Origin of the sequence: Chryseolinea sp. H1M3-3 (assembly GCF_029360725.1) — a bacterium.
GTDB lineage: Bacteria > Bacteroidota > Bacteroidia > Cytophagales > Cyclobacteriaceae > Chryseolinea.
The window spans coordinates 288357-519042 of sequence record NZ_JARKMY010000002.1 but is presented as its reverse complement, the minus strand read 5'-3'; the positions used below and the strand labels follow the sequence as shown (position 1 = coordinate 519042).

Sequence of the window (230686 nt, the reverse complement as noted above, 5' to 3'; positions counted from 1 at the left end):
TCAGATCGTATAGGGCCTCGTTCGCCTGATCGAACGGGTAAGTTTGAATTTCCGGTTTGATCGGAATTTGTGCCGCAAGCGCTAAAAATTCTTCCACATCCTGCCGTGAAATATTCGCTACGCTCTTAATTTCTTTTTCCATCCACAAATGATCCTGATAACTTAAATTAAGCAACACGCTCTTATCATTTTTTTCTTTACGAATTGCATTAATAATTAAACGCCCCGCTGGCTTCAAATGCCTCATGGATTCAACAATATTTTTCCAAACGGGTGTTGTGTCAATTATTGCGTTTGCCCGATAAGGTGGCACATCAGAAATATCTCCCGCCCAATTTGCACCGAGAGCCATCGCGAAATCTTGTTCTTGTTTCCTTCTTGCGAATACAATAATTTTTGAATCAGGAAATAAATAACGGGTCATTTTCAACACAAGGTGTCCTGATGCCCCGAAACCACTGAGTCCTAACGTCTGATGATTTTGAAGTTGCGATAACTTCAGCGAACGATAACCAATGGCGCCCGCGCACAACAGTGGTGCAGCTTCTGCATCTGAAAAAATCTCTGGTATTGCGTAAGCGAATTTCTCATGAACAATTATGTATTCGGCATATCCCCCCGATGCGTCTCTACCTGTTCCTTTGAAATCAGGGCAAAGATTTTCCAATTTGTTTTTACAAAATTCACACGAGCCACATGCTGAAAATATCCAAGCTATGCCTACGCGAGTTCCATCACTAAATCTGGAGGCATCCGTTCCCCTGGAATAAACATTACCAACTACCTGATGCCCCAAAACCATAGGATAATGTGAAGGTGGTGTTCGACCTTCTATTTCATCCAGTTCCGTATGACAGACTCCACAGCAGGAAACCTTGATAAGGATTTCATTTGAGCCGGGCTGCGGTGTCGGTAAGTCAACCATTTTCAACGGAGCAAATTCCGTAAGAAGATCACAAACCCTTCTTAACACCAGTGCTTTCATATTGAATGTATAGTGTATGAACCAATGTCAGACCTTGAATCAGACAATGTATTGAAATGTAGTTGATTTTTCGAATTTGTGATGAACATCATCTTGTTATTTGTACTCATTAGCTATGTCCTGGAAGCCATTTGAACCTGCAAAACCGGCACTGCTAAAAATCATTTTTTCTTCTAACAAATTGCATAGACACGGTTACCACAACCACTCTATTTTAGCAGCACAGTAAAAAAATAAACATTTAAATTTTAAGACTATGAATTTATCATTAAGACCTACGACTGGTTTGTCCAGATTTCTGTCAGACTGGCCCTCAACGCTATTAGATCGCGATTTTTTTGATATTGAATCGGATCTTACACGCTCAAGACTAGGCGTGAATGTGCCCTCGGTAAACATACGCGAAACTCCAAAAGAATACATATTGGAAGTTGCAGCACCCGGACTCGAAAGAAAAGATTTTAACATTGAAGTTGATAATCACACCTTGAGTATCAGCGCAGAAAAGGAAGAGCAAAAAGAAGAAAAAAGTGAGGATAATGGTTATTCACGAAAGGAATATTCATTCAATTCGTTCACCCGCTCTTTTACGTTACCAGATGATGTAAAGGAGAATAACATCGATGCGAAATATGACAACGGGATACTTAAAGTAACAGTGCCAAAAGCCAAAGAAAGTACAGCTAAAACAGTTAAGAAAATTAATGTGTCATAAGTGGACCGCATAGACCTTAACAAAGAAATAGGTACCTCTTTTTCTATTGGGCAGAAATAAAAGAGAAGCACCTATTTCTTTGCATTCACTTCAACCTTGCGCTACACCTTAAAAATTTTAAGATGAAAAGACTCAGCAACCTGAATGAAGTACTAGCATTCCAGCTTGAAGGCTTATACGATGCGGAAAAAAAACTCCAACATGCTATCCCGGCATGCAGTGAAGGCGTGACACTTAATGTATTGAAAGATATCATTAACAAGTATGGCGAACAGGCTGCTGAAAAAAGAACTAAACTTAAACGAACCTTCGGCTATCTACTGGTTGAACCTTTCAAAAGGAAAAACAAGGTTATCGATACGATGCTGAAAGACACTCACTACATGCTTGAACATGCTGCATCAGATTCCCTTCGTCAAGTGGTGCTATTGGCGTGTTTCCAAAGCATTAACCACTATAAGATGGCAGGGTATAATGCGGCACTTGCCTTTGCTATTAAATTGAATCTCGATACCGTTAGCGACTTGCTTCACGAAATTCTTGAATGGGAAAAAGAGACCAATGCCATTCTGACAAAAATTGCGTTCGAAGAATTACATCAAAAAGAAGCGTCTTCAACTTCTTAATATTTTTCTAACGCATCTATCAGGTCCAGTGTTTCTTCAAATATTTTATGACTTCTGTCAGGATGGCCATCTGACTGTTCTCATAGTTTACCGCTTACCGCCGTATTAGGTTTGTTTAAAACTATTATTCATGCCTTCCACGAACACTAATTTAATCCGTGTGAAATATTCCTTGCGATTGGGAAGCATCATGGGTATAAATCTCTTTGTCCATTGGACATTTTTCATTTTGATCGGCTGGGTCATTTTCTCGCACCTAAGTCTGCAAACTAACCCGATACAAATTGTTTGGACTGTAATATTTTTGCTAGCCGTTTTTGCCTGCATTACGCTTCATGAATTTGGCCATGCACTTACTGCCAAATATTTCAATATTAAAACTCACAGCATTGTATTGTTACCTATTGGTGGTCTTGCACAACTGGAGTCAATTCCAGAGAAGCCGAAAGAAGAGTTATTAATCGCTATCGCCGGGCCTATGGTCAACTTTATATTAGCCGGGCTACTGTTTCTTGTTTTGACCGTAACAAGTAGCGCGACGGTTTCAGATTTAGACATTATCAGTTCGGCGAGTTTTCTTCCCTCCTTAATACAGGTAAATTTCTTACTGGCACTTTTTAACCTGATACCCTCCTTCCCCATGGATGGCGGACGTGTATTCCGAGCGTTGTTGTCCTTTCGGATCGGTCATTTGAAAGCTACCCGTGTAGCAGCAAGTACGGGTCAGCTCATTGCTATTGGATTTATTCTCTATGGAATTGTATACAATCCTTTTCTGATATTTATAGGGGTACTGATTTTTGCAGGAGCCAAATCAGAAGCAAACTTTTCTGAAATCAAATCATTGTTAAAAAATTTCAAGGTACACGATGCGATGATTCAAACAATTCCGTTTGTTGAAAATGACATCACAATAAAAGAGGCAGCAAACAAATTGTTAAGCGACGAAAACAAAACCTTTATTGTAACGGATCACGGGATGCCTACCGGAAGCTTAAGCAGGGAAGAAATCTACGAGGCCTTACGTGAGCAAAATGAAAACACGCCAGTAGAAAATGTCAAAAATAAAGAACTGCTCTACGTTTCTCCAGAAATGCCCCTGGATGAAGCCCTAGGGAAAATAATGAAAGAAAAAAAAGAAATTGCCCTGGTAGGTGCTGATGGAGCCCTTCAAGGTTATCTCGACAAAGAAAACATCGATGAATTTCTTCAAATTCAAAAAGCACTTACCAATAAAAACAATAACTAAAACACCAAATTTATGAATACCGAGTTTGATAAATATGCGTCCAAAGGAAATGAGTTCCTTGGAAAGCTCGCAAAAAACATGGGAAATAACCACGATCTCGATGGTGCCTTCCGAATTTTAAGAAGCACATTCCATGTTTTAAGGAAATACCTGACGGTAGAAGAGTCCATGCAAATATTGGCGCAGCTTCCGATGGCGCTAAAATCTATTTATGTGGATGGATGGAAACTTCACAAGCCACATGAAAGGATCAAGACGTTGGAGGAATTTGCAAATGAAATTCTTAAAGAAGACGGCAAAGCCGCCTGGCGTGACTTTAGTACAATGGACGATGTTTTGCAAGATTTACGGGCGGTCATCATTACTTTGTCCGACTTTGTATCGCCTTCAGAAATGGAACAAGCATTCGGAACATTGCCGAAAGAAATAAAAGCAGTTTTCAACACCTGGATTCCTTCTTAAGTAGCAAACAATTAAAAGCAACTAAAACCTAAAAACAACTAGAAATGAAAATCAATATTCAAACTCCTGGATTCAAAGCCGATCAAAAACTTTTAGATTTTGTCACAGATAAGCTGCAAAAAATTGAGCAGCTCAACGATAATATTTTAGAAGGTAATGTTACCCTGAAAATAGACAAATCGGATACTCGCGAAAACAAGATATGCGAAATTAAACTGGCAATACGGGGAAACGATTTGTTCGCTGCCCGGCAAAGCCATTCATTCGAGGATGCTACTAGCAAAGTTGTCACGGCTTTGAAACGCCAGATAACCGATATTAAGAAAGAATATAAAGGTGGCGATGTTCCCGAACTAAAGGAATAATTACTTTAGGTAACGCTGCATTAGTTGCAAATAATTTTTCCAAGCAGACACATGATGCTGATATTGTTCATCATCGTGTTCCTGCAATGCGGCTAGCGCATGCACTTTAGCCCGAACGTTTGCCCGAAAGCATTTATAATATTGAAATATTCTTTCGTCCTCCTCCTCCTGAAAAGCGTGTGAGTACTGCTGATAAGCGTGTTTAAAAATATGGGCGAGGCTTCCCTTTCCATAAGCTTCCAGGTCCATACACAAAAATGCAATTTCATTCAATACGTCGATGCATCTATACTGATCATTAAATTCAATACAGTCAAATAGAACTGGTTCCTTATACAAAAATATATTTCCGCTGTGCAGATCGCCATGAACATCGCGCGTGAACCCTTCCGCTATCCGCGCCTTCATACGGGGCGCGTGTATTTTCAAAAACAAATTACTCCATTCAATCGATCGTTGAATAATGGCAGCGTATTCAGTTCCAAGGTGATTCTTTGTAGACCCTATAATTGTGCGGATGTCATTAAAGCTTTTACTTGCGCTCCCTATTTTAAAAGTCGTACTAATCACTTCAGCACTTGAATGAAATTTCGAAATTACTTTTGCGAGAGAAACAACGTTACGCTTCTCTACCTTATTTTGCATAAGTAGTTTATCCATTCGTTTTGAAAACAGCAGGCGTTTCATCCAGACAGCGTAATCAACAACTTTACCGTGTCCGTCTCCTATCTGCCAGGCATCATTATCCTTATACACAGGAAGGACGTCAAAGTATATCGGTGAAAAACGCTGATTGAGTTTTAGCTCCTGGTAACAATATTTCTTTCGCTTCGACAACGTAGAAAAATCCAGAAAAGAAAGTCTAACTGGCTTCTTTATTTTAAATGCATATTGTTTGGTAAATAACACCCATGAGATATGTGTTTCTTCTATTTCTGCATGAAGTGGTTGACCAAGATAAAATCCACTTTCAGAAAGATTTTTTATCTGCATTTCATTCATGCAGCTGTCCGATATAGTCAAGTGCTAATTCAAGCATTTCATGAATGTTGTTCTCCTCAGACCGCAATGATAAATAGGGTACTCCAAGATTCTCAAATTGATTTTTTATTTTTAAATAAACATTATAATCCGCTTCGCTATCACGCCGCAATTTGGTTAACCGTGATCGAATCAGGTTTTCATCTGCTTCAACTTTGATAAAACATATTGGCGATAAGTACATCATTGCAAGATCTTTGAAAATATTCACCATTCGCTGCTGGTAAAAAGTGGCGTCCACAACAACCCTTTTTCCATCCGCCAGTGCATGACGAGCCTTATCCGCCATTGCATTATATACCACCATTTTGTCTTCCGGAGTATATTTGCCACGAGCGCCCAGAGCATTCCGAAGTTGATCACTGTTAATATAGACTGCCTCCAATTGCCTTGAGAGCTTCTCAGCAAAATAACTTTTCCCAGAGCCTGGAAGACCCATAACTACAATAATCATAAGCAATTTTTATTTCCCAAAGTTTTAACGTTCGAGAAATTATCTCAATACATTTTAATTGGCGATCAAGTGCTTAGACTTTTCGGTTCGTGCAATGCGTTCTGTTAATTCAAAGACTTGCCGCTTTACGTCCCTGAAAGATTTAGCAAAGGAGACAAGTTCGTCCTCCAAAGCAGCATGTTCATTTCTGAATGCAGAAGCATCTTGCGCAAAAGGATTTACCATCAATTCTTCAATATGATGAAGATGTTTTACAATTCGTTGGGCTAGGGCATCTCTTGTTGACTTCACTTCAGCAAGATTACCCGCAACAGTTCTGGTTTTATCAATGTTGTCTTTATCAATCATTGCCGTAAAATATTTCTCGAAGAGAATGTCTATGAATCGAAGTTCATCTTCAAAAAAAATCATATCTGACTGCCAATGGGCTGTCAAGACGTGGAGCTCCTGCCATTCTGCATTTTGCAGATAGTCACTTTTAGGTCGCGAACGAAATTCCATAAAGTTTATTTAGGTCTTATTTAAAAATTGTCAATGATTTAAATCTGTTCAATGAGCTCTAAGAGTTCACGTTTCGTCTTACCAAGTCTGCGTTGAATTCTTCCGAGCAGTTCTTCTTCTTTGCCTTTGATATAAAGCAGGTCATTATCTGTAAGAACCCCAAAACGTTCTTTAAGTTTTCCCTTTATTATATTCCAGTTTCCAAATAATTCTAACTTATTCATAGCGACAGTGTTTAAATAGATTGATTATTATATCGATAGTGACATGAAGCTAGGATAGCCGATAGATTTGTACCATGAAGATCATCAGTGTCTATCATGACTTAAATCATATTTAAAAGTTACGGCTATCATTTTTAGATAATAATCAAGCCGATAGTTTTGATACAAACCTTAACAAACATTTTATGATTGCTACGGAAATTAACTACGAGAAAATTTATGAGAACCTCGGATACCTGTTCTACGCCATTGCTGCCTCTGACGAGAAAGTTCGTCCAGAGGAAATTCAAAAATTAAAAACAGTTGTCGCAAAAGAATGGCTGCCACTGGAAGATTCTATCGATAAATACGGCACAGACGCGGCGCATTACATTTCCATTGCTTTCGACTACTTATTAAATGAGGGGACGTCGCCCGATGATGCGTTCACGGTTTTCTCCGACTATTATCAATTGCACTCCGCTGCATTTTCAAAAGACCTGAAACGAAAAATTTCAAAAACCGCATCGGCGATTGCAGATTCTTTCGCACATCGAAACAAGAACGAACAAAAATTTATTACTAAGCTGCAGCATTTAATCAGATAATATGAAACTTCTCGTCCCCACCGATTTTTCGGACAATGCTTTTCATGCTGCCATGTATGCCGTGACGTTAGCAAATGAAAAGCCCGGCTCCAGTATCCATTTGATTCACGTGTTGACCCCCATCCTGAATGATCCTATTGTGATTCATGATATTGAAGATGAAGCAACCAAATCACTGATCAAAATTAAGGCAGAGCTAAAGTCACGGTGTACAAATTGCCGGATAACGCATTCGGTTCAAGTGGGCGATATGATCTCAGAGGTAAATAAGACCATTGAAGCGCTAAACATTGGTCTCGTTATTATGGGAATTCAGGGGCTCGGTAAAACCAGCCGGTTCTTTTTCGGGAGCAATTCACGGTCACTCATCAACAAATCGACCTGCCCGGTAATCGTTATTCCGGAGACAACCATCTTTAAGAAACCAGAGAAAATTGTTTTTGCGACAGACTACTACGACAGCGATTTGGATGCTCTACTTCGACTTGTGCCTATCGCAACACCTTTTAATTCAGAAATTATTGTCGTGCATGTATTCGATGAAAATGAGGAAGCACAGTCAGAAGAAAGTATGATTGAGTTTATTTCGAATGAAATATTTAAAACAGTTGATTACCCCCGAATCTCCTATCGGGTCTATTACAATAAAGATACATCTCAGGGACTTAAAAATTTTTGTGACTTCACAGGCGCCGATCTGTTGGTACTTTCTGCCCGTAAGCAAAACATATTTCAGAAAATATTTGGCAAAAGTATTACGAAAGACCTGGTTTATCACAGCGACATTCCATTATTGGTTTTTCATGTTCACAAAATGGAAACCTCTGGTGTTCTATAAACGTCCGTCAAAACATTGTTTATTATGACATACAGCTTAAATAAAAAAGTAAAGCTTTCCTTTGAAGAAACCATTCAAAAAGTGACTGAGGAATTAAAGAAGGAAGGCTTCGGGATCTTAACACAAATTGATGTAAAAGATACATTGAAGAAAAAAATTAATCAGGACTTCCGTGCCTACACAATCCTGGGAGCCTGCAATCCGCAATTTGCCTACAAAGCACTAACCATGGATGACAAAATGGGTGTATTTCTACCTTGCAATATTGTAGTACAACAACATGAAGACGGTCAAGTAGAAATTTCAATTGGTGATCCTGAAGAACTGATGAAGCCGGCAGCCAATGATGCGTTGTTGACGTTCTCACAAGTAGTAAAGAATGCGATGCAAAGGGTACTGGCCAATATTACAAATCCTGTGTCTGATCCAATTCAGTCCTAAACTTATATTTAAACCTTACCGGAAAAATCCTGATTTCAAAAATTCCATTTCACACGAAGAAATCCGCGGTGCATTACACTCTCAAAGGTGTTTTGCTGTTCGGCAAAAAATGACTGCCAAATTAAATCGAAATCAATATTGGTAGCGAGGTTGTACTTCAATCCGGGCAATAAGATCATCAAGTTTGTGCCCGGTGCGTAGATAACGCTTAGGTTACCTGAAAGTAACGGCGTAAATTCCTTTGTCACTGTAACGGCGGCATTCCATTTAGTCGGCATCAAATTTTGTGGAGACAATTGGAAAGTTGTTAAATCAAGAGTTTCGACTGGCCTTGTTATTCCATAACTATTAAAAAGCATTCCAACGTTTAGGTACCAGCTTTTCTCAAATATATAGTCCGCCTCAAGCGTCATATTGAACTGACCTGCCGAATCATTTGCGAAAAAATATTGCAGTTCGCCCTTGAACCCGGTGTTGTTAATACTCCCCGACCACCCTGTCCCAAGTGTCACAATTTCCTGATATACCCCGCCTGAGAATTGAAAATCGTAATTCCATTTGTTTGTAAAATATTTTATCGCGGCGACGGTATTTTTGCTTTCGGAAGCGGCAGCAGCCGCAACTTCTACATTTGACATATCACCGAGCAAGTAGCTAAATTTTATCGCGTCTGACCCTGGACGTTCTTCGTAGTCAAAATCAAGAAAATTATAGGTATTAAAAATATCGTTCGGATTCCAAATAGTAGTCATCCCCCAATTGATTCGTTGTCGACCTATGCGCGTGTTCCATTTCTCGGTGCGATACTCCAGCCACAATCTTTCTACATTGGTATGCAAGATCAGGTTTGATTTGCTGATCCAGCGATACGCCATATCGAAGGCTTCATTCTGATTCTCCAATAAATCTGCGTAACCGGGAATGGTTCTCACTTCCTCACCCCAAATAAGCCTATTCCGAAATTCAGCTGCACCGCTTAACTTTCCAACGGGATTCCAGCGAACATTGATACGGTTATGCAGCAGATTACTGCTTACATTATCTTCAAAATTCTTTGTAAATGTAATCGCCTGCATATTTTTTACGTATCCGCGAATCTCCAATGCCTTTTGCGTTTGAACACTATCCTGACCGTAAACCAGCTTAGAACTGATGAGCAATACCGACAGCAAAGTAACTCTGAGTATAAGGCTATGGATACACATCATCAATTCCTGGAGGCCAAACCAGAATGTTCTGTCTCTGTTTCAACCCGCGCGGTATCGGAAAAAATTTGGCCATCCACAAGGGTTACCACTCGCCTGGCTCTCTCAATTACGCGGGCATCGTGCGTGGAAAATATGAAAGTGATATTTTCCTCCTGATTCAATTTCGCCATGATGTCCAACAGATTCGCGGCAGATTTCGAATCTAAATTTGCTGTAGGTTCATCTGCTAACACGAACTGCGGTTTTGATGCTAACGCTCTGGCTACAGCTATTCGCTGTTGTTGGCCACCCGACAATTGTGACGGGCGTACGTCCATCTTATCCTTCAATTCGATTTGCTGAAAAAGTCCGAACACACGTTTTTCGATGTCAACTCTTTTTTTGTTTTGTAATTGCATGATTAATTCAACATTTTCTCTTGCCGTTAGCACAGGGACCAGGTTGAATGATTGAAAAACAAAGCCAATATTGTGAAGCCTGAAGTCGATAAGTTCATTCGGTGACAACGCTGTGATGTTGACACCATCAATAAGGATTTCGCCTTTATCCGGTTTATCCAATCCTCCAATTAGATTTAGCAGTGTGGTCTTTCCAGATCCCGATGGCCCAACCAACGCCGTAAACTCACCCCGCTCCAAATGCAAATGGACGTTCTTCACAGCATATACAGGAATCGTATCAGGATTAAAAGTCTTGCATACGTTGTGCGCATCGATTACCGTTTTCATAAGTATATTTAGTACTCGTTATTTTCATTGTCTCAGGGCGTCTGCAGGCTGAAGTTTGAGAGCTTTTATCGATGGAAACAAAGACGAAACCAACGCTGTGCCCACAACTATTATGATTATACCCAACATGCGTGATGCTGGGAACTCTGGGTAGACGATACTGCTGTATCCAAAACTACTCATGGCCTCACCGGCAAAACTCGAAATATCTATTCCTACCTTACCAAAATATTGGATAACAAGCCACGATATCAACAATCCAATTGGAGCACCAGCAATCGTCAAAAGAATCGTTTCCATAAGAACAAGCACAAATAGCTTTTTGTGATTCATTCCCAGCGCCCCCAACATTCCGATTTCCCTGGTTCTCTCTAACACTGCCATTAACATCGTATTGATGATTCCGAAAGCAAGTGCAAACATGATGATTACCATGATGATGTATGAATATTGATTGACAGTACTCACCATCAATTCGGTTTCCGGAGAGTTGTCGGTCCAGCTTTCCACTTTAACTTCCGGAAACTCTTCCTGCAATTGTTTTGTGACGGCTTCAACATCATCATCCTTATAAAGTAAAACTGCTATTTCATGAACATCATCACCAATGCTTAAATTAGAATTCAGTGTTGTCTGGTGAACGAATACATTTCGTTCATCTCTCGGTGTGTTATCGGTTTGAAAAATTCCTTCAATCCGAAACGCAGCCGATACGATATTGCTTTCCTTGTCAGTGAAAGTCAAAATTACCTTAGACCCTACTCTTAACTTCAGTTTATCCACCAACTTCTTCCCTACGAGAATGGAGTTCTTTCTATTTTCACTCAACCCTTTCCCATCGATAATATTATCCCCCAGATGGGACACCAATGATTCCTTAGTCATTTCTATTCCATTAATCTGCACACCGGCTGTTCCTGTGGCATTGGCTAGCATACCTTGCACAACGGACCGGGTAGTCATTGTTTTAACATGCGCATTTTTTAAGATCGACTCAGTCAATTTATTTTTTGCAGGCAATACAAAACCCGGTTCATAGTCATCTTCAAAATGAGGATGATGCATTTGAAGATGCGCTACCTCCGTATCAATGACAGTGCGAACACGCGAGTCCATCATTCCTTCGTATAACCCCAAAACAAACAGGCCCGCAAACAAGCCAAAGGTGACAGATGCGATAATAATTACACTCCGGACTTTGTTTCGCCAAATATTTCTCCACGACATTGCAAGTATTATTCCCATGCCTATTTTTTCATTGCAGTAACCGGATTCAACTGAATCACTTTCACCATTGGATAAAAAGAAAGAACAAGACCAATAACTAAAACAATAATTCCCTGGCTAACAAAAATATGGCCATCCAGAGAGGTTGGAAATACAGCTTCGAATCCAAATTCTTCATAAACACGGGCCACGTCCCCTGTAAAGCGGATCGGATACCGGTGCAAATAGTATACTACAGGAACGCTCGCCAAAATCCCAAGGAGGCATCCGGTCAGGACTGTTAAAACAGACTCAATCAACAACAACTGAATCAATTTTATTTTTTTCATACCAATGGCGACAAGCATTCCCATTTCAAATCGCCTTTCTACCATCATCATTAAAAGTGTTCCGAAAATTCCAAAGCAGATGAGCAGGTACAGGATGCCTTGGATAATATACATGCTTGCTTTGTCAGTTTCTATATGTTGAATTATATCAGGCATCATTTCTTCCCATGTCATTACCTCGTAAGATTCTCCTAATACGGTGCGAATGTTTTGTCCGGTGGCAGCTAATTCACTACTCTCAGTTGTTTTCAGGGAAAGCACATAAGAAGTCAGCATATTTTCAGCACTGTACAATTGGCGGGCGGCGGACAAGGTCATGAAAAGCGCCTGGTCATTCAAATCCGGCGATCCGAATTTTAGTATACCTTTCACTACATACTTACCGGCAGCAGTAGCACCATGATAGCCTTGTCCAATCACTACCAGTGTATCATGCAGCTTAAGGTTCAAACGATCTAATAAACCTTTTGCGAGCAATACGTTCTGATCGTCCTCGGCCAAATAAATACCTTCTATGAGTTTGTCTTGGATATCCGTAATGCTATTTTCTCTTTCAGGTGAAATTCCTGTCACCATACAACCCTTGGTCACCACGCCGGACGAAACCAGTGCAAAGGATTCCAGTCGGGGTGCAATGGTGACAACATTTTGTTGTTCAAGAATTTTTTGTTCTATAGCCGCTGATTCTTCGAAACTGTTATCCAGTATTTGTTCATCCCAATACCCTTCTTTGTGAATCTGAATATATCCGCTATAAAAACTCACTACGTTTTTTATGAGGTTATCAAAGACACCATCTTGCAGACTGCTGGTTAGCACTGAAAGAATTACAGCAAAGAAGATGGCACCGATGCTAATCATTGTTCGATGGCGATTGCGCCACATATTTTTCCATGAAAACCTGATCATCCACATATCACTTGAGATTTCGCATCTTTTCTATCGTAAAGAAACTATCCTCAATAGGGCGATCGAATAGTATCTTGTTATATATTATTTCAGTCTTTTGATTTTTTTTATCAGCAGGCACCATTTCAAGTCGCGTCGGAATAAGTCTTCCATCCATTAATTTAATTTCCAAGGCAGTAAGCGTATTTATTAAAATACCATCTTCATCATAGAAGCGGGAGTGCATTTCTATAAAATCTTTTTTATCAATGCATACAATTAATTTGCCCCACACAACGGCTGCTTCCGGTTTGGGCAACATCTGTATTTTATGGCAAGGTCTTCCCTGAACCGTCGTATCACCGATTATGCTATGATTGTAATCGTTTACGATTGAAGATTCCTTTACCAAATCGTCGTTGGTAAAGTCGGTACCCATCCACGACTGCGTCATCATGGATGGCGGAAGTTTTATGGAACGTTCTAACGTTGGCATCCAATTCCATACTTCTTTCTTTCGTTTTAAAAATGTAACACCTTTATCTTTAATAGGAGATAGAACTAATATTACGGCATAGTCATTACCCTTCAGCCAGGCTTTTACAGACATTTCGCGCGACCATGTGGGTCGGATTGTCCTAAAAAGCATCTCTGCCTGTGATGTCTTACCCCGCATTTTTTCATCGGCTTTTTTTACAATTTCCAATGCATCCTGAGCACATATGGGACTCATACCCACCAGCAACAATAATGATAAACCAATCCTGAAGAACATCAGACAATAAGTTTACAACCGTGATAAATTCATTTTTAAAGATTGTCAAACCGAGTTGAATTGGGTATGAGAATCATCAATAGATTAAATGACTTAAGTCAACTGTTGCCTAAAGCGTTCGAAAATAATTTTAGCATCGATTTATTTGAATTCCCTGATTTTGGTACATCCGGACACCTGCCAGGAACTTTTAGAGCTGTGAAGTTGTCATGCAAGAAACCATCCATCACCACCATGCAGCCACCTGTGAGAAAGACAGCGCTAACAATCATTTACGCTGTGACCCTATCTATTGCTATAACTTTATCATCCTTTCAAAGTCGTGCGTTTACTGCGCCTGATTTTAATTTGATCACTGAATCCGCAACCCTCTACCAAGCCATCGATCCAAATGAACATGAACTTCCTCCATACGATTTATTTAATCGCGCATTAACAGGGTACCAGCTACTTGAAAAAGCAAAAAAACTTTCAACAAAGGGAGTTCTCACATTAATTGATTTCAGAAGATCAGCTAATGAAAAACGTTTGTGGGTAATTGATCTTGTTCATAAAAAAATATTGTTTCATACCCTCACCGCCCATGGACGCAACACCGGCGATGTTTTTGCCCGAAATTTTTCTAATACTCCTAATTCGAATCAAAGCAGCCTAGGGTTTTACGTTACAGGAAAAACGTATATCGGAAAGCATGGTATTTCATTAAAGCTACATGGTGTTGAGAATGGAATTAACGATAAGGCTGAAGCACGTGCCATTGTTATGCACGGTGCGACGTATGTAAGCGAATCGTATATAAAGCAATATGGAAGGTTGGGAAGAAGCTTTGGATGTCCCGCTATTCCGATGGCGTTGCATAAGAAAATAATCACGGAAATTGCTGAAGGTACTTGCCTGTTTATTTTTTATCCGGACCCCACTTATGTTTCACGTACCAAGTTCAAGGACGGTTTGAGCATGAGTCTTTGATCGTTAGTATTTCCTTGATTTCTAATTCTTGAAAGCGGGTCGTCCAGGGATTTTAACTTTCTGGCAAAAACTCAAATTCATCTGATTGAGCTGGGTTTAATCTGAGATGCGCCAGGGCTCGCAGCAATGATTTTTTTACAGAAAGAACTTCGTGATGGACGTTCATTAACGTTGACACCTCCAGCTCATGCAAAGCTTTTTTATGAAGAGCCTCGAGAATCTCTCCACTGCTGCGTTGATGGTTATGGAATGCTCGTCTCATGAGCAGGGTGAGTTCTTCAAATAAACGTTTCGAGTCTTCCATACGCATTAAACTCTGGAACATCGAATCAAATTCCATCCAATCCTTCTGAAGGTCCTGATATTGCATATGCAAAGTGTCATTTGCTGTCGCTTGAAAGTCTTTCAAATTATGATGGATATCCTTCATCGCTTTGGCCGCCCGGATGCAATAGCGGGTGGTGGTGATGTATTGGTTAAGCTGGTTATATTGTTCTTTGTTAAGTTCTGAAGTCTGAAGTCTCGTATAGTACTCAAGTATACTTCCCTCCGTTTGTTTTAATTTCGAATAGATCGTATTTACCGTATCGGACGGTTTGCTGAGCCCTCCCAAAAATCGTCTTTCGGCGTTCCTGTCGTTGAGCTGCAACAGTCGTTCTAAAAACTCCAGCGTCTTTTTCAACAGGTTATTGCCTTCATGAAGCATAGCGTCCACAGCAAGTTCCGGCACAACGGGAAGGTTAGCGCCTATAAAGGACGCCTTATCCTCTGCAGTATCAGCAAATCGTCGAGACAACCAATTTGCGAATACATTGATAAAAGGAACAAAAAGCAAGATGGATAAGAGGTTCATCGTAGTTTGCAAAAAGACGAGCCCGATCAACGGGTCCTTGATGTTAACCACATCCCGGATGAAAGTGATCAGCCAGGGTAAAAAAACAAATACCACGACACAGGTAACAAAATTAAATGTAAAGTTTCCCCAGGCCACTCTTTTCTTGTCTGCAGTACCTCCCAGCCCGGCCATGACCACTTTGATAGTTGTGCCCAGTTCTGATCCGATTACCACAGCCGCCGCCATCGGGAAATTTATAGCTCCAGTATACAATGCTGTGAGCGTGATTGCTACCGTTGCAGAACTGGCTTGAATCAAAACAGTAACAGCAAATCCTATCAACACAAAAATCCACGTACCATAGCGACTATAGGTCATCAAGTCAATATCACTTACAAAGCTCTCAGCCGAGCCTTTCATAAACGCCAACCCTAAGAACAAGATGCCGAAAGAGAAACACAATCGAAAAATATTGTAAATGCTTTTTTGATCGCTTGAAAAAAACATGGCGATTGCTGAAATCCCAACGATTGGCAATGAATAACTTTCAATGTCCAGCTTAAAACCTATTGTAGCAACGATCCAGCTCGTGAGTGTAGTGCCAACGTTGGAACCGAGAATTACACCTAACGCATTTCTAAAAGTGATGGTGCCGGCTTCTACAAATGCAAGTACAAGCAGCGATACAACTGAACTGCTTTGCACCAATCCTGTTATTAAGGCACCACCGACGATTGCCTTCGGCAAGCTTTGTGTATATTTTCTTAGAAATAATTTGAATGATCTACCAGACAGATTTTTGAGCACCCGTTCCATGACGGTCATTCCATAAAGAAACAACCCCAGACCCGCGATAAACTTCCAGGTGTCCATTAGGTCTAACCTTTAAAATGATTTTTTTGAGGCCGATCGTTAACCACTATCAGACCCTACTATTCTCGAATCTTCCTGTAACCTCATCCACCGAAATCCGGTAAACGACGGGTTTGCGTTCCTTTTCCACGCGATAAGGAGGCTCCATATTTTCCCTGGTCTTGAGTGATTCACTTAACGTAAAAGGAAGGAGTCTATCATTTAAAATCTTCATCGCCTTCTTCTGTTCAGTCAGCGTTTTCAACTCTTCATACTTACCCCAGATAATTACAGATCTCCAATTTCGCATGCTATCCCGGCTTTCTACTTCAAAACAAATTTTAGGATTCTTACGCATCATGCGAACCTTAAGTCCTTCCTGGGAATGGGCATAAATATAGTTATCCATATAAACGTAGGTTATAGGAACAACGTAGATCCTGCCAGCGGCATAACAACCGATTCGTCCAATGAGCTCGCTCTTCAAAACATGCTTACATTGATCTGGTGTAAGTACTCCTAGCATGATTCTATTTTTTTAATGTTAGTGTTTAGATTACAGATTCCTGACTAATTACCGGATTGAGGAAATTTAAGGAAAATTTTAGTGATCGCTTCCTGAATCATCTTTTCTGAAAGGTCAGGTCGAAATTCATCAAGAACACTAATTGCATAGCCGCGCCAAATCAAGTCGTTCGTCTTGCTATCCATCAAATCAACAATAAGCGTTCCCTCGCGAAGCGTGTAGCTATTTCTATCGGTTTCCAGCCATCGTGCGCCGTGATAAAAAGTTGTCATGTCTCTGCTAACGGTTTCGCTGTTGATCACGATGTGATAATGGGCGATCAATTGAGACTCTCCGTCTTCCAGTTTATATCCTCTGTTTTGAAGCTCGTTATTTACTGCCGTTTTGATACGTTTATCATTTAGTTCATTGTAATAGATGGGATTATTCGCAGTCTCCAGATTTTTAACTTCATCCCACCTATATGCCGAGAACGTACGGATGTCACGCGTTGAATCTGTGTCTGTATAAACGCGAATTTTTTCACTGCACGACGCGAGTATCAGTAACAGAAGAAGATTTAATATATTTTTTTTCATATGCTAATAAGTAAGTATTGACGTGCTGAGTTTCAGAAAACGCTTTGGCTATATAGGGTTTTAATCAGTGCATTGTCTTTCTTATATATATCCTTATAAAATTGTAGTTCACCATTCCTGACATCGCATGTAAAATATCGTATGTGAATAGGTACAGGTTGTGTCAAGCTAATGGTAACCCGTTTCTCCTGACCTAAATATTTATTTAAGGCTTCAGCGGAGATTTTTGTCCTGCCCCCTCCAATCAGGTAGTGCGCAAATTCTACCGCTTTTTCTAACCGTATACAACCGTGGCTATATGCGCGTACGTTGTTTCTAAATAAGCGTTTTGAATTCGTGTCATGAAGAAACACTGCATAAGGGTTATCAAAAACAAATTTTATGACCCCTAGCGAGTTCTCAGTCCCTTCGCGCTGTCGGAATGTAAAAGGGAAATTGCTTTTATTGTATTGTTTCCAGTCGATGGAAGATAAAAGAACAATCTTACCGGTCCGATCCAGCACATCAAAATTGTTTCGGGTGATAAAGGTCGTGTCTTTACTGACGACCGGAAGATATTCTTCGACCGCGATTTTTCGAGGTACGTACCAGTACGGAAATATGGTAAAGCAATCAATTTTGCTGCTGAATAAGGGTGTGGGCGTGGCCGGCGCCCCGACGATGATCTTTGAAGCCATAAGCATGTTGTCATTCTCGTACGCATAAAACATAAATGCAGGCACGTTGATCCATGTATAAATATCAGACAGTTGTTCCTTTTCAGCGCGCCATCGCTCCAGGTTAATTTCAATGCGTTGTACTTTCCGATGGCTATCTATTGAATCATTTGTCACTCCATATAACAAGAGGTTTTGGTCCGTTAGCGAAAGCGTGTCCAGCATCTTATTAAGGGCATTTTTTAGTTCAGTGTATCCCTGATAAACCGGTTCCTGCGCTTCGAGTGCTTTTCTAATATCTTCCGCCTGCAAAGAATCTTTGAGCAAGGCAATTTGTAAACTATCGGCTGTCGCGCCCGTTTTGCGTAGGCGTCCTCTTTTTAGATCGTTGGCCATGGATAGAAATGCGTCGGTTAGCAAGAGATCAAGCCTTGACATTTTACTACGGTCCATGGGCTCCAGCATTAATTCTGGTATCTCATTAAAGTGATAGCGTTGCGGTAATAAGCCATACCGCCTGGCTGACCTGATTATCATAATCATGGAATCAGCCTGCATCGCTCTGATATTATTTTTCAACCAAAAGGGCTCGTATGAACGTTGGCCATAAAATTTGAATACATCTGCTCCAAAACGCAGCCCATGATAAGCCGAATTTGAGTAATCATCAGGAATCTTAATGGGATCAATGGTAATTTCAACTACGGGTGCCGCATACGTTGTAGCTATCGTAGAACTAATCTTGCGCTGGCATCCTATTGAAGCCAAAAGCAGGAACCATAAAAAAAAGCTTCTTCCGTTAAAAATCATTCTCTCAAAAGTTCTATCCTATTCAACTGTTCCAAATTAATTATAAAACAAGTCATCGTCGGCCGTCCTTTCTATGAGGTCAATCATTTTAAAAGATGATAAAGGTCATACAAATAAAATAACAAGGCCAGTAAGTTCGTACTGTAAATACAACAACCATGGAACGTCATCAATATTACGTCGATATTCATTGGGATTCTGATCGGAAGGGCATCATGTGTTCACCGGAACTCACGGTGTCACAAGCAGCCAAAGGATGCATTGAAGTCGCTACACCGCCGCAATTTCCTAAGGGTATGCCTGGAATATGGTCGCCCGAACATTTATTCACAGCCTCTGTAAGCAGCTGTTTTATGACAACCTTCCTTGCAATTGCTGAAAATTCAAAACTTGATTTTAAGTCGTTCGATTGTAAGGCGACGGGTATGTTGGAACAGGTCGATGGCAAATTTGTTATGAGCGAGGTATCCCTTGAGCCCACCGTTACTATACAACATCTAAAAGATCAGGATCGGGCATTGCGCATCCTTCAAAGAACAGAACAAAATTGTCTCATCTCCAATTCCATAAAATCGAAAGTCAACATGAGTCCTGTCGTTAAAGTTATCGATACGATCAACGAAGATCTACAGCAAAGTTTTCAACAAACCATTTGAACCAACTTTATCATGAAAAGGATCCTCGTTCCCTGTGATTTTTCTAAACCCTCGAAAGAGGCTTACAAGTTTGCTCTTGAGTTGGCCATGGTTAGCAAAGGTGAAATTTTTGTGGTTCACGCGGTGGAGTTGCCATTGATGTACGAGACAGCATTTGGAATACAACCCTATCCCGCAGATCCCGAACTCGTGAAGAAAATGGACGCTCAGGCCAACGATGCTTTTCAAAAAATGAAACAGGCATATTATTCTCCTGTACCAATTGCAATTCATTTCACCTTAACTTATGACTTTGTGTTGCCAAGCCTTCGCGCATTCATTCAGGAAAATGCAATTGACTTGGTAGTTATGGGTACACATGGATCGAGCGGACTGGAAGAGTTTTTAATCGGTTCAAACACGGAAAAAGTCGTTCGTTTTTCGCCTGTGCCTGTGCTGTCCGTCCGAACCGCAAAAGGTTATGGGGGTATACAAAATATTGTGTTCCCTTCTACACTGGCGCTGAATCAAACCGATCTTGTTCAGCACGTTGTAAGTCTCCAGGAATTTTTCAAGGCAAAACTTCACATCGTCTTTATCAATACACCTGAGAACTTCAAGACCGATGAAGAAGGACGCAGTATGTTGGAAGAGTATGCCAAACATTATAACCTCAAGAACTATACCTTGAATTTTAAAAACAACTTCAGCGAACGGGATGGCATTTTGGATTTCGCTGAAGATATCAAAGCCGATATGATCGCAATGGCTACCCATAGCCGTAAAGGTTTAAAACATTTCTTTTTAGGAAGTGTCGCTGAATCCGTTGTGAATCATTTGGATTGTCCCGTGTGGACATATAGTATTAAGCAATAAAAATTTATTCACCTATCTCAACACCTACCAATTTGTTTCAAGAATAAGTGGCAGCTAGCGTGGTCGCCAATTCTTAACTCATCATTATCTGTTGCATCGGATCGTCACGTTGCGTAGCGTATAACGACACTTGTTACTTATCGTTCATTCCCAGCATCATGGAAATCGTCTTCCATTTCGGGTTGTGATCTGCAATGAGTTTAGCGATACCCAGAAAAGGAACAAACAAAATCATTCCGGCTAGTCCCCAAAGAATACCTCCGACAAAAACCGCGATGAGCATCACCAGCGTATTTACATTAAGCCTGTTGCTCACGGCGAAGGGAAAAATAACATTGGCCTCCAGGTATTGAATAAATGCAAAAATCGCAATAATCCCCACAGGATACCAAATTGAATCATAGGTAATCCACGCGATGGCTATCGGCAAGAGGGAACCAACCATTATTCCAACGTACGGTATGAACGTGAGTACGGAAGCTATAAACCCGAAAAGTAAAGCGTGAGGTATTCCCAACAACAATAATCCAATGCTATTTAAAATGCCAACAACGAGGTATACGATGGCCATGCCCTTTATAAAATTATAATAAGTATTAACCGTCTGAGAAATAATCTCGTGCAGGCTTTCTTTGTTTTCCTTCGGGAACAGTCTTTGAACAATCTTCATCCAGTGCTGTCTATAATATAGGATCAGCGCTGAATAGACCGGAATGATTACTAACAGTACTGCTGAAAATGCGGAAGTGGCAATCGCATTTCGAATTATAGAAAGAATGCCCGAGCCGGATTGATTAGTTAATTTTGCGACCCATTCTCTTTGGCGTTCGAGGGAAATTCCAAAAACATTTACGAGCATTACGCTCAGATCTTCTATAGACTTTGAAAGTTTTTCCTGAAGAGCAGGTAGTTCGTTTAGGAAACTAGCGAACTGATAAATCAATAATGCAACGAGAAGGAGACCTGCGATTATCAACAAACTTAGCGCTATTAAAATAGCAGTCAGTCTTCCTATTCCTTTTTTCTCCATCCACGCACAAACCGGATGTAAAACAAAACTTATCAGTAAAGCAAAGCTAATAGGGATGAAGACATCTTTTCCAAAATACAAAATGATTGATCCGAAAACGATATATTGAAGTATACGCAAAATAGAAGTATCAGGACCTGGCACTATCGTTTGAATCCTCATCTGTGTATTATAAGTATGGAGCTATGGCGCCTAATAATTGGGGATATTGGTCTTGTTCCGAAGCAATATAAGCAAATCACCCAGGTGATTTTTCCTATAAGGATTATGCGCAGGAAAAAAAGAATTGATTGAGGTTGCTGTTTCTTGAATTCTTTCCACCAATTCTTGTGTAAATGCTTCCGGATGTGTAGCATAATATCGTGCGAAGCTATTGTATGCATCGGCTGACGAAACATTTGTTGTCTGTAAAGCATCCATTTCCACAAACATGAGGTGAACATTTTCGGGGATGGGCATATCGGAGTCCTGAGGTTGAGACATCCAGTCTTTGCTTATCAGCATTTTTAATTCGGAATATTCAATTGGATCTATTGAACGGTCTAAGGCCAGAGAATAAAATAAGTTTCCAAGTTGCTCGAAGAATTCGCGATTATCGGTATTCATATGTGAAGTGTTGAGGTGTTGAAGTTTTAGATGTTAAAGGTATTTGCAGTTAGTTAACTTATGGTATGTCAACTGTGTGTTGAACCATTATTTCTGCTGCGGCGATGTTCTCGATGCCTTTGATAATTGCGTCTGGGTTGAAAGAGATGGAGTCAATCCCATGCTGAACAAGAAAGGCAGCAAATTCAGGGTAGTCACTCGGTGCCTGACCACACAATCCAACTTTGACACCTTGTTCATGCGCACGGTCAATTAAGTGCCTGATCTGAAATTTCACTGCATCATTGTTTTCATCGAAAATATCGCTTACAATTTCTGAGTCACGATCCAGCCCCAACGTTAGCTGTGTAAGGTCGTTTGAGCCTATTGAAAAACCATCAAATAATTCCGCAAATTGCTTTGCAAGTAAAATGTTGCTTGGGATTTCAGCCATGACATATATTTCAAGTCCATCTTTGTCGCGTTGCAGGCCAAAGGATTTCATAACTTCTATAACCTTTCTCCCCTCCTCTAGTGTGCGACAGAATGGAATCATAACTTTCACATTTGTCAACAGCATGTCCTCTCTCACTTTTCGAATGGCAGCGCATTCTAATCCAAAACCTTCGCGATACCGTTCGTTATAATAACGGCTTGCGCCCCTAAACCCTAACATTGGATTTTCTTCGTGGGGTTCAAACATTTTTCCACCCAACAATTTAGCATACTCATTTGTTTTGAAATCACTCATGCGCACAATCACTTGTTTCGGATAAAATGCCGCCGCCACCAGGCCTATGGACTCCGCAAGTTTGTCTATGAAAAATTGTTTTTTGTCCTTGTAGTGGCGTGTTAACGCTTCAATTTGTTTTTTCTCTGTTGTATTGGGCAACGAATCAAATTTTACCAACGCCATAGGGTGGATCTGCAAACTATTGCTAATGGTAAATTCCATTCTTAAAAGACCAACACCATCATTAGGATACGTTGCCAAATACAATGCTTTTTGCGGATCAGAAAGAATAAACATGGGCTTGGTATGAATATCCGCCAAAATGCGAACAGGCGTTTCCTTTTCCTGCCATTCTAACTTACCGTTGTAGACGACGCCAACATCACCACTGGCACACGATACGGTAACGACCTGGCCATCGTTAAGAATTTCCGTGGCATTCATCGTTCCGACGACAGCAGAAATGCCTAATTCCCTTGCAATAATGGAAGCATGACTTGTTCGTCCGCCCTTATTTGTAACAATGCAGATTGCCCGCTTCAAAAGTGCGTTCCAATCGGGATTGGTGATGTCTGCAACGATGATATCGCCATGTTCTACTTTATTGCCATCGGCGAGTGACTTTACTATCCGTACTTTTCCGGAAACTATGCTGCTGCCCACAGCTTTTCCGGAAAGAATCGGGAGCGCTGTCGTTTCTAAAGAATATTCTTTTACAGACAATTTCTTCTGCCTTCCATGAACAGTCTCCGGACGCGCCTGGACAATATAAAGCTGGTGCGTAATTCCATCCTTCGCCCACTCAATGTCCATGGGCAAACCATAATGCTTTTCGATTTCGGCACACCAAGAGCCGACCTTATTCACTTCAACATCTGTCAGCACATACTGATCCCGTTGCGAAGGCGTTGTTTCTTCCCAAACCGTGCTTTTACCGTTGCTAGCGTTCCCATAAATAAGCATCTGCTGCTTGCTTCCCAGCTGCCTGAAGATCAATCCCTCTTTGCCAGCGGCCAGCGCTGGTTTAAAGACATAAAATTCATCCGTATTCACGGCGCCTTGCACAACACTTTCGCCGAGGCCCCAGGCACCCGTGATATAGATCAAATTTTCGTTGCCATTTTCCGGCTCAATTGTAAACGCAACGCCTGCGCTACCTCGATCCGAGCGTACCATAATTTGCACACCCACGGATAACCCAACTTGCATGTCAGCGAAATTATTGTCCATTCGGTATTTAATAGCACGATCATTAAACACAGATGCATAACAAGAACGAACAGATTCAAGTACCTGGTCAACACCATGGATATTGAGAAATGATTCATGCTGACCTGCAAAACTTGCTGTCGGCGAATCTTCTGCGGTTGCACTGCTTCGAACTGCAAAAGACAAGTTTTGCTGACCGGTCTTTTGTATCAACGCTTCATGTGCTTTGGCAATTGCTTCCTTAACGTGATCTGGGAAGTCGGACCTTTTGATCAAATCCCGACAACGTTGCGCAATGTCTGCCAGATTAGATAGATTTTTGCGATCCAGTTCATCCAAAGTCTTCTGTAATGGCTCATCAATTTTGTTGAACTCTAAAAATTCCGTGTAAGCTTTCACGGTAATAGCGTATCCATCAGGAACCTGCACGCCCAGCTGCGTTAAGTTTTGGATCATTTCGCCTAACGAAGCGTTTTTCCCACCGACTTGGGCCAGGTTGGCCATTGTCAAATTACTAAAAGGTATGCTGTAGTCGCTCATAGATATTCCCACGTTATCAGTGTGGTACACAAAACTATTTTTATAAGCCTCGTTTCCCCATGATTGGCGTCAGCAACAGAATTGATTAAAGTCAGATTTTGAAAGAAATGATGATATGATAATAATCATTTCATGCTCTTATAATTGTCAGGATTCACGAAATTGAGATTCAGTAGCTTTACATTAAAAATATACTTATATGATCTCTGCTGCATCAGTTACCACCAACTACATTCTTCAACCATCCTTATTGGAGAAACATCGAAGGACACTTAACTGGCTCTCCGCTACACTGCTATGGCAGCGGGAATTTAACTTTTTCCAAAAGCTACTGGATCAATACGCGTCCAAATTCACAGCCGTTGAGGACAAAAAGCAAATTGACCATTTCCAGAACTTATTGATCTACTATAAGAATGAGTTAATCGTCGATCTGCGAAAAAAACTCCGTGATCATGAAACCAGGCTCGCAGACATGCTTCAAACAAAGGACGAAACGAAAACAGAATACTTTAAAGAGCATGATGCCATCATGCAAGAACTTGAATCGTTCAACAATGCTTTTACAGAATATAAGGAAAATCTGTTTGGGTTTATCGAGCGGGCGATGTAAAGCGTTAAACTTTAACTTTCAGCGCGGTCTTGGCTGCAGTATTTGCTGAGCCCTTTCGGCTTACTCGTCTTGTGTGTTCTTTAGCATGCCCAGCAAATTGAACGCCCCACGGGTGACGACGGGCGATGCTTTATCATAACCTTCGGGAAATTCAACAGCCACATACTCGCCGGCGCTTTTACCTGTTTTTACTTTCGTCATTTTGAATTTGTTATTCGTTTCCTGCACAAATACAAAGTCGTCTCCTTCGAAGCTTACAACCGCGTCAGCCGGTAATACCTCTGCGTCCGCTGTTTCGCTTTCGATGCTGGCAGTAATATACATTCCAGGTAACAAATTCTCATCTTCCTTATCGAGATGGCAATGAACGCGTACTGTTCGCTCAGGACTTATTTCCTTCCCGATCAAATGTACAGTAGCCGTGCGGTTATTGTTTTCGTTGGCCAGTTTAAAAGTTACTTTTTGACCGATCTTGAGCGTGTGTATATCGCGTTCAAACACCTGCAATTCTGCATGCAGATGTTCCAGATTTACAATCTTGAAGATAACGTCGGCTGCATTTACAAACTGTCCGATGTTTACATTAACAACTGTAACATACCCGTTCAGCGGTGCATAAAGATGAATGGTAGATCTGATATTATCCTGCGTTAAAGACCCCGGTGAGATATTGATCATGCCAAGTTTTGCCTCCAGCCCTTTAACGATTGCCTGGGCACTTTGAAATTGTGACTTTGCTTGTTGTACTGTTTTTTGTGAGTTTACATTTTCTTTTGCGAGTTCCTGTTGACGTTGGTATTCGCTTTCCAGATATTCAAGTTTGCTTTTATTATCAAGGTAGTCCTGCTGCAACTGTATGTACTCCTGGTTTTCTAAAGAGACTAAGAGCTCACCTTTCTTTACTTTCATTCCCTGAAGTAATTTCGTGGATTTCACGAAACCTCCCATCGGCGCCGAGATGGTAACAAGATTTTGAGGAGGAACATCCAGCATACCATTTACGTGCAGCATTGTCCCAATTGCCTTACGCTCAATCTTCCCGATCCCAATATTTGCTGCTTTGTATTGATCAGGCGTTAACGTAATAATATCCGTGGAGGCCGACTCAACACTTTCTGTGGGTGGCTCACTTTGATTTTGTCCGCACGATACGAATAGGAAAGCTGCGATCGTTATCAGAATAACATTTCTCATTTATTTATTGCCGTTAAGGTACTGCAGGGTGACGATACTATTGTTATATTCATATAGTGCTAATAAATATTGCTCGCGGATGGATAAAACCTGCCGCAAGTTTTGCAGCAACGTGCTATAATCCAGTTCGCCGCTTTCAAAAGATCTTCTGCTTTGTTTGGAAATGAGGTCAGCTGTAATGAGCGCAGAGCTTCGCAGATACGTCAAGCTGTTTTTGTTTTTGTTTAATTCCTGAATAGCCTGGGAGTACTGTTGTGTGATATGTAACTGAGAGGCCTCTGCTTGCTTCTCTGCAGACTGTGCTGCAAGATTCGCTGCCTTCACTTTCGATGTGTGAGGCGCAAACCATAACGGAAAAGATAGACCCACCTGGAAACCCTGAAATCTTTTATCCGATCCATAATAAATTTCCTGGCCTTCTATATTCTGAAAACCAATTAAGGTTTGATTAAAATATCCGAAGCGCAAATCTGGTAGCATGCGCGCCGCTTCAACCTTCCTTTGTTGATCAGCAATCAAAACATTCTGTTTTGCTAAAATGATATTCGGGTTTTCCAATGCATCGACAGAGTCAATTTGAAAATCCGTCACGAAAGTCTCCAACACACCAGTTACATCTTTGATTTCAGGAGACTGCGTTAGCAGCTGTAGGTGTCGGATTGTGGTTTGAATATCCGCCGCATTTCGGTGAAGCTGATTTTTCATTTCAACCAACTGGGTTTCGGCTGTAGTTTTACCAAGCAAGGTACCCTCACCGGTTCTATATTGTACATCGGCAATTCTTACTAAATGTACCAGCAATGAATCTTGTTTTAACAAGGCTTGCTCCCTGGCTTTGAAGTAAAGCAATTGATTTACCGTTTGCTTTACCTGAAAAATCGTTTCATTCCGTGTAATAGTCTCTTGCAATTCCGAGTGCCTAACCTCCATACTATTTAGCGTATGCTGCCGGCCTAAAAGTGTAGGAAATGGAATGCTTTGGCTGATGGTAATGTTGTTATCTTTTTTTTGAACACTGTTATACTGTCCGTAAAGCAATGACACCTCGGTCTTTGGGATATCCAGCGCTGTGCGTTTTAAAGCGGATCTTGTTTTCACATCCAGTGAAGCGGCTTGCACCGCGGGATTTTTTTCTAACGCCAGGGCTATCACTTCATTTACTGTTGGCGCTGCCTGCTGAGCTACCGCCGAAAATATGAAGCAGCTATATAGCAATAATAATATCAGAAACTTTTTCATTGCCTGGCAGTTATAACGGTCACAGAAGAGAAGTTTGTTTGGGAAATATTCATGATTTCTTAATTAATTTCCTGATGCTTCGATTTCATTATAAATTTTTCCACTGCAAAATATAATACCGGGAGAACAACCAGTGTCAATAACGTTGCACTGATTAAACCACCGATCACGACGGTCGCTAACGGCTTCTGCACTTCAGCACCGCTGCCGTGCGAAAGCGCCATTGGCAAGAAACCCAACGACGCTACAGTAGCCGTCATGAGCACGGGACGTAAACGAGTTGAAGTTCCTTTCATAATAATTTCACGAAGGTCGCTGATTCCCTCTTTTCTTAAGCGATTAAATTCAGCGATGAGTACGATGCCGTTCAATACTGCGACACCAAAAAGCGCAATAAAACCAATACCTGCGGAGATGCTGAAAGGCATTGACCTCAACCACAAAGCCAAGATACCGCCGATAGCTGAAAGGGGAATGGCTGTAAAAATCAGAAGGCCTTGCTTCACTGACCCAAATGTAAAATACAGAAGAATAAAAATAAGAATGAGTGCTACCGGAACGGCTATAGTTAATCTGGCGGTGGCTTCTTGCAAATTTTGGAACGCCCCGCCATAAGTCACATAATAACCGGGTGCAAAGCTCAGACTGCTCTGCACCTTGCGCTGCAATTCATTCACAATGCTTTCTACATCTCTGCCCCGTGTATTGAATCCTACAACAATTCTTCGCTTGGCATCGTCGCGTTGAATTTGATTCGGACCAGCTTCCATTGTTACCTCTGCCACTTGCGTTAATGGCAGATGGCGGCCGTCATTGGTAGTGATATAAAGATTGCGCACGTCGTCAATGGATTTCCGGTTCGCAATGTCAAGCCTTACGGTAATATCGAACCGTTTTTCACCTTCAAACAACAATCCTGCACTTTGACCCGCCATCGCGGTATTAATGGTTTCATTCACCTGCTGAATAGTAAGTCCATACCTAGAAAGCTGTTCCCGTTTCATCCGGATGATGATCTGTGGAAGCCCTGTAATATTTTCTATAAAAAGGCTCTCCGTTCCCTCGATGTTGGCAACAAGTTTCCCGATTGCAGCAGCATAATGCGTTAGTTCATCAAGATCCTCACCATATACTTTTACAACGACATCCTGACGGGCGCCGGTCATCAGTTCATTAAACCGCATTTGAATCGGATGCTGAAACCCAAACCAAACGCCAGGAACATTTTCGCTTAATACCTTTTGCATTTTTCCAATTAATTCATCTTTGGTTTTCGCGCTTACCCATTCCGACTTGTCCTTCATCACTACCATCATGTCAGCCGCTTCAATGGGCATGGGATCAGTAGGAATTTCTCCGGAACCGATTTTTCCAATTACCTTTTCAACTTCAGGGAAATGTTTTAGCAATACTTCCTCACCACGCAGTGTAGCCTCAACGGTAGATGTCAAACTGCTGCCGGTAAGAATGCGGGTATCCACCGCAAAATCTCCCTCATCCAGCTCAGGTAGAAATTCGCCGCCAAGGGTCGAAAAAATATAAAGACTGACGGTAAGCAACACAACAGAAGCACCGATGATGACGACCCGCTTGTTCAATGACCATTTCAACAACGGTTCATAGTACTTATGCAGCTTATCAATGATCCTGTCTGAAATATTCTTTTTGTGAACAGGATTCCTACTCAGAAAAAGCGTGGATGCTAACGGCACATACGTAAGTGATAAGATGAACGCTCCCATGATGGCAAAAATTACGGTCTGTGCCATGGGTTTAAACATTTTTCCTTCGATACCTACCAGGGACAGAATCGGTAGGTACACAATGAGAATAATGATCTGACCGAATGCCGCAGCACTCATCATTTTTTTCGCCGATATCTTAACTTCTTCATCCATTTGTGCCTGCGAAAGCCTTACTTTAAAATTGGAAGAAGCAATATGAAACAATGTAGCTTCGACAATAATAACGGCGCCGTCTACGATTAGTCCAAAATCAATTGCCCCTAAACTCATCAGGTTGCCGGAAACTCCAAACAAGTTCATCATACTTATGGCAAATAACATAGCCAGTGGTATCACCGACGCGACCACCAGACCGGCACGAAGATTTCCCAATAACAAAACGAGAACAAGAATGACGATCAGCGCACCTTCTGCAAGGTTTTTAGTTACGGTTGCAATGGCGTTGTTAACCAGCTTGGTTCGATCCAGAAAAGGTTCAATGGTTACTCCTTCAGGCATCGTGGTTTTGATTTGTTCAATCCTGTCTTTCACATTTGCAATAACTTCCGAAGAGTTCGCTCCTTTTAACATCATCACTACCGCTCCAACCGTTTCACCTTTTCCATTTTCGGTCATTGCCCCGTAGCGTATCGCGTGACCTAGCTTTATCGTTGCTACGTCGCGGATTAGCAGCGGTACGCCCGACTCCAAATTCCGTACGACGATGTTGCTAATATCTTCTTCCGACTGAATGAGTCCTTCACTTCGAATAAAATAGGCACTCGTACTTTTTTCGATGTATGCGCCCCCTGTGTTCTGATTATTCGCCTCCAGTGCCCGGAAAACTTCACTCACCGACAGATTGAGGCTACGCAATTTTTCCGGGTTAAGGGCAACCTCATATTGCTTCAGGTATCCGCCGAAGCTACTTACATCTGCCACTCCCTTGGTACCTAACAATTGCCTTCGTACAATCCAATCCTGGATCGTTCTCAATTCCATGATAGAATATTGCTTTTCATAGCCGGGCTTCACTTCGATAACGTATTGATAGATTTCGCCCAGCCCAGTCGTGACGGGAGCTATTTCCGGTGTGCCGACGCCAGGTGGTATTTGTTTTTTGGCTTCTGTTAGCCGCTCGCTTACTTGCTGCCGTGCCCAGTACACATCCGTTGCATCAGAAAATACAATAGTAACAACTGACAATCCAAACCGTGAAAATGAACGAATCTCCTCGATGCCCGGAATGGTAGCCATGGTCTGCTCAACCGGAAATGTTACCAAACGTTCGATATCCAATGCAGCCTGGGACGGGGCAGAAGTCAGAACTAAGACCTGATTGTTTGTTATATCGGGTACTGCGTCAATGGGAAGCTGTGTAACAGAATAACTTCCCCACGCAATCAGAATAAGTATAAATAACCCAACCAACAGCTTATTATGAATCGAGAAATTAATAATAGCGTTAAGCATAGCAGCGAGTTAATTGACTGTATTGCGCTGAAATAGTCAGCATTCGATTCATTTCCTTCATCAGATAAACCGGGTGAAAGAGATGCAGGTCAAATATATTTGAATTGTTTGGATACAACCGTAATATATTTTTCTATTTCAGGAGCAAAAACTACAAAATCTTTTGGTTGTAACCTGTATGGCGTCACATACTTGATTTTATTTTTTTGATCAGCGGGCAACAAATCATTTATCCAAAGCTCTGTAACGATGACTGGTTTTTTTCGAAGTAAGTTGGTCAGCTGTGTCTGTATTTTCTCCTTCTGATTTTCAACGCCGGAGCAAACACAAATGAATGAATAGTCATGAATGTTTTCTTTTTCCAAAAGAAGAAGCGATTTCAGGGGAGAAGCAATTTTTCCAGCCCATATTGGCGCTATTAAAATAATATGATCATACTCCTCCAAATTCTTCCCGATATTATTGATGCGGGGTGTTCGATTGAACATCACATCAAACAAAATTGTCATATCCTTTCTTTTTTTGGATTCAATGATTTTTACCGCTTCGCATCCTAATCTTTTTTTGAGATCATCAACGAGCATTTCATTGTTGCCCGAGAAAGAAAAGTAAATGATGAGTAGCTTCATATGTGTATTGAATCTGACAACCCGAAGTTGGATAAGACCTTACTTAAACATCCCAAAGGAAAGGATGATCATGCACCATTGCTATGATTTGAATCAAGGATAAATCTGACTTCAATCAGCTATTTGAGAAACGATGATTATTTACATTCGCGATATGGCGCAAAGGAGTTTCTCAATCACTCGATGAAAGCCGGCAATCAGAAATCCAACAGCCACTGTGAAATATATTACCCGAACGATCTGGATTCTATCAATTATTAGTCTGCTGACCGATACAGCCAGTGAGATGCTTTATCCTATCATGCCGCTCTATCTTAAATCCATCGGGTTCTCCGTTGTACTTATCGGGGTACTCGAAGGTGTCGCAGAAGCCACCGCAGGTTTAAGCAAAGGATATTTTGGAAAATTGTCTGACACTACACGAAAGCGTGTGCCCTTTGTTCAAGTCGGTTACGCATTCAGTGCGATTTCTAAACCGATGATGGCGATATTTACTTATCCCATTTGGATATTTTTCGCGAGGACCCTTGACCGTTTTGGAAAAGGAATAAGAACAGGAGCCAGAGATGCCTTACTTTCCGACGAAGCCACGACCGACACAAAGGGTAAGATCTTCGGCTTTCATCGTTCTATGGATACCGTTGGCGCTGTGTTGGGACCCTCGTTAGCGCTGGCCTATTTGTACTTTTATCCTGAAGAATACAAGGCACTTTTTTTTATTGCGTTTATCCCCGGTGTGTTTGCTGTTTTTGCATCGTTGCTGATAAAGGACAAAAAATCTTTTGAGCAAAAGTCGAAAGTATCAACTCCTTTTTTTTCATTTCTCCATTATTGGAATGATAGTCCTAAGGTGTACCGAAAGTTAGTTATCGGGCTCCTGATATTTACGTTGTTTAATAGTTCGGATGTTTTTCTTCTACTGAAAGCAAGAGAAGCAGGCATTTCAGATACCCAGGTGATAGGTGTATATATTTTCTACAATCTCATTTTTGCTTTATGCGCTTTCCCAATAGGTATTGTTGCTGACCGCAGTGGATTAAAAGTGATTTTTATTATAGGGCTCGCCATATTTACCCTGGTATATTTGGGTATGGCCTTCAACACCAACTTGTATATATTCTTTGGACTGTTCTTTCTTTATGGGGTCTATGCTGCTGCAACCGAAGGAATTTCAAAAGCATGGATTTCTAACATCACCGACAAAAAAGACACGGCGACTGCCATCGGAACGTACACTGGACTCCAAAGTATTTGCACCCTGTTGGCAAGTTCTCTGACGGGCCTGCTTTGGTTTCACTTCAATTCAATGGTTGCCCTTTTAGTCACAGCAACTGTTACGTTATGTGTAATCGTTTACTTTTTAACAGTTCCCAAACCATAATATCGTCATGCCGAACTCAACACAATTATGAAAAATCGAAACATACAAACTGAAATAGACGCAGGGTTTCTTTATCAAAAACTCGCCGAACATGAGACCGATGAGACGATGGCCAATGTTTTCCGGCAAATGAGCAACATTGAAAAAAGTCATGCGGAAGCCTTTGCCAAAAAAGAGAACATCAGCTTAAAAGAATCAATGCAGCCTTCCTGGCGCGCAAAAACCATAAATTCTATTGGAAAGATATTCGGATACAATTATGTGTTGGGTACTTTAATGGATACCGAAAAGAGCATTTCGAATGCTATGATCAATCAGAAACAGGCAAAAAACCAAAAACTCACGGGAACAGAATCGACGCATGTAAAAATTCTCCGCGCGATACTTGAAAAAGAAAAGAACGTAACTGGCGCTCAAATCTCCAAATTTGAAAGCAGGCATCGTTCCGTTGGCGGGAATGCGATCAGGGCAGCCGTTCTTGGCGGCAATGATGGCTTGATTTCAAATTTTAGTTTGGTTATGGGTGTAGCGGGAGCGGCGAGCAATCAGGAAGGAGTTTTATTAGCCGGAATTGCAGGGTTATTAGCGGGATCACTTTCAATGGCATTGGGAGAATGGATTTCGGTTAAGAGCTCGCAAGAGTTGTATGAAAATCAAATGCAAATAGAAATGGAGGAATTGGAAACCAACCCTGAGGCTGAGGAAAAAGAAATTGCGTTGATTTACATGGCTAAAGGTATACCAGAAGATCAGGCCAATAAAATCGCAAAGGATGTTATGAGTAATAAGAATGAGGCCCACGACATATTGGTGAAAGAGGAACTTGGAATTGATGTTGAGGATTTAAAAGGCTCGGCAATTGAAGCAGCCATTTACTCTTTTATACTTTTTGCCATTGGCGCTGTCATTCCGGTCTTACCCTTCATGTTTATCAACGGAATGAAGGCTATTGCACTTAGCACATTACTTAGCGCTGCTGGTCTGTTTTTGATTGGTGCAGCCATTACATTATTTACAGGGAAAAATGTTTGGTATTCGGGATTAAGACAAGTGTTATTTGGATTGGCGGCAGCAGCGATAACGTTCGGCATTGGAAAATTGATTGGCGTATCCGTCGCCTAGCATTTATTTCTTATTCTTCAACACCCAATAAAGCCCCCTGACATCTGCTTTCCACGTAGGTAATAGAACGACCAAAATGATTTCTTCTATTAATTGAAGTCCTGTGATGACGATGGCACCATAGAAAGCCAGGTGTATTGGTCCCCATTGAAAAAACATCAAAATAAAAAAAGCTGCCTGAGCTACTGCTGCGGTCTTGGCCATGTAGGTGTGAAAACTCGTAATTCTTTTGTAGGCAACTAAAGCCGCAACGGTCTGGATACCGAATAAAAGAAAAACACAGGCAATGGCGATCCATTCACGAATCATAAATTCGGGATAAATTATCCAGAGCGCAATAATGGAAATAAACACCGTAGCATCATCGGCAACAGAATCCAGACGCGCACCAAAAACACTGGTTACCTTGAATTTTCTGGACAACGGTCCGTCTATAGCATCTGTAAAAAAACTTAAACCCACAAGCCACCGAAACCAATCTAACGATCCATTCCAAGCCAGCAAAAGTAAAAGGGAGCAGATACCAGCCTATACATGGTTATTCCGTTTACCACGTAATAACTAACATGTACATTGTTGTTATTTCCAGAGGATGCTGTCGGCTCCATTAAACAGCGATTTCAGAAACTGATTCCAGCAGCATGCTTTTCACATCCTCCTTTTTTACTTTAGGGAAAGCAGCAGCCATGTTACAAATTCGCTGAACGTTTCGATCCTTGTACAAAAAGACAACCTCATCTACTTCCCTGGTAATATCACAAAGCGCTTCGTCTGTGATAAATGCAACGGAAAAAATGATCTTAGCAGGATTTTGTTTTTGAATACCCTTCAATAAGGCCATTACAGCATCGCTATTCAAAATAACATCATCAACGATAATAACAGTTTTATCGGCGAAATCACCCTTCGGTTGAATGGCGTTATAAACATTGAATTCGTCGGCAATATTGCTTTTCAGTGTTTGGATTTGATGATATAGATAGTTCTGAGGGACATCCAATATATCGTCGTGGATGTATACATCATCAACACTGATTGACCCAATAGACTTTAATACCTTACCGGGCCGAGAGATCATGCGACAAGGCATGACATAAAAATCAAGATTTAAATGATCGGCGAGACAAAATCCAATGGGAACACCACCAAAAGGAATCGCGATAACCTGCGCGTCAGTGTTTTTATGGCGCATCAGCTTATCGCTCAGCAAAAGCGCAGCATGTTTCCGGCTGCTGATATCAACATCATGTTCAAATATCATAGTAGGGAATTGAGATATAAAAATATCTCTGCAGGCTCTGCAATGGAATGACCGAATTCAATACTGGATATGATTTACATCAGTAGTTTAATCAATGTTCCTCCAATGGCGCGGGTTCGTTGCTGACATATTTACGCTTCGGAAAGTCGTTTGACCGTCCTCAGCATTTTTTGTTCCATAATGAAATGCGGAATTTCATAGGTAAAATAGCGCAACACTCTTTTACCAATTGTCTCGTCTTCTGTCGAGCGTGCAATTAGCCAGGTTGACTCCTCGTCTTGAGGAACGAGATAAAAACTCCAGGCTCCTGTTGCTGTTTGCCCATTTTGAATCCTCATATAATCCTGATCACCGACCATAATGACTGATTTTTCCGGAATTACCTCAGCGAATATTTGGTGGCCCTTTCCCTTGTAACGACGCTTGTTAGCTAGCCATATGGTATCACCCTGCATTCTCGGTTTTTGAAATTCCGGTCTGATGACATACGTATTTTTCATGTCTGCCAGAACAATGTTTTCTAACCACGTGTAACTGTACATTCCTCCGCGTTCCTGACCCATTTGTACCAGCCATGGCCAGATTTTATCAGGCGTGGTGTGGATTAGCACGGCACGGGTATGCGATCGTCCATTAATAAATCGGTCTCCGCTCAATGTTAACTTCTCGATTTTTTTCGGTGCGCCCCAATCCAACATCCAGGGTCGAATTACAAAATGATGGACAATAAGCAAGAGGAAAAAAACGCCAAAGAATTTTCCCAACCTCGTATAGCGTGTTCTTTTGTTCATGTTACAAATGTAAAGCAGTGCAAACGGCAATGCACTGATCGTTATCAACTTCACATACATTTTGCGCATGTGGAAGTTGATAAAAGTCAGTTGGTGATTTGACTATACTCATTAAAAACATCTTCCGTTCCCCCAATCTTTGAGAAAAAAAGAAAAGCCATGAAGAAAATTCTTGTTCCATGTGATTTCTCTTCCACCGCGCGGGAAGCCTTTAAGTTTGCAGCGAATATGGTAGCAAAGAACAAAGGAGAAATCTATGTGCTGTATGTCGTCGATAACACGTACATGAATAACGCAACGTCAGAGTTATCTCATACGGCGGCCTTTAGCGGTGTATTCATGCAGAAATTGGAAGAACAACTGAATGAAAAATTCGTACTGCTAAAAAACGAATATGCCTCACCAGACGCTACCATTACTTTTAAAATAGATATTGGAACACTCACGCAGAGTATAGAGACCTATGTGGCAGAAAAAAAAATTGACTTAATTGTCATGGGCACGCACGGCGCCAGCGGTCTTAAAGAGTTTTTCGTGGGTTCTAATACAGAAAAGATTGTTCGTTACTCAACTGTTCCCGTAGTGGCTGTACCACTCGGCTCTCAATTCGACTCCATCGATAACATAGTTTTTCCAGTTGTACCAACGCAACGGGCTAATAATTTTATCCATGAGGTAAAAGCAATTCAAAATTTCTTTCACGCAAAACTTCAAATTCTCTGGATTAACACCCCGCATATTTTTAAGTCGGATGATGAAGCAATGGAAGATCTACAGGAATTTGCAGAGCATCACCATTTCCATGATTATTCTTTAAATGTTCGAAACGATCACTCTGAACAAGAAGGAATTCTACGGTTCGCCCGTGAAATACAGGCCGGCCTTATATTTATGCCAACCCACAGTCGAAAGGGACTAGTTCATTGGCTAACAGGCAGCATAACAGAAAATGTTGTCAATCACGTTCAATGCCCGGTCTGGACTTATTCAATTAAAGATTAAAATGATGCGCTTTATTTTTAATTTTTTGTTTTTTATTCATGGATTAGTACACTTCCTAGCATTTGCCGGAGAATGGAAATTGCCTATAGCCAAATCGTTCGATGGCCGTGCCATGATTTCCCTGAGCACTTTTGGGTCAAAAGCAGTGGGCCTGGGCTGGTTGCTTACAAGTATTGGACTAATGTTCTCGCTGTATTTGTATTATCAAAAGAAACAATGGTGGTGGACACTTAGTGCATGCTGCCTGGTTATTTCACAATCCCTTATCATCCTTTATTGGAATGATGCAAAATATGGAACAGCTATAAATATTGTCTTGCTGATCCCAGTACTGTTGTCATACTTTCAGCAGCAATTCGACCGTCGCGTTGACCATGAGATCAAAAGTTTGTTATCTGCTCAGCCGAATACCAGTAGTCCTACAGTTACGCTGAACCATATTCAATACCTACCTCCTGTCGTTCAAAAATGGCTAATCCGTTCAAACATAATCGGTAAAGTAAAACCTCCGCTTGTCCATTTATATCAAAAGGGAATGATGCGTTCAAAACCACAGGCTTCGTGGATGAAGATGGACGCTGAACAATTTATTACAACGGACACACCAGGCTTTGTTTGGAAAACAACCATTAATTCTGATAATTTTTTTACAATTAGCGGGTGTGATAAATTAACGAATGGGCATGGAAACATGTTCATTAAAGCCATGAATGTGATCCCAATTGCCAATAGCCAGGGCAAAGAAATTGATCAGGGAACCTGGATGCGTTACCTGGCGGAAATCATGTGGTGCCCAAGCGTGGCATTGAGTGAATTCATCCGGTGGGAATACGTGAGTGATGCAAGCGCACGTGCCATCCTGCAAAACGGTAAAGACGTTGCATCGGGTTTATTTTCCTTTGACAAAAATGGTGATGTAGTCGGATTCGAAGGAAAAAGATATGGAGACTTTAATGACTTATTCATTTTGGAGACATGGTCCATACGGGTAACTGGTTACCGGGAATTTAATGGCATACGTATCGCGAACAAAAGTGAGGTTACCTGGAAATTAAAACAGGGCGATTTTACATGGCTAAAAATGGAAGTGACCGCTATTGAATATACCAGTAACAACTCGTCACAAGCCATTTCCTCCGCGCCTCTTATTAAAGAAGCGAATAAAACTGTAACAGAAGAAAATAAGAAACATTTTCAACTTGAACATTCTTAAGGTGAAGTCAATATTTTTTCAAGGTAATCGCCCAATAAATAAGCTGCCGTTGCTGCTGATGCGCCTAGGACCAACGTCTCCAATATGCTTCTCATTAACCCAATTTGGGTAACATATGTCTTGATATAACCGATGACAATAAAGGCCATGAGGGTTACGATGGAGGAAAGAAGGAACGGTTCAAGTGCTAACTTTCCCGCGTAAGCCAGAATGTATACTACCAATGGTAATCCGCCGGCAACAATAAAGGACAGTAATGTCGAAAGGCCCGCACGAAAAGGAGATTTTTTTTCTACTGTGAGCCCAAGCTCATCCTTCATCATGGTGTCAATCCATACTTGCTTATTGGATGTGATTCGGTTAACAACCATTTCTAATTCCAGGCCTTCAAAACCTTTAGCTTTATAGATATCAATTACTTCCTGTCGTTCTATGTCCGGCATGTTTTCAATTTCCCATTCCTCAATGCGCAGGTGTTTGTTATAATTGTCCTGCTCGGATTTTTTGGACAGGTAACTTCCTATAGACATGGAAAGTCCATCGGCCAATAAGTTTGAAACACCCAATATTAAAATCACCTTAATGGAAAGATCAGCCCCCGCCGAACCCGCCACTACTGCAAACGTGGTAACGATCCCATCCATAGATCCATAGACTATCTCAGGCAAATATTTCTCAAATCGCAGCATCCAGCTACTGGATGAATGATAACCTTCCTGAATCTCATTTTCCATGTTATAGCATTAGTTACCAAAGGTACATGTTTAGGAGTTTGCGGGTGCATCCTGTGCTGCAAGTATGACAATTATCAGGAACTTCATTGACTATCATCAAGGGAAAAGTTTCTTATCTATCTGAATTTCGGGTAACTGAAGGATAAACTGATTACATGAAAGGGTCACTATTAAAACGTTTTAAATTTCTAGATGAAATGGGTGATATCGCCCGCTTTACCGGACGTTTTTTTAGGGAGATCACTAAACCACGGCAGGAATACGAGGAATTTTTCCGTCAGTGTTATTGGATTGGATACAAATCATTACCGCTGGTAGGTATCACCGCCCTGATCATGGGCCTGGTACTTACAATTCAATCCAGGCCAACCTTAGTAGAGTTTGGGGCTGAATCTCTTTTACCATCGATGGTGTCTGTGTCGTTGATCCGAGAAATTTCGCCCGTTATTACTGCACTGATTTGCGCCGGAAAAATAGGTTCCGGAATGGGAGCCGAATTAGGATCCATGCGGGTAACCGAGCAGATAGACGCGATGGACGTGTCTGGAACCAATCCTTTTAAATATCTGGTGGTAACACGCGTTGCAGCTGCAACCTTAATGCTACCTGTTTTATCAAATCTGTCAAATGCAATCGCATTGTATGGGGGATACATCGGTGTGAATATCCGCGGGCATGTAAGCTGGTATTTATACTGGACACAAGTATTCAATGCCCTCAGCTTTGGCGATGCGGTACCCTCCTTAATTAAGACTTTCTTCTTCGGATTTGCTATCGGAATTATTGGATGTTATAAAGGATACAACACGAAATATGGAACGGAAGGCGTGGGCAGAGCTGCCAATGCAGCTGTCGTGCTTTCATCGCTACTTGTGTTTATCATTGATTTGATAGCGGTACAGATATCAGATTTATTAAACCTAACTTAATACGAAGGATGGACGCTCCTGTTATTGAAATAGAAAATCTTTCCAAATCCTTCGGTGACAATCATGTTTTAAGAAACTTTTCAATGAAAGTACCAGCGGGAAAAAATTTGGTGATTCTTGGTAAGTCCGGTTCGGGAAAATCGGTACTTATTAAATGCGTCATCAGTCTGATAACGCCAGATGAAGGTACGATAAAGATTTTCGGAGAAGATATTTCCAAATACGATTCCGATGAGCTGGATAAACTGCGTGCCCGGATTGGCTTTCTTTTTCAGAGCAATGCGTTGTATGATTCGATGACTGTCAGGGAAAACCTAGAGTTTCCGTTGCGCAGGCACTGGAATAAAGAACAGCGCGTAAAAGGTGCTGAGCAGGCAGTAATGGAAGTTCTTGAAGACGTCGGGCTCAGCCACACCGTTGACATGATGCCCTCCGAGCTTTCGGGCGGGATGAGAAAGCGTATTGCATTGGCACGCACCCTTATTCTTCAGCCACAGATTATTTTGTACGATGAACCCACCACAGGGTTAGATCCAATTACCGCGCGGGAAATAAGCCATTTGATATTGCAGGTACAGAAGAAATATAATGCCACATCCATTATCATTTCTCACGATATGAATTGCATTAACATAACTTCTAACAGCGTGATTATGCTTATTGAGGGAAAACGATATGCGGAAGATACATACGCCAACTTACAGCATTATGATGATCCTAAAATTCATGAGTTCTTTTTAACAGTATAAACGACGCAATTACCCCGGCGGATATTTTAAAATAAGGTGAACTGCCATACATTATGAAAACAAAAAAACTACATAACGTTCAACTTGGCTTATTCGTCCTCGCAGGAATAGTCTTTCTAGTTTTTATGCTTTACATGCTGAGCAAGAACCGAAATCTTTTAGGCTCAACATTTACCGTTAAGGCAATCGTTTCAAATGTAAATGGTCTGGTTCCTGGTAACAACGTTCGGTTTAAAGGAATAGATGTTGGTACTGTAAAGTCCATCGATATCATCAATGATACCGCGATTTATGTCAACATGACGATAGATTCAAAAATGCGATCTTTTATTAAACAAAATGCTGTGGCATCAATCGGAACAGATGGTTTGATGGGCAATAAATTAATAAATATCAATTCGAAACCGGGCGAATCAAAACCTGTTCAAGAAGGTGATGTTATACTTTCAGTTAAACCGGTAGAAACGGATGAAATGCTGCGAACCTTAAATACAACAAACAACAACATCGAACGCATTACAGATAACCTGCGGCAAATCACGTTCAAGCTAAACAACAGCAATAGCCTCTGGAGTCTTTTGTCAGATACTGCCATTAGTCAAGACTTGAAAATGACCGTTTCTAATTTCAGGAGAGCAGGATCCAATACGGAGCGATTAACAAGTAATGCCGAACACATTGTAACGCGTCTCGAAGAAGGAAACGGAATAGTATCTGCATTGTTTACAGATACGGTGATGGTAAGTCAACTCAATCAATCCTTATCGACGATACAAAAAGCCAGCGAACAAACTTCTGTAATGATGCAAGATTTAAAGAAAGTTGTTGAAAATATGAAACAGGGAGAAGGAACTGCAGGAATGCTATTAACCGATACGACGATGAGAAATTCTCTGGAAAAAAGTATCAAAAGCGTAGAACAGGGCACAGACAGGTTTAATGAAAATATGGAAGCGTTAAAATCAAATTTTCTTTTCCGAAGATATTTTAAGAAACAAGAGAAGCAGAAAAAGCAAGCTGAAAAAAGAAATTAAGTATATCGATATCGGTTAAGTTAATATTTAACTTTTTTGAATAGGGAACTTTAACACTCGGAACATCAACACTTCAAACATTCCACAGACATGAAAAAAATCCTCTGCCCCACCGATTTTTCAGACACCGCTCAGAACGCCATTGCTTATGCTGCGAAATTTACAAAAGCAAGCGATTCAATGCTGACACTCCTAAATGTTCAATCGGCTAAGTCGCCTGCGCTGGCTGCTGAAAAGGAATTGGTAATGAATGTTGTTTCCGAAAGACTGGAAGAACTCAGCCGGGAAGTGCAGCAGTTTTTTAAGATATCGTGTGAAACGGATGTCATTCAATCGGGTAGCCTGTTAAGTGACGCTATCGCTGAACGCGCTTCTCATTATGACTTAATCGTGATGGGTACACACGGTGTGGAAAACCTTGTGGAATTCTTTACAGGAAGTAATACCTACCATGCTATTCGCAAATGCAATATCCCCGTATTGTTAATTCCACCTGACCGTACTTTTAGTCAAATCACGAGCATCGTATACGCTTATGATTACTTAGGTGAGCAAAAACTTCCGTTAAAACAATTATTGCCTTGGATTAAAGCCTTACAATGCGAGTTAACAGTTTTGCAGGTTAATGAAGAAGCCGTAAGTGAGGATGTCCTTGAGGAGATGAAAGACCTGCAGTTCATCATCTCCGAACAAGCTAAAAGTGAAGGAATCGATATCAATTTTGATTCTATTCGTTCGGCTGACATCGCCCCCAGCATTCATAGTTATATTCACCGAAATGAAAACGATGTGCTGGCGCTATGTACAGTAAACAGGAATTTTATTTCTCAAATGTTTCATAAAAGCGTGATCAAGGTCATTAGTGAAATCGCGAATTATCCCGTTTTCGTTTTTCATGAAGAAGCATAGACGTTACGCCAAACATTAATAAAGGTTCAAATTGAGAAGTTGGAAGTACATCGACAAACGATACAACGGAGCCTCCTTGAATAAGAGAATAAAATGAGGCATTGTATGACTTACGAATTGCCTTAACAATTGTCAATTGATTATCATAAAAAATAATTACTCAAAATGTTTATGATTTGGAATCAAATAAATTCAAACAGTGTTTCGTTTCTACCAAAAGCGCTCGATGCTTCCTTAGACAAATTCTAAACTATGAAAACCTTAGCCTTCGCCTTTCTCGCTATCTTCTTTACTTCACAACCATCCTGGCAAACCGACTTTAATCGAGCTCAGCAAGAAGCGAAGCAATCCCACAAATTTATTCTACTGAACTTTTCCGGCTCCGACTGGTGCGCGCCGTGCATAAAAATGAAACGTGAAGTATTTGAACAGGAAACATTCATTCAATATGCCAATGATAACCTGGTGTTAGTTAGGGCAGATTTTCCAAGATTGAAAAAAAATCAATTGGATGCTAACCAAAAAGCTCACAATGAAAAGCTTGCAGAGCAATATAACTCGAGTGGAAAATTTCCTTTAACACTCTTGTTAAATGAAGATGGTAAAGTAGTGAAAACATGGGATGGATATTCCAACGAATCTCCACAGGAATTCATAAAACAAATCGATCAGTCCAGAAATGGAAAATAATTTGTTGGCTATTTCGCCTAACCTTTATAAACGCGCGCTGCGGTTAATGGGTAATATGTTTGAGATCAGTGTGCTTGCCGAAGCAGAATTACAGGCGAGTGAAAGCATTGATGCAGCCGTAGCGGAAATGCAAAGAATAGAACGATTATTTACCACGTTCGATCCGGCAAGTCAAACCAATCAAATCAATGCTCAAGCCGGAATACAACCGGTAAGAGTCGATCGCGAAGTTTTCGAATTAATCCAACGTTCCATTCGAATTTCGGAACTTACCTCCGGTGCTTTCGATATTACCTACGGTTCTATTGACAAGCGGTTATGGAATTTTGATACAAAGATGTCTTCTCTTCCAGACAAAGAAACTGCCAAAAAAAGCGTCAGACTTATCAACTACAAAAACATTATTCTAGACAACGAGGCTGGAACAGTTTTTCTTAAGGAGAAGGGTATGCGCATTGGCTTCGGAGGAATTGGAAAAGGATATGCTGCAGATCAGGCAAAAAAAATTTTAAAAGACAAAGGAATAACCAGCGGCATAGTAAATGCCTCGGGTGATTTGTCAGCTTGGGGTCATCAACAAAATGGGAAACCATGGACAATCGGAATTGCAGATCCAGATACAAAAAATCCATTTAGCTATGTGAACATTACAAATATGGCCGTAGCAACTTCTGGCAACTACGAAAAGTATGTAACGATTGGCGGACAACGGTACTCCCACACGATTGATCCACGCACTGGCTTCCCTGTTACCGGAATCAAAAGTGTTACCATCATCAGTCCTTATGCAGAATTATCCGATGCTATGGCGACTCCAGTTATGGTTATGGGAACGCGCGTGGGCCTGGATCTTATCAACCAAATAAATTCAATTGCCTGCATCATTGTAGACGACGCTAATAAAATACATCATTCCCAAAATATTCAACTTAAATGAGAACTAGAAAGTTAATTGTATTTACCGGATTTGCTCTGTTGCTGCTGAGCAGCTGTAAGCCGGTAAAGGAATATCAAAAAATGTATCTGAACGACGCTGAGATGGAACTATCCATGCGAAAAGTACAGAAGACTGAGAATAGCTTTCAGCTGTACAGGGAGGGCGCCTCGGGAGGCAACGGGGGGAAGTCAGGCGGAGGTTGTGGCTGTAATTAACACAAAAGCGTTATGATCCGGATACCTATCATCATTATTGCATTTTACCTTTCCATTGTAAGTGCATTTTCTCAGTTTAATCAAGCTCCTTCAGACACCTCTCATTATGCGACAAGGAAATTAAACGTCGACGAGGTTAACTTTGTCACAAGTTACTATAAACAGGAAGGTAACAACGCAGCGGTTACGGGCGGCGTTGGTTCCGAGAGATTAACTGACTTTGTGAGTGTAATTGACATTCATTTGAGTCGCAAAGACCGGAAAAACAGACTTAATACATTTGTCGCAGAATTGGGAATGGATTCTTATACCTCGGCCTCGTCAGATAAAATTGATCCCTCTACAATTTCTTCAGCATCTTCGCAGGATCAACGCTACTACCCTTCTTTTAGCTGGGCGCGCACAAACGATGAGAAAAAAACTTCTATTGGTGCTACACTGGCCGGATCTTTTGAATATGATTATTATTCCATTGGTGCCGGAATCAATGCCACAAAAAATTCAAAAGATAATAACCGGCAGGTAAGCCTTCGGTTGCAAACGTTTCAAGACCAGCTCACGCTTATCTATCCGATAGAACTTCGTGGATCAAAACCTACCGGACTAACATCCCGAAATACCTACAATGCTTCTATCGGTTTGTCCCAGGTGATTAATACGCGCTTGCAAGTCATGCTGTTATTAGACCTTGCGTATCAGGAAGGGTATCTGAGCCTACCCTTTAACCGGGTCTATTTCACGGACAATACAGAATCAATTGAGTTATTGCCCGGGTCCCGCTTCAAAATCCCTATTGGATTAAGAGGAAATTACTTCATCGGCGACCGTGTTGTTCTCCGCGCCTTTTACCGTTATTATTGGGATGACTGGGAGTTAACAGCGCATACCGCAGAACTGGAAACCGCCGTCAAGATTACACCTTTTATTTCTGTAACACCATTCTACAGGTATTACACCCAATCAGGCGCAAGTTATTTCGCTCCATATAGGACACATGAAAAGACCACGCCATTCTATTCCAGTGACTATGACCTTTCCAAGTTCGACAGCCATTTTGCAGGATTAGGATTTCGCATGCTCTCAACGGATGGGATACTGGGCCTGGACCGTTGGAAAATGATTGAAATCCGGTACGGTCATTATGAAAGAAAAACAGGATTGGTTTCAAATATAGTATCCCTGCATGCTCGCTTTAAGTAACGCAAGAGGACACTTTTAATAAAAGCCATTAACGCTAATGCCCAAGTCAAGAACTAACACAAACGTACGATTCGTGGCAGTTCTTGACTTGGATAAACATGCGAGTTATATTCCTTGAAACAATTGCATTGATTCTAAATATTCAGGCACAACGACATTCCATTTCATCCGATCGCGTATAGCCTGGGCGTAAATCGAAAGACCCGGATTTTCGCCATGCACGGTAAACGTAACTTTCGGCGGATTCTTAAAATTTTTAAGCCATCCAAATAATTCTTCGCGGTCGGCATGTCCGGAAAAGGAACTCATGTTTTCAACCTTACAGTTGACCGCCACTTCTTCGCCAAAAATACGAATGGTAGGTTCTTTGTCAACAAGGCGACGACCCCGTGTTCCTGCAGCCTGGTATCCTGAAATCAACAGCGTATCTTGCTTATTTGGCAACCGATGATACATATGGTGCAGTATTCTCCCACCGGTCATCATGCCGCTGGAAGAAATAATAATAGCGCGGCTTTTGATTTCATTCAGCGCCTTAGAGTGCTTTGAATTTTTTACAAACACCAGCATGTTTGTTTCCAACTGCCTGGCGAATTGGGACTGATTGAATTTTACTTTGTGGTATTTCGGAAACTTGTAATATAAATATGTCGCAGAAGTTGCCATGGGACTGTCAATGTATACTGGCACGTCTGGAATTCTATCCTCTTCCATCAGCATGTGCAAATGGTACAATAATAATTGCGTCCGTCCAACGGCGAATGCAGGAATCAGCAACACGCCATTGTTTTTAAATGTATCGTTTACGATTCTCGTAAGCTCTGTCGCCGGATCTCCCCCAGGGTTGTCTTTGTGACCATAAGTGGACTCTACAAACAGTATATCAGCTTCATCGATAACTGCCGGCGGTCTTAACATGAAATCATTACTTCTTCCAAGATCCCCGGAGAAGACAATTTTCTTTTTTTGATTGTCGCCCTTAATAAACAATTCTGTAATTGCAGCTCCCAACAAGTGTCCCGCATCCTTAAAAATAATTTCTATCCGCTCACTAATCTTGATGACCTCATCGAAGTGAAAATCTTTTATCAGAGGCAAGACATTTTGCGCATCTTCAGAAGTGTACAACGGCAACGGCACGGCATGTTTTGAATATTTATGGGCATATGCATAAGATGCTTCTTCTTCCTGAAGCTTGGCCGAATCCAAGAGCATCAACTCCATTAAATCGGCTGTGGGTCGCGTGCAATAAATAGGACCCTTAAAACCTTCCTTAATAAGTTTTGGCAAATATCCGGTGTGATCAATATGGGCATGGCTGATGATCACCGCATGAATGGATGACGCATCAACAGGAAATACTTCCCAGTTTCTTAGTCTCAATTCCTTTAGGCCCTGAAAAAGTCCGCAGTCAAACAAAAGTCTGAAATCACCAATATCAAGCAAAAACCGTGATCCTGTTACTGTTCCGGTTCCGCCGAGAAATTTCACTCTTACATCCATTCGTTTTAGTAGTTACAAGTTCATTTAATGGCCCTTTATTTAGATGTATTAACAACTTGCTCATACGGTTAGAAATCTCCAAAAGTAAAAGGTCCAAGGTCAATATTATCAACTTTTATTGAATTCCAGACCTGACATAAATCATATTTCGCCCTGACCCCCATCAAGCAGGCAGAAATGCCCGCAATATATTTTTGTCATATAAACTTCTCTCAATATGAAAAAAATACTTGTTCCTTGCGACTTCTCGAAACCGGCCGTAAATGCCTTCAGATTCGCTTTAGACGTAGCTGAACGTTCGAAAGGCACCATCCAACTGGTGCATGTTATTGAGCTTCCTGTGATGCATGATACTGTGCTTATGCCGGTTCTCAATTTTGAAGAGCAATTATTAAAGGAGTTACGTCAAAAAGCCAATGAGCAATTTCAAAAGTTGTCTGACAAGTATTCAAGGGAGGGAGTTAAGGTAAAATGGGAAGTGGATTTTGGTGTTCCTTCCAAAACGATTCTGGATGTAATAACAGCCGAAGCAATCGATCTCGTCATTATGGGTTCACACGGAGCCAGCGGCTTGCGCGAGTATTTTATAGGTTCGAACGCAGAGAAAATGATTCGCAAAGCGCCAGTTCCCGTCTTAATTACAAAAGACTATTACAAAGGGCCAATTAAAAATATTGTTTTTCCTAATACACTTGACACAGAAAATCAAAGCGAATTGATCGCTAAGGTAAAAGCCCTGCAAAATTTCTTTGGCGCACATTTACACTTAGTGTGGATCAACACACCATTAAATTTTACTTCTGATGTGGTAACACAGCAGCGGTTACATGACTTCGCAAAACGTTTTGCATTTAAAGATTATAGTGTAAATATCTTTAATCACCCCAACGAAGAAGAAGGCATTATTCACTTTACTCAATTTGTGAAAGGCGACATTATTGCCATGGGAACGCATGGCAGAAAAGGGCTTACACATCTTATTAATGGAAGTGTAGCCGAAGATGTTGCCAATCATACAGAAAGCCTTCTCTGGACCTACACGTTAAAAAACGAACCGGTAGAATCTTAACATATTATGGTAGAAGTCGAAGTTGGCAGCGAGCTCAAATGTTATCATTGCGGGCAGACGTGTGAAGAACCACTTTGGTTAAATGATAAGCCTTTTTGTTGCTATGGCTGCAAGACGGTGTTCGAAATTCTTGACTCAAATGATCTTTGCGAATACTACACCCTTGATAGAAATCCAGGTAACACCGTCGGTGCCACAAACAAAGAAGCCTTCGCATACCTGGATGAAAAAAATATCCGCAAGAAAGTAATTGACTTCGATTCACCGACTTTCGCCAGTGTAAAATTCTATGTACCAGCAATACATTGTATCTCTTGTATCTGGCTATTAGAAAACCTGCACAAACTTAATCCTGCGATTCTCAAATCGCAGGTAAATTTTGCACGTAAATTGGTGGATGTTGAATTTGACCCTGGCCAGGTTCAATTAAGTACGGTAGCTGCGACGTTAAGCGAAGTTGGATATACTCCACAGATTAACCTTGATGCCGATCAAGGCGCTAAGCCTCAAGTCAACAAGCAACTGATCTTAAAACTAGCCATCGCCGGTTTTTGTTTCGGTAATGTCATGTTGTTCAGTTTTCCGGAATACCTGGGCTTGGATCACTCCGATCACAACTTAATGCGAATCTTTTCGTGGCTTAATTTTTCGTTGTCAATACCAGTATTTTTCTATAGCGGATTCGGCTACGTCCGGTCGGCATGGCGAAGTTTTAAAGACAAACAAATCAATATTGATGTACCCATAGCCGCGGGGTTAATAGCTTTGTTCCTCAGGAGCAGTTATGATATTATTACAGCCACGGGTCCTGGCTATCTAGATTCCTTTACCGGATTAGTGTTCTTCTTGCTAATTGGGCGCTGGTTTCAGGGAAAGACTTATGAAAGCCTTGCCTTCGATCGGGATTTCACCTCTTATTTTCCACTGGCCATAAACCGTTTTGTGAAAAATGAATGGAAGCCTGTTGTGATTTATGATTTGAACAGGGGTGATCAAATTCGTGTCAGAAATATGGAAATTATCCCAGCCGACAGCACACTGTTGGATGCGTTTGCTTACATCGATTATAGCTTTGTTACGGGTGAAGCGAAGCCAGTTAAAGTCCTGCAAGGTGAACTGGTGTATGCTGGCGGAAGATTAATTGGTACTCCAGTTAACCTCGTCGTTGAAAAGAAGACTTCACAAAGCCACCTGACAAGCTTGTGGAACAATGACGCATTTAAAAAGATTAGTGAAAGCAAATATCAGAAAATTATCGATTCGGCTGCACGCAGATTTACGTGGGTGGTGTTAGCCATCGCAGTAGTGACGTTTATTTACTGGAAGGTATATGATCCGTCGCAAATGTGGCTCGTCCTGACTGCAGTCCTAATGGTAGCATGCCCATGTGCGTTGGCGTTGGCCGCTCCCTTTACCTTTGGAAGCATGCTTCGCGTTTTCGGCAGGAATAACCTGTATTTAAAAAATGCTGATATCATTGAAAAGCTAGCCAGTGTTGATACCGTTGTTTTTGATAAAACAGGAACGGTTACGCACGGGCGCACGCCTGAAATTAAATTTGAAGGACATTTAACTCCTTTACAACTTGGGCACATAAAATTGTTAACGAGTTATTCCACCCACCCCTTGAGTGTGCTGATTGCCAAGTCAATCAAAGTAACTTCTACCGAAACTGCAGAAGATTTCAAAGAGTTTTCAGGCAAGGGAATTCAGGGCATCATTCATGGCCAGCGTTATAAAATCGGATCTGCATCTTTCACAGGATCAATAACCCAAGCCAATCCGTTGGGGACACATGTTTTCGTATCCATTGATAATGAGGTCTACGGTTACTTTAATATTAAAAGTTCTGTACGGCCAAATTTCAAAACCATGCTTGAGAGGCTGAGCGATAAAAATACGAGCTTACTTTCAGGAGACAACGATTCAGACCGCGGATCGATGCAGAAGTTGTTTAATACTGCTTCAAGTCTTCTGTTTAATCAAAGTCCTCACGATAAGTTGCGATATATCGAACAACTCCAGCGGGAAGGAAAAAAGGTATTGATGATCGGAGATGGCTTAAACGACGCAGGTGCACTTAAACAAAGCGATGTAGGCATAGCGATAACGGATGACACCGGCGTATTCACGCCGGCATGTGATGGCATTCTTTTAGGCGAAAAACTGCACATGCTTGATCAATATCTTGAACTCGCGCGCGCTTCATCTGTTATCCTGAAAACAGGTTTTGCTATTTCGTTTTTCTACAATGCAATAGCATTAAGTTTCGCAGTTACGGGGTATCTTACACCGCTTGTTGCAGCGATCCTAATGCCAATAAGCAGCATTAGCGTGGTAGGATTCTCGTCAGTTGCAGTCAATTTTATCGCGAAAAGAAAATTAAAAAACATAAAAAATTTATCATGAACTATATATCAGCTGAAGAAGCACTACAAGCCATTAAACCAGGCCAACGGGTCTTTGTCCATGGTGGCGCAGCCACTCCACATTTTCTGTTAAAAAAACTTGCTGAGCGTTCTTCCGAGTTATGGAATGTCGAAATTGTCAGCATCAGCTTACAAGGCGACGCTGTTATTGCCGACAAAAAATATAAGGACAGTTTTAGAATCAATTCATTGTTCGTTTCCCAAAATATCAGAGAAGCTGTGAATGCGGGCCGAGGAGACTATGTACCCATTTTTCTCAGTGAAATTCCTATTCTTTTCCGCAGAAATATCTTGCCGCTGGATGTTGCGCTGGTGCAGGTGTCGCCGCCCGATAAGCATGGATACTGCTCGTTAGGAACATCGGTGGATATCGCTGCAAGTGCTGTGAAAACAGCTAAACATGTTATCGCACAGGTAAATCCGCGAATGCCCCGCACGTTAGGCGACGGTATTGTGAAGACTACTGAATTTGATGCCATGGTTTACGCTGAGGAAGAGCTCCCAGAAGTGCAGTGCGGTGCGCCGAACGAAATTTCACAACGCATAGCGCTACATTGTTCGGAGTTGGTGGAAAACGGCGCCACCCTTCAGATGGGTATAGGTTCAATCCCAGATGCTGTGTTGGCAAGTCTAACGCATCATAAAGAACTTGGAGTACATACAGAGATGTTCTCTGATGGAATAATTCCATTAATAGAAAAAGGAATTATTACCAACCAGCATAAGAAAAAACATCGCGGAAAAACGGTCACTTCCTTTTTATTGGGAAGTCGTAAACTGTATGATTTTGTTGATGACAATCCCTCCGTCATTGCACTGGGAATAGACTATGTGAACGACACGGCGGTCATCCGGACTAATCCAAAAGTGACAGCCATCAACAGTGCCATTGAAGTTGATATCACCGGACAAATCTGCTCGGATTCGATTGGAACTTATCACTATTCCGGTGTTGGAGGACAGATGGATTTTGTCCGGGGAGCTTCCTTATCAGAAGGCGGAAAACCAATCATTGCATTACCTTCCATCACAGCAAATGGCGTTTCCAGAATTGTTGCATCACTGAAAGAAGGTGCCGGCGTTGTAACAACAAGGGCACATGCACATTACATTGTAACAGAATATGGCGTTGCTTACGTGTATGGAAAAAATATGCGTCAGCGGGCAAAAGCATTGATTTCTATCGCACATCCCAATCATCGTGAAGCCTTGGAACGTGCAGCATTCGAACGCTTTCATTCTTACGAATTTGAACGAACAGTCTATTAAAGTTATGGGTATCATTGTCATTTTAATCCTCATTAGTTTATCTATTGCAATACTATTCTTGGCGATATTTTATTGGAGCATGAAAAGCGGCCAATATGACGATACGTATACCCCGTCCGTAAGAATGTTGTTTGAGGATAAGAAGAAGGAAGCTAAGGATAAGTAGGTTGTTCCGCTAGGATCGGCCTACTTACAAAAAAGAATCCGATCTTTACCTTCATTAATTATCCACAATAAGGCTGAATGATCAAAGTCTCACGAATTCCATTCATAGCACTTGCGCTCCTTTGTCTCATTACCGGACTTTGGACAGGCTTAAGCAGAATAGGCTGGGATTTATTCGTGCTTCCAGCCACAGCACATCACGGTGCGATTATGGTAGGTGGTTTTTTAGGCACGCTTATATCGATCGAAAAAATAATTCCACTCAAAAAAAAGGTATTGTTTCTGATACCTGTATCCAGTGCGTTGAGTGTTCTGTTTTTTATTATTAATCAGCCATTATGGTCCATCATGCTGTTGATACTTGCCAGTTCGGGACTCATACTTGTATTCACTATTTACTTGATTCGCGAACGCTCATTGATTTATACTTTAATGTTGGCAGGCGCGATTAACTGGCTCATTGGAAATATATTATTACTAACTAAAAACTTTTATCCACTTGCGTTTCCGTGGTGGTTAGGATTTATTTTGTTCGTGATCACCGCTGAACGACTGGAGCTGATTCGATTTCTTCCGGTGAGCGCGCTCAAGAAAAAATTCTTTGTTGGATTTCTCGTTTCATTCGTAATTGGCGTAGGCATTTCTTTTCATGGCATTGGTAATATGGTATCCGGTCTTTCGTTAGTCGCTACTTCTATTTGGCTAATGAGAAATGATCTTATTGGCATAACCATTAAAAAAAACGGTTTACCAAAATTTGTTGCCATCTCGCTTTTGTGTGGATACCTGGCATTGCTTCTGACAGGAATACTTTTTGTGACGCGCTCCGAGCAAATGCTGGCCTATGATGCAATTGTGCATACTTTCTTTCTGGGCTTCGTATTTTCGATGATCTTTGCGCACGGTCCGATTATTTTACCAGGTGTGTTGGGAAGCAGTGTACAACCTTTTCATAAAATTCTATATCTGTGGCTTTTCGTGTTGCAGAGTTCATGGCTGATACGAATTTTCGCGGATGCATTTATGGCAACTCACTGGCGCAAAATGACGGGTATAATAAGTGCATTAGCAATTGTTGCTTACTTTGTTACCATAGCCACCTTAACGTACAGAAGGCAGCATGCTAAGTTACATTAGACTTCCCCTGCTATTTTTCTTCCTGGCATCGCTTTTTGGAATTTTCTTACGTTGGCAATTTGTTTGGCCCACACCAGGAATTACATACGCTTATTTCCTCCATGGGCATTCACACACCATGTTTTTAGGATGGGTCTTTAACGTTTTGTACATCGCTTATACGATTACGTATATACAACCCGTTGACCAGAAAATCTTTAAGATACTTTTTGTACTGGCTCAACTCTTAGTAGTAGCCATGATGATTTCGTTCCCTATTCAGGGGTATGGAACATACTCAATCATCTTCTCAACGCTTCATACGTTCGTCGCACTCTCTTTTGTTATTCTTTTTTTAAAGAAGACTGCATCCTTATCGAGCACTTCGGTGTGGTTTGCACGAGTATCGTTAATATTTTTTTTCATCTCAACCGCCGGTCCGTTTTCATTGGGCTACATCATGGCTAATGGATTAGGTCAAAGTCAGTGGTATTATTTCTCCATTTACTATTACTTACATTTTCAATATAATGGCTTTTTTATGTTTGGTGTATTCAGTATTTTTTTTCACCTACTGGATACAAAACAAATTCATTACGATATTCAAAAGGCAAAATCTATCGGCAGATGGATGGCTATTGCCTGCGTGCCTGCTTACTTCCTTAGTGTACTATGGGCAAGGCCCGGGCTAGGGTATAACCTGATTGCTGGTCTTGCCGGCTTGATCCAATTGTACGTGCTGGCATCTCTCATTGCTTTCATAATGAAACTGCAAATGACACAGCATTTTAGCAGACCGTCCTATCCTTTATTAGTTACAGCCCTACTCGCTTTCTCGATCAAAACGATTCTTCAATTTTTATCGGCTTTTCCAAGTGTTGCTGCTTTGGCTTATGAACTCAAACCCATCGTAATTGCGTATTTGCATTTAATACTGATTGGCGTTATCACCGCCCTGCTGCTGGTATGGTATATCGAAAAAGAATTCCTATATCACAAAGCCTTGCCGGGTGTCATTGCAACATTTCTGATCGGTTTTATTGGAAGCGAAATTACGTTAGTTCTTCAACCCTGGTGGAGCTCTTTCTTGCCCGACATTCGAGTGACGCCATCTCAAATTATCTTCCTTTTTTCAGCAATCCTTTCCGTTTGTTGCTTTCTGTTTTTGTACACCTGCAAAACAGAAATACCTGATAAAAATCAGAAACCAATTTGATTCACCTCAGGAATGGACCATTAATAAATGGTGAATTTTACATCATGATTAAAACGCTTTCAGAAAGCCAGTTGATAAAAAAGTATGATGTGCCTGTGCCTCGCTATACGAGCTATCCCACCATGCCATCCTGGGACACTGAGAATTTCTCGAATGAAAAATGGGTTGCGTCGGTAAGAAGGATTTTTGGTGAAACAAACGATACTAAAGGTATTAGTCTATATATCCATCTTCCTTTTTGTGAAAGCTTGTGCACTTACTGTGCATGTAACACACGCATTACAAAGAACCATAATGTCGAGGAAAAATACATCCGTGCGCTGTTGAGTGAGTGGGAACAATATAAACTTATTTTTGGTCAGAAGCCTGTCATACGCGCACTTCACCTGGGAGGTGGAACGCCGACATTTTTTAGCTCAGAAAACTTGAAATGGCTTATTTCGTCACTGCTTAAGGATTCGAAAATTCATGACGAGCGTGAATTTAGTTTTGAAGGCCATCCTAACAATACCACACCAGAACATTTGCAGACACTTTTCGATCTTGGATTTACCAGGGTGAGTTTTGGCGTTCAGGACCTCGATGAAAGAGTACAGAAGACCATTCATCGCATTCAGCCTTTTGAAAATCTGCAAAAAGTAACTGACGTTAGTCGGGCAATTGGATACGAATCAATAAGTTTCGACTTGATTTATGGGTTGCCCTTCCAAACACCATCAACGGTAATTAACACCTTCGAAAAAATTCTTACACTGAAGCCAGACAGAATTTCATTTTACAGCTATGCGCATGTGCCTTGGATAAAACCAGGACAACGGGGCTATGAGGACGCAGATTTGCCATCAGATGTGATGAAAAGATTGCTGTACGAAACGGGAAGATCGATGCTGAAGGCTGATGGGTATGAAGACATTGGCATGGATCATTTTGCACTGCCGCACGATACCATATTTCACGCGCAGCAACAAGGAAAACTTCATCGCAATTTTATGGGCTATACTACGCTAGAGACCGATTTGCTTATAGGTCTAGGTTGCTCGGCGATCAGTGATGCAAAATATGCTTATGCTCAAAATGAGAAAAAAGTTGAAACCTATGCTCAGGCATTAAAAAGTAATGGCCTGGCCGTTGCCAAAGGACATATTCAGACAGATGAAGACCTCCATCTCAAAAAATGTATCCTTGAGGTAGCGTGTCAAGGTAAAATCAGCCGCGACAATTTATCTATGATCAACAAGAAATCTATTCTTCATACATTGAACACGTTCTGTTTTGAAGGGATTTTAACGCCAAATGATGAAGGATTTCAGGTAACTGAATTTGGACGAGCATTTATCAGAAATATCTGTAGCACCTTTGATCTTCGTAGACAAGTCGATCAACACACTCCCGCGAACAATATTTACAGTAAAGCGATGTAGACGAAACAGTTACTCAGGGAATTGTTTATGAGAGTCTATTTTACACTTTGATCCCAAAAAATACGTAATAGTTTTGATCAATTGATGTATCCGAACTAACTTAACAGAGTTATTAAGGCTAATCTTGCGTTGCTTTCGTTGACATTACACGTAGACCTTACGTTAAGTGTATTAAAGCTGATACAAATCATACCACGAATATGACTTGAATCATAAGGGTTAAAAGCTGCACCATATACTTTGCATCGATAAAAACATTCGACCTCGTTATTTTATCTATTATATCTAACTAACAAATTCAACCTAACAGCACAAACTATGAAAAATTTGATTTCTCTTGTTATTCTGGGCCTGATACTCGTTTCATGCGGTCCGGAAAAACCCAAAACAGAAGGCGAGTCTCAGGAACATCCAAGCGGCAAGGACGCTGTTATCGAAAATGTCGACGAAGGCAAAGGTGTTGGCCAAGTTAAAGAGGTGACTTTAAACACACCTCTCGAACAAGAACGTATTCCAAGAGGAAAAGCCATTTATGAAATGAAATGCCAGGCTTGCCATCGTCTTGATGATCAACGGGTAGTAGGACCAGGTTGGAAAGATGTTACTAAAAAGAGAAAGCCTGAGTGGATCATGAATATGATTACCAACGTGGACGTTATGCTCGACAAGGACGCAGAAGCGCAAAAACTACTTGAATTGTGTTTGACACGAATGCCGAATCAAAATGTATCATTGGGTGATGCACGTGATGTACTTGAATTCATGCGGCAAAACGATGGCGAAAAATAGCTATCATCTCCAAGAAGAAATTTCTAAGAAGATCTCACTAACTAACACATATAATGAAAAATAAAATTTTAATAGGAACGGCTGGAATTCTAGCAGCGTTCTCAATTTATAGCTGTAAACCGAAAGCGCCGGAAGATGCCACTACCGGTGATGCAGCTTCACGCGTGTATGTTGCACCGGGAAAGTATGATGAATTCTATAATCTGGTATCCGGTGGTTTCAATGGCCAGCTCAGTGTTTATGGCATACCTTCAGGAAGGTTGATTAAGATTCTTCCTGTGTTCTCCGTGTTTCCTGAAAATGGATATGGATATAGCGAAGAAACAAAACCGATGTTAAATACATCACATGGTTTTGTGCCTTGGGATGATTTGCATCACGTAGCAATTTCAACAACCAAAGGTGAGCATGATGGACGCTGGGTTTTTGCTAACGGTAACAATACCCCGCGCGTGGCTCGCATCAGTCTAAGCTCATTCAGAACAGAAGAGATCCTGGAAATTCCTAACAGCGGTGGTAATCACTCCTCCCCTTTTATTACAGAAAACACCGAGTATGTAATTGCGGGTACCAGGTTCAGTATTCCGATGGGCAATAAAGATGTGCCTATTAGTTCATACAAAGAAAACTTCAAAGGTTCTATTAGTTTCATTAAAGTCGATTCAAGTTCGGGTCGTATGAATATAGCCTTTCAGTTAAGAACTCCCGGTTTTAATTTCGACTTAAGCCGTGCAGGCAAAGGCCCGTCACACGGATGGTTCTTCTTCTCATGCTACAACACGGAGCAAGCCTACACCTTATTGGAAGTAAATGCTTCTCAGAAAGATAAAGACTTTATCATGGCTGTAAACTGGAAAAAAGCAGAGGAGTACATTGCGCAAGGAAAAGGTACGATAGAGAAAGCTAATTATGCCCACAATGTGTATGATGACAAGAAACATTCGGCTACATCTACCATCTTAAATGAAGTTAAGGTTCTGGATATAACCCAGTTCCCTGACATCGTATATTTTATTCCATGTCCTAAATCCCCTCACGGTACTGACGTAGATCCTACAGGAGAATACATTGTGGGAAGCGGAAAGCTTGCTGCTACAATGCCTGTGTTCTCATTCACAAAAATTCAAAATGCAATTGCCAATAAAGAGTTTGAAGGCGATTTTAGCGGAATACCAGTGATTAAATATGAGGCTGCGCTTCATGGCGAAGTTAAAAAACCAGGTCTTGGCCCGTTGCATACTGAGTTCGACGAAAAAGGAAATGCGTATACCTCTATGTTTGTGTCATCCGAGATCGTTAAATGGAATGTCAAAACATTGGAAATTCTTGATCGCGTTCCTACTTACTATTCCATTGGTCACTTGAGTGTTCCAGGAGGACCTACCAAAAAACCTCATGGTAAATATGTGATTGCCTATAACAAGATCACCAAGGACCGTTATCTACCAACAGGCCCTGAGTTAACACAATCCGCGCAGCTATATGATATTTCTGGCGATAAAATGCAATTGCTGCTCGACTTCCCTACAACGGGTGAGCCACACTATGCAGAAGCAATACCAGCAAGTCTGATTCAAGCTAAATCCCTCAAGATCTACAAGATTGAGGAAAACGAACACCCTTATGCCGCTAAAGGTGAAGGTCAAACCAAAGTTGAAAGAAAAGGGAATGAAGTGCACATTTCCATGACGGCAATCCGTTCACACCTTACTCCTGATAATATCGAGGGGGTTAATGTCGGAGATGATGTCTTTTTCCACGTAACAAATATTGAACAGGATTGGGATGTTCCGCACGGTTTTGCTGTGAAAGGTGCTAATAATGCTGAAATATTAATCATGCCAGGTGAAACACAGACTTTTAAATGGAAACCATTAAGTTCAGGTGTATTTCCATTCTATTGCACGGACTTTTGTTCAGCGTTACACCAGGAAATGTCTGGCTACATCCGCGTATCTCCAGCAGGTTCTAAAACGCCACTGAAATTTTCTACAGGCAAAGTTGAAAACCAGGAAAGTGGCGCCGGGAAATAATGAAAAATCATAGTTAACAGGTTGATACCTCATCTCGATACCTTAATCAAAAATTAAGGTCATTGGGGTGGGGTTATCTTTAAAATTCGATTCCATGAAAAAACTGAAACCACTGTCACGATTGCTCATTGCCCTCTCTGCGCTAATATTGATCTCCGCTTATTTTGTGCCCCTGTGGCAAATCGTTATGTGGGCTCCTCAGTATCCTGAAGGACTTACCATGAAAATTTGGATTGATAATATCACCGGAGATGTTAACATTATCAGCGCGCTGAATCACTATATCGGTATGCGCCACATCGAAGTCAGTATGTTTCCGGAATTCGGCTACATGATTTACATTGTTGGATTTGTAATCGGCTTTGGTTTATTAGTAAGCATACTGAACCGCCGATTTATGCTTATCGCATACGCGTTGCTCCTCATGGCATGTGGAATCGGCGCATTAGTAGATTTTTATCTTTGGGGTTATGATTATGGCCACAATCTTGATCCCACAGCAGCCATCATCGTACCAGGTATGGCATACCAGCCTCCTGTTATTGGCACTAAGCAATTGCTTAACTTTACAGCATTCTCCGGTCCGGACATTGGTGGATGGATATTTATGGTCTCAGCCGCCCTTGCCATCGGAGTCCTAATTGTTGAAATTTATTTATCTAGAAAAAAAATATGAAGGTCTTAATTGCGCTTGTCCTCACCATTACCTTGTTGTCTTGCAACGTAGAGCCTGAGCCTATTCAATATGGGACAGACGCATGTCATACCTGCAAAATGACACTGATGGATAAAAAATTCGGAGCGGAATTGGTCACCGAAAAAGGTAAGGTTTACAAATTTGATGACGTGAATTGTATGTTGAGTTTTTATAATTCCAACGAAGCGTCTGAGCAATATAAATATCGGCTGGTTGTTGATTTTGCCGAACCAGGAAAATTGATTGAGGCCAACGATGCGTTTTACCTCAAATCGTCAGAAATTAAAAGTCCCATGGCAAGCCAGGTTGCTGCTTTTGGAAAAAAAGAAAACATGGAGGAATTAAAAAAGCAGCTGAAGGGAATCTATTTAGTGTGGGGTGAGCTTGTTACACAATATAAATAATGAAAACCATACTGCTTTGTTTGCTGCTAATTTATTGTCCGCTATTGTTGCTATCAAAAACGATTGTTGTTGACAGCAATGGACAAATACGCTCTCTAAAAAGAGCTATCGAATTAGCATCAGCAGGCGATACCGTGTTGGTGAAATCTGGAACCTACAAAGAAGGAAATCTGATCATTGAAAAAAGTATTACCATCATCGGAGAAAACTTCCCCATTCTCGATGGCGAACACAAGCATGAAATTTTTACCATTCATGCAAATGACATTAATATTTCAGGACTGGAATTTCGGGATACAGGAACTTCCAGCATGAATGATCTGGCCGCTATCAAAGTGCTGGACTCCAAACGGGTCACTATCATTGGCAATAAATTCAGCAATTCATTTTTCGGCATTTATTTCGCAAACTCTTCCAATTGCAGAATAGAAAACAATCAACTTAAAGCGAGTGCGCTTGCGGAATATGAAATTGGAAATGGTATCCACTTATGGAAGTGTGAACAAATTACTATCGACAACAATCGCATCGAAGGCCATCGCGATGGGATCTATTTTGAGTTTGTGACCAATTCCTTTATCAAGAATAATCACAGTGAAAGAAATTTACGTTACGGGTTACATTTTATGTTCTCCCACAACGATGAGTATACAAACAATTCCTTTATCAATAACGGCGCCGGAGTAGCAGTAATGTACACTAAGAATGTAAAGATGTATGGAAATACATTTCAACAAAACTGGGGCGCGGCAGCCTATGGACTGTTGTTAAAAGATATTCGTGACAGCGAAGTAATTGGCAATCATTTCATAAAAAACACCATTGGAATTTATCAGGAAGGCGTCAGCCGGACTGTGTTTGAGAACAATAATTTTTACGAGAACGGATATGCTATTCGGTTACAGGCTAGCTGCGATGACAACACATTCAAAAGAAACAATTTTTCATCTAATACTTTCGATCTCGCTACCAATGGTACAATGGTGCTCAACACAATCGACGGTAACTATTGGGATAAATACCAGGGATATGACATGAATAAGGATGGCATCGGAGATATTCCCTTTCGTCCTGTAAACTTATACGCCATGATTGTGGAACGGATTCCTTCAGCAGTTTTACTTTGGAGAAGCTTTCTGGTGCTTTTAATGGACCGCGCAGAAAAAGTTATACCGGTAGCAACGCCGGAAAATTTGAAAGACAATGCACCTTCTATGAAACCGTATGATCGTTCTAAAAAAAGTTAACAAACACTTCGGTAAGCTACTTGCGCTCGATCAGGTCGATATCACAATGGATGCAGGAAAATCCTATGCATTGATTGGACCCAATGGCTCAGGTAAAACTACTTTAATAAAATCGATTCTCGGAATGGTGATACCGTCATCGGGAGAAATCATTGTCGATAACGAAAACATCAAGAATCATTGGAAGTATCGTGACAAGATCGGATACATGCCGCAGATCGGACGTTATCCTGAAAACATGCGTATCGGCCAAATCATCGACATGATGAAAAACATTCGCAGAAATATCAAAGACACCGACGAAGAATTGATACAAGCATTTAATCTTTCAAAAATACTGGACAAAAGAATGCATGCTTTGTCCGGCGGAACGAGACAGAAAGTAAGTGCAGCACTGGCGTTTCTGTTTCATGCTCCGATTTTAATTTTGGATGAGCCTACAGCAGGGCTCGATCCCGTATCAGTCGAAATTCTTAAGGAGAAAATTCTAAAAGAGAAAGACAAGGGAAAACTGATTATGATCTCATCTCACATTCTCAGTGATCTCGACGAATTATCAACCGATATTGTTTATCTATTTGAGGGTAAAATTCAGTACAACAATACCATCGCTAATCTAAAAGAAGAGACACAAGAAGAACGTCTCGGAAAAGCAATGGCTGCTTATATTAATCAAAATGCTTTGCAACATACACTTCAGGACTGATGGCACGTATCATTAAATATATTTTTTACGATATACTAAGGACAAGATTCATCCTCTTATATACACTCTTTTTACTGATTGCTACCATAGCGTTGTTTCAGTTGGATAGCGACGTTGGAAAAGTTATTATGAGTCTGATGAATATCGTGCTCATGGTCATACCGTTGGTCAGCATCGTTTTTACCACCATTCATTTTTACAATTCATACGAATTCATAGAATTGATGTTGGCCCAACCCGTGAACAGGAAAGTCATTTTTCTGAGCGAATATATTTCAACTGCCCTATCGCTATGCATTGCTTATCTGATCGGTGTCGGACTCCCTATCATCCTCTATGGCGTAACCCCAAGCAGCTTAACATTGATTTACACGGGTTTGATGCTAACACTGGTTTTTGTTTCGCTCGCATTTCTTGCCTCAGTGCTCACGCGGGATAAAGCAAAAGCGATTGGTGTAACATTACTGTTTTGGTTTTACTTTTCATTAATCTACGATGGCTTGTTGCTTTGGGTTATTTACAGTTTCAGCGATTACCCATTGGAAAAATTAACGGTTGCGCTGGTGGCTTTGAATCCCATTGATCTGGCCCGCATCATGATGCTGCTCAAACTCGACATTTCAGCATTGATGGGCTATACCGGCGCATTTTATCAGAATTTTTTTGGAAGCTATTGGGGCATGCTTTTTTCCACCGGAGTATTGTCCTTGTGGATCATATTTCCATTATTCCTTGGGACAAGAATATTCATCAAAAAAGATTTATAATCTAGGGCTGATATGATTTTAATCATATATGATTCCCGCTTTACATATGACATTTGATCAGTATCAAAATTATACTGTTATGAAAACCAACTTCTATTCATTATTGATATTAGTAGCCATAGGACTAGTTGTATCAAATTGTTCCACGACGACAAGCGACAAGAAAGTGGCTCCAACCGAAGCCAGCCTTGACGGAGGTCAATCAACGGTTGAAGATTCAGAATCCCAAAAAAATGTGGTGCAAGTAGCTGTCGCATCAAATGATCACACCACCTTGGTTGCCGCCGTAAAAGCAGGCGAGCTTGTTGATGCACTTTCAAATGCGGGCCCGTTTACCGTTTTTGCGCCCGTTAATGCTGCATTCGATAAACTTCCGGAAGGAACTGTTGAAAATCTATTGAAACCCGACCAAAAGGAACAATTGCAAGACGTCTTGCAATACCATGTTGCTGTCGGAGTATATAAACTTGAAAACCTGCAGGACAATCAGTCACTCGGCATGGTGAATGGTAAAAATGTAACGTTCGGCGTTTCCGGTGGAAAAGTTACCATCAACGGAGCAACTGTTATTGGTACTGTACCTGCTTCCAATGGAGTAGTGCATATCATCGACGCAGTTCTTCTTCCCAAATAGCATACAGATTTTTCATTTATTATTGACAAAGATTATACACCCTCGCACTTTCTTGCCGACTTTCAAGTTAAGTAAACAACAAACAAGCATCAGGAACAATTAGAGGGGTTATGGCTAATTTTGCGAAAGAGATGAAAATTGAAAAAAAGGATATTCTGCAGCGGAAGGATATTAAAACAATGGTTGATAAGTTCTATGACAAAGTAAAGTCAGATGAATTATTGGGACCTGTATTTAGTCATGTCGATTGGCCCCATCATTTGCCCACCATGTATAACTTCTGGAGCTCGATGCTTTTAGGCGATCAGACCTATAGGGGTAATCCATTGCAAAAACATTTGCCCCTTCCTATTGAAAAAAAACATTTCGGCCGTTGGCTTGAACTCTTTAAAGAAACTGTTGACGAAAATTTTATCGGCGAAAAAGCCGATGAGGTAAAAATGCGTGCTGATACGATTGCCAATGTTTTTCAATATAGAATGGGTTTGAATGCTTAAGGTTTTTAACATCCATCACCCTAATCACCCCATCGGCAATTACCTTCAAAGTTAAGTTCAACTTTTACGTTCTCATTGCTTTTAGTGCTCTTATGACCTGAATCATAGGAGCACTTTTAATACACGGCTATTTTGAATTCCATAATCTAACCCTATGGAACCAAAAAAAGGATTTATTCATTTCTTAATGAATCCCAAGAAGTGGTGGATACCACTTACTATCATCTTCATTGTAAGCATAACCGGTGTCGGAATCATCGGATATGAAACGTACTATGAAGCTCCACCCATTCCCAACTTTACGAATGAAGAGAATGAATCGGTATTCTCACAAGATGAGATACTGGAAGGCCAGGCTGCTTTTCAACGGCTTGCCCTTATGGACTACGGAAGCATGTTCGGAGATGGTGCAAACCGCGGACCTGATTTCACTGCACAGGCTCTCCATCAGCTTACAATCTATTTGACTGAGTACTATGGTAACGAACCGGATTTAAGCAAACTGGCATTTCTCGGAGTGAAGGAGCAGGTAAAACGGGATTTACGGCAAAACCGGTACGAGTCCTATACCAACCAAGTAAAATTGACACCCGCTCAGGAATATGCGACGCAACGCCTGGTAGATTTTTATAAGGTATACTTCACAACGGACAGTGACCAACAGTCATTAAACGCGTCCTACGTTGGCGGTGAGGAGGTAACAAGAAAATTAGCTGCCTTTTTCTTCTGGGGTGCATGGGTATGCAGCGCAGAACGCCCAGGCCAAAGCTATAGCTACACGCACAATTGGCCTTTCGATCGCGACGCTGGAAATCTTCCGGGTACTCCAGTCGTTATTTGGACCATTGTAGGCTCGCTAGGGTTGATGATAGGCTTAGGTATTGTGCTCTTTTATCATGGAAGACTGGAAAAACTTAATGACCGTACCTTTCTGGATAATTCAGGTCCTCTATTGACACAGAAAGGTGTTGAAAATTTTGCACCTACTGTTTCACAACGGGCTACCTATAAGTTTTTTTATGCCGCAATTATTGTATTCTTATTCCAGGTTATTGCAGGTATCATGACCGTCCATGACTTTGTAAACTACACTGTTTTTTTTGGTTATGATTTGCGTGACCTTTTCCCAATTACTATTAGCCGTGGGTGGCATGTACAATTATCACTGTTGTGGATATCAGCATGCTGGATAGGTGCTTCTCTTTTTATAACGCCATTCATTGTCAAAGAACCGAAACATCATACAAGGTACGTGAATACTATTTTCTGGATGGTGGCCGTATTGGTGGTCGGCTCAGTGGTAGGAATTTATATAGGTCCAATGGGCATTACGAAGTATTGGTACTGGTTAGGTAACCAAGGATGGGAATATGTAGAGCCAGGCAAAGTTTGGCAAGGTTTGTTATTTCTTTCCTTTTTGTTGTGGGCTATAACTTTGTACAGAGCTTTAAAGCCAGTCATTTCTTTAAAGCAACCCTGGGCGCTTCCCAACTGGCTTGTATATACCACCGTCAGTATCCTGGTTTTGCTGATATCAGGATTTATTGCTACACCCCGAACTAATTTTGTAATTGCTGACTTCTGGCGATGGTGCGTAATACACATGTGGGCTGAAGCATTCTTTGAAGTGTTTACAACGGTGTTGGTAGGCTACTTTATGGTATTAATGGGATTGGTGAGCAAAGAGTCGGCGGTTAGGGTAATATATCTTGCAACGCTATTATTCCTCGGTTCAGGATTACTTGGAATATCTCATAACTTCTACTGGAATGCCAAACCCGTAGCTACAATGGCATTAGGTTCAGTCTTCTCAACGCTTCAAGTGGTTCCGTTAATTCTGCTCACATTGGAAGCATGGCGTTTTCAGAAATTGCCAAAGCTTGCCATCGATTCAATCGCGAGTAAAAACGGAAAACACAGCATCACAACCTTCGGGTTATCCGACGTTTTTTTATTCCTGGTGGGCGTAAATTTTTGGAATTTCTTTGGCGCCGGTGTAATGGGCTTCATCATCAATCTTCCACTTGCCAACTATTATGAGCACGGTACATACCTGACGGTTAACCATGGTCACGCCGCTTTAATGGGACTTTATGGAAATCTTTCGCTTGCCGCAATTCTGTTTTGTTTGAAATTGCTATCGGACGTAAAAAAATGGAGTACAATGCTGGTTAGGTTGTCGTTCTGGTCCATAAACATTGGCCTGATGCTGATGGTACTATTAGATCTTTTCCCTGCAGGGATCCTGCAATTTCAAGCAGTTTTGGATCATGGTTTATGGTTTGCCCGTTCGAATGAGTTTATTGATCAGGATAGTTTTCAAACACTTACCTGGTTAAGAATTATCGGAGGCTCCATATTTACCTTAGGCGGCGTTCTTCCCTTGGTATTTATCGTCATAAAAGCATCCTTGAATTTAAAATCTATCAATCAAACGACTTTCACAAGTCAACCAGCCAAAGCGGAGGTAACGATTTAAAATCTAACTTGAAATCTCGTTGATCAATGTTCCCCTGGCCTATGATTTAAATCATATAAGGCGACCTGGCAATTCTGCAACTTTGAACATTTAACGAAAACGTTTCATGAATACATCTCCGCATACTTTTCACATTCCCGTCATGGGATTGGCATATACAGTAGATACACCTCTTAAAGTTGCTCGGTATGGAATTAACTCAGTGATTTCAATAATAGAAGACAAACTCATTGAGCTGATGCGAAAACACTACTATGAGAAATCAGGTATACCGTTCCATCCGATCCCTTCAACGGAAAATGATTATCGCGCTAAAAGAATTACAGATTACCTCAACCTGGTGCATCGCATTATCACAGATCAATTTCAAGCGCTAAAAACATCAGACTTCTTGCCAGGATCGGATATTGTCAAATATTTCGAGCTGCTACCAGACAACAGTAAACTGAAGGTCGCGTACACACAAATGCAAACGCTGGAAGATAAAGTTGAAAAGGCAGTTCTTGCTAACCGCCTCCGCGATCAAATGCGACCCGGACGAATCGATGTCAACATCATGACGAAGGTTGATAAAAATAATTATGACAAAGATGGTAATGTGTTGACGGATTCCTCCGATGCCTTGGCTGCACTCCGCGGGTATGCCCTCAGTGACTTAACAAACTCCTCCATCGTATTTTCTGCCGGCTTGAATCCGCGGTTGTTTAACTACCTTGACAAATTTCATGCATTTCAGCCGAAAGGCTTCGGTGACTTTGATAAAAAAATAATTATTAAAGTAAGTGATTTTCGATCAGCCATGATTCAAGGAAAGTATCTCGCAAAGAAAGGTATCTGGGTCAGCGAATTCCGAATCGAGTCAGGCTTGAATTGTGGAGGGCATGCCTTTGCCACAGATGGAAGTTTATTGGGTCCTATTCTCGAAGAGTTTAAAGAAAAACGCGACGAACTTTCTGCGTCATTGTTCACGCTTTTCAACCCTGCTGCAAAAGAAAAAGGTTTTCCGCTTTTTGAAAAACCCCATCCTATTAAGATATCCGTGCAGGGTGGAATCGGTACTTACGAAGAAGCTAGTTTTTTATCCTCACATTATGACATTGAAAGCACCGGATGGGGAACTCCATTTCTACTTTGTCCTGAGGCCACCACTGTAGATGATCCAACCCTATCACTATTGCGCGATGCGCGGGAAAAAGATGTTGTGCTAAGTAAAAACTCTCCCTTGGGAATAAGATTTAATTATTTAAAGGGTACGAGCGCTGAAAAAGAAAAACTGGCGAGAATAGCAAAAGGCAAACCTGGAAGCCCGTGTACCGAAAAGCACCTCGTCTCTAATACCGAATTTACAAAAGAACCGATTTGCACTGCTTCACATACTTATCAGAAAAAGAAAATTAAACAACTGCAACAATTAAACTTACCTGTTGAGGAATATGAAAAGAAGTATAATGAAGTCGTTGCCAAAGAATGCCTTTGTATTGGATTAACGAATGCCGCTATTATCAATTATAAATTACCCCCGATTAAAAAATTAGAGGCAGTCACCGTCTGTCCCGGCCCTAATATTGCTTATTTCGACAAGGTAGTCTCCCTTAAAGAAATCATCGATCATATTTACGGCCGCACATCCATTATAAGTACGTCTGAACGTCCACACATGTTTATCAAGGAATTAGTCCTGAACATTGATTATCTAAAAGAGCAAATTAATGACCTCCAGGAAGCAAATGACAAAATACTGAAAGACCTTCAAGGATTTTGTCGCAACCTATTAGCGGGTGTTTGGTACTACCGAAATCTCTCTGATCGAATAGTAAAACAGGCGAAAGATATCTTCTTGCAGCAGCTACAAGGTTACGAAACGGAAATACAAGCATTGTTGCAGGGAATTCAAATACAATCCCAAAAGCAAAACTGCAATGCCTGATTTTTGTCATGTGAATTGAAAGTGTAGTTCCATAACATTGCTCCTGAAACGAATTTTTTGAATGTTTAAAGTTCTACAGGATGAAACATAATACGGCATTGATTTTTTTATGCTCGGGGACAACGAAACTTACCGATAAAAAACTTTCACACAAAATCGCACTTCACCTCGTCGACATAGGGGTTGGTGAGATCGGCACGCTTGCTGCACTTTCTTTACAGCATGGTAACGAAAGCGGTCACCGCAGGAAAATGATTTTTATTAATGATTGCAATTCATCTTGCGTCAAGTTATTAACACAAGGCTTTGATAACACAGACTATCTTTACGTTGATGTTGCCGCTTACATGCGTGATGCAGATTTTGATATTTACCAATTTTCAGAAAAGGAAATCATATCAAAGATCAATTGGGTAGAATGCTGAATTTAGCTTCCAAATGCGTAGAAACAGTCTATTAACAGCTCGAACTAAAATCTGATTTTACGACCATCCAAGCTTAGTTTCTTTTCCTTTTCCATTTTCTTCACAGTCCTTATAACGGTCTCTACTCTTAATCCACTCATGTCAGCAAGTTGCTGACGAGTATAGGGAATCAACACCGGCGAACCTGTACTGTTTTTAGATTTATAATATTTAAGCAACGAAAGGATTCTGTGTTCGGGTTCGTAACTGGAAATCTCTGAAAGCACCATGGACTTGTAGCGTAATCGCTGACAAAGAACCTGATCCATCTTAAGGTGCAGCTCAAAATTTTCTTTAAGCATCTGAAAAAAATAATCACCAGGCAATCGCCAGACTTTAGCGGGTTCAAGGGCACCTACACTTCCCGGATATGGAAATTTGCCGATAAGTGCGGGCTCTCCAAAACTTTCACCAGGGCCAAAAATGCCTTGAATGAATTCCTGTCCGTCCTGATTTGCACTGTACATTTTAACAGAACCGGATTCAACCTGGAAATAATCAGATGCCACATCCCCTTCGTGACATAGAAGCTGATCTTTACGAAGGCTCACAAGCTTTGCGTGATACTTTTCTAGAGTTTTAGATGGAAACACTTTCCTCCTTTTTCGGAGAAAATTAGTAATAATATATGACTTTCTGTGGGTGTTATACGATCGCACACGCACCCCCCGCACAAGCTGCCTCCGCTTGTAAATCTGTCAAGTCATCAGCTTCAATGACGTTGGCGAGATCTAACGCGCGCAGGCTTTTTTCGAGTATCTCAAATTCTTGCTGTGTAATATCCTCAAATGGTGCCTGCATGTAATTACCGCTGTCAAATGGTAAAACACTCAGTCCATTATATGAAGCTTTGTTTTCCCACATCCATGTTCCCACTTTTTGCCAATCTTCATTCTTAATGCTTACAGTTGCAGATACATTGTTTGCATTGCTTCCGTTTCGATACCCATTACGCACCCACTCGGTATTAAATTTCTTAATGCGTTCCAACAACTGCATTACACTTTCACTTCGGACTATGGAGTTTCCGGGAGCCCTCTGAGGAATGCGAATAGCCCCTTGGCGCGGATTTAATAGATCATCTTCAATTAATTCAGGGTGGTTGTTTTTCAGGTATTCATATAGAGCTTCATTTTTCCCGATCCTGACACGTCGCAAGTAATAGTCATTGTGCCAAGCGTGAATCCCGGAAGAAGTTCCCAATACGATCGACGAAGTGCCAGACGGTTTAATTGTTGTACACCGCGCAGCAAACTGAATGTTAATCTGCTTTGAAATTTCAAGATTGACTTTTTTAACAACTTCGGCTACTTCCTTTAAATCCTTATCCAGGATCTTGCCACTTGCTATGCCCGTCATACCTACGCCAATCAACGCTTCGCTCTCAGTGGTTGTCTTCCATATTTCCCGCAGGTAATGAAAGTTGGTAAAGCCTGCCTGGAGTGTGCCAAAAAATGCAGCTGCTCCAGCCCGGGCGTTGAGGTCTTCCTGAGATTCAATATCTGAAACATTAATCTCACAGAGATTACAGAATTGGAACGGTCTTAACGCTATCTCGCAGCAAGGATTCGTTCCCCAGTCTGGATGATTTGTAAAATAGAAGCCCGGTTCTCCTGATCCCGAAAGTTCAATTTTTTTCCAAAGCTCAAAAAAAGCCTCTTTGGATTGTGATTCTCTGTGTAATACTACAGAGTTGTTCGCCCGGCCGCGTTGCTCATTCAGCTCCCACCAATTACCGAACTTACACGTTAGCATCTCTTCATCGCCGAAAGAGAAAAGTGAGATCATAGCCGATCTCCGGATGCCGCCCGCCAGAACCGCATTCGCAATGTGACACATGATGTCGTGGCACTCCAGAGACGTCAATTTTTCTCCGTCTTTTTTTCTATCAAGTATCGCCGACACATGAGCAACACAAATCTTCAAAGGCTCAGGCCCCGGTGCTTTTCCGCCTGCCGTAACGAGACGTGCACCCTTAGGACGTATGTCTGAATAATCAAAATCAGGAATGTAATCACTAACTCCAAAGTACCCTTTCATCAACACTTTTATGCAGTCTGCCCATCCCTCCAAGCTATCGCCAACCAAAAACCTTCTACGCTTCGTGGCTTTGTTAATGGAGGGAAGTTGTTCTACATGATCTGTCTGTACCGAAAAACCAACACCCGTGCCGCCCAATAGTAAAAACATCGCCTCCGAGAATGCACGAATATCATCAACAGGCATATAGGCACAATTATAAATGCGGCTATTATTTCTTTCGATGGCCACACCAGCAAACTGCATGGCACGCATAGATGGTAACACATGCTTATCGAGAACAAATTGAAGCTGTCTTCGAATGTCTGTCTCAAGTGCGGGATAACGATTGATTAACATTGAGGCATACCGTTCACAGATTTCCGGCCACAATTCTCTCCGTTCCAGTTCCGGAATGTACCTAGAATATTTCATGTGGATAATCAAATCGCTGAGGATTTGCTGATTAAGTTCCATTCGAAAAAATATTAAATGCTGCTACCCTAAAATTTCTCTGTTCTTCATTCTTTTAAATAGAATGTTATTTTCTAAATGAATGTGACGCGTCAGATCGTTGTCAAATTCACGAAGCTTTTTGTATGTTATCTGAAATGTTGGGCAGGCAAAATCTGGAGGTGTATAGTTTTGTGAAAGTGTTCTTATTCGTTTTATCAAATCACCGGCATGGTCATGTTCGTGTTCCATGGCTGATATCGGAGATTGAATAGCACCAGCAAGTGGATGATCCGCATGCATTTGTGATTCCAATCTTTTAATAGCAGGAAATAACACAAACTCTTCTTTTTTCATGTGACTGGTTAGTTCTTCAGCGAGATCCGAAAAGTCTTCGCGGATAGAAAGCAACTCGAGGGTATCACTTCCGTGCGCAGCACATACCTTATCAAGTAATGCCTGGATCTCAGGGATTGCATCCTCTACAAAACTATGATGATTTTGAACAATAAAATCTATCAACAGCGATGAACTCCATCGCTCCGGACGAAATGCTTGCGAAATATCCGCTCCTTTCGTTTGCTCAATCTCTTGTTTGACTTTCAAAGGATTCAATCCGATTCTCAAACAAGCCTCTTCAAGACTACGGTGTCCGCCACAACAATAATCAATATTGTATTTTTCAAATACGGATAATGCCGAAGGATATGCAACAGCAAGTTCGGCAACGGTAGGACCTTCTAGGGAATTATTTGTTGGTGCGCTCATAGAAATATGTTTTGTTTCATCAAATTTATGTTCCGTGTATTTTTTCTCTTATGATTCAAATCATAACCTCCCAAAAACAGCTTTCCAAACACTGAGAGACGTGGTTCAAACATCCATTAGGAAATACAAACAGATTGCATCTCTTAAAAAATTATATCAAAGCGAAGCAAGAATCCAACGCCTGTTTTTCCACGATAAATACTTTTATCACATAAGCCGAACGATAACTAAAAGGGCACCGTTATATCTGTGAACTAAAAAATAAAGACTGATAAAAATCAGTTTCCAGGCTAACAAAACTCAAGTTGAACATTCATTTTTGAGTCTAACTTATTTTGACATAACTCTATACCTAAGCGCAACAGGATATTTTTTTTTATGAAGGCATTGTTTAAGACAATTTTTGAATCTGCTCCTGACGCCATCGTTGTTGTAAATCAGAAAGGCTTAATTACACATTTTAATATTCTCGCAAAAAAAATGTTTGGTTATGGTGATGAGGAATTTACCGGAATGGAAATTGAATCCTTGATTCCAAATTCGCTTTCAGAAAAGCATCGAGGTCATCGGGCCGCGTTTGTGAACAATGCACATCCCCGGGAAATGGGAAAGGGAATGGAACTCGTTGCCAAACGGAAAGATGGCAGTGAATTCATCGCTGAGATCAGCTTGAGTCCGGTGTCAATCGATGATCAATTATTTATTTCAGCCGCGATTCGTGATGTATCGGAAAAAAAAGAAATCATGGATCAATTAAAAAACCAACAGATTTTATGCAGCGCACAAAACGATCGACTTTTAAATTTTGCTCATATTGTTTCTCACAACTTACGATCCCATGCAAGCAATTTAAAAGTGATGTTAGAGTTTCTTGAAAACGCATCAACCTTAAAAGAGAAGAAGGACATTATGACGCATTTAAAAGCTATTTCCTTAGGACTTACGGAGACGATAAAAAATCTGAACGAAGTAGCTTCGATGCAAGCGAATTCCACTATCAATAAAGAAACACTCAATCTTAAGAAATACATCATAAAGACATCAGAAATTTTGGTGGGTGATATTAATGCGAAAAGTGCCACGATCAATAACAATGTATCCGAAGAAATTAATTTGTACTACAATCCCGCATATTTGGAGAGCATCCTGTTGAACTTCATGTCCAACAGCTTAAAATACAGTGATCCCAGGCGCAAGCCTGTCATCACGCTGAATGCTGCTTACCATGAAGACCGACTTGTATTGGAAATATCTGATAATGGGCTGGGAATCGATTTAAAAAAATACGGTAAACAACTGTTCGGTCTGCATAAAACCTTCCATGGAAATAAAGATGCCCGCGGCATTGGTCTTTTCATTACCAAAAATCAAGTTGAATCCCTCGGTGGAAAAATTGATGTACAGAGTGATGTAGGAAAAGGAACTACTTTCAAAATTTTTCTGAGCTAGAACATCCGCTTTTTCTGTATCACTGACAAAAATCAGTTCCCGTTCTAAGGCATGTCATGTTTCAATTTTCACTTCCGATCTACTTTTATCCCGTAAAATTTTTGGTGATAACCCATTAACTATGGAATTAGAAAAATTCAGCTACGACAACAAGATTGTCAAGGCGTTTATGATTGCTACAGTCATTTTTGGATTGGTAGGGATGCTGGTAGGATTGACTGCGGCGATCCAACTGGTCTATCCGATCTTTAACTTTGACACACAGTACACAACATTTGGGCGAATTCGACCGCTTCACACGAACGCCATCATTTTTGCTTTTGTGGGCAATGCGATGTTTGCTGGTGTGTATTACTCCATGCAGCGTTTGCTTAAAACCAGGATGTTTAGCGATACATTAAGCTGGATCCATTTCTGGGGATGGCAATTAATTATTGTTGCTGCGGCCATTACACTTCCGCTGGGGATGACAACCTCTAAAGAGTATGCTGAACTGGAGTGGCCGATCGACATCGCCATTACCATTATCTGGGTAGTTTTTGGATGGAACATGATCGGCACAATTATAAAACGCCGAGAGCGCCACATGTATGTAGCCATCTGGTTTTATATCGCAACCTTCGTAACGGTAGCGGTATTGCACGTTGTCAATTCATTCGAAATGCCGGTAACGGCATTTAAAAGTTACTCATGGTATGCCGGGGTGCAAGATGCATTGGTACAATGGTGGTATGGTCACAATGCCGTTGCATTCTTCCTCACCACGCCGTTCCTCGGACTCATGTATTACTTCCTGCCCAAGGCTGCTAACAGGCCGGTGTATTCTTATCGTCTTTCCATCATTCACTTTTGGTCACTAATATTCATTTATATCTGGGCCGGTCCTCACCATTTGCTTTATACTTCACTTCCTGACTGGGCGCAGTCACTTGGTGTGGTTTTTTCTATTATGCTGATTGCACCATCATGGGGTGGTATGCTTAATGGATTAATGACCCTTCGTGGTGCCTGGGACCGTGTACGTGAAGATCCTGTTTTGAAATTTATGGTAGTCGCCATTACCGCATACGGTATGGCTACGCTGGAAGGACCGCTGTTATCTCTAAAAAATGTTAATGCTATAGCTCACTTCACTGACTGGATCGTAGCTCACGTTCACGTTGGGGGATTAGGCTGGAATGGATTCCTGATTTTCGCAATGTTGTATTGGGCTGTACCACGGATGTGGAAGACAACACTTTATTCCACTAAGCTGGCCAACACACACTTTTGGTTAGGTACACTAGGTATCATTTTCTATGCGCTGCCCATGTACGTATCTGGTGTTGTTCAGAGTTTAATGTGGAAAGAATTTAATGCGGAAGGTTTTCTTGTATACAAAAATTTCTTAGAAACAACTGTTCAGATTCTCCCTCTTCATGGTTTACGTGCGATCGGTGGCGCGTTCTATCTGACCGGTGCTATTATAATGACTTATAATCTTATCAAGACTGCCTATGCAGGAAACTTTGTTGCCAATGAAGAAGCGGAAGCAGCACCTTTGATGAAAGAATATGTGGCTGCAAGAAATGCCGGATGGCATCACCGCGTATTGGAACATAAACCTGTACTATTTACAGTTTTAACGTTAGTAGCAATACTTATCGGCGGTATCATCGAGATGATTCCAACTTTCCTGATAAAATCAAATGTGCCGACCATATCAAGTGTAAAGCCATATACGCCACTTGAGCTTCACGGCCGCGACATTTACATACGTGAAGGTTGCGTAAACTGTCACACACAAATGGTTAGACCTTTCCGTTCTGAAACGGAGCGCTATGGAGAATATTCAAAAGCTGGCGAGTTTGTTTATGATCATCCGTTTCTTTGGGGATCAAAACGTACAGGGCCAGATCTGCACCGCATCGGTGGAAAATATTCCAATAGCTGGCACTACAATCATATGCTAGCACCTGATGCAGTATCAACCGGATCGATTATGCCCGCTTACCCCTGGTTATTTGAACAAATTATTAACAAAGATCAAACGCCAGGAAAGATAAGTGCACTGAGAACAATTGGCGTACCCTACGCTGCCAATTATGAAAGCCAGGCAAACAATGATCTGGAAAAACAAGCAGGAGAAATCGCTGGTACCTTAAAGGCCGATGGTATTGAAGTACCCGACGATGCGGAAATCATTGCATTGATTGCTTACCTGCAACGATTAGGACAAGACATCAAAGGTGAAAAGCTCGCCGGTCAATAGAAACTATTAAAATTATTCATCATGTATAAAAATGTTCTCCAGGGTATTGACAACATAGCCATATGGCCGGTCATTTCCTTTATAATCTTTTTTGCCTTTTTCATTGGACTTCTGTGGTGGGTATTCACAACAGACAAGAAGCTTATCGATAAAATGAAATCAATGCCGCTCACGGACGATAGCAAGGACGAGAATGAAAGAAACAGGACGATTAAATAATTGATGTTATGAAAAAAGTATTGTTTTCGATAATAATTTTTAGCGCTGCTGCTCCTGCGTTTGCTCAAGAAGTTGCTGAAAAATCTTTTTGGGATGATCCCATCAATGATCCGTTATTGCCCTTTTATTTGGTAGTAACCTTTCTCACAATTACAGCAATTATAACTGCAACGGTAGGTATATACCTCGTTAAAGTGTTGAACACGCTCGCAGGGCAGGCGGAAAAAGAAAAAGCTCAAAAGCTCGGAAAGGCTTATGTTCCAAAACCATCCTGGTGGTCAAAGTTGGTACAACGTCTGAATGCATCGGTTCCTGTAACGGAAGAAAAAAATATCGAGCTCGATCATAACTATGATGGTATAAGGGAGCTGGACAATCACCTACCGCCGTGGTGGACATGGCTTTTTTATGGAACGATTGGTTGGTCTGTCGTGTACATCATTGTATTTCATTTTATGCACAGTCTTCCTCTTTCGCAGGAGGAATATCAAAATGAATTAGCGCAAGCTGAAGAACAAGCCCGACGCATTAAAGCTGCACGCCCGGAAACCGTCATCGACGAAAACACGCTTGTATTCACGCAAGATGCAGCGTTGATAGAAAAAGGAAAATCCGTGTTCATGAACAACAGCTGCGGCTCATGTCACCGCAATGATGGCGGTGGTAATAACATTGGGCCGAATTTAACGGATGCCTATTGGCTGCACGGCGGCGATATTAAGAATGTTTTCGCGACAATTAAAAACGGCGTAGTCGAAAAAGGAATGCCTGCATGGGGAAAATCAATGAAACCAGAGGACGTACGAGATGTAACCTTTTTTGTAATGAGTTTAAAAGGTACTAATCCCGAAAACGCAAAAGGCCCACAAGGTGAAATATTTACACCGCCTACGGAAAAAGCGGATACAACAAAATCTCAGGCATCACTTTAAACGAAAAGCGGTGTCGTTAATCAATCAATGAATCTACGGAAATGGATGGAGCTGTAAGAATGAACATAAGGAAGGAGCGCTTAGCGAAAAGTGCCGGCGTTCCAATGGAGGAATTTGTAGATGAAGAATTCCGCGATAGCATTGCCACCGTAGACGCAACGGGTAAACGTCTTTGGCTTTATCCAAAGAAGCCCTCAGGCAAATTCCACAATTGGCGCATTCTTGTTACTGTGATTTTGCTTTCGCTGCTTTTCAGTGGACCATTTATTAAGATCAACGGACAGCCGCTGCTGTTGCTGAATGTCTTTGAACGAAAGTTCGTCATTTTTGGCCAAGCATTCTGGCCACAGGATTTTGTATTACTGGCGGTAACACTTATTACTTTTTTCGTTTTTATAATTCTGTTTACGGTTGTATTTGGTCGTATCTGGTGTGGATGGCTTTGCCCTCAAACGCTGTTCATGGAAATGGTGTTTAGAAAAATTGAGTATTGGATTGAAGGTGACGCCGCTGCCCAAAAAAGACTCGACAAAGCACCGTGGGATTTTACCAAATTGTATAAGAAAACGCTTAAACACACCATATTCATTTTAATCTCAGTGTTGATAGCCCATACGTTAATGGCTTATCTTATTGGAATTGAAAAGACGATGGAAATTGCCAGCCACTCCCCTGCTGAAAATATTGCAGGGTTCGTTGGACTTGTTTCCTTCACCGGAATTTTCTATGGGCTCTTTGCAAAATTCAGAGAACAAGCATGTATCGCCGTTTGTCCTTACGGACGGTTACAAGGTGTTTTGCTGGGAAAGGAATCGATAGTGGTAGCATACGACTGGCTGCGTGGTGAGCCACGCGGACACCTTAAGAAGAATCAACCTGTGGATCCTAACCTGGGCGATTGCATCGATTGCCGTTTATGTGTCCACGTTTGCCCTACCGGGATAGATATACGCAATGGTACGCAATTGGAATGCGTCAATTGCACGGCATGTATGGATGCGTGTGACGAGGTGATGATTAAAATCGGAAAGCCCGAAGGATTAATTCGTTATGCTTCTGTCAATTCCATTACTAAAGGGATTCAAAAAGTCATCACTCCAAGAGTGATGGGTTATTCTTTCGTTTTGCTCGCTTTGGTAGGCCTGCTTGGATTTGCTCTTATAACACGGTCTGATGTTGAAACGACCATATTAAAAGTTTCCGGAACATTGTATCAACGTGAGCCGGGCATGATTACCAATCTTTACAATGTTGAATTTGTTAATAAAACTTTTGAGGATTTACATCTCGAAATCAAGGTCGAATCACCTGCCTATGCGACTATTAATAAAGTAGACGGCAAAGGGATCGTTGTTCCAGCGGAAGGGATGGTGAAGAGTGTATACTTTATTAAAATTCCAGAGGAAAATGTCAATAAGGCGCGCACGGTTGTAACACTAGGCGTATATGAAAAAGGGAAATTAGTTGAAACAGTAAAAGCCAAGTTTATCGGGCCAGTGACAAAGGCATCCGATGCAAAGAGAGACTAAAATAACATGATTATGAATTGGGGAAAATGGATTATCGTAGCGTTTATCGCATTTGCAGCATTTATAGGATCTTTGGTAGCAGTGTGCGTAAAGCAAGACATAAGCTTGGTTTCTAAAGATTATTACAAAGAAGAATTGGAATATGAGCGTCAAATGGTGCGAATGAAAAATGCTTCTCAATTACAGACAAGACCGGAGATCTCTGTAAAACAGGGGACACTTGAAATTGCGTTCGACCGCTTTAGTGAAGTTGAAAATGGCGAGCTGAATTTATTCAGACCTTCTGACTCAGCAAAAGATAAAAAATTTGCGATAAGTAAAAACGCTGGGTTAGTACAAACCTTTTCAACGGACATGCTGCAGCCAGGGATGTACCGGGCAAAGATGACATGGACTATGAACGGTGAAGAATTTTTTCTAGAAAAAATAATTTACATTTAATATGATAGTCACTGCGTTAGTCATGGGTTTCGCCGGAAGCCTGCATTGCGTTGGCATGTGTAGCCCATTGGCAATGGCTGTCAGTAACATGAATCCGCAGGCAGTTCTTAATAGAAGCGTATATAACGCCGGACGCCTTCTTACTTATGGTGTTTTAGGATCCCTGGTAGCCAGCGCCGGATACCTTTTGCCTATGTCAAAATACCAGAACCTGGTTTCAATACTGCTGGGAATTGCTTTGTTGCTAGTGGGGGTTGGATTACTGAAGCCGAATATCCCAATATTGTCGAGGGCTGTGGGAAAATTTGCTACCGTGATTAAAAATCTCTTCTCGAAGTTTTTGCGCCAAAAAAATCATGGAGCAGTTTTCTTACTAGGTACTTTAAATGGCCTACTTCCATGTGGCCTGGTCCTCATTGCGCTCTCTTATTGTCTAACCCTTCAATCACCGCTACAAGGTTTTTATTTCATGGTGATGTTTGGTGTGGGTACCCTCCCCGTTATGTTAGGTCTAACCAGCATCATCCCTTCACTCATAAAACGATTCCACTTCAACTTGCACTACATCACCGCTGGAATGCTAGTGGTCTCTGGTGTCCTATTAATTGCCCGTGTATTTTTTATACATCTTCCTCATCACGCTTCCGTTCAGGAAGGGATAATTGATATTGTGCTCTGCCGTTAGACGCAGCCTAAATTCAGCGTTGCTCAACGATTACCTCGCAACGTTCCAGCGTACGACTTTTTCAAGTTTAGCTGGCTGAAGGATTTTTATCTTGCCTCCTTCGGTTTCGATAAGCCCTTCATCTTTGAAGTCTGATAGAACACGAATAACCGATTCGGCTGCGGTACCTACCATTTTTGCCAGGTCATCGCGCGATATTGCAATGACAGATTTCGAATCCTTCAGGGTCTCCGCTTTGAGTAACGCTTCCGCCGTTCGCTGACGTACGGAGTTGTAAGCGAGGTTAAGCAGCTGTACTTCACGTTCAGCAACTTTTTTACACAAGAGGCTGATAAAACTTTTTGAAACGTCTGGGTGATTTTGAATCATCAACATAAAGTCGTGTCGCGGAATGGTGACGAGCTCCGTATCCTGCATCGTCACCGCGGATTCTTTATAATTGGTATTTTCTAGAATTGCTTCGAAACCAAAAAAATCGTTTGCCACATACAGGTTCATGATTAATTCTTTTCCATCGGGATTAGATTTAAACGTCTTGACATTCCCCGATTTGATAAAAAAGACATTTAACGGAAGATCTCCCTCTGCGAAAACCTCGGTCTTCTTTTTCAGGGACTTAACTTTCTTGTCTTTACCGAGGTCTTTGAAGTTTAATACCTGCTGTGCATCTTTAATAAAATTATCCAAACCCTCTGCACTGGCTTCATATTGTCTTTGTTGCATAGCATTTTTTCGCAACCGGACTTCTATCGCGTTAAGCAGATCTGTGTCGTCAAAAGGTTTCGTAAGATAATCATCGGCACCCAGAGCCATACCTTTTCGAATATCTGATTTCTCCGTTTTGGCGGTGAGAAAAATAAATGGAATTCGGGCGGTCTCGTCTTTCTTGCTGAGAATATGCAATACACCATATCCATCCAATTCCGGCATCATGATGTCACAGATAATCAAGTCCGGTTTCTCTTGCTGAGCAAGTTCAACGCCGACTTTTCCATTAGGTGCGGTTAATACTTTATAGTTGGCTAGCGAAAGAATTTCTTCCGTGTTTTCCCGAACCTCGAGGTTGTCTTCGATTAAAAGAATCTTTTTCATAAGGATTTATTAAGGGGCAAAGCGATTGAAAATGTACTACCCTCACCATAGCGGCTATTGAACGTGACGCTACCTCCCAACAAATCTGCATAGCGTTTAACAATGTTCAAACCCAGTCCGGTTCCCTGCGTATTGCCTGCATTGCTGGCCCGAAAGAACCGGTCGAACATGTGTTTAAAATCATCTTCCGGAATACCAATGCCTTCGTCTTTAACATGAAACGTGATTCTATCGTTTTGCAAGCTGCAATTCACAAATATTTTTTTTCCCGCATCTGAATATTTGCTTGCATTGGAGATAAGGTTAAACAAGATGTTGCGTAAAATACGGGCGTCGGTTTGGAATTCTACTTTTGTATTACATTTAATTTCAATATCCTGGCCTGGCTTTAATGTTTCCACGAGTTCTTCTCTTACCTCGGTCAAAAAATCCGTCAAGGATACTGACTCCATGTTAATTTCGATTCGCCCTTCTTCTAATTTTCCTAACGACAAAAAGTCGTTCAGTATCGACGTCAGGTGAGTGACCGAAGATTTAATCCGCGCCACATGTTTGGTAACCTTTTCTATTTCTCCCTTATCTTTATATTGACTGATAAGGGAAGCTGAACTCAGCACAGCGCTTAAGGGTGTACGAAATTCATGTGAAGCGATGGAAACGAACTTTGATTTAAGTTCGTTTAATTCACGCTCTTTTTCAAAAGCCTTTCGAACATCTTCCTCCGCTCGTTTTCTTTCCCGCACTTCTTCTTCCAGCTTGATGATGGTATTGTTCAATGCCTGCGTACGAGCCTCCACTTTCTTCTCCAACTCGGCCGCATACACCAACAGTTGTTCCTCACTGCGTTTTAGCGCCTCTTCTGCTTTCTTTCTTTCTGAAATATCGCTGATAAAAGCCATCACTAACAATTGGCCTTTCACTTTGGTAAAGCTTAAACTAATCTCTACAGGGAATTCTGATCCGTCCTTTCGCAACGCCTGAAGATCACGACCAAAACCCATCCGTCGAGGTTCAGGGTGTTGATTAAAGCTTTCCCGAAAAGTTGTATGCCGCCCGCGATAGCGGTGTGGCAAAAGGCTTTCCAAATGAGCACCGTTCAACTCATCTTTACCATAACCAAAAATTTGTTCGGATACAGGATTAGCAGCAACGATTTTTCCAGCATCGTCGACAATAATTATTCCTTCCGACATGCTTTGGAAGATTTCTCTGAAAGCGTCGCTATCAAGTATGGGGATGGTACCGTTGGGAAACATAGGGCCCGTAAGATAGCATACTGCAATACATGATAAAAATCATTTTTCAACTTGATTAAAGTTTGATTTTAAATTACGCATACAAATTAAGTTTGTATCGTAATGAGGTGTATCTAAGTATGGCGGCGTCTGTTTTATGTATAATTGATTTCTCTGAATCTTCCCGAAAGGCCTTGCAATGGGCTATAGCACATGCTGCGACCCATAAATCGCATTTGACTGTATTATACCCCTATCGGTTAACAAGAGCTCAATATGGAGAAAGCGCGATAGCGTTGCGCAAGAAAATTGAAGAGGAAGCCCATAAGAGTTTCCAGCTCTTGGAACAAGATTTATTGGCGAACCAGAAAATTTCGTACGATTTCAAGACAGAAGTTGGTTTTATCGCAGACCGCGTAGAAGAACACACAAAGCGTCATCCCGTGATCTTTATGGTCATTAATAAAAGTATTAGAAAAGGCAATAGAGAATCGTTCGATGAATTGGTTGAGGACACCGAGATTCCCCTCGTAATAATTCCATAGTCTCTCGAGATTACGCGAAAGATTTCTTTACTTCAATGGCAATTTTCCCAAGTATTTTTTCTTTTTCTTTCGCTTCAAACGCTTCCTTGGTTTGCTGTAGCGGGTAAACTTCTGCAATATTGATTTTCAATACGCCCGTCTTTATCAAATCCGTAATTTTGCCTAGCTTCTTTGAATCCACCTTAGTTGTTTCAAGAACCGCTCGAACCCCAAATTTTTTCATTAAGGCTTCGTCAGGTCGTGACAACATAGATACAAGAATACCGCCGTGTCTTAAAACCTCAAATGACTTTCGATAAATCTCACCACCAACCGTGTCGAGAACAGCGTCGTAGTCATGTAGCAATTCTTCGAATGCTGTCGACTCATAATCAATGACGCGGTCGGCTCCCTGGTCTTTAACATATTGAATTCCCTTGCCAGTAGCTGTCGAGGCAACGTATGCGCCTAAATGCTTTGCCAGCTGGATCGCAAAGGTGCCGATTCCGCCTGATCCCCCCTGCACTAAAATGCGTTGGTTCTTGGTTAATTTCATGTGTTCTACTAGCGCCTGGTACGCACTGCATGCCGCTAACGGCGTAGCCGCCGCTTCCGTAAAACTTATATTGTCGGGCATACGGGCAATGGAATCTTCGGGCGTCACTGCATACTCAGCAAACGCGCCACTGCCTTTTCGTATAAATGCAGCCTGCCCATAGACTCTATCTCCAACATGAATGTGTTTGACGTTTTCACCGATCTCAACAACCGAACCCGCAAGGTCAAATCCAGGCGTCAATGGATGATCTGCTGCGTTTTGATAAGCTGGATCTGCTCGTAACAATTTAGAATCTATGGGATTAAGGCTGGCGGCATGTACTTCCACCAAAACCTCACCCTTACCTGGAAAAGGAATGGGGATGTCTTCCAGTTTTAAAACTTCCGGACCTCCCATTTCGTGTACTTTTATAGCTTTCACTGCGTTTGCTTTAGTTACTAATTCAATGACTATCAAAAGCATAGTGTACCCTCAAGGCATTGCCAAAAAATGACAACACCCTCATCTTTCTATTTAATGTCGATAGGCTTCTTGGATGTGTCCGTTTTAAGATTCTTTTTTTGCAATGTCAAGCGCAAGATGCCGTTCTCATATTTTGCGTCAATGCCGTCCTCGTTTATGTTGTTTGGTAAACTGAAGGACCGGGAGAACGACCTGTACTCAAATTCCCGACGGGTATAGTTGATGTCGGTCTTTGCCTCTTCCTTTTTGTTTTCTGCAGCTATGGTTAGCATATTGTTCTCAAGTGAAATATTAAAGTCATCTTTATTGAACCCAGGCGCTAACACTTCCACATCATACGCTTTGTGAGATTCCTTAACATTTACCGCGGGTATTGTTCTGGTGGCAACAGTTGGAAAGTTGAAAAACTTTTCATCATCGAGAAAATCCGATAACAATGATCCTCTCGACGCGGGCCAATTAGATTGTCTTAATAACGCCATAATTTATCCGGTTAAGTGTATAATTGAATTTGAATCATCATTATACCATAAAAAAGATAAGAGGCTGTCGAACTTAGTGATAAATTAAGACAGCCTCTTAGTTAATCTCGTCCTTTCGCTGGTATTGTCCAGATCAAGTTTTTAGGATATGATCTCAGATCCGAATTAATATCAGAAACCAGATTTATCATCGTAGTCCTGATTTATATCGTATCACTCCTCAGAGATTTAACATTTTAACACTAGTAAATATTATGCCATGTTAGGAAAGTCCATTTCAAAAAGCTACAGGCCGATACGAAGAAAATCAGCGTGGAAATTTTTGGATAGACTGTGGTGAAAGGAGAAATAGATTTCACTTGCAGTTATCCTCAGTTAACTTTTTAAAAAATATTTTCATGCTAGATATCCTCAGTCTTAATACTGTGCAGACGTCCTATGATCCATCACTTCACGGAATTATCATTTCCTATTAGCCAAACATCCACAGCTTTAATATTTCAAACGTGGAGGCAAATCATTAAACTCTAGCTGTAGTTTTCCTCTCTCCAATTCATTGATAGCACCTCAATTTATTAACCACCTAAACCTTCTTTCACTATACCACCAGCCTCTACGTTATAACCTCAGAAAGAATGCATGCTTTCGAAATAAATATTTGTCTTAAGGTGCCGAAGATTTGATTTTGGGAGAACCCCAGCATCTTTCCGTGGAACCATCGGCTTGTACCTGTTCCCACACGCTTTCTCATTTCACTGTTCAGATGTGCATGTGTTCTTTCGAAAGCCCACGATCGAATTCAACATCGGATTTTAGCATACTAGCAATTAACTTTTTTGTGTTTTAGCTAATAACTTCTCAACGTTTTTTGTAGCTTCCTTTGCCAAATCAGCAACCTAACTTATCTAAGTGTCATTACACCCTCGTACAAAATTTAATTCACTCGACGTCTGGATGCAAAACATTAACATTTAAGTAAATACCCAAACACTTTTACCATGAAACAATGGAACCGGCGTAAATTTATTCAATCTGCGATAGCGGGAAGTATCGGTGCAGGCCTGACTGAAAATCTTCATGCCTTTAATATTTTGCCTACCTATCCTGTAAAAGATAAATATAAAGTAGCGATTATGGGTGTGAATGCCCGAGGGTTGGATCACGTGCGTGCTTTCTTGAATCAGCCCAATGCAGAAATTGCATACATCTGTGATGTTGATACAATTCCGCTATCAAAGGCAATGGAACTCGCATCAAAAGGGAAAGCAAAACCAAAGTCGGTTTCTGATTTCAGACGTGCACTTGATGATAAAACTGTAGATGCACTTTCCATTGCAGCGCCTGATCATTGGCATGCTCCTGCTGCCATCCTCGGATTAAAAGCAGGCAAACATATTTATGTTGAGAAACCCGGTAGTCATAATCCCGGAGAAGCAGAACTGTTGGTCGATGCCATGAAGAAATATGATACAAAAATCGTTCAGATGGGCAATCAGCGACGATCATGGCCACGCGTAAAAGAGGCAATCCAATCGTTGCACGATGGTGTCATTGGCAGAGTGTATTATGCAAGAGCCTGGTATACCAACACCCGACCTAGCATTGGAAAAGGGAAACTTGTAGCGCCCCCCGTTAATTTGGATTATGAATTATGGCAAGGGCCAGCTCCGCGCAAACCTTACAAGGATAATCTCATCCATTACAATTGGCATTGGCATTGGAACTGGGGAACAGGGGAAGTTCTTAACAATGGTACCCACTTTATTGACCTTGCACGATGGGGTCTCGATGTTAATTATCCGACGAAAGTATTTTCAACGGGAGGCAGGTATCAGTATCAGGATGATTGGGAAACCCCCGACACACAAATTGCCACTTTTGATTTTGAAGGTGGTAAAACCATTGCGTGGGAAGGAAGAAGTTGCAATCAACGGGGCATAAACAACATGGGCTCGGGTGTATCATTCCATGGTGAGCAAGGCACGCTCGAGTTGCAGGATAATTCCTACAAAATTTTTGACAATAAAGGTAATGTTGTCAAAAATGTTGACTCCACCAAGAATGTAGAAGTTTCACAGACTGGTCCTGGTTTTAATTTTGACAAAGATCATTTTGCTAACTTTTTGGACTGCATGGAAACAGGAAAAAAGCCAAATTCGATTTATAATGATTGCTATAAGAGTGTTTTATTGTGTCATCTGGCAAACATCTCATACCGTACAGGCAGAGCGTTGCAGTGTGATGCTGAAAACGGGAGAATAAAAAATGATACAGAAGCCACAAAACTTTGGACGCGTGAATACGAAAACGGGTGGCAACCCTCTATAACATGAAAACGATGGACCGAAGAGATTTTATTTCCAGGGCCGCAGCTGCCGGAACGACATTAGGACTTTCGTTTCCAGCAATGGCAACGCCGTTTAGTCAGTCACCAATTAAAATTGGCATTGTCGGGCTGGATACATCGCATTCCCCCGCCTTTGCAAAATACTTTAATGTAACAGATACTTCGGGTGATTTTCGTGTCGTAGCCGCCTATCCGCATGGGAGTAAAGATATTGCAAGCAGTGTATCCAGAATTCCAAAATACACGGACGAGGTAAAGGGATATGGTGTGTCAGTTGTCGACTCGATTCAAAAGTTATTAACGATGGTTGATGCTGTGTTATTGGAAACCAATGATGGGCGACTTCACAAGGAGCAGGCGTTTCAGATATTGCAAGCCCGAAAACCTGTCTTCATCGACAAGCCCGTGGCGGCCTCCCTTTCAGATGTCTTTGGCATTTATGATAAAGCTAGAGAACTGAATGTTCCTGTTTTTTCCTCATCGTCATTACGGTATATGAAAACGGCGCAAGATGTAAGGTATCAAAATGTAATTGGCAACGTACTTGGCGCAGATACATTCAGTCCGGCTACACTAGAGCCTACGCATCCCGATTTGTTTTGGTATGGCATTCACGGAGTTGAAATACTCTTTACGGTTATGGGTGCCGGTTGTGAATCGGTTACGCGCTTTAATAAAGACAACATGGACGTAGTGGTAGGGTTATGGGCCGATGGAAGAATCGGAACATTCAGGGGCACGCGTGAGGGCAAGCATGACTACGGCGGCACGGCATTCGGTTCAAGCGGCAACTTGGTATTAGGACCGTTTGATGGTTATGACGGGCTCGCAGTAAAAATCGCGGAGTTCTTTAAAACTAAAAAATCTCCTGTTGATGAAAAAGAAACGTTGGAGATATACGCATTTATGGAAGCAGCACATGAAAGTAAACGACATAGAGGCAAGAGCGTCAGTTTAAAAGAAGTCTCCCCTAAATAACTTTCTTATTAGTAAAAAAATAAAAATGTGGAGGATCTATCGTGCGTTTTACATTCAGGTATTTTGCATAAGCGCCGGCATCTTTAGCGGTTGCAAAGATCAAACTTCAACCCCAAAAAGTTCTTTAGAAGAAGCTCTCGCCTCGTTTACACTGGAGGAGGGATTTAAAATCGAGTTACTCGCATCCGAGCCTTTGATTGGCGACCCTGTCGATATGGAAATCGATGAGTATGGAAGGCTTTATGTGGCGGAGCTGCCAGGTTATCCGCTGAACAAAAGTGGTTCAGGAAAAATTAAGCTCCTGAGCGATACCGATGGTGATGGCAAGATGGACAAGAGCACAGTATTCGCCGAGAATCTCATTCTTCCAAATAGTGTGATGCGCTGGAAGAATGGACTGCTCGTTACAGACGCGCCGAATGTTCTGTACTTTGAAGATACAAACAACGATGGACGTGCCGACATTAGAGATACACTCCTTACGGGATTTGCGCTCTCAAACCCACAGCATAATCTAAACAGCCCGCTGCTTGGCCTTGATAATTGGATCTACCTCGCGCACGAAGGTGCCGTATCAACTGAGACCTATCAAAAAGAATTTGGAGATGAGGGTAGGGAAATCTATTTCCCTGGCGACCCTGCCTCGCCCCGGTTAGCAAAAAATGCAAATGGGCGGTCAGTGCGCTTCCGCCCCGATGATTTACGGTTGGAATTACTTTCGAGTCATACACAATTTGGTCACACTTTCGATCAATGGGGAAATTACTTCCTGGTTGGAAATGCCAATCATGTGTACCATGAAGTTATACCCGAACGTTATATTGAAAGAAATCCAAACCTGTTGCTCTCCAATACTACCCAGTCCATTTCGGATCATGGAAATGCCGCAGAAGTTTTTCCGATAACTATCAATCCACAGCATCAGTTGCTAACCGATGTCGGGGTTATCACATCCGCTTGCGGCATTACCTCCTACCTCGGTGCGGCCTTTCCCTTTCCGTACAACGAGAACGTTACCTTCGTTGCTGAACCCGTCAGCAATTTGATTCATGTTGACAAGCTTACGCATAACAACGCAACATTTACAGCCAGCAGAATTCGGCAGCACCAGGAATTTTTAGCTTCAACCGATGCAAAGTTCAGACCCGTAAACATGTATGTGGGTCCTGATGGCTCATTGTATGTAGTAGATTACTATCGCCAAATCATCGAACATCCGGAATGGATGGGAAAAGAAGTTATAGAATCCGGCGACCTTTACAACGATATGGATAAGGGAAGAATCTATCGAATCAGCGCCACAAATTCAGCACCAATCACTTGGACCAAAGGGATAACCCTTGGTCATGCCACAGATGATGCATTGGTAAAACACTTATCAGATCCAAACATTTGGTGGCGCCAAAACGCACAACGGTTACTTATTGACAGAAAGCACAAAACATCCATAGGCTTGCTGGATGACATAGTAAAAAACGGCAGCTCAATGGGTAGGCTACACGCACTATGGACCTTGGAAGGTTTAGGTGAATTAAAAACATCTCAAATTAAAAAAGCCCTTCGGGACACAGTCCCAGGGATCAGGGCAAATGCCATTAAGCTGGCTGAGCTCCATTTTTCACAGTCAACTATTCTACTCGATGACTTACTCAGCATGAAGTCGGATCCCGATTCAAAAGTTCGATTCACATTATTATGCATGCTTGGCTCCTATGAATCAAATGCAGCTCAGGAGGCAAGGCAACATTTACTATTTCAGGATATAGAAGACAAGTGGGTCCAGGTCGCTGCATTGTCTGCTTCCGGTGATCAAACTGCGCTGTTAAAAGTTGTCATCGAAAAGTTTCGTGAGGATACACCGGCGTTTGCGTCGCTCATTCAAAAATTAGCGGCAATTATCGCATCTCAAGGAGAAATGCGCGCGGTAAAAACTTTGATGGCGTGCATCGATCAATCTAAAAGTATAAATCAGCCTTCTATTCACGCGGCATTGATCGAAGGAATGGCAGATGGGTTTAAAATAAAAAAATCGGTAAGCTTCCTTTCCGAAGAAGAAAAAAACAGGCTCCTCAAAAATTTTTTTACAACGTCTGTTCCTGCCATTCGAAAAGCGCTGTTACATCTTATCAAAGCACTCGAATTTAAAAACAGATCGTTTGTAACAAACGCTTTGAACAAAGCGATGGATATAGCTGTCGATACCGGCCAGTCAGAAGAAAAAAGGGCAGACGCAATCGACTTGCTTTCTCTTCAAAATCCGGAGAAATACAAAAAAGAGTTAGTAGCCATGCTAGTCCCTCAAGAGGCTCTCCCTATTCAGTTGGCAGTGCTGCGAACCCTGAGCACAATTCCCGGCACTTCAGTTTCTGAATACCTCCTTGAAAAATGGTCAACACTGACGCCGCAAGTGCAAGACGCAGCAATCGGCACATTCCTAACAAGCAATGAAAGAATTGATTTCCTTTTAAGTGCAATTGAAAAGAATCGAATACTTCCAGCAACTGTTAGTTGGCCAAGAAGGGTCAGGTTGATGGCGCAGAACAACGAGCCCCTTCGAAACAGAGCGCGCGCTATTTTCACGACTAACAATGAGCAAGACGTAAATAAAGCCTATCAATCTTCATTGACATTAAAAGGAGATGTTAATAATGGAAAAACTGTTTATCAGCAGAATTGTGCGTTATGTCATCAAATCAGGGGAGAAATGGGAGTGGCTGTTGGCCCTGACCTCGGAACTATTCATAATTGGTCTGCAGAGGCAATTATGGCCAATACACTCGCACCCAATCTTTCCATCTCAAGTGGATACGATCTTTGGTCGATTGAATTACAAAACGGCGAATCGTTGCAAGGAATTATTGCAAGCGAAACGCCGACTGCTGTGATGCTTCGTTTGGTGGGAAGTGTTGACAGAACTATTGATCGAAAAGAAATTAAATCCTTAAAAGCATTAAATATGTCGATAATGCCACAGGGTTTAGAAAAACAAATCAGTCAACAGCAAATGGCCGATCTGCTGGCCTTTCTCAAGCAAAACAAGTAAGTTATACCTTCCATGTATCAGGCTGGATTTTACCTTTGTACTCAAGCGTATTTAGCAAATGCCGCAAAAAATTTGCTCTGCAAAATCACTTCTGAATAACATTTATGAATACAAGACAAAGAAAAATTTTTACAGTTCAGCTAATCGTTACTTTCATTGCCGCCAGCATGGTTGTCGCTCAACCGGCAACACAGTTTTCCTGGCCCAATGGAAAACAAATTGCTATTAGCCTGACTTTTGACGACGGTCGTGCCAGCCAGGTGGAAGGTGGTACAGCATTACTTGATGAATATGATATTAAGGCTACATTCTATGTTGTTCCTGCCGCAGTCGAACGGAAAGTTGAAGCATGGAAGAAGGCAGTAGCCAATGGTCATGAAATTGGCAACCATTCTTTAAAACATCCATGCACTGGAAATTTTCAGTGGTCAAGAAAAAATGCGCTGGAAGATTATACGCTTCAGGAAATGCAGGATGAACTTATGGAAGCTAATAAGCAAATTCAAAATTTATTGGGTGTACAATGCAAAGCATTTGCTTATCCCTGTGGTCAGACATTTGTGGGAAGAGGAAAAGAAACAAAAAGTTATATTCCTGTTATCGCCGAAATATTTTCAACTGGACGTGGATGGCTGGATGAAAGTCCAAACGATCCAACGTTTTGTGACTTTGCACAACTTACCGGTATAGAAAGCGATGGAAAAGATTTTGATCAAATTTTACCGCTTATCGAAGCTGCAAAGAAAAATAATCAATGGTTGGTATTGGCTGGCCATGAAATGAATGAATCTGGTGCACAGACAACGCGCCTGGCCATGCTCAGGAAATTACTTGAATACGCGAAAGACCCATCGAATGGTATTTGGATTGCGCCGGTGGGTACCGTTGCAAAGTATGTGGAGGAGCGGCGGAAGTTTTGATCGCTACTCTACCTTCAAATATTCCAATGCCTTTGCTTCTCCGCGGTATATTTTTCTCTGTTCAAAAAATAACGGCGGCTTCTTATCATCTTCAAAAGGATACAGCCAATGCGTTTCCGGATCGAACTTCGTTACATAGGTCGACAGAGCGTCCGTCTCACCAGCCATTGATGCGACCCAGCCATTGCCGTCATAATCATTAAACATCCATTTCCTGTTCGAGATTTCGTAGAGGTCGTCTGCTTCAACAATAAATAGCGAATCTCTGACGGTTCTGGCACCGATAACCACACCCGTCTCCGGATTGATGACATTAGCAGTATACGTATTGACATAAACGCCTGAAAGATCCTTCTCCATCCCTGATACATTGTCTCTTGGATTACATGAGACCAAGCTTAACCCTGCGAGAACAAGGTATTCAATTTTGAAAGCCATATTCAAAATTAAACTTATCCTTGAATAAGTATAATGGCAGGCACAAATAGAAGAACACGCACACTAATTTTCTAATAGCCTGATGATTGCCAGCCGCGACGACCAAGGCATCGACTGCCCCTTCAAAATATTTTTCAATCACTCTTGTTGCTCCAGATTTTTGTCAGGGTTGCATCAGGGTTGCAACAGTCTTCCTTTAGTATTCCGCCAGAAGTTCATCAGATAACCATCGTTTTTCGACGAACACTACTGATGGTACCAAGAAGGAAGTCTAACGCAGAACGATAACAAGACGAAGAACAACGAAGCGCAACGAAGAAAGACTGGAGAAAGACGAGCAAAGTCTGATGCCAGACAAAAGGAACACTAATGAAAGACTGGTGAAAGACGGAGAAAGTCTAAAGGGTATCTAATGAAAGTCTGACGGCAGACTTGTGCGAGCCTAACCCAGTAAGGATTAGCAAAGATTTCCAATCAGCCCGCCGAGGACATTAAAACTTTTAGCGCAAATAAATCATCCAGAGAGCGGGCCAAAAGAAAAATCCCAAGTTGTTATAAACTTGGGATTTGGTGAGCCTGCAGGGATTCAAACCCCGAGTCTTCTGATCCGTAGTCAGATGCTTTATTCAGTTAAGCTACAGGCCCTGAAAAAAGTCTTAAAATTTAGGACTGCAAATGTAAAGAATAATTTAACTCAGCAAAACAAAACGATTTGGCCCTGCCGCCAAAAAAGCTATTTTTGGACCTTCTAATGACAACTACACCGCATGACGCATAAAATTGTTGCTATCGTATTTCTATTAGGGATTTCTGTTACGGCTTGGGCTCAAAGCGAAGCACCGAAAAAAATTTCCAGACGCCCGGACATACCGGGTACTTTCGCGCTTGAATTGGGATTCAATAGCGGACAAAGCGCGCCAAAAGACTTTAGTCTAGGATTTTTCGGATCCCGGACGGTCAATATCTATTATCAATACGATTTGCGTATCCTAAAATCAAAATTCAGTTTTGTCCCTGGTATCGGGCTGAGCCTAGAGCGTTTTAAATTTAACAATGACAATACCTTGGCATATGTCGATGGCGATCTCGAGAGTATCAGAATGATTACTCCGGCAGAAGCAGGTATCGTAGGGATAAAAAAGTCACAATTGATTACAAATTATGTTGAGATTCCCCTTGAAATAAAATTCAGTACGAAGCCTGATGATCCGGCAAGAAGTTTTAAAATTTCGGTTGGAGGCCGTATTGGTTATATGTACGATTCTTTTACAAAAGTGAAATACAAGGAGGATGGAGAATCCAAAAAGTGGAAAAACAAGGAAGATTATAATCTCAATAAAATCCGTTATGGCTTGACTGGCCGGATTGGACTGGGAAGCATCAGCATATTTGGATACTATAACCTTACGCCGCTTTTCAAAGAAGGTAAAGGGCTGAGTGATATTATCGACACCAATACCAAAGTAAAGAACGACTTCAGTACCCTTACCATAGGCATTTCTCTTGCTAGTTTCTAGGCGCAGGTTTACCTGCGCAGAAAGCTTACGCGTAAGAAATCAAGGTTATTAAAATCAGATTCTTTGTCCAGAATTCGGTTTGGGAGCCTTCTTAGCATATGTGGGGCATGTATATTGGCTACATGCCGAGATAAAAGCCGCTAAAGCAACAAAAGCAACAATCTTTTTCATTCTAATAACTTTGGGTCTAACAAAAATATAATTCTTTATCATTAAAACAAATCGAGGGCCAGTTGCCACGCTATTGGATCATCAGGTTGCAACCCCTCAAATCACTGTTATCTAGCCGGCCCAGCACTTCAAATGACCCATCGGTGTAAACTTTGCCCAAATCTTCCGTCTCAATAAAGGAAAGTGTTTGCCAATTTGCCAAATCAATAACATTAATCCCTCCCATTTCAGATTGTAACCCTTTTTTCAAAGGGTCTGTAATGTCTCTGCAAATAATTCTCATCCAGGGCGGGCATGAAAACCTGGAATTCCCGCTGATTGAATACGCTTGGGAAAGCAATTCTGTCATTCCATACTCGGAAAACAGCGTTTTGACGTTGAACCGGGCTTTTACAATTTCCTGCATCTCAAATCGAGTAATTTCCCTTCTTCTACCTTTCATGCCGCCGGTTTCCATCACCATACATTGGCTCAGATCGATATTATATCTGTCGGCTAAATCTAATAACGCGAATGAGACGCCCCACAATATGGCTTTCCGGGAATCATTTTTCAATTGCCCTAATGTATGGACGAGGGTCGCATGATCATTTAAATAAAAGCCAGAATGTGCGGATCCACTTTTTGTGATAAAATAATCGATCATCGCCACCAAGGAAGATCCCTTGCGCTCAAGATAAGAAGGCAACAATGCCAGAAAATGGAAATCTGTTATCGGTCCCAGGAAATGTTCAAAACATTTTTGGGAATGGTTCAGATAAAATTGTAAGTCGGGAACAAGGTGACGGCTAGGGTTGGAGTTTGTCGTGCCACTACTAAAGAAAATCGTCTCCGGAATCCACTTGCCGGTCTGAATTTCGTGAGTCTTGAAAAACGATATGGGTAGGTAAGGAATATCTTCTAGGGATCTTACTTTTTCAACCGAGACCCCCAGTTGTGTAACGAAAGAATGATAAACTGGATTGTTGGCTACCTGAAAAGCAAATAACTTAAGTGCAATATCCCGAAAGGATGATTCGTTTACTGTATATATTTCGGAGGCAAAACTTTTAAAAGTTTCCAAGCGTTTAGTTAACTTGAGAGGTCAAATTTAGAAATGAAACAGGTAAGGAGCGCATTATTATTTGCATTTTCAGTTTTGGTCATGGGCGCGTGCTTTAATCCTCCTGAATTCAGCAATTCCCCCACTATTGAGTTTAAAGGCGTATCCTTTCAAAAATCTCCTAACGGCGAAGATTCATTAGTTGTTTCTGTAAACTTCAAAGATGGCGATGGCGATTTAGGATTGCTTCCTGGGCCCGACAACATTGCGCCTCCTTTCAATCAAATTAATTTTTTCGCCAACGATAATGGCCAATTACTAGCGGTCCCTTCTATATTGATTGAAAGTTTCAGGGGTTATAGCTATAAAAAGACAAAAAAGACTCCCCGCGATTTCTCATATCTTATTGATGAACCCTCCAAGGTTACGGGCGAACTTTTGACTTTAAAGAGCCGCAATGAGGGATTTTCTTCATTGCCACCATTTACGAAACCGTATGATTGTTTTTTAAATAAGGAATCGTATTTAAATGAAGCGCTCGCTCCTGATACAATTTACATCTGGAGAGAAGATAGTTATCTAATAAAAGATCAAACGACTATCGTTGACACCCTTGTAAACAACTCCGATCCTAATGAGTATTACCTCGTTGTCGTTGATTATTTCTACATAAAGGAAAATCCATTGCACTATAATTTTATTGTTGAATTTTTTGTTGAAGACAATGGTGGCAACTTTGTAGAATACGATTTTCGAAGCGAGTTCTGCGAGACATACGATGGAAGATTCCCGGTGCTAACCGACAACGAGAGAGCGCTCGAAGGAGAAATCAATTATTCAATGGTTGGTACCGGATTTTTGACCACATTCAGTATTAAGCGACTCAAATTAGCCATCACTGTTTACGATCGCGCAGGCAACAAGAGTAACACGGTCGAAACTCAGGAATTCCGTCTGGAAGAGATTTAACTAATCAATCCGAATTTAATAAAGAACAGGAAATTTCACTGGATCTACCTCCGACATCACGCTGTACACCTTCTCAAAAACATCTTCCGCATTAGGCTTGGAAAAATAATCACCATCAGACGCATAAGCAGGGCGATGTTCCTTTGCTGTTATGGTAGCTGGCTTTGAGTCGACAAAATGATAAGCACCTTGTTCTTCCAGTACCTTTTGCATCATGAATGATGTAGCGCCTCCCGGCACATCTTCGTCAGCAAATATGATACGGTTTGTTTTTTTGACGGATTCAAGAATTGAGTTATGAATATCAAAAGGGAGCAAAGTCTGAACATCGATTACTTCACACGATATACCGAAGCCCTCAAGATCATCGGCAGCTTCCATCACAATTCGGCACATCGATCCATATGTTACGATGGTAACATCACTTCCTTCCCTTAATATCTCGGGCACACCTAAAGGCAATGTGAATTCTCCGATGTTGTCGGGCAGCCTTTCTTTTAAACGATATCCGTTTAAGCACTCGATAATTACCGAAGGATCATCTGAGCGAAGCATCGTGTTGTAGAACCCGGCTGCCTGCGTCATGTTACGCGGGGAAATAATGTAAATACCACGTAGTGCGCTCAGCAACATACCTACCTGTGATCCTGCATGCCATACTCCTTCAAGGCGATGGCCCCGGGTTCTGATAATGAGTGGAGCTTTTTGTCCGCCTTTTGTGCGATAGTATAAACAAGCCAGGTCGTCGGATAATGTTGGCAAAGCATAAATAAGATAATCCAGGTATTGAATCTCAGCAATAGGTTTTAACCCACGCAACGCAACGCCTATGCCCTGACCGACAATCGTACATTCACGAATACCCGTATCCGTTACCCGAAGTTCGCCGTGTTTGCTTTGTAACCCGGCAAAGCCCTGATTAACATCGCCAATCTTTCCTACATCTTCACCGAAAGCAAGGACACGCGGATCGCGCGTTAACGCTGCATCAAAACATGCTTGTAGCACCTCACGCCCATCCACCAAAGGTGAGCTATCGGAATAAACCGCCTCAACTTTTTCAACCCTTAATGCGGATTCATCAGAAAGGCTATACAAATGTGAACTGTACCGGTCAAAGTTATCTTCTTCAGCATTTTTTAACCACTCCACCAACTGGCCTTTAGTCTCGACGTTGCCTGAGGCAAGAAAACGAATTGCTTTCTTTGCCGCACGCATGGTTTCCAGCCGTGTGGGGTTAATGGATTTTATTAAATCATTTTTGATATTTAGAATTTCAGCACTTTTATCGCTTTGCTGAATCGCTCTTTCAAGAATTTCCGTTACTCTGGACTGGTCCCGGCGCACGTCCCCAGCAAAAGCTTTCCACGCCCGTTCTTTGGCTTGTCGTGCGGATACCTTGGCTTCTCTTTCTATAGCATCAACTTCTTCAGGTAAAATCATTACTTCGTTAATGATCCACTCACGCATCCGCCGAATACAATCGTGCTGGACTTCCCAAGCCAGCCGTTCTTTTGATTTGTAGCGCTCGTGTGACCCTGAAGTGGAATGCCCCTGTGGTTGCGTCATTTCCTGTACATGGAAGAGAACAGGCACATGTTCCTCGCGGCAAATAACTTCTGCCCGTTGATAGGCTTCTATTAATCCGATGTAGTCCCACCCCTTTACAGTGATGATTTCAAATCCCTTTTCGGTAGGTGTACGCTGCAATCCTGACAACGCTTTGGATATACTCAATTTCGTCGTATGATATTCCTGAGGAACAGAAATTCCATAGTCATCATCCCATACAGAAATAAGCATAGGCACCTGCAATACACCTGCTGCATTTACTGCTTCAAAAAACATTCCCTCTGAAGTCGATGCATTGCCAATGGTACCAAATGCAATTTCGTTCCCGTTATTCGAAAGAGCTTTGAAGTCTTTCAACAGTGGACTTTCGCGAAATAATTTTGAAGCATATGCCAGTCCGAGCAGCCTTGGCATTTGTCCTGCTGTAGGCGATATATCTGCACTGCTATTTTTTGTTTGCGTTAGATCCACAAATTTTCCTTTGTCATCTAAGAAACGAGTGGCGTAGTGACCATTCATAAGCCTTCCTGCCGAAGCGGGGTCGGCTTCAAGGCTGGTATGCGCATACAATTGTGCAAAGTATTGTTGAACTGTTAATTCACCAATGGCAAACATAAATGTCTGGTCGCGATAATATCCCGCACGAAAGTCACCCTTACGAAAAACCTTGGCCATGGCAATCTGTGCAACTTCTTTTCCATCGCCAAAAATTCCGAACTTAGCTTTGCCCATGAACACTTCTCTCCGACCTATGAGGCTAGCTTCACGGCTTTCAACCGCCAGGCGATAATCAGAAAGAATCTCTTTCACCTTTGCCTGCGAAAATTTTGTTTTCACTTCTTTTGTTGCACTCAAATCTGTAAGGGTTGAAAGATGAACGATTGTACCTAGTCAAAAATAGAAATTACCTGAAACTTTCAAAAGGCCGCGTTTTATGGAAACTAATTCAATCTTACATAGGTTCCGATCACGGCAAATTATCGGGGTAGGACTATTGGTGCAATATCGCATCCTGAATGCAAAGTCATGATCCCTCGAAAAAAGCGTTATAGCCACCGCATATGATGCCCTACTTAACTATATTTGTTTCCTTCCATAAAATATTGTTCTATGATTATTGGTGTCCCTAAAGAAATAAAAAACAACGAGAATCGTGTGGCACTTACACCCGCTGGCACGCAGGAACTCGTAAAACGTGGCCATGCAGTTTTTGTTCAAAATACTGCAGGATTAGGTAGTGGTTTTGGTGACGAAGCTTACATGAAAGCCGGTGCCCGTATGATGGATGACCCGGAAGAAATATTTAACCGGGCGGAGATGATTATTAAAGTAAAAGAACCAATTGAAGAAGAATATAAATTTATACGCAAGAACCAACTTGTATTTACCTATTTTCATTTTGCTTCCCACGAGCCATTGACCAAAGCCATGATGGGCAGCGAAGCGGTTTGTCTGGCATACGAAACCGTTGAACGATTAGATGGAAGTCTGCCCTTGCTTGTACCGATGTCGGAAGTTGCAGGTAGAATGGCCGTCCAGGAAGGCGCGAAGTACCTTGAGAAACCTTTGAAGGGTCGCGGGATATTGCTGGGTGGAGTGCCTGGTGTTAGACCAGCACAAGTTCTTATCCTCGGGGGCGGTGTAGTTGGAACGAATGCAGCAAAAATAGCAGCTGGAATGGGTGCAGACGTAACCATCATGGATCTAAATCTTAATCGCCTCCGTTATCTCGACGACGTGATGCCAAAAAATGTTCACACCATTGTTTCAAATGAATATACAATACGTGAAATGGTAAAAGATTGTGATCTGATTATTGGAGGCGTGCTTATACCAGGAGCAAAAGCACCAAAGTTGATTACACGGGACATGCTAAAAGATATGCGTCCCGGAACGGTATTAGTAGACGTCGCCGTTGACCAAGGCGGATGTATTGAAACCTGCAAACCGACCACCCATGAAAATCCTACTTATATAATCGACGATGTTGTTCATTATTGTGTTGCCAATATGCCTGGTGCTGTACCCTATACCTCAACTTTAGCGCTTACAAATGCCACGCTACCCTATGCTATTAGACTTGCCAATCAAGGATGGAAAAAAGCATGTGAGGAAAGCCTTGAGTTAAGAAACGGTTTAAATGTCATTCACGGTGAAGTGGTATACAAAGCTGTAGCCGATGCATTTGGTCTGCAGTATTCAGATGTTAAAAAATTTCTCTAAGGACAACCTGGCGTATTAAGAGTTGTTCTAACGTTAAGCGCGCTTAAAGCTGATCGTAGGCTGGCATCGTTTCGAGTACAACCGTCCGGCTATTTGTCCAATCAGTCTCGCAACAAATAGATGACATGCCGTTCGTTATTACAATATATTTTGCCCGTAGCGAATAATTATAGGTTGAAGCTTGCTGAATGGTTCGCGAACTCAATTTCAATTCAGGAGCTTTGCATTCAATTACCATCCACGGAGCTCCCTGGCGATCGAATACTACGATATCGGATCGTTTTTGAAGGGTGTTAAACATTAGACCACCTTCAACTTTGATGAGGGATCTGGGGTATTTCAAATCATTGATCAGATAATGTAAGAAATGCTGACGAACCCATTCTTCCGGCGTTAATACGACAAATCGCTTTCTCAGAAAATCAAAAATAAAGATCTTATCCTGGGATCGTTTAAGCTCAACGTCAATTGCGGGGAGATTTAGTTTTACCATAATGAGTCCGGATCAAAGATCGCAAATCTTATTTCCCATGCATGAAGATTACGAATCAAATCATTTTTGACGGCTTTTTTATAATAACTTTATAATCATGAAGACTAAACAAGACATCGTTGCGAACTGGCTTCCGCGTTACACAGGTCAACCATTGGAAAAGTTCGGTGACTATATTTTACTCACAAATTTCGACAATTATGTTTCGTTATTTGCGGCCTGGCATAATGTACCTGTCAATGGATTGGATCGCGCGATGAGAAGTGCCACAGCAGAAGGAATTACGATTATCAATTTTGGTATGGGCAGTCCTAATGCGGCGACAATAATGGATTGCCTCAGTGCCATTAAGCCTAAGGCAGCGCTTTTTTTAGGAAAGTGTGGAGGGTTAAAAAAGAAAAATGTTATCGGCGATTTGGTCCTACCTATTGCTGCGATTCGTGGCGAGGGAACTTCCAATGATTATTTCCCACCGGAAGTACCGGCATTGCCAGCCTTTGCATTGCAGAAAGCGATCTCGACGACTATCAGGGATTACGGACAGGATTACTGGACAGGAACTGTATACACAACAAACCGACGGGTTTGGGAATGGGATGAAGATTTCAAAGTGTATTTACAAAAAATCAGAGCGCAAGCTATTGACATGGAGACGGCGACGATATTCTCAACGGCCTTCTCCAATAAGATCCCAACGGGTGCCCTATTGTTGATCTCCGATCAACCGATGATTCCGGAAGGGGTTAAAACAGAAATCAGTGACAACTCCGTAACGAAAAATTTTGTCGAGATCCATTTAAAGATTGGAATTGATTCTTTAAAACAGTTGATTAACAACGGGATGACCGTTAAACATCTTAGGTATTGAGCCAGTGTGCATAGTAGAGTTAAGATCTCGCATGCATGCTTTGTAAAAATTTGCCAGCAAACGCTATTTCATTTCAACGTCGATCTTGCAGTAATATCTCGCGAACTGACGGTAAGCAAAAAAATCATCCCAAGCACAAAATACACGGTTAAAAACAAAGCACTGTTTCTCATGCTTCCCGTAAGGTGGTTAATGAAGCCGTATGAAAATGTGCCTATAACAATAGATACATTAAAGGTAACGTCATAGAAACTGAAGTAGGATGCATGATCCTGTGTGTCTTCAGGGATAAGCTTGGAATAGGTAGCCCGTGACAATGACTGAATACCCCCCATGATCATTCCTACAACAGCTGCCAAGGCATAGAACTGGTATTCGGTAGTAATGAAATAAGAGGCTATGCATACGCCACACCAAATGACAAGCATGGATAACAACGAAAATCTATTACCACTATGGCGTGATAATTTTGCAAACAACCATGCCCCTAGTGCACCAACGAGTTGGATAATTAAAATAGTCATGATAAGATTTGAGCTATCGAGCTTCAATACATCCGTACCAAACAAAGTAGCTAAATACATGATTGTTTGAACGCCTGAATTAAAAAAGAAGAACGAAATCAAGTATCGCTTCAAGTCGGGCTGATTTTTTAAGCTCCGCCACACCTTGGCGATTTCCTCATACCCTTTAGACCAAATTTGTCCTTGTGGTTTTTTATTATAGATGTTATCCGGCAAAACCGAAAACGGAATCATGGCAAAGCCAATCCACCAGGCACCGACCAGTAAAAAAGTAAACCGAGTCGCGGCGCCTTGGCTAGAGAAGGCAAAAGACTCATAATTTAAAATAATCATAAGGCAAATGACCATCAAGATTACACTGCCATAATACCCCATGGAATATCCGCGGGCGCTCGTGACATCGTAACGATCTTCAGTAACAATTTCCGGCAAGAAGGCATTGTAAAAAACCAAACTACCCGAATAACCAACACTTGCCAAAATGGAACAAAGGATACCCCACCAAAGCATGGTTAGGTCATTAAAAAAGTATAGACCTATACAGGAAAGCCCTCCCATCCAAACAAAGAATTTCATAAACGCTTTTTTCCTGCCAGTAAAATCAGCAACACCCGATAGAAACGGGAGCATCGCGGCTACAATTAAAAAAGAAAAAGAAAGGGCATATGAATAGAGTACTGAATTCTGAAGTGTGAAACCCAAGAATTTAACCTGCTCATTGGCGCCGCTGCTTGTTACCTCTTTGTAATAAATTGGAAAAATGGACGATGTTATAACGAGTGAGTAAACTGAGTTTGCCCAATCATACATGTACCAGGCGCGTACAGTTTTAGGGTTATTCAGTACAACTGCCGTGGTAGTTGCAATAGGTTTTGTCATAAATAAAAAGCCCTGCCAGGAAAACCGGGCAGGGCAATTTATTAAACTTTATTTGAAAAAATTACCGGTCAATTTTTTGATTTGCAGAATACAAGAGCTTTCTGGCATTAGCCCTTCGCAGTTCTGTTTCCACATCAGCTATCAACCCTCTTTTTGATTCAACATCTACTTTGAGAGAAATAGTGATGGCATCGCGGTCAACTTCATCCAGCTTTGCTTTTTCAGAGTTTACCCATTGAATTACTCCTTTAGGTTCAATGAAAACATCATTAGCCTGGATTTTCGGTTCTTTACCGAATTGGTCAATTTTTTTCGGCGAACCAATATACAGATAGGAAATCAATGACTTCTTCGCCAGGGTTCTCAACTGCGTTGCTTGAGGCATATGTTGTTCAACATTAATGTTGGTCTCACGCATTTTAGTTGTCACCATGAAGAAGAACAGCAACATGAACACCACATCGGGCATTGATGATGTTGGAATTTCCTGCTTCGTGTTAACTTTCTTCTTAAACTTTGACATAATTTTCCTCTTTAATTAACCACCTACTTTTGTTGGTTCTGCAATTGACAGCGCCATCGGGATTTCAACACCTCCGTTTGGAAGAAGACCTCTTCCCTTATCGTATTGCTGCCTTGCTTGGGGATCAGCGTTCGGATCAGAAGCAATTTCTCTCCAACGATCCACTGTTACCCCGGCACGCTCGGCATAAATCTCATGATATGCAGCCTGTATGGCATCGAGCACGTCAATGAATGCTTTGTGCGTTGTACCACGGTCAGTTTTGAAGGACACAATTGCTTTTTGTGGGTTATCCGAAGATGTAGGATCCTGACCATTATTTAGAATGAATCCCTTAATCTTATCCGTAAGCTCCCGATTAGAGGCTGTCCACGGTTCCCCTTCGACCAACAATCTATCAAATGAGTTAACCTGAATTTTAAAAAGATTGCGTTCAGGGATTTCTACATCTGTGTCCGGAGGCAAAGCTTCTGGAGGAGGAGGCAATTGAATCATCAACCCCTTATCACTGGCTACGGTTGTTGTCATCAAGAAAAAAGTCAACAGCAGGAACGCAATGTCCGCCATAGAAGCATTTGGGATTTCTGGAGTTGATCTTGCCATTTTATTTTAAGGCTTTACTGATTTCAGAATAAATAAGTGCTAATACTGCAAGTATTAATACAATATAAAACATAATTAACCCTGCACCGATAAGTTTTACGGAAGATTCCGTAAGTCCCGCTGCCACAGCACTTCTTGGCAATTCAGAACCTGAAAGGGCATACGATATCCCAAACAATACCAACACGACTCCCAAAACAATTCCAGTTCTTAAAAGACCGCTGGGATTTGTTATCGAATTGATCAAAGGGAATATTATAGCTGCTGCTACTGCAACAAACAGTAACGCATATAGTGTGTATAATCCAATATCCAGCATAGCTTTTTACTTTACAAGCTTGTGTTTAACCAAAAGGTCGACTAATGAGATTGAAGCATCTTCCATGCTATTTACTAATCCGTCAATTTTAGCTACTAAATAGTTATACAAAACTTGAAGTATCATACCCACGATAAGACCACCAACAGTTGTGATCAAGGCCACTTTCATACCACCGGCAACAATCGAAGGAGAGATATCACCTGCTTTTTCGATAGTATCGAACGCGATAACCATCCCCACAACAGTTCCGAAGAAACCAAGCATAGGACCGAGAGAAATCATCAATGAGATCCAGATAAGACCTCGTTCTAACCGACCCATTTCAACACCACCGTAGGAAACAATGGATTTCTCTACCATGTCTATACCTTCATGATAACGCATGAGGCCTTGCGTGAAAATTGAAGCAACTGGGCCGCGTGTGTTACGTGTTACATCCAAAGCCGCATTAACACCACCTTTTGAGAGGGCGTCTTCAATTTGACCTAAAAGCTTTTTTGTGTTTGTTGTGGCTAAATTTAAAGTAATAATTCTTTCTATTGAGATGGCTAATCCGATGATCAAACATATCAAAATGGGAGTCATGTATTCTGCACCCCCTGCAATAAATTGATCTTTTAATACTTCATGGAAAGACTGGTCTTCTTCATCAACTGGGGTTGAAGTATCAGCTGTAGCAGTTTCAGCGGGCTCAGCCGTAGCTGCCGGTTCTGATGTGGTTGCAGTTGAATCTTCCTGACCATAAAGTGAAGAGGACGCCAGTACCCCTACAAATGCGAGAATCGCGAATAATTTTTTCATAGTTAAAGGTTTAGTAGCATTGAAAGCGCCAAAATTAAACGTTTTGTCGATTTCTAAATACTTTTTACAAAATTTTTCTACTGGCGGCGTTCACTTCTTTTTTTCATAGTTATAATTTCACAAGCAAAATAAAGTCACATGTTTGCTAAACAATTTTGTAATATGTTGAAGTTCAGTAGTAAAAACGGATGCTTCAATGGTTAGCAGCAACTTTCTTATGGACACATGACACCATTATTTCGCTAACTACTTATTGAACTTGCTGACAGGTTCAATAAACAAAAAGAACATTCCTGAAATATTATCCCATCAGAAGTTGATCGATGATGATTAAAAAGAAAGCCCGTTACGGGGATGCGTAGCGGGCTTTGCGGAGAGGGCGGGATTCGAACCCGCGATACCGTTTCCAGTATACACACTTTCCAGGCGTGCTCCTTCAACCACTCGGACACCTCTCCGTACACTGTTTACTGGAAAACGGGCCCAAAGAAATTAATAATTTGCTCCGATTCCAAGTTTACGCGGTCAATTCCCCCGCCAAAGAAATACCAATCATTGTCTTGGCATTGGAAGATCCATATTCACCGATCAAAAGCATAAGTTTAGTCACTGCTGCCTCGGTCGTCATGTCTGCTCCACTGATCACCCCAATTTGTTGTAATCCCTTGCTGGTTTCATAACGACCTTGTACTACACGTCCTCCCGGGCATTGTGAAATATTCACAATGATCACACCCCGCTCGATGGCTGCACTCAGTTGTTCGAGAAGCCATGACAAGGTTGGCGCATTTCCCGATCCATACGTTTCGAGAATGACCGCTTTTAGTCCGGGCGTATTCAATACGGCACTAACCACATTTTTATTGATCCCAGGAAAGAGCTTTAAGATTGCAATGTTGGTTTCAAAAGTTGCGCGAAGGTTAAGCGTAGTGGTCCTGGATGGCGTTCTTATCACGGAAAAGTTATAATCAATTTTTACACCTGCTTTTGCTAAAGGAGGATAATTGCCAGAATCGAAAGCATCGAATTGCATGCTTTCAACTTTTTTGGATCGATTACCTCTTAACAATTCGTAATCAAAATAGATACAAACCTCTGGTACGATCGGATCATCCTGTTCGCGTGCTGACGCAATGTCTAACGCCGTAATTAAATTTTCGCGTGCGTCCGAACGAGGCTCGCTGATCGGCAATTGCGCACCAGTGAAGATCACAGGTTTATTCAATCCGTCCAGCATGAAACTCAGTGCAGAGGCGGTATAAGCCATGGTGTCTGTTCCATGCAATACAACAAATCCATCATGCTGGTCATATTGATCAAAGATTACACTGCTGATGAGTTGCCAGTGCTCCGGGTTAATGTTCGACGAATCAATTGGCGTTTCAAAAGATACAGCGGTAATCGCAAGCGCCAGATTTTTTAACGTGGGCAGTTGATCAAGAATGTATTCAAAACTAAACGGTGTGAGTACGCCTTCCTTGTCATAGCTCATTCCAAAAGTCCCGCCTGTATAAATGATCAATATGCGGGCGCGAGGTTTGCCCGGTAGCGCCGTATTGATGCTGACCTTTTTTAAGTTCATGCCATTTTTGCGTGTTGAGGTGTTGAAGTACGAAGTGTTGAAGTTCGTTCTATAATAACCTGCGATAAAGATAACGTAAGTATACGGACAAGTTTATAAAGTATGTTGGAAGATATTGAGTGCATTTTGAGTGGTAACTTTCTGAACCTCTTCGACAGTGCATTTCATAATTTCTGAAATCTTCGAAGAAATCAATGGAAGATATGTCGGTTCGTTACGTTTACCACGGTATGGCACCGGGGCGAGATAAGGGCTGTCGGTTTCCAATACGACATGTGCCAGGTCAATTTCCGGCAGCACTTTATCGAGGCCACCATTTTTGAAGGTTACCACCCCCCCTATTCCAATGTAAAAACCTAGTTTGAATATTCGTTGTGCCTGCTCGACCGTCCCGGAAAAGCAATGAAAAATTCCTTTAAGTTTTCCATCCTGAAGTTTTTCTATCACTTCAATTGTTTGATCCAGACTTTCCCGGCAATGCAAAACTATTGGCAGGTTATATTTTTTTGCCCAATTCACCTGTATGATTAACGCTTCCTGCTGTTGGTCCCAAAAAGACTTATCCCAATAAAGATCTGTACCGATTTCACCTACTGCTGAAAACTTTCGTTTGGCAAGCCATTCTTCAACGATATAAAGTTCGCGCTCAAAATCTTTCTTTACAGAGCAAGGGTGCAATCCCATCATGGCGAAACATTGCTTCGGCCAACGATACTCCACCTCCATCATTTTATCAATGGAAGTGTGGTCAACGTTAGGCATAAAAATTTTATTAACATGTTGTTCATCGCAACGATGCAAAAGATCAATAAGATCAATTTTAAACTCATCCGCATAAATATGCGCATGGGTATCAACGTAAGAGTTCATTTCAATCACAATTGTCAGTTATAACCTGGCTGGTCAGACCTTGTTGAATCCTACATTTCAGCCGCTTAAATTATGTAAAGGTAATGCAGGGATGGGGAACGTTAATATGCCGACGTTTAATCTTTATATCAGATACTTCCTGAAGACTATTAATCCAACAATGACGGAAACAACGGAAACCATCAGTACGGCACCTGCAGCAATGTCTTTTATTTTACCCGCCAATGGATGTCTTTCAAGCGTAACCAGATCCACGAGATTCTCAAGCGCCGTATTTACAAGTTCAAGTCCTATCACTAAAGCAATGCATATTAACAGAATACACCATTCTATAGATGTTATAGAAAGATAAAAGCCAGCGCCGATTACAATTATGGCTACGCCCAGTTGAACTTTTAAGTTGCGTTGATCGCTGATGCCTGACCAGATTCCATGAATGGCGTAGATAAAACTCTGGAGAAAATCTTTCATGGTGAGAAGTGTTGGAGCGTTAGAAAAGGATGTATATGATTAATCTTTAAAAGTAAAAAGTTATCCGATAATTGTAATCTATTGCAACACATGGTCTACTGCCTGTACCAAAAGTGCGCTATTACTATGTCCATCAAATCCATCAATGGTAAAGCCTGTATATGATTTAGACTCAGCCAACGCTTTCTTTAAATCAAAAACATCTTGATTCATCGCCATCAGAATACGTCTGGTCTTATATCGATGCGCCAGATACTCCTGTTCAGTTTGGCCGGGGGTTGGAACCATGATCCCTTTCTTACCTATTGCTGCCAAATCCATGATGGTACTGTACCCACTGCGAGTGATTACTATGGTTGATCTAGAGATAACCGTTTGCAGGGCGTCAGTGTTTAAAATCGCTGCTTCATGCTCGGACTTAAGTTCATCTTCGAAATATTTGCCATGGACTATAAAATAACGCAGACCCGAAGCTTTAAGCTGAGGGATCACTACATTCGCAAAAATGGTTCGCTGCGGTTCAGGCCCTGAGAGAATACAGGCTAGATCGAAGGTGTTGCGGTCTCCTTCGGTGAGTTTAAACCTGGACAAGGGACCAATATGAACAACATTGGACAATAACTTTGGATCATATTCTGACAGCTTCCCGGAAAGCGATCTTTCTTTATCACTATAATCAGGGACCCAACACCAGGAAAATTTTTTTATCAATTTATAGTTTACTGAACGGACGATAGCCGCCATCCACCCAAACCCCTTGGGCATTAAAATATTTAATTGGTGGGTGATAATGATTGATGGAACTTTCTGCGACCAACAACCATAACGGTTGTCGGAAATAATGAGGTCAATTTTATATCTCGTTACAATAGCCTCTACTTCCGAATGTTCTCGGTTTATCACCTGCAAAAATTTTGGAACCTGAAGGGCCATTTTCCAAACCATTTGGTTCTGCTCTGGGTAAATGGGATGATAGCCGTGCAAAATAAAACTATCCAGTAGCGGAAATTCGTTTTTCAACAGCGCCAGCGAGTCACCGAAACCAGCGATAAAGACTGTACACTTCCTCTTTAACAATTCATGAATAACAGGAACGCACCGTGTAGCATGTCCCAATCCCCAGTCAAGCGGTGTCACTAAAACTCTTTTCATAAGGAAAGAAGTTAACGAGCGGATGGGGTGGCATTATACAAATTTTATCAGCCAGCCAAATGATTCATACTACTCAATAGCCTTAAAGGTAAAACCCAGCGAGGAATAATGCTCAATAAATCTAGGTAACGTGTACATTAAGTTCTTTTCTGCTTTATAGCTATCATGAAACACAATGATAGAACCAGACCTCGAGGCACGGATGGTATTTCTTAAGCATTTTTCCGGCGTCAGTCGTTTATCGTAGTCAATGGAAAGGACATCCCACATAATAATCTTGTACGACGACAGCCGGGAGATTTGGTTTCGGCTTATCCGTCCGTAGGGTGGGCGAAACAATCGCATCCTTGATGCTTCACTTTTTTCCAAGCACTGACTTTGTATTTCATCTTTGCAACGCTGAATATTTGCCAAATATTCATCAACACTTGTTCGCCAGCCATTCACATGGTTATAGGTATGGTTACCGATAGCATGACCGTTATGGACAATGCTTTTAAACACATGTGAATGTTTTCGTATGTTTTCGCCAATGCAAAAGAATGTGGCCTTCGCGGCAAATTTTTCCAAAGTTTCCAGTACATATTCCGTTGGTCCAGGTACAGGTCCATCATCAAAAGATAGAAACAATTCTTTGTGGTCTGCCGGAATTCTCCACGTAAGGGATGGATACAGCCAAGGTAAGAAGAAAGGCGTGCGATGAATCATTTTTAGTAAATCACAATTGGTAATCTACCAAATTTAGGTATTGCCAACGCGGCAAGAAAGAATCGTAATATCGTCATGATATCCGTTTCTTCCTTTAAATGTATCCAACGCTACAATGATGTCTTGATGAATCGTTTTTAAATCTTTGCTGTAGGTAGTTTCGTGCCCGAAATAATCCATAATCCGATCCATTCCAAATTCCTGTTGAGATTCATTCAGGGTTTCTGTGACACCATCGGTGTAGCAAAAAAGCAGGAAATCATCCAGGTTTGTGATGAACCCTTCATTCAGAAATGGTAAGGGATGCATTGCACCTAAAACGGTTGATCCATCTTCAAGTAACCGAATTCCATTTTTTTTGTCAACCAATATCGGCGGATTATGTCCCGCATTCACATATACCATTGTCTTCAGACGAACATCGTAGATCGCAGCAAAGAATGTGATAAACTTCTCGCCTTTTGTATTTTCCAGGACCTGAAAATTTAAAGCTTCAACAATGTCGGTTAGATTGGGTGTTTGCCGAAGCAACGTTCTTAATGAAGCTTGGAAATTGGACATCATTAATGCAGCAGGTATTCCCTTACCACTAACGTCTGCAACACAAATCAAAAATTGATTTTTATTTATAGGGATATAATCGTAGTAATCGCCACCGACCATATCGTGTGGTAGATAACTGGCTTCAACCTTAAGAATATCTGTGTCCGGCAGTTTATCTGGAAAAAGAAATTGCTGAACATCGCTGGCGATCTCTAATTCTTTTCGGAAAGATTCCTGCTGAAGTTGTTTTCTTACGAGTTTTTTATTTTCAATCGCAACGATAATAATATTGCTTAACGCCTGTATAAACTTTACACCATCATCATTTTGATATTCATCTTTTTCTAATCCGCCAACAAAGACAAGGGCAAGGGTATTTCCCTTATGAGCAACGGGAATGACGAGATCAAAAACGGTGAAGTCACATTCTTCAAACTCTTTTAAATGTGTGATATCCTGAATGGTTTTGAAAGCAGGTAACAGGTTTGCTTTGCTGAAATGTTTTTTGGTGCCAAAGCTCACTTTACAGTTCCACTCATCATCTAACACAAAGAGAGCCAATCGCTGAATATTGAGATTTGAGCGAAGCGTGAAATTATAGATTTTATAAAGTGATTCTTCCGATAAATTGTTATTGATTGCCTGTGTGATTTCCAGCAAAGCATTCAATTCGAGTTCCTTGATTTCAAATTTCGCTTTTAAAGTTTGTTCGGTCATCATAGGGATTGTAAAGTTAACAGGATTCAGTGGATTACGCGGATTCACAGAATTTTTTCTGTTCTATCGTGTGTCCAGTTTGCCTGTTAACGATTAATTTTTGCAAAACATGCACGAAGCCAATTTTAGTTTTAATAATCAATTAAAATACGAATTTTTATTAACCTTCTCTCCATCTATGCATCTCCAAAAAAACGTTACTTTTTTACCGTATTGATGCTAAAGGATTTTAATTTTCTTCCTTTCCATTCGTATGACAGAAATAACGAAATCAAGCCAACGCCAACGGCATACAGAGGATAAGTTATCTGAAGTATAATAAAAGCCGTCCAATTCCATGGGACAATTAAAAAATCAGCAATTTTTTTCAATACAGTATATTCAAAAACTAGCTTCCAAATGAGCAAGGATGCTGCCACAACAGGTTGAATAAACCCGAGATAGGCGGCAACTGGCAATAGCATCATGGATACGTGAAAGAAAAAAATAAAAATGGCGAGCAATACATTGGTAATGGATAAATTATGTCTCCACTTTCCTGCCCAGCGAATCCGTTGATACAAAAATTGTTGTAGGTCAGACGATGGACATGTGGTTACAATTGCCTCTCTGTTAGAGACAAACTTTATTCCGCTTGGATACGCACGAAAAATTTTATGCATTAAAAATTCGTCGTCACCGGAAGGGATATGCAGGTTATTTTCGTAGCCGCCAACTTCCTTGAAGACCGTCTTTCGGAAAGCAAGATTTGCTCCATTGCACATCGATGGAAATCCAAATGCCCATGTTGCAGCAGATGTTCCGATCAAGCTTAAGAATTCATGTGCTTGAATTTTTGAGAAAAAAGAATCGCCTTCAATTCTTACTCCGCCGAAAACCATTTTTGTATCGCTTTGCTGAAAGTAGCAGGAGATCGAGGTAAGCCAATGATTATTAACCCTGCAATCTGCATCTGTGGTGACAATGATGTCTCCCTTGCTATAATAGATTCCTTTCGTCAGCGCATTTTTTTTTCCTTCGCCGGCATTTTGGATGATCGTAAATCTCGCATCCATGCGTGCAAAAAGCTCTGCCTGTTCGAAAGTATTGTCAGTTGAATGATCGTTAACAACGATCACTTCATAATTTTTATAAGATTGAAGTTGAATGTCTGCCAGAAGGCGGGCAATCCGCGAGCCTTCGTTCCGAGCGGCGATAACAATTGAAATCAAGTGATGATGTTCTTCGGGTCCCGGTAATTTTTGGGAAATAGCTTTACGCCAACCAGCGATTAAGAGTCCGATGAACAGGAAATACATCAAAAAAAACAAGATAAAAACGAATGTCATGCAGATGCAATTTCAATAATTTATAAACGCTGCCTATCTTGAACCCGTGAGAAATTTGGAGAAAGAAAGAATTATTCTGGGACTTGACCCAGGGACCAACATTATGGGGTATGGTGTGATTTTGGTTAGAAAGCCAAAAATTGATCTCTTGCAGTTTGGTGTAATCCACTTGAATAAGCTTGAAAGCCATGAATTAAGGCTGAAAAAAATATTTGATCGCGTATTGAGTTTAATTGATGATTTTCATCCGGATGAAGTTGCACTGGAAGCTCCCTTCTTTGGAAAGAATGTTCAATCCATGCTTAAGTTAGGGAGGGCACAAGGAGTGGCGATGTCGGCAGCGCTATCGAGAGAAATTCCGATTGTTGAATATGCACCCAAGCGGGTAAAGCAGTCAGTTACCGGCAATGGCAATGCATCCAAAGAGCAGGTCGCCAGGATGTTAATGACGTTATTCACCATCAAAGAACTTCCAAAGCTTTTAGACGCAACCGATGCCTTAGCCGTAGCAGTTTGTCATCATTTTCAAAAGGGCGAGGTTAAGGGCAAAAGTAAATCCTGGGAATCATTTGCTAAGGATAATCCAAGCCGCTTAAAAAGTTAATGCGAAACTTTACGGATTGTTTACTGAGAAAAGAGGAAAGTTAAACCTATAGTTTCGCAAAGAAATGAAAAAGATTCTGGTTATTGTTCTGAGTAATCTCAAGCACGATGCTCGGGTTAGACGGCAGATCATGGCTATTCAAAACCATTATAAAACTACAGTCGTTTGTTTTGGCGGCGATCCTTCAGACCATTATGAACTTATCATTATAAAGCCTACCAAGCTTACAGTTGTCCGAAAAATCATAACGTCCATCTTTTTATTGCTTAAGTTCCATACCATTGCTCACAAGATTCTCCACAATTATTACTACATAATAAAATCTTTATCCGATAGGAACTTTGATCTGATTATTGCCAACGATGTTGAGACATTGCCGTTGGCATTTGCATTTCCGGGAAATCCAAAAGTTATTTTTGACGCTCACGAATACGCGCCAAGGCATTTCGAAGATAAAAAGATGTGGCGGGTGTTTTTCCAGGATTTTAACACTTGGCTCTGTAAAAAATACATTCCCCTAACAGCCGGCATGATGACCGTCGGCAAAGGATTGGCGCGCGAGTATGAAAAGAATTTCCAAGTTCATCCGACTGTCATTACCAATGCTAATAACTACTATGACATTGAGCCTAGTGAAGTAAAAGAAAACCAAATACGTTTGATACATCACGGTATAGCTACTCCATCTCGCAAACTTGAGCTGATGATCGATGTTATGTCGTTATTAGATGAGCGTTTTACACTGGATTTGATGCTGCTAATGCCTGGGTTTGCGTCAAAAAATACGCGGGAATACATCGACCAACTGCGGGTAAAGGCCAAACATGACCCACGAATAACGATAGTTCCGCCCGTTAAAAGCACCGAGGTAGTGACCACCATTTACAAATATGATATAGGCATTTTCCTACTCCCGCCTGTAAACTTTAATTACGAAAATACGCTACCTAATAAACTTTTCGATTTCATTCAGGCACGTTTGGGGGTAGCGATTGGGCCAACGCCGGAAATGGCAGAAATTGTGCAGAAATATAATATTGGTGTAGTTTCTGATCAGTTTACAGCTCAAAGTCTGGCAAATAAGCTTGCCAGCTTAACCCAAAATGATATCAAGTCATTTAAGAAAAATTCAAGTATCGCAGCCAAAGCGTTGAACGCGGAGGTAAACGCTAAGAACATCAATGAAATGATTTCCCGAATACTCGTTTGACGGATTTTGTCAGCTAGCTGAATAGTATTTGATACTCTTTCAGTAACCGCTCGTGCGAAAGCAAATTCATCACCGCGACTTTATTACCAGCATCATTTTTCAATGTCTCAAGAGATTTTAAGCTTTCCAGTGAAAACCACTTCAACCCCGCTGCATTCAAGTCAGGCAAGGAAATGTTTTTCGAATTAAAGAAGACTGGTTTACCAATATACATCATCATTAAAATGTTACCATAGCCCTGCGGTCGTGTTGAATTCATTACAAGGCCGTCAGCAGATACGATGAAGTTCAGGTATTCATCAAATGGCATGAAGCGCTCTATAAACTCAACGCGTCCAAAACTGAACTTAATATTTTTTTTGAGGAACGAAATATAGCGGGCATCTCCATAAGAAACCGGAAAATACAGGTCAGCACTTATTTTACTATCTTCTAAAAATTTAACCGCATCAAGATGGTTATTTGTGGGTGAACCAGAATTACCAATAATTAGTGAGAGTTTGTCAGAACTTCCGGAGCTCCTAATGACTCCATCCAGTCTCCCGTAGGGTAGCTGGTTTTCATAAAAGAAAAATTTATGATCTGCATTAATTGGCAGATGATCTAAAGCAAACTTGTACTCCTCGGTCATCCAGGTAAGAATATTTTTTACTTTTGAATACGCTTTTTTCTGGAAGGGGCGTTGCGTCAATAATACCTTCAAATTGTAAAGCTTTGTTTGTGCAGACCAATCCTGTCTCACATAGTTGTTGAGGGTAAGAGGCTCATAACACAATTCATCTAACGACGATAAATTATAAAGATCGCCTCCCCAGATCATCCAGTTTAATTCCTGAAAAGTATGCGTAGCTACCCAGCGATAAAGTAATGGCGTAAAATAATGAATGAACACTTTTTTATAATGTGCAGTATCACCTACCAATGACGCAAATCGTTTTGAATAAAGAGGTGCAAAAGGCAGGGCATGTTTGATGTTTTTAAGTTTCTCTTCATTGGTCCTGACCACAATTTTATTGTTTCCGCTCAAATTCAGTTCGAGAAGATTGTCATAAAACTTATTTGAAAATGTATTATCAGGAACGATGTGTAAGTTCATTTCCACACATCAATTAAATTCAAGTGGGGCAAGTTTTTTCCTTACGACAGCGGGTACGCCCATTACCATCGAATTATCCGGGACATCTTTGGTGACAACAGCGCCCGCTCCTACGATGACATTCCTTCCAATTCTTACTTTTGGAAGTACAACTGCATTAGTCCCCAGCACACTAAAACCATCAATCACACAATTCCCTGTTATTCTAACACCTGGTGATATCTGAACATAATCTTCGAGTACGCTATCATGTGAAATAGAGCAGCCTGGATTAATAAGGCAGCAGGTTTTTAATGTCACATTGTTGGTAATGATACTTCCAGAAAGAATATTACAACCCGGGGCAATCGTGGTACCGAAGCTTCCAATTTCTGTGTTGGGGCTTATGGTAGAGGTAAGTTTGCCTCCAATGGATGAAAATAAATTGTTCAACTTATATCGATACAACGGATTGCCTAAGCCTAGGGTGAATCGTAGGTCTCCACGTTTATCAAAAATTTCTTTGACTTGCTCGATCGTTCTTAACACCGGAAACCTGTTGAATAATTTCCCGGGCGGGTCGTTTGATGTATTATCAAAAAAAAACAAGTCATCCAGTTCTTTCCGCTGCGAAAACGTCTCCAGAATTTCCTTGGCAAAACCTCCCGCTCCTACGATAATCATGCACTAATTATTTTGAACCCTGAGAATAATCCGAAAAATCATAGCGATCTCTTCCGTAGTAAGTGTATCAAAAAGCGGAAGACAAAGGGCCCGGTGAGCAATTGATCTTGCCACTTCGCAGTGAGATTTCTGGTGGACATAAGGCAAGTCCTCCAACGACGGAAAGAAGTATCTTCGCGGATGAATCCAGTTTTGATTTAATGTTTCTACTACTTTCAGCAGTAATTTTTCATCATTAAAAATAACCGGATAATAAGCGAAATTATAGCTCACATCCGGCGCGATGGTTGGTTTAACACCCTGGAAGGTGCGAACAAATTTATCATACTGCTCTGACAATTTTTTCCTGACCGAAATGATCTGATCGACATACTTCAAATTCACGAGGCCCATCGCGGCGTGGAATTCGGAATTTTTACCGTTGATTCCCAATTGCGCAAAACGCTCCGGACCATCATGACCAAAATTTCTCAAGTAAGCCATCCGTTTCAACAGTGCAGGGTCCTTCGTTACGACAGATCCACCCTCTACCGTATGAAAAAGTTTAGTCGCATGAAAACTGCATGTGCTAATATCTCCATATTCAAAAATGGATTTACCTTTTAAAGTTACCCCGAACGCATGTGCTCCGTCGTAGATCACTTTTAAGTTTCTTCTTTTGGCAATTTCATCGATGGCTTCAACGTCGCAGGGATTGCCGTAAACATGGGTAGCAAGAATAGCCGATGTGTCAGGTGTGATTGCTTCCTCAATCTTTGAAGGATCAATATTGCAAGTGCGTGGATCTATATCAACAAATACTGGTTCACATCCTTCCCACACCAGGCTGCTCGTTGTCGCAACATACGAAAACGGTGTGGTGATAATTTTTCCTTTCAACTCAAGTGCCTTGATTGCGAGCTGTATCGCAATCGTCCCGTTTGTTACAAATAGCAGGTGCTTGATCTTTAAATAATCCTTTAATGCCAGCTCAAGTTCATTAACCAGAGGTCCGTTGTTAGTCAGCCAATTTCTGTTCCAAATACCTTTAAGGTACTTTTCGTATTCTTCGATCGGTGGCAGAAATGGTTTCGTGACTGGGATCATTTAAGATGCAAAATAAGATTAATTCGTAAGCTGGCAGATTTGAGGGTGAATTTTTTACTTTGTCAAGCCCTCGAACGCACTTGAATAGATCGATCTCATTTTTTATAAAGGGGATTAAGCAACTTTACCTCGTGACGATAGGCCCACCATAAAAGCGCTCCACAGCTTGTGAGGTAAATAAAGTGAATGAGGTAAGGATACGTTTTTCCTAGTAACGGTTCCAGGAGAATGATCAACAAAAACAGGATCATCGGTGCGCCTACGATCTTGAAAAAATTGAATCGAAATCTGAACATATGTTTAATGCTATAACGAAGCAATACAATTTCAAGAACAGAACTTGCCAGTGATGCAATTACAACACCAAACACCTTAAACTGGGGCATCAACACGAGCATTAATAAAATTTTTATTGCCACCACGATAAGATAAACGATGGGGAGCGGTTTGGTGTATTTCAATATCCCGTAAGGGGCCGTAAAGAACAGGCGCATCGTTCTGAAAAAATAGATCGTTGCAAGAAAAGGTAAATAAGGAATGCTTTCCCGGTAAGCTTCCTTCCGTACGAAAGTTTCTATAGCCCACGGCAGCAACAGTACACCTGCACATGCTGATATCATAATGAAAGCTGTCAATCCATGATAATACCTGTTTATTTCAGGTAACGACTGCTTTTCTGACTGGGCCATGATGGAACTCACAACCTTGGGATAAAACGAACTGTGCAAACTGTTCATTAACAGTTCCAAAACAATCAAACACTGGGTTGCAAAGACGTAAACACCAACATCAGCAAGGGATAAGACGAGCAGCATCACAATGCGGTCAAAGTAATTAATAAACCACTGCAGAATCTGGTAAATGAAGGTATAGGTATTAAAACCGAACGACGTTTTTAGCCATGTAAAATCATATTGAAAACCAAACTCTCGAAATATTCTCATGAGTACCCAAATGCCCGTGACCAATGCCGCAAGCAACCGCCCGACTACCGGTCCCATCAATGAGTTGGGATAAAGTTCTAATCCAATAATAGTAAATGATGCGATGAGCGTAAATGAAAAAACATTCGACCAAAAAAAAGTTTCCGGCTTCTCACGACTTTGCAGTAAGCTGCTATGAACTTTGAGCAACGCCTGAAATACACCAGCACCCACAGAAGCCAATCCATAGGGGTAAAAAGAAACATTTCGACCGGGTAGTACTAATTTAAAAATAACGTCGCCGGCACCCGCAAAAAAGACGGTGATTACTAGACTAAGCAATGTCATAAAAATGAATGCCGAACTGATGAACTTAGAAAGTTTTATGAAATCATTTTTAAATTCATGAAAGTGAATGTAAACAGAGGAATCAAAACTAAAGGTTACAATTATTTGTACCAGCAATGAAAACGCCAGGTAAATTTGCAGTGCCCCATACACCTCTGTGGATAAATGATGGATATAAAATGGAAGAAGGATAAGCGCGCTGGCCATCGGTAAGGTACCAGCCAGCGTATAGATAACAGAAGTCTTAATGAAACTTTTATTAATCAATCTTTAGGGATTCAAACTGCAATTAAAGAATTTAAGACTATACGCTTCTAGAGGAGTTCAATTAATTCCTTTGTCACATTTTTTCGCGAATACTTTTCCGATTCACGCTTATGCAATACCACGGCGCCTGTTTTCCATTGGGAAAAATACTCCATGATTTTCTCTTTGATTTTTTCTTGTTTGTCGCCTTCGATCATTTCGCCTGCTCCTGTGGAAGCTAACAAATTTGCCGCATCCCCATTTTCAGGACCTGTTCCTATAATAGGGAGACCCGTTGCCAAATATTCAAATAATTTTCCTGGCATATACCCCTCAGCATCTTTGTAACCAGTCAGAATTAAAAGAAGCAACGATGATTTACCGTACATCGAAATGAGTTCCTTGTGCGGAACGGAGGATGTGAAAGAAGTCACCGAAGCAAGCGCGGACGATGCCTGTATGAAATTCTTCACTTGCGAATGTACTTCACCAACAAAATCAACGTGAATTTTAGATTTCAATTCTGCGTCGGTGATAATTAATTGTTCGAGAGCAGCCATAAATGGCCGGGGGTCACATTTCTCATTGATGATACCGACATGTCTGATAACAAATTTCTCTGTGGGTTGTATCACGAGGTTTTTAAAATCATCTTCATCATAGCCATTTGTTAACAGAACGACCTTTCTTTTCGACAGCGCTTCAAATCTGCGCACATAAAACGGTGTGATCGTTATAATTTTGTCAGCCCGCTGTAACACCTTCATCTCTAATTTACGGTGAATATTTCTAGCTGGCTGGCTAACCTTTAAGCTATCCAGGAATCCCCATTCGCTCCACGGATCCCGGAAATCCGCCAGCCAGTTAAGCGATGGGTTTTTCATTTTTAATTTATACCCTATCAAATGAATACTATGTGGCGGACCCGTCGTAATAATGGTTCTGATTTCATTGTCGCGTAAAAAATCATTTAAAAATTTAACTGATGGTCGCACCCAAAAAATACGTGGATCAGGTATGAAAAAATTAGCGCGAATAAAAGTGCTAAGTTTTTGGAAGAGAGATTTATCATTTGTTGATACCAAGTCGGTTGGCTTGGCAGTTTTCTTCTGCTTAAATGCACCTGCAATCCTGAAGAAAGATTCATAAGGTTCCCAAATGGGAAAACGAATCACCTCCGCTTCGATCGGAACATCTTTCAGAAGAGATTCATCACGAATCGCGAACGATGGATTCTCTGGCGTAAACACATAGGGCTGCCAACCAAAATGGGGAAGGTACTTTACAAATTTTAACCAACGCTGAACACCGCTACCTCCGCTGGGTGGCCAATAGTAAGCGATGATTAAAACCTTGTTATTCATAAAGAAGTCTTTGGGTCCGATTGACTGATCTCACTGCGAATTAATTCAACAATGTTTTCAAAATTTTCAGGAGCAAACCAAGTTATCTCGTCGTCGCGTTTAAACCACGTAAGTTGTCGTTTTGCATAACGGCGCGTGTTACGTTTTAGTAAACGAATAGCTTCATCTTTGTTATACTTACCTGCTATGAAATCAAAAACTTCCTGGTAACCTACCGTTTGTAACGCTTGAAGGTTTCTATTTGGATATAAACTCTGAGCTTCTTCAAATAGTCCTTGTTCAATCATGGTGTCCATCCGTTTATCGATGCGCTGATAAAGATCCTCTCTTGGAACTTCCAATCCTATTTTAACAATGGTGAATGGGTGTTCCATTTTCTTTTTTGTGCGAAAGGAAGCTATCGACGAACCTGTACCCAACCTGACCTCTAGCGCGCGTATAAGCCGATGAGGATTTTTTTTGTCGATGGTATGAAAATGTTCTGTATCCAGTTCCTGCATTTTTTGCTGCAGCCATTCAATTCCATGCAGTTCATAGCTTCTCATCAGATCTGCCCGGATACTTTCAGCTATTTCAGGAATGTCATCAAATCCTTCGCAAACAGCTTTGATATAAAGACCTGACCCGCCACAAAGAATCAGGTTATCATGCTGTTTAAAAAGCTCGGTGATCAAGGCTAAGGCATCTCTACCATATTGCGCAGCATCATAGTCATCCTGTATAGAATGCGAATCAATAAAATGATGCCGAACCAGGGCCAATTCTTGGGTTGAAGGTTTTGCCGTACCAATAGCTAGCTCCTTAAAGATTTGTCGCGAATCTGCCGAAATAATTTCAGTCTTGAATAATTGTGCAAGTTTGATCGCCACTGCCGTCTTACCCGCTGCCGTCGGCCCTGTTACAACAATTAATGTTTTTTTACTTTTTTCCAAGGTCAATAAAATCCACGATCAACAACCTGATGGTGTTTCAAAAGGCTAATACCGTCTTTGTGCAATATTACAATTTTCTTATGGTCAAAAATCGCATAAAAAATCCTCCGATCCTGCTGTAGGAGTACCTAGAACTATGACCGCCCGTGAGACGGCGCACAACCAAATTTTTCTTATCTTGCGCCCTTAAAGCCGGGAAGAAACATGATTAAATATACCATACCATTTCTGACAAAACTGGAGGACATGATAGCGGAGTCAGATTACACGCTGCGTTACGAAAAAGGTAATTTTAAGTCAGGTTATTGTGTGTTAAAAGACCAAAAAATCATCATCATCAATAAGTTCTACACCACCGAAGGGAAAATCAACGCGTTAATGGAAATTTTAAAAGGCATTGTACTTGATACAACTCGCTTTACAGAAAAAAGTCAAAAGCTGCACGAAGAGCTCATGCAGCAATTTCAGGCGGCTTAAAGATGGCTTTCAGATTTTTTCTCCGGAAGCAAACAATATTCGCATTCATCCGCTTCTTTCATAATTAAGGTTGTAATCGCATGAAAATAACATTCTTAGGAAGCGGTACATCTCAAGGCGTGCCGGTGATTGGTTGCACATGCGAAGTTTGCTCGTCGTTAGATTTTCGCGACAAGCGTCTTCGATCTTCCATCCAAGTAGAGATTTCGAATCAAAGTTTTGTGATCGATACAGGTCCGGATTTCCGCCAGCAAATGCTGCGCGAACGGGTAAAACGGATCGATGCGATTCTATTTACCCACGCCCACCGCGATCATACGGCCGGCCTGGATGATGTTCGTGCGTACAATTTCATGCAAAAAATGGATATGCCCGTGTATGGGAAACAACAGGTGTTGGATCAACTCAAAGTGGAGTATGCTTATGCGTTCATGAAAGATAGTTACCCGGGTATCCCACGATTGCTGCTACACCTTATCGACGAGCAAACCTTTTCTGTTAACGGCGTCGACATTACGCCCCTTCCCGTTATGCACTTGAAGATGCCGGTGCTAGGTTTTCGGTTCAACAATTTCAGCTACATCACCGATGCCAATTTTATCCCTGAAACAACGCTTGAAAAACTTGAGGGAACGGAAATCCTCGTTCTGAATGCACTGCAACGTGAGCCCCACATCTCTCACTTTAATTTGAAAGAGGCCTTGTATATGGTGGATAAAATAAAACCAAGGCTGACTTACTTTACGCATATTAGCCACAAGCTTGGATTGCATGCCGATGTTTCAAAGGAATTGCCTGCAAATGTTCTTTTGGCCTATGATGGGCTGCAACTTGAATTACAGTAACCGTTACCAATTAAAGGTTTACGGATACAGCGTGCAGGGGCATTAAGCTTCAAATAGTATTATCGCTCAGTGCAAAAACATCTCTTATCCAGTGTACTTTTACTGTTGGTTTTTAACTATAACCTCCGTCGCGGTGCACAACAATTACTATTTCCTTCGCCAACTTACAAAGTCGCTCGAGAACACGCTCAGGTCTACCGTTGTTTCCGAATGTTTTAGTCAAAGTAAAGATGAATTGATCATCAGGTTTGAAACGCAAGGTTTACCTTTCTTCATTAAAGCAAATTTATCATCCTCATTTTCGTGTTTGTCTTTTCCTGATAGTTTTCATCGGGCAAGAAAGAATAGCGTGGATCTTTTCCAAACGTTGATCGGCCAACGCGTTGAAGGCATTCATCAATTTGAAAATGAAAGAAGTTTCGCCATCAACTTCAGTAACGAGATTGTGATGCTATTCAAGATGCATGGCAACCGCTCTAACCTCGTGCTATTTGAAAATGGTTCTGTGACTGAAATTTTTAAAAACAGCATACAAGAAGATGAAAACATCGATTTACAAACTTTAGACAGAACCATCGATTGGAGTTACGAGAACTTCCTGCAAAACTCAGCTAAACCTGAAAGCCTCTATTTTACTTTTGGAAAAGTTGTCTGGAAATATCTGCAGCAACAAAAGTTTTTCGAATTATCAACCGATGCTCAGTGGAAGGCAATTCAAGATGTTCGTGACCTTTTGAGCAACCCATCTTATTCCATTCGGGAGCACGAAGGTAAAATGTTTTTTTCCATGTTGGAATTCGGGAATCTCATCAGGCAATTTACAGATCCTATTAAAGCGGTTCACGAGTTCTCCTTTTTATTCACGCATCAGGATACTTTCAGCAAAGAAAAATCCTGGGCACTTTCTTATTTAAAATCAAAACTGCAGTCGTCACAAAATTTCATAGATAAAACGGCTAACAAACTTCGTGAACTGCAAGCAGATAACAATTATAAGATTTGGGCTGATCTGCTTATGGCGAATTTGCACACCGTGAAGCAGGGAATTGATCGTGTCACCTTAAACAATTTTTATCATGATAACCATCCAACGGAGATTAAACTAAAACGTGACTTGAGTCCACAAAAGAATGCTGCCATTTTTTATAAGAAAGGAAAAAATCAACAAATCGAGATCAATCATTTGCAGCAGCTTCTAAAAAATAAAAGTGAGGAGTGTGATAAACTTACCGACCAACTCTTGCAGGTAGAAGAAGCATCCGATCTTAAAACCTTACGAAAGCTCGGTGAAAAGCTGAAAGTATCGGATGAGAAGGAAAAGCAGCCTGCACCTGTGCCTTATCGTGAGGTTGAATACAAAGGATACAAGATATTGATTGGAAAAAATGCCCACAGTAACGACACCCTTACCCTTAAGTTTGGTTACAAGGAAGATCTTTGGCTACACGCAAAAGACGTAGCAGGGTCACACGTGCTGCTTAAATATCAGGCTGGAAAAAATTTCCCAAAAGACGTGATCGAACGCGCCGCCCAACTTGCTGCCTATTACTCAAAAAGAAAGAACGAGTCTTTGTGTCCAGTGGTGGTGACACCTAGAAAATATGTTCGAAAACGCAAAGGCGATCTTCCCGGAACTGTTGTGGTTGAGCGGGAGGAGGTTATTATGGTGGAGCCAACTTTGGATGAAAAAAGTTGAAAGAGTAAGCAGCAGGTTTAAAACCCGGCTGCTTACTGTTAATGGATTGTCTATTTGACCACGTTAATCTTCAAAGTATTCGTCCTGGCTTTCTCGTGAATCGGCATGCTGGCCAGGATAATAATAATATCGCCAGTCTTTACATGGCCGTCACGTTTTAAAGTAGATTCAACGTCAGAGATGGTCTCGTCTGTAGAGTTTATCTTATCGTAATAATAAGCCTGGGATCCCCACACGAGGTTGATCTTGTTTAATAGCGACGCATTTGATGTAAAGACAAAAATGCTGGCGTTTGGTCTGTATGCTGAAGACTGGAAAGCTGTATAACCAGACTGCGTCATTCCCACAATGGCTTTTGCACCAACATCTTTCGCAAGTTTGCAGGCAGCCAGTACAAAGTTGTCGTGAATGTATTTTGGTGACGAGCGTTCTACTTCTCTGAAGTGATAATAGATCTTCGGGTTTTTCTCGACCGATGCGACAGTGCGTACCATACTGCGGATAACTTCGAGCGGATATTTTCCGGAAGCAGTTTCGGCCGAAAGCATCAACGCATCCGCGCCATCCATAACTGCGTTGGCAACGTCGTTCGTTTCAGCACGTGTAGGTCGAGGATTCTCAATCATGCTTTCCATCATCTGGGTGGCAACAATAACCGGTTTACCAGCTCTGTTACATTTATCTACCAGCATCTTTTGAACCATTGGCACCTCTTCCATCCATATTTCCACACCTAAGTCGCCGCGGGCAACCATTACCGCATCGGTCTCAGCAATGATCTCATCGATGTTACTTAAAGCTTCGGGTTTTTCGATTTTCGCAACGATACGGGCGGCCGAATTGTGTGAATCTATTATGGCTCTCATGGATTGAATATCAAATGCTTTTCTAACAAATGATAATGCGATCCAATCCACGTCATTCTTGATACCAAATTCCAGATCCTTTAAATCTTTTTCTGTAAGCGAAGGGGCCGATACTTTGGTAAAAGGCAAATTGATACCCTTCCGTGATTTGAGTAATCCGCCATAAACCACTTCAGTTAAGACTTCATCCGTTCTAACTTCTTTTACCTTTAATTCAATTTTACCATCATCAATAAGGATCATATCTCCCACTTTGACGTCTTTAGGGAGACTTTTATAAGAGGTGCTCACAATTTTATTGCTACCCAGCACCTCCTGCGTTGTGATAATTAAATCTTGTCCACGCTCAATCACTACGTTGGGTTCCATTTCATTCACCCGGATCTTTGGTCCTTGAAGATCTTGAAGAATACAGATCTTCGTGCCAAGTTCTTTGTTGAGTTCCCTGACGTATTGAATTACTTTATAATGGTCTTCGTGAGTGCCGTGGGAGAAGTTCAAACGAAATACGTCTACTCCTTCTTTAATTAACGCCTGTAACATTCCTTTCGAGTTGGACGCAGGGCCGACGGTGGCAACAATTTTAGTCTTGTTGAACGATACTTTATCTAGCATATAGGTTTAAGGTAATTCGTAATTGGTTTATGCGAACAGGTTCTTGCATTATCCATCAAAAAATAAAGTTGGATTTTGATTTCAGACCTTCCAGTGGAATGGAGGCGACAAGTTGAATAACTTCAATTGATCTTACTCGATGTATCAACTGTTGATGTGTGTCCTGCTCTTCCATTGCGGCCAAAATTATAAAATCAAAGTGAGGAAATTCAGGGATTAGAAAATACTTTCCACTTTCTTGTTCAGAAGGTTTATTTTTAAATAGTTTCAATCGATTGAGTTGCGTTTCATGTGAATAAAAAGAAAAACTCTTTTCTTCATTATTTTTAAAACCAACCACTAAATCAGGTTGTTTAATGAGCTGAATACCCAACGTTTGATTAATTTCCCAAGCAAGTTTGTACCCCCGGGCTGATGAAAGAATCCCCATCAACTCAAAATCATAATCATATTCTATGACTAACTTACTTTTTTTCATTCATTCAATACGATTAAAGGGAGTTTTCACTCGTTTGAGCAAGATCAAAAAAGTTTGACAATATTGCCGCAAATCTCTTTATTTGCACAGATTTTTAAATCATTAAACCGAAAAAACATGTCTGAAATTGCAACAAAGGTAAAACAGATCATCATCGAGAAACTTGGCGTGGAGGAATCTGAGGTTACTCCCGAAGCGAGCTTCACTAACGATCTTGGTGCTGACTCTCTCGACACCGTAGAACTTATTATGGAGTTCGAAAAGGAATTTAATATCTCGATTCCTGACGATCAGGCTGAAAATATTTCAACAGTAGGCCAGGCAATTTCATACCTGGAGCAAAACGTGAAGAAATAATTGATCCCTTTCGCTTTTTTACCACACCCCTTTGAACATGACATTAAAACGAGTAGTCGTTACAGGACTTGGTGCACTCACTCCCATCGGCAATACACTTCCAGAATATTGGAATGGTCTGAAAGCAGGTAAGAGCGGAGCTGCGCCTATTACACGTTTTGATGCCTCACTTTACAAAACAAAATTCGCCTGTGAAGTAAAAAACTTCGACATTGGCAACTTCATGGACCGCAAGGAGGCCCGTAAAATGGATCCTTTTGCTCAGTATGCAATGGTCGCAGTCGATGAAGCAATAAAAGATTCAAACCTCCCGCTAGCTGAAGTAAACCCTGACCGTGTTGGTGTTATCTGGGGCTCAGGTATCGGGGGGTTATTAACTTTTCAGGAAGAAGTAAAGACCTATGCAAAAGGTGATGGAACGCCCAGGTTCAATCCTTTCTTCATTCCCAAGATGATTCCTGACTTAAGTGCAGGACATATTTCAATCAAATATGGCTTTCGTGGGCCCAACTTCGTAACGGTCTCAGCATGCGCATCGTCTACAAATGCAATCTATGATGCATTTACTTATTTACGACTAGGCAAAGCCGATGTTATTGTATCCGGCGGTTCAGAAGCGGCAGTTTGTGAAGCAGGGGTTGGTGGATTCAATGCCATGAGAGCGCTTTCTGAACGGAATGACTCTCCTGAAACTGCCTCCCGTCCCTATGATAAAGATCGCGATGGTTTTGTTTTAGGCGAAGGTGCCGGTGCTTTGATTCTTGAAGAATATGAGCACGCCGTTAAACGAGGTGCGCGAATTTATGGTGAAGTACTCGGCGGAGGCATGACGGCCGATGCTTATCACATTACCGCCCCGCATCCTGAGGGTGCTGGAATTACCCGGGTAATGTATAACGCATTAGAAGAAGCGGGTGTTAAACCAGAGCAGATTGATTATATCAATACCCATGGCACTTCCACGCCACTTGGTGACATTGGAGAAATCAGGGCGATTCAAAAAGTATTTGGAAGCCATGCTTACAATTTGAATATCAGCTCAACCAAATCGATGACGGGCCACTTGCTGGGTGCGGCAGGTGCAATTGAAAGCATTGCCTGCCTCATGGCAATCGATCAATCCATCATTCCGCCAACGATCAATCATTATACGGATGATCCTGGCCTTGACCCTAAACTCAATCTCACGTTTAATGAAGCCCAACATCGAAATGTAGACGTAGCGTTAAGCAATACGTTTGGTTTCGGAGGTCATAATTTTTCGATCATCTTTAAAAAGTTCAAGGCGTAAAAATCCTCATCCTTGCTTTCGAAAAATTTAAATAACAAGAATTGCTAAATTAGCTCCGTACTATACAATAATTTGACGCTTGGTTTGGAAGATTCTTAAAATCCCAAAGGGAAAATCGAAAATTGATAAGAAACTTTTGTCCGCTATACACAATATAGCCGGATTCACTCCTTCTAATCTCGAACTTTATCGCTTGGCAACTGTGCATAGCTCTATTGCCAAAGAAAGTACTACTGCCGGCTTTAAAGAATCGAACGAGCGCCTTGAATACCTGGGGGATGCCATACTGGGTGCAGCTGTGGCAGATTATCTTTTTAAAAAATTTCCTTTTAAGTCCGAGGGATTTCTTACAGAGATCCGATCAAGAATTGTAAATCGAGAAGCATTAAATTTTCTGGCGCGCAAGATTGGTGTAGCTAACATCGTTCAATACGATCAAAAGAATGCCCATCTCCAGCAAGTTATTCTAGGAAACACGCTAGAGGCAATTGTAGGTGCGATATACCTGGATAAGGGGTACCTCAGAACTAAAAAGTTTGTAATTGATAAACTGATCATACCAAACTATGATCTTGAAGATTTGGTCAATTCCAATTCGAATTTCAAAAGCAAGATAATTGAATGGGCGCAACGCGAAGGAAAAGAAGTGCGCTTTGAGATACTCAATGTAAAGAAAGGGAAGAATCACAAGGAATTTACAGCGCAAGTTCTGGTTGACAGTGAAGCCAAAGGAACCGGCTATGGCAATAGCAAGAAGAAAGCAGAACAGGATGCTGCATATAAAACTTGCGAGATGTTAAATCTGTTGGGGGAGAGTTGACGAAGCGTTCAACAATTAATTAAAAGATTAGTTGTGATTATTCTCTTTGTACTACTGTAAGCTAAAAACATTTCAGAAATGAAACTCAAAATCGGTGGTGCTACTGTTAATCAGATTCCATTTGATTGGAGTAACAATACACAAAATATTATTGCCGCCATTGCAGAAGCACGCTCAAGGGGCATCAGCATTCTTTGCTTGCCTGAGTTGTGCATTACCGGGTATGGATGCGAGGATTTATTTTTAAGTGATTGGCTTCCTGAACGTGCCTGGAAAGAACTTCTTTATATCAAAAATTTTTGTCAGGATATAACTGTGGGCATAGGCCTTCCGGTCAGATTAGGTAAAGTTACCTATAACGGCGCCTGTGTTATCAGCGATAAGAAAATTTTAGGGATCACTTTCAAGCAATTCTTGGCCAGAGACGGCGTACACTATGAACCTCGTTGGTTTGATGCATGGCCGCCCGATGAAGTAACAGAATTAGTTAAAGGTGATGAACGCATTCACGTTGGAGATATTATTTACGAAGCACACGGCATTCGATTTGGGTTTGAAATCTGTGAAGATGGGTGGCGCGATGAAGACCGCCCTGGCCACAGGCTTTGTAAACGAGGAGTTGATTTGATCCTTAATCCCAGCGCCAGCCATTTTGCTATGGTCAAAAGCCTGCTTCGCGAAAAAGAAGTGGTCATAGAAGGATCCAGGCTTTTTAACTGCGTTTATGTGTTTGCTAATTTGTTAGGCAACGAAGCCGGAAGGATGATTTATGATGGCGACATTATTATTGGTCAGAACGGAAAATTGGTTGCTGTCAATAAAAGATTCTCCTTTAGACGTTTCAACGTATTGGGTACTGAAATTGATTTTAAAGATCCAGATCAAACATCGACAGTTGCGTTAACGGATAACAAGGAAAGAAATGAAGAATTAGCACAGGCCATTTCACTCGGCCTGTTTGATTATCTCCGAAAAAGCCGTGCAAATGGTTTTGTGCTGTCGCTTAGCGGAGGCGCTGATTCTTCCATGTGTGCCGTCGCCGTAACAGAGATGGTAAAAAGAGCATGGGATGTTTTAGGCCCTACCCAATTTTGTCATGCACTTCAAATAGACATCGTAGACAATTGGAAATCGGCTGTTAACAAACTACTCACTTGTGCCTATCAGGGCACTCAAAATTCTTCACAAGAAACTTTTAATGCTGCCCGGCATTTGGCCGAATCGGTCGGTGCGGAATTTCATCATTGGAAAATTGATGAAGAAGTAACTTCTTATACATCAAAAATTGAAACTGCCATCGGCAGAAGACTACAATGGCAAACCGATGATATTACGTTGCAGAACATTCAGGCGCGGACCCGTTCTCCGATCATTTGGATGCTTGCTAATGTAAAACGAGCTGTACTTATTACAACTTCAAACAGAAGCGAAGGTGATGTAGGATATGCTACAATGGATGGTGATACTAGTGGAAGCTTTGGTCCAATTGCCGGCCTCAGCAAAACGTTTATCATTCAATGGTTACGCTGGGCAGAGAAAGCGCTGGACCAGCCTGGACTTTCATTGGTTAATAACCTACTGCCTACTGCTGAGTTGCGGCCGCTGGAAAGACAACAAACCGATGAATCCGATCTGATGCCCTATTCTGTTTTAGTGGAAATTGAAAAGCATGCAATTTTTCATCGGAAGTCGCCGTTAGAAGTTTTTCAATCGATGAAAGACCGATATGAAGCCGCATCCCTAAAAACTCACATCAAGAAATTTTTCCGATTATGGTCGGCGAACCAATGGAAAAGAGAACGCCTGGCACCATCGCTGCACCTGGATGATTTAAACGTTGATCCACGAAGCTGGTGCAGGTTCCCGATACTGTCAGCAGGTTTTCTTCAAGAGCTCGAATCGCTGGACAACACCCAATAATATGGAAAATGTACCAAAAACCGACATTCCCCTAAAACCCTTACTGGATATCATTTAACGGATTATATTTGCCCCTTATGTCGATACTGAATTACATTATTTGGAATGCTAGCCCTGAGATTTTCTCCTATGGCAGCTTCTCACTACGCTGGTACGGATTGTTTTTCGCTTTAGGATTTTTGATCAGCCAGCAATTCATGTACTACTTCTATAAGGAAGAAGGAAAACCGGAAAAAGATGTCGATACCTTGACAATATACATGGTAATCGCAACCATCATCGGTGCACGTCTCGGGCATGTTATTTTTTATCAACCCGAAATTATTACTGAAAATCCGCTGAGCATATTTTTACCATTTGAATTCAGCCCGTTCCGATTCACAGGATTACAAGGATTGGCAAGCCACGGCGCCGCTATCGGTATTTTATCAGCGTTGTATATTTATAGCCGAAAGAAAAAACCCGGACAATCTTTTCTCCAGGTTGTTGACCGAATTGTTATTGTGGTTGCACTTACTGGCGCCTTGATCAGACTAGGCAACTTTTTTAATTCAGAAATTATCGGCCTTCCAACCACAAAGCCCTGGGGCGTAGTATTTGTAAATAAATTTACAGATGCCATTACTGATCCCAGGTTCGATGAGGATCAACTCGTTGAATCTGTCGTTATCAAAAGGAACGATTCAATACCACATACCGACGCCTCCTCCAGTGTACCCTTGAATATTTACCTTTTCTTCAAGCGAGGAGTAGATGGTGAGCGCGCGCGGGAATTCACAAATACGTCAGCGCGAAACCTGTTAAGTCATAATTTATCAGAGTATTTTGATGCTGCTGGGGATAAAACCAAAACGAACGGACAACTATTAGATGATGGGAAACTCGCATCGCGAATCAGCACCTATGGAATCTCACGACACCCGGCCCAACTTTACGAATCGATCTCGTGTGTTATATTGTTTATTTTCTTGTTTTGGCTTTGGTCTAAGCAAAAAGAAAAATTGCCAGCAGGTCGTTTACTGGGTATATTTTTAATTTGGTGCTTTGGCCTTCGTTTCCTTTTTGAATATCTGAAAGAAAATCAGGAGCCGTTTGAAGAAGGGATGTTCCTAAACATGGGACAAATATTGAGTATACCAATGGTTATTGCTGGTATTGTAATAGTGATGCTTTCTTATAGAAAAGAACACGTCAATGTCAATGAATTGAAAAAGTGATTTTTAAACTTGTTGGCACTGTCATTGTCTTAGTGGGTACAACATGCGGGCACTGATTTTAAGTATCATCATTTCTTTATTTGCTTCTGAGTCATTTGCTCAGCAAGAACAAATCAAGTTGCCCGATACTTTAAGCAGCACTCCGTTCCATACAATTCCCGATACGGCGGGCAGGTTTATTCATATCAACCGCATTTTCATTTTAGGTAATCGTATTACGCGGGATCAAATTGTGCTGAGGGAGCTAACACTCCGTCAAGGAGATATTATTTACAGTCACGATTTAAATGATATTCTTGAACGAGATAAAAAAAAATTAATCAATACCCGACTATTTAATACGGTCGAAATCCGCAGTCTTGAGTTACAGAAAGATTACGTCGACCTATTGATTGATTTAAATGAGCGATGGTATACATTTCCCGCTCCTATCTTCGAATTGTCTGACCGGAATTTTAATGAGTGGTGGCAAAACTACAATCACGACTTTAACCGCGTTAACTATGGTCTGCGTCTATATCAATTTAATATGCGCGGAAGAAACGAAACGCTTAGATTAACGGCTCAATTCGGATTTCAAAGACGTTTCGAATTATCATACCGATTTCCTTACATCGACAAAAAACAAAAGCACGGATTGATTTTCGATTGGGATTTCGCGGAGACAAAAAACCTGGCATTTCGAACTGTCGATCATAAACTGGAGTTCTTAAAAGCAGATGATCTTCTCCGCACAACGCGCGGTGGTGGAATTACTTATACTTACCGGAATTCGTTTTATATATCACATGCACTGAAGATTGAGTATCGAAGTACTGACATCAATGACACCATTCCTTTGCTTAATCCAACATATTTTGGCAATGAAAAAACTTCACAGCGATTTGGAATTATTTCTTATCAGTTCACCGCCGATCGCCGCGATTATGTAGGCTACCCATTGCACGGACATTACCTGACATTAATCGCAGCCAAAAGCGGTGTAACCTCAAAAGATGATTTGAAAAAATTTGAGGTAAGCCTCTCCTATTCCAAGTTTTTTGATCTGACTAAAAATTTTTTCCTGGCAAATAATTTTATAGCGTATGCCAGCACGCCTGACGACGTGCCATATTCCAACTATGGAGCTATGGGATACAAAAAGCAATTCGCGAGGGGTTATGAAATTTATGTCATCGAAGGCCTTGCATATGCGCTCAATAAACTAACCTTAAGAAAACGAATTTATAGCAGAACTTATCAATGGAACGTGATGCCAATTCCACAATTCAGACACATTCCTCTATCCATTTTTATTAAGACCTATGGAGATGTTGGCTACGTAAAAAGTTACCCGAATTATACCCTGAGTACGAGATTAACAGATAAAGTCATATCCAGCGCCGGCGGAGGAATAGATATTGTCGCATCGTATGATACAGTGTTCCGATTCGAATATACTTTTAATGGCGAAGGTGAAAAAGGATTTTTCTTTCATGTGAGGAAGGAGTTCTGACTTCTGTCTCAACGATCTCACTGATGACTACAAAGGCTTATACTTAAAATCCAATGCGGGTGGAAAATTTCTAGTTATTGATTTCCTTGAAGATCTTTAGCGGCAACTATTTCAACAATCAAATGTGTCAATCTTTTAATCGGTAAGCTGTTGATTTTTTAATTTCATTTACGTTATTTCAAACATTCTTAAAATAAACCGTTGTGTGTCATTATTTATTGGCCTTAGGCATGTCCATGCTATGGCTGTCAAATTCCTTTGCTCAAAGCGCTCCGACGTTAATGGGCTCCCGTGCTGGTGGTCTGGCATATGCTTCAGCCTGTGTAACAGATGAATGGTCCATATTCAATAATGTTGCAGGTCTCGCTAAAGTGGATAAAACGTCCGCGAGCTTTGCGTATGATACCCAGCCGTCTTTTAAACCATTCAATCGCATGGCTGCTGTATTTGCAGTGCCAGTAAAATTTGGTGTTGGCGGCGTCGGCGTATTTCGCTTTGGTGATCAGCTGTACAATGAGCAAATTTTCGCGGTAGGTTTCAGCAACACGTTTGGACTTGCCTCGCTTGGTATAAAAGCAAATTATGTTCAATACAAGGCAGAAGGCTTTGGTAGTAAAGGGGTCTTCAGTATAAGCTTTGGGGGAATAGCAAAACTCACGGAAAAGATTTCCATAGGTGCTCATATCGTAAACCTTAATCAACCGAAAATTTCCGTTATAGAAAACGAAAAGCTTCCAACTGTTCTAATCGTAGGCATCGGATTCCAACTCACCTCCCAGACATTTGTAACCACCGAGTTGGAAAAAGATTTGAACTATCCTGTGAAATGGAAAAGTGGCGTAGAATACCAGCCTTTGAAAAAATTTATTTTCAGAACTGGCTTTAACATAAACCCGAGTGCTGCCTTCTTCGGGTTCGGTTTTCGTCCGAAAAAATTCAAAATAGATTATGCTTATCAGCATCATTTCAATTTTGGGTCACGGCATCAGGCGACCGTTGGCTATCAAATCAACCGTAAGAGATGAGAATTTTGATTATCATTTCTTGTCTCCATTTGGCTATTGCCTGTTGTTGCCAGGATTTTCCAAAAAAAGAAATTGATGTGAGTCAAATCGCTGACGAACTTTTTAGCCAGCCTGATATGGATCTAAATTATGAAGAGCTATATGAAAACCTCGTTCAATTAATGGCTCATCCAATCAATCTAAACAAAGGTACCGCAGAAGACTTTCGATTTCTCAATCTACTTAGTGAGTCCCAAATCGATGCGTTAATTAAGTATCGAACACAAAATCAAAAATTCATTTCTATATACGAGCTTCAGACCGTTCCGGAATTTGATCTGCCTACGATCTACAAAGTTGTTCCGTTCCTGACGGTAACCGACCAAACTACTGCTCTTGATGCATCCCTTTGGCGTCGAATAAAAAAAGAGGGCGAGAATTATTTTCTAATTCGTTACGAGCAAACCTTGCAACAAAAGAATGGATTCCAAAATACTGTAGCGCCATCGGCGAAGTTCAAAGGTTCGCCCGATAAAATTTATATCCGATTTCGTTCCAGCAGGCCAGGCGATTTTAGTTTCGGATTCACAACGGAAAAAGACCCGGGCGAACAAATTCGCTGGGCGCCGTCATCTCGCTATTACGGGCTTGACTATTTTTCCTGCCATTTTCAGCTTCAGAATAAGGGTAGAATAAAGAATCTTATTGTGGGTGATTATCAAAGCCAATTCGGTCAAGGTTTGATGTTGGGGGGAATCTTTGGTACCGGAAAGGGAAGCGAAACAATAACAAGCGTCAGGCGGAGTAATATCGGATTATTACCTTACACGTCAGTTTACGAATCGGGTGGAATGCGAGGCATTGGGCTTACACTTGAGGCTACAAAAAAAATTGCACTGACCACATTTGTTTCCCGTACAAACAAAGATGCCACGGTTGTTGATAACGACCAGGAGGACATTATTGCATCTTTTGCTGCGACTGGCCTGCACAGAAATGAGAGTGAGTTGCTAAAACGAAAGCAGGCGAGCGAGAACAATTTTGCAGCTATTATTCAATATAAATACAACGCACTGGATGGAGGCCTCATGCTTAATCATGTTGTTTTCGATTCACCAATCGAGCGGACACCTACGGCGTATAATCAATTTGCGTTTGCAGGGAAAACCAATACAAACATTGGTATCTATCTTAACTATACCGTAAAAAACATAACATTTTTTAGTGAAGTTGCCCAGTCATTAAAGGCAGGGACAGCAGCAAGTGCAGGCATCCTTACCAGTCTGTCCCCAAAGCTTGATGTATCGGTAGTGTACCGTAAGTTTGACCGTGACTTCCACACCTTTTATTCCAGTGGTTTTGGAGAAGGCAGCAACACGCAAAACGAAGAAGGAATTTATTGGGGATGGAAATATTCTTTCAGCCGACGTTACAGTGTATCGGGATATGTTGACATCTTTAAATTCCCATGGCTTCGTTTCAGAAGTTATGCGCCGTCGACAGGGCACGAATGGCTGTTGCGATTTAATTACGAGCCTTCCCGAAAAGTTAAGATATTTATTCAGGCACGAGAAGAATTTAAGAGCAGGAATATTGAATCCGACTCGACAAATCAATACATCTTATCTGCAGGCAAGAAGAACAACTACTGGGTGAGTTTTGATTATTCACCCCATTCCATGCTTCGGTTTAAAAGTCGCGCACAATTTAGCACCTATTCCATTGAAAATAAGAAAACACAAGGGTTTGCGCTTATGCAGGATCTGATTATTGATCTCGGAAAATTAAAATTAACGATGCGTTATGGCCTGTTTGAAACAGAGGATTATGATAACCGGCAGTATGCCTACGAAAACGATGTTTGGCTCGCTTATTCGTTACCTGCTTATTATGGGGCTGGTGTTAGAAAGATGATTATTCTACAATATAAAATCAACCGGCACATCACGTTTTGGTTTAGATACGCACACATTCGTTATCAGCACCAAAATCAGATTGGGTCAGGGATAGATAGCATTGAAGGGAATACCAAAGACGACATTAAAGCTCAGATGGTTTTCAGGTTTTGAATCAGCTCGAAAGATCATTCGGGGAGAAGACGATGCACGATTGCGTGGCGATAATTTCTTTCACGAATCATTAATACATCCGCTTCGCCTTAGATAAATTGCACCACAAGAACTCACGTACCCATGCACGCTATTGACCAAATTACACCTGAAGTTTTACTGTTAATGTGCATTGGTGGAATTGCCTTTATTCTCATCTTCAAGGCAATCTTTCGGGATAAGAAGTAAGATTTCCCGGAAATATGAACCTTATCAGCAGGGTACAGCCGACCAACTACACTTTTAATCGATGGGCAAGTTTCATTTTCAACCGATGATCCGGTTATTTGATATGAACAAAATCATGTATATGAAAAAATGTATCGTACTCCTTTTTGTGATGGCTTGTGCTATAGGATCTGTTACTGCACAAACTACCAAGAAAGTGTTGGAGCTTCCTGAATTCAAGGGCATCTATGTCAATTCAAATTACACGGTTTACCTTAAACAAACCAATAAACAAGAAGTGACAGTCGAAGCTTTAACTGAAATTTTCGCTGTTACCGAAATAAAAGTTGAAAACGGGATATTAATGGTAAACGTTGATCGCAAGCCAGACAATCCAAATAAAAGTCTTTGGCAAAAGATTGACGATATCAAGTTAAATCCAACGATGAAGCTATATGTCAGCGTTAAAAATCTGAATGATTTGCAAGTCAATGGAAACGGCAGAATCATTTCTGAAAACTCCATTGCATCCGATTATATAAACTTAGGCGTATCAGGCGCTGGTAGCCTGGACGTTGACTTAAAAGGGAATACGATAAAAGCGGAATTAAGTGGGCCTGGGGTTATGACCGTAAAAGGTTATGCAACATCAATCGATGCTATTGTAAGTGGTTCAGGAACATTAAACGGTTACGCTTGTGCATTGGAGACAGCGAAAGCCAAGGTCAGCGGCCCAGGCCTTTGTCAACTAAATGTCTCGAATGCAATAGACGCGTTGGTAGTGGGCAATGGTCAGGTAAAACACAAAGGGAATACCAAATCGGCCCAGAAAAAAATATACGGATCGGGTAGCATTGAGCGGGCGTACTAACCCAAAGAGGGCTAAATATGCTGCTGCAACGGTTGCAATAAGTGCGAAATTGGCCTTAAAAGGCACATAAATACCTTAAAGTATAACTTTTAGCATTTAGTCAAATTTTCTTATTACTTTTAAATGTTAATTGTCATTCTTTACTGAGTCCCTCTCACCCGTCATTACGAGTAGTCGTTCAGCCAAGTTTGCCAGTTGGCATTAATTTAATTTTCCATTTACTTATTTTTACCAATGAACATTTACGTTGCCAATATCCCTTTTAAGGCATCCGAACAGGAATTGAAGGGATTATTCGAAGAGTATGGCGAAGTTTCTTCTGCCAAGATTGTTATGGACAAAGTTACACAGCGCAGCCGTGGTTTCGGATTTATTGAAATGTCGGACGATGCGAGTGCCCGTCAAGCTATCACAAGTTTAAACGGTTTCAATTTCTTGGGTAAGACCTTAGTGGTCAACGAAGCAAGACCACGCACCGATGCTCCTAGAAGTGGCGGTGGCGGAGGAGGTTACAAAAGTGGCGGTGGCGGTGGCTTTAACCGCAGAAGCAATAACGAATATTAATCCATCCGATATTGTAAACAAGACTGCTCATTTATGAGCAGTTTTTTTTTGCCTTCTTTTTCGGATTCATAGTCATACCAAATTTCACCGATATGGTTCTAAGCAGACCGCAAAAGATTGTACTGGGGATTTTTACAATCCTACCCTTTATTCTCTTTCCTATTATTCTCTGGCAAATTGTTTACGCCATCATCCAGCTTGTGGAAATGAATGAACATGGCGAACCTGAGGCACGGGAAATCCTTATTGTAGTTTTCTCCTTTATTATCCCAATCGTACTGTTAGCGTTGGCTACATTGGTTCTTCTCATCTTTTATATCGTCCATGCAATACTCAATAAGGATATTGGTACTGGAGAGCAATTGCTGTGGATTCTCCTATTCATTTTCCTGGGTGTGATCACCTTTCCGATCTATTGGGTTATCAGGATTTGGAATAACACAAATAAATCTTGATTCTGACTAAATAGTTTAGTAAACTTTGTAACATCCAAATATTACAAGCTATGAATGTAATTACCGACCTTGAGCGGTGGGGTAACAGCCATCGCCCTGGATTTTTAGATGTATTCCGGATTGTTCTTGGAGCCTTTATCACTTATAAAGGGCTCTATTTTATTACGCACATGGCGGAGCTTAAAATGACTACGGCAGGAATAAATACTTATTTTGCCGGAATAACGCTCGCACATTACATCGTCTTTGCACATATCTTGGGCGGCCCGCTGATCTTCTTTGGACTTTTTACCCGAATCGTATGCTTTATTCAGTTGCCCATCCTTATCGGAGCTGTCTTCATGGTTAATGCTCCTAAAGGTTTTCTTTCAATTGGTCAGCACATGGAGCTTTGGTTATCTATTGTTGTCTTCATTGGCTTAATAGTCTTTATGGTCTTCGGAGCAGGTCGTTATTCCATAGATGCTAAACGTCGGCGAGAAATGGAACATGCGAATTTGTAAATCCTATTAACCTAAACCGGGAAGGCACCTGAAATCAGGTGCCTTTTTGTTTTTCTTTATATCTTGACACGATTTTGCGATTTCAGTGGCCACAGCAAATCAATGGAAGCCATAACAAAATAATTACTCATGATAAATAGAAGCTGTTCATGGATATATTCCACACCTATTGTCCGCCGACACATTTATCCGTTGGATTTTTATTTTTCGAGTAGGCCATCGTGATCATTGGCCCAACTACCACTGCACAACTTTTGAAATGAAAGTAAATTTAAGACATGAACTATTTTATTGGTATTGACATCGGTACAGGAAGCACCAAAGCCGTTGCTGTGCAGCTTTCCGGCGAACCGATACACGCTGCCCAAGTCTCTTATCCGACGTATTCCCCGAAACAGACGTATAGCGAACAAGCACCTGAACTGATATGGCAGGCCTTTGTGAAATGTATTCTGCGAGTCATTGATCATCTCAAAGAGAAACCTGGTGGCATTGTAATTAGCAGTGCAATGCACAGCGTTATACCTGTCAATGAAGAAGGAAGTCCGCTTATGAATATGATTACGTGGGCAGACAACAGAAGTGCATCAATTGCAAAGGCATTGAGATCTACGGCAATGGGCGAGAAAATTTATAGTGAGACAGGAACACCCATTCATGCCATGACCCCTGTATGTAAGATCAAATGGTTAAATGAAAATCAACAGGCTCTCTTTCAAAAGACTTTTAAATTTATATCTATCAAAGAATTTATTTGGTATAAGCTTTTTGGCGTATATGAAATAGATTATTCCATTGCATCGGCAACTGGGTTATTCAATATAGAAAAATTGACCTGGCATGAGGATGCGCTGAACTATTGTTGCATTTCCACCCATCAGCTTTCGCAGCCCGTGGCGGTCACTCACAGCCGGAAGGACCTAAAACAAGACACCGCACATGACTTAAAAGTTTTGGCGAACATCCCTTTCTTTATTGGCGCAAGTGATGGCTGTATGGCAAATCTAGGAAGCTTTGCCGTTACCCCTGGGATTGCTGCGCTTACCATTGGAACTAGCGGAGCCATTCGGGTGGCTAGCAAAAAACCAACGGTGAATTTCGAAGCCATGACTTTCAATTATTTGCTTACGGAAGATGTTTATATTTCTGGCGGGCCGATTAACAACGGTGGGGTTATACTAAAATGGTATACCGAAATATTTCTCCGAAAGACACTCAATACCAGTGCTGATTATGATGCTATTTTACATGAAATAAAAAGCATTAAACCGGGTGCCGAAGGTTTGATCTTTCTTCCGTATTTATTGGGTGAACGTGCACCCATTTGGGATAGTGAAGCTAGCGGAACATTTTTTGGAATCCGAAATTTCCATACCCAAGCGCATTTTACGAGAGCCGTTGTTGAAGGGGTATCGATGGCATTATACAGCATTGCAGCGGCAATGGAATCTTCAGGGTTAGATATTGAGCAAGTACATGTGAGTGGTGGATTTGTTCATTCAGAAGAATGGCTTCAGATTCTGGCTGACATATTTAATAAAAAGATTTGCCTGATCAATGCTGAAGATGCATCCGCTGTCGGTGCCGCTTATTTGGGATTTAAAGCGTCCAACCTTATAGCGGATTACAAAGATCTAAAACCTCAAGAAGATGTAACGTACATCCCGAACCTAACAAACCATGCGGTGTATAAAAAGGCATTTGCGATTTATGAAAGCATGTATAAGAAATTAAAGCCGGAGATGGAGGCGGTGTTGGCGCTTCGTTAGAAGTTGTGCGATGAGTAGCTAAAATCTGGCAAACGCGCTTAACTTTTAACTGATACGCTTCCCGTTCCTCTTTTCAATTCTATAATCGTTAATTCAGGAGGCATGCCAATTCTGCCAGGGTAACCGATACATCCAAAACCCCGGTTCACATACAAAAACTGATCTCCTTCCTGATAGAGGTCTGCCCATTGTTTAAAACGGTACTGAGCCGGGCTCCAGGTAAAATTTCCAAGGCTGACACCTAATTGATAACCATGCGTATGGCCCGCAAATGTGAGATCAATGTCAGGAAACTCAGGTCGTATTTGTGCATCCCAATGCGTTGGGTCATGCGACAGTAAAATTTTAACAGCAGCGTCGTTTGTGTTTGCATGGGCTTCTCTGAGTTTACCATACTTGGGAAAACGTAACGGTGGCCCTATACCCCAGTTTTCAACACCTATAATCGCGAGCTTATCACCATTCAACTCCAGCATACGATGTTCATTCATCAACAAATCATATCCCATTTGTTTATGGGCAATCAGCATATCCCGGAGGTTTTGTTGCTTTGCTGCAACAGATGGCCATTGCCTATAATTTCCATAGTCATGATTACCGGTGACCGAGAACACTCCAAGGGGTGCCTTAATTTTATCAAACGTGTTAATGTAGTCGCTTACTTCTTTGGTTTCAACATTAACTAAGTCGCCGGTGAATAAAATGACATCAGGCTTCTCGTTTAACAGCATATCAACGCCTCCGCGAATAGCCGTTTTATTAAACAATGACCCGGCATGTATATCAGAAAGCTGACCGATTGAAATTCCGTCAAATGCTTTAGGAAGATTAGGAAGGTAAATCACCCGTCTGCGTACATGAAAATTATGTGCACCTGTAATGATTCCAAATGAAAGAGAAGCCACAGGAATACTCCAGGAAAACAATGCAGCTTTCGCGAAAAATTCTGAACGCGAAATACGGGATGCACTCTCTACAACGTTCCCCTCTTTAATTTTTCGGTAATACTTCTTTGAGAAATGCAAGCCACGCCTGACGTCATCCACAAATAATACGAGCACCAGAAAAATCTTAGAAAAATAAACGATGCCGAGACAAACGATAATCCACTGCTTAGTTTTTTCATCGGCGATACCCACGATGTTAATCCAAAGCAGGATGAAGACTGCAAAACCTGTAACGGTCCAATAAAAAGTGCGCGCGATAACCTTAAGAACAGTTTGCAATTTGTGAGTCGCGATACGGATAGCCTGATATGCATAAATATCAATCAGAAATAATAAAATAAGCCCAAAAATGGCCATTTTAATCCGATAGGAAGCACCGTCGTTCATCTAGTAAAAATAAGCAATGAACGCGCAATAAAAGTTCAGGCCCGTTTTAATTCCAGGATGGTTATTTCAGGAGGCATACCTATTCTTCCGGGATAACCTAAATATCCAAACCCCCGATTTACATAGAGGTACTGAGATCCTTTCTGATAAAGACCCGCCCATTGTTCGTATGCATATTGTGAGGGGCTCCATTTAAAATTACCAATTTCGACTCCAAACTGGAATCCATGGGTATGGCCGGAAAATGTGAGATCGATATCATTATAACCGCGTATCACTTGAGCATCCCAATGACTTGGGTCGTGTGAGAGAAGAAGTTTGGTAGCGGCCTCTTCTGTTCCGCGATAAGCTTCATCCAATTTGCCGTATTTTGCGAACCCACGTCCTCCCCAGTTTTCGATTCCGATAACAGCAATTTTTTCTCCCCCCAATTCCAGGAAATGATTTTCATTCATCAGCAGATTGAACCCTAGTAACCTATGAGCTTCTATAAGATCACGGAAGTTCTGCTGTTTAACTTTTAAGTTCGGCCATCGATGATAGTCCCCATAGTCGTGATTGCCCGTAACAGAATAAATACCCATTGGCGCTTTGAGCTTGTTGAATACATCGATGTAATCTTTTACTTCCGAGGCTTCATTGTTGACCAGGTCGCCCGTAAAGAAAATAACGTCGGGTTTTTCAGCCAAAGCCATTTCTACACCACCCTTCACGGCAGTCTTGTTGAAGAAGCTTCCAGAATGTATGTCTGAAAGCTGTGCTATTTTCAGTCCGTCAAATGCTTTTGGCAGATTAGGAAGTCGAACCGTCTCCCTTCTCACGCGGTAATCGTGCGCACCAGAAATGATACCATACACCATTGTACCAAAGGGAATGGCAGCGGCGGCCAATGCGGTCTTTGATAGAAACTCAGATCTGGTTATCGTTTCTGCCCCCGATACTGGCGCGTCGGAATACTTTGTGAAGTACGCAATTACTTGTCGTACACCACGTGACATATCTTCGGCAAAGAGTACGATCACGGCGAATAATTTTGAAAAATAGATTGCAAATAAATAGGTGATCACCCAAGTCTTAACTGTTGCGCTCCATTTGTAAGGGTCGCCAACAAACCATCCGAGCAACACAACAATGCTAATCAGTGTGGGTACCCAAAAGCCATATCGAAATAAATATTTCCAGGGTGTTGACCAGTTTTGGCTAACGGTTAAAACCGCTTGAAAAACATAGTAGTCGACTATGAGGAAAAAGAGCGTCAATATAACAAGCGTAATCATGCGTGGCTTCATAAACTAACAAAGTCGTCCTTTAGTGGAGACGACTTTGTTAACATTTTGTTGTAACAAAAAATTCTGCTAAACCGGAACCACGCTGCCGGACTCATCTTCCCTTGGCGCAATTCTTATTTTCTTTTTGGAGACTCTTTCCTTTAACTTATAGGTAAGCAGGTACATCACCGGCACAAGAACCAGCGTAAGAACAGTTCCAAATAAAAGTCCGAATATCATTGTCCAGGACAACGGACCCCAGAAAGCAACGTTGTCACCGCCGAAATAAATATGCGGATTGAATTCAGTGAACAACGTAACGAAGTCAATATTCAGACCGACTGCCAAAGGAATCAATCCAATGGTTGCTGCTATGGTGGTCAGCATAACGGGTGTCATACGTGTTTTGGCAGCTTCAGCAATTGCTTCTCTCAAAGGCATTCCTTGTTGAACGAGGAGCTCTATGAATTCAACCAGCAAAATTCCATTTCGAACAACCAGTCCCGCAAGCGCCATTATACCGACACCTGTCATGACTATGGATATTTCCATTTTGAAAAGTGAAAATCCGATAAGAACTCCAATGATACTGAATATGATTTCAGCACCAATGATCAATGGTTTACTGATCGAATTAAATTGAAGGACAAGAATCATAAAGATAAGTCCCATAGCGAGTGCAAGCGCCAACACAAGGAACGAAAATGTTTCTGCCTGCTCTTCCTGAGCCCCGGTCATATCAACGGTAACGCCATCTGGAATACTGAAAGATTCCATGCTTGCTTTAATATTTGCAACAACTTCATTTTCATTGAAGCCGCCCAGCACATTTGAAGCAATGGTCACCGTTCTCTTTTGGTCAATTCGGCGTATACCGGCATAGCTACTCGTATATTCAGCAGTCGCAATCGCAGAAAGTGGTACTTGCCTTACCTGGCCATTCTTGCTCATATCCTGGAACGTGATGGGAATATTCATTAATGTATTGACATCATTCCGTTGGTCCTCCATGATCCGAACCTGAATGGGATAGTCGTCATTGTCATCTCTGAATTTTGAAACTTCCACTCCGTAAACAGCTGTTCCTAGTGCAAATCCGATTGCTTGCGTTGAGATACCTTCCCTGTTCGCCTTTTCACGGTCGATCTTAATGTTGATCTCAGGTTTGTCGCTTTGGAAATCTGATTTAAGTTCTTCCACGCCGGGAATTTGCAGCGAATCGAGGTAACGTTTCAGTCGTGTTGAAGTAGAGGCCAGCAATTCAAAGTCATCACCACTCACTTCAATGTTGATAGGTTTACCTGTTGGGGGACCACCCTGTTCCTGGTTCACGGAAATCTCCGCTCCCTTAATTCCTTTCACTGCGTCCCTGATCTTATCCATGTAAACGCGGGTATTTTGTCCATCGCGTTGCGAAAATTTAACAAAGGCAACAGAAACTTTTCCGAGGTGAGGGCTGCCGAGCGTTCCACCGCCTTCCATTGGATCTTCGCTTGCACCAATGGCAACGTTGGAGATGATCGATTCAACAATCGGATTATCTTTCCCAACTACCTTTTGAACCCGCTCTTCGACTATTTTGGTAATTGAATCTGTAACAATCTGATCGGTACCAATTGGCATGCGAATGTATGCATAGATAAAGTTGGGATCTCCTGTAGGGAAAAACACAACAGGCGGCTTCCGTATTGCAGTAAACACAATTGAGAAGACAAACAGCACAATGATGCTGACGCCAATCCAAATAGGTTTATATCCACCAAGGCACCACGCTACTAACCGCTTATAACGCGCCTGTACATTAGGCCAAACGTTGGTTTGAAAGCGTGAGATGACGCCTGCAATCACAAAGTGATGCAATGCATATAGGATAAACAGGAACACCACAAAATTGCCGAACCCTGGAATTCCAATAAGATAAGAAACAAGGGCTATGGCAGCGAATACAATTGCTGTGATCTTAAAACCTTTCGTTATGGTCGGCTTTTTATTTTCTTCGTGCTCATGCGGTTTCATGAAATCGGCGGCAAACACCGGATTGATGATGTATGCAACAAGCAGCGATGCTAACAATGCGATGATCAGCGTTATGGGCAGATACATCATGAATTTCCCAATAACTCCTGGCCAGAATGCTAATGGAATAAATGGAGCCAACACCACAAGCGTTCCGGAAAACACAGGAATGAATATTTCACCAGCGGCAATCTTCGCGGCTTTGCGAATGGGTACTTTACCATTATCAAACACGCGGTGTGTATTTTCAATTACCACGATGGCATCATCGACCACAATTCCCAGCGCGAGCAGGAAGGAGAATAAGGTCATCATATTTAAAGTGAATCCAATTACAGGGAACCACAAGAAAGCGATGAAGGCCGAGAGTGGTACGGACAATCCCACAAAGATCGCGTTGGTCGCACCCATAAAAAACATGAGGATGATTGTCACTAAGACAAATCCAATAATAATTGTATTAATAAGGTCATGGAGTGTAACGCGCGTGTTATCCGATTGATCAGCAGTGATCGTTATATCAAGTCCGGCGGGTAATATACCATTCTCGTATTCTTTCACAATTTCATTGATCGCATCCGAAGCAAGAATAAGGTTCTTGCCACTTCGCTTAATGACATTCAGCGTAACAACGTTTTTCTCATCTAACCTGGCAAAGCTTTCCTGCTCTTTGTGCGTATCAACTACTTCTGCTACATCTTTTAAATATACTTTGGCACCGCGTATCGAACCCACAACAGTATTTGCCATTTCCGCCGCGTTGGCATATTCGCCAGTAACACTTAGGGATCTCTTTACACCGGCAACAGAAAGTTGACCTGCTGGCATAATAACGTTTTCCGTAGCCAAGGCTTGCGTGATATCATTTAGGCTTACGCCTGCGAGCGAAGCTTTATATAAATCAATATTTACTTGAATTTCGCGGTCTAACGCACCGACTATATCTACTCTACGAATTTCCGGAAGCGCTTCAATGCGGTCTTGCATCTGTTCAGCATAACGTTTCAGTGTTTGCAGATCATAATCACCGGCAAGGTTGATATTCATGATAGGAAGTTCCGAGATATCGATTTCGTATACTTCAGGGTCCTTCTCTAATACGGGCAATTCATTCTTTGCGCGATTGACGGCATCCTGGACATCTCGTTTTGCTTCTGTTACATCGATGTCTGTTTCGAATTCAATGATTACGCTGGAATAATTTTGAACCGAGTTGCTCGTGATTTTTTTAATACCATTGATTGACTTGATTTCTTTTTCAATCTCTTTGGTGATCAAATTTTCAACGTCAGTTGGAGGCGCTCCTTGAAAAATCGTGAGCACGTAAATTTGTGGAAAAACAACCTCCGGAAAATTTTCTTTTGGCAGTTTGATGTAGGCCGTGATACCAGCGATACATACAAGGATTGTGGCGACGTAAATACTCACCTTATTGTCGATCGCCCAACTGGTGGGCTTAAATTCTCTTTCGATGTCTTGCATATTGTAGAGTGTTAGAAATGATGGAGAAACAATGGATCAAGCATGATCCATGTTTCATCACACTATATTTTCAGGAATTCGCCGTCATTGAGGCCTTGGTAACCAAAGGTCACCACCTTATCTCCAGCATTGATTCCGGTTACTTGAGCCTGGCCATTGTAGACTCCTTCGACCTTCACTACTTTTTTACGAGCCACTGTATTCTTGCCACTCGTTTCAGCCACGAATACAATTTTTTCTCCGTTGACATCCTGTACAGCATTGATAGGAACCACCAGTGCAGTGGGTTCAGTATGGTGAATGATTTTCACAATCCCAGTCATATTTGGGCGGAGATCTTTTTCTGAAGGTAATTTGATTTCAACTGTAAACGTCCGTGACAATGGGTCGATCGTTCTGCCCACAAACGTTACGGTAGACTCGAGATCCTTTTTAAGTTCAGGGATAGTTACCTTAACCTTATTTCCTTTTTTGATCTGAGTTGAATACGCCTCAGAAACTTTTGCCGTAAGCTTTAAGTCCGATGTGTTTACTACACGGAAGGCAGGTTGACCTGGCGCAACAGCTTCGCCAACTTTTGCCATTACTTCGTCTACTGTACCATTGATTGGTGATTTGATCCGCAACGCGTTATTCTGCTCTTCTAGTGAGCTAAGTTGACGCTCCAGGCTTTCCTTTCTGGATTTTGCTTCCAGGTACTGGACTTCCGTTCCAATCTTTTGTTTCCAAAGATTTTCCTGACGTTCAAAAACAGTTTTAGCAAGTTCCAATTGAGACTTCATGGATTCAATGCTACCGACAAGAATGGAATTATCGATCTGTGCAAGTGATTGTCCTTTGGACACTTGCTGACCTTCCGTCACATATACCTGAGTGACAACGCCAGGAGATTTTGGACTTACAGCGACATTATCTTCTGCTTCAATGCTAGCTTGTGTTTGAACGTAATGCTCAAATTGCACAGGCGATATTTGAGTGACGCCAACATCTTTCAGTCTGATCTTTGCTTCGGTCGGGTTTTCTTTTGCAAGATCTTTTTCCAATTGCTGCACTTGCTTTGTTATATCCGCTTGTTGTTCTTTTAACTTTTCGAGCTGAGCTTGCTTGTCGTCGGGAGTGGCTGCACTGCAGGCAGCCAACAACGCGACAGTAGCCACTATTGACAAACGGGTGTAAATCTTAGAGTTCATAGGGAATATATTTTTCATAGGGAGTACTTATTTAGCGGTGGTTACATATTTTGTCGGATCGATTTTCGCAAACGCTTTGTCCAAGTCAACCTTTGCGATAAGCGCATCATACAGCGCGTTGTAATAGTTTACTTGTGCTTCGCGTAAACTGCTCTCCGCATCGATAACTTCGATGTTAGAGCCCACGCCTTGTTCGTATTTTATTTTTGTTACACGCGCTACTTTTTCTGCCAAGTCCATGTTTTGATCTTGTGACTTTAAAGTTTCAAGTGAGTTTTGGTATGTAACTGAATTTTGTTGAATACTTAAATCAATATTTTGTTTTAAGGAATTAAAATTGTTTTGGGTTTTTAACAGCTCAAGCTTCGCTTGTTGTAATTGGTAATTACGTTGCAGACCACTAAACAGTGGAATGTTCAGCGTAAGACCAAAGGTTGAATACGAATACCATTTATCTGGTCCGATTCCGCCGGCGTCGGCAAGGTTCGTAGTCGTTTTAAAGAGACCACCGATATCAGGAGACTGAGTCGAATATCCGAGGTTTACAAAACCAGACAAATTCGGCAGCGACGAAGAGAATTTATTTTTCACATCTAATTCGAGCAACCGCCGTTGAGTGTCAAGAAGCTTGTACTCAATCCGATTTTTAAAATCCCAACCGTTTTGATATTCATTATAAATACTCTTGTCAACCTGCAGACTCGACAAATCGCCGGTTACAGAAAGTTCTTTATCCATCGGATAATTCATCTGATATTTTAAAAGGGATAAGCTTAAATTCTGAAGATTTACAAAGTTTAGGCGTTCAGACTTTAGATTATTTAAAGTGACTTGAATACGATCAACATCAATTTCTTCAGCGAACCCATTTTCATGTAGCGCTCTGGTTGTACGTAACAGGGAATCAACACGCGCAATGTTATTATCAAAAAGGGTGATTCGTTCATTATTAACTAAAACACCATAATAGGCCTTCATAACATTCTCAACGATTTGAATCTCTGTTTGCTCGGTAGTTTTATAAGCAAGTTCCTTATAAGTACTCGCTGCTTTTAGACCAACTAAGTAAGAGCTGTTAAAGAGTATCTGGTTGATGGTTATACCGGCGTTACCACTGCTTGGTAATTGAAAAAACTGTTGCATGGCAACAATATCCGTTGGATTTAGGCCAGGGATATCCAAGTTCGGTTTTTTTGTTTCTTCATTGACTCCTGAAAAGCTTTGCGCCGTTTGATAACTTGCGAAAAATCTTGGGAGTTTCTGGTTATGGGTTAAACCTACAGAAGCGTCAACTTGGGGTAAGCCTATTCCCCTGGTTTCTCTGACTTTGGCTACAGCTATCTGTTCGTCTACACGCGCGTTCTTTACGTCCACCGTGTTTTCAAGGGCATAAGTGATGCACTGATCCAAGGTAAGGCTGGTGGGTGTAGTTTGAGCGTTCACCCACAACGGCACTCCGATAATTAATATTGATAATAGTCGTTTCATAGATATGTAGAGAGTAGGTTGATAGTTAAGTTTTTATAGTTTGGCTAATGTTTCTTTGTACTTCAGGTATAATTTCCTGCCCTTTTCCGTAACGATTCCATGTACAAAATGATCGAAGATCTGCATTTGCACTTCCGCCATTTTAAATCGTGACGGTGGAAAAGCATTATCATCAAAAGGAAGTTGTACTAATTCAAGTCGCATAGCGGCAATAATTTCAACATTCAATTCAGGTCGGTAATGACCTTCTTCTATTCCTTGCTTTAAATTTCTTATCACCGACTCGCGAATAAATTTATTCTTGTGATTGAGCCACACACTCCAGGCTTTTGGATGATACTTCTGCAAATCAAATAGCAATGAGGGGTTTGTATCTTCCGTATTTTGTTTTAGACAAATTGAAATTTTTGTCAGCTCATCAATTGCATTCTTTGCATTCTTTGTAATCTCTAAAAACCTGTTGGCCACGGTTTCAATGTGCGCCTGACATGTCATGGAAACAATATCCTCTTTATCCGCAAAGTGTTGGTATAACGTCTTTTTCGACACGGATAAATGACGGGATATATCATCCATTGAAATGCTACGCACACCATATTTCATAAAAAGATTTTCAGCGGCCTTTAAAATCTTCTTTTTGATGTCCAGCTGTTCTATTTGTTCCATGGGCGCAAAACTATGGAAACTTTAAACATTACCAAAGTTTCCGTAGTTTCCTTGAACGTCATAACCCATTTGAGGTTTTAATTATTTTTGAATTTTTTTATTATTTTTTTGTTGCGCCGACCTCAATCGTTTGAATTACGCACGTCCCTATAATTATCAATTGTTGTTATGACAACTGAAACTTCTCAATCTGGACAAACATGTTAACATTTTTTATTCTTTATCAGGCGGAGTACACCATTTATCGCGCATTTTCTTTTTAAAGGCTTCGCGTTCTTCAGGCGTTAGGGACGAAAGTTTCTCGTAGAATCTATATTTCCAATGTCCATGACCTGAACCCTCGGGATAGCATTGGCGCTTTCCGCCGATTCCAAAAAACAAAATCTTGGTAAGCGCTAATAATCCTAGAGCCTGCCAGTATGTAATGATGGGGCCATTAAATAATACAGGGACCAACCAGTTCCAAAGAAGATAGGTAACCCACGAGAAAAAGATTATTGCCAGTATAATGGCTAAAACACACTTTAAAAACATTCCACCTCTTTTCATAACCCTCGAATTTTACATGGTATCATAAAGTCGTTGTAATTTCTTGCGCAGGGAAAGGATGGCATACCGCTTACGGGACAAAAGCGTATTGATGGATACCTTTGTTTTCTCCGCTATTTCGCGGAAACTTTGTTCTTCAATTTCATTTAAAATAAATATCTCACGTTGCTCAGGAGGTAATTCATCCAGTGCTTCCATAATCGCTTCCCAGATTACCTCTCTCAGCAAGACATCTTCCGGCGTATTTCCCAAATCTGGCAGGATCTCCTGAAGTGTTAACGGAGCACCATCTTCCGAACCGGAATGAATTTCCAAATCAGATTGCTTGGGTCTTGCAGCGTTTTTTCGATAGCGGTCGATAATCTTATTTCGCGCTACTGAAAACAACCATGAGGTTACACGGTCAAGGGAATCAATTGTCTCGTACCCGGCAATGAATTGGTAGAACACATCCTGAAGGATATCTTCAGCCTCCTCAAGATTGGAAACCCGGTTTCGGATGAACCCTAACAACCGGTCTTTCTCCTTGAGAAAAGTTTGTTCTTTCATTTGCATGGCCACATCCATAGCGTTCAGCGTGTATAAACAAGTAGTCGATGTTAACCGAATTTTTATTTTAATGATTCAAAATTATTATTTCCTATACGTTAAACACAGCCACATAACCCATTGTCGATCCAATTTTAGCTTCAATCGTTTAAAACGCCTCGAAATGCCTGAAAATATATTTGAAGACCTAAGCAAAAGGCCTAGTTTTGATTAACTGAAGAATTGTATTTGTGAATATCGTACAGTCAAGCCGTCAATTTGGATTTTTTTTAGGCCCTTTGCTATTTGTAATCCTCTGGATCACGCTTCCCGACACCTTCATTTCTCCTGGCGCCAATAAAGTCGTGGCTATCGCAGCATGGATGATTACCTGGTGGGTGGCGGAGGCCGTGCCTATACCTGTTACATCGTTTCTCCCGTTGATCTTGTTCCCGTTGTTAGGCGTTATGAAGATGAGAGAAGCGGCCGCACCTTATGCCAATCCCATTATCTTTCTTTTTTTAGGCGGTTTTATGATCGCGCTTGCGTTAGAAAAACATCGTTTACACGAACGTATAGCTTTGAATCTCATCCGTGTAACTGGCACTTCCGGCAACGGAATTATTTTAGGGTTCATGATTGCGACAGGGTTCATCAGCATGTGGATAAGCAACACCGCCACCGCTATGATGATGCTTCCGATTGCTTTATCGGTAATCAATCTTTTGAAAAGCGATCCAACGGTCATGCCACACGATCTTCCAAGGAATGAAAGGAATTTTGCCATGGGCCTCCTGTTGATGGTAGGCTACGCTGCAACGTTGGGTGGCTTGGCGACGATTATTGGAACACCACCAAACGTAGTTTTTGCCGGTTTATTAGATGAATTCTATCACCAAAAACTTGATTTTGGAAAATGGATGCTGGTAGGCGTACCGGTAGCCGCACTTTTACTTTCGAGCACCCATCTTATTATCACGAGGGTACTCTTTCCAAACCATCTTAGTAAAATAGAAGGCACAGACGAGCTGATTAAAACCAAGCTTCACGAGTTAGGCAACGTCTCCCGTGAAGAGAAACTTGTATTAGCCATTTTCGCATTAACATCCTTCTTTTGGATTTTTCAACAAGCGTGGAATAACTATATTTTCAAACAAGACCTGCTCAATGATACAAACATTGCTATGATGGGCGGTATATTGATGTTTGTAGTACCTGTTGATTTACGGACTTCACGGTTTTTGCTCACATGGCGTGATACGTATCATTTACAATGGGGCATTCTATTTCTCTTTGGCGGCGGATTATGCCTTGCTGAAGGCCTTGAGCACACGGGCATCATTCAAACTGTAGGACAGTGGATCGCCGGGCAAAGTTCTTTTAATGTTGGATTAGTCTTAGCGCTTATCGTCGCGACGGTGTTACTTTCGGAATTCATGAGCAATGTGGCCCTTGTGCAAATCTTTGTGCCGGTCATTTTTGGGATCGCCGACAGTATGCATATCAATCCTGTTTTATTGGCTATGCCTGTGACCTTAGCGGCCAGTATCGGATTTATGTTCCCAATCGCAACACCTCCAAACGCTATTGTTTTTTCAAGCGGATACATCAGGATGAAAGACATGGTTAAAGCTGGAATATTATTGGATATTGTTTCGATAATCATTTGTTTTCTGGCATCTCTTACCCTTGTAAAATGGGTTTATGGGTAATTTTTGGCAAAAACTTTATTGGATCCAGCAGGTTTAGAAATAATACCAAACCCGTAAATTCTTTTTAGGGTTTATTCGTTGGTATAATAACTGTTACCTTCGTAACGATTCCGTAGTCCTTAGCCCATGCAGTCTATAAAAGAGAAGCTACATCCAAACTCTGTAAAAAGAAAAGTCCTGGCGGGTTTTCTGTTGGTTTTTGTGGCCATATTACTGGCGTTGGGCATTACCCGTTTTGGTTTTAGGGAGATGATGTCAACCGTAGACCAATTGTCTGTTCCGAATGAAAAACTTAAATCCCTCAATACATTATTTCAAGAGATTACGCGATTAGATCAGCTGCAGCGGGCAGATGCCATCAAGAATCCCGGGAAGCCATATGAGGCATTTCTGATTCAATCAAAATCGATGGTAGATAAGATTGATTCTCTTCGCCTGATGCCATGGGATAGCACGCAACATCAGCGTTTGCTATCGATGAAAAACATACTGAACAAGCGCAACCGGCTTTTTATCTCTTATCTCAAACTAAGGTCAGACTTGATCAATAACACGAGGATGTCGTACCGCCTGGATACACTTTCAACGATAATTGAAACAGAGAAGATTAAAGTAGATACAAACGTTGTGACCACGGAAAAGAAAGTTGTCACTACGTACACCAAAGATACTGTGATCGAACAGAAAGATCAGCGATCCAGGTTGGCGCGTCTCTTCGGAAGAAAGAAAAAAGCTCCCGACACTACGCAATTCCAAGTGCAGGAAGAAGTAAGTGTTACTATCGATACGTTATCCGTTGCACGACAGAATAAAGCACTGGAGGAGGTTGGAAAAATCATGATGGACCTTGACAAGGAACAACGTGCTGAAAACAGAAAACTGATGGAACAGGAATTGGCGCTTATCAATTCCAATAGTCTTTTTGTGACTCAATTATTGGGAGTTCTTCATGAAGTTGAAAATGAAGAATTATCAAAGATGCACGCGAATAATAGTCGTGCAGTAACGGTAGTAACACAAAACATATCCCGGATCAGTATTTTGTTGTTGGTTTTTTTTCTAGGTGCCGCTGTACTTGTTTACCTTATCTGGACAGACATCACCAGAAGCAACTTCTATAAAGAACAACTGGAAAAAGCGAAAGAAGAAGCTGAAGAATTAAGCAAAATCAAACAGCGCTTTTTAGCCAACATGAGTCACGAAATCCGGACACCGCTACAATCCATCATTGGTTTTTCCGAACAATTAAAAAACTATCACGGTCCACACCTGGAAGCCGTTGGTGCAATCAACAGTTCCTCAGAACACTTGCTGCATATTGTTAACGAAGTACTGGACTACAGCCGGATTTCGTCAGGAAGCTTTAATCTGGTAAAGGCACCCTTTAGCTTATATTCCTTATTAAAAGAAGTGGAATCAGCGATGCGGATTCAAGCAGAAAGAAAAAGGTTGACCCTTCTGTTGGATTTGGAAAAGTCATCTGACTATCAGCTGTTGGGAGATCCATTCCGTTTGCGGCAAATATTATACAACCTGATTGGTAATGCCATTAAATTTACCACCAAAGGTTATGTCAAAATCACACTCAAAACTAAAGAAGATAAAAACGGTGTGAATTGTACTTTTGAAATTATGGATACCGGTATAGGTATACGCCAGGAAGACCTTAAGAAGATATTCAATCAATTTGAACAGGCTAATTCCTTCATCACTCATAACTTTGGAGGCACGGGTTTAGGACTTACAATTGCAAAATCGCTTGCGGAAGCGCAAGGTGGATCTTTAAATGTAACCAGTGAGCCTGGACACGGATCAACATTCATGGTTGAAATCAAGTTTGAAAAAGAAACGGAGAAAACCAGTCAACCCGAAATCACCGCTAAAACAAATGCGGCTCCTTTCTCAGGAAAAGTAATTGTGGTGGATGATGATGCGATGATTTTAAAGCTGTGCAGTTTGATCTTAAAAAAGAATCAAATTGAATTCATTACTTACAATGATGCGGGCAAGTTAATTCACCAGGATCCAGACCCTGCGGTAACACATATCTTTATGGACATACGTATGCCCAGCATCAACGGCGTTGATTTGTGCCATGCACTCAAGGAAAGGTATAGCAGTAAAACTGTTTTTGTCGCACTTACGGCACACGTGTTTTCACAAGAAAAAGAGCAATTACTTAAGGAAGGATTCGACATCATTCTTTCCAAACCGTTCAGGGAGGAGGAACTTCTTGAAGTATTAGGCGTAAGATCAGCGGAACGAGCCGTTCAAGAAAATAGAGATTCTATTGCCTTGGATTTGTCGATGCTCCGGAAAATTACCATGGGCGATGAAGCGTTGTTTCAATCTATCCTATCACAATTTCAAGAAGAGACTGAGAAGGATTTACAACGTTTGACTGAATGCTTGAAAAAACCGGAAGCTGGTATGATCAGGGAAATTGTTCATAAGCTAGCCGGACGCGTCGGTCAAATGGGTGCAAGGTCATTGTCATCAGAGCTGCATGATATCGAAAACGAGCTGGTTGAGGGTACACCAGTGTCTGAGCTTATGGTTGAACTCATGGATGCGAAGGCGGATGTCGCTAAACTTGTTCAGTCGATCAATAAAAGCTTGAAGTTTGAGGTTTAATTAAAGTCCGAAGGTCTTTTCAGCAGGACATCTCCTATTCTATTCCGTATTTTTCTATTTTAAGATAAAGCGTTTTTCGATCTATGTTGAGGATACGCGCTGCTTTTGATTTATTGAAACGTACTTCATGCAGTGTTTTAATAATCATTTCTTTTTCCTGGGTCTCTTGCAGCGCCTTTAAGTCGTAGATGGGGGGAGTTTCAGAGGATATTTTTGGAGGCGGGTTTTTAACTGTTTCTAACATTTCTGTAGGCAAAGCATTTAAACCAATAAGGCCTTCGTTAGTCAACAGTACAGCTCGCTTGATGACATTTTTCATTTCGCGTAAGTTTCCTGGCCAGTCGTACTTCCTGAAAATTTCAAGCACCTGGGCATCAAATCCAATTGCATTCTTTCCTAATTCCCTGTTGGCCAATTCCCTAAAGAAGTTGAGAAATTCCTCGAGGTCTTCGCTTCGTTCCCGCAGCGACGGAACCTTCATCTTGAATTCATTTAAGCGATGATACAGATCTTCTCTAAATGTTCCTTTCTTAACACTTTCGGCGAGATCATCATTGGTAGCGGTGAGAATGCGAACGTCAACTTTAATTTCTTTATTGCTCCCTACGGGCTGTATAACTCTTTCCTGGATTGCCCTGAGCAATTTTACCTGGACTTCATACGACAAATTCCCGACCTCATCCAGAAACAAGGTGCCCTTGTGGGCTTCTACAAACTGCCCGACTTTATCTTGTATGGCGCCGGTAAATGACCCTTTCGCATGTCCAAACAATTCGCTGGCAGCGAGTTCCTTAGAAATTGCCCCGCAGTCAACAGCGACAAAAGGTGCTTTAGCGCGTGCGCTCAAGCGATGGATCGTCCGGGCAACATTTTCTTTCCCTGTGCCGCTTTCTCCCTCAATAATGACCGACATATCTGTGGGAGCGACTAAACGAACATATTCATACAATTTTTGAGACACCGGGCTGCTTCCCTCGACGAACTCCTTGGTCATTGGTGGTTTCTCGGGTACAAAAGCATTTTTTTCTTTGTTTAAAGCTTGTTGTACCAGCATGAGCAATTCATCCGGATTAACTGGTTTTGTGATGTACTCATACGCACCCATCTTCATCGCTTTAACAGCAGTGCGAATGTCGGAGAAGCTTGTCATGATAATGACAGGGGTATGAAGTGCGGCTTTCTTTAATTCTGCCAAAACATCCATTCCGGTCATATCGGGTAGACGATAGTCAAGTAAAACCAGGTCTATTTTATTGGATCCAAAGGCCTTCAAGCCTTCCTGACCTTTATGGCAAACGGACACTGAAAATCCGTTTTTGGTCAAAAATCCTTCTAGAATTCTTGAGAAGGTTAAATCGTCTTCAATTACTAGGATGTGCGCCATATTCGGCCCAAAATAAAAAAGAAAGCTGGAATATTTTCCAGCTTTCTTTTTTCATTTACAAGTTGTTAGAAGTCAATAGTATGAAGGATTAACCTTCTACTTTTCCATCCTTGCTAAATTTTACGGTCTTAGTTTCTGCACCGTTCTTTAATTGAACTTCGTAAGAATCAGTTGATTTTACATGGTAAGCTGCATCGATCAACCATCCACGATATTCTTGGCCTTCTAGTGATTTCTTTACAGCCTCAGGAAGTTCTTCAGATTTGATTTTAGCTTTGTCATCTTGATCAGCAGCAGCAGGTGCAGCAGTAGCAGGATCAGCAGGTGCAGGAGCTACAGCTTCAGTTGCTTTATTGCTTTCTTGAGGAGTAGCTTCTTGAGCGTTTGCTAGAGCAACACTTCCCAACAGAGCTAGAGAGGCAAACATTAGTTTTTTCATGATTAATAAAAAATTTAGTTGAACATTAGTTTGACTGTTCGTCGTCTAATGATATGCCAGCAACCTCTGTGAAATTAAAGATCTGTTTTTCAATTACTTAAAATTCATCTTTTTTTTACTGTGGGCAAAAGGTGTAGAAGCATTCTACAAGATGAGATCATACTTCTACAGGAACAATCAATTGCCCCGAGCTGAAGCTCGGGGCAATTGATTCTTGATACATCCAGCTGAAGCTCGGGGCAATTAAGATCAATTCTTTTCTGACTTCGCCTTCTTCTCTTCAATTAAATAAGACGCTCCGAGTCCGATGCCGCCCCAAATGAAAAGCATTGAAAAATATGCTACCTCCTCGTCCATATTGAACACATCTTCAAGAACATTACCTAAGAGTAATCCTATACCAGCGCCGATAAGCAGCAATGAGCCTCTCAATGCCCAGGAAGTATTTAAAGACTTTTTAATATTAAAGAATTGCGGGTCAACGCCTTTTTCGATCATGGTCATCCGCTCTTCATTTTGATATCTTCTCAGGTAAATAATTACGATAAATGAACCGATCAGTGCTATCATCGGAATCATTAGTGCCAGCTGTCCTTCATGCATAAATATTTTTTTTTGTTTGGAGCTATGACGCACCGGACCGTATTCCGGTTACAATGAACCCAAAGTGATGTGGTACTGACATTATTTCAGGCTCAAATAAAAACCTGACTCTAGCTTCGCCTTAACTTCGCCCTAGCTCCGCTGTCAGTCTACTCTACCTTCTGCCTATAAAGCAAGCAACAATAGGTGCGTTAAGTCGATGTCCACTGCTAGGTTCAGCAAGTGGAAACATCTTCGTGATTAAAAAAGCGTATCACATCGCTTTGCCATTTCTGAGGTAAAGGTGTAACTTGATTGCATGGCGTGCGTCCAAGTGGTGTCATGACAAAGGATCCGGAGCATTCACGTATTGAAAGAATTCTGGCCGGTGAGCAGCATTTATATGCCGACATGGTAGATAAATATAAAAGCTATGCTTACACCATTGCTCAGAAAATTCTTCAAAACAGGCCAGAGGCGGAGGAAGCATCACAAGATGCTTTTATAAAAGCTTATCATCATCTGAAAGGCTTCAACTTCCAGTCGAAATTTTCAACCTGGCTATATCGGATAGTCTTCAACACTGCTATTAGCTATAAGCGGAAGAACAGGCAACAATTTCAAAGTATTGAAAACACAGTTATTGAATATCAGGGAGAAGCGGAAGGCATGCTTGAGAAAAATGACAAGAAGCGATTCTTACACTTAGCCCTGGCAAAACTAAACGATGCCGATCGAGCTGCGCTTACATTGTTTTACCTTGACGAATTTTCGTTAGAGGAAATCGCAGAGATTACAGGTATGCAGGCAAACACGGCTAAAGTGAGGATTCATCGTGCACGTCAAAGGTTGGCTGATGAATTGAAAAATATATTAAATCAAGAAGCGTTAACTTTGTGACCGTATGAAAAAAGTTTCACAATCCATAGATGATACTTTGTTAGATTACCTGGATGGCAATCTAAACGCTGCCGATAAAAGTAAGGTTGAACAGTCTCTTCGAAATAACAAAGACTGGCAAAACAGGCTAGAGGAATTAAGGATGGTGTCAATCGTGATGAATGAAACCAAACTTTCCCAACCTTCAAAGAATTTTACGCAATTAGTAATGGGTAAGCTGGATCAATATCCAGCGCAACACCATTTCCCCATCTGGAAAGGAATTTTTTTATTGATGGTTATTTTGCTCGCGGTGGGAATAGCGACCGTTCTTGTTTCCTCGGGTGCCTTTGATAATACAACCACGAGCATTGATTTAAATCAGGTTTATCTCTCGAAAAAATTTATCAATGAACCGTTGCCTGCTTTTCATTTTAGCGGGAAGCTAATTGTCAATATCATCATCATATTAAACCTTGGGCTAGCCTGGATTTTACTTGACCGCACGATTCTCAAACCGTTTTTTCAACGAAGGATGCAGGGACAGCATTAATTTTTGGTTGTCAAATTTCTTACTACCTTAAATGAACTAAAATCATTTAAGGATGACCCGCTCAAATTCAGCCTTCCGTAATGCTATTGTTGCCGCCCTGGGCGGTTTTCTTTTTGGTTTCGACACAGCAGTAATTTCAGGGGTAGAAAAATCCATTCAGCATTTATGGATGCTTGGCGACGTTGCGCATGGCTTCACCGTTGCATCTGCGTTGATCGGCACCGTATTAGGGTCCTTGCTGGCAGGGTGGCCGGCAGAAAAATTCGGACGAAAAAAAGTCCTTCAGGCCATTGGTCTTATTTATCTGGTAACATCGCTTGTCACGGCGTTTACCTCATCGTGGGAGATGTTTGTAATTTTTCGATTCCTCGGTGGAATTGGCGTGGGAGCATCATCGGTTGTTGGACCCATGTACATTTCTGAGATATCGCCTGCAAAAAGCCGCGGTCGGCTGGTTGCCTTGTTCCAATTCAATGTCGTCAGTGGTATTTTGATTGCGTTCGTTTCCAATTATCTGCTATTTGGAGTGGGCGAAGAAGCATGGCGGTGGATGCTGGGTATTCAGGCCTTTCCCTCGTTACTTTTTTTCATCATGGTTTTCGCTGTTCCTGAAAGTCCACGGTGGCTTGTAAAGAAAAATCGGCTTAACCAGGCAAAAGATGTATTTAACGAAATTGGTGAGGATGATCCTGACGCTGCTATCAAAACGATCGTCGAATCACTTCATACAGAAATCGGCGCGATCAAGGAAAGTGTGTTTAATGGTAAGTACAATAAACCGGCTTTTTATGTGGTGGCACTCGCTATGTTCAATCAGCTTTCGGGAATTAATGCCATCATGTATTATGCTCCACGCATTTTCGAGATGACAGGCTTAGCCAAAGATACCGCTTTGTTGCAGGCGGTTTCTATTGGACTTACGAACATGGTTTTTACGCTGCTTGCTATTTCCCTCATCGACAAGTTTGGCCGAAAAACGTTATTAATTGTAGGATCCTTCGGCATGGTATTATTCCTCGGACTGGTTGCCTGGGCATTTTACACGCAGGACTTTGGAGGATATGCTGTGATGTTCTACCTCGTTGGGTTCATTGCGTTCTTTGCTTTTTCTCAAGGCGCCGTAATCTGGGTTTTTATGTCTGAGATTTTTCCGAACAAAGTGCGATCACAAGGTCAAACCCTTGGAAGTTTTACGCATTGGATTATGGCCGCTATCATTTCGTGGACGTTTCCTGTTTTAGCAGAGTCGTCAGATATGGGAGGTTTTTATTCTTTCCTGCTATTTACCATCATGATGCTGGTGCATGGAATTTTTGTCTGGAAGGTATTACCTGAAACAAAGGGAAAATCACTGGAGGGAATTCAGCGAGATTTGGGCATTCACTAAGATTATCTCCAATATGTTAAATCAAACTTAGATCTCAAAGGTTTAAACTATTCAGTGCCACCTAGAATTCAGACTCTTTCTTTTCTTTTGCTTCGGGGCAATCTATTTTCCAATCCTTGGCTAACGCCAACGAACCTTCTTTGACTTTCTTAATAAGTTCGTCTTTCTTCTTTGTGAATTTACAACCTATATCTACGTGCCGGTATTTGGCGCCGCTGATGATAAAGTTGAAATGGCAGGTATTGGTTGCTTTATGGGTTTTATGGCAAACAAATTCGATACTTTCATCCTGGTATTTATAAGCGCTGGAGGTACAAAGGATACATAACAGGACACCAAGAAAAACTCGAATTTTCATGCTTATAATTTTGGCTAAATTTAATAACAAGCTTGATGCCATAAAACAAAAAGCCCCGGGATGTATCCCAGGGCTTAAATTTTCCAAATTCCAATCTTAATACCTGTAGTACTCAGGTTTGAACGGACCTTTGGGATCAACACCAATATATTTTGCCTGATCGGGTGATAATACGTCTAATTCAACGCCGATTTTCTTAAGGTGCAGGTTCGCTACTTTTTCATCCAGATGTTTTGGCAACATGTATACCTTATTTTCATACTTGCCAGCATTGGTCCAAAGTTCCAATTGAGCCAATGTTTGATTTGTAAATGAATTTGACATTACAAAAGAAGGGTGGCCCATTGCACAACCTAAGTTAACTAACCGGCCTTCAGCCAATAGGATAATTTGTCTTCCGTTGCTCAGCGTATAAATATCAACTTGTGGTTTGATGGTATCTTTCTTACCATTCTTATTCAACCAAGCTACGTCGATTTCATTATCAAAATGGCCGATATTGCACACAATTGCTTTATCCTTCATATTTTTGAAGTGACGATCCGCGACAATGCCAAAGTTACCCGTAGCCGTTACGATAATATCGGCTTCTTTCACTGCATCATCCATCTTTTTTACAGCGTAGCCGTCCATAGCTGCCTGAAGCGCACAAATCGGATCGATCTCGGTTACAATGACACGTGCACCGGCCCCGCGAAGGGAAGCGGCAGAGCCTTTTCCTACGTCGCCGTATCCTGCTACAACGGCCACCTTACCCGCAATCATAACATCGGTCGCTCTGCGAATCGCATCGACGCAAGATTCTTTACAGCCATACTTATTATCAAACTTCGATTTTGTAACAGAATCGTTGATGTTAATGGCTGGCAAAGGTAGTTTGCCGTTATTCATGCGTTCAATCAAGCGATGAACACCAGTTGTCGTTTCTTCAGAAATTCCTTTGATGCCTGCCACCAACTCAGGAAAACGGTCTAGCACCATGTTAGTAAGATCACCACCGTCATCCAAAATCATGTTTAATGGCTTGCCATCTTTGAATGCATAAAGGGTCTGTTCAATGCACCAGTCGAACTCTTTTTCATTCATGCCTTTCCACGCGAATACCGGAATGCCTGCAGCGGCAATGGCAGCGGCGGCATGATCTTGTGTCGAGAAAATGTTACATGAAGACCAGCTTACTTCAGCTCCAAGCTCAACCAATGTTTCAATGAGCACTGCAGTTTGAATTGTCATGTGAAGACAACCAGCGATGCGTGCCCCTTTTAAAGGTTTCTGCTTACCATACTCTTCGCGAGTAGCCATCAGCCCCGGCATTTCGGCTTCTGCTAATGTAATTTCTTTACGCCCCCATTCAGCGAGGGAAAGGTCTTTAACCTTATAGTTTAGTTTTTCGTCAACTGTCATTTTTGAATTATTAGAAGGTGCAAAAGTAAGATAAAGGCTTGAGACTGCATAGTTTAATATCAGGATTAACGGCTACTTGCCCTGTACATCGCCTAATTTCTATTGCCCTTTTTTCTTCTTTTTTGAAGCTGTCTGCGGGGCTTGTACTAAATCTGCCTGCTTTATAATCGTAGTCCAAACGCTGGCCTTGCCATCCTGCACGCTGGTCCAAACGGGCGTAATAATTCCATTATGCGCTGCGATATTATTGATTCCGCCAAAAGGAACATTTTCATCCGGTGTAAAAGGGGTTTCGCTGATTTTTCTGCTCTTAAACGAAATACCTCCATCGGACGAGTATGCGAGATATACATCCGTATCATTGTTTTCATGACCTGACCTACCATAAAATACAGTGTAGATGTACCCAGTACTTTGATCTACGGTCATCCAGGGCATATACTGATGGCATTTGGCGCTGTCTTGTCCTAGTTTTGTAGGGACTGACCAGTTGTCACCGAAATTTGTCGAGCGCATGAACCAGACATCGGTATCGTTTTCACCATTGCGTTGATCGGCCCAAACCAAATAGAGGCTTCCCTGATAAATGCTCTTACTTTGATCGATCATAAATACTGGCGTTCCATTACAACGGCCATGACCCGGGATTTTCATATCCCACCCCCCAGGTTGCTGCCCCACGGCGATGTCATTTGTTAGCCATAGGCCACTGCCAAACGACCGGTCTAAAAAAATTTTATTTTGGTTTGCCCAGGTTACAAAGGCCTTACCATCGACACCAATAGCAGGCATCGCTCCGAATGCCGTGTTATCATCATCCATACAATTACCCGGCGTTTGGGAAATCTGAAACGGCTTTGTCCACTTCTTTCCGTTCGATGAGTTACTTAACAAAATATTGGTTTGACAATTTTCGTCAGCACTGTTAAATGAGTCGTACTGAGTCCAGGCAACCCAAACATTTCCTTTTGAATCGACAGTCGCCCAGGGTTTACGTTGATCTTTGGAAGCATTTAATCCGAGGGGGCTCCCTTCTTCCCACGTCTTACCTCCATCCCTAGAAATATGAATCAGAATCTGATTCAGACTTTTTTCATCTTTCAAATCGCCGTTCGGGGAGGATAAATGAAGCGAATAAATTGTCCCCTTATCGTCGGACACCAAAACCGGTTGTCCAAAGACTCCATTCGGGGACGAAAGTTTCAGCGACTGCCATACGTTACCACCATCTATCGTGTAATAAATATTGTCTGGATTGGTAGCAGCAATAATGTTTTTAGGATTTTTTTTGTTGATGATAATGCTTGGCTCACTGGTCTGAATGTTGGTGGTTCCCTGATCTAGCCGGATATTTTTAAACTGCGCGAAAATGGAAGAAGGAAGAAAAAGCGCCACTAAGCCAATTACAATACGGATGTTCATATCTGATTTTTAACAAAAATAAAAAGTATTCTCGCTTCTCAGTAAGAAACCTCCCTTTGCTCAAAGTTAGTTATATGATTGCGCGAATTTGAAACGCAACTTTTTAGTTCCAGTTTGCATTTAGTTTACTTGCTTTGATTTTTTCTCGTGCGAGAACAAAAAAAATTTTCTATTATTTTTGAATGATGAAATTCTCAAAATCCAATATTTACTTTTTATGAAACCAACTTTGCTTATCCTTTTTGTTTGCGCTTGCCTTACCAATTATGCCCAAAAAATCAAGCTGGTAGATGGTGATTTGAGTCCATTAAAAGGCGAAAAGGAATTAAAAACAGAATTTCAGTATGAGATGTCTGTAGGAAAATTTGACAAAGAGGCAGATTACATAGCCAGCAAGAAAAAGGAGTTAAACGAAAAAGAAGCCGACCGCGGCAATACCTGGGAAAAAAACTGGAAGTCGGATCGGCAGGAACGCTTTGAGCCACAATTTCGTGAGTTATTTTCAAAGCATTCAGAAATGTCGACCGTTGGCGAGAATGCCAAGTTTACCTTGATATTTAAGACAACCCATACCGAACCTGGTTTCAATGTAGGGGTAATGAGTCGTCCAGCTTACATTGATGCTGAGGCTTGGATAGTAGAAACTAAGAATCCTCAAAAGACGATTGCCAAAATAACTATTTCAAAGGCGTTGGGCCGGGATGTTTTTGGATTCGATTATGAAACAGGGGCTCGTCTGCAAGAAGCTTACGCAAAAGCAGGTAAGGAGCTAGGCGGGTTCATCAGAAAGAAGATAAATTAGTCCTAACTGCCTGACTTTTTTGCCTTTACGCACCTCAACTTGTTGAATTTTTCCTCATAATGTTTGTCTTTTTTTTTCAGTTTTAGGGAGCTTGCGGCAATAAAGGCCTTTATTTCACGTTTTTGAAGGTTTCAATTAATGCCCAGATCGGTTTTAAGAGTCTTGCCCATCGTTTGCTAAGCATAAGCAAGAACTTAAAACTTACTATTATGATTAGGAAATTAGTATTTGGATTAGCCATAGCCGGCGCGTTTTGGAGCTGTGACACTAAAGAAAAAGAACGCCTTCAAACCCAAGTGGATTCACTAAGAACTGAACTCCATGAAAGCCAGCAAACCGCACAAACTCTACAAGAGATTGGGGTATTGATCGATTCAATTGATGCGAATCGTCAATTATTAAGAACAGATGTTGTTGAAGGGACTTCTTACGCGGATTACAAGAACCGTTTGAAAGACATCAATAGCCACATCAAGGAAACGCAAGCTAAAATTGCAACTCTTGAAAAATCGGTAAAGTCAGCAAAAGGATCTTATGCTGCTACAATCAAGAGACTTAAAAATGACCTTGAATTAAGTACTCAGCAAATCGCTGCGCTTCAAACTGAGGTTGAGAAAATGCGTGGTGAGAACGAGACACTGGCAAGAACTGTTACTCAGCGCGATTCAACAATCAATGTTAGTCTTGAGACCATCAAGATGAGAGAGCAAGATGTTGCTAACCTCGAGAAGAACGTAGAAGACATCAATGCATCGTCTAAAGCGAGCCAAGCTGACTTATACTTTGCACAAGCTCAAGCCTTAGAGACAGCTGCTGATCGTACCAAGTTTGCTCCTCGCAAGAAGAAAGAAACTAAACGTGAAGCCCTTGAACTTTACAAGTTGTCATTGTCTTTGGGTAAACAAGATGCCCAAGCTAAGATTGACGAACTTGAAAAAGATTTAAGCTGAAAATAATTAACCTGTAGATGAGAAAGGATGGCCCATGGTCATCCTTTTTTATTTTCGGTTATCGATAAACTTCTTGATTTTCCGGCTTTTGCCGTCGTGCTGAAGTTTGTCCATTTGCGCGCTACTGATGAATTCAAAATTTGGAACAACACGAAGCCTGGACTGAAAAGCATTCTTAAGGGCCTCCTCAACTTGTACAGCGTTCTCCACCACACAAATATGAAGCTTAATTTCATCTGTGCCTAAAGTCCCAGTGTAAGCCTCCACTACATAATCCGTTACTTGCGGAAACTGATTAAGGATGTCGTAAATCCCAGGAGGGTACATGGTGGTACCTTTCAATTTGATCATTTGCTGATGTCTGCCTAACACGGGGCCTAATCGCAATGTATTTCTACCACACGAGCATTGGGTATGATAAGCTTTAACCATGTCACCCGTTTTATATCGAACCAGTGGCATAGCCTCAACCCCCAGTGTAGTGATCGTAACCTCACCGATCTCCCCTTCCTTGACCGGCTGATTATTTTCATCCAGCAACTCTACGATAATTAATTCGGGATGGTGATGACCGCCAGAGCCCTCACTACATTCAGTAAACGCCGTTTGCATTTCAGTGGAGGCATACGTGCTATAGAGCCGGATTTTCCAGGCATCGAAAATTTGCGTACCAAGCGTGTTAAGTTCTAAATCAGCATTACGCAGACTTTCGCCAATACAAATGGCTTTTTTTACGGAGCAATTATTTAAATCGATTCCCTGATGCTTTGCGAATTCAATCAGTTTTATAATAAACGACGGCACCGCTACCAATACCGTTGGTTTAAGACGTTCAATTGTTTCCCATTGTAAAGCGGGCAGTCCGGGCCCAACGCGAATTAAACCTGCGCCCAATTTTCGAATACCTTCATAGTAAGCGATGCCCGCCATAAACTGCCGATCGAGGGTTAGCATCAGTTGATATAAATCGTCCTTTTTACCATCTGCACAGGCAAACGAAATGCTTTCATTATAGGCCAATCGTTGTAAATCCTTTTCTGTTAATGCTATCGTTACCGGCTTTCCTAATGTGCCGGAGGTACTTGTATATTCAACAATGTCATCTCTGGATACGCACAAAAAATCCCAATTATATTGTTGCAGATCGTCCTTGGTGGTAACAGGCAATGAAGGCAGATCCTCAAGTCTAGAGATGTCTGACGTTGAAGTCCCGGATTTTTTGAACAAATTCTTATAAAACGGGGAATGCGCAGATACATAGGCCAGGGTCTGCTTCAATTTTTCTTCCTGGAAACGTTTAATATTTTCCCTGGATTGTAATTCTATTTCAGGAATACTGCTCATTGTTCAATGATAACTACAGCACATGCAACCTGCTGCAAATGCGAAAGTGACAAATGTATTTTATTCCAACTATTTTGTTCAGCTTCTTTCTTAAAATTACCGTCAAGATTGATTGAAGGTTTACCATTTACATCATTTACAATTTCGATTTTCGACAGATCGTTTCCCAACAATAACCCCAGTCCGGTAGCTTTTAAAAAAGCTTCCTTGGCGGCAAAACGGGCGGCATAATTTTCTTCTTTACGGTTCGCTTCACAAAAAGCAATTTCACGCTGGGAAAAAACTTTTTCTTTGAACCCGTTATTTTTACTGATCTTCTCCATAACGCGGTCCACCTCAATCATATCGATGCCAACGCCAATAATCATTTATTTTTCTTTTTACAGTCCTCGAGATTTTTTTCCATATGATAACGTTCCTGCACGGTGGCTACTTCCTTCGTCAGGCCCTTTTCATAAAACGGAATCGCTTTGACCCATTCCTTCCGCTCATAATAATAGTCGGCAGCCATCATGTACGCGTGGTACGAATTTGAATTCCACTTTACTATACTGTCAGGCTGGAGACCGGTTTTTGGATTAAAGGGGAAACGATACTTATGAAACTTTAGGTAATCCCGGTACTGTTGTGTCAGTAAAAATGAGTCAGCCGGAATGGTCAGTGCTGCTTCATATATTTCTTCGTTAGACTCAGCTTTATAGGCAAAAGCTTTTTCCAAATCATAACAAACAAATTTGCCAAGTTGCCAGGGTGCCGTAGAAATCCACATTAATTTTTTTTCCGGTTGAAAGATGATGCCGTGATGTGCTACCAACTGGTTGATGGCTTTTTCGTTGCCGAGGCCAATATCTTTATCACCTAACCCACGTTGATCGCGAAGAATGGCTGCGGTTTTAGTAACCGAGTTTTTCTTATTTCGAGCTACTAATTCACCAAGTCGTTTATACCGGTAGGGCGACGCGCTGGTCTTTACATGTAGCTGATTAAGTTGGCTCACCCCCAATTTATTACCCAAAAAATGGTTTGTACTTAAAAGATAGTTATCACGTGCTTCGACTAAATCAATGTCATCAGGAGTCTTTTCGATAATGGCAGCTTTTCCATCCCTGGCTGATCCAATTAAAAAAGACTCCGCCACAAACATTTTCCTTTTGGCCACGATGTCGTACGCTTCCTGAATGGTAGATGCGTATTGGAGGATCTCCCGCGTCACTAAGGCAACGGGTGTAGCCGATGCTGTGGGTACATCGGACTTCGCTGCATTTATGGTTACCGTTAGCCCTTGATCATTCATACCCGATAGCACACCTGTCATTCCCCCAAAGGTGACCATCATGAATTTATGTCCTTCAGCAGGCTTATAAAAAGCAATGATCTTATCGCGTGCAAATTCGTCTCCCACATAGAAATCGAAGTTACGTCCTATGATTAGCGTTGAATCCTCTGATTCGTCACCCCAGGTAGCAAAGGCGGTACATCCTACCAGCGACATATTTTGCAACGCGTGCCCTATATCATGGGCGGCGTGGTAATTCAATATCCGTTGATATGGTGGAGCAATATCGTCGAATTCGGTAGACGCGGCATATGATACTCCGAGGATTTCGAGCTGATATTCTTCGATTATATTTTCTTGCAAGTTTCGATTAAACCAACCGACAAAATACTTGAGAATTCCCAAATAAAAATCAGATGGTACAAGCCGGTGAATCTGTTCTGTAAAAACTTCCTCCTGGTAATGAACCAATTCCCGCGTAAGCTTTCCATTAGCTACGCCACGTTCAAAAGGATCGCCCTCGACGTATAATTCGTACAACCCGCTCTCACTTTTTTTAAACCAATTATTATCGATTTTAAATAAGCCGGTATCAATTTCAACAACCTCTTTGTCAAGCGCCGTTAACGATTCGGGTACTGGCGGCGCGATGTCGGCCACGGTACGCACATAGGCTATCAGGCCTATTATCAATAGAACAAAAATTCCCGAAATCCAGGCAAGAACTTTAACTGTCTTTCTGAGCATCACGAATTTTATCAAGCATATAGTCCATTCCTAAAATCTGTGAACATGTAAGGACAGAGCTCACGGTTACCCCCAATACCCCATGAAGATTCAGATTTTGCCCGGTAAGCAGTAGGTTTGGTACCTTTGTGCGCGGTGAGATAAACGTTTTTAATGGATCCCGATAATCTTTCGTTAGCCCATACAAAGATCCATCATCCGTACCGATGTAATCTCTTGCCGACAACGGAGTAGCTGTTGTGTAGGATTTAACGCAGGACCGAAACCCAGGAAATTGCCTCTCGACATAATTCAGCAGGATTTCCGCTTTTTCTTTTTTAAAAGCTTCGTAATCCTCACCGCGACTCGATTCATTGGAAACGGTGTTAAAAGTATGTTCCCATTTTTTAACATCTTCGAATCGCATGTAAGCCATGACGGTTACCCCTTCTGTATAGATCTCATTTTCCGCAGCTGTTGTAAAAAATAATGCAAAACCCAAGGGCCAATTTTCGGCTGTATAATTCAGCACACCCCATGGATCTTCCTTTTCAAAATAATAATAGTTATGGTTAAGATGTTTAAAAGAATCTTTTTTCATTACAGCGTTCACATAGAAAGTCGATATGGAATTCTCTAAACTCTTGATTCTATTTCTGAAAGCTTTTTTTATTAATGTGCTTTCGGTGATATCCAAAGTTTGCGCGGGATGGATATTCGAAATGAAAATTTTTCCATAATATCGATTACCCTTATCGGTTTCTGCGTATGCAATTTGTCCTCCCTCCTCTTTCAACTTCGTTACTTTAATATGCTTCAGAATTTTCCCCCCATGCGCATGAATTTGTCGCGACAAATATTTTGATATCTGTGAACCGCCATTAATAAATCTATATGAGCTTTCGATATAACTGTTGACGATCAGGGCATGCACATAAAAGGGAGTCTTATACGCTGCACCGGCATACAATAAATTATTACCGGCTAAAACGTTTTGCAGTTTTTTGTTCGATGTAACCGACTCGATAAAGGTCTTCGTATCCATTTCCAACGCTGACATTTTTTCAAATAAGCCACCGCCGCTCTTCAAATTGTACAAAGGAAATTTACTGCACACCTCTTTAATTGCGTCACAGAATTTTCGCAAATTCATTTCTTCACCAGGAAATTGTTTTGACAACGACTGGATAAAATTTTCGTAACCCTGCGCGTATTTATAAACCACCGGATCTCCTTCAAACACAACGGCATCGAAGCAATCTTCGTCCATTTTCCGGAGTTTCAGTTTATCCATGATACCCAGGTATTTGAACAACTGATAGAGGTTTTGTCCTTTATCGAGGCCTCCAACGTAATGTACGCCGGAATCAAAGATTACACGCTCACGGACGTAGGTTTGAAGATTGCCCCCTATTTGCTTGTTCTTTTCAAGAATGCAAACTTTATAGCCTTCTTTAGCCAGAATAGTTCCGCACGCCAGTCCGCCTAATCCGCTGCCCACAATTACCACGTCATACTGTTCTGTCATTTTAAAAAGTGCGATTAAAGGATACGAAGTACAGGTTAACTTTATAAATCATTGGGTTTTCTAATTACAAAAATAACATTCGAGGTAAATTTCGCATCATCATCTATTGTTACCGTAAGTCCCTTGCGATTTGCTATTCTTTTAATGCTTTCCCCGGACAAAAAATTCAGATCATTAGTCGATTTATTAAACTTCAGCAGCTTCACGCTAAAAAATTCAGTGATCTGGGTACCTTTATGTCGTTCTTTCAAATCAGCGTTTCCCTCCCTCACCACGAGGATACCGCCTGGGTTAAGCGCATCAATCGCTCGTTCCAATAGCATTTCCTGAGCATCATAGGGCAGGTAATGTAATACATCACTGATTACGATACCATCATAATTGGTTAACGGAAAGCGCGTCACATCATCGCAGAAAAAAGTCAGGCGTTCTGATTTCAGATATCCATGGCGGGCAACATCAATTTTTTCTTCATCATAATCCACTCCAATAATAATCCGGTCTTGGGACATGAATTGAAGCATGTAACATAAAAAGCCGTAGCCGCAACCCAGATCGAGGATGGTACCTTGTAGCGGAAGGAGCTTATGAAATGGTGCATAATATTTTTCCAACCGTAGCTTCACACGCATGTACCATTCCAGCACCGGACCTTTATAAATATAATTCGAAATCAGTTTGTGCGAAAAATAGTCAGCATCCTCAACTTCAGCTTTTAATAATGCAAACTCATGTTTGAAGTATTTGCTGATTTTTTTTGTTCGATCAGAATAACCTGTACCGAAAACTGGATCACTGATTTCAATTGGTGGAAGAAATTTCAGTGTAAGCTGTCCAGCGTTTAAATAAAAAGTTCCTTTAGGAATAGCATCCGCTGCTCCATGGATCAGCAATGGCTGCACCGGAATTTTAAAAATATCTGCGATATAAAATGCGCCTTTATGAAAGCGTTTTATGACGCCGTTTTCCGACCTTGTGCCCTCAGGAAAAATTACTACGGAGTATCCTTCCTGAATTCTGTCCTTTAGCTTTTCAACACCATCTTCAGCGCCTTCGCTCACGGGGTAATAGTCCGCCAAACGAACCACACTTCCAAATACTGGTGAATTCCAAACCCATTTATTAGTGACCAAAATTAATTTAGGGTGCAGCATGATCGTTAAAAGAATGTCAAGAAATGAAGTATGATTGGCGATGATCACACTTGCTCTTGAAAATGTCTTAGGTGTTCGACCGATGATCTTTTTCCTGACACTCGGTTCGACGTAAATGATTAACCTTGCAAAGCCTTTCAGCAATGAATGAAAGAAAACTTTGATCCTTTTTTTACCAAAAGGTATCCAGCGAAAGATCAAACCCAGGATGGTTGCGGATATTGCTCCAAATACAAACAACGAATATGTAAACGTTGTCCTGAATACTCCATGAAAAGTCATCGGCGAGAACCCTTTACTGGTTCTGTTGGTCACCAACCATCGAAACAAGAATGGCTCAATGGTTTGAGACATGATAAAAACACATGCAATGCCAATGATGGAAATCGCGGCGATCGATCGGAGCGCGGGATGTTGAGCAAAAATTAGTACGCCGAGTCCTGCAATAGTCGTTACTGCAGACAGAAAGATGGAAGTACGTATTGAAGCGATGTTTTTCTTTCCAACTTTATATTCCTGCAACAAACCATCCATCGTAAAAATGCTGTAATCATCCCCTAACCCGAAGATGAACGTTGAAACCATGATGTTGATAATATTAAATTCAATCCCTACCAGCGCCATGATACCAAGTATCCATATCCAAGTAATCAACATGGGAACGAATGTGATAAGTGTCAATTCAATCCGACCATACAAAAGAAGCAAAGCACAAAACACCAGTACGGCCGTGAAGGTGACAATGAAATTAAAATCCGCATTTACATACTCAACAAAAAGATTGGTCAACATCTGACGGTCAAAAGCATGGACTGGCGTAGTCTTCAACGCATCATATACAAGGCTTTTATTTTCAGCGTTTACATTTGCCAGCGTGATCACCGTAACATCGTTATTTTTTTCGATGATGTAGTCATCAAAAAAGGCCAAGCGAATTTGATTCATCACGGCCGTATCACCTGTCTTGAAATCTTTTGAAAGAAGGGTTCTAAAATTTTCCATTACCTGTGCGGAGAATTTCAATTCCTCACCCTTATCCTGAATAATACTGGTAAGATTATTCTTCTTCTCGGCGGTCCAGTAATCATTCCATTTGCGAATACGTGCGCGCTGTAGGGAATCGGAAATTAAAAAAATAGAGACGGAAGAATACTTGTTGATTGTCTTCTGGTCTTTCAATTTTTTCAGAACAGGAGAAACTTGTTCATTCTTTGTTAAGGCAGATTGTAAATCTTTTCCGCTGGATACCACATAAACGGAGGTTAACGACGATTTATTGATCATTTCTAATCGTCGCTGCGCCTCCCGGGTATCGCTGCGCATAAAATTCAGTTTGCTCATATCGCTATTGAAAGTAACATCCTGAGCAACGTATAAGAAAACGGGAGTGGCCAGCAATATGATCAGCGCAACATATCGATTTGATTCAAATGCGGAAAATGAAAACCTCTCAATCCAGTTTTCGCGCTGATGTTCTGGGAATAAATTTTCTTTTATAAAATGTGGCAGGAAAATTAAAGAGCACAACGCAGCGCCTATCAAGCTAAAGCCGGCAAATAAACCTACATCACGAAGCACTGCAGCATTTGCAAATTGTAAACAGAAAAAGGCCACGACTGTAGTGGCACTGCCAATGGTCATTGGTCTCACCAAATCTTCAATAACCGCTTTGATGTTGTGAGTATGCTTCAGGTGAGACAAAAAATGCAACGAGTAATTAACTGCAATACCTAAGATGACGGATCCTGCCGCTATTGCCAAAATGGAGATGGATCCCTTTATCAGGTAAATACAGCACAAGGAAAATATTGCCCCGAATAAAACAGGGATAAATATCAGGATGGGCACACGTTTCTTCCTAAAGAACCCCACCAGAAAGATCGCCAGAAAAATAACAACCAAGCTCACCGTTATCATCGAGTCGCTTTTTAATTGTTGTGCATTACCAACGGCAACAACGGGCGCCCCAAAATAGGATACATGTAACTGCGGATGGTGTTGTAAAAGCGACTGAATCAAAACATCCAGTTGTTCGACAAACTTTGAATTATTACCTGTCTCCGAGGGAGGATAGGTTGGCGAGATGAAAAATACCAGGTGACGATGATCCTTCGTGAGAATATATCCATCATACAGCTCAAAATTGTCGTCGTACTGAAGCTGTTGAAGTTTTTGAAGTGCAAGGAAAGAAAAACCTAATGGATCTTTAACGACAATTCTTTTTACCACTACCCCGGCGGGAGAAATTAACTGCCGGTAGTTATTCTCCAATACTTTCACCGCATTTTCCGGTTGGCGAATGGAGTCGATTTTTTCATAGTCCTGATCTTCCAAAAAAATTGGCAGGTGTTCATAGATAGATGTAAAAAGGTTCATGACCTTTTCCTCATCTACTTGTGTTGTTAGTTGCTTGATGAAAGGCTTTAGATCACGGTCCATTCGCGCAGCAAGCGTCGCTGCCAAACTTATAAGACTGTCAGGCTGGGGTGTTGTGCTACTATCCTTAACAGATACCATTACGACAATCCGTTCAACAAACTTTGAGTTTTGAAAAACGTAGTTCAGTTTTTCTACTCTCTCATCTTCCGGGAAAAATTTAGTGATATCTTCTTCAAGCTTAATACGCGATGCCCCGAGGCCGAGAATCACCAGCGTTAGTATAAATACAATCCAGAACAGCGGAATGCGCTTGTGAAAGAAATCATAAATATTTAGAAAGAGTTTTGCCATGTATCAGACTTTCTGCCGCTTAAATATTTTTAACATGACGTAGGTTATAGCCGTAGAAATAATACATGCTACAAAGGCTAACGTGATCGCACCCACGGCATACTGTATCAAATTGGCTTTCATCATATCAAAAGTAATTTCCTGGCTAAAAGTTATATATTGGGCATGGTCGCCCATCCAAAATGCACCTGTAAGATGGCTTAAAAACAAAATCAAGGGAATCATCGGTGGGATGCTAATGTTTGCCGCGAGGATAACCAGCACTTTATTTAACCGAAGAATAAATGCTAAAGTTATGGCAATGATTAATTGAAAACCCCAGACCGGAAAAATGCCCATGAAGACGCCGAAGCCAACCGAAAAACTTTTTATCCAATCTGTTTCGAGCGGATCAAAGAGCTGCTCATAGACAGCTTGCCTGAATTTTTTTTTTTAATACCCCGGAAGAAATCGCGGGGTTTGATGTAAAGCAACGCAATGGTTACCAGAAATGTATTCAGAATGCTGATGCGCGTAAAATCTTTAAAAGGACGAAAATGTGAAATACGTTCTTCCTTACCAGCGTAATACACCCGTACAGGGACTTCGGTTATCTCAATTCCCCGCCAGGCTGATGTTACCAGTACCTCAATTTCAAACTCAAATTTCCGTGTAAAAAAAGTTGCAGACTCCATTAACCGCACGGGATAAAGACGATAACCACTTTGTGTATCACTCATCCTTAATCCCGTTTCTACCCAAAACCAGAAATTCGAAAATTTGTTTCCAAAACTACTTTTACCAGGCACGCTAGCCTGATCCATGTTGCGTGCGCCTATGATAATTGCAGAAGGATGATTTTCCAGTTTTGTCAGGAACTTGTTGAGATCTTCCGCAAAATGTTGCCCATCAGAATCAATGGTGATAGCGTAGTCATAGCCCAGTTTTACAGCATGCTTAAATCCCGTTTGCAATGCATGGCCTTTCCCTTTGTTTTGCGTATAGCTGACCACGTTGATTTGCGAAAACTGCGCCAGTATATTTATCGTCGAGTCTGTGGAGCCGTCGTTTACAACTATAATCTGATTCGTATATTCCAATAAGCTATGCAATACGTTTTCAAGCGTTTGTTCATTGTTGTACGTAGGTACGAGTATACATACCTTTCTTTGTTTGAACATCTCGCTAGCATCAGCAGGTACCATCAGGCAGTTTGCAGCATTGCTTTTAATTTAAAAAAAGTAACCGTACCGGCAAAGAGCGTTGCATTGATGGAAAATTTACCTCCATCTTCCGTATAGTGAATGCTAACATCAACCTCATTGTGTTGTTCGGGATTGATGACCGACAGAAATTTCATATTATCAGCTTCTTTCAGGTTCAACTCCTTTCCGGTATTTACCTCCATTACTTCGCGGACCATTTGCAACATGCAGACACCGGGCACTACAGGTAAACCAGGAAAATGGCCTTCGAGAATCCGGTGTTTTTTGTTGATGGCAATTTTTGCCTTTACAGTTCCCGGAGTAGTATCTCTTTGGAGAATCGTATAAAAGTCGTTGAGCAGAATCATTCTTTTTCGAAGCGGGTAAGTTTTATCTGCATATCGAATGTGTTATGCACTATTTCAATCTTATCAGGCGTGGGATACGGCTGTCCGGTTATATTAACTGTCACTTTACGTTTCCTCGAAGAGCCCAATTCCAACCTTCGCAAAGAAGCACAATCTTTACTGGTAATGAAATAGGCCGTTTCCTTTTTTTGCGTTACACCATAAAAAACATCATCATCCATAGTCCAGGCCTGGGATATTTTTGTATGAAACGGTAAACCTAAAATTAACTCAAAGTCTTTACGCAACGTTTGAATTACCGGCCCTTTGTTCAATTGGTTGATGATGTTATAAACGTTAAATTTTCCATCTCTGGAAAACCCAAAATCAAAAAAGGTAACCCCGGCTTCATTGGTAAATACAATACGATAAGCGCTATCAGGCATGTTTTTAATTAACAACAGACCACTGATGTGCTTTCCAATAACGTCTACGCTTGCGTGGTACCAGGATGTACTGAACTGTCGGGGAGCCAATTTGGAAATGCATGTCGCATCTGGCTCAACAGCTCGCATGTGCTTGTAATCGGAAGCGCAGGCCAGGCAGACAATGGAAGCAAAATTAAAGAGCAAAAACTGCGTCAGCGACTTGTTCATTCAATTTTTTATTCTTGAAAGAAATGATGGTTTTATCGCCGGCAGGTTCATTCATCTCAATGGTTTTTACGGAGTAATCATTCTTCTCGACGGTAAGCAGAATGGTTTGAAAAAATTCACGGAGCGCCCTTGACGAAGGAGTCATTTCGAGTAAATATACCTTATCATCCTCAAAAATTCTGGTCGTAAAATCCTTGCTATCAAGAATTGTTCCTTGAACACAATCAATCATGATGCGATGGACTTGCTGAAACAGCCTATTGGATTTTACATTGATCTTATTTTCTTTATCATTATCCTTTACCAGCATTTTGTCGTTATTCATGATCATCAGATAGGCGAACGGTTTTATGTATTCTATCCTGACCCGATTTTCTCTTTTGAACCAAAATTTACCTGTTGATGTAATTTTTTCTGTCAGCGCCATAAGGATTTTCTCCTGGGTGAAATCACTGGTTATGGATTTAACCTTGGCTGACTCAGTAGCGAATTTCTTTTTAAAGGAAGGCAAATCGCTTACAGGTTTATAACCGGCATATTGTGCATCAACACTTGTTACAAAAACACAAAACAGCATCGTCAATAAAAACCTGTGCAGGCTGTTGTTTTTAGACATACGCTTTTTCCTTTAGCAATTCGTCTACCCTTACAATTTTCAATCCAAGCTTTGCTACCTCCTCCAGAAATGCAGGTAAGATTTCCAAAGTTGTTGTACTATAATCGTGAAACAGGATTATATCACCTCCCTTCAATGATCTTGTTACACGTTCCAGTAAAACGCTGCCATTTTTCGTAACTGTATCGAAAGACCGGATTGACCAGCCAATAGTTTTATACCCGCCTTTTTTTACGGCCGCTGCAACCATTGGATTTGTTACACCAAAAGGAGGTCTGAAGAAATTTGGTTTTTTATGGATAACATTTTGGATAGCTGTATCCGTGTCCTTCAATTCCTTCGCGATTTTATACGCAGACTGTAAGTCGAACATAGCACCATGCCAGTAACTATGGTTGCCAATTAGATGGCCGGACTCGTAAATACGTCTCGTTAATGCAGGATAGTCGTTTACCCGGTTTCCGATACAAAAGAACGCGGCGGGAGCTTTGTATTCGGATAAAATATCAAGCACTTTTTCGGTCATCACCGGAATTGGACCATCGTCGAAAGTGATCGCAATTTTATTTGAATTGGTATCACCCTGATACTTTACCGGTAGAAAGAATTGTGCTGATAAAACAGATGCACCATACGCCTGAATATTCAGGTAAACAATCAGCAGAACGGCGTACCACCAGGGAGACATTTGGCTACTCCAATCGTACCCGATCATTGCGAGGAGTATTGCAAGGAAGGTAATATTGATCGTCTTTGCATTTAACATGCCCGTAATAATATCAGTGAATGATGCGTACCGAAATACGGATTGTAAATTAACAACCGGTTGATCGGTCTGCTATTATTTCTGAAAACAACTGCAGCAGGAAGGTAGTTCTCCTGAATAATTTTCGCTCCCAGCCACAATGCAAAGGCGGACGCGGTGGGAAATTCGCCGCATAAGTGTTTAAATAATCCAATGGTGCTGGCTGGAAAAAAAGCCTCAAGAATTTTATCTGTATCTGTACCAAAACTCTGATCACCGCTTTTACCTGCTAACACCAGATCAATATCATTGGGTTTTGCTGATGCCATTTCCAGAAACGAAATGATTTCATGATGCAAATCTGATTCGGTTGGCTTAAACAAAGTTTTTACCGCCTCAATGCATACTTTGTCATTCATCCCTTTTTCTCCTGAAAGGACGAAATAAGCAGCGCCCTCACCGTTAAGTGTACCTTTTTCTTTTGATTGAAAGAGATCCATGTTATTCATGGCTTTTCTGAAGATGCCAAATCGTCGTTGAATAGCGTGACTGGTCGAAGTAATTTCATCCACGCCACCAACAAGAAGGGATTGATCAGGGGCGTCCTTTAATTCAAGCATCCCATCGAGCAGCGCGCTTTCAAAGGAAAAAGCTCCTTGCGTATAGGTTTGATTATATCCCTGGCATTGCAACAACAAAGCAATCTGTGAACCAATTGTATTATGTGTTGATTGAATGAACGGCGTGGGATTTAAAGCATGTTCGTTGTTTTCAATCATCTTATTCAAAAAAATCCCGGTGTCTTCAAGACAGCCATAGGCAGTACCAGTAATGATCCCGTTGGGAACAGATAGTCCGGCCTGTTTTAATGCCATGGAACCGGCAGCAACACCCATTTTGATTACACGACTCATCCGACGGAGTTGTTTCGGGTCGATATACTGTGTGTAATCAGGCTCATGACATTTAAGTTTGTCGTCGTGATAAACCAAAGGCTTGTTCAGCAATACACTATCATCCCAGGTTTGCTGAGGTGATATATTGCCCATGCCTTTGATGTATGTCGTCATTGCCTGAGATGTTATGAGTTAAACCTTAATAAGCAAAGTTATTACCTATCAAATATTGACAATGGCTTTGCTTATTCATTCTTAGAAAATATGATCGATGAACAATTGCCTCCGAAACCGAATGAGTTGCTCATCACGTGTTTAATTTTTATCCCTTCTTCGAAATTCTTTTGCGGCGTAATATTGATTTCAGGAATTGGCTTTTCAAATCGAAGATTAGGAAACACGCATTGATTTTCAATAGCTATGATTGAAAACACTGCCTCCACTCCACCACTGGCCCCGAGCGTGTGTCCGGTAAATGCCTTTGTTGAGCTTAGCTTTGGATAATGATTTCCATACAAACGGGAAATCGCAGTTCCTTCCGATAGATCATTATTCAGTGTGCCCGTACCGTGAAGATTGATATAGTCAATATCGGTTGGGTTAAGCGCACTCATGGCCAGGGCTTTTTGCATTGCACCGTATGATCCGCGGCCTTCAGGTGAAGAAGCAGTTTGGTGATAAGCATCGTTTGTATTTCCATACCCACTTACATGCGCAACACAATTCGTTTTTAATGCACTTTTAAGCCGCTCAGAAATTAATACAACAAAGCCCGCACCTTCTCCTAAATTCAATCCATTACGACCGGCATCAAACGGGCGGCAAGGTTGTGTATCCAGGATCATGAGACTATTAAAACCGTTCAACGTAAATTTAGAAAGTGCGTCTGTACCGCCGGCAACAACAACATCCAGTTGGTTATGCCTGATGAGACGGACTCCAAGGGCTATTGCATTAACTGACGAAGAGCAAGCCGTGTTGATCGTAGAAATAAAACCCTTTACACCCAGGTCGTCAGCAATTAGTTCCGTTGTTTTGCCACATTCATGATTCACCACTTCACGCAGTCTCCCTTTTTTTGGATCTTTTTTAAAATCAATAAAAAAGTTTTCGGTTTTATCCATACCACCAACCGTTGTGGCTGAGATAAGACCTGTTCTCCATTTCTTTAAATCAATTCCTGCATTTTTTACCGCTTCGCGTGCAGCATGTGTCCCCAGTAAAGCAGTACGCGTAACGTGAGGCCTGAGTGAAAGCTTTTCGCAAAGGGACTTGTTAGTGACTTTAACTTCTCCGACAGGAAGTTTATCGCGGTAGACAGAGTCAAACAGGGTAATATGATCGATGCCCGAAGCTTGGTTTCGAAAGGATTGAAGTGTTTCTCCCACGGAAGTTCCAATGGCAGAAATTACTCCAACGCCAGCTACGTGAACGCGTTCTTCCAAATTATTTTGGTTGATTAGCCGTGATATACTCCGCTATACTCTTCACCGATTTAAATATCTGCGGTCCGTCCTGCGGGTTAGCCAGTTTGATGTTGTAATGCTGCTGCAGCAGTACTATGAGCTCCAACGCATCGATGGAATCCAATCCCAAACCATCCACAAACAGGGGCTGATCATCGCCAATATCCTCTGGCTTAAGGTGCTTTAAATTGAGCGCTTCTATTATTTGTCTCTTGAGATCAGCTATCAACTGTTCCATATTCTTTCAACTGATAAAGTTTTTGTAGTTGAACCGCAGTATGTTCCAACGCGTTCTCTCTTTTCTTTTTCTCTGTCAAATATAAGAAAACATCGTGTTGACTCCCCATAACGTCTACCCAACCTGCAATACAGGCCTTCGTTTTGTCGGAAGTCATCACCATTTCAACATAATCGTGCATTTGTTTTACATCAAACCTGGGCGAAACAAAAAATGCATTTTCGCCCTTGATATTATTCCGGATACAAATTTCGCCGGCGACGATGTTTGGTAATGTATACACGAACAACGCGGGACTTGCCATTGTTTTCGTGGATTCAAAAAACCGTAGATCCGTATCTAAACTGCCATGAGCGTTCGACAATATTAAGGCCACCTCTTCGGGTTTGTAATCATCTTCAAGTCTAAGGTTATTTAAAAGCATCTCAGTTCCCAGGAAACCAAGTTTTGAGGATGCATCCATCTTGTAGTACTTGGGGTAATTTATTCCAAGTCCCTCAAAGGCACTTATTAAGAAGTCGTCAAGGCTACCCCTTATGTCCCGGCAGACCAACTCGCCCATTCTGAAAACTGCACGATTACGAATATGCGCAAAGCGATTAATATAAATCATTGTGTTAAGCCCGTGAGCTAAGGTTTGTTCTCAAGCGTATGGTCATGCGGATGTTAGGTTCAATGCTTGAAGCTTTATGTGCCGCTGCACCTAAAGAGAAGACAGTTTTTCCTGAACGTCGATTAGTTTCGCCAGTCGTTTCAGTGCCGTACCATGATCGCGAACGTAAGGATTATTCTTATCCCATACATATCCTGCCAACACCGAACAAATTTGACGTTTGATTTCCGGATCCGGATTTTTAGAAAAGAAAATCTTCTCTAAAGTACCATCATACCAAGCCATGACAAACGTACGGAAAGTATCCACACCTTGTCTGATGAAGTTAGTATAGTCATTATCCCAATCAAGGGTTTCTCCTTTTAGTTTCCGGATCACCAACTTACTGGCTGTGTGGCTCGATACTGTTGCAAACATCACACCTGATGAAAATATCGGATCGAGAAACTCCGTCACGTTTCCGGTCAGCACAAAACCATTACCATAAAACTTGTCGGTTGTTGCTGACCATGCTTCTAACTTACGCGGTTCAAAAACCCATTCCGCATCGCCAAATCTCTTTTTCAAATACGGATTGCCATTTATGCAAGTTTTAAATTGGTCTGCCTGACTTTCTGGTAATGTTTTGAAGAAGTCGTAGCTCCCGACGAAACCCAGGGATGTAACTCCGGTTGAAAAAGGTATAATCCAGGTCCAGACACCGGGCGCATACATGACGGCGATGATACGGTTGGGCTCGTCGTAATTGTTTCTGCGTTTATCTTGTACATGTGCAAATACAGCTTTGCGCGGATCCAGGTTTGACGGTTTGTCCAAATTGAACAATCGCGGAATAACACGCCCGTATCCGCTGGCATCTACGATGTATCGCGCAGAAATTTTTTCAGTAGAACCATCCTTGCGTTGGACGGTGGTTACTGAACTTTCATCTTCAAAAAATTCAATCGCTGTAACAGTGGTTTCGAAGTTAACAGGGACGCCCATTTTCTCCACTTCTGTTATCAGGGTCAAGTCAAACTCGGCACGTTGAACCTGCCATGTCCAGGTCCACCCTTTTGAAAATTGATCAGAGAAATTAAAATCTGCGATCTTATCTTCTTTCATGAATTTCGCGCCGGATTTTTCCTGAAAATTCTTTGCTTTAATCGCGTCCAGAAATTTGGCATCGTCCAACACTTCCATACAACGGGGCAACAAACTTTCACCAATTACAAATCGAGGAAATTTCTCCCGTTCAACAACACGCACCGAATAGCCTGCCTGATGAATCATCGAAGCAGAAACCGATCCAGCAGGTCCGGCGCCAATTACTAAGACATCAATCTTTTCGCTCATTTATTTATTATTTAATAGCATTTAGAGGGGACGGACTCAAACCGTTTTATTCATTATTTACAAATCAATAACGTATGGGATACACCAATATAATCTTTCTGATCCAGCACTTCTAGTCCGGCCTTTTCTACCAGCTTGATAAACACTTTGGAGTCATACATTTGGCTATTGCCGTTGGCCATAACGGTAAAATATAAAGATGTTTGCTGCAGTGAGAACGCCGACGCCTCAAATCGCTGGCGGTCCCAAAATGTTTCCAAAATAAAAATGTGTCCATCAGCGTTCAGGGCTTTTTTACATCTCTTGAGGATGGAAACAATCTGGTCATCGGAGAAGCAATCTAAAAACTGGCTCATCCAAATCGCATCAAATCCTACCGGGAAAGCTCTGGATTCGTCGAGCAGGTTGTTTGGAAAAAAAGAAATTCGATTACCAAAACCCTTTTTCTCAATTTGTCCCCTGGCGGTTTCAACATGTCCAGGTAAATCCATGATCGTTATTTTTACATCAGGATCATGTTCAAAACTAGCCATCGAAAATTTACCAGTGTTACCCCCGATATCCAGTAATTTTTTGGGTTTGTGTTCATATACGAAAGGTAATGCTTCTGGAAACGCATAATCGGAGTAAAAGTGATCAAAAGAAAACCAGCTTTCTTTTACTTTTTCAGGAAGGTTTGTCGACAGTGCTTCATAAATCGTATTCCAGTTGCCGAATACTTTCAAACCTTCCGGCTTTTGATTCTTGATACTGTCTTCAAGGAAAAACATTCCATTGTAACACACGTCGTGGGTGAAATCCATATTCACTTTTGTCAACTCATCATGAAGAATAAAATAGGTTGTTTTAGTGATTTTGTATTTGCCCTCTTTCAAAGTCATTAGGCCAATACCTAAAGCCGCCTCTACCAACACCCTGATTCCATAAGGGGGAAGTTTAATTTTATCGGTTATTTCTTCGAGTGTAATACCTTCCCGGTGTGATTCCACAAGTGATAAAATTCCGCTGTCACGAAGCACACGTGTAGCTTGAAATACGAATGGAGCGAACGTTATCCATTGTGCTTCTTCTTTCGCTTGCAACGCTGAGAGTTTTTCTTTTTCAAAAAAATTCATGATCAAAATTTATGTTCCTTTTTGTAAAATTATTGCTGCATTGCATCCGCCAAAGCCGGAGGCAGTTTTAAGACAAGTTTTTAAAGAACTATGTTGGCGATGCTTAATCACATTAACTGGCTGCGTGACACCTACCTGATCAAACCCAGCGGTCGGAATTAGCTCGTCGCGTTTTAAGCTTTCGGCGCTAATGATGGTTTCCAAAATTCCAGCCGCTCCTAACGTATGACCATAGTAACCTTTCAAGCTGTTGAGTGGCACTTTTCCAAGGTTCAGCAGGTTAAAAGCTTTTGCTTCCATTTCGTCGTTATAAAGGGTAGCCGTACCGTGAGCAGAGATGAAATCTATATCTTCCACTTTGATTTTGGCTTCTTCAATTGCCTGACGTATGGCAAAGCTCAATTCCTCTCCGGTACGCGACGGACCTGATATATGATTTGCATCGTTGCTAAGACCGCCGCCGCTAATAATCACTGCCGCCTTTCCAATAGCTTCGTTGCCTGTAAGCACAACGCCTGCGGCGCACTCACCTAGGTTTATACCTTTTCGATGGGCGTCAAAAGGGCGGCACATTTCTGGACTTAATGCCTGTAAACTTTGAAAGCCAGCAATAACAAATTGACTTAGCACATCTGCTCCCACAACGACTGCATGCTCATATTGTCCACTTTCAATCATCCGTTTTCCCACCAGCAGCGCCATAACGCCTGAGATACATGCATTGGAGATCACCAATTTATTTTTAAACCCGAATGTATTGGCGAGATAAGTTGCAACTTCGTGCAGATGAATTCTGGGATTATCAGGTTGCCCTTGTTCCAGATGGGTAATATTTCCTTTTGTTGTTGACAAAATAAAAATAGAGCGGTCTAAATCCAAGGATACATTTGATAGTAACCGCTGTATAACCTGGCTGCACATTGATTCGAATCTGGAAGATGTCGAATCGTCCTTTGGGCTTTTTATCATGCCACCATAAAATGGACTATCACTTAATGATTTATCCTGAATTAGTTTCAGGCCGGAAATTCCATTGCGGATATTCTCATAATTTTCATCGGTAGTAGAGCCTAACGGAGAAACGATGCTATCGGCGACCATCCAAACTTTCTTCATCGATTAAACCAATTTCTGTTTCTTTCTCCAAGCCTCAAAAAATGGTGGAATCGTCAGTTGCAGCTCAAATGTTTTTGCATCTACAAAAACCTGGCTTGATGAACCCGTTGCGATATGGGTACCCAATTGTGCATCGAAAACAGCATAAGTAAAATTAAGCTTAGCTGCCGGTGTATTGATGTACGACGTTTCAACAACGATCGTATCGCCATACCGAAGTGGTTTCTTATAATCACATTGAATAGAAACTATCGGTACGGCTAGGCTATTTCTATAAAAATCCATGTATGAGATGCCGTGTACCTTACCAAAATCCTCACGTGCATCTTCAAAGTAACGCACATAGTGACCGTGCCATACGATTCCAAGCGGATCGGCTTCGTTAAATCGGACGGTTATTTCGGTGGTATGTTTCATTAGGTTTAAAGCATCCCGCAGTTAGCGCTCAACATGCGGTAAGACAAAACAAATTGTGCCGCAGCTTGCTGATGACTACCCGTGTTTCTTTCTCCAGTTTTCAAATTCTTTTTTCTTAATTTTTGCCAGCACACCGTTCACTGAACCAGCCCAGAAATTTCGCATACCGAAACCACTGGGTGGTGCTGTTAAACGTTCTGTAAAGAGAACTTCCTTCGTGCCCATGTTAATGAACGTTATCCAAAACGATCCTTCTTCGATTACCTTGTTAAAACTTTCTACATTGAACATTAACCCAATGCCAGACTTTCCTTTGAAATCGTAAGTTGAAATAATCTGATCTACATCATCAGGCTTTAGGTGGATATGATCTTTTCCTTCTGCTGAGATCATAGACAGGATGTCAAGCTCTGCGTTATGCTCGTTGGTTATATCAATGGCATTCTCAACAGTTTTCCTTTTTAGCGCAGCCGCCACGTTATATTTGTCAGCTTCCTTGATCATCAATTCATTTATTGCATCTAATAAATGGCGAATGTCAGATTCAGAACCTAATCGCTCACGGTCACCAATAAACTTAGCCCCGCTGAAATCAAGACCAAGCCAAGTGATTTGCGTATCCGGATTAAAAACATCGCCTTTTGTTTGACCAAAAACTGGGGACACCAAGGCTGCCAGAAGTACGAAAACAATTGTTTTGTAGTTCATATCACTGTGTTTTAGAATTTATCTTAGCAAAAATTCTCATCTCGCAGGAGCATAACAAGGCTCCTTCCTGTTCTACACGACCCTCCACCACCGTCACATCCAAAACTTTGTTTGTCACTTTTACCGATGTAGTGATACTCGTATTTTGTTTTGGCAGGGAGTGGATCTTCAAATCTTTAACGGCTGCGATGTATCCAATGGGAATTGGAATATTTCGGGAAGCGCACTGATATCCTACATGCATGGCTGCAGTCTGGGCAATGTTTTCAACAAGGCCTGGTTCAGCAAAACGTTCTTTAGTAACAAAAACATTATCCGGCTCAATTGTCAACCGTGTTACCGCATGATCATCGTCCGCTTCCAGTAGCTCATGCACCATAACGATGGGATGTCGCTGCGGAATGTATTTAGTAATATCGTCGCGTGTTGCCAGCATCATTTTTGCCAAAAGTTATAATAATTAAACCACTGTTCTGGATACATTTTTATTTTTTGTTCAAAGTCCTGAACAAAGGTTGATGTAAGACGCGTCACGAATTGTTCTTTCGATTCATCATCCTTCCTGGTAAGGATGGAGCTGCCGAAAAAATGGTAATGACTTTTTGTTTCCTTAAAAGCAAATACAACCGACACAGGTACCCGGAAACTTGCAGCCAATAAAAATGGACCAACAGGAAATTGTGCGTCTTCTCCCAACAATTTGTGAAACCGGGTTTTGTTGCCTTCCATAAACCTGTCGGCATGTAAACATATCAATTCATTTTTTTGCAACGCTTCGCCCATAGCGTAGACGTGAGAAATATCTTCCTTGATCAAAATGATGTTCAACTTATGCCCTCCAGTTACACGTTCAAGGTATTCTTTTATCTGCTGATGTTCTCCGTCGTACATCACCACATTGATGCGGGTATTCAATCGCTTCAATAAGTGCCCGGCCGCTTCCCAATTTCCCACGTGACCGCTCAGCAAAATACCACCCTTACCACCTTTCACGATTTCACGAAGATTATCTTCACCATCAAAATCGTATGTAAACTTATTCTCGATGCCGGCCATTACAATCACTTTATCGAGCAACGTCTGGCCAAACACATAATAATTCTGATAGATTTTAAGGATGGATTTCAGTACACCGTAATGTTGGCGCCTATGAAAATAGCGATAGATATGACCTGTAGAGTTCCACGAAAACAAAAAATAATAGAACGATACGAAGCGCAATATCAGGTATGAAAAGTTTACTCCGAATGTTTTGATGATAAACACAAAAATACGGTAACCCAGAGGCGTACCTTTGGATTTACCTTGCCACTGCGGCATGTCAGGAGTGAACTTTCGTTGCTACGCGGTTGATGACGTAGTCGTAGAATGACTGAAAAGTACTGATGTGCGCGAAATCTTCGGGTTTAACTTTAAAACCAAAGTTGCTTTCGATCACTACCACCAGATCAATGTAATCCAGACTATCCAGTTGCAATGTTTCGCGAAGGTTTGCTTCAGACGAAATCTTTCCTGGCTCTACCTCAAATTCCTCGATTAAAAAACCATTGATTTTTTCTATGATACTTGTTGCTTCCATTTACGAATTTTTCCACTTTTTAATGATCAAAGTCGAGTTTGTACCGCCAAAGCCAAAAGAGTTTGACAAAAATACATCAATATTTTTATTCATCGTTTTCGCGATGATGTTAAGCTTTTCAGAATCCACGTCGGGAGTTTCAAAATTTATGTTTGGTGCGATAAAAGAATTTTCCATCATCAGTAATGAATAAACAATTTCACTTGCACCTGCCATCCAACACTCATGGCCCGTCATTGACTTGGTTGAACTTACTGGCGTATTTGCTTGTCCGAAAACTTCAAAAATCGCTTTCGCTTCGCTCGTGTCGCCTGCTGGGGTAGAAGTGGCGTGGGCATTTACATAATCTATCTCAGAAGCACTCAGGCCAGAGCTCTTCATTGCCATTCGGAGAGACCGCGCAGGGCCCTGAACGCTGGGATTTGAAATATGTTCGCCATTGGAAGAAAATCCATATCCAATCACTTCCCCTAAAATTTTTGCGCCGCGGCGCTGGGCTGATTCCAGACTTTCGAGAATAACCGTTGCAGCTCCACCACTTGGAACCAGTCCGTCTCGATTTTTATCGAAAGGCCGTGAAGCTCCAGTTGGATTATTTTCGCGTATCGAAAATGCTCCCAACGCGTCGAAATTACCCATAGAGTAAACATTTGTTTCCTGCGCACCGCCGCAAATAATGATATCCTGCATGCCATTGCGAATGAACATAGAAGCTAATCCAATAGCATGGGAACCACTGGCACAGGCAGCACTTACGGTAAAGTTGACACCTTTGAGGCGAAAAATGGTAGCCAGGTTCATATTTACCGTGGAGTTCAACACTTGAAAAACATTACCAGAACCCACCAGCGTCGTATCTTTTTTCTCGCGAATGATGTCGATTGCTTCAATGACAGGCTGCGCGGAACTGTCGTTTCCGTAAATAATTCCTATCTCATGGTTATCGATAAAATCCTGATCGAGGCCCGAGTGTTTTAAGGCTTCGGTGGTGGCGATATATGCATATTCGCCTTGTTCAGGAAGCATCACGCGCGCACGGCGATCTAGAATCCCTTTTAGCTGTGGCCTTTCAACATAACCAGTCAAGCTAGAGCGATATCCCATCTCCTTACGTTTGGCATCAAGCACGATTCCCGACTTGCCCTCGTAAAGTGACTCGCGCACTTCCGTCAGGTTTTTGCCGATGCAAGAATAAATCCCTATACCTGTGATTACGACTCTGTTCATTAATCAACTAAAAAAATTTATGTCTGTATGCATGTTACATACCCAAACACAAGTGCAAAAATATATTTAAATATGCGGATTCACATAAATCAGGTGCGCAAAGTCCTTTGCTATTAGCACCCTCGTAAGATTGAATAAAAACGTGAACATTTTTAATAACGTTCGGAGTAAGTTATAAAATCTGAATGAAAAATTTTACGAGTATAACCCACCGTTGATAGACAAGACAGTACCCGTGATGTACGAGGCTTTTGGTGATGCAAGAAACGCGACTGCATCTGCAACTTCGTCGGGCTCACCAAACCGCTTCATCGGAATAAGACCTTTCAGTTCTTGTTCGTTCAAATCCTGGGTCATATCCGTTCGTATAAAACCTGGTGCAACAGCATTAACCGTTACGCCACGGCGGGCTACTTCCTGCGCCAAAGCCTTTGTTGCTCCAATTACCCCGGCTTTTGCCGCAGAATAGTTTGTTTGACCGGGCATTCCCTTGATTCCAGACAACGAGACAACATTTACAATACGTCCATACCTATTGGCCAGCATGCCATTTAACACCTGTCGTGTAACGTAATAAAAAGCATCCAGACTGGACCCTAATACATTTTTCCATTGATCTTCCGTCATCCACATCATCAGTGCATCTTCACGAATTCCTGCATTATTGACCAATACTTCTATGGTGCTTTCTTTGTTTTTTTCGACCCACGCTCCAAGCACATCATCCACTTCACTTTTCTTCGACACATCAAATTTCAGCAGCTCGGCCTGTACCGTTTTCTCACGTACCATCTCGGCCGTTTTGTTAGCTTCTGCTTCATTGCTTTTGTAATTAATCAAAATGCTATACCCTGCTTCGGCCAGCTTGACACTAATGGCTCTCCCGATTCCGCGGGAACCTCCGGTTACTAGCGCATATTTCATTTAAACGTGTTTAGGTGTTTACGTGGTTAAGTGTTTACGTGATAGCTGATGAAATTTCCTCAAAGGTTGAACTGCCGGCAGTTAATTTACAATGGCATGGTAGAACCTAATTTGATTAAGTACTGCCTTACCAGCTGAATATCCTTATACCGTGGTTTGTCTTCAATTATGGGTGGCACCAACGCCCTGATTTCGTCAAAAAATTTATGTGAGAATGAAGACATGCGCGTCTGGCATTTAAGGAAGTCGATGGCTTGAGCTAAGGCTAAGGCCTGAATCGCCAGGACATCAAAGCTGTTATCAATCACTCTTCGCGTCATGAGGGCAGCATTACAACCCATGCTCACAATATCCTGATTATCGTTATTGTTGGAAATACTATGCAGGTACATGGGGTACGAAAGCGTTTGATTCTCGGCCACCGTTGAGGTCGCCGTAAATTGCATCCCTTGTATACCCAAATTCAATCCTAACTTACCCAGGTTTATAAAAGGTGGTAATTTCTGATTCAACTTGTCATTCAGCAAATAATTCAGCTGACGTTCGGACAACATAGACAATTTTGTTACCACGATTTTCAGCTTGTCCATGGCCAATGACACATAATCGCCGTGGAAATTTCCGCCGTGATAAACCATCTCTTTTTCATGATCAATCACCGGATTATCGTTTGCAGAATTCACTTCATCTTCCAACACACGTCTTACTTCCAGCAACGTATCGTATACCGGACCTAAGATTTGCGGAACACAACGGAGTGAATAGTACTCCTGCACCTTATCGGTAAACACCGCTTCTTCAATTTTTCGGTGATACAAATGTTCCGGGCGTTTACGGATTAATTTGCTGTCACCAAGAAGTGTTCTGATAATCTCCGCTACTTTCGATTGACCTTTGTGATGTTTGACATGATTCAGCTCGAATGAGAAATGGTCATCGAAAGACTTCATCAGCTCGTTTGTAATAGCGGACATCATGATTGAACACACGAGGAGATATCGGGCGTGAATGATGTTAGACATTCCCACGCCAGTCATGGCAGAAGTACCATTCATGAGCGCCAGACCTTCCCGGAGATGAACTTCCAGCGGGTTGATGTTCTTCGATAGATAGACTTCTTTCGCAGGAAGCCATTTGCCATTTAAAAGCACCTCCCCTTCACCGATTAGGTTTAATGCGAGATGTGCCAATTGAACTAGATCCCCGCTTGCGCCAACACCCCCACGTTCAAAGATGCATGCCGAAATTTTCTCATTTAGCAAATCACGAAGTAGTGTAACTGTGCTGGTATGAACACCCGATGCCGCTTGCATCAAACTGTTAAGCCGGGCCAGCATAGTTGCCCGCGACAGATCTTCTGCGATGGGTTGGCCGCTTCCGGAACTGTGACTTCTGATTAAATTATATTGAAGCTGACGTTGATCGTCGTCACTGATTTTATATTGTGCCATGGGCCCAAGACCCGTGTTGATGCCATAAATGATTTTGTTTTGAGAATAGGTTTTAAGGAACGTAAAACTTTTCTCCACCTTCTCTAAGGCACCAGCATCCAATTCAATTTTCTCACCGGCGTAGAGGATCTTTTCAAAATCATCGGCTGACAGTCGTTGCTGTCCGACTTTAATCATAAGCGTTGAATTATTATAAAGGCTAAGTCAAAATGATCGCAAAAATACATAATAACTTTAAAGATGCTAGTTTAAGGTTTGGAGTAGGATGTACCTATCGGAACAAACTTCTAGTGGAAAGTCAATATTTTAAAAAATTGGATATTTTCTAACGTTCACGAACGGCCTATCCGTTTTAGGGTTTTGCGTACGGGTTGGGGTCTTCCAAAAGCATTATTTACTGATGAGTACTGCCTGATCTAATATGAAGGTCACGTGGTCAAGGTCGTCGGTGTTAAGCTTTAACTTTCCTTTTACAGTGATAAGATCGTCGACACTAAACTTGGAAGGTTCTTTGGCAAAATTCACTTCAGCAATTGATTCGGGGCCACCTCCACCACAAAAGAAACATTGCGCCATGGGATACTTGGAGATGATGATATAGTTTCCATCCTCCGGTGCGAAGGGAACATAATAGCCTTCTACCGTGATTTCCTTTCCGGCCATCGCTTTCAGATCGGGCGGAAAGTTGGGATAGAAAATGTACTCACCTAACTTTTCCTGAAATTTGGATTCAAACTTTGTTCTGGCAAATAAATCCCAGGCATTAGGTTGAACCTGGCCGAAAGCGATATTTATAAGTAGCAACAAGGCTACAGAAAAAACCCATTTTTTCATTTTTGTAAAATATTGAAGCATGCTCATAGCAGACACGTGGGGGATTAACGCATATTTCATAGTGTAAAGTTTCAGTTCCCTGATAGTACGGTTGATATATCTGTTTTATATGCCTGGATAGCTGGTATCAGTGAGCATAAAACGCCTAAGATCAGACTTCCGGCCAAAATTATCCATTCCTGCGAATAGAAAATAAGGCCTGTTATTCCAGCCTTTTGTGTTTGTTCGAGGATGTTGGATAAAATAAAAAGTACTGAATGACCCATTAAAAGTCCTATCAAACTTCCGACCAGTGTAAGTAAACCACCTTCCATCAATATGGACATTAAAAGTTTTGTACGCGACGCCCCCATTGTGCGCATCACAGCCATATCGTAGCGGCGTTCTTTTAAAGAGTTATAGAGTGCAATGAAAATGCTCAAAGCGGAAATCAGAATTAGCACGTAGGCAAAGCTCATCATAATATCGACACCCACACCTAGAATGGAAAACAATCGCGCGGTTTCGTATGCCGGCGCAGCTGCCTGCAAACTGCTTTGAGAATTTACTAATCGCGGAAGCTGAATCGCCGCTAATGCCGAACGATATTTGATCAACAAGGATGTGATTTCTTTCGAAGAATCAGTCCGCAATACTGACGGAACTAACGACGAATGTTTGGTGGATATATTCTTGGAGCTGTCTGAAAGAAATGGGTTATCTGAAGTTTCATGCATGATCCACACACTTTCAACATTTGTAAGGATCAAATTATCCAACACGCTATTTGTTTGTTTCATGATACCCTTCACAATATAATGATGCTCATTGTGGGCATGTCCTTCTTGTGAAAGGCCGTGAGCGCTGGCAAACTCATCATTCAGTTTAAGCTTAGATAAGGCGGCTACATTAGCACCAATCGTTACCTCCAGGTTATTTTTCCACCAGGCACCCTGGGCTAGTGTTGCCTCATACAATTCGGGATAATTAACGTTTGTTCCAGCAATACGGTAACCTTGATAACTATCGCCCAGGGCTAAGGGTATGGCTGTTTTAATTAGCCTGTTCTTTGCGATTCGTTCGGCCTCAAATAATTTAATATTCCCAGTAGGTAAATCGACATGGAAAATATTGCAGAGAATTAATTGCAGCGGACTACCCTTGGCACCTACTACCAGATCAATTCCTTTGGCATTGTCTGAAATTTTCTCCTCCAGTTGATTATTAAATAAAAGCAGGATCGTGATAACAGCTATACCGAGTGAAAGCAAGAGAATATTGATCGCCGTGTTCAGGGGTCTTGCCTTCAGGTAACTCCAAACTAGCGTAAAGATGTTCATGGACGTTCGTTAATCGTTATCGGTTTGTGTGTATCGTGCTTCAAAATTTTATTTTAATAAGATTTTCTTCGAAAACTCACTTTTTAGTCTTTGATCATGCGTTGCAATAAGCAATGTTGATTTGTTTTGATCAGCAACTTCCATCAGTAAGGATATTACACTATGACAGTGTTTGTCGTCCAGGGCAGAGGTTGGTTCGTCGGCCAAAATAATTGACGGTCTATTTATTATTGCGCGGGCGATGGCTGCGCGTTGCGCCTGTCCCTGGCTCAGTTTTGTAACTTTGCTTTTTTTCTTATCCGAAATCTTAAGGCTGCTCAGTACCGATTCGATACGTTCGCCCTGAACAGGCAACCCTGCCAGATAAGCAGGCATCATGAGGTTTTGTTCGACGGTCAAAGCGCTGATCAGGTGATTTCTTTGAAAGACGAACCCCATGTGCTGACCACGGAACTTATCCAGCGCATGTTCGCTGAGGTTTTCAAGGGCAACGTCGTTAATTCTAACAGAACCGGTATAGTTACGGAGCAGTCCACCCAATAAATAGAGTAAAGTCGTTTTTCCACTACCCGAATCACCCAACAATAAAAAGTGCTCACCGCTGTTCACTGTAAAATCAGGAAAAGACATTTCTGAGTTGGGTGAATAGGTAAAAGAAAGGTTCGAAACTGAAATCATGCGCTGTCTTTAGGACTGAAAAATAAGAAACCATAATCGTTAATCCCTATTTCTTTGACAGGAGGTCGCAGATTTGATAGTTTAATAACCAGTCTTGAGAATCCTTAACAAAGTGTCAGTTGCTTTTTGCATAATTTCATGAGAGCCCTTACATTGGATGGTTGTCAAAAAAACAAGTTATGTATTCATACGAAAAGGTCAGCTCCCAGGAAGCCGTCCAATTGATCGAGCACGTCGTTAACGAAGTAAAAAAAATTAACAAACAAATCGCTGTTGCGGTAAGCGGGCCTGAAGGTGAGTTGATTGCATTTCTCAGGATGGATGAAGCGAGTCCGGCAGCCTCCTTAATTGCACATAATAAAGCCTACACAGCTGCCCGCGACAGAAAAGACACCAAACTCATGGGCGAATTCATGTTAAACAACGACAGACCACCTGCATTCTGGGGTGATAAAGGCATTACAGGTTTTGGAGGCGGCGTTACGATCCGACAAAGTAATAAAGTGATCGGCGGAATTGGTGTCAGTGGACTATCAGAAGATGAAGACGAGCGAATTGCCTATACTGCCATCAAGGCTGTGTTTGGTTAATTCCGCATTCAACAACTCAAAACCTCAGTTTGCTCAGGTTATGAAAGGGGTAATTATTTTTCTAACAGGCGTTCTCGCATTAGCGTCTTGTGAACGTGATGAGCCTAAGAAGGAAAAAAATCCCGATGAGGAAGAAATCAAGAAGAGCGAAAAAAATATAGCTGAACGTTTTTTGAGATTGGATGGCACGACCGATACGCTTAGGGGCTATGAGCTGGGGAAAAATTTATTTGGCAAATTCCATAAAAAAAGAGCCGAGTTTTACGTCATTGAACATCCCAATAAAACCATTTATAACCGGCCGGTGAAATGCATCACGTTATATTTCCTGGATGGCACACTGGCCAAAACAAAGTACGAATTAGAAGAGGACATCTCTGATGATCTGATTCATAGCTATGGCAATTTTACAATAAAAGGCTACGATACGCTTACACGCACTTTATTAAAATCTGAAAAAGTCATCCATTCCGAAAATCAAAAGAAAGTATTAAATAAAAATTTAACCAACTACGAATTGAAGTGGGACAGAAATACAAAATTTATCTATACGAGAGTTGATAAATCGACCACCAAAAAAAGATTTGAATACATTGAAGCACTTAAAGATTATAACTCGAAATATAAAAGAATTGAAGCGCTGTAATGCCCCAGCTTTCAATACTTTATTGTTCAAAATACCTAAACCACTCCTATGAAATACCTGATTGCATGTGCGCTCCTCATCGCTTCCTTTTCGTGTACTAAAAAAGAACAGCAAGCAGAAACGGAGACCCAAGAAGAAACGAAATCCATTGGCACGATCGAACGAATTGATCCAGACTTAGATGCGATTGTCAAGGCAGATGCTGCTGTTGAGATCATTGCAGAAGGTTTTGAGTGGAGCGAAGGTCCGCTTTGGATTGAAGAACAAAAAGCGTTGCTATTTTCGGATGTTCCTGCCAATACAGTTTATAAATGGACGGAGGAAAAGGGAAAAGAAACTTACCTGACGCCTTCGGGAAGGACGGGCACGTTGCCTTATGGTGACGAACCCGGATCGAACGGTCTGACCTTAAATAGTGAAGGCAAGCTCGTACTTTGTCAACATGGAGATCGACGAGTTGCCATAATGGATGCGCCATTGTCAGCGCCCGAACCAAAATTTATATCACTGGCAGATAACTTCAATGGCAAAAAACTGAACAGCCCCAACGATGCAGTATTTAATAGCAAAGGTGAATTGTTTATAACGGATCCTCCATACGGGCTCCCGAAAAAAGCAGACGATCCAACGAAGGAAACACCATTCCACGGTGTCTACAAGCAATCCAATGGACAGCTGAAGTTGCTCACAGATTCAATCACAAGACCGAATGGTATTGCCTTGTTTCCTGAAGAAAAAACGTTGATCGTCGCAAACTCTGACCCTGAGAAAGCAAAATGGTATGCTTTTGACTTGGCCGAAAACGATATGCTTACCAACGCCAGAATTTTTTACGATGCGAGTGAAAATGCGAAGACTGAAAAGGGGTTGCCTGATGGATTAAAGATAGACAAGCAAGGAAATGTCTTTGCGACCGGGCCCGGCGGTGTTTGGATTTTTAACCGTGATGCGAAATTATTAGGACGGATAAAGATCTCGGAATTGACTTCAAATTGTGCGCTTTCACCTGATGAAAAAACACTGTATGTTACAGCAGACATGTACGTTGTCAGGATCAAGCTAAGAGATTAATGTGGATTTAATTATAGATACCCTAGGCTGGGCCGGCTCTATTTGTTTGGTGATTGCTTATGGGTTAAATAGCTACCAATTAATCAAATCAAACTCCATATTGTTTTATTCATTAAACATCATTGGAGGAATCTTTTTGATTGTTTATTCTGTTAACAAAACGGCCTACGCGAACACGTTTATCAATGTCGTGTGGGTGGCCATTACAATCCCTGCTTTTCTCAGGTTATTCAAGAAAAACAAATCACAGGCAAATAAATAGATATTTGGAGTCTTCAAAGAAAAACATTCAGGTTCAACAATGGGTAGCTTTTATCTCGGTACTGTTACTGATCATCAAAGTCGTAGCCTACTATCTTACCAATTCGGTTGCCATATTAACTGATGCGTTAGAAAGCATTGTGAATGTTGTAGCAGGCTTTATTGGATTGTATAGCTTATATATTTCCGCTAAACCCGGTGATCAAGATCATCCTTATGGTCACGGGAAGGTTGAATTTGTTTCCGCAGCATTAGAGGGCAGTATGATTTTCATAGCTGGATTCTTTATTATCTATAACGCGATACGAAATATTTTCTACCCACAACCACTCAATCAGTTGGATTTGGGTATGATTTTAGTGTGTATCACTGCCGTTGTAAATTATGTGATGGGTATGATTTGCGTTCGTATTGGAACAAAAAACAATTCCATCGCGCTTGAGGCCAGCGGTAAACATCTGCAATCAGATACCTATACAACGATTGGCATAGTGGCGGGATTAACCCTCATTTATTTTACTGAAATTTATTGGCTCGATAGTGCTGTCGCCATTCTTTTTGCAGGCATCATCATTTACACCGGTTATAAAATTATCCGGAGTTCACTCGCGGGAATAATGGATGAAACAGATATTGCATTGCTGGCAAAGATCGTTGACACATTGAACAAAAACCGAAGAGAAAACTGGATAGACTTGCATAACCTCCGGGTGATCAAGTATGGAGATAAACTTCACATTGACTGCCATCTTACAGTTCCATGGTATCTAAACCTACATGAAGCTCATTTCGAAATCGATGTATTTAAAAAATTTACCCGCGATCATTTCGGAAAGTCGATCGAATTCTTTATTCACACTGACGGTTGCCTGGAGTTTCAATGCAGGATATGTGATAAACAGAATTGCCCGGTAAGACAGCATCTCTTCCAAAGGAAAATACAATGGACGGTGGAGAATATTTCGCAGGACAAAAAACATGAGATCAATACATAGTTTATTGAATGTTATGATTGATCAGTCACTCCACAATTAGAACTGAGTTGACCCTGATGAATACCCTCGAACTCCCTTAATTGTTCCTCCGAATATTCATTTTGAAAATTGATCAATCCCCATTGGATCATTTCATCGATAAGGGCTCGCAATGAAATACCTTTCGCTGTAAGACTATACATTACAACTTGAGGCGCTTGTGACACCAGAACCTCTCTGAAGATAAGATTATCTTTTTCCAATTCTCTAAGCTGCTCCGCCAATACTTTCTTACTGATCTTCGGCATATATTTTTTCATAATGCCAAACCGATTCACATCATGTTGAATGAGATAAAGTAAAATCGGTTTCCATTTACCGCTCAGCAGTCCGACAATTTTTGTCATCACGCAGATGCCTGCATCAAAGGTTGGATTACGCATAATTATTTCATTCTCATTATCAATTGAATAGCAAAGCAATGGGCTGGTTTCCAAATAGTAACTACTTGATTGTAGAACCATGCCCCCATAGTATTGCTAAAAAACAACGCATCATGCAGGAAGAAGTTTCAAAGTTGAATTTTTACAGCAATGTATTGATGCTGATAACATCTTTACATCATGTCTATGGCGCAATGGTTTATGAAACCCCTTGGCGTCTTCACGTTTTATTGCTTAGCATACCTGTGGTTATCTTGACAACGACAATCCATTGGCTCGTGAAAAATAGGGCAGGCAAATGGAAAAATCACCTTTCCGTCATCAATGGGCTGATCATCCTAGTTTTTTCGATCATCCTTATTGGAGCGTATGAAGGCGTTTACAACCATGCGATTAAAAATATTGTATTCTTTTCGGGCATAGATGACGGTATTCTGGCTAAGATGTTCCCTTCGCCCAAATATGTATTGCCAAACAACCTGCTCTTTGAGTCTACCGGAGTTATGCAGGCTATCCTTTTTGTTCCGCTCGTAAGGAATTTTATAACGTTTTCGAAAGTAATTATAAAAAAAGTCCGGGATGGCGGATACAACCTGTAGGAATTGCACCTAAATTAGAATTCCTCTCGGCGCTTTCACATTCTACTATCCACATTATTGTCATAGTTATGGCCAGGTTTATCGTTTCCGCTATACTGGTAGCTTCAAGCTTAACCAGTTTCAGTCAGGACCTTTTCAAAATTTCCCTTTCGGATTTTGAACTGAATACCGACAGCATGTCCTTCAAAATCTCGGAAATTGTTGATGCCCGCAAGGACAGCAAAGTTATCGGGATCATTCAGCGCGGAGTGACCAACCGAAAAGATCTTGCGGTATTTGAGAAGCCAGGTGTCCAGGAATTGGACGAATTACTAAAACGGGCAAATTTGTTTTCCAAAGACAAAGGTATTGTGTTGCGTATTTCAGAACTCACAGTTTCGGAAATCACGTCCATGTGGAGGGAGACTGCCAGGGGAGAGATAAGCATGGACTTCTTTATACCTTACAATCAAGATTACTACTACGTTACCTCTGTTCATGCAACCATTGAGACCCGCGGTTCCGATGTTACAGCGTTTCATGCTTCGAATGTTGCAACGGTTATTGAAAACGCCTTGATACAATTTTCAAAACGGGCAACAGAGGTAAATTCGGTTCAGCCTTTCGCTAAAGAAGATTTAATTGACCCTGCTCAAAGTTTTCGTTCCCTTTCCTCCATGCCTATTGTAAAAGCAACAGATTATAAGGAAGGATACTACACCACCTTCGACGAATTCATAAACAATGCGCCATCTGTGTCAATTAACTGTTCTGTAAAACTGGACGACTTCTCCCTGATAAACTGTGATGGTGAAGAAAAGGAAACCAGTGTGTATGGATTTGCGAAAGACAATCAACTGTTTATTGCGTTTCACCAGGATTTTTATCCGATTCAAAAAATTAACAACGAGTTTATTTTTTTCGGACCTCGTGAACGTTCTGGAAAGGATATTGAAGATGCTTATAAAGGAATGATCGTGCCGCGGCAAATCGGCAAAAGAGGAAACAACCCGATGTATAAGATCGACTTAAAAACAGGGGTGATTAAAAATGGAAATGGTTTTTTAAATTAATCAGATCAACCAATTTCTATTACAACATCATCGGTGAGTGGGTGCCCAACACAAGTAAGCACATAACCTTCTGCCCGTTCTGATTGCGACAAACCCTCTTCTTCATCCAATTTCACTTTGCCGGATAATGCTTTACCGCGGCAGGCGGTGCACAATCCGCTTTGGCAAGAGTACGGTAAATCAATCCCCTGGTCCAGCGCCGTCTCAAGAATTGCTTTATGTGGCGGAACCATAACTTTATATTCCTGCCCGTCATAGCGAATTGTTACCTCACGCGGTTTCAGTTCTTCTGATGTCGCAATCTCTTTCTTTTCATCCTTATCAATTGTACCCTGAACGAAACTCTCCTTAAAGATTTTCTCCTTCGGAATATTCCGTTGGCCTAATAGCGTCTCAACATTTTTCATCATGCCTTCGGGTCCGCACATCAGGTACGTTGTGTTTGCAATGCCCCAATCAGGAATACGTTCAAAAAGTTTGGTCAGCATGTCATGATTCAACAACCCGGAATATCCTTGCCAATTCATTGGTGCATTATCCAGAACATGAATGACATGCAATCTCCCCTCATCGCTTATTTCGATTTTTTCAAGGTCATTTTTAAAGATGATGCTGTCGATGTCCCTGTTACAATAGATGAGTGAGCAGATGCTATTGGGTTCCTGAGACAGAATACTTTTAATGATAGACATCATGGGTGTAATACCCGATCCGCCGGCAAATAAAATAATATGGCGTTTATTATTCGTATTGTATTCTGTGGTGAACTGGCCCATTGGCTCCATCACTTTTATAGTAGCTCCGGTTTTTAAATGATCGGGAAGCCAATTGGACATCAACCCGTTTTCTACACGCTTTACCGTTACTGCCAAGTCGTGATCTACAAATGGAGAAGAGCATAGTGAATATGCCCTTCTGACTTCTTTGCCATTGACACTTGTGATCAGGGTCAAAAACTGGCCAGGCTTATAGTTTATCTTTCCTGAAGCAGGATGTTCAAAGACGATGGAGATAGCGTCTTTTGTTTCTTGTATGATATTTTTTACCCGTAAATCATAGTATTTGGGTCCCGAGTGTGTTTCTTCTTTTTTTGGTTTCTCCGTTTTTTTAAAAAAGCTAAATGCCATGGGTGCAAATCCGTTATCAGTTAAAAGTAAATTGTGTGTACACGTCCATCGTCGGTGCAATAGTACAAACAAAGATCTTTATTCGTAGGTTTAAAATACATTCCCCTCTAATCCTTCGTCTGCAAAAGTAGCGAGGAATAATTAAATTTTGGGTTCTTCGCCGTAAGCGATTAATTTTGAGACCTAACCAATCGTACAGTGGAGCTAAATCCCCTAACTGCCATATCGCCCATCGATGGACGGTATTTTGAAACCGTAAAGCCCCTGGCACCTTACTTCTCAGAATTTGCGTTGATGCATTACCGCATACAAGTGGAAATCGAATATTTGATCGCCCTATCCGGAACTGTTTCTGAGTTAGACGATTTCCCGGTTTATAGGCTGAAAGACATTCGGGGGATTTATAAAACCTTTTCAGAACAAAAGGCCTCAGAAATCAAGGCGATTGAGAAGACCACAAATCATGACGTAAAGGCCCTGGAATATTTCATCAAAAGAGAATTTGATTCCATGAAACTTGAACCGTTCAAGGAGTTCATTCATTTCGGCTTAACATCTCAGGATATCAACAACACAGCGATACCGTTACTTCTCAAAAATTTTATCGAGCACGAATATTTTCCGCTAATTGACATGTTGCTTGGAAAGCTGAATGGATTAGCCAAAGAATGGAAAGATGTACCGATGCTGGCGCATACACATGGTCAACCTGCATCACCTACCCGTGTTGGAAAAGAAATCATGGTATTTGCGTCGCGGTTGGAAAAGCAAATGAATCAGCTCAAGACCATTCCTTTTTCGGCAAAATTTGGCGGTGCAACGGGTAACCTAAATGCGCATTATGCTGCCTATCCTAATATAGATTGGAACAAATTCGCGGACGATTTCTGTCATCATTTAGGACTGGTAAGAAGTCATCCCACGACACAGATTGAACATTATGATAACATGGCGGCGATGTTCGACAACATGAAACGCATCAATACTATTCTTATTGATCTTTGCCGCGATATGTGGCAGTATATTTCAATGGAATATTTCAAACAAAAAATAAAAGAGGGTGAAGTAGGATCGTCGGCTATGCCGCATAAGGTCAATCCTATCGATTTTGAAAATGCAGAAGGAAACTTAGGATTTGCCAATGCTATTTTTGAATTTTTATCAGCGAAACTTCCTATATCCCGCTTGCAACGTGACCTAACTGACTCAACAGTTTTAAGAAATATCGGGGTGCCTATTGCCCATACTTACATTGCCGTTCAATCCATCCTTAAGGGGCTGAATAAACTTGAATTGAATCCTTCCGCAATAAATCAAGACTTAGAAAATAATTGGGCTGTTGTATCCGAGGCGATTCAGACCATCTTGCGGAAAGAGGGTTACCCTAATCCATATGAAGCCCTAAAAACCCTGACGCGTAAAAATGAAAAGATAACGCAGCAAAGCCTGGTGGCATTTATTGATACACTGAAGGTTAATGAGGACTTAAAAACCAAACTAAAGTCAATCACACCGTTTACCTATGTGGGTGGTTGATTGAGTAAACATCTGTCAACTTAACGTAATTAGTTCACTGCTGTATTAGCCTCTTGAATTTTTTTCCCGACCGCATTCATCCCGGGAAGCAAGTTATATTTTGCAATAACACGAAGTATTTCGCCTACACTCCACGCTTGGGCGATACAACCGCGTGGTGTATGCGGAGGATCCGCGTCGAAAATTTCAGAAATAGTTCCTACACCTGCCTCATCCAGATGTTCTGAAAACGAGTTGATGATTTGTGACGCTTCATTTTTAGCACTCTCACCTTTAACATAAAACAGCGCATCAATGTAAGCGCCCATTAAATAGCTCCACACAGTTCCCTGATGATATGCCCCATCGCGACTCCACACGTCTCCCTTATACGCCGACTTATAATCAGGATGCAAAGGAGAAAGACTCCGTAATCCTCGCGATGTAAATAAATGTTTTGAAACTGCCTCAAAGACAGCATTGGCACGTTCGTCGGATAGCAATGAAAAAGGGAGACTGATCGCATACAATTGATTAGGTCGCAAGTCAGTGTTCTTATAATCACCATTTACATGATCATACAAGTATCGCTGCTGTTCGTTCCAAAACAACTCATTAAAACTGTTGAGCACTTTGGTAGCTCTGGTGCGGTATAAAGTTGATTTGTCAGCGCTTCCGACTTCCCTGTAAAATAATGCCATTATGCATAATGCGTTATACCAAAGCGCATTTATTTCAACGGGTTTTCCCCTGCGCGGTGTCACCACCCAATCGGCAACTTTGGCATCCATCCACGTTAGCTGAACCCCTTCCTCTCCTCCACTTAACAATTCATCCATTGCATCAACTTGAATATTAAAGCGCGTTCCTTTGTAATGCCATGCTACGATGTCTTCCAATATTGGCAACAATTCTTTAACGAGCCCCTTATCCGCTGTAGCTAAATAGTATTGGTAACTGGCTATAAAATACCACCAAGTTGCATCCATGGTATTGTATTCAGGTACTTCACCATGATCGGGAAAGCGGTTTGGCATCATTCCTTCACTGATGAATTTAGTAAACTGTAAAAGAATATCTCTTGCATCGTCAAATCGTTCTGTCACCAAACACAAACCTGGTAACGAAATCATGGTATCTCTCCCCCAATCGGCAAACCAGGGGTATCCCGCAACGATGGTACTATGCCTTTTTCGCTTCACAATAAACTGATCGGCTGCAAGCGTTAAACGCTTTAATAATTCATGTCCTGAAAAATTAGAGACAAGATTTTGCCGGCGTTTCTGTTCGGTTTCAAAAAGTTGAAATGCATCTCGTCCTGTAGGGTCGTCAGTGGAAATTATGACGCCAAGCTTCTCCCTTTTTTTCAGTTCGACGGAAAAAACGCCATGACTGTATAAGTCCTCTTTATAATCCATGCCGCGATGCTGTTCAACAACATATTCAAAATTGTAATACCATGTTCGACCTGGTGTGAATTGTGAGTGGGGCACTGAAATAAAAATCTCGGGGCAACAATGGTAATTCAATGTCCTGAAAGTCCCTTCTTCAAAAACATATTGTTTACCGATAAAATCATTTGCATGAGACAGGCTGTGAAAATCGCGGCTGGCATATAACGGCAATAAATCCAATTGAAAGACATCGGGAGCGTTGATTACTTCGTACAAAACAATTGTGGTGTTCTCGCCATGAATGGCTGCGATCGTCTTTTTAATTTCTATACCACCCGCTCGATAGATAAAAACAGGGAATAAATCTCGCTCGAATTGATCCAGATATTGAAAACCTGTTGGGTGAAGCGTGCCCGGATATTGATTTGTTCCTAAATCAATTCTTTTTTCACCAACGACAATGGTCTCATCCAATTTTGAAAGTACATTCATTCGTCCGACCGGTGGATTCGTGGAAGCTATTAGCAAACCATGATAACGTCTGGTATTTGCACCGGAGATCGTACTACTTGCGTATCCACCCACCCCGTTGGTCTCAAGCCACTCTAATTCCCGGGACTTATCGAAGTCAGAAAGGATGTTTTTACCGAATTTCATATCGAGGGCCCGGATATATAAGTTTGTTACGGATAGTGTTGAACTATGGCTTTCGAGGTTGTATTAATTTTGCTACCAGACCAGTCCAACCGGTTTGGTGCGTAGCTCCCACCCCTCTGCCATTATCGCCATGGAAGTATTCGTAGAAATAAATATAGTCACGAAAATGTTCATCTTGTTGAAGCTTTTCATTTTTACCAAACACGGGCCGGCGGCCCGTTTTGTCTCGTTTAAAAATTTTGATCAAGCGCTCCGACAACTCATCAGCAATTTCACGAAGTGTTAAATATTTTCCTGATCCTGTTGGATGCTCTACCTTAAAATCATCACCATAGTAATGGTGAAAACGCTGCAAAGACTCGATCAGTAGATAGTTTACAGGAAACCAAATAGGTCCACGCCAGTTTGAATTTCCTCCAAACAATGTTGTATCACTTTCACCTGGCGTGTATTTAACTGAAAAAACACTTCCATTAGCGTGCAGTACATACGGATTATCCAAATGGACCCGGGACAGCGCGCGAATTCCATATTCAGAAAGAAATTCGGATTCTTTTAACATTCGTTTCAACAACTTTTTCATCCGATGTCCACGCAAAAGGGAAAGCAAATGTCTTTCACCCTTGCCCTTTTCATTCCATCTCGATATCAGGTTGGCTAGGTCTGGCCGATACTTCAGGAACCATTGTAGGCGTTCAGTAAATTCAGGCATGGAATCGAACAACTCCTGGTCTAGCACTTCTACAGCAAACAATGGAACGAGTCCGACCATTGACCGAACTTTCATCCTGAACCGATGATTATCCGGCGTGTGTAAAACATCATAGAAAAATTCATCCTCTTCGTCCCACAGGTTGATACCTTCGTTTCCAACGTTGGCCATGGCGCCTGCGATGTATAAAAAATGCTCGAAGAATTTTGTAGCCAGGTTCTGATAGGTTGAATTTTCTTTGGAAAGTTCAAGCGACATTCTTAACATGTTCAACGTAAACATCGCCATCCAACTCGTCCCGTCAGATTGCTCTATAAATCCCCCGGTCGGCAATTGATTACTTCGGTCAAACACACCGATATTATCCATTCCCAAAAAGCCTCCCTGAAAAATATTATTACCGTTATAATCTTTTTTATTAACCCACCACGTAAAATTCAGCAGCAACTTATGGAACACTTCCTCCAAAAACTTCCGGTCGCCTCTGCCCTGCAGTTTTTCATCAATCTTATATACGCGCCAAGTAGCCCAACCGTGCACCGGAGGGTTAACGTCGCCAAAAGCCCACTCATAAGCAGGTAGCTGACCATTGGGATGCATGTACCATTCTTTAGTCAACAAGATCATTTGCTTTTTTGCAAATTCCGGATCCACCATAGCAATCGGAATCATGTGGAAGGCAAGATCCCAAGCCGCGTACCATGGGTATTCCCACTTGTCGGGCATCGAAATGATATCAGCATTATTTAGGTGCGTCCACTCACTGTTTCTTCCATGTTTTCTTTCCTTTGGAGGAGGCGGTTGTGCCGGATCGCCTTTTAACCATTGCGCCACATCATAGTAAAAAAACTGCTTGCTCCACATCAGTCCAGCGATCGCCTGCCGCTGAATTCCCCTCTTATCTTCATCGCTGATATTTTTCTGCATGTCTGAAAAAAACTGATCAGCATCTTTGAGTCTTTCTTTAAAGATCTGATCAAAGTCCTCAAAAGGTTCTAAAAAAAATTCAGGTGACATGCGTAACCGGATCGTCTTGGAGGCGCCTGCCGGAATTGATAGCTCATAATTAAACGCAGCTTTTGTTCCCTTGGGAAGCGCGTTGATAGCGTCCTTTTTTCCATGAATGAGATAGTCATTGATGCCATCTTTGAAAGTTCCCGGCCGGGGCGAATTGTATAACCGTGCTGTGTTTGTTTCATTCTCGCAAAACAATGCTGGAGATTGTCCTTCCGCCATCAGATAATAATTACCAAGGTCGCGGTGAATGATTTGTATATATCCTTTATCGTCCAGATACATTTGGGGCTTATAATGATCATAGCCCCATGACCAGGTATTTCGGTACCAAACGTGAGGGAGTACATGGAGAGACGATTCGTCAGCACCGCGATTATGAACAGTAATCCGAATGAGAATATCGTCAGTATCTGCCTTCGCGTATTCGATGAAGACATCAAAATATTTATTGTGATTAAAGATGCCGGTATCGATCAGTTCATATTCAGGATCGAGTTTTCCCCGTCTGCGATTTTCCTGGACAAGGTCATTATAAGGAAACTCGCTCTGAGGATATTTGTACAACATCTTCATGTACGAGTGCGTTGGCGTGCTGTCGAGGTAATAGTAATGTTCTTTACAATCTTCAGCATGATTACCCTCTTTTCCGGTGAGGCCGAAAATGCGTTCCTTGATGATAGGATCTTTTTTATTCCAGAAGGCTACGGAAAAATTCAATAGCTGCTGGTCATCACTGATGCCACCGATTCCTTCCTCTCCCCATCGAAAGGCTTTACTCCGGGCAGCATCATGCGATACATATTCCCACGCGTTTCCGTAAGGGCTGTAGTCCTCACGCACAGTTCCCCATTGACGTTCTGTAACATATGGTCCAAACTTGCGCCACCTTTTTTTGTTGTCGCGGTCTTCGATAAGGCGGAGTTGCTCGGAGTTCATGGAAGTGTTGAGGTGTTGAAGTTCGAAGTGTTGAAGTGTGCGGAGATTGCGGGCGTGCGAAGTATTATAGTCATACCAGACATTCTGTGTTTTGAATTCGAAGTAAGTTAAAAAACTTGATTAGTAGCACAACTTCAACACTCCGAACTCCAACACTTCGACACTCCTCAGCCATTATCCTCAAACCCTGGATATAACAGCATACCGCCATCCACAAAAAGTGTAATGCCATTCACATAATCAGAATCATCGGAGGCTAACCATACGGCTGCACTTCCAATGTCTTCGGCTTCTCCGATTCTTTTCTGGGGTATAAGTTTTAACAATTGTTTATACGCCTGGGGTGTTTGCCATGCTGCATGATTTATAGGCGTCCGTATCGCACCCGGGCCAATGCTATTAACGCGGATCTTCATTGGGGCATATTCCTGCGCGATGCTTTTCATCAACATCATTACGCCACCTTTCGATGCGGCATAATTAGCATGGCCAGCCCATGGAATAACTTCATGCACGGAACTCATGCATATGATTTTTCCTGCCGCTCGCGATCTCTCAGGCACTACCCCGCGCCTGAGAAATTCTTTTATCGCTTCCCTGGCACATAAAAACTGACCTGTTAAATTGATACCAATAACGCGGTTCCATTCTTCTAGTGACATCTCATGAAATTTGTTATCCTTTTGTAAGCCTGCGTTGTTGATGAGGATATCTATCGTGCCAAATTGTTTAAAAGTTTCCTGGAACATTGCTAAAACGTCTTCTTCCTTGCTCACATCGGCTTTTATGATCGTGGCTGTCCCTCCCGCGCTTTGTATTTCTTCCTTGACTTTTTCAGCTTTCTCCGCACTTGATGAATAGTTTATGACAACAGAGGCACCTTCGCCTGCCAACGCCTTGGCTACACCAGCGCCAATGCCAGAGCTAGCTCCTGTAACAATTGCTACCTGTCCTTCTAATTTTCGTTTCATCGCTGATTATTTAAATCGAATTACCTAATAAACGGCGGGCCGGCGCATGATGTTTTTAAATACAGTATTTATCCTTGTTTCAAGTTTCCTTGAAATTGGTACCTGACAATCTTTGCTATAGAAGAACTTTTTTAACCGTCATGTGATTAGTCCGATAATTTAACAACATCCAAGGCCGCACGTCTGAACCTGACTTCTTATTCACGGTGATGTACATCCTGCGCGGGTTCACGATAATAACCGATGATGAATTAGCTGGCGGTAACCCAACCTTAGAATAGTAAAAAGAGCCCTGCCAAACTTAGCCGACGAGTTTGATCGATGCTGAATTGATGCAAAACCGGAGCCCGGAAGGTTTGGGACCATCTGGAAACACATGACCGAGATGTCCATCACAAATATTACACATCACTTCTACCCGCGTCATACCAAAGGAAGTATCCTTCTCATATTGAATAACATTATCTTTCACAGGTTCTGTGAAGCTTGGCCAACCGGTGCCAGACTCGAACTTCTGGGTAGAATCAAAAAGCGGTGTACCACAACAACGGCATGCATACAGGCCCGGCTCATGGGCCTCACAATATTCACCCGTAAAGGCACGCTCAGTACCTTTCTTCCTCGTTATACGAAATTCTTCGGGGGTAAGGATTTTCATCCATTCCTCGTCAGACTTCTCGACCCGCTTATCAGGAGCAGGAGTACCCTTTGTGGCATAATTTAAAACGTCCGACCAGTTCACGTGAGGTTATATTTAATATTTAATATGCAATAATAAACGAGTATACTTTTCGGTTGTTGGAAATCTGGTACAATTTAGTTTATGAACCAACCCAGTCAAACTACTCAGCATCTCCGTAACTAACATCACACAACCGACAAAGTTCCCTTAAGTTTTGCGTGCCTTCTTTTCTTAAATTAATGCTGTCAATAGTTAACTTCGCACTCATAAACGTGAAAGATATTGGAAAAGGAGCAATTTAGTCCCAAAAGTGTTTATAGAAAATTCTTAGAATTATTTGATACACAACCCATCCTGGCACGCTCGCCCGGAAGGATTAATCTTATTGGCGAACATACCGATTACAATGAAGGATTTGTGATGCCTGCTGCGATTAATCGGGATATCGTGGTGGCTATTGACTTTTCAATGGATGATCATTCGACGCTCTTTTCAGTAAAGAACAATGAATTTTTTTCATTCCATACAAGCGATCCCGCCCGGGTCAAATCTCCCCTGTGGGCGAATTATTTATTGGGTGTTGTCAGAAAAATTATCGATCAGGGGCATGCTGTGAAATCCTTTAACTGTGTCGTTGATGGTGATGTCCCCACTGGTGCTGGACTTTCTTCTTCGGCGGCGCTGGAATGTAGTTTTGCATTTGCTTTGGATCAGCTTCATCAATTTAATATACCACGACAGCAATTAATCTTTATAGCACAGTGGGCGGAACATAATTACGCCGGCGTCAAATGTGGAATTATGGATCAATTTTCCAGCATGATGGGACTGGAAGGAAAGGCCTTTGTCCTTGATTGCCGATCGTTGGAATTTCGTTATTTCCCTGTGAATCTGAACAATAGTGCCATCGTGCTTTGCGATAGCATGGTAAAGCATTCGTTGGCCAGCTCCGCCTACAATACTAGGCGTATGGAATGTGAGCAAGGTGTTAAGATCCTTCGCGATCATTATCCCGAGGTCCACAGCTTGCGTGATGCTACTCTTCAGATGGTTGAATCTCAAAAGGCGGCACTTCCCGGTAAGGTTTACGATCGATGCACATACGTTGTCCAGGAAAATCAACGCGTATTGGACGCTTCCAAAGATTTAGAAAAAGGTGATCTCGCCGCTTTTGGAAAAAAAATGTATGCTACGCACGAAGGATTATCCAGGCTTTATGAAGTGAGTTGTGAAGAGCTTGATTTCTTGGTTGACGAAGCAAAAAGAATAGATGGGGTTCTTGGCGCCCGAATGATGGGTGGTGGCTTTGGTGGATGTACTATTAATTTTGTGATTAAGGATCAGGTGAAGAACTTCATTAATTCCATGAGTGGAGCGTATGAGAAGCAATTCAATGTGAAAATGAACACCTACATCGTTTCAATTAAAGATGGGACAGGAATCATAAAAATCTAATAGGATGTGGAATATATTGTAGTGCAGTAACTTAAGTTTATTAGTGTGACTATAGATCATCCAACGGCGTCCTAGGATTAATACACACCCCATATTACTTTTAGGCTATAAACATTAAACACCCAACCGCTAAACCCTAATGAAAAAATTTGTTCTTCCTTTCTTGGTAGTAACTGCACTAATTGTAATTTTTACAGGGTGCAAACCAAAATCTGAACCCACGGAAAGCTCCGACGACTCGGTTTCAGTTCCTGAAGCAACCACTAGCAGGTCAGTTTATGGCCGACTGGAGGATGGAACCGAAATCTCCCTTTATACGCTCACCAATACCGTGGGCACTACGATGACCGTAACGAACTACGGAGGAATCATCGTATCCCTAAAAACCGAAGATAAAAACGGCACATTTGAAGATGTGGTATTGGGGTTTGACTCTTTGTCAAGCTATGTAAAATCTAATCCGTTTTTTGGATGCATCGTAGGGCGTTATGGCAACCGCATTGCAAAAGGAAAATTCAAACTGGATGATCAAACCTATAACCTCGCCGTTAACAATGGTGAAAATCATTTACACGGAGGACTTAAAGGTTTTGATAAAGCCGTATGGGCCGCTGACAATTATGTTACTCCTGAAGGTGCTGTGTTAAAGCTTACTTATACCAGCAAAGATCTGGAAGAAGGATATCCCGGTAATTTAAAAACAGAGGTGGTATATACCTTAACCAATGACAATGAATTAAAAATAGATTACCAGGCAACGACCGATAAAAAGACGGTTGTCAACCTGACCAATCATACTTACTTTAATTTGTCAGGGAATACAAAGACCGACATCCTTGGACATACATTGACTTTGGCTGCTTCAAAATTTTTACCGGTTGATAAGGGTTTAATCCCTACCGGAGAATTCAAAGATGTAAAAGGAACACCGTTTGATTTTACAACACCGCATGTCATCGGCGAACGTATTGACGCTAACGATGAACAGCTAAAACATGCAGGGGGTTATGATCATTGCTGGGTATTCGATGGCAATAATAATTCCCAGGCGGTGGCTACGGTCCATGACACCGTCAGTGGTAGATTTATGGAAATGTACACCACTGAACCAGGCGTACAATTTTATACTGGAAATTTCCTTAATGGAACACTTACTGGAAAGTATGGCACCGTATATGCCAAACGTTACGGGCTATGCCTGGAGACACAACATTTTCCTAATTCACCGAATCAACCATCTTTTCCTACAACTGTTCTCAATCCGGGCGAAGTTTATAAATCGCAAACGGTCTATAAATTTTCAGTGAAATAACAGAATGAAGAAAAAAAAACGCAGCGCGATTATTCACGCTGCGTTTTTTTATGCCGAAAAGTTTATTCAGTTTGAACAAACACCAAACCTTTGCTAGTTCACCTCTAAATCATTTCGAGAGGGCAATTTCGGAAATGATTGATGTGGTTCTGTTTGATACCAGAAAACAACGGCACTAATATCAGACTGTTGTGGAAGGTATCTGCCACCACTCCTCCAACCCAAATCCTGAATAGTGATCTTTAAATCTTTTTCAAATCTGACGGGATCCATAACATGCCATCGGTATAAACCAAAACGCTGCTGCGAAGTATACATCCCGTTGGGTCTGATAACCTGATGTAATCCTGCATAGGCCGTTGAAAATTCCTGGTACTGTTTGGTTTTTCTATTTTCAAAATTGTATGATCCGCAAAAATAATCTTCCGTTCCTGTACCGCTGATCGTTGGATATTTCCCATCACCATCCATAAAAAATTTGATTTCACCTTCGCCCCACCATCCATTGTTATTGACACCCCAGGCCATATACGTTCCTACGTAATGACCTTTTCCTCTGATGCCATCCACCAATGTGAACAAGGACCCTTTGGTAGGATTACTTCGTCTGAATTGTGCATGAAAGTATGCTGCGTCGCTGGGGACTTCTGTCAATGTGTAATCAACCTGGTAGTACAACCTCATTTTTTCCTCACCTATGTTTTCCATCGTGATTTTACATTTTTTCCGAAAAGGCATCGGCCAATAACAATTAAATGCACTTCCAGGATTGACTGTAACGGCTAAAGAATTAAGATGTGCATATTCACCCCATCCCATACCAAAAAAATCACCGACCGGAACTTCTACTGAAGGCTCCTTTTCATCATCCCAATAAAATCGAATAATGGAATATCGCCAATTGCCGGTGGGTGTCATCCATATGTGCTGCACTGACCCTGGCCCTGTCATTTCCGCTAAAGTAAATGTCTGACCTGCTTCAATAACTACAAAAGGATTAACTTTCCATCCTTGTCCAAGATCTCTTGCAGCATCTTTTGCACTTCCCTGTTCGAGCGTCGCCATTCCACCCTTGCCAGGTTCGCCGGTAAAATTTTCAGGGCTGATTGAGCGCGTCTTGGCATTGGATAATTTGTAGAGGTTTCCCATGCTCATATCAAGACCATTGAAATTTCCTGTCTGAGCGAATGCATTCAAGGCGAGACAGGATAGAAAAATAATACGATAGATGTTCATGTTAGAAAGTGTTGAAGTGTTGAAGTTCGAAGTGTTGAAGTGAGCAAAGATCCTGGTTTGTGTGCGTAAACTTATCCTGCTCTGTTACGAAATTAACGATCTGCCGGGAGAGCGTAAAGTTTTTTATTATTCAGTGTTCGAGACTTGAAAAAGGAATTTACTGAATGAGATGTGACGAAATGAAGTAGCTGGCATTCTAATCTCAAACATGTTTATGGCGCTATAACGCCTGACCGCGCGGTTCCAAATATTTTACCTAAACCTTAAAATTATGGAACCTAAGAAAAATCCGAAGTATGATGTACACCAGAAACGTGGTGTGCTGCTAAACGTGGGTCTCATCGTGAGTTTAATTCTTGTTATCTCTGCTTTCAAATGGAAAGTTTCTGTTAGACCTAATGATTATATTTCATTAGAAACAACGAATGCCGAAATATTCACTTATGATGACCCGCGAGTAACAACGTTTAAGAAAATAGAGGCTCCCAAACCACTTCCAGTAAAACCTGTTATACCCGTTCTGAATAATTTTACAGCAGTAGAAAATGCAGGTAGGGAAACCGATGAGACGCTGGCCCCACCAGATCAGGGAGCCGAGCCACCTGACTTCGGACTTGGAAGGCTGGATATTCCTACTGAACCTATTGAACCTGATACCTTCCGGATAGTTGAAAAGATGCCCGAGCCAATTGGAGGATGGACCGCTTTTTATGAAACGTTATCCAAGAATATCAAGTATCCGAAACCAGCATCCAGAATGGGTGTGAAAGGAAAGGTGTTTGTTGAATTTACGATTAATGATAAAGGGCAACTTAGTCACTTTAAAATACTAAAGGGAATTGGCCATGGCTGCGATGAAGAAGCGAAACGCATTCTGGCTTTAACAAAATGGACTCCTGGCAAACAACGTGGTAAGCCAGTGAATGTCAGGTTGGTTCAGCCCATTGTTTTTTCCCTGGGAGAAGTGCGGTAGATTTTTAAGGTCACAGTTTAAGGTTTAATTGGCGCCTAGATAAGCAGTTGTATATATCGGCGACATGCAGATCTTTACCTTAAACTGTGGCCTTGAATTATTTTCCCATCATCGACAAAACTTCGTCGCCAACTTTTTTGTCGGCTTGATAGTTCAGCCCTAAAAAAGACGCCATGGTTTTCGCAACCTGATTTTGGTAATATTGACATTCACCTTTTACTTCTCCCTTAGCTGGCGTGTCCGGACCAATTACCGCCATCCAGATCTGGTCAGCCTCAGCAATTTTTTTACCATGGTGTCTCCATTCCTGGGCATTGACGCCACGACCATGATCGCAGGTAAGAATCATTGTTGTTTTATTTTTGTACACCGGGTCTGTCTGCAAATAATTCCACAACTCGCCAATAAAACGATCCGTGTAATTCGCGGCATTCAGATACGCGGCATATTCGCCTTGATGGGCGAAATCATCTGTTTCATCAAACGCAAAATACATTACTCGTGGTTTATTCTTTTTCATGTACTCGAGCCCATAATAAAATGTGAATGCATCCAACCGTACGCCAGTTATAGGGTTCGGGATATTTGTCATTATCTGGTTTAGTGTTTTCTCTTTTTCCGTGAGCTTATCCCCCTTCGCTTCTACCAAACCACCATTTACCACTACGCCACTACGCTTGTCATTAATGATATATGGAAAAACATCCCACGAAGAAAATGCAGCAACCTTACCCTTGAATGCCGCTTGCTGATTTATAAATTCCAAGACTGTTCCATTGGGATTATACAGTTTGTCATTGCTGTTGATGCGATCATCGTCGGCATGGCCAGTGAGTATCTCGCTATAACCGGGATAAGAAAACCATTGGTTGTTGGTAACATTTACTTTACAACCTAACGCTCTGTTTCCATAGAGTTGACCTTTTACTGCAAGTGTGTTCCAGAAAAAGGGAAGCAATGCTTTTCGTCTTTCCGTTGCATCATCGCGCCAAAATTTTTCCCTGAGTTTTTCGTCTTTAAGGTAAACCTGCTGGCGCATGAGAGAAGAATCACCGCCATTAAAAATCTCCTGCCACCGCATACCATCGAGCGTGATCAAAATGACATTTTCCGTTTTTAATGATTGACCGAATGAGACAGACGACCAGCTAATTATTAAAGCAAATAGAATTTTTTTCATGAGAATTATTGAAAGGCTTGAAGAGGAAAATGTATTGCTAAACGTAATGTCATTAAGAACCTTATAATGGACAGCAAATAAGTCAGGAGAAATAAAATTCTCCTGACTGCTTGGTTCAATTCGGATTAACGTCCCACCAAACTCTTGTGTTAATATCGTCAGCACCCTGCCGTGAAACGGCTGCCTCTCTGTTATTTGAATTTAAGGATTGCTCGATCCTGGGGAAAATAAACCGCACCGGTATTCGATCCTCATTTTGATTGTCAACAGCTGGCTGTAAAACAGGATATCCTGTTCTGCGCCAGTCAAACCACGCCTCGAATCCTTGAAAAAATGATGCTACCCATTTTTGATTCCCGATCTTTTCAAATTTATTTTCAGTAGTTCCTGAATAAGTGACTTTCTCTTGCGCGAAGTAGGATGCGTCGGGTGTTATGCCATAATAATTGAATGATGCTTTTATGCCGTTGAGATAAAACGTTTCCGCGTCACCAATGTCTATCAGATTTTTTTCTCTCGCTTCGGCCAAAATGAATTGCAATTCCGCGTAAGTCATGATCACTCCTTTCGCTACCTGAATTCCTTTAGGGGAATTTGACTGCTCATAAAAAAGTGGTCCGATGCGCGCCTGATATTGTTGACCACCATTGTATGTCTGGGCAACAACATCATCCAGGCCGTTAGGAATACCGTCATATTTATCATCGTCCGTCGAAGCCGTTAATTCAGTTGCCGGTGTTGGGCGAAAAAACACAAACAATCTTGGATCACTTACACTTTCTAAGTAATCAACCATTGTCTTGCTGGCGCGAAACTCATTAAATGATCCAATGCGAGTGGAGAACAATGGAAATTGATTCGGTGCACTAGAAACATAAGAATAAACGGCATGATCTGCGTTGCTTTCAAAGATGGGATATGTCGATGGGTCGTTTAAAATTGTTTTGAGTTCTGCTGACACATCCCTACGATCAGAAATTCTCATGAGATAACGGATCCGAAGGGAATTTGCCAACCGTCTCCATTTTTTGACATCGCCTCCATAAATCAAATCACCACTCACATTGATGGCCCCATTCAACAGTGTATTCGCTTCGTTAAGATCGCTAAGTATGCCATTGTATATTTCCTCCTGCGTGTCATACCTGGGAAACAATATACCCGTTTTTCCTTGGGCTGCATCTGTATACGGCACATCACCATAACAGTCTGTCGCTAACGAGAACATCCATGACTTCAAGATCAATCCGACACCCTTGTAATTAGGTTGATTTGTCTCATCGGCCTGAATCAAAATGTTATTCACATCGCGCATGTTGTCGTAGACAGCATTCCAAATTGAATTCAACTCACCCCATAGATAACGATCCTCATTCACAAATTGGTTTTTGGCAGTTTGTTGGATTACAATATTTCCAATTCCCCAGGTTTCATTTAACAAGGAGTTCATCATATCCCTTTCAACCCCTGTTAATAGTAAGTTGGGCGTTGTAGAAAGGGGACTATTTGGATTTGTATTAACTTCTTCGAATTCACCTGTACAGCCTGCAAGACATAGTGCAAGTAATCCTGCTTTATATTGATTTATTATTTTCATCACTAAAGTTTTTGCATTAGAAATTTTTTACTTCTGACTCAGATACCTTTGTATTTTAAAGTTTAAAACTCAGGTTAAAGCCATAGCTGCGAGCAGATGGAATCGCAACTGATTCTACTCCTGGAATAATGGTACCACCGCTGGATGATGCTGTTTCAGGGTCGATGTGTGGAACATCGGTCCACAAGAATAAATTTCGTCCTACAAATGAAATATTAATATCCCGAACAGGAAGGTGCTGCGTCAGTTTATTTGGCAAGGTGTATCCAATTTTGACTTCGCGAAGTTTCACAAAAGAGGCATCATACATCATGCCTTCAATCAAACTTCTCCCCAACGTAATGGTGGAGTGCCACTCGCGAGCAGAGAGTTTTGTGGCATTTGCCGTGTAGCCTGTTATAGTACCTTCACCGTTTCTTACAGGAACAACGCCATCGCCTATAACGCCATTCCCTTCGAGTGTAAGATCATAGCCATTAGCTCTTCCTTCCAGTGTCTCTTCGATAATGCCACCTTCTCTACCAACGGTTTGGGTATGCGAGTAAACTTTTCCGCCGTAGCGAATATCAAACAAGAAGCCAAGGCTAAGTCCTTTAAAGCTTACCGTATTATAAATACCTGCCATCCAATCCGGATTGTAATTTCCCAATTTCATTTTAGAAGGTGTAGGAAGTGGTTTCCCTTGGCTGTTGTAAACTACTTCACCAACATGTTCTCCGGTTGGATCATAATAAGGGCTTGAAGGATCGTTGCTCACGCGTTGATAGCCGATACCATACATATCTCCCATGCGTTCCCCTACGCGGGCTTCCACCGTTACATAACGGTCTGCCAATACATAATTCTTAATTTCCTGTCCTGACTCCGGATCTTTGTATAACTCCAACACCCGGCTTCTATTCCTTGAGAAGTTAAAATTAACGGACCATTGGAATCCACTCTCTGACTGAACTGGAATCAGATTCAACATCGCTTCAATACCTTTATTCTCAATTAAGCCAGCATTGATGATTCTTGAACTATAAGCACTTGTTATGGAGAGCGGAACGTTTAAGATTTGGTTTTCACTCCGTGTCTGATAATATGTAAAGTCAAGACCAATCCTATCTCCTAAAAATTTCAACTCCGTTCCAACTTCGATTGAACGGCTTTGCTCAGGTTTCAAATTAGCGTTCTGAATGACTGCTGACTCTGAATACGTTGGCAAACCATGCGCAGGTGCTAATGCCGAATAGGTTGAAATTAATTGATAAGGATCGGTATCATTTCCCACACCAGCAACTCCTACTCTAACCTTTGCAAAGCTTAATGGTCCGCTAGTAATATTAAGCATCTCTGATACTACTGCGCTTAAAGAAGCTGAAGGATAAAAATACGACCAGTTATTTGAAGGTAGTGTACTAGACCAGTCGTTGCGCGCTGTTAGCTCTAGAAATAAATAGTCCTTGAATCCAACTTGTGCAAAAGCATATAAACTATTAATCCTTTTCTCGGAACTGAAAGAATAGTACTCAAGCGGTACACGGGCATTATTCAGGCTGTAAATGCCCGGAGCCGTCAATTGAGGTGCACTGATGTCAGATAAATTATAGCGGCGTCGCATGGCGTTACCTCCTACGCTTACTGCAAGACTTATGTCCGTATTTAATTCCTTGTTAAAACTCAGCAAGAAATCTGCGTTAGTCTCTTGTAAAAAAACTTGTTCTTCACGATAACTTCCTAATGGATAGCGTTGCGTGCTGAATGCCCGTTTTCTGTTTCTGAATTCATCGCTATAGTCTGTTCCTACGCGAGCCATCAAACTCAGCCAGTCGGTAAAATGGTAGGTCGCTGCAATGTTCCCATACAACCGGTCAACTTCCTGTCCATTGGTATTTTCGTATAAATTGAAATACGGATTATCGTGATAGTTATAGTTGAAGTTGAATTGGTTAAGACCAACTCTGCCTGCTTGCCAATAGTTACGCAACGAGTTTAGATCAATCTGACGCCCGAGCCAACAGTTAATCAGATACATTATATTTTCAGTACCATAACTCAAGTTTGGTCGGTTGTCGCTAAGGTTCTTCACATAATTGGCGTTGGTTTGAATGCGAAGTTTCTGGGTTAGTTTGTATCCTGATGAAAGTGAAAAAGAGTGTCTCTTCAAGTCCGTGTTAGGCACCATGCCTTTTTGATCGAGCAATGTGTAGGAGGCGCGAATATCACCGAATTCGTTGCTGCCCGTAACAGCAACATTCTGAGTATAGGTCACACCTGTCTCAAAAAAGTCCTTTATGTTATCAGGATGCGCAGTGAATGGTGTTGGTGTAATTTCGCCGCGTGCGGCAAGCTGAGCAGCTAAGTCTACTGGACCAATTTGTGTGTTCAAATTTCCTACATCCCCACCGCGTAAGCCGTTAGAAGTTGGTGAATCAAATTGCGGCAGCAACTGGCCTTCCATTTTAGGGCCCCAGTTTTCATCAACACCGTCGCGCACACCCCCACCGTTACCATCTTTAAAACCAAACTCTCCGTTAAGGCCCTGTCCATATACATTCTGATAATCTGGCAGTCGTAGCGGGCTTTCAAACGAGACGGTAGTGTTTACACTAATTCCTGCGCCTTTAGAACCTTTGCCGGATTTTGTTTTAATAATGATAACTCCGTTTTGTCCTCGTGATCCATACAATGCCGTTGCACTTGCGCCCTTTAGTACAGTGAGCGATTCCACATCATCGGAATTTACAAGCCCTGCACCATTGCCATAATCAACATCCTGATTATTTCTGCCTGACGAACCGAAAATTTCATTCGTTATAGGAACACCATCTACGATATAAAGCGGTTGATTTTTGTTAATATTCAATGAACGTTCACCCCGAATAGTAATACGGGATGATCCACCAATACCGCTAGGGTTGCCAACAACCGTAACGCCTGCTACTTTACCAGCAAGCGCATTTCCGATATTCGTTTCGCGTGCTTTCGTTAAATCATCACCATTAATTTCCTGAACAGCATAACCAAGATCACGTGTTTCGCGCTCGATGCCCAATGCGGTAACCACAACTTCTGAAAGCTGTTTTGCATCAGATGCCAACGCTACATCAACAGAAGTGCGTCCGGCTACAGAAAGCTCTTGCGCTTGATAGCCTACAAAAGAAAATATAAGAATTGATTCTTCAGACGGAACTGCGATGCTAAATTTTCCATCTGCATCGGATATAGTACCATTAGAAGTTCCTTTTACGAGAATGTTTACTCCAGGCAGTGGCGCTTCATCTTCACCAGATGTAACTCGCCCGGAAACATTTGTCTGCGCATAGGCAGAACAAATTAACAGAAGCCATGCACTTGCAAAAAGGAGCGCACGCTGTGGTTGGGAACCTAAAGAAATTATTTTCTTTAGTAGAGGTTGATTCATAAGTAAATTGATTTGGGGTTGTGTATCGCGGTCAACTCACCATAAAGAAAACAACACGGCCGTAGTCATTTTCCATTATTGTGGTTTAACTGCAGGTCAAAGGTTAAGAATAGACTTGAAGTTTCGTTTAGTTGACCATTACCCCTCTATTAATCTTTGAAGTATAAATGAAAACAGAATTAACAGTTGCTGAATCCAACAAAGCAAAATCTGACGAACGTTATAAAAAAGCGACTTTTCTTGTTAACATTCTTTTAACGTGGATGAACTTTTTCGTATTGACAGAGTTCACCTTTAACGAGACGATGACCACGTCCGGAATTTATGATTGAATTTTTTAGCAGAAGTTTCGCGCTTCACCTAACTTGAACCTCGAATTTGCTAATTACCGAACAGTCTAAATTGATATTACCATGTGGGCAAACTTTCATACACACAGTAACTACTGCGACGGAAAAGGTGAGTTGATGGATTATGTTCAGCGAGCAAAAGACCTAAATATCATGAGCCTTGGTTTTTCTTCGCACGCTCCGGTTCCTTTTACTACCCACTGGACAATGAAGGCTGACAGACTCCAAGACTATATTAATAGCATAGAAAAAATAAAAGCGTCGACAAGGGAAATAGAAATTTATAAAGGGTTGGAAGTTGATTTTATTCCTGGAATAACTTCTCCTAATCTGTTTAAAGATGTATTGGACTACACCATTGGTTCTGTTCATTTTGTAGAAAAATTACCGGACGGAACCGGGTGGGAAATAGACGGATCACACGCGCTCTTCCTGGAAGGATTAGAAAAGATCTTTAATAATAATATTAAGGATACCATTTCACGATATCTAGAATTGACGCGAAATATGATAACGACAGCATGTCCGTCAATTATAGGGCACATGGACAAAATCAAGATGCAAAATGTTGGGGGCAAATTTTTCAATGAAGCGGACACCTGGTATCAGGATGAAATAAAAAAAACAATTGATGCAATCCATTCAAGTGGTGCGATAGTTGAAGTCAACACGCGTGGTATTTACCAAAAAAAATCAGAGACAACCTATCCGAGTTCATGGATTTTAGAAATTCTTTTCCAAAAAAATATTCCCGTGACAATCAGCAGTGATGCACATCATCGCGATGATATTATCAACCAATTTCCAGAGACCGCTGCAGTTCTTAAAAAAATTGGATTTAAATCATTGACCATTTTACACGACGGAAAATGGCAGGCCTTCCCCTTCAATCAGCATGGTATCATACGCTAGTTCTCCGATAACCCGCTGGTTACAACGTACGCATGGCTTTTGGTTTGCCTTGTATGCAACGATAATAGGTTTTAGTCTTTACACGTGTATTTATGCTTTTCGAAAGGCTTTTCCTGTCGCCACATTCGATGGCATGAGCTATTGGGGAATAAGTTACAAAGTCTGGCTGGTCACATTTCAGGTTATTGGCTACGCACTTTCAAAATTCGCCGGTATAAAAATTATCTCCGAATTAAAACCGACTTCGCGTGCGATTGGAATTCTATGGATGGCCAGTGTAGCTGGCGTCGCGTGGTTATTTTTCGCAATAGTGCCACCACCTTACAACATCATATTTTTACTGATCAATGGATTTCCATTGGGGCTCGTATGGGGAATGATTTTTGGCTACCTCGAGGGGCGCCGATATACAGAAGTCCTTGGGGCAGGACTTTCAGTAAGCTTTATTTTTTCCGCCGGACTTGCCAAATCTGTCGGCGGTTTTATCATGCGTGACTGGGGTGTCTCTGAAATGTGGATGCCCTTTGTAACAGCAAGCGTCTTCTTTATCCCGCTGTTAATATTTTTGTGGCTCTTGGATAAACTTCCACCGCCTTCAATGCTTGACGAAGAACTTCGAACAAAGCGTCAGCCCATGGATAAATTTGATCGCAAGACTTTCGTTTCAAATTTCTGGCCAGGAATCGTTTTATTCACGCTGGCATATATGCTCCTTACTGCATTCCGGGATTTCCGCGATAACTTCACGTCGGATGTTTGGAAAACTTTAGGGTACATTGATTCACCGGAAATTTTTACAGCTACCGAAATTCCTATAGCCATTGCAGTTTTGATCGTCATGGGCTCGATCATGGTGATTAAGAATAATAAAATAGCCTTGATGGTTAACCATATCATTATTTTATTTGGTATGATACTAATCGGTTTAAGCACATTTCTGTTTGAGCAAAAGATTGTCAGTCCACCTGTATGGATGATCCTGATCGGATTAGGACTATATCTCGGTTACGTTCCTTTCAATAGCATTCTTTTTGATCGTTTGCTTGCCACCTTTAAGTATATAGGTACGGTAGGTTTCCTGATTTATGTAGCCGATGCGTTTGGATACCTGGGCAGCATAGGGGTTTTATTTTTTAAAGAATTCGGATATGCCGATGTTAGCTGGTTGGATTTTTTTATTTCAGGAGGCTACACCATTTCAATTATCGGAAGCGTTCTGATTTTGGGATCGATAACTTATTTCCATTGGAAGCACAAGGATTGGCAGAAAGTGTAAGTCATCGTGCAAGAAAATATCTCATCTTAAAAAAGCTGGACTACGAATCAATTTTTTGCCAGGGGTTCGTTTGCTTTTAAAAGTTGATTATAATATTCAATTATTCGAATAGCGTCAACGGCACGATCACCGCTAAGATTATTGAAAGAAATATATTCATTAAGTCGATGGTCGTATTGCAGTCGCGGAAAAACCTTTCTTCTGAATTTTTTTAACGCGATTATTTCATCATTTAAATAAACGAAGTAATTAAAATCCATTGGCTCGTTTTGGATAGAAAGCGACGGTTCTTTCTTCCGGCGAATAACGCTTAGGTCACCCGCAACAACTAACTCAAAGAGATGATAACTTGACCGGATGCCGTCATCTTTTTTTATGGATATATAACGTCGGTTAATGTTCTTTACATTGTCATAATAATAGATTGATTTGATTTTATGCGCCGGATAAACAATTCGGGTATCTCCATTAGCATAAAGAACAAGATCATGTTTTTGCTCGAGCGAGATCTTGCCTACTAACACTTTACAGTCGGAAAGTACCAATGAACCTTCATACCACTGGGGCTGGGATTGTAGTTGCTGGAACGCAAACAGCACTATACAAAAAAATATTCCTTTCATGTCACTTTCATGTTACATTCAGATAACATGAAGTTAACATTTAGTTAATGAACGTTCCGTAAAGAAAAGGATATTTTATCGTTGATGTACCTTTTTGCAAGCAGCGTGTTGATTAGTTGCCGTTTAGTTTCAATTTCTATCTTCCACTAAAGCAGGCTTTTGATTCGGTTGGAGTTCTCGGATACCGCTATAATTTCTTCTAAAAACACTTGGTGGATTTGACGGATGAGATCTTCGGTTATAGGTCGATGTCCGGCGTCATAATTATCCAGCAATGTTCGTATCGCGTAGGGTTTAGAAAATCTTGTGACGTCTCTTGCCTGTGCAATTGAAATTAAGACGCCGAATTTAGCAAGAGCGCTCCGCAATGCATGAGCTTCCTGATAATCATCTTTTGTATCTGCCTCCGACAATCCTGAAGTCATCATATGTTTTTTCAGGCAAAATAGTGATTGGACACGGGCCGGAATTAAATACCAGGTGAATCTTCTTTTAACTTTAAAGGCTGAAAATAATGCTCTGATAATATTCCAACCGTTAACTTTCTAAAAAACACAAACCGTATGCAGTCGAATATCCATACAACGTTGGACCAGGTTTTTAGCCTTTATGAAAAATTCGGAAATGCAGATTATATCGGCGAACCTGTTTCCCAACTCGAACATATGTCGCAGGCGGCACAGTTAGCCATCGAGGAGGGCGCGGACGATGAAGTGATACTCGCTGCTTTCTTTCACGATATTGGTCATATCTGCGTCATGCAAAATGAAAATAATTCAATGAATGGCTATGGAGTTAAAAGTCATGAGAAAATTGGTGCCGACTTTTTAAGGCAAAAAGGCTTTCCCGAACGCATCGCTAAACTGGTGGAAAACCATGTACAGGCAAAACGTTACCTTACTTTTAAAGATCCCGCGTATTACAATTCATTGAGCGAGGCTAGTAAACATACCCTGGAATTCCAGGGGGGTGTAATGACGGCCGAAGAAGCGGAAGGTTTTGAAAATGACGTTTTGTTTGAAACCAGCATCAGTTTGCGTCGGTGGGACGAGCTGGCGAAAGAAACGAATGTGCCCTTGTTAAATTTAGGGGAAATAAAATCTAAAGCGCTAATAGTTTTATCCCGTTAGTTTTACGAAATTCAGATCCTTCAAGCGATTTAGACTTTGGCCTTAGTCTCTCTCCTCAGAGGGTGTCAGTATTATTGTTGTCTTAACTTAAGTATCTCATTAAAATAGTTTCCGTGTTGCTAACTGTATCTTCAACATAATTCATTGCATTGCCAGTTTCCGCAGCTGTGCATGAGGCTTTACTCTTGGCGTGACTCATGGCACAGAAAGATCAAACGTTTGTCCGCAATCCTTAACACTTAAAATTAAAATTCCTCTCTATGCCATCGATTTGTTTTTACTTTCAAGTGCATCAACCCTTTCGGTTGAGATCTTATGACTGTTTCAAAATTGGCTATGAACACAACTATCAAGATGATCTTAAAAACCGTGAAATTTTTGACCGGGTTTCTACTAGGTGTTATATACCTGCGAATAATGTCATGCTAAAGTTAATAGAACAACATCAGGGGAAGTTCAAAATTGCCTACTCCATCAGTGGAACTGCATTAGAGCAAATGGAAAATTATAGACCCGATGTACTACAATCCTTTCAAGCATTGGCAAAAACGGGTTGTGTAGAATTTTTATCCGAGACATATCATCATTCGCTGAGCTTTTTATATTCAAAGGAAGAATTCATCCGGCAAATTGGAAGGCATAAAGAAAAAATCGAACAAGTCTTTCAGCAGTCACCAACGATCTTTCGAAATACAGAGCTTATTTATAATAACGAAATTGCAAACCTCGTGACTGAACTGGGATACAGCGGAATACTCTGTGAAGGACTCGAACGCATACTGGGTACTAAGAGTCCAAATTTCCCATGTCATCCACCGAAGAATGCCAATATTAAGACATTACTAAGAAATCGTAAATTATCTCAGAATATCGTTCTTGGCTTTGCCACCAATGAATGGGCTGAATACCGACTTACGCCAATGAATTTCACTCGATCGATTCAGCAAACGCGCCTACCAGGCGAAACCATTAACCTTTTTATGAACTATGAAATTTTTTCCGAACATCGTTGGCCTACAGCGGGAATTCTAAATTTCATGGCCCAATTGCCAGGTGAAATTTTCGAACATTCCGATTTTGACTTTAAGACACCTTCAGAAGTTGTTGCATGTAATGATGCACAGGAGCAATACGACGCGCACTACCTTAATTCCTGGGCTGATGATGAGCATGATCTATCGGCATGGCTAGGTAACACATTACAACAGGACGCGATCGAGCGAGTTTATAGTTTAGAAAAGCTGGTAAAAGAGACAGGCAATGAAGAATTAATTGACAACTGGGCAAGACTCCTATCCTCCGATCATTTTCATTATATGTGTACAAAACATTGGAAGGACGGCGATGTCCATAAGTACTTCAGTCAATACAATACCCCTTATGATGCATACATTAACTACATGAACATAGTGACGGATCTGGAATACGTGCTTGAAGCGCATTGTGAAGCTGTCACCGGGGAATAGTAGACAGTGACTTCACTGCCTACCCTCATTTTTGTCTGAACGCTAACAAAGGGATCTTGCTATGAAACGCCATTTTCCTTGTCACTGAGCGGTTAAATAATTTTTCATAGAAGTTTACATCATGTGTGAACATGGTGAGTAAATCCACTTTTGATTCGGCTACATAATAGTCAATTGCTTCTTCGATATTTTTGTTCACAATCACTTTGCAGGTTACATTGGTTATACCGGCTTTCGTCACAATTGCATCAATTTTTTTCTCCAATGCTGCCACTTCTTTCAACGAAGGTGTTACGTGCAATAAATGTACTGTGGCACCGAACTTTTCCAGATATGGAATAAGTGTTTTGAGTTCTCTATGCGTATGTCTTAAATCCGTTGCATAAAGAATATTCTTAAAGCTTTTAAACTCACCTAGTTCTGGCACCGCCAAAACCGGCACATGACTGACTTCAATCACAGAGGCCGTATTACTTCCGAGTACATATTTTTTTAAGCCGCTTGCACCACGGGTTCCCATTACAATCAGGCCTGTGCGGAGTTTCTTGGCTTCCCGTAAAACGGTATCGTTAAACGTCGTACCCTTTACGACTTTAACTTTGAGCGGTTCACTTGTTTTGAGTTGTTTAGAAACATCTTTAACAAAAATTTCAAGATCTTCCTTGGCGGTAGCCACCAAGTCATCTTCAAGAGATTTTAGTTGAAGGCGCATGCTTGCGCGGGTAGGCTGAATAATGCTTACAACATGAAGCAGTGTAACCGTTCCTTCAAGTTTGTTAGCAATTTTAAAAGCGTATTGAACGGCAATTTTAGAAAGATCAGAGAGATCAGTAGGAATAAGAATATTAACCATATAAGGATTTTGAATTGTTGAACGAAAATAAGGTTCTTTGATGGGAGATCAACGATTTTTCTAAGAAATGAAGCACACATTTGCCAGCGATAACTATTCTGGAGTTCATCCAGACATCATGGATGCATTGAATAAAGTTAATCATGGTCATGCAGGATCGTATGGCGCGGATGAATATACGACTAAAGCAGCAGAGAAGTTCAAACAATTCTTTGGTGAACATGTCGAAATTTTTTTTGTGTACAACGGCACAGGGGCGAACGTTCTTGGCTTGAGTAGTCTGACGCAATCTTATCACGCTATTATTTGTTCCGACCTATCACATATTCATGTTGATGAATCGACCGCGCCGGAAAAATTTACTGGCTGCAGGTTGATGACCATTCCGACGCGTGATGGTAAAATTTATCCGGACGCCATTGAAGACAGAATCCAGCGAATTGATGATCAACACCACCCACAGGCTAAGGTAATCTCCATCTCCCAATCTACGGAATATGGAACTGTTTACTCGGTGAACGAAATAGCTGCCATTAGTGCGGTAGCAAAAAAGCACGGCTTTTATTTTCACATGGACGGGTCGCGCATTTCAAATGCGGCCGTAAGCCTTAACAGAACTTTTAAAGAGTTTACAAGTGATGTGGGTGTGGATGTGCTTTCTTTTGGAGGGACAAAAAACGGAATGATGTTCGGTGAGGCGGTTATCTTTCTTACACCGGAGGTGGCCCATAATTTTAAATATATTCGAAAACAAGGCATGCAACTGCATTCAAAAATGCGATTTATAAGTTGCCAGTTCGATGCCTTACTAAGTAACGAGCGCTGGAAAAAAAATGCCGTCCAAGCCAATACTATGGCGACCTTGCTAGCCGAAGAGTTAAGAAAAATACCACAAATAAAAATCACTCAGTCGGTAGATGCTAATGGCGTGTTTGCAATTTTTCCTTCGTCCATCATTCCTGCGCTGCAGGAAGAACAGTTCTTTTATGTATGGACAGAGAAAACGTCTGAGGTGAGGCTAATGTGTTCCTTTGATACGAGGGAAGAGGAAATTAAAAGTTTTGTAAAAAGAATTAAGGAACTGATCGCCTAAGAATTACAACTTCAGGAATTTATAAATACCCTTAAGCTTTTGCTTATCATCATTGAGGCTAATTAAGTAATAACCCGTAGCAAGATCTTTCACTTTAATCCGGAGGGTATTTTCGTCTAACAGGTCTTTTTCTACCCGCATTTCATTCCCAATAATGTTATGAAGGGAAACTTTTGCCTCCGAAAGATTAACATGCTCTACGCGCACGTGAATAAAATCATCAGGCGCCGGATTAGGGTAGATTTGAACTGATTTCCCGATATCCAGTCGCTCCGGTTGCCCAAAATCGTAGTTTGCTGGATTCTGCGCGGAGACAGATCCAATGGTGAACGCTAAAATTAAGGTAAAGTACAGAGCTTTCATATTATTCTTCCTCCTACATACGACAACTTTCGAACCAAAGTTTTCGACTCCCGAAAGAATTTCTAACTTTTAATACTTAGATGTCAGAATTCGGCAAAAGGTTTAAAAAACCTGCAAAATTTTAGCGAAATAAAATTAACACGCCCTTTTGAAGGCTTCTGGCAGAAATTCAATAACATCGGAGGCAATCAGACTGTTCATCCCTTTATCATAAGCGGCCAAATCGCCCGAAAAGCCGTGTAGAAACACTCCCAATTGAGCCGCTTCAAAGGAAGCGTACTGCTGGGCAAGTAATCCTGTAAGAATGCCTGTCAGGACATCCCCAGTTCCTCCCTTCGCCATGCCCGGGTTTCCAGACGAGTTAAAAACGACCTTTCCGTCAGGTGCAGCAATAGAAGTGTTTGCACCTTTTAACACAATAATCGATTTAAGATCGTGCGCCAGGCGTTGCTGCTTTTCCAATCTTTCGAAGTCGTTTTTCCACGGACCGACAAGACGTTCAAATTCTTTTGGATGCGGCGTAAGAATACTTTGCTGAGGAACAAGCTGCAGAAATTCACGATTTGAAGCCAGTATATTCAAAGCGTCGGCATCAATTACCATGGGAACTTTACATTGCTCCAATATATTCCCGAATCCCCTAACGGTTTCTTTTGATTGACCCAGTCCTGGGCCGATACCAATGACGTTGTAACCAGTAAGCAGTGGGCCGCCAGTGAAAACTTCTTGATGTTCATCGATGTTGGCCATCGCTTCCGGGGCGGTAGTCTGAATGATATCATAACCACAACCAGGAACATGCACAGTAAGCAACCCTGGCCCTGTACGCAACGCTGCCCTGGAGGCCAAAACAGCTGCACCCATTTTTCCATAGCCACCGGCAACGATCAATGCATGACCATGTTTTCCTTTGTGATCAAACTTCGATCTTGCCCGTAGAATTTTTCTAACATCCTTCCTGACAAAGTAATGGTATGGGGTCTCAACTTTTTTAAGAAAATCTTTGTGCAGCCCGATATCCAGCAATATCCAGCTTCCTACATAAACATAGTGTTGAGGCAAAAGGAACGCAAGCTTAGGCACCTGAAACGAAAGGGTACGATCAGCCTTTATAATAGATCCCGTGGAAGGCTTATCAGCCATTAAACCTGACGGAATATCAATCGCTATCTTTTCAATTGAAAGCTCATTGATACAATGGATGACGCTTGCATAGATCCCTTCAACAGGCCGCGAAAGTCCGGAACCGAAAATTGCGTCCAATAAAACATCAACACCATCAAAAACTGTCGGCTGAATAGTATCTGTGATATCAGTAACCTCAACCTTGTCAGTCAATCGTCCCAGATTTATTTTGAAATCTGAAGACTCAGGAGCGTTTCCTCTAACAATCCAAACTTTTACGCCATACCCAGCTTCGTTCAAAAGTCTGGCAACTCCCAGCCCATCTCCACCGTTGTTTCCTGTACCGCATACAATACCTACCTGTACCGTTGGATTGTAATGTTCGATAAACCAAGTGCATATTGCATGACATGCACTTTCCATTAGATCAATAGATGCAATCGGACGGTGCTCAATGGTATAAGCATCTAACTCCCTGATCTGACTGGTGGAAAGTATTTTTAGCATGGACGACGTTAATAATCAAAAGTTAACAGGATACGGCATTCTTTCAAATCATCGGTCGACTTCTCCCATCACTACATCAATCGTACCCAATATGGCAATTAAGTCAGCGATTAGTATTCCTTTGGCAATTTCGGGAAGAACTGAAAGGTTTACAAAGCTGCATGACCTGCATTTACAACGGAACGGGATATCACTTTTGCCGTCAGCCCTAAAGAAAAAACCCAGTTCTCCTTTCGGTATCTCTGCGCGTACATACATATCCTGCGCCTTTGGCCTTATCTTTTTTGGAACTAACGCTTGCGGATCAAAATCCCGGGTGCGCTTATGCTCTTTCGTCAGTTTATCCAAACACTGCTCGATGATTTTTAGCGATTCATACATTTCTTCAACACGAACCTGCGTCCGATCCCAGCAGTCTCCGGTTTTACCCATTTTACCTTCACCTATAGGAATATTGAAATCCAAATCCGGGTACACCGAATAACCATCAACTTTACGCAAATCGAAACGCAGCCCAGATGCCCGAAGCATCGGCCCGGTAACCCCGCAGTTAATGGCCAGGTCGAGCGGCAAGACACCTACATTTGCCGTTCGTTCCACAAATATTTTATTCTCGATCAAAACCGTATTCAACTCTTTTAATTTTGGTTTGATATAATTGACGAATTCAAGACAACGCTCCTCAAACCCCACCGGCACATCATAGAACAATCCGCCAATCCACATATAATTGTATAACAACCGTGCGCCTGAAGCCCATTCCAGTAATCTCAGGATATGCTCTCGGTCGCGCATTAGCCAGAAAAAAGGAGAGAAAGCTCCTATGTCCATTCCATAGGTTCCGATTGCAATAAAATGCGAGGCAATGCGATTCAATTCTGCAACTAACACACGGATATACTCCACTCGTTTTGGAATTTGATGTTCAATGCCAAGCATGCGTTCAACGCCCAGGGCATACGCATGCTCACTGTTCATAGACGCTACATAGTCTAACCTGTCGACAAAAGGAATTATTTGATTGTACGGAAGATTCTCTGCATGCTTTTCGAAGCAACGGTGGAGGTACCCAATATGAGGAACCACCTCTTTCACGATTTCTCCATCCATCAATACTTCGAGTCGTAAAACACCGTGCGTAGATGGATGTTGTGGGCCGAGATTGATAATCATCTCTTCCGACCGCAGTGTGCCAGGTTTAAATTTATTGGGCTCGGATAAAATTAAATTATCTGGATGTGATTTATATTGAATTTGATCCGTTGGCATTCGTCGGGCGTCAGAGCGTTAATATTCAATTTTAATGTCGCGATAATAGTCCTGGTGCTTATAATCTTTTCGCAACGGATACCCCTGCCAGTCGGCCGGCATTAGAATTCGGCGGAGATCAGGATGATTATTAAAATGAATTCCGTACATATCAAAAATTTCACGTTCCTGCCAGTTACCCGTCTTCCACAGGTGACTAACTGAATCTATCGCAGGTCTCTCCCTTGGCAACATCACTTTTATCATCAGGTGATAATTAAATGGAATTGAGTAAAGATTATAAACAACCTCCATCGTCCCCGCTTGCGGCCCATTATCGATACCGGTAATACATGAGAGCATGTCAAAATAAGTTTGCTCATTATGATACAATGTATCCATCACCTTTACCAAATCCTGCGTAGCAATTTTAATAGCCTGGGGAGACGAAGCATCGTCAGCCAATGGTTCGCTCTGGCAAACTGGGCTTAAGAGCGACAAGAATTGATCAAGCATTTATTTGTTGATTTTTATTTTGCAGCAAATTTTCTATCGCCTTCGGAGCCATCAAACTTTCACTCCGTATTTTTTCCTGAAGTTTCAGAAAACCGCCAATGAGCGCCTCAGGTCTGGGGGGACATCCAGGCACATAGACATCGACTGGAATAATTCGGTCGACACCTTTTACAACATGGTATCCATGCTGCCAATAAGGGCCACCACAGTTTGAGCATGAACCCATTGAAATTACGTAACGCGGCTCGGCCATTTGTTCATACAGCCGCTTGATCCTGTCAGCCATTTTAAATGTGACGGTCCCAGCAACGATCATCACATCTGCTTGCCGTGGACTTGCCCGGGGTGCCATACCGAACCGGTCCATATCATATACTGTTGTGCCGGTGCTCATAAACTCTATTGCGCAGCATGCCAGTCCGAACGTCATAGGGAACATGGAGGACAATCGGGCCCAATTCAACAGGTCATCCAACCGCGTAACAATGACGCCACCGTGCTCAAATCGCTGATCCAGTAGTCCCATGTTGACAAAAGTTATTTGGAGGATTTATATTTTTCATTGATTGCATGATAATGCTCTTTAGGAACAGGAGATGAAAACCGCGTCGGTTTAGGGTCTGGTTTAATCCAATCCAGGTGACCCTTTACCCAGGCATAGGCCAGACCTAAAGCCAAAACCAGAATGAAGATTACCATTTCCACAAATGAAAACCATCCCCACAATCCCTTGGTTTCCTTAATCAACGTCTCGTTTGCGAAAACAGTAGACCACGGAAAGAGAAAAACGATTTCCACTTCGAATAAAAGGAAGATCAGCGCAATAATATAAAAACGAATGTTGAATTGTGACCAAGCTGAACTTACCGCCTCCTCCCCGCTTTCGTAAGTAGAAAGTTTTTCAGGATTCGGACGACTGGGACGAATAAGCTTTGAAACAAATAATGTAACCAGAATGAAAATTACTCCTGCCAGAATAAACAAAAGTACTTCGCCGAAAGCAGACAAATATTGTTGCTGATCCATAGGGGGCGAAGATAAATAAAAGTTCCAGGGTTTGCCGTTTGCATTAAAGGTTTCTCAAACTGGCGGATCAGTCACTAAGCTTTTCCAGATAATCTTTGAT

General features: G+C 41.4%; 220 protein-coding genes, 2 tRNA genes and 1 riboswitch (2 of these 223 only partly in view). Of the genes, 100 read left to right on the top strand and 122 right to left on the bottom strand.

The genetic code is table 11. From position 1 onward, the window contains the following. A protein-coding gene (locus tag P2W71_RS09775; RefSeq protein WP_276370251.1) for a zinc-dependent alcohol dehydrogenase family protein crosses the window boundary here: on the bottom strand, positions 1-985 show its 5' portion. Its footprint begins 44 nt before the window's first position; 985 of the gene's 1029 nt are visible here — the first part of the coding sequence; it begins with the start codon at positions 983-985; the stop codon falls past the left edge of the window. Positions 986-1241: 256 nt separating this feature from the next. On the opposite strand from P2W71_RS09775, the gene P2W71_RS09770 reads away from it, so the two are divergent. From P2W71_RS09770 to P2W71_RS09750, 5 genes are all read left to right on the top strand, one after another. Then, on the top strand, positions 1242-1700 hold the full coding sequence (locus P2W71_RS09770) for an Hsp20/alpha crystallin family protein (RefSeq protein WP_276370249.1): 459 nt from the start codon (positions 1242-1244) through the stop codon (positions 1698-1700). A 122-nt stretch (positions 1701-1822) separates the two neighbouring features. After that, positions 1823-2326, top strand: a complete 504-nt coding sequence (locus P2W71_RS09765) for a DUF892 family protein (protein WP_276370247.1) — start codon at positions 1823-1825, stop codon at positions 2324-2326. 130 nt (positions 2327-2456) lie between these two features. Further along, a complete protein-coding gene (locus P2W71_RS09760; RefSeq protein WP_276370246.1) occupies positions 2457-3575 on the top strand; it encodes a site-2 protease family protein in 1119 nt (372 codons plus the stop codon). Positions 3576-3587: 12 nt separating this feature from the next. Then, a complete protein-coding gene (locus tag P2W71_RS09755; protein ID WP_276370244.1) occupies positions 3588-4037 on the top strand; it encodes a DUF2267 domain-containing protein in 450 nt (149 codons plus the stop codon). 44 nt (positions 4038-4081) lie between these two features. Further along, positions 4082-4402, top strand: coding sequence for an HPF/RaiA family ribosome-associated protein (locus P2W71_RS09750; RefSeq protein ID WP_276370242.1), 321 nt, complete (start codon positions 4082-4084; stop codon positions 4400-4402). On the opposite strand, the gene P2W71_RS09745 is transcribed toward P2W71_RS09750, so the two are convergent. Genes P2W71_RS09745 through P2W71_RS09730 form a run of 4 tightly spaced genes read right to left on the bottom strand, consistent with a single transcriptional unit; the run spans position 4403 to position 6622 of the window. Next, on the bottom strand, positions 4403-5404 hold the full coding sequence (locus tag P2W71_RS09745) for a hypothetical protein (protein ID WP_276370240.1): 1002 nt from the start codon (positions 5402-5404) through the stop codon (positions 4403-4405). It lies immediately after the preceding gene. Continuing rightward, positions 5397-5897: an ATP-binding protein gene (locus P2W71_RS09740; protein ID WP_276370238.1), complete on the bottom strand. Its 501-nt coding sequence runs from the start codon at positions 5895-5897 to the stop codon at positions 5397-5399. The genes P2W71_RS09745 and P2W71_RS09740 overlap by 8 nt, the downstream gene beginning before the upstream one ends. Before the next feature lie 54 nt (positions 5898-5951). Next, a complete protein-coding gene (locus P2W71_RS09735; RefSeq protein ID WP_276370236.1) occupies positions 5952-6398 on the bottom strand; it encodes a hypothetical protein in 447 nt (148 codons plus the stop codon). 38 nt (positions 6399-6436) lie between these two features. Beyond that, positions 6437-6622: a CsbD family protein gene (locus tag P2W71_RS09730; protein WP_276370234.1), complete on the bottom strand. Its 186-nt coding sequence runs from the start codon at positions 6620-6622 to the stop codon at positions 6437-6439. A gap of 185 nt (positions 6623-6807) precedes the next feature. On the opposite strand from P2W71_RS09730, the gene P2W71_RS09725 reads away from it, so the two are divergent. The 3 genes from P2W71_RS09725 to P2W71_RS09715 are packed head-to-tail and all read left to right on the top strand — an operon-like array spanning position 6808 to position 8488. Further along, the gene (locus P2W71_RS09725) at positions 6808-7209 is read left to right on the top strand and encodes a hypothetical protein (protein ID WP_276370232.1); all 402 of its coding nucleotides are present in this window, start codon (positions 6808-6810) and stop codon (positions 7207-7209) included. A 1-nt stretch (position 7210) separates the two neighbouring features. Continuing rightward, positions 7211-8047, top strand: coding sequence for a universal stress protein (locus P2W71_RS09720; RefSeq protein WP_276370229.1), 837 nt, complete (start codon positions 7211-7213; stop codon positions 8045-8047). Between the two features lie 24 nt (positions 8048-8071). Continuing rightward, complete coding sequence (locus tag P2W71_RS09715; protein WP_276370228.1) at positions 8072-8488, top strand: DUF302 domain-containing protein; 417 nt, start codon at positions 8072-8074, stop codon at positions 8486-8488. Between the two features lie 35 nt (positions 8489-8523). On the opposite strand, the gene P2W71_RS09710 is transcribed toward P2W71_RS09715, so the two are convergent. From P2W71_RS09710 to P2W71_RS09690, 5 genes are read right to left on the bottom strand one after another with little or no spacing between them, the layout of a single operon-like run. After that, positions 8524-9660 carry a hypothetical protein gene (locus P2W71_RS09710; RefSeq protein WP_276370226.1) on the bottom strand — a complete coding sequence of 379 codons (1137 nt, stop codon included), beginning with the start codon at positions 9658-9660 and terminating at the stop codon, positions 8524-8526. A gap of 35 nt (positions 9661-9695) precedes the next feature. Beyond that, positions 9696-10424, bottom strand: a complete 729-nt coding sequence (locus P2W71_RS09705) for an ABC transporter ATP-binding protein (RefSeq protein WP_276370224.1) — start codon at positions 10422-10424, stop codon at positions 9696-9698. Between the two features lie 24 nt (positions 10425-10448). Beyond that, the gene (locus P2W71_RS09700; RefSeq protein WP_276370222.1) at positions 10449-11669 is read right to left on the bottom strand and encodes an FtsX-like permease family protein; all 1221 of its coding nucleotides are present in this window, start codon (positions 11667-11669) and stop codon (positions 10449-10451) included. Between the two features lie 2 nt (positions 11670-11671). Then, complete coding sequence (locus tag P2W71_RS09695) at positions 11672-12841, bottom strand: FtsX-like permease family protein (protein ID WP_276370220.1); 1170 nt, start codon at positions 12839-12841, stop codon at positions 11672-11674. A gap of 55 nt (positions 12842-12896) precedes the next feature. Then, positions 12897-13643 (bottom strand): outer membrane lipoprotein-sorting protein, encoded by a 747-nt coding sequence (locus P2W71_RS09690; RefSeq protein WP_276370217.1) that lies wholly within the window; start codon positions 13641-13643, stop codon positions 12897-12899. 66 nt (positions 13644-13709) lie between these two features. Between P2W71_RS09690 and P2W71_RS09685 the strand changes: the two genes are divergently transcribed. Continuing rightward, entirely contained in the window at positions 13710-14612 is a 903-nt protein-coding gene (locus P2W71_RS09685) for a murein L,D-transpeptidase catalytic domain family protein (protein WP_276370215.1), read from the top strand. 52 nt (positions 14613-14664) lie between these two features. On the opposite strand, the gene P2W71_RS09680 is transcribed toward P2W71_RS09685, so the two are convergent. The 4 genes from P2W71_RS09680 to P2W71_RS09665 are packed head-to-tail and all read right to left on the bottom strand — an operon-like array spanning position 14665 to position 18869. After that, entirely contained in the window at positions 14665-16320 is a 1656-nt protein-coding gene (locus tag P2W71_RS09680; RefSeq protein WP_276370213.1) for a Na/Pi symporter, read from the bottom strand. A gap of 49 nt (positions 16321-16369) precedes the next feature. After that, positions 16370-16825 carry a pyridoxamine 5'-phosphate oxidase family protein gene (locus tag P2W71_RS09675; protein WP_276370211.1) on the bottom strand — a complete coding sequence of 152 codons (456 nt, stop codon included), beginning with the start codon at positions 16823-16825 and terminating at the stop codon, positions 16370-16372. Positions 16826-16869: 44 nt separating this feature from the next. Then, positions 16870-17403 (bottom strand): DUF4136 domain-containing protein, encoded by a 534-nt coding sequence (locus P2W71_RS09670; protein WP_276370209.1) that lies wholly within the window; start codon positions 17401-17403, stop codon positions 16870-16872. A gap of 32 nt (positions 17404-17435) precedes the next feature. Beyond that, a complete protein-coding gene (locus tag P2W71_RS09665) occupies positions 17436-18869 on the bottom strand; it encodes a L,D-transpeptidase family protein (RefSeq protein ID WP_276370207.1) in 1434 nt (477 codons plus the stop codon). Positions 18870-19027: 158 nt separating this feature from the next. Here P2W71_RS09665 and P2W71_RS09660 point away from each other — a divergent pair, with 158 nt between their 5' ends. Together P2W71_RS09660 and P2W71_RS09655 are read left to right on the top strand one after the other, a co-directional pair. Beyond that, a complete protein-coding gene (locus P2W71_RS09660; RefSeq protein WP_276370205.1) occupies positions 19028-19525 on the top strand; it encodes an OsmC family protein in 498 nt (165 codons plus the stop codon). Positions 19526-19537: 12 nt separating this feature from the next. Continuing rightward, the gene (locus tag P2W71_RS09655; protein WP_276370203.1) at positions 19538-20380 is read left to right on the top strand and encodes a universal stress protein; all 843 of its coding nucleotides are present in this window, start codon (positions 19538-19540) and stop codon (positions 20378-20380) included. Between the two features lie 133 nt (positions 20381-20513). Here the strand turns inward: P2W71_RS09655 and P2W71_RS09650 are convergent, their stop codons facing one another. The 3 genes from P2W71_RS09650 to ppsA are packed head-to-tail and all read right to left on the bottom strand — an operon-like array spanning position 20514 to position 24477. Beyond that, positions 20514-21572 carry an AI-2E family transporter gene (locus tag P2W71_RS09650; RefSeq protein ID WP_276370201.1) on the bottom strand — a complete coding sequence of 353 codons (1059 nt, stop codon included), beginning with the start codon at positions 21570-21572 and terminating at the stop codon, positions 20514-20516. 30 nt (positions 21573-21602) lie between these two features. Then, positions 21603-22016 (bottom strand): hypothetical protein, encoded by a 414-nt coding sequence (locus P2W71_RS09645; protein ID WP_276370199.1) that lies wholly within the window; start codon positions 22014-22016, stop codon positions 21603-21605. A gap of 58 nt (positions 22017-22074) precedes the next feature. Next, entirely contained in the window at positions 22075-24477 is a 2403-nt protein-coding gene (gene ppsA, locus P2W71_RS09640) for a phosphoenolpyruvate synthase (RefSeq protein WP_276370197.1), read from the bottom strand. A 199-nt stretch (positions 24478-24676) separates the two neighbouring features. Between ppsA and P2W71_RS09635 the strand changes: the two genes are divergently transcribed. Next, complete coding sequence (locus P2W71_RS09635) at positions 24677-25090, top strand: hypothetical protein (RefSeq protein WP_276370195.1); 414 nt, start codon at positions 24677-24679, stop codon at positions 25088-25090. Between the two features lie 60 nt (positions 25091-25150). Here the strand turns inward: P2W71_RS09635 and P2W71_RS09630 are convergent, their stop codons facing one another. The 4 genes from P2W71_RS09630 to P2W71_RS09615 form a co-directional block, all read right to left on the bottom strand. Then, positions 25151-26284: an efflux RND transporter periplasmic adaptor subunit gene (locus P2W71_RS09630; RefSeq protein ID WP_276370193.1), complete on the bottom strand. Its 1134-nt coding sequence runs from the start codon at positions 26282-26284 to the stop codon at positions 25151-25153. Continuing rightward, positions 26285-27523: a TolC family protein gene (locus P2W71_RS09625; RefSeq protein WP_276370191.1), complete on the bottom strand. Its 1239-nt coding sequence runs from the start codon at positions 27521-27523 to the stop codon at positions 26285-26287. 59 nt (positions 27524-27582) lie between these two features. Beyond that, positions 27583-30720 (bottom strand): CusA/CzcA family heavy metal efflux RND transporter, encoded by a 3138-nt coding sequence (locus P2W71_RS09620; protein WP_276370188.1) that lies wholly within the window; start codon positions 30718-30720, stop codon positions 27583-27585. 89 nt (positions 30721-30809) lie between these two features. Further along, positions 30810-31349 carry an NAD(P)H-dependent oxidoreductase gene (locus P2W71_RS09615; RefSeq protein WP_276370186.1) on the bottom strand — a complete coding sequence of 180 codons (540 nt, stop codon included), beginning with the start codon at positions 31347-31349 and terminating at the stop codon, positions 30810-30812. A gap of 217 nt (positions 31350-31566) precedes the next feature. Between P2W71_RS09615 and P2W71_RS09610 the strand changes: the two genes are divergently transcribed. Both P2W71_RS09610 and P2W71_RS09605 read left to right on the top strand, forming a co-directional pair. Next, positions 31567-32730 carry an MFS transporter gene (locus P2W71_RS09610; RefSeq protein ID WP_276370184.1) on the top strand — a complete coding sequence of 388 codons (1164 nt, stop codon included), beginning with the start codon at positions 31567-31569 and terminating at the stop codon, positions 32728-32730. 27 nt (positions 32731-32757) lie between these two features. After that, the gene (locus P2W71_RS09605) at positions 32758-33852 is read left to right on the top strand and encodes a VIT1/CCC1 transporter family protein (RefSeq protein ID WP_276370182.1); all 1095 of its coding nucleotides are present in this window, start codon (positions 32758-32760) and stop codon (positions 33850-33852) included. Positions 33853-33855: 3 nt separating this feature from the next. Here the strand turns inward: P2W71_RS09605 and P2W71_RS09600 are convergent, their stop codons facing one another. From P2W71_RS09600 to P2W71_RS09590, 3 genes are all read right to left on the bottom strand, one after another. Continuing rightward, positions 33856-34356 (bottom strand): CDP-alcohol phosphatidyltransferase family protein, encoded by a 501-nt coding sequence (locus P2W71_RS09600; protein WP_276370180.1) that lies wholly within the window; start codon positions 34354-34356, stop codon positions 33856-33858. A gap of 103 nt (positions 34357-34459) precedes the next feature. Continuing rightward, entirely contained in the window at positions 34460-35113 is a 654-nt protein-coding gene (locus P2W71_RS09595) for a phosphoribosyltransferase family protein (protein ID WP_276370177.1), read from the bottom strand. Between the two features lie 131 nt (positions 35114-35244). Next, on the bottom strand, positions 35245-35904 hold the full coding sequence (locus P2W71_RS09590) for a hypothetical protein (protein WP_276370174.1): 660 nt from the start codon (positions 35902-35904) through the stop codon (positions 35245-35247). A 159-nt stretch (positions 35905-36063) separates the two neighbouring features. Here P2W71_RS09590 and P2W71_RS09585 point away from each other — a divergent pair, with 159 nt between their 5' ends. After that, positions 36064-36906, top strand: coding sequence for a universal stress protein (locus P2W71_RS09585; RefSeq protein ID WP_276370172.1), 843 nt, complete (start codon positions 36064-36066; stop codon positions 36904-36906). 1 nt (position 36907) lies between these two features. After that, positions 36908-38119 carry a DUF6544 family protein gene (locus tag P2W71_RS09580; protein WP_276370170.1) on the top strand — a complete coding sequence of 404 codons (1212 nt, stop codon included), beginning with the start codon at positions 36908-36910 and terminating at the stop codon, positions 38117-38119. Here the strand turns inward: P2W71_RS09580 and P2W71_RS09575 are convergent. Then, positions 38116-38853 (bottom strand): VIT1/CCC1 transporter family protein, encoded by a 738-nt coding sequence (locus P2W71_RS09575; protein WP_276370167.1) that lies wholly within the window; start codon positions 38851-38853, stop codon positions 38116-38118. The genes P2W71_RS09580 and P2W71_RS09575 overlap by 4 nt on opposite strands. Positions 38854-39008: 155 nt before the next feature. Between P2W71_RS09575 and P2W71_RS09570 the strand changes: the two genes are divergently transcribed. The 8 genes from P2W71_RS09570 to P2W71_RS09535 all read left to right on the top strand — a co-directional run bounded on the left by P2W71_RS09570 (position 39009) and on the right by P2W71_RS09535 (position 45516). Further along, positions 39009-39782: an ABC transporter permease gene (locus P2W71_RS09570; RefSeq protein WP_276370165.1), complete on the top strand. Its 774-nt coding sequence runs from the start codon at positions 39009-39011 to the stop codon at positions 39780-39782. An 8-nt stretch (positions 39783-39790) separates the two neighbouring features. Then, the gene (locus tag P2W71_RS09565; RefSeq protein ID WP_276370163.1) at positions 39791-40531 is read left to right on the top strand and encodes an ATP-binding cassette domain-containing protein; all 741 of its coding nucleotides are present in this window, start codon (positions 39791-39793) and stop codon (positions 40529-40531) included. Between the two features lie 53 nt (positions 40532-40584). Further along, positions 40585-41565 (top strand): MlaD family protein, encoded by a 981-nt coding sequence (locus P2W71_RS09560; protein WP_276370161.1) that lies wholly within the window; start codon positions 40585-40587, stop codon positions 41563-41565. Positions 41566-41655: 90 nt separating this feature from the next. Next, positions 41656-42474: a universal stress protein gene (locus P2W71_RS09555; protein ID WP_276370159.1), complete on the top strand. Its 819-nt coding sequence runs from the start codon at positions 41656-41658 to the stop codon at positions 42472-42474. Between the two features lie 252 nt (positions 42475-42726). Next, complete coding sequence (locus P2W71_RS09550; protein WP_276370156.1) at positions 42727-43164, top strand: thioredoxin family protein; 438 nt, start codon at positions 42727-42729, stop codon at positions 43162-43164. Then, a complete protein-coding gene (locus P2W71_RS09545) occupies positions 43154-44101 on the top strand; it encodes an FAD:protein FMN transferase (RefSeq protein WP_276370154.1) in 948 nt (315 codons plus the stop codon). The genes P2W71_RS09550 and P2W71_RS09545 overlap by 11 nt, the downstream gene beginning before the upstream one ends. Then, positions 44098-44316, top strand: coding sequence for a DUF4266 domain-containing protein (locus tag P2W71_RS09540; protein ID WP_276370151.1), 219 nt, complete (start codon positions 44098-44100; stop codon positions 44314-44316). Before P2W71_RS09545 ends, P2W71_RS09540 begins: the two co-directional genes overlap by 4 nt. Positions 44317-44328: 12 nt before the next feature. After that, positions 44329-45516: a DUF3570 domain-containing protein gene (locus P2W71_RS09535; protein WP_276370149.1), complete on the top strand. Its 1188-nt coding sequence runs from the start codon at positions 44329-44331 to the stop codon at positions 45514-45516. 105 nt (positions 45517-45621) lie between these two features. On the opposite strand, the gene P2W71_RS09530 is transcribed toward P2W71_RS09535, so the two are convergent. Further along, a complete protein-coding gene (locus P2W71_RS09530) occupies positions 45622-47019 on the bottom strand; it encodes an MBL fold metallo-hydrolase (RefSeq protein ID WP_276370146.1) in 1398 nt (465 codons plus the stop codon). 217 nt (positions 47020-47236) lie between these two features. Between P2W71_RS09530 and P2W71_RS09525 the strand changes: the two genes are divergently transcribed. The 19 genes from P2W71_RS09525 to P2W71_RS09435 all read left to right on the top strand — a co-directional run bounded on the left by P2W71_RS09525 (position 47237) and on the right by P2W71_RS09435 (position 68309). Then, the gene (locus P2W71_RS09525; RefSeq protein ID WP_276370143.1) at positions 47237-48088 is read left to right on the top strand and encodes a universal stress protein; all 852 of its coding nucleotides are present in this window, start codon (positions 47237-47239) and stop codon (positions 48086-48088) included. Between the two features lie 6 nt (positions 48089-48094). After that, a complete protein-coding gene (locus P2W71_RS09520) occupies positions 48095-50497 on the top strand; it encodes a heavy metal translocating P-type ATPase metal-binding domain-containing protein (RefSeq protein ID WP_276370140.1) in 2403 nt (800 codons plus the stop codon). After that, complete coding sequence (locus tag P2W71_RS09515) at positions 50494-51786, top strand: acetyl-CoA hydrolase/transferase C-terminal domain-containing protein (protein ID WP_276370138.1); 1293 nt, start codon at positions 50494-50496, stop codon at positions 51784-51786. The genes P2W71_RS09520 and P2W71_RS09515 overlap by 4 nt, the downstream gene beginning before the upstream one ends. Before the next feature lie 4 nt (positions 51787-51790). Further along, a complete protein-coding gene (gene ccoS / locus P2W71_RS09510; protein ID WP_276370135.1) occupies positions 51791-51952 on the top strand; it encodes a cbb3-type cytochrome oxidase assembly protein CcoS in 162 nt (53 codons plus the stop codon). A 77-nt stretch (positions 51953-52029) separates the two neighbouring features. Then, positions 52030-53088 (top strand): hypothetical protein, encoded by a 1059-nt coding sequence (locus P2W71_RS09505; protein WP_276370132.1) that lies wholly within the window; start codon positions 52030-52032, stop codon positions 53086-53088. Beyond that, the gene (locus P2W71_RS09500; RefSeq protein WP_276370129.1) at positions 53072-54283 is read left to right on the top strand and encodes a hypothetical protein; all 1212 of its coding nucleotides are present in this window, start codon (positions 53072-53074) and stop codon (positions 54281-54283) included. The genes P2W71_RS09505 and P2W71_RS09500 overlap by 17 nt, the downstream gene beginning before the upstream one ends. A 44-nt stretch (positions 54284-54327) precedes the next feature. Continuing rightward, the gene (gene hemN / locus P2W71_RS09495) at positions 54328-55704 is read left to right on the top strand and encodes an oxygen-independent coproporphyrinogen III oxidase (RefSeq protein ID WP_276370126.1); all 1377 of its coding nucleotides are present in this window, start codon (positions 54328-54330) and stop codon (positions 55702-55704) included. 318 nt (positions 55705-56022) lie between these two features. Further along, the gene (locus tag P2W71_RS09490) at positions 56023-56493 is read left to right on the top strand and encodes a c-type cytochrome (protein ID WP_276370124.1); all 471 of its coding nucleotides are present in this window, start codon (positions 56023-56025) and stop codon (positions 56491-56493) included. 53 nt (positions 56494-56546) lie between these two features. After that, positions 56547-58526, top strand: a complete 1980-nt coding sequence (gene nosZ, locus P2W71_RS09485) for a Sec-dependent nitrous-oxide reductase (RefSeq protein WP_276370121.1) — start codon at positions 56547-56549, stop codon at positions 58524-58526. A gap of 94 nt (positions 58527-58620) precedes the next feature. After that, complete coding sequence (locus P2W71_RS09480) at positions 58621-59202, top strand: hypothetical protein (RefSeq protein ID WP_276370118.1); 582 nt, start codon at positions 58621-58623, stop codon at positions 59200-59202. Next, the gene (locus P2W71_RS09475) at positions 59199-59627 is read left to right on the top strand and encodes a nitrous oxide reductase accessory protein NosL (RefSeq protein ID WP_276370114.1); all 429 of its coding nucleotides are present in this window, start codon (positions 59199-59201) and stop codon (positions 59625-59627) included. The genes P2W71_RS09480 and P2W71_RS09475 overlap by 4 nt, the downstream gene beginning before the upstream one ends. Then, positions 59627-60874 carry a nitrous oxide reductase family maturation protein NosD gene (locus tag P2W71_RS09470; RefSeq protein ID WP_276370110.1) on the top strand — a complete coding sequence of 416 codons (1248 nt, stop codon included), beginning with the start codon at positions 59627-59629 and terminating at the stop codon, positions 60872-60874. The genes P2W71_RS09475 and P2W71_RS09470 overlap by 1 nt, the downstream gene beginning before the upstream one ends. Then, positions 60852-61580, top strand: coding sequence for an ABC transporter ATP-binding protein (locus tag P2W71_RS09465; protein WP_276370108.1), 729 nt, complete (start codon positions 60852-60854; stop codon positions 61578-61580). Before P2W71_RS09470 ends, P2W71_RS09465 begins: the two co-directional genes overlap by 23 nt. Next, complete coding sequence (locus tag P2W71_RS09460) at positions 61580-62347, top strand: ABC transporter permease subunit (protein ID WP_276370105.1); 768 nt, start codon at positions 61580-61582, stop codon at positions 62345-62347. The genes P2W71_RS09465 and P2W71_RS09460 overlap by 1 nt, the downstream gene beginning before the upstream one ends. Before the next feature lie 79 nt (positions 62348-62426). Then, a complete protein-coding gene (locus tag P2W71_RS09455) occupies positions 62427-62981 on the top strand; it encodes a fasciclin domain-containing protein (protein WP_276370102.1) in 555 nt (184 codons plus the stop codon). A gap of 110 nt (positions 62982-63091) precedes the next feature. Next, positions 63092-63478: a group III truncated hemoglobin gene (locus tag P2W71_RS09450; RefSeq protein ID WP_276370099.1), complete on the top strand. Its 387-nt coding sequence runs from the start codon at positions 63092-63094 to the stop codon at positions 63476-63478. Positions 63479-63632: 154 nt separating this feature from the next. Beyond that, positions 63633-65957 carry a cbb3-type cytochrome c oxidase subunit I gene (locus P2W71_RS09445; RefSeq protein WP_276370096.1) on the top strand — a complete coding sequence of 775 codons (2325 nt, stop codon included), beginning with the start codon at positions 63633-63635 and terminating at the stop codon, positions 65955-65957. Between the two features lie 106 nt (positions 65958-66063). Then, positions 66064-67884, top strand: coding sequence for a hypothetical protein (locus tag P2W71_RS09440; RefSeq protein ID WP_276370094.1), 1821 nt, complete (start codon positions 66064-66066; stop codon positions 67882-67884). An 80-nt stretch (positions 67885-67964) separates the two neighbouring features. After that, positions 67965-68309 (top strand): hypothetical protein, encoded by a 345-nt coding sequence (locus P2W71_RS09435; protein WP_276370091.1) that lies wholly within the window; start codon positions 67965-67967, stop codon positions 68307-68309. 44 nt (positions 68310-68353) lie between these two features. Here the strand turns inward: P2W71_RS09435 and P2W71_RS09430 are convergent, their stop codons facing one another. The 3 genes from P2W71_RS09430 to ric form a co-directional block, all read right to left on the bottom strand. After that, entirely contained in the window at positions 68354-68899 is a 546-nt protein-coding gene (locus P2W71_RS09430) for a Crp/Fnr family transcriptional regulator (protein WP_276370089.1), read from the bottom strand. Between the two features lie 94 nt (positions 68900-68993). Next, positions 68994-70844 (bottom strand): hypothetical protein, encoded by a 1851-nt coding sequence (locus tag P2W71_RS09425; protein WP_276370086.1) that lies wholly within the window; start codon positions 70842-70844, stop codon positions 68994-68996. A gap of 21 nt (positions 70845-70865) precedes the next feature. Then, entirely contained in the window at positions 70866-71588 is a 723-nt protein-coding gene (ric, locus tag P2W71_RS09420; RefSeq protein ID WP_276370085.1) for an iron-sulfur cluster repair di-iron protein, read from the bottom strand. Between the two features lie 378 nt (positions 71589-71966). Between ric and P2W71_RS09415 the strand changes: the two genes are divergently transcribed. The 7 genes from P2W71_RS09415 to P2W71_RS09385 all read left to right on the top strand — a co-directional run bounded on the left by P2W71_RS09415 (position 71967) and on the right by P2W71_RS09385 (position 79094). Continuing rightward, positions 71967-73037, top strand: coding sequence for a PAS domain-containing sensor histidine kinase (locus P2W71_RS09415; RefSeq protein ID WP_276370080.1), 1071 nt, complete (start codon positions 71967-71969; stop codon positions 73035-73037). A 121-nt stretch (positions 73038-73158) separates the two neighbouring features. Continuing rightward, positions 73159-75288, top strand: a complete 2130-nt coding sequence (gene ccoN / locus P2W71_RS09410) for a cytochrome-c oxidase, cbb3-type subunit I (protein ID WP_276370077.1) — start codon at positions 73159-73161, stop codon at positions 75286-75288. Between the two features lie 21 nt (positions 75289-75309). Further along, positions 75310-75507 carry a cbb3-type cytochrome c oxidase subunit 3 gene (locus tag P2W71_RS09405; protein ID WP_276370074.1) on the top strand — a complete coding sequence of 66 codons (198 nt, stop codon included), beginning with the start codon at positions 75310-75312 and terminating at the stop codon, positions 75505-75507. Positions 75508-75515: 8 nt separating this feature from the next. Beyond that, positions 75516-76439, top strand: a complete 924-nt coding sequence (locus P2W71_RS09400; RefSeq protein WP_276370070.1) for a cbb3-type cytochrome c oxidase N-terminal domain-containing protein — start codon at positions 75516-75518, stop codon at positions 76437-76439. A gap of 41 nt (positions 76440-76480) precedes the next feature. Further along, positions 76481-77968 (top strand): cytochrome c oxidase accessory protein CcoG, encoded by a 1488-nt coding sequence (gene ccoG, locus P2W71_RS09395; protein WP_346659953.1) that lies wholly within the window; start codon positions 76481-76483, stop codon positions 77966-77968. Between the two features lie 12 nt (positions 77969-77980). Further along, positions 77981-78409 carry a FixH family protein gene (locus P2W71_RS09390; protein ID WP_276370067.1) on the top strand — a complete coding sequence of 143 codons (429 nt, stop codon included), beginning with the start codon at positions 77981-77983 and terminating at the stop codon, positions 78407-78409. Position 78410: 1 nt separating this feature from the next. After that, positions 78411-79094 carry a sulfite exporter TauE/SafE family protein gene (locus tag P2W71_RS09385; RefSeq protein WP_276370064.1) on the top strand — a complete coding sequence of 228 codons (684 nt, stop codon included), beginning with the start codon at positions 78411-78413 and terminating at the stop codon, positions 79092-79094. Positions 79095-79124: 30 nt separating this feature from the next. Here P2W71_RS09385 and P2W71_RS09380 read toward each other — a convergent pair whose 3' ends face one another. Together P2W71_RS09380 and P2W71_RS09375 are read right to left on the bottom strand one after the other, a co-directional pair. Then, a complete protein-coding gene (locus tag P2W71_RS09380; protein WP_276370062.1) occupies positions 79125-80186 on the bottom strand; it encodes a response regulator in 1062 nt (353 codons plus the stop codon). Then, positions 80183-81442 (bottom strand): PAS domain-containing sensor histidine kinase, encoded by a 1260-nt coding sequence (locus tag P2W71_RS09375; RefSeq protein WP_276370060.1) that lies wholly within the window; start codon positions 81440-81442, stop codon positions 80183-80185. Before P2W71_RS09375 ends, P2W71_RS09380 begins: the two co-directional genes overlap by 4 nt. 62 nt (positions 81443-81504) lie before the next feature. Here P2W71_RS09375 and P2W71_RS09370 point away from each other — a divergent pair, with 62 nt between their 5' ends. Beyond that, positions 81505-81966 carry a universal stress protein gene (locus tag P2W71_RS09370; protein WP_276370057.1) on the top strand — a complete coding sequence of 154 codons (462 nt, stop codon included), beginning with the start codon at positions 81505-81507 and terminating at the stop codon, positions 81964-81966. Between the two features lie 10 nt (positions 81967-81976). Here P2W71_RS09370 and P2W71_RS09365 read toward each other — a convergent pair whose 3' ends face one another. Continuing rightward, positions 81977-82924, bottom strand: coding sequence for an NADP-dependent oxidoreductase (locus P2W71_RS09365; RefSeq protein ID WP_276370055.1), 948 nt, complete (start codon positions 82922-82924; stop codon positions 81977-81979). 89 nt (positions 82925-83013) lie between these two features. Further along, positions 83014-83448 (bottom strand): Hsp20/alpha crystallin family protein, encoded by a 435-nt coding sequence (locus P2W71_RS09360; protein WP_276370053.1) that lies wholly within the window; start codon positions 83446-83448, stop codon positions 83014-83016. A gap of 93 nt (positions 83449-83541) precedes the next feature. Then, positions 83542-83680: riboswitch (TPP riboswitch) on the bottom strand. A gap of 766 nt (positions 83681-84446) precedes the next feature. Between P2W71_RS09360 and P2W71_RS09355 the strand changes: the two genes are divergently transcribed. The 4 genes from P2W71_RS09355 (at position 84447) to P2W71_RS09340 (ending at position 90736) form a co-directional block, all read left to right on the top strand. Beyond that, positions 84447-85781 (top strand): Gfo/Idh/MocA family oxidoreductase, encoded by a 1335-nt coding sequence (locus P2W71_RS09355; RefSeq protein ID WP_276370050.1) that lies wholly within the window; start codon positions 84447-84449, stop codon positions 85779-85781. Continuing rightward, on the top strand, positions 85778-86773 hold the full coding sequence (locus P2W71_RS09350) for a Gfo/Idh/MocA family oxidoreductase (RefSeq protein WP_276370048.1): 996 nt from the start codon (positions 85778-85780) through the stop codon (positions 86771-86773). The genes P2W71_RS09355 and P2W71_RS09350 overlap by 4 nt, the downstream gene beginning before the upstream one ends. Positions 86774-86798: 25 nt before the next feature. Beyond that, on the top strand, positions 86799-89816 hold the full coding sequence (locus P2W71_RS09345; RefSeq protein WP_276370045.1) for a PVC-type heme-binding CxxCH protein: 3018 nt from the start codon (positions 86799-86801) through the stop codon (positions 89814-89816). 104 nt (positions 89817-89920) lie between these two features. Next, positions 89921-90736: a polysaccharide deacetylase family protein gene (locus P2W71_RS09340; RefSeq protein WP_276370042.1), complete on the top strand. Its 816-nt coding sequence runs from the start codon at positions 89921-89923 to the stop codon at positions 90734-90736. A 3-nt stretch (positions 90737-90739) separates the two neighbouring features. Here the strand turns inward: P2W71_RS09340 and P2W71_RS09335 are convergent, their stop codons facing one another. Both P2W71_RS09335 and P2W71_RS09330 read right to left on the bottom strand, forming a co-directional pair. Continuing rightward, on the bottom strand, positions 90740-91174 hold the full coding sequence (locus tag P2W71_RS09335) for a hypothetical protein (protein ID WP_276370038.1): 435 nt from the start codon (positions 91172-91174) through the stop codon (positions 90740-90742). A gap of 568 nt (positions 91175-91742) precedes the next feature. Further along, positions 91743-91819, bottom strand: a tRNA-Arg gene (locus P2W71_RS09330). Between the two features lie 122 nt (positions 91820-91941). Here P2W71_RS09330 and P2W71_RS09325 point away from each other — a divergent pair. Beyond that, the gene (locus P2W71_RS09325; protein WP_276370036.1) at positions 91942-92691 is read left to right on the top strand and encodes a porin family protein; all 750 of its coding nucleotides are present in this window, start codon (positions 91942-91944) and stop codon (positions 92689-92691) included. A 241-nt stretch (positions 92692-92932) separates the two neighbouring features. Here P2W71_RS09325 and P2W71_RS09320 read toward each other — a convergent pair whose 3' ends face one another. Then, positions 92933-93925: an acyl transferase gene (locus tag P2W71_RS09320; protein ID WP_276370032.1), complete on the bottom strand. Its 993-nt coding sequence runs from the start codon at positions 93923-93925 to the stop codon at positions 92933-92935. Between the two features lie 33 nt (positions 93926-93958). On the opposite strand from P2W71_RS09320, the gene P2W71_RS09315 reads away from it, so the two are divergent. Beyond that, on the top strand, positions 93959-94873 hold the full coding sequence (locus P2W71_RS09315) for a hypothetical protein (protein ID WP_276370029.1): 915 nt from the start codon (positions 93959-93961) through the stop codon (positions 94871-94873). Positions 94874-94888: 15 nt separating this feature from the next. On the opposite strand, the gene P2W71_RS09310 is transcribed toward P2W71_RS09315, so the two are convergent. After that, entirely contained in the window at positions 94889-97300 is a 2412-nt protein-coding gene (locus tag P2W71_RS09310) for an alpha-ketoacid dehydrogenase subunit alpha/beta (RefSeq protein WP_276370026.1), read from the bottom strand. Between the two features lie 255 nt (positions 97301-97555). Here P2W71_RS09310 and ald point away from each other — a divergent pair, with 255 nt between their 5' ends. After that, positions 97556-98668: an alanine dehydrogenase gene (ald, locus tag P2W71_RS09305; RefSeq protein ID WP_276370023.1), complete on the top strand. Its 1113-nt coding sequence runs from the start codon at positions 97556-97558 to the stop codon at positions 98666-98668. Positions 98669-98711: 43 nt separating this feature from the next. Here ald and P2W71_RS09300 read toward each other — a convergent pair whose 3' ends face one another. Beyond that, positions 98712-99161 (bottom strand): type I restriction enzyme HsdR N-terminal domain-containing protein, encoded by a 450-nt coding sequence (locus P2W71_RS09300; RefSeq protein ID WP_276370020.1) that lies wholly within the window; start codon positions 99159-99161, stop codon positions 98712-98714. 97 nt (positions 99162-99258) lie between these two features. On the opposite strand from P2W71_RS09300, the gene P2W71_RS09295 reads away from it, so the two are divergent. Beyond that, complete coding sequence (locus tag P2W71_RS09295) at positions 99259-100029, top strand: AMP nucleosidase (RefSeq protein ID WP_276370017.1); 771 nt, start codon at positions 99259-99261, stop codon at positions 100027-100029. Positions 100030-100097: 68 nt separating this feature from the next. Here the strand turns inward: P2W71_RS09295 and P2W71_RS09290 are convergent, their stop codons facing one another. From P2W71_RS09290 to P2W71_RS09230, 13 genes are all read right to left on the bottom strand, one after another. Next, the gene (locus P2W71_RS09290; protein WP_276370015.1) at positions 100098-101432 is read right to left on the bottom strand and encodes an MFS transporter; all 1335 of its coding nucleotides are present in this window, start codon (positions 101430-101432) and stop codon (positions 100098-100100) included. Between the two features lie 61 nt (positions 101433-101493). Next, on the bottom strand, positions 101494-101955 hold the full coding sequence (locus P2W71_RS09285) for a biopolymer transporter ExbD (protein ID WP_276370012.1): 462 nt from the start codon (positions 101953-101955) through the stop codon (positions 101494-101496). A 15-nt stretch (positions 101956-101970) separates the two neighbouring features. Further along, positions 101971-102558 (bottom strand): biopolymer transporter ExbD, encoded by a 588-nt coding sequence (locus P2W71_RS09280; RefSeq protein ID WP_276370010.1) that lies wholly within the window; start codon positions 102556-102558, stop codon positions 101971-101973. 1 nt (position 102559) lies between these two features. Continuing rightward, positions 102560-102877, bottom strand: coding sequence for a hypothetical protein (locus P2W71_RS09275; RefSeq protein ID WP_276370007.1), 318 nt, complete (start codon positions 102875-102877; stop codon positions 102560-102562). A 6-nt stretch (positions 102878-102883) separates the two neighbouring features. Then, entirely contained in the window at positions 102884-103681 is a 798-nt protein-coding gene (locus P2W71_RS09270; protein WP_276370004.1) for a MotA/TolQ/ExbB proton channel family protein, read from the bottom strand. A 371-nt stretch (positions 103682-104052) separates the two neighbouring features. Then, a tRNA-Ser gene (locus tag P2W71_RS09265) sits at positions 104053-104139 on the bottom strand. Between the two features lie 59 nt (positions 104140-104198). Next, positions 104199-105263 (bottom strand): asparaginase, encoded by a 1065-nt coding sequence (locus P2W71_RS09260; protein ID WP_276370002.1) that lies wholly within the window; start codon positions 105261-105263, stop codon positions 104199-104201. Positions 105264-105356: 93 nt separating this feature from the next. Then, positions 105357-106133 (bottom strand): TatD family hydrolase, encoded by a 777-nt coding sequence (locus P2W71_RS09255; RefSeq protein WP_276369999.1) that lies wholly within the window; start codon positions 106131-106133, stop codon positions 105357-105359. A gap of 123 nt (positions 106134-106256) precedes the next feature. Beyond that, positions 106257-106604, bottom strand: a complete 348-nt coding sequence (locus tag P2W71_RS09250) for a diacylglycerol kinase family protein (protein WP_276369996.1) — start codon at positions 106602-106604, stop codon at positions 106257-106259. Positions 106605-106682: 78 nt separating this feature from the next. Next, entirely contained in the window at positions 106683-107756 is a 1074-nt protein-coding gene (locus P2W71_RS09245) for a glycosyltransferase (protein WP_276369993.1), read from the bottom strand. 69 nt (positions 107757-107825) lie between these two features. Next, positions 107826-108464: a polysaccharide deacetylase family protein gene (locus P2W71_RS09240; protein ID WP_276369991.1), complete on the bottom strand. Its 639-nt coding sequence runs from the start codon at positions 108462-108464 to the stop codon at positions 107826-107828. Positions 108465-108497: 33 nt separating this feature from the next. Next, positions 108498-109727: a GAF domain-containing SpoIIE family protein phosphatase gene (locus tag P2W71_RS09235; RefSeq protein ID WP_276369988.1), complete on the bottom strand. Its 1230-nt coding sequence runs from the start codon at positions 109725-109727 to the stop codon at positions 108498-108500. A gap of 194 nt (positions 109728-109921) precedes the next feature. Continuing rightward, positions 109922-111052 carry a glycosyltransferase gene (locus tag P2W71_RS09230; RefSeq protein WP_276369985.1) on the bottom strand — a complete coding sequence of 377 codons (1131 nt, stop codon included), beginning with the start codon at positions 111050-111052 and terminating at the stop codon, positions 109922-109924. A 55-nt stretch (positions 111053-111107) separates the two neighbouring features. On the opposite strand from P2W71_RS09230, the gene ruvC reads away from it, so the two are divergent. Continuing rightward, complete coding sequence (gene ruvC, locus P2W71_RS09225; RefSeq protein ID WP_276369982.1) at positions 111108-111656, top strand: crossover junction endodeoxyribonuclease RuvC; 549 nt, start codon at positions 111108-111110, stop codon at positions 111654-111656. A gap of 64 nt (positions 111657-111720) precedes the next feature. After that, positions 111721-112866, top strand: a complete 1146-nt coding sequence (locus P2W71_RS09220) for a hypothetical protein (RefSeq protein ID WP_276369979.1) — start codon at positions 111721-111723, stop codon at positions 112864-112866. A gap of 13 nt (positions 112867-112879) precedes the next feature. On the opposite strand, the gene P2W71_RS09215 is transcribed toward P2W71_RS09220, so the two are convergent. The 6 genes from P2W71_RS09215 to miaA form a co-directional block, all read right to left on the bottom strand. Then, positions 112880-113962, bottom strand: a complete 1083-nt coding sequence (locus P2W71_RS09215) for a TDP-N-acetylfucosamine:lipid II N-acetylfucosaminyltransferase (RefSeq protein ID WP_276369977.1) — start codon at positions 113960-113962, stop codon at positions 112880-112882. Between the two features lie 9 nt (positions 113963-113971). Further along, positions 113972-114625, bottom strand: a complete 654-nt coding sequence (locus P2W71_RS09210) for an acetyltransferase (protein WP_276369975.1) — start codon at positions 114623-114625, stop codon at positions 113972-113974. A 3-nt stretch (positions 114626-114628) separates the two neighbouring features. After that, on the bottom strand, positions 114629-115711 hold the full coding sequence (locus tag P2W71_RS09205) for a DegT/DnrJ/EryC1/StrS family aminotransferase (RefSeq protein WP_276369972.1): 1083 nt from the start codon (positions 115709-115711) through the stop codon (positions 114629-114631). Between the two features lie 95 nt (positions 115712-115806). Next, entirely contained in the window at positions 115807-117249 is a 1443-nt protein-coding gene (locus tag P2W71_RS09200; RefSeq protein ID WP_276369969.1) for an oligosaccharide flippase family protein, read from the bottom strand. Positions 117250-117296: 47 nt separating this feature from the next. Then, entirely contained in the window at positions 117297-118592 is a 1296-nt protein-coding gene (locus P2W71_RS09195) for a glycosyl transferase (RefSeq protein WP_276369965.1), read from the bottom strand. Next, complete coding sequence (miaA, locus tag P2W71_RS09190) at positions 118589-119524, bottom strand: tRNA (adenosine(37)-N6)-dimethylallyltransferase MiaA (RefSeq protein WP_276369960.1); 936 nt, start codon at positions 119522-119524, stop codon at positions 118589-118591. Before miaA ends, P2W71_RS09195 begins: the two co-directional genes overlap by 4 nt. Before the next feature lie 204 nt (positions 119525-119728). Between miaA and P2W71_RS09185 the strand changes: the two genes are divergently transcribed. The 3 genes from P2W71_RS09185 to P2W71_RS09175 all read left to right on the top strand — a co-directional run bounded on the left by P2W71_RS09185 (position 119729) and on the right by P2W71_RS09175 (position 122542). Further along, positions 119729-120001, top strand: coding sequence for a hypothetical protein (locus tag P2W71_RS09185; RefSeq protein ID WP_276369957.1), 273 nt, complete (start codon positions 119729-119731; stop codon positions 119999-120001). Between the two features lie 80 nt (positions 120002-120081). Then, positions 120082-120846 carry an MBL fold metallo-hydrolase gene (locus P2W71_RS09180; RefSeq protein WP_276369954.1) on the top strand — a complete coding sequence of 255 codons (765 nt, stop codon included), beginning with the start codon at positions 120082-120084 and terminating at the stop codon, positions 120844-120846. Positions 120847-120979: 133 nt separating this feature from the next. After that, a complete protein-coding gene (locus tag P2W71_RS09175) occupies positions 120980-122542 on the top strand; it encodes an NFACT RNA binding domain-containing protein (RefSeq protein ID WP_276369952.1) in 1563 nt (520 codons plus the stop codon). Between the two features lie 50 nt (positions 122543-122592). Here the strand turns inward: P2W71_RS09175 and pyk are convergent, their stop codons facing one another. Then, positions 122593-124023 carry a pyruvate kinase gene (gene pyk, locus P2W71_RS09170; RefSeq protein WP_276369949.1) on the bottom strand — a complete coding sequence of 477 codons (1431 nt, stop codon included), beginning with the start codon at positions 124021-124023 and terminating at the stop codon, positions 122593-122595. 55 nt (positions 124024-124078) lie between these two features. Beyond that, complete coding sequence (locus P2W71_RS09165; RefSeq protein WP_276369947.1) at positions 124079-124501, bottom strand: IPExxxVDY family protein; 423 nt, start codon at positions 124499-124501, stop codon at positions 124079-124081. 117 nt (positions 124502-124618) lie between these two features. Between P2W71_RS09165 and P2W71_RS09160 the strand changes: the two genes are divergently transcribed. From P2W71_RS09160 to P2W71_RS09100, 13 genes are all read left to right on the top strand, one after another. After that, positions 124619-124858: an acyl carrier protein gene (locus P2W71_RS09160; protein WP_276369944.1), complete on the top strand. Its 240-nt coding sequence runs from the start codon at positions 124619-124621 to the stop codon at positions 124856-124858. Positions 124859-124895: 37 nt separating this feature from the next. Continuing rightward, positions 124896-126149 (top strand): beta-ketoacyl-ACP synthase II, encoded by a 1254-nt coding sequence (fabF, locus tag P2W71_RS09155; protein WP_276369941.1) that lies wholly within the window; start codon positions 124896-124898, stop codon positions 126147-126149. A 79-nt stretch (positions 126150-126228) separates the two neighbouring features. Further along, positions 126229-126969, top strand: coding sequence for a ribonuclease III (gene rnc, locus P2W71_RS09150; protein ID WP_276369938.1), 741 nt, complete (start codon positions 126229-126231; stop codon positions 126967-126969). A 78-nt stretch (positions 126970-127047) separates the two neighbouring features. Continuing rightward, positions 127048-128889, top strand: coding sequence for an NAD(+) synthase (nadE, locus tag P2W71_RS09145; RefSeq protein ID WP_276369935.1), 1842 nt, complete (start codon positions 127048-127050; stop codon positions 128887-128889). A 77-nt stretch (positions 128890-128966) separates the two neighbouring features. Next, positions 128967-130106: a prolipoprotein diacylglyceryl transferase gene (locus tag P2W71_RS09140; RefSeq protein ID WP_276369932.1), complete on the top strand. Its 1140-nt coding sequence runs from the start codon at positions 128967-128969 to the stop codon at positions 130104-130106. Positions 130107-130149: 43 nt separating this feature from the next. Next, positions 130150-131601 (top strand): BamA/TamA family outer membrane protein, encoded by a 1452-nt coding sequence (locus tag P2W71_RS09135; protein ID WP_276369929.1) that lies wholly within the window; start codon positions 130150-130152, stop codon positions 131599-131601. A 203-nt stretch (positions 131602-131804) separates the two neighbouring features. Then, positions 131805-132626, top strand: coding sequence for a hypothetical protein (locus P2W71_RS09130; protein WP_276369927.1), 822 nt, complete (start codon positions 131805-131807; stop codon positions 132624-132626). Beyond that, positions 132623-134674, top strand: coding sequence for a helix-hairpin-helix domain-containing protein (locus P2W71_RS09125; protein ID WP_276369924.1), 2052 nt, complete (start codon positions 132623-132625; stop codon positions 134672-134674). The genes P2W71_RS09130 and P2W71_RS09125 overlap by 4 nt, the downstream gene beginning before the upstream one ends. Before the next feature lie 349 nt (positions 134675-135023). After that, entirely contained in the window at positions 135024-135752 is a 729-nt protein-coding gene (locus tag P2W71_RS09120; RefSeq protein WP_276369922.1) for a head GIN domain-containing protein, read from the top strand. A 234-nt stretch (positions 135753-135986) separates the two neighbouring features. After that, positions 135987-136316: an RNA-binding protein gene (locus P2W71_RS09115; RefSeq protein WP_276369919.1), complete on the top strand. Its 330-nt coding sequence runs from the start codon at positions 135987-135989 to the stop codon at positions 136314-136316. A 92-nt stretch (positions 136317-136408) separates the two neighbouring features. After that, positions 136409-136771: a hypothetical protein gene (locus P2W71_RS09110; RefSeq protein WP_276369916.1), complete on the top strand. Its 363-nt coding sequence runs from the start codon at positions 136409-136411 to the stop codon at positions 136769-136771. Between the two features lie 50 nt (positions 136772-136821). Further along, on the top strand, positions 136822-137274 hold the full coding sequence (locus P2W71_RS09105) for a DoxX family protein (RefSeq protein ID WP_276369914.1): 453 nt from the start codon (positions 136822-136824) through the stop codon (positions 137272-137274). 278 nt (positions 137275-137552) lie between these two features. Next, positions 137553-139043, top strand: coding sequence for a gluconokinase (locus P2W71_RS09100; protein WP_276369911.1), 1491 nt, complete (start codon positions 137553-137555; stop codon positions 139041-139043). A gap of 38 nt (positions 139044-139081) precedes the next feature. Here the strand turns inward: P2W71_RS09100 and P2W71_RS09095 are convergent, their stop codons facing one another. The 8 genes from P2W71_RS09095 to P2W71_RS09060 all read right to left on the bottom strand — a co-directional run bounded on the left by P2W71_RS09095 (position 139082) and on the right by P2W71_RS09060 (position 149603). Continuing rightward, the gene (locus tag P2W71_RS09095) at positions 139082-140377 is read right to left on the bottom strand and encodes a metallophosphoesterase (RefSeq protein WP_276369909.1); all 1296 of its coding nucleotides are present in this window, start codon (positions 140375-140377) and stop codon (positions 139082-139084) included. Positions 140378-140412: 35 nt separating this feature from the next. Next, positions 140413-141654, bottom strand: a complete 1242-nt coding sequence (locus tag P2W71_RS09090; RefSeq protein ID WP_276369906.1) for a metallophosphoesterase — start codon at positions 141652-141654, stop codon at positions 140413-140415. Positions 141655-141732: 78 nt separating this feature from the next. Continuing rightward, positions 141733-145143, bottom strand: a complete 3411-nt coding sequence (locus tag P2W71_RS09085) for an efflux RND transporter permease subunit (RefSeq protein WP_276369902.1) — start codon at positions 145141-145143, stop codon at positions 141733-141735. A gap of 62 nt (positions 145144-145205) precedes the next feature. After that, the gene (locus P2W71_RS09080; protein ID WP_276369900.1) at positions 145206-146333 is read right to left on the bottom strand and encodes an efflux RND transporter periplasmic adaptor subunit; all 1128 of its coding nucleotides are present in this window, start codon (positions 146331-146333) and stop codon (positions 145206-145208) included. Positions 146334-146360: 27 nt separating this feature from the next. Further along, positions 146361-147821 carry a TolC family protein gene (locus P2W71_RS09075; RefSeq protein WP_276369898.1) on the bottom strand — a complete coding sequence of 487 codons (1461 nt, stop codon included), beginning with the start codon at positions 147819-147821 and terminating at the stop codon, positions 146361-146363. A 33-nt stretch (positions 147822-147854) separates the two neighbouring features. Continuing rightward, positions 147855-148487, bottom strand: a complete 633-nt coding sequence (locus P2W71_RS09070) for a TetR/AcrR family transcriptional regulator (protein WP_276369896.1) — start codon at positions 148485-148487, stop codon at positions 147855-147857. A 213-nt stretch (positions 148488-148700) separates the two neighbouring features. Beyond that, positions 148701-149036, bottom strand: coding sequence for a hypothetical protein (locus tag P2W71_RS09065; protein WP_276369894.1), 336 nt, complete (start codon positions 149034-149036; stop codon positions 148701-148703). Between the two features lie 12 nt (positions 149037-149048). Further along, positions 149049-149603, bottom strand: a complete 555-nt coding sequence (locus tag P2W71_RS09060; RefSeq protein WP_276369892.1) for an RNA polymerase sigma factor — start codon at positions 149601-149603, stop codon at positions 149049-149051. Positions 149604-149815: 212 nt separating this feature from the next. Between P2W71_RS09060 and P2W71_RS09055 the strand changes: the two genes are divergently transcribed. Continuing rightward, the gene (locus P2W71_RS09055) at positions 149816-151276 is read left to right on the top strand and encodes a DASS family sodium-coupled anion symporter (RefSeq protein ID WP_276369889.1); all 1461 of its coding nucleotides are present in this window, start codon (positions 149816-149818) and stop codon (positions 151274-151276) included. Between the two features lie 126 nt (positions 151277-151402). After that, a complete protein-coding gene (locus P2W71_RS09050; protein ID WP_276369885.1) occupies positions 151403-153910 on the top strand; it encodes an ATP-binding protein in 2508 nt (835 codons plus the stop codon). 34 nt (positions 153911-153944) lie between these two features. Here the strand turns inward: P2W71_RS09050 and P2W71_RS09045 are convergent, their stop codons facing one another. The 3 genes from P2W71_RS09045 to P2W71_RS09035 form a co-directional block, all read right to left on the bottom strand. Further along, complete coding sequence (locus P2W71_RS09045) at positions 153945-155294, bottom strand: sigma-54 dependent transcriptional regulator (protein WP_276369883.1); 1350 nt, start codon at positions 155292-155294, stop codon at positions 153945-153947. 88 nt (positions 155295-155382) lie between these two features. Then, positions 155383-155733: a hypothetical protein gene (locus P2W71_RS09040; protein WP_276369881.1), complete on the bottom strand. Its 351-nt coding sequence runs from the start codon at positions 155731-155733 to the stop codon at positions 155383-155385. Between the two features lie 249 nt (positions 155734-155982). Beyond that, positions 155983-156336, bottom strand: coding sequence for a DUF6249 domain-containing protein (locus P2W71_RS09035; RefSeq protein WP_276369879.1), 354 nt, complete (start codon positions 156334-156336; stop codon positions 155983-155985). Positions 156337-156657: 321 nt separating this feature from the next. Between P2W71_RS09035 and P2W71_RS09030 the strand changes: the two genes are divergently transcribed. The 3 genes from P2W71_RS09030 to P2W71_RS09020 are packed head-to-tail and all read left to right on the top strand — an operon-like array spanning position 156658 to position 159134. Continuing rightward, positions 156658-157215 (top strand): sigma-70 family RNA polymerase sigma factor, encoded by a 558-nt coding sequence (locus P2W71_RS09030; RefSeq protein ID WP_276369876.1) that lies wholly within the window; start codon positions 156658-156660, stop codon positions 157213-157215. Between the two features lie 4 nt (positions 157216-157219). Then, positions 157220-157747: a hypothetical protein gene (locus tag P2W71_RS09025; protein ID WP_276369874.1), complete on the top strand. Its 528-nt coding sequence runs from the start codon at positions 157220-157222 to the stop codon at positions 157745-157747. A 52-nt stretch (positions 157748-157799) separates the two neighbouring features. After that, positions 157800-159134, top strand: a complete 1335-nt coding sequence (locus P2W71_RS09020; protein WP_276369872.1) for a sugar porter family MFS transporter — start codon at positions 157800-157802, stop codon at positions 159132-159134. A 61-nt stretch (positions 159135-159195) separates the two neighbouring features. Here the strand turns inward: P2W71_RS09020 and P2W71_RS09015 are convergent, their stop codons facing one another. The 3 genes from P2W71_RS09015 to P2W71_RS09005 form a co-directional block, all read right to left on the bottom strand. After that, a complete protein-coding gene (locus P2W71_RS09015; protein ID WP_276369870.1) occupies positions 159196-159492 on the bottom strand; it encodes a hypothetical protein in 297 nt (98 codons plus the stop codon). Between the two features lie 96 nt (positions 159493-159588). After that, a complete protein-coding gene (gene ahcY / locus P2W71_RS09010) occupies positions 159589-160896 on the bottom strand; it encodes an adenosylhomocysteinase (protein ID WP_276369867.1) in 1308 nt (435 codons plus the stop codon). Between the two features lie 99 nt (positions 160897-160995). Beyond that, positions 160996-162318 (bottom strand): sialidase family protein, encoded by a 1323-nt coding sequence (locus P2W71_RS09005; protein ID WP_276369865.1) that lies wholly within the window; start codon positions 162316-162318, stop codon positions 160996-160998. Between the two features lie 217 nt (positions 162319-162535). Here P2W71_RS09005 and P2W71_RS09000 point away from each other — a divergent pair, with 217 nt between their 5' ends. Then, positions 162536-163120, top strand: a complete 585-nt coding sequence (locus P2W71_RS09000; RefSeq protein ID WP_276369862.1) for a hypothetical protein — start codon at positions 162536-162538, stop codon at positions 163118-163120. 209 nt (positions 163121-163329) lie between these two features. After that, complete coding sequence (locus tag P2W71_RS08995; RefSeq protein ID WP_276369860.1) at positions 163330-164070, top strand: hypothetical protein; 741 nt, start codon at positions 163330-163332, stop codon at positions 164068-164070. Positions 164071-164118: 48 nt separating this feature from the next. Here P2W71_RS08995 and P2W71_RS08990 read toward each other — a convergent pair whose 3' ends face one another. From P2W71_RS08990 to P2W71_RS08850, 29 genes are all read right to left on the bottom strand, one after another. Beyond that, entirely contained in the window at positions 164119-165414 is a 1296-nt protein-coding gene (locus P2W71_RS08990) for an AMP-binding protein (protein ID WP_276369858.1), read from the bottom strand. Continuing rightward, positions 165411-165782: a holo-ACP synthase gene (acpS, locus tag P2W71_RS08985; RefSeq protein WP_276369856.1), complete on the bottom strand. Its 372-nt coding sequence runs from the start codon at positions 165780-165782 to the stop codon at positions 165411-165413. Before acpS ends, P2W71_RS08990 begins: the two co-directional genes overlap by 4 nt. After that, positions 165779-167437 carry a C45 family peptidase gene (locus P2W71_RS08980; RefSeq protein WP_276369854.1) on the bottom strand — a complete coding sequence of 553 codons (1659 nt, stop codon included), beginning with the start codon at positions 167435-167437 and terminating at the stop codon, positions 165779-165781. Before P2W71_RS08980 ends, acpS begins: the two co-directional genes overlap by 4 nt. After that, positions 167418-168944 carry an NAD(P)/FAD-dependent oxidoreductase gene (locus P2W71_RS08975; protein WP_276369851.1) on the bottom strand — a complete coding sequence of 509 codons (1527 nt, stop codon included), beginning with the start codon at positions 168942-168944 and terminating at the stop codon, positions 167418-167420. The genes P2W71_RS08980 and P2W71_RS08975 overlap by 20 nt, the downstream gene beginning before the upstream one ends. 41 nt (positions 168945-168985) lie before the next feature. Beyond that, positions 168986-172828, bottom strand: a complete 3843-nt coding sequence (locus P2W71_RS08970) for a trifunctional MMPL family transporter/lysophospholipid acyltransferase/class I SAM-dependent methyltransferase (protein WP_276369849.1) — start codon at positions 172826-172828, stop codon at positions 168986-168988. Between the two features lie 3 nt (positions 172829-172831). Next, the gene (locus P2W71_RS08965) at positions 172832-173167 is read right to left on the bottom strand and encodes a DUF2062 domain-containing protein (protein WP_276369847.1); all 336 of its coding nucleotides are present in this window, start codon (positions 173165-173167) and stop codon (positions 172832-172834) included. 29 nt (positions 173168-173196) lie between these two features. After that, on the bottom strand, positions 173197-174012 hold the full coding sequence (locus tag P2W71_RS08960) for a glycosyltransferase family 2 protein (RefSeq protein ID WP_276369845.1): 816 nt from the start codon (positions 174010-174012) through the stop codon (positions 173197-173199). Beyond that, positions 174012-174380, bottom strand: coding sequence for a hydroxymyristoyl-ACP dehydratase (locus tag P2W71_RS08955; protein ID WP_276369843.1), 369 nt, complete (start codon positions 174378-174380; stop codon positions 174012-174014). The genes P2W71_RS08960 and P2W71_RS08955 overlap by 1 nt, the downstream gene beginning before the upstream one ends. Further along, complete coding sequence (locus tag P2W71_RS08950; protein ID WP_276369840.1) at positions 174377-175015, bottom strand: hypothetical protein; 639 nt, start codon at positions 175013-175015, stop codon at positions 174377-174379. The genes P2W71_RS08955 and P2W71_RS08950 overlap by 4 nt, the downstream gene beginning before the upstream one ends. Further along, complete coding sequence (locus P2W71_RS08945) at positions 174981-175631, bottom strand: outer membrane lipoprotein carrier protein LolA (RefSeq protein ID WP_276369838.1); 651 nt, start codon at positions 175629-175631, stop codon at positions 174981-174983. The genes P2W71_RS08950 and P2W71_RS08945 overlap by 35 nt, the downstream gene beginning before the upstream one ends. Continuing rightward, positions 175624-176397 (bottom strand): polysaccharide deacetylase family protein, encoded by a 774-nt coding sequence (locus P2W71_RS08940; protein ID WP_276369836.1) that lies wholly within the window; start codon positions 176395-176397, stop codon positions 175624-175626. Before P2W71_RS08940 ends, P2W71_RS08945 begins: the two co-directional genes overlap by 8 nt. Next, positions 176391-177446 carry a beta-ketoacyl synthase N-terminal-like domain-containing protein gene (locus P2W71_RS08935; RefSeq protein WP_276369833.1) on the bottom strand — a complete coding sequence of 352 codons (1056 nt, stop codon included), beginning with the start codon at positions 177444-177446 and terminating at the stop codon, positions 176391-176393. Before P2W71_RS08935 ends, P2W71_RS08940 begins: the two co-directional genes overlap by 7 nt. A 71-nt stretch (positions 177447-177517) precedes the next feature. Then, the gene (locus P2W71_RS08930; RefSeq protein WP_276369831.1) at positions 177518-178717 is read right to left on the bottom strand and encodes a beta-ketoacyl-[acyl-carrier-protein] synthase family protein; all 1200 of its coding nucleotides are present in this window, start codon (positions 178715-178717) and stop codon (positions 177518-177520) included. A 1-nt stretch (position 178718) separates the two neighbouring features. Continuing rightward, entirely contained in the window at positions 178719-178976 is a 258-nt protein-coding gene (locus tag P2W71_RS08925) for a phosphopantetheine-binding protein (RefSeq protein WP_276369828.1), read from the bottom strand. After that, positions 178957-179589: a hypothetical protein gene (locus P2W71_RS08920; protein ID WP_276369826.1), complete on the bottom strand. Its 633-nt coding sequence runs from the start codon at positions 179587-179589 to the stop codon at positions 178957-178959. Before P2W71_RS08920 ends, P2W71_RS08925 begins: the two co-directional genes overlap by 20 nt. Positions 179590-179679: 90 nt before the next feature. Then, positions 179680-180924: an NAD(P)/FAD-dependent oxidoreductase gene (locus P2W71_RS08915; RefSeq protein ID WP_276369823.1), complete on the bottom strand. Its 1245-nt coding sequence runs from the start codon at positions 180922-180924 to the stop codon at positions 179680-179682. A gap of 53 nt (positions 180925-180977) precedes the next feature. Then, positions 180978-182039 carry a methyltransferase gene (locus tag P2W71_RS08910; RefSeq protein ID WP_276369821.1) on the bottom strand — a complete coding sequence of 354 codons (1062 nt, stop codon included), beginning with the start codon at positions 182037-182039 and terminating at the stop codon, positions 180978-180980. A gap of 9 nt (positions 182040-182048) precedes the next feature. Then, complete coding sequence (locus P2W71_RS08905; protein ID WP_276369819.1) at positions 182049-183155, bottom strand: beta-ketoacyl synthase N-terminal-like domain-containing protein; 1107 nt, start codon at positions 183153-183155, stop codon at positions 182049-182051. Between the two features lie 3 nt (positions 183156-183158). Then, complete coding sequence (locus P2W71_RS08900; protein WP_276369817.1) at positions 183159-183572, bottom strand: acyl-CoA thioesterase; 414 nt, start codon at positions 183570-183572, stop codon at positions 183159-183161. A gap of 75 nt (positions 183573-183647) precedes the next feature. Further along, complete coding sequence (locus tag P2W71_RS08895) at positions 183648-184280, bottom strand: hypothetical protein (protein WP_276369815.1); 633 nt, start codon at positions 184278-184280, stop codon at positions 183648-183650. A gap of 1 nt (position 184281) precedes the next feature. Continuing rightward, positions 184282-184719 (bottom strand): 3-hydroxyacyl-ACP dehydratase, encoded by a 438-nt coding sequence (locus tag P2W71_RS08890; RefSeq protein ID WP_276369813.1) that lies wholly within the window; start codon positions 184717-184719, stop codon positions 184282-184284. Then, positions 184716-185600, bottom strand: a complete 885-nt coding sequence (locus tag P2W71_RS08885; protein ID WP_276369811.1) for a lipid A biosynthesis acyltransferase — start codon at positions 185598-185600, stop codon at positions 184716-184718. Before P2W71_RS08885 ends, P2W71_RS08890 begins: the two co-directional genes overlap by 4 nt. A gap of 1 nt (position 185601) precedes the next feature. After that, entirely contained in the window at positions 185602-185859 is a 258-nt protein-coding gene (locus tag P2W71_RS08880) for a phosphopantetheine-binding protein (RefSeq protein ID WP_276369809.1), read from the bottom strand. Then, complete coding sequence (locus tag P2W71_RS08875; RefSeq protein WP_276369807.1) at positions 185860-187086, bottom strand: beta-ketoacyl-[acyl-carrier-protein] synthase family protein; 1227 nt, start codon at positions 187084-187086, stop codon at positions 185860-185862. A gap of 195 nt (positions 187087-187281) precedes the next feature. Beyond that, positions 187282-188010 (bottom strand): 3-oxoacyl-ACP reductase FabG, encoded by a 729-nt coding sequence (fabG, locus tag P2W71_RS08870; RefSeq protein ID WP_276369805.1) that lies wholly within the window; start codon positions 188008-188010, stop codon positions 187282-187284. An 86-nt stretch (positions 188011-188096) separates the two neighbouring features. After that, positions 188097-189638 carry an aromatic amino acid ammonia-lyase gene (locus tag P2W71_RS08865; RefSeq protein ID WP_276369803.1) on the bottom strand — a complete coding sequence of 514 codons (1542 nt, stop codon included), beginning with the start codon at positions 189636-189638 and terminating at the stop codon, positions 188097-188099. A 213-nt stretch (positions 189639-189851) separates the two neighbouring features. Further along, positions 189852-190355 (bottom strand): hypothetical protein, encoded by a 504-nt coding sequence (locus P2W71_RS08860; RefSeq protein WP_276369802.1) that lies wholly within the window; start codon positions 190353-190355, stop codon positions 189852-189854. Between the two features lie 11 nt (positions 190356-190366). After that, positions 190367-191614, bottom strand: a complete 1248-nt coding sequence (locus P2W71_RS08855; RefSeq protein WP_276369800.1) for an FtsX-like permease family protein — start codon at positions 191612-191614, stop codon at positions 190367-190369. 48 nt (positions 191615-191662) lie between these two features. Then, entirely contained in the window at positions 191663-192292 is a 630-nt protein-coding gene (locus tag P2W71_RS08850) for an ATP-binding cassette domain-containing protein (RefSeq protein ID WP_276369798.1), read from the bottom strand. 179 nt (positions 192293-192471) lie between these two features. Between P2W71_RS08850 and P2W71_RS08845 the strand changes: the two genes are divergently transcribed. From P2W71_RS08845 to P2W71_RS08830, 4 genes are all read left to right on the top strand, one after another. After that, positions 192472-192882, top strand: a complete 411-nt coding sequence (locus P2W71_RS08845) for a heme-binding protein (protein WP_276369795.1) — start codon at positions 192472-192474, stop codon at positions 192880-192882. A 40-nt stretch (positions 192883-192922) separates the two neighbouring features. Continuing rightward, positions 192923-193528, top strand: a complete 606-nt coding sequence (locus P2W71_RS08840; RefSeq protein ID WP_276369793.1) for a hypothetical protein — start codon at positions 192923-192925, stop codon at positions 193526-193528. A 48-nt stretch (positions 193529-193576) separates the two neighbouring features. Then, complete coding sequence (locus P2W71_RS08835) at positions 193577-194599, top strand: SMP-30/gluconolactonase/LRE family protein (protein ID WP_276369792.1); 1023 nt, start codon at positions 193577-193579, stop codon at positions 194597-194599. A gap of 266 nt (positions 194600-194865) precedes the next feature. After that, entirely contained in the window at positions 194866-195855 is a 990-nt protein-coding gene (locus P2W71_RS08830; protein ID WP_276369789.1) for a cation diffusion facilitator family transporter, read from the top strand. Between the two features lie 11 nt (positions 195856-195866). On the opposite strand, the gene P2W71_RS08825 is transcribed toward P2W71_RS08830, so the two are convergent. After that, a complete protein-coding gene (locus tag P2W71_RS08825) occupies positions 195867-196358 on the bottom strand; it encodes a helix-turn-helix domain-containing protein (protein WP_276369787.1) in 492 nt (163 codons plus the stop codon). Positions 196359-196390: 32 nt separating this feature from the next. On the opposite strand from P2W71_RS08825, the gene P2W71_RS08820 reads away from it, so the two are divergent. Both P2W71_RS08820 and P2W71_RS08815 read left to right on the top strand, forming a co-directional pair. Further along, positions 196391-196876 carry a hypothetical protein gene (locus P2W71_RS08820; protein WP_276369785.1) on the top strand — a complete coding sequence of 162 codons (486 nt, stop codon included), beginning with the start codon at positions 196391-196393 and terminating at the stop codon, positions 196874-196876. A gap of 68 nt (positions 196877-196944) precedes the next feature. Continuing rightward, positions 196945-197928 carry a hypothetical protein gene (locus P2W71_RS08815; protein ID WP_276369783.1) on the top strand — a complete coding sequence of 328 codons (984 nt, stop codon included), beginning with the start codon at positions 196945-196947 and terminating at the stop codon, positions 197926-197928. A 5-nt stretch (positions 197929-197933) separates the two neighbouring features. Here P2W71_RS08815 and P2W71_RS08810 read toward each other — a convergent pair whose 3' ends face one another. Beyond that, positions 197934-199055, bottom strand: coding sequence for a ferredoxin--NADP reductase (locus tag P2W71_RS08810; protein ID WP_276369781.1), 1122 nt, complete (start codon positions 199053-199055; stop codon positions 197934-197936). 198 nt (positions 199056-199253) lie between these two features. Here P2W71_RS08810 and purB point away from each other — a divergent pair, with 198 nt between their 5' ends. Continuing rightward, entirely contained in the window at positions 199254-200591 is a 1338-nt protein-coding gene (purB, locus tag P2W71_RS08805) for an adenylosuccinate lyase (RefSeq protein WP_276369779.1), read from the top strand. 29 nt (positions 200592-200620) lie between these two features. Here the strand turns inward: purB and P2W71_RS08800 are convergent, their stop codons facing one another. The 4 genes from P2W71_RS08800 to msrB all read right to left on the bottom strand — a co-directional run bounded on the left by P2W71_RS08800 (position 200621) and on the right by msrB (position 206999). After that, on the bottom strand, positions 200621-202621 hold the full coding sequence (locus P2W71_RS08800; protein WP_276369776.1) for an amylo-alpha-1,6-glucosidase: 2001 nt from the start codon (positions 202619-202621) through the stop codon (positions 200621-200623). 43 nt (positions 202622-202664) lie between these two features. Further along, positions 202665-205286 carry a glucosidase gene (locus tag P2W71_RS08795; protein ID WP_276369773.1) on the bottom strand — a complete coding sequence of 874 codons (2622 nt, stop codon included), beginning with the start codon at positions 205284-205286 and terminating at the stop codon, positions 202665-202667. A 167-nt stretch (positions 205287-205453) separates the two neighbouring features. After that, complete coding sequence (locus P2W71_RS08790; protein ID WP_276369771.1) at positions 205454-206257, bottom strand: SDR family oxidoreductase; 804 nt, start codon at positions 206255-206257, stop codon at positions 205454-205456. A 301-nt stretch (positions 206258-206558) separates the two neighbouring features. Further along, entirely contained in the window at positions 206559-206999 is a 441-nt protein-coding gene (gene msrB, locus P2W71_RS08785; RefSeq protein ID WP_276369769.1) for a peptide-methionine (R)-S-oxide reductase MsrB, read from the bottom strand. 222 nt (positions 207000-207221) lie between these two features. Between msrB and galK the strand changes: the two genes are divergently transcribed. Further along, positions 207222-208394, top strand: a complete 1173-nt coding sequence (gene galK / locus P2W71_RS08780; RefSeq protein WP_276369766.1) for a galactokinase — start codon at positions 207222-207224, stop codon at positions 208392-208394. Between the two features lie 139 nt (positions 208395-208533). After that, positions 208534-209706: an aldose epimerase family protein gene (locus tag P2W71_RS08775; RefSeq protein ID WP_276369763.1), complete on the top strand. Its 1173-nt coding sequence runs from the start codon at positions 208534-208536 to the stop codon at positions 209704-209706. A 93-nt stretch (positions 209707-209799) separates the two neighbouring features. Here P2W71_RS08775 and P2W71_RS08770 read toward each other — a convergent pair whose 3' ends face one another. Next, on the bottom strand, positions 209800-210942 hold the full coding sequence (locus P2W71_RS08770) for a glycoside hydrolase family 172 protein (RefSeq protein ID WP_276369761.1): 1143 nt from the start codon (positions 210940-210942) through the stop codon (positions 209800-209802). A 271-nt stretch (positions 210943-211213) separates the two neighbouring features. Here P2W71_RS08770 and P2W71_RS08765 point away from each other — a divergent pair, with 271 nt between their 5' ends. Continuing rightward, positions 211214-211915 (top strand): energy transducer TonB, encoded by a 702-nt coding sequence (locus P2W71_RS08765; RefSeq protein WP_276369758.1) that lies wholly within the window; start codon positions 211214-211216, stop codon positions 211913-211915. A 97-nt stretch (positions 211916-212012) separates the two neighbouring features. On the opposite strand, the gene P2W71_RS08760 is transcribed toward P2W71_RS08765, so the two are convergent. The 3 genes from P2W71_RS08760 to P2W71_RS08750 all read right to left on the bottom strand — a co-directional run bounded on the left by P2W71_RS08760 (position 212013) and on the right by P2W71_RS08750 (position 218098). Continuing rightward, positions 212013-213095, bottom strand: a complete 1083-nt coding sequence (locus P2W71_RS08760) for a sulfatase-like hydrolase/transferase (RefSeq protein ID WP_276369755.1) — start codon at positions 213093-213095, stop codon at positions 212013-212015. Positions 213096-213210: 115 nt separating this feature from the next. Next, positions 213211-214692, bottom strand: a complete 1482-nt coding sequence (locus tag P2W71_RS08755) for a SusD/RagB family nutrient-binding outer membrane lipoprotein (RefSeq protein WP_276369752.1) — start codon at positions 214690-214692, stop codon at positions 213211-213213. 55 nt (positions 214693-214747) lie between these two features. Beyond that, positions 214748-218098, bottom strand: coding sequence for a SusC/RagA family TonB-linked outer membrane protein (locus P2W71_RS08750; protein WP_276369750.1), 3351 nt, complete (start codon positions 218096-218098; stop codon positions 214748-214750). A 167-nt stretch (positions 218099-218265) separates the two neighbouring features. On the opposite strand from P2W71_RS08750, the gene P2W71_RS08745 reads away from it, so the two are divergent. The 3 genes from P2W71_RS08745 (at position 218266) to P2W71_RS08735 (ending at position 220636) form a co-directional block, all read left to right on the top strand. Beyond that, positions 218266-218430 carry a hypothetical protein gene (locus tag P2W71_RS08745; protein WP_276369747.1) on the top strand — a complete coding sequence of 55 codons (165 nt, stop codon included), beginning with the start codon at positions 218266-218268 and terminating at the stop codon, positions 218428-218430. Between the two features lie 81 nt (positions 218431-218511). After that, the gene (locus P2W71_RS08740; protein WP_276369744.1) at positions 218512-219360 is read left to right on the top strand and encodes a histidinol-phosphatase; all 849 of its coding nucleotides are present in this window, start codon (positions 218512-218514) and stop codon (positions 219358-219360) included. Further along, complete coding sequence (locus P2W71_RS08735; RefSeq protein ID WP_276369741.1) at positions 219344-220636, top strand: DUF5690 family protein; 1293 nt, start codon at positions 219344-219346, stop codon at positions 220634-220636. The genes P2W71_RS08740 and P2W71_RS08735 overlap by 17 nt, the downstream gene beginning before the upstream one ends. A gap of 47 nt (positions 220637-220683) precedes the next feature. On the opposite strand, the gene P2W71_RS08730 is transcribed toward P2W71_RS08735, so the two are convergent. Further along, positions 220684-221259, bottom strand: coding sequence for a hypothetical protein (locus P2W71_RS08730; RefSeq protein ID WP_276369738.1), 576 nt, complete (start codon positions 221257-221259; stop codon positions 220684-220686). A 146-nt stretch (positions 221260-221405) separates the two neighbouring features. Continuing rightward, the gene (locus P2W71_RS08725; protein ID WP_276369735.1) at positions 221406-221687 is read right to left on the bottom strand and encodes a hypothetical protein; all 282 of its coding nucleotides are present in this window, start codon (positions 221685-221687) and stop codon (positions 221406-221408) included. A gap of 135 nt (positions 221688-221822) precedes the next feature. On the opposite strand from P2W71_RS08725, the gene P2W71_RS08720 reads away from it, so the two are divergent. Beyond that, on the top strand, positions 221823-222389 hold the full coding sequence (locus P2W71_RS08720; RefSeq protein WP_276369733.1) for a phosphonate degradation HD-domain oxygenase: 567 nt from the start codon (positions 221823-221825) through the stop codon (positions 222387-222389). A gap of 260 nt (positions 222390-222649) precedes the next feature. Next, entirely contained in the window at positions 222650-223855 is a 1206-nt protein-coding gene (locus tag P2W71_RS08715) for a glycoside hydrolase family 57 protein (protein ID WP_276369730.1), read from the top strand. A 25-nt stretch (positions 223856-223880) separates the two neighbouring features. On the opposite strand, the gene P2W71_RS08710 is transcribed toward P2W71_RS08715, so the two are convergent. Continuing rightward, a complete protein-coding gene (locus P2W71_RS08710; protein WP_276369727.1) occupies positions 223881-224708 on the bottom strand; it encodes a universal stress protein in 828 nt (275 codons plus the stop codon). Positions 224709-224775: 67 nt separating this feature from the next. On the opposite strand from P2W71_RS08710, the gene P2W71_RS08705 reads away from it, so the two are divergent. Continuing rightward, positions 224776-225801 carry a low specificity L-threonine aldolase gene (locus tag P2W71_RS08705; protein WP_276369724.1) on the top strand — a complete coding sequence of 342 codons (1026 nt, stop codon included), beginning with the start codon at positions 224776-224778 and terminating at the stop codon, positions 225799-225801. Between the two features lie 3 nt (positions 225802-225804). Here the strand turns inward: P2W71_RS08705 and P2W71_RS08700 are convergent, their stop codons facing one another. From P2W71_RS08700 to P2W71_RS08670, 7 genes are all read right to left on the bottom strand, one after another. Further along, the gene (locus P2W71_RS08700; RefSeq protein WP_276369721.1) at positions 225805-226164 is read right to left on the bottom strand and encodes a T9SS type A sorting domain-containing protein; all 360 of its coding nucleotides are present in this window, start codon (positions 226162-226164) and stop codon (positions 225805-225807) included. A 135-nt stretch (positions 226165-226299) separates the two neighbouring features. Beyond that, positions 226300-227796 carry an NAD(P)H-hydrate dehydratase gene (locus P2W71_RS08695; RefSeq protein WP_276369717.1) on the bottom strand — a complete coding sequence of 499 codons (1497 nt, stop codon included), beginning with the start codon at positions 227794-227796 and terminating at the stop codon, positions 226300-226302. Positions 227797-227844: 48 nt separating this feature from the next. Further along, positions 227845-229065, bottom strand: a complete 1221-nt coding sequence (locus P2W71_RS08690) for an NADH-quinone oxidoreductase subunit D (RefSeq protein ID WP_276369714.1) — start codon at positions 229063-229065, stop codon at positions 227845-227847. A gap of 18 nt (positions 229066-229083) precedes the next feature. Continuing rightward, entirely contained in the window at positions 229084-229560 is a 477-nt protein-coding gene (locus P2W71_RS08685; RefSeq protein WP_276369712.1) for an NADH-quinone oxidoreductase subunit C, read from the bottom strand. Then, on the bottom strand, positions 229553-230086 hold the full coding sequence (gene nuoB / locus P2W71_RS08680; RefSeq protein WP_276369710.1) for an NADH-quinone oxidoreductase subunit NuoB: 534 nt from the start codon (positions 230084-230086) through the stop codon (positions 229553-229555). Before nuoB ends, P2W71_RS08685 begins: the two co-directional genes overlap by 8 nt. An 11-nt stretch (positions 230087-230097) precedes the next feature. Further along, positions 230098-230586, bottom strand: a complete 489-nt coding sequence (locus P2W71_RS08675) for an NADH-quinone oxidoreductase subunit A (protein ID WP_276369708.1) — start codon at positions 230584-230586, stop codon at positions 230098-230100. A gap of 67 nt (positions 230587-230653) precedes the next feature. Beyond that, a protein-coding gene (locus tag P2W71_RS08670; RefSeq protein ID WP_276369705.1) for an SRPBCC domain-containing protein crosses the window boundary here: on the bottom strand, positions 230654-230686 show its final stretch. 408 nt of this gene lie beyond the right edge of the window; only the last 33 of its 441 coding nucleotides appear in the window; its start codon lies beyond the right edge, outside the window — the gene reads right to left on this strand; the stop codon is at positions 230654-230656.

Bases quoted from the DNA above. Each gene is read 5' to 3' on its own strand.
- P2W71_RS09530 (WP_276370146.1), bottom strand. From the start codon at position 47,019: ATGGATGTAAGAGTGAAATTTCTCGGCGGAACCGGAACAGTAACAGGA.
- P2W71_RS09315 (WP_276370029.1), top strand. From the start codon at position 93,959: ATGAAACAGGTAAGGAGCGCATTATTATTTGCATTTTCAGTTTTGGTC.
- P2W71_RS08720 (WP_276369733.1), top strand. From the start codon at position 221,823: ATGCAGTCGAATATCCATACAACGTTGGACCAGGTTTTTAGCCTTTAT.
- P2W71_RS08995 (WP_276369860.1), top strand. From the start codon at position 163,330: ATGATTAGGAAATTAGTATTTGGATTAGCCATAGCCGGCGCGTTTTGG.
- P2W71_RS08700 (WP_276369721.1), bottom strand. From the start codon at position 226,164: ATGAAAGCTCTGTACTTTACCTTAATTTTAGCGTTCACCATTGGATCT.
- P2W71_RS08885 (WP_276369811.1), bottom strand. From the start codon at position 185,600: ATGCCGCAGTGGCAAGGTAAATCCAAAGGTACGCCTCTGGGTTACCGT.
- P2W71_RS09215 (WP_276369977.1), bottom strand. From the start codon at position 113,962: ATGAACTTACACATCGTTCCTGATAATACATTTTCAAATAAGTTTTAT.
- P2W71_RS08860 (WP_276369802.1), bottom strand. From the start codon at position 190,355: ATGAAATATGCGTTAATCCCCCACGTGTCTGCTATGAGCATGCTTCAA.
- P2W71_RS09725 (WP_276370232.1), top strand. From the start codon at position 6,808: ATGATTGCTACGGAAATTAACTACGAGAAAATTTATGAGAACCTCGGA.
- P2W71_RS09565 (WP_276370163.1), top strand. From the start codon at position 39,791: ATGGACGCTCCTGTTATTGAAATAGAAAATCTTTCCAAATCCTTCGGT.
- P2W71_RS09230 (WP_276369985.1), bottom strand. From the start codon at position 111,052: ATGACATTCGTTTTTATCTTGTTTTTTTTGATGTATTTCCTGTTCATC.
- P2W71_RS09080 (WP_276369900.1), bottom strand. From the start codon at position 146,333: ATGAACTCTAAGATTTACACCCGTTTGTCAATAGTGGCTACTGTCGCG.
- P2W71_RS09520 (WP_276370140.1), top strand. From the start codon at position 48,095: ATGGTAGAAGTCGAAGTTGGCAGCGAGCTCAAATGTTATCATTGCGGG.
- ric (WP_276370085.1), bottom strand. From the start codon at position 71,588: ATGAGCGCACCAACAAATAATTCCCTAGAAGGTCCTACCGTTGCCGAA.
- P2W71_RS08940 (WP_276369836.1), bottom strand. From the start codon at position 176,397: ATGTTAAATGCAAAGACGATCAATATTACCTTCCTTGCAATACTCCTC.
- P2W71_RS09040 (WP_276369881.1), bottom strand. From the start codon at position 155,733: ATGAAAAAACTAATGTTTGCCTCTCTAGCTCTGTTGGGAAGTGTTGCT.
- P2W71_RS09160 (WP_276369944.1), top strand. From the start codon at position 124,619: ATGTCTGAAATTGCAACAAAGGTAAAACAGATCATCATCGAGAAACTT.
- P2W71_RS09480 (WP_276370118.1), top strand. From the start codon at position 58,621: ATGAAAAAACTGAAACCACTGTCACGATTGCTCATTGCCCTCTCTGCG.
- P2W71_RS08935 (WP_276369833.1), bottom strand. From the start codon at position 177,446: ATGACGACATACATCAAAGGCATGGGCAATATATCACCTCAGCAAACC.
- P2W71_RS09755 (WP_276370244.1), top strand. From the start codon at position 3,588: ATGAATACCGAGTTTGATAAATATGCGTCCAAAGGAAATGAGTTCCTT.
- P2W71_RS09625 (WP_276370191.1), bottom strand. From the start codon at position 27,523: ATGAAAAAGTTTCTGATATTATTATTGCTATATAGCTGCTTCATATTT.
- ccoN (WP_276370077.1), top strand. From the start codon at position 73,159: ATGGAATTAGAAAAATTCAGCTACGACAACAAGATTGTCAAGGCGTTT.
- P2W71_RS09060 (WP_276369892.1), bottom strand. From the start codon at position 149,603: ATGGATGTGGCCATGCAAATGAAAGAACAAACTTTTCTCAAGGAGAAA.
- P2W71_RS08855 (WP_276369800.1), bottom strand. From the start codon at position 191,614: ATGAACATCTTTACGCTAGTTTGGAGTTACCTGAAGGCAAGACCCCTG.
- P2W71_RS09460 (WP_276370105.1), top strand. From the start codon at position 61,580: ATGGCACGTATCATTAAATATATTTTTTACGATATACTAAGGACAAGA.
- P2W71_RS09690 (WP_276370217.1), bottom strand. From the start codon at position 13,643: ATGTTCTTCAGGATTGGTTTATCATTATTGTTGCTGGTGGGTATGAGT.
- P2W71_RS08740 (WP_276369744.1), top strand. From the start codon at position 218,512: ATGTGGGCAAACTTTCATACACACAGTAACTACTGCGACGGAAAAGGT.
- P2W71_RS08685 (WP_276369712.1), bottom strand. From the start codon at position 229,560: ATGCTTGATCAATTCTTGTCGCTCTTAAGCCCAGTTTGCCAGAGCGAA.
- P2W71_RS09450 (WP_276370099.1), top strand. From the start codon at position 63,092: ATGGCTAATTTTGCGAAAGAGATGAAAATTGAAAAAAAGGATATTCTG.
- P2W71_RS09245 (WP_276369993.1), bottom strand. From the start codon at position 107,756: ATGAAAAGAGTTTTAGTGACACCGCTTGACTGGGGATTGGGACATGCT.
- P2W71_RS08800 (WP_276369776.1), bottom strand. From the start codon at position 202,621: ATGAAATTCGGTAAAAACATCCTTTCTGACTTCGATAAGTCCCGGGAA.
- P2W71_RS08890 (WP_276369813.1), bottom strand. From the start codon at position 184,719: ATGATGCTGGCAACACGCGACGATATTACTAAATACATTCCGCAGCGA.
- nosZ (WP_276370121.1), top strand. From the start codon at position 56,547: ATGAAAAATAAAATTTTAATAGGAACGGCTGGAATTCTAGCAGCGTTC.
- P2W71_RS09555 (WP_276370159.1), top strand. From the start codon at position 41,656: ATGAAAAAAATCCTCTGCCCCACCGATTTTTCAGACACCGCTCAGAAC.
- P2W71_RS08905 (WP_276369819.1), bottom strand. From the start codon at position 183,155: ATGAAGAAAGTTTGGATGGTCGCCGATAGCATCGTTTCTCCGTTAGGC.
- P2W71_RS09455 (WP_276370102.1), top strand. From the start codon at position 62,427: ATGAAAACCAACTTCTATTCATTATTGATATTAGTAGCCATAGGACTA.
- P2W71_RS09350 (WP_276370048.1), top strand. From the start codon at position 85,778: ATGAAAACGATGGACCGAAGAGATTTTATTTCCAGGGCCGCAGCTGCC.
- P2W71_RS09095 (WP_276369909.1), bottom strand. From the start codon at position 140,377: ATGAACGACGGTGCTTCCTATCGGATTAAAATGGCCATTTTTGGGCTT.
- P2W71_RS08835 (WP_276369792.1), top strand. From the start codon at position 193,577: ATGAAATACCTGATTGCATGTGCGCTCCTCATCGCTTCCTTTTCGTGT.
- P2W71_RS09630 (WP_276370193.1), bottom strand. From the start codon at position 26,284: ATGAGAAATGTTATTCTGATAACGATCGCAGCTTTCCTATTCGTATCG.
- P2W71_RS09325 (WP_276370036.1), top strand. From the start codon at position 91,942: ATGACGCATAAAATTGTTGCTATCGTATTTCTATTAGGGATTTCTGTT.
- P2W71_RS09650 (WP_276370201.1), bottom strand. From the start codon at position 21,572: ATGAGGATTCAAACGATAGTGCCAGGTCCTGATACTTCTATTTTGCGT.
- P2W71_RS09535 (WP_276370149.1), top strand. From the start codon at position 44,329: ATGATCCGGATACCTATCATCATTATTGCATTTTACCTTTCCATTGTA.
- nadE (WP_276369935.1), top strand. From the start codon at position 127,048: ATGAAACTCAAAATCGGTGGTGCTACTGTTAATCAGATTCCATTTGAT.
- nuoB (WP_276369710.1), bottom strand. From the start codon at position 230,086: ATGGGACTACTGGATCAGCGATTTGAGCACGGTGGCGTCATTGTTACG.
- P2W71_RS09590 (WP_276370174.1), bottom strand. From the start codon at position 35,904: ATGAACAAAAGAACACGCTATACGAGGTTGGGAAAATTCTTTGGCGTT.
- P2W71_RS09400 (WP_276370070.1), top strand. From the start codon at position 75,516: ATGAAAAAAGTATTGTTTTCGATAATAATTTTTAGCGCTGCTGCTCCT.
- P2W71_RS08705 (WP_276369724.1), top strand. From the start codon at position 224,776: ATGAAGCACACATTTGCCAGCGATAACTATTCTGGAGTTCATCCAGAC.
- P2W71_RS08825 (WP_276369787.1), bottom strand. From the start codon at position 196,358: ATGGTTCTACAATCAAGTAGTTACTATTTGGAAACCAGCCCATTGCTT.
- P2W71_RS09505 (WP_276370132.1), top strand. From the start codon at position 52,030: ATGATCAAAGTCTCACGAATTCCATTCATAGCACTTGCGCTCCTTTGT.
- P2W71_RS09745 (WP_276370240.1), bottom strand. From the start codon at position 5,404: ATGAATGAAATGCAGATAAAAAATCTTTCTGAAAGTGGATTTTATCTT.
- P2W71_RS09465 (WP_276370108.1), top strand. From the start codon at position 60,852: ATGATCGTTCTAAAAAAAGTTAACAAACACTTCGGTAAGCTACTTGCG.
- P2W71_RS09620 (WP_276370188.1), bottom strand. From the start codon at position 30,720: ATGCTTAACGCTATTATTAATTTCTCGATTCATAATAAGCTGTTGGTT.
- P2W71_RS09020 (WP_276369872.1), top strand. From the start codon at position 157,800: ATGACCCGCTCAAATTCAGCCTTCCGTAATGCTATTGTTGCCGCCCTG.
- P2W71_RS09525 (WP_276370143.1), top strand. From the start codon at position 47,237: ATGAAAAAAATACTTGTTCCTTGCGACTTCTCGAAACCGGCCGTAAAT.
- P2W71_RS09595 (WP_276370177.1), bottom strand. From the start codon at position 35,113: ATGATATTTGAACATGATGTTGATATCAGCAGCCGGAAACATGCTGCG.
- P2W71_RS09655 (WP_276370203.1), top strand. From the start codon at position 19,538: ATGAAAAGGATCCTCGTTCCCTGTGATTTTTCTAAACCCTCGAAAGAG.
- P2W71_RS08920 (WP_276369826.1), bottom strand. From the start codon at position 179,589: ATGATTTATATTAATCGCTTTGCGCATATTCGTAATCGTGCAGTTTTC.
- P2W71_RS09605 (WP_276370182.1), top strand. From the start codon at position 32,758: ATGAAAAATCGAAACATACAAACTGAAATAGACGCAGGGTTTCTTTAT.
- P2W71_RS08925 (WP_276369828.1), bottom strand. From the start codon at position 178,976: ATGGAACAGTTGATAGCTGATCTCAAGAGACAAATAATAGAAGCGCTC.
- ald (WP_276370023.1), top strand. From the start codon at position 97,556: ATGATTATTGGTGTCCCTAAAGAAATAAAAAACAACGAGAATCGTGTG.
- P2W71_RS08865 (WP_276369803.1), bottom strand. From the start codon at position 189,638: ATGATTAAAGTCGGACAGCAACGACTGTCAGCCGATGATTTTGAAAAG.
- P2W71_RS08765 (WP_276369758.1), top strand. From the start codon at position 211,214: ATGGAACCTAAGAAAAATCCGAAGTATGATGTACACCAGAAACGTGGT.
- P2W71_RS09675 (WP_276370211.1), bottom strand. From the start codon at position 16,825: ATGCTAGGAGTACTTACACCAGATCAATGTAAGCATGTTTTGAAGAGC.
- P2W71_RS08840 (WP_276369793.1), top strand. From the start codon at position 192,923: ATGAAAGGGGTAATTATTTTTCTAACAGGCGTTCTCGCATTAGCGTCT.
- P2W71_RS09000 (WP_276369862.1), top strand. From the start codon at position 162,536: ATGAAACCAACTTTGCTTATCCTTTTTGTTTGCGCTTGCCTTACCAAT.
- ppsA (WP_276370197.1), bottom strand. From the start codon at position 24,477: ATGAGCGACTACAGCATACCTTTTAGTAATTTGACAATGGCCAACCTG.
- P2W71_RS09670 (WP_276370209.1), bottom strand. From the start codon at position 17,403: ATGAAAAAAAATATATTAAATCTTCTTCTGTTACTGATACTCGCGTCG.
- P2W71_RS08735 (WP_276369741.1), top strand. From the start codon at position 219,344: ATGGTATCATACGCTAGTTCTCCGATAACCCGCTGGTTACAACGTACG.
- P2W71_RS09355 (WP_276370050.1), top strand. From the start codon at position 84,447: ATGAAACAATGGAACCGGCGTAAATTTATTCAATCTGCGATAGCGGGA.
- P2W71_RS09500 (WP_276370129.1), top strand. From the start codon at position 53,072: ATGCTAAGTTACATTAGACTTCCCCTGCTATTTTTCTTCCTGGCATCG.
- P2W71_RS08730 (WP_276369738.1), bottom strand. From the start codon at position 221,259: ATGAAAGGAATATTTTTTTGTATAGTGCTGTTTGCGTTCCAGCAACTA.
- P2W71_RS09345 (WP_276370045.1), top strand. From the start codon at position 86,799: ATGTGGAGGATCTATCGTGCGTTTTACATTCAGGTATTTTGCATAAGC.
- P2W71_RS08790 (WP_276369771.1), bottom strand. From the start codon at position 206,257: ATGAAACGAAAATTAGAAGGACAGGTAGCAATTGTTACAGGAGCTAGC.
- P2W71_RS08900 (WP_276369817.1), bottom strand. From the start codon at position 183,572: ATGAAACATACCACCGAAATAACCGTCCGATTTAACGAAGCCGATCCG.
- P2W71_RS08880 (WP_276369809.1), bottom strand. From the start codon at position 185,859: ATGGAAGCAACAAGTATCATAGAAAAAATCAATGGTTTTTTAATCGAG.
- P2W71_RS09390 (WP_276370067.1), top strand. From the start codon at position 77,981: ATGAATTGGGGAAAATGGATTATCGTAGCGTTTATCGCATTTGCAGCA.
- P2W71_RS09075 (WP_276369898.1), bottom strand. From the start codon at position 147,821: ATGAAACGACTATTATCAATATTAATTATCGGAGTGCCGTTGTGGGTG.
- P2W71_RS09045 (WP_276369883.1), bottom strand. From the start codon at position 155,294: ATGGCGCACATCCTAGTAATTGAAGACGATTTAACCTTCTCAAGAATT.
- P2W71_RS09025 (WP_276369874.1), top strand. From the start codon at position 157,220: ATGAAAAAAGTTTCACAATCCATAGATGATACTTTGTTAGATTACCTG.
- P2W71_RS09380 (WP_276370062.1), bottom strand. From the start codon at position 80,186: ATGAAAAAGATTCTTTTAATCGAAGACAACCTCGAGGTTCGGGAAAAC.
- P2W71_RS09275 (WP_276370007.1), bottom strand. From the start codon at position 102,877: ATGCTGGATATTGGATTATACACACTATATGCGTTACTGTTTGTTGCA.
- P2W71_RS09165 (WP_276369947.1), bottom strand. From the start codon at position 124,501: ATGAAAAAAAGTAAGTTAGTCATAGAATATGATTATGATTTTGAGTTG.
- P2W71_RS08965 (WP_276369847.1), bottom strand. From the start codon at position 173,167: ATGGGCATTTTTCCGGTCTGGGGTTTTCAATTAATCATTGCCATAACT.
- P2W71_RS09335 (WP_276370038.1), bottom strand. From the start codon at position 91,174: ATGGCTTTCAAAATTGAATACCTTGTTCTCGCAGGGTTAAGCTTGGTC.
- P2W71_RS09105 (WP_276369914.1), top strand. From the start codon at position 136,822: ATGAATGTAATTACCGACCTTGAGCGGTGGGGTAACAGCCATCGCCCT.
- P2W71_RS08815 (WP_276369783.1), top strand. From the start codon at position 196,945: ATGGCCAGGTTTATCGTTTCCGCTATACTGGTAGCTTCAAGCTTAACC.
- P2W71_RS08945 (WP_276369838.1), bottom strand. From the start codon at position 175,631: ATGTCTAAAAACAACAGCCTGCACAGGTTTTTATTGACGATGCTGTTT.
- P2W71_RS09540 (WP_276370151.1), top strand. From the start codon at position 44,098: ATGAGAACTAGAAAGTTAATTGTATTTACCGGATTTGCTCTGTTGCTG.
- P2W71_RS09550 (WP_276370156.1), top strand. From the start codon at position 42,727: ATGAAAACCTTAGCCTTCGCCTTTCTCGCTATCTTCTTTACTTCACAA.
- P2W71_RS09470 (WP_276370110.1), top strand. From the start codon at position 59,627: ATGAAAACCATACTGCTTTGTTTGCTGCTAATTTATTGTCCGCTATTG.
- P2W71_RS08795 (WP_276369773.1), bottom strand. From the start codon at position 205,286: ATGAACTCCGAGCAACTCCGCCTTATCGAAGACCGCGACAACAAAAAA.
- P2W71_RS09735 (WP_276370236.1), bottom strand. From the start codon at position 6,398: ATGGAATTTCGTTCGCGACCTAAAAGTGACTATCTGCAAAATGCAGAA.
- P2W71_RS09220 (WP_276369979.1), top strand. From the start codon at position 111,721: ATGAAAAAGATTCTGGTTATTGTTCTGAGTAATCTCAAGCACGATGCT.
- P2W71_RS09770 (WP_276370249.1), top strand. From the start codon at position 1,242: ATGAATTTATCATTAAGACCTACGACTGGTTTGTCCAGATTTCTGTCA.
- P2W71_RS09575 (WP_276370167.1), bottom strand. From the start codon at position 38,853: ATGGAAAATGAGATTCAGGAAGGTTATCATTCATCCAGTAGCTGGATG.
- ahcY (WP_276369867.1), bottom strand. From the start codon at position 160,896: ATGACAGTTGACGAAAAACTAAACTATAAGGTTAAAGACCTTTCCCTC.
- P2W71_RS08695 (WP_276369717.1), bottom strand. From the start codon at position 227,796: ATGCTAAAAATACTTTCCACCAGTCAGATCAGGGAGTTAGATGCTTAT.
- P2W71_RS09255 (WP_276369999.1), bottom strand. From the start codon at position 106,133: ATGAACTCTTACGTTGATACCCATGCGCATATTTATGCGGATGAGTTT.
- P2W71_RS09260 (WP_276370002.1), bottom strand. From the start codon at position 105,263: ATGAACTTAAAAAAGGTCAGCATCAATACGGCGCTACCGGGCAAACCT.
- ccoS (WP_276370135.1), top strand. From the start codon at position 51,791: ATGGGTATCATTGTCATTTTAATCCTCATTAGTTTATCTATTGCAATA.
- P2W71_RS08990 (WP_276369858.1), bottom strand. From the start codon at position 165,414: ATGAGCAGTATTCCTGAAATAGAATTACAATCCAGGGAAAATATTAAA.
- P2W71_RS09720 (WP_276370229.1), top strand. From the start codon at position 7,211: ATGAAACTTCTCGTCCCCACCGATTTTTCGGACAATGCTTTTCATGCT.
- P2W71_RS09090 (WP_276369906.1), bottom strand. From the start codon at position 141,654: ATGATTACGCTTGTTATATTGACGCTCTTTTTCCTCATAGTCGACTAC.
- P2W71_RS08750 (WP_276369750.1), bottom strand. From the start codon at position 218,098: ATGAATCAACCTCTACTAAAGAAAATAATTTCTTTAGGTTCCCAACCA.
- P2W71_RS08910 (WP_276369821.1), bottom strand. From the start codon at position 182,039: ATGAATTTTTTTGAAAAAGAAAAACTCTCAGCGTTGCAAGCGAAAGAA.
- P2W71_RS09285 (WP_276370012.1), bottom strand. From the start codon at position 101,955: ATGTCAAAGTTTAAGAAGAAAGTTAACACGAAGCAGGAAATTCCAACA.
- ccoG (WP_346659953.1), top strand. From the start codon at position 76,481: ATGGATGGAGCTGTAAGAATGAACATAAGGAAGGAGCGCTTAGCGAAA.
- P2W71_RS09435 (WP_276370091.1), top strand. From the start codon at position 67,965: ATGAAACATAATACGGCATTGATTTTTTTATGCTCGGGGACAACGAAA.
- P2W71_RS09385 (WP_276370064.1), top strand. From the start codon at position 78,411: ATGATAGTCACTGCGTTAGTCATGGGTTTCGCCGGAAGCCTGCATTGC.
- P2W71_RS08895 (WP_276369815.1), bottom strand. From the start codon at position 184,280: ATGAACTACAAAACAATTGTTTTCGTACTTCTGGCAGCCTTGGTGTCC.
- P2W71_RS09375 (WP_276370060.1), bottom strand. From the start codon at position 81,442: ATGTTTCCCAACGGTACCATCCCCATACTTGATAGCGACGCTTTCAGA.
- P2W71_RS08850 (WP_276369798.1), bottom strand. From the start codon at position 192,292: ATGATTTCAGTTTCGAACCTTTCTTTTACCTATTCACCCAACTCAGAA.
- P2W71_RS08710 (WP_276369727.1), bottom strand. From the start codon at position 224,708: ATGGTTAATATTCTTATTCCTACTGATCTCTCTGATCTTTCTAAAATT.
- P2W71_RS08970 (WP_276369849.1), bottom strand. From the start codon at position 172,828: ATGGCAAAACTCTTTCTAAATATTTATGATTTCTTTCACAAGCGCATT.
- P2W71_RS09715 (WP_276370228.1), top strand. From the start codon at position 8,072: ATGACATACAGCTTAAATAAAAAAGTAAAGCTTTCCTTTGAAGAAACC.
- P2W71_RS08745 (WP_276369747.1), top strand. From the start codon at position 218,266: ATGAAAACAGAATTAACAGTTGCTGAATCCAACAAAGCAAAATCTGAC.
- P2W71_RS09730 (WP_276370234.1), bottom strand. From the start codon at position 6,622: ATGAATAAGTTAGAATTATTTGGAAACTGGAATATAATAAAGGGAAAA.
- P2W71_RS09705 (WP_276370224.1), bottom strand. From the start codon at position 10,424: ATGAAAACGGTAATCGATGCGCACAACGTATGCAAGACTTTTAATCCT.
- P2W71_RS08960 (WP_276369845.1), bottom strand. From the start codon at position 174,012: ATGGTACCTGCTGATGCTAGCGAGATGTTCAAACAAAGAAAGGTATGT.
- P2W71_RS09635 (WP_276370195.1), top strand. From the start codon at position 24,677: ATGATCTCTGCTGCATCAGTTACCACCAACTACATTCTTCAACCATCC.
- P2W71_RS09415 (WP_276370080.1), top strand. From the start codon at position 71,967: ATGAAGGCATTGTTTAAGACAATTTTTGAATCTGCTCCTGACGCCATC.
- P2W71_RS09700 (WP_276370222.1), bottom strand. From the start codon at position 11,669: ATGGGAATAATACTTGCAATGTCGTGGAGAAATATTTGGCGAAACAAA.
- P2W71_RS09665 (WP_276370207.1), bottom strand. From the start codon at position 18,869: ATGATTTTTAACGGAAGAAGCTTTTTTTTATGGTTCCTGCTTTTGGCT.
- P2W71_RS09120 (WP_276369922.1), top strand. From the start codon at position 135,024: ATGAAAAAATGTATCGTACTCCTTTTTGTGATGGCTTGTGCTATAGGA.
- P2W71_RS09100 (WP_276369911.1), top strand. From the start codon at position 137,553: ATGAACTATTTTATTGGTATTGACATCGGTACAGGAAGCACCAAAGCC.
- P2W71_RS08675 (WP_276369708.1), bottom strand. From the start codon at position 230,586: ATGGATCAGCAACAATATTTGTCTGCTTTCGGCGAAGTACTTTTGTTT.
- pyk (WP_276369949.1), bottom strand. From the start codon at position 124,023: ATGCTAGATAAAGTATCGTTCAACAAGACTAAAATTGTTGCCACCGTC.
- P2W71_RS09560 (WP_276370161.1), top strand. From the start codon at position 40,585: ATGAAAACAAAAAAACTACATAACGTTCAACTTGGCTTATTCGTCCTC.
- P2W71_RS09300 (WP_276370020.1), bottom strand. From the start codon at position 99,161: ATGGTAAAACTAAATCTCCCCGCAATTGACGTTGAGCTTAAACGATCC.
- P2W71_RS08875 (WP_276369807.1), bottom strand. From the start codon at position 187,086: ATGAACAGAGTCGTAATCACAGGTATAGGGATTTATTCTTGCATCGGC.
- P2W71_RS09760 (WP_276370246.1), top strand. From the start codon at position 2,457: ATGCCTTCCACGAACACTAATTTAATCCGTGTGAAATATTCCTTGCGA.
- P2W71_RS08975 (WP_276369851.1), bottom strand. From the start codon at position 168,944: ATGACAGAACAGTATGACGTGGTAATTGTGGGCAGCGGATTAGGCGGA.
- P2W71_RS09740 (WP_276370238.1), bottom strand. From the start codon at position 5,897: ATGATTATTGTAGTTATGGGTCTTCCAGGCTCTGGGAAAAGTTATTTT.
- P2W71_RS08820 (WP_276369785.1), top strand. From the start codon at position 196,391: ATGCAGGAAGAAGTTTCAAAGTTGAATTTTTACAGCAATGTATTGATG.
- P2W71_RS09475 (WP_276370114.1), top strand. From the start codon at position 59,199: ATGAAGGTCTTAATTGCGCTTGTCCTCACCATTACCTTGTTGTCTTGC.
- P2W71_RS09210 (WP_276369975.1), bottom strand. From the start codon at position 114,625: ATGATTATCGTAGGAGCGGGAGGTTTTGCCAAGGAAATTCTGGAGACG.
- P2W71_RS09185 (WP_276369957.1), top strand. From the start codon at position 119,729: ATGATTAAATATACCATACCATTTCTGACAAAACTGGAGGACATGATA.
- fabF (WP_276369941.1), top strand. From the start codon at position 124,896: ATGACATTAAAACGAGTAGTCGTTACAGGACTTGGTGCACTCACTCCC.
- P2W71_RS09750 (WP_276370242.1), top strand. From the start codon at position 4,082: ATGAAAATCAATATTCAAACTCCTGGATTCAAAGCCGATCAAAAACTT.
- P2W71_RS09205 (WP_276369972.1), bottom strand. From the start codon at position 115,711: ATGATCCCAGTCACGAAACCATTTCTGCCACCGATCGAAGAATACGAA.
- P2W71_RS09280 (WP_276370010.1), bottom strand. From the start codon at position 102,558: ATGGCAAGATCAACTCCAGAAATCCCAAATGCTTCTATGGCGGACATT.
- P2W71_RS09135 (WP_276369929.1), top strand. From the start codon at position 130,150: ATGCGGGCACTGATTTTAAGTATCATCATTTCTTTATTTGCTTCTGAG.
- P2W71_RS08980 (WP_276369854.1), bottom strand. From the start codon at position 167,437: ATGCTCAGAAAGACAGTTAAAGTTCTTGCCTGGATTTCGGGAATTTTT.
- P2W71_RS08760 (WP_276369755.1), bottom strand. From the start codon at position 213,095: ATGAAAAAAATTCTATTTGCTTTAATAATTAGCTGGTCGTCTGTCTCA.
- P2W71_RS09035 (WP_276369879.1), bottom strand. From the start codon at position 156,336: ATGCATGAAGGACAGCTGGCACTAATGATTCCGATGATAGCACTGATC.
- P2W71_RS08770 (WP_276369761.1), bottom strand. From the start codon at position 210,942: ATGAACATCTATCGTATTATTTTTCTATCCTGTCTCGCCTTGAATGCA.
- P2W71_RS09585 (WP_276370172.1), top strand. From the start codon at position 36,064: ATGAAGAAAATTCTTGTTCCATGTGATTTCTCTTCCACCGCGCGGGAA.
- P2W71_RS09195 (WP_276369965.1), bottom strand. From the start codon at position 118,592: ATGAATAACAAGGTTTTAATCATCGCTTACTATTGGCCACCCAGCGGA.
- P2W71_RS09125 (WP_276369924.1), top strand. From the start codon at position 132,623: ATGAGAATTTTGATTATCATTTCTTGTCTCCATTTGGCTATTGCCTGT.
- P2W71_RS09695 (WP_276370220.1), bottom strand. From the start codon at position 12,841: ATGATTAGCATCGGTGCCATCTTCTTTGCTGTAATTCTTTCAGTGCTA.
- P2W71_RS09580 (WP_276370170.1), top strand. From the start codon at position 36,908: ATGATGCGCTTTATTTTTAATTTTTTGTTTTTTATTCATGGATTAGTA.
- P2W71_RS09005 (WP_276369865.1), bottom strand. From the start codon at position 162,318: ATGAACATCCGTATTGTAATTGGCTTAGTGGCGCTTTTTCTTCCTTCT.
- P2W71_RS09015 (WP_276369870.1), bottom strand. From the start codon at position 159,492: ATGAAAATTCGAGTTTTTCTTGGTGTCCTGTTATGTATCCTTTGTACC.
- P2W71_RS09270 (WP_276370004.1), bottom strand. From the start codon at position 103,681: ATGAAAAAATTATTCGCGATTCTCGCATTTGTAGGGGTACTGGCGTCC.
- P2W71_RS09065 (WP_276369894.1), bottom strand. From the start codon at position 149,036: ATGAAAAGAGGTGGAATGTTTTTAAAGTGTGTTTTAGCCATTATACTG.
- P2W71_RS08845 (WP_276369795.1), top strand. From the start codon at position 192,472: ATGTATTCATACGAAAAGGTCAGCTCCCAGGAAGCCGTCCAATTGATC.
- P2W71_RS09515 (WP_276370138.1), top strand. From the start codon at position 50,494: ATGAACTATATATCAGCTGAAGAAGCACTACAAGCCATTAAACCAGGC.
- P2W71_RS09070 (WP_276369896.1), bottom strand. From the start codon at position 148,487: ATGGAACAAATAGAACAGCTGGACATCAAAAAGAAGATTTTAAAGGCC.
- P2W71_RS08950 (WP_276369840.1), bottom strand. From the start codon at position 175,015: ATGAACAAGTCGCTGACGCAGTTTTTGCTCTTTAATTTTGCTTCCATT.
- hemN (WP_276370126.1), top strand. From the start codon at position 54,328: ATGATTAAAACGCTTTCAGAAAGCCAGTTGATAAAAAAGTATGATGTG.
- fabG (WP_276369805.1), bottom strand. From the start codon at position 188,010: ATGAAATATGCGCTAGTAACCGGAGGTTCCCGCGGAATCGGGAGAGCC.
- P2W71_RS09490 (WP_276370124.1), top strand. From the start codon at position 56,023: ATGAAAAATTTGATTTCTCTTGTTATTCTGGGCCTGATACTCGTTTCA.
- P2W71_RS09235 (WP_276369988.1), bottom strand. From the start codon at position 109,727: ATGATGACCGAACAAACTTTAAAAGCGAAATTTGAAATCAAGGAACTC.
- P2W71_RS08725 (WP_276369735.1), bottom strand. From the start codon at position 221,687: ATGATGACTTCAGGATTGTCGGAGGCAGATACAAAAGATGATTATCAG.
- P2W71_RS09295 (WP_276370017.1), top strand. From the start codon at position 99,259: ATGAAGACTAAACAAGACATCGTTGCGAACTGGCTTCCGCGTTACACA.
- P2W71_RS09050 (WP_276369885.1), top strand. From the start codon at position 151,403: ATGCAGTCTATAAAAGAGAAGCTACATCCAAACTCTGTAAAAAGAAAA.
- P2W71_RS09645 (WP_276370199.1), bottom strand. From the start codon at position 22,016: ATGAATACCGATAATCGCGAATTCTTCGAGCAACTTGGAAACTTATTT.
- P2W71_RS08810 (WP_276369781.1), bottom strand. From the start codon at position 199,055: ATGGCATTTAGCTTTTTTAAAAAAACGGAGAAACCAAAAAAAGAAGAA.
- P2W71_RS08690 (WP_276369714.1), bottom strand. From the start codon at position 229,065: ATGCCAACGGATCAAATTCAATATAAATCACATCCAGATAATTTAATT.
- P2W71_RS09765 (WP_276370247.1), top strand. From the start codon at position 1,823: ATGAAAAGACTCAGCAACCTGAATGAAGTACTAGCATTCCAGCTTGAA.
- P2W71_RS09570 (WP_276370165.1), top strand. From the start codon at position 39,009: ATGAAAGGGTCACTATTAAAACGTTTTAAATTTCTAGATGAAATGGGT.
- P2W71_RS09250 (WP_276369996.1), bottom strand. From the start codon at position 106,604: ATGAAAGATTTTCTCCAGAGTTTTATCTACGCCATTCATGGAATCTGG.
- P2W71_RS09340 (WP_276370042.1), top strand. From the start codon at position 89,921: ATGAATACAAGACAAAGAAAAATTTTTACAGTTCAGCTAATCGTTACT.
- P2W71_RS09085 (WP_276369902.1), bottom strand. From the start codon at position 145,143: ATGCAAGACATCGAAAGAGAATTTAAGCCCACCAGTTGGGCGATCGAC.
- P2W71_RS09615 (WP_276370186.1), bottom strand. From the start codon at position 31,349: ATGAAGCTACTCATCATTTACTTTTCTTTCTCGGGCAACAATGAAATG.
- P2W71_RS09030 (WP_276369876.1), top strand. From the start codon at position 156,658: ATGACAAAGGATCCGGAGCATTCACGTATTGAAAGAATTCTGGCCGGT.
- P2W71_RS09545 (WP_276370154.1), top strand. From the start codon at position 43,154: ATGGAAAATAATTTGTTGGCTATTTCGCCTAACCTTTATAAACGCGCG.
- P2W71_RS08755 (WP_276369752.1), bottom strand. From the start codon at position 214,692: ATGAAAATAATAAATCAATATAAAGCAGGATTACTTGCACTATGTCTT.
- P2W71_RS09115 (WP_276369919.1), top strand. From the start codon at position 135,987: ATGAACATTTACGTTGCCAATATCCCTTTTAAGGCATCCGAACAGGAA.
- P2W71_RS09440 (WP_276370094.1), top strand. From the start codon at position 66,064: ATGAATACATCTCCGCATACTTTTCACATTCCCGTCATGGGATTGGCA.
- P2W71_RS08955 (WP_276369843.1), bottom strand. From the start codon at position 174,380: ATGATTCTGCTCAACGACTTTTATACGATTCTCCAAAGAGATACTACT.
- P2W71_RS08715 (WP_276369730.1), top strand. From the start codon at position 222,650: ATGCCATCGATTTGTTTTTACTTTCAAGTGCATCAACCCTTTCGGTTG.
- P2W71_RS09240 (WP_276369991.1), bottom strand. From the start codon at position 108,464: ATGATTCATCGCACGCCTTTCTTCTTACCTTGGCTGTATCCATCCCTT.
- P2W71_RS09405 (WP_276370074.1), top strand. From the start codon at position 75,310: ATGTATAAAAATGTTCTCCAGGGTATTGACAACATAGCCATATGGCCG.
- P2W71_RS09360 (WP_276370053.1), bottom strand. From the start codon at position 83,448: ATGGCGTTATTAAGACAATCTAATTGGCCCGCGTCGAGAGGATCATTG.
- P2W71_RS09660 (WP_276370205.1), top strand. From the start codon at position 19,028: ATGGAACGTCATCAATATTACGTCGATATTCATTGGGATTCTGATCGG.
- P2W71_RS09140 (WP_276369932.1), top strand. From the start codon at position 128,967: ATGTCGATACTGAATTACATTATTTGGAATGCTAGCCCTGAGATTTTC.
- P2W71_RS09685 (WP_276370215.1), top strand. From the start codon at position 13,710: ATGAGAATCATCAATAGATTAAATGACTTAAGTCAACTGTTGCCTAAA.
- P2W71_RS09290 (WP_276370015.1), bottom strand. From the start codon at position 101,432: ATGACAAAACCTATTGCAACTACCACGGCAGTTGTACTGAATAACCCT.
- P2W71_RS09445 (WP_276370096.1), top strand. From the start codon at position 63,633: ATGGAACCAAAAAAAGGATTTATTCATTTCTTAATGAATCCCAAGAAG.
- P2W71_RS09110 (WP_276369916.1), top strand. From the start codon at position 136,409: ATGGTTCTAAGCAGACCGCAAAAGATTGTACTGGGGATTTTTACAATC.
- P2W71_RS09425 (WP_276370086.1), bottom strand. From the start codon at position 70,844: ATGGAACTTAATCAGCAAATCCTCAGCGATTTGATTATCCACATGAAA.
- P2W71_RS09680 (WP_276370213.1), bottom strand. From the start codon at position 16,320: ATGGACACCTGGAAGTTTATCGCGGGTCTGGGGTTGTTTCTTTATGGA.
- P2W71_RS08775 (WP_276369763.1), top strand. From the start codon at position 208,534: ATGAAAAAATTTGTTCTTCCTTTCTTGGTAGTAACTGCACTAATTGTA.
- P2W71_RS08915 (WP_276369823.1), bottom strand. From the start codon at position 180,924: ATGAGCGAAAAGATTGATGTCTTAGTAATTGGCGCCGGACCTGCTGGA.
- P2W71_RS09180 (WP_276369954.1), top strand. From the start codon at position 120,082: ATGAAAATAACATTCTTAGGAAGCGGTACATCTCAAGGCGTGCCGGTG.
- acpS (WP_276369856.1), bottom strand. From the start codon at position 165,782: ATGATTATTGGCGTTGGCATCGATATGATTGAGGTGGACCGCGTTATG.